General features: G+C 67.5%; 215 protein-coding genes, 7 tRNA genes and 6 pseudogenes (2 of these 228 running past the window's edge). 111 read left to right on the top strand and 117 right to left on the bottom strand.

What is annotated here, in order from left to right:
* On the bottom strand, nt 1–156 hold the 5' end (the start) of the coding sequence (locus tag H5V44_RS04855; protein ID WP_185191968.1) for an SRPBCC family protein. Its footprint begins 324 nt before the window's first position; the window shows 156 of its 480 coding nt (coding positions 1–156); its start codon is at nt 154–156; its stop codon lies beyond the left edge, outside the window.
* A gap of 81 nt (nt 157–237) precedes the next feature.
* Nucleotides 238–4785 carry a glycoside hydrolase family 15 protein gene (locus H5V44_RS04850; RefSeq protein ID WP_185191967.1) on the bottom strand — a complete coding sequence of 1516 codons (4548 nt, stop codon included), beginning with the start codon at nt 4783–4785 and terminating at the stop codon, nt 238–240.
* 130 nt (nt 4786–4915) lie between these two features.
* On the opposite strand from H5V44_RS04850, the gene malA reads away from it, so the two are divergent.
* From malA to H5V44_RS04835, 3 genes are all read left to right on the top strand, one after another.
* Nucleotides 4916–6889 (top strand): alpha-amylase MalA, encoded by a 1974-nt coding sequence (gene malA / locus H5V44_RS04845; RefSeq protein ID WP_185191966.1) that lies wholly within the window; start codon nt 4916–4918, stop codon nt 6887–6889.
* Nucleotides 6889–9354 (top strand): glucosylglycerol hydrolase, encoded by a 2466-nt coding sequence (gene gghA, locus H5V44_RS04840; RefSeq protein ID WP_185191965.1) that lies wholly within the window; start codon nt 6889–6891, stop codon nt 9352–9354. Before malA ends, gghA begins: the two co-directional genes overlap by 1 nt.
* Before the next feature lie 96 nt (nt 9355–9450).
* On the top strand, nt 9451–9711 hold the full coding sequence (locus tag H5V44_RS04835; protein ID WP_185191964.1) for a hypothetical protein: 261 nt from the start codon (nt 9451–9453) through the stop codon (nt 9709–9711).
* On the opposite strand, the gene H5V44_RS04830 is transcribed toward H5V44_RS04835, so the two are convergent.
* The 5 genes from H5V44_RS04830 to H5V44_RS04810 are packed head-to-tail and all read right to left on the bottom strand — an operon-like array spanning nt 9686 to nt 17145.
* Entirely contained in the window at nt 9686–11914 is a 2229-nt protein-coding gene (locus H5V44_RS04830) for a DUF7846 domain-containing protein (RefSeq protein ID WP_343067681.1), read from the bottom strand. The genes H5V44_RS04835 and H5V44_RS04830 overlap by 26 nt on opposite strands.
* A gap of 3 nt (nt 11915–11917) precedes the next feature.
* Nucleotides 11918–13141 (bottom strand): ABC transporter ATP-binding protein, encoded by a 1224-nt coding sequence (locus tag H5V44_RS04825; RefSeq protein WP_185191963.1) that lies wholly within the window; start codon nt 13139–13141, stop codon nt 11918–11920.
* Complete coding sequence (locus H5V44_RS04820; protein WP_185191962.1) at nt 13131–14732, bottom strand: ABC transporter permease; 1602 nt, start codon at nt 14730–14732, stop codon at nt 13131–13133. Before H5V44_RS04820 ends, H5V44_RS04825 begins: the two co-directional genes overlap by 11 nt.
* 21 nt (nt 14733–14753) lie before the next feature.
* Nucleotides 14754–15926, bottom strand: a complete 1173-nt coding sequence (locus tag H5V44_RS04815) for an extracellular solute-binding protein (protein WP_185191961.1) — start codon at nt 15924–15926, stop codon at nt 14754–14756.
* 46 nt (nt 15927–15972) lie between these two features.
* Nucleotides 15973–17145, bottom strand: coding sequence for an alpha-1 4-glucan-protein synthase (locus H5V44_RS04810; protein WP_185191960.1), 1173 nt, complete (start codon nt 17143–17145; stop codon nt 15973–15975).
* A gap of 206 nt (nt 17146–17351) precedes the next feature.
* Between H5V44_RS04810 and H5V44_RS04805 the strand changes: the two genes are divergently transcribed.
* The 3 genes from H5V44_RS04805 to H5V44_RS04795 all read left to right on the top strand — a co-directional run bounded on the left by H5V44_RS04805 (nt 17352) and on the right by H5V44_RS04795 (nt 21606).
* Nucleotides 17352–18506: a Gfo/Idh/MocA family protein gene (locus H5V44_RS04805; protein WP_185191959.1), complete on the top strand. Its 1155-nt coding sequence runs from the start codon at nt 17352–17354 to the stop codon at nt 18504–18506.
* Nucleotides 18507–18828: 322 nt separating this feature from the next.
* Nucleotides 18829–19782 carry an ABC transporter substrate-binding protein gene (locus H5V44_RS04800; RefSeq protein ID WP_185191958.1) on the top strand — a complete coding sequence of 318 codons (954 nt, stop codon included), beginning with the start codon at nt 18829–18831 and terminating at the stop codon, nt 19780–19782.
* Nucleotides 19783–19986: 204 nt separating this feature from the next.
* Nucleotides 19987–21606 (top strand): FAD-binding domain-containing protein, encoded by a 1620-nt coding sequence (locus H5V44_RS04795; protein WP_185191957.1) that lies wholly within the window; start codon nt 19987–19989, stop codon nt 21604–21606.
* Nucleotides 21607–21627: 21 nt separating this feature from the next.
* On the opposite strand, the gene H5V44_RS04790 is transcribed toward H5V44_RS04795, so the two are convergent.
* Nucleotides 21628–24063 (bottom strand): DEAD/DEAH box helicase, encoded by a 2436-nt coding sequence (locus H5V44_RS04790; RefSeq protein ID WP_185191956.1) that lies wholly within the window; start codon nt 24061–24063, stop codon nt 21628–21630.
* 90 nt (nt 24064–24153) lie between these two features.
* On the opposite strand from H5V44_RS04790, the gene H5V44_RS04785 reads away from it, so the two are divergent.
* A complete protein-coding gene (locus tag H5V44_RS04785; protein ID WP_185191955.1) occupies nt 24154–24582 on the top strand; it encodes a DCC1-like thiol-disulfide oxidoreductase family protein in 429 nt (142 codons plus the stop codon).
* Nucleotides 24583–24585: 3 nt separating this feature from the next.
* Nucleotides 24586–25131 (top strand): GIY-YIG nuclease family protein, encoded by a 546-nt coding sequence (locus tag H5V44_RS04780; RefSeq protein WP_185191954.1) that lies wholly within the window; start codon nt 24586–24588, stop codon nt 25129–25131.
* Nucleotides 25132–25140: 9 nt separating this feature from the next.
* Here the strand turns inward: H5V44_RS04780 and H5V44_RS04775 are convergent, their stop codons facing one another.
* The 8 genes from H5V44_RS04775 to H5V44_RS04740 all read right to left on the bottom strand — a co-directional run bounded on the left by H5V44_RS04775 (nt 25141) and on the right by H5V44_RS04740 (nt 32229).
* On the bottom strand, nt 25141–26133 hold the full coding sequence (locus tag H5V44_RS04775) for a PLP-dependent cysteine synthase family protein (protein ID WP_185191953.1): 993 nt from the start codon (nt 26131–26133) through the stop codon (nt 25141–25143).
* Between the two features lie 191 nt (nt 26134–26324).
* Entirely contained in the window at nt 26325–26819 is a 495-nt protein-coding gene (locus H5V44_RS04770) for a Zn-ribbon domain-containing OB-fold protein (protein ID WP_185191952.1), read from the bottom strand.
* Nucleotides 26816–27982, bottom strand: a complete 1167-nt coding sequence (locus H5V44_RS04765; protein ID WP_185191951.1) for a thiolase C-terminal domain-containing protein — start codon at nt 27980–27982, stop codon at nt 26816–26818. The genes H5V44_RS04770 and H5V44_RS04765 overlap by 4 nt, the downstream gene beginning before the upstream one ends.
* Nucleotides 27983–28212: 230 nt before the next feature.
* Complete coding sequence (locus H5V44_RS04760; protein WP_343067680.1) at nt 28213–28578, bottom strand: DUF3784 domain-containing protein; 366 nt, start codon at nt 28576–28578, stop codon at nt 28213–28215.
* Nucleotides 28579–28583: 5 nt separating this feature from the next.
* Nucleotides 28584–28808, bottom strand: coding sequence for a helix-turn-helix domain-containing protein (locus tag H5V44_RS17435; protein ID WP_185191950.1), 225 nt, complete (start codon nt 28806–28808; stop codon nt 28584–28586).
* A gap of 5 nt (nt 28809–28813) precedes the next feature.
* Nucleotides 28814–29209 carry a DUF2178 domain-containing protein gene (locus H5V44_RS04750; protein ID WP_185191949.1) on the bottom strand — a complete coding sequence of 132 codons (396 nt, stop codon included), beginning with the start codon at nt 29207–29209 and terminating at the stop codon, nt 28814–28816.
* Entirely contained in the window at nt 29206–29607 is a 402-nt protein-coding gene (locus H5V44_RS04745; RefSeq protein ID WP_185191948.1) for a hypothetical protein, read from the bottom strand. Before H5V44_RS04745 ends, H5V44_RS04750 begins: the two co-directional genes overlap by 4 nt.
* A 474-nt stretch (nt 29608–30081) precedes the next feature.
* A complete protein-coding gene (locus H5V44_RS04740; RefSeq protein ID WP_185191947.1) occupies nt 30082–32229 on the bottom strand; it encodes a PAS domain S-box protein in 2148 nt (715 codons plus the stop codon).
* Nucleotides 32230–32557: 328 nt separating this feature from the next.
* Between H5V44_RS04740 and H5V44_RS04735 the strand changes: the two genes are divergently transcribed.
* Together H5V44_RS04735 and H5V44_RS04730 are read left to right on the top strand one after the other, a co-directional pair.
* On the top strand, nt 32558–34138 hold the full coding sequence (locus tag H5V44_RS04735) for a long-chain-fatty-acid--CoA ligase (protein WP_185191946.1): 1581 nt from the start codon (nt 32558–32560) through the stop codon (nt 34136–34138).
* 144 nt (nt 34139–34282) lie between these two features.
* Complete coding sequence (locus H5V44_RS04730; protein ID WP_185191945.1) at nt 34283–34687, top strand: thioredoxin family protein; 405 nt, start codon at nt 34283–34285, stop codon at nt 34685–34687.
* A gap of 39 nt (nt 34688–34726) precedes the next feature.
* On the opposite strand, the gene H5V44_RS04725 is transcribed toward H5V44_RS04730, so the two are convergent.
* Nucleotides 34727–36961 carry a thioredoxin domain-containing protein gene (locus tag H5V44_RS04725; RefSeq protein ID WP_185191944.1) on the bottom strand — a complete coding sequence of 745 codons (2235 nt, stop codon included), beginning with the start codon at nt 36959–36961 and terminating at the stop codon, nt 34727–34729.
* Between the two features lie 116 nt (nt 36962–37077).
* Here H5V44_RS04725 and purD point away from each other — a divergent pair, with 116 nt between their 5' ends.
* Together purD and H5V44_RS17770 are read left to right on the top strand one after the other, a co-directional pair.
* The gene (purD, locus tag H5V44_RS04720; protein WP_185191943.1) at nt 37078–38376 is read left to right on the top strand and encodes a phosphoribosylamine--glycine ligase; all 1299 of its coding nucleotides are present in this window, start codon (nt 37078–37080) and stop codon (nt 38374–38376) included.
* A 97-nt stretch (nt 38377–38473) separates the two neighbouring features.
* The gene (locus H5V44_RS17770) at nt 38474–39091 is read left to right on the top strand and encodes an acyltransferase (RefSeq protein WP_394354500.1); all 618 of its coding nucleotides are present in this window, start codon (nt 38474–38476) and stop codon (nt 39089–39091) included.
* Here the strand turns inward: H5V44_RS17770 and H5V44_RS04710 are convergent, their stop codons facing one another.
* The 4 genes from H5V44_RS04710 to H5V44_RS04695 all read right to left on the bottom strand — a co-directional run bounded on the left by H5V44_RS04710 (nt 39092) and on the right by H5V44_RS04695 (nt 42927).
* On the bottom strand, nt 39092–39970 hold the full coding sequence (locus H5V44_RS04710; RefSeq protein ID WP_185191942.1) for a mechanosensitive ion channel domain-containing protein: 879 nt from the start codon (nt 39968–39970) through the stop codon (nt 39092–39094). It lies immediately after the preceding gene.
* Nucleotides 39970–40785: a diadenylate cyclase DacZ gene (gene dacZ / locus H5V44_RS04705; RefSeq protein WP_185191941.1), complete on the bottom strand. Its 816-nt coding sequence runs from the start codon at nt 40783–40785 to the stop codon at nt 39970–39972. Before dacZ ends, H5V44_RS04710 begins: the two co-directional genes overlap by 1 nt.
* An 81-nt stretch (nt 40786–40866) precedes the next feature.
* Nucleotides 40867–42333 carry a proline--tRNA ligase gene (proS, locus tag H5V44_RS04700; protein ID WP_185191940.1) on the bottom strand — a complete coding sequence of 489 codons (1467 nt, stop codon included), beginning with the start codon at nt 42331–42333 and terminating at the stop codon, nt 40867–40869.
* Nucleotides 42334–42396: 63 nt separating this feature from the next.
* Nucleotides 42397–42927 (bottom strand): hypothetical protein, encoded by a 531-nt coding sequence (locus H5V44_RS04695; RefSeq protein WP_185191939.1) that lies wholly within the window; start codon nt 42925–42927, stop codon nt 42397–42399.
* Between the two features lie 134 nt (nt 42928–43061).
* On the opposite strand from H5V44_RS04695, the gene H5V44_RS17765 reads away from it, so the two are divergent.
* The 4 genes from H5V44_RS17765 to msrB all read left to right on the top strand — a co-directional run bounded on the left by H5V44_RS17765 (nt 43062) and on the right by msrB (nt 46154).
* Nucleotides 43062–43193: a hypothetical protein gene (locus H5V44_RS17765; protein WP_281381232.1), complete on the top strand. Its 132-nt coding sequence runs from the start codon at nt 43062–43064 to the stop codon at nt 43191–43193.
* Complete coding sequence (locus H5V44_RS04690) at nt 43190–45103, top strand: beta-CASP ribonuclease aCPSF1 (RefSeq protein ID WP_185191938.1); 1914 nt, start codon at nt 43190–43192, stop codon at nt 45101–45103. The genes H5V44_RS17765 and H5V44_RS04690 overlap by 4 nt, the downstream gene beginning before the upstream one ends.
* A 72-nt stretch (nt 45104–45175) precedes the next feature.
* Nucleotides 45176–45667, top strand: coding sequence for a DUF7332 family protein (locus H5V44_RS04685; RefSeq protein ID WP_185191937.1), 492 nt, complete (start codon nt 45176–45178; stop codon nt 45665–45667).
* A 73-nt stretch (nt 45668–45740) separates the two neighbouring features.
* The gene (gene msrB / locus H5V44_RS04680) at nt 45741–46154 is read left to right on the top strand and encodes a peptide-methionine (R)-S-oxide reductase MsrB (protein WP_185191936.1); all 414 of its coding nucleotides are present in this window, start codon (nt 45741–45743) and stop codon (nt 46152–46154) included.
* Nucleotides 46155–46212: 58 nt separating this feature from the next.
* Here msrB and H5V44_RS04675 read toward each other — a convergent pair whose 3' ends face one another.
* On the bottom strand, nt 46213–46647 hold the full coding sequence (locus tag H5V44_RS04675) for a universal stress protein (protein WP_185191935.1): 435 nt from the start codon (nt 46645–46647) through the stop codon (nt 46213–46215).
* A gap of 101 nt (nt 46648–46748) precedes the next feature.
* Here H5V44_RS04675 and H5V44_RS04670 point away from each other — a divergent pair, with 101 nt between their 5' ends.
* Nucleotides 46749–48362 (top strand): spermidine synthase, encoded by a 1614-nt coding sequence (locus tag H5V44_RS04670; protein ID WP_185191934.1) that lies wholly within the window; start codon nt 46749–46751, stop codon nt 48360–48362.
* A gap of 19 nt (nt 48363–48381) precedes the next feature.
* Here H5V44_RS04670 and H5V44_RS04665 read toward each other — a convergent pair whose 3' ends face one another.
* Both H5V44_RS04665 and H5V44_RS04660 read right to left on the bottom strand, forming a co-directional pair.
* Nucleotides 48382–49104, bottom strand: coding sequence for a hypothetical protein (locus H5V44_RS04665; protein ID WP_185192034.1), 723 nt, complete (start codon nt 49102–49104; stop codon nt 48382–48384).
* Nucleotides 49105–49327: 223 nt separating this feature from the next.
* Nucleotides 49328–49522, bottom strand: a complete 195-nt coding sequence (locus H5V44_RS04660; RefSeq protein WP_089766429.1) for a cold-shock protein — start codon at nt 49520–49522, stop codon at nt 49328–49330.
* A 144-nt stretch (nt 49523–49666) separates the two neighbouring features.
* Between H5V44_RS04660 and H5V44_RS04655 the strand changes: the two genes are divergently transcribed.
* The 10 genes from H5V44_RS04655 (at nt 49667) to H5V44_RS04610 (ending at nt 61393) form a co-directional block, all read left to right on the top strand.
* Nucleotides 49667–51382, top strand: a complete 1716-nt coding sequence (locus H5V44_RS04655; protein ID WP_185191933.1) for a glutamate--tRNA ligase — start codon at nt 49667–49669, stop codon at nt 51380–51382.
* Between the two features lie 213 nt (nt 51383–51595).
* Nucleotides 51596–51907 (top strand): hypothetical protein, encoded by a 312-nt coding sequence (locus H5V44_RS04650; protein ID WP_185191932.1) that lies wholly within the window; start codon nt 51596–51598, stop codon nt 51905–51907.
* An 83-nt stretch (nt 51908–51990) separates the two neighbouring features.
* The gene (locus H5V44_RS04645; protein ID WP_185191931.1) at nt 51991–52536 is read left to right on the top strand and encodes a hypothetical protein; all 546 of its coding nucleotides are present in this window, start codon (nt 51991–51993) and stop codon (nt 52534–52536) included.
* 122 nt (nt 52537–52658) lie between these two features.
* Complete coding sequence (locus H5V44_RS04640) at nt 52659–54635, top strand: ABC transporter permease (protein ID WP_185191930.1); 1977 nt, start codon at nt 52659–52661, stop codon at nt 54633–54635.
* A complete protein-coding gene (locus H5V44_RS04635; RefSeq protein ID WP_185191929.1) occupies nt 54628–55401 on the top strand; it encodes an ABC transporter ATP-binding protein in 774 nt (257 codons plus the stop codon). Before H5V44_RS04640 ends, H5V44_RS04635 begins: the two co-directional genes overlap by 8 nt.
* On the top strand, nt 55398–56177 hold the full coding sequence (locus H5V44_RS04630; protein WP_343067679.1) for an ABC transporter ATP-binding protein: 780 nt from the start codon (nt 55398–55400) through the stop codon (nt 56175–56177). The genes H5V44_RS04635 and H5V44_RS04630 overlap by 4 nt, the downstream gene beginning before the upstream one ends.
* Before the next feature lie 55 nt (nt 56178–56232).
* Entirely contained in the window at nt 56233–57585 is a 1353-nt protein-coding gene (locus H5V44_RS04625; RefSeq protein ID WP_185191928.1) for an ABC transporter substrate-binding protein, read from the top strand.
* 39 nt (nt 57586–57624) lie between these two features.
* Nucleotides 57625–59133, top strand: a complete 1509-nt coding sequence (locus H5V44_RS04620) for an FGGY-family carbohydrate kinase (RefSeq protein WP_185191927.1) — start codon at nt 57625–57627, stop codon at nt 59131–59133.
* Nucleotides 59134–59238: 105 nt separating this feature from the next.
* The gene (gene hisD / locus H5V44_RS04615; protein ID WP_185191926.1) at nt 59239–60624 is read left to right on the top strand and encodes a histidinol dehydrogenase; all 1386 of its coding nucleotides are present in this window, start codon (nt 59239–59241) and stop codon (nt 60622–60624) included.
* Between the two features lie 4 nt (nt 60625–60628).
* A complete protein-coding gene (locus tag H5V44_RS04610; RefSeq protein WP_185191925.1) occupies nt 60629–61393 on the top strand; it encodes a class I SAM-dependent methyltransferase in 765 nt (254 codons plus the stop codon).
* A 126-nt stretch (nt 61394–61519) separates the two neighbouring features.
* Here H5V44_RS04610 and H5V44_RS04605 read toward each other — a convergent pair whose 3' ends face one another.
* Nucleotides 61520–61942 (bottom strand): universal stress protein, encoded by a 423-nt coding sequence (locus tag H5V44_RS04605; RefSeq protein WP_185191924.1) that lies wholly within the window; start codon nt 61940–61942, stop codon nt 61520–61522.
* A 109-nt stretch (nt 61943–62051) separates the two neighbouring features.
* On the opposite strand from H5V44_RS04605, the gene H5V44_RS04600 reads away from it, so the two are divergent.
* Nucleotides 62052–62417: a HesB/IscA family protein gene (locus H5V44_RS04600; protein WP_185191923.1), complete on the top strand. Its 366-nt coding sequence runs from the start codon at nt 62052–62054 to the stop codon at nt 62415–62417.
* Between the two features lie 28 nt (nt 62418–62445).
* A complete protein-coding gene (locus H5V44_RS04595; RefSeq protein ID WP_185191922.1) occupies nt 62446–62697 on the top strand; it encodes a DUF5816 domain-containing protein in 252 nt (83 codons plus the stop codon).
* A gap of 45 nt (nt 62698–62742) precedes the next feature.
* Here the strand turns inward: H5V44_RS04595 and H5V44_RS04590 are convergent, their stop codons facing one another.
* Nucleotides 62743–62883, bottom strand: a complete 141-nt coding sequence (locus tag H5V44_RS04590) for a hypothetical protein (RefSeq protein WP_185191921.1) — start codon at nt 62881–62883, stop codon at nt 62743–62745.
* A gap of 6 nt (nt 62884–62889) precedes the next feature.
* The gene (locus tag H5V44_RS04585; protein WP_185191920.1) at nt 62890–63132 is read right to left on the bottom strand and encodes a universal stress protein; all 243 of its coding nucleotides are present in this window, start codon (nt 63130–63132) and stop codon (nt 62890–62892) included.
* A 219-nt stretch (nt 63133–63351) separates the two neighbouring features.
* Here H5V44_RS04585 and H5V44_RS04580 point away from each other — a divergent pair, with 219 nt between their 5' ends.
* Complete coding sequence (locus H5V44_RS04580; protein WP_185191919.1) at nt 63352–63504, top strand: hypothetical protein; 153 nt, start codon at nt 63352–63354, stop codon at nt 63502–63504.
* A 113-nt stretch (nt 63505–63617) separates the two neighbouring features.
* Nucleotides 63618–63959, top strand: a complete 342-nt coding sequence (locus tag H5V44_RS04575; protein WP_185191918.1) for a DUF7116 family protein — start codon at nt 63618–63620, stop codon at nt 63957–63959.
* On the opposite strand, the gene fer is transcribed toward H5V44_RS04575, so the two are convergent.
* From fer to H5V44_RS04560, 3 genes are all read right to left on the bottom strand, one after another.
* Nucleotides 63956–64675 (bottom strand): ferredoxin Fer, encoded by a 720-nt coding sequence (gene fer, locus H5V44_RS04570; RefSeq protein WP_185191917.1) that lies wholly within the window; start codon nt 64673–64675, stop codon nt 63956–63958. The genes H5V44_RS04575 and fer overlap by 4 nt on opposite strands.
* A gap of 237 nt (nt 64676–64912) precedes the next feature.
* Complete coding sequence (locus H5V44_RS04565; protein WP_185191916.1) at nt 64913–65203, bottom strand: hypothetical protein; 291 nt, start codon at nt 65201–65203, stop codon at nt 64913–64915.
* Between the two features lie 99 nt (nt 65204–65302).
* The gene (locus tag H5V44_RS04560; protein ID WP_185191915.1) at nt 65303–65491 is read right to left on the bottom strand and encodes a hypothetical protein; all 189 of its coding nucleotides are present in this window, start codon (nt 65489–65491) and stop codon (nt 65303–65305) included.
* 215 nt (nt 65492–65706) lie between these two features.
* Between H5V44_RS04560 and H5V44_RS04555 the strand changes: the two genes are divergently transcribed.
* Nucleotides 65707–66219 carry a copper resistance protein CopD gene (locus tag H5V44_RS04555; protein ID WP_221625533.1) on the top strand — a complete coding sequence of 171 codons (513 nt, stop codon included), beginning with the start codon at nt 65707–65709 and terminating at the stop codon, nt 66217–66219.
* A gap of 172 nt (nt 66220–66391) precedes the next feature.
* On the opposite strand, the gene H5V44_RS04550 is transcribed toward H5V44_RS04555, so the two are convergent.
* Nucleotides 66392–66466, bottom strand: a tRNA-Val gene (locus H5V44_RS04550).
* Nucleotides 66467–66717: 251 nt separating this feature from the next.
* Here H5V44_RS04550 and trpD point away from each other — a divergent pair.
* Genes trpD through trpG form a run of 4 tightly spaced genes read left to right on the top strand, consistent with a single transcriptional unit; the run spans nt 66718 to nt 70727 of the window.
* The gene (gene trpD / locus H5V44_RS04545; protein ID WP_185191914.1) at nt 66718–67740 is read left to right on the top strand and encodes an anthranilate phosphoribosyltransferase; all 1023 of its coding nucleotides are present in this window, start codon (nt 66718–66720) and stop codon (nt 67738–67740) included.
* Nucleotides 67741–67744: 4 nt separating this feature from the next.
* A complete protein-coding gene (locus tag H5V44_RS04540) occupies nt 67745–68422 on the top strand; it encodes a phosphoribosylanthranilate isomerase (protein ID WP_185191913.1) in 678 nt (225 codons plus the stop codon).
* Nucleotides 68419–70095, top strand: a complete 1677-nt coding sequence (gene trpE, locus H5V44_RS04535; protein ID WP_343067678.1) for an anthranilate synthase component I — start codon at nt 68419–68421, stop codon at nt 70093–70095. The genes H5V44_RS04540 and trpE overlap by 4 nt, the downstream gene beginning before the upstream one ends.
* Entirely contained in the window at nt 70092–70727 is a 636-nt protein-coding gene (gene trpG, locus H5V44_RS04530) for an anthranilate synthase component II (RefSeq protein WP_185191912.1), read from the top strand. Before trpE ends, trpG begins: the two co-directional genes overlap by 4 nt.
* A 50-nt stretch (nt 70728–70777) precedes the next feature.
* On the opposite strand, the gene H5V44_RS04525 is transcribed toward trpG, so the two are convergent.
* On the bottom strand, nt 70778–70987 hold the full coding sequence (locus H5V44_RS04525; protein WP_185191911.1) for a hypothetical protein: 210 nt from the start codon (nt 70985–70987) through the stop codon (nt 70778–70780).
* A gap of 501 nt (nt 70988–71488) precedes the next feature.
* Here H5V44_RS04525 and H5V44_RS17940 point away from each other — a divergent pair.
* The 5 genes and pseudogenes from H5V44_RS17940 to H5V44_RS04515 form a co-directional block, all read left to right on the top strand.
* Nucleotides 71489–72091: pseudogene (locus tag H5V44_RS17940) on the top strand (ribonucleotide reductase N-terminal alpha domain-containing protein); the annotation flags it as partial.
* A gap of 3 nt (nt 72092–72094) precedes the next feature.
* Nucleotides 72095–73483 (top strand): annotated as a pseudogene (locus H5V44_RS18070) (LAGLIDADG family homing endonuclease); the annotation flags it as partial.
* A gap of 15 nt (nt 73484–73498) precedes the next feature.
* Nucleotides 73499–76486, top strand: a complete 2988-nt coding sequence (locus tag H5V44_RS04520; RefSeq protein WP_394354502.1) for a TSCPD domain-containing protein — start codon at nt 73499–73501, stop codon at nt 76484–76486.
* A gap of 65 nt (nt 76487–76551) precedes the next feature.
* The gene (locus tag H5V44_RS17935) at nt 76552–76692 is read left to right on the top strand and encodes an HVO_2523 family zinc finger protein (protein ID WP_343067677.1); all 141 of its coding nucleotides are present in this window, start codon (nt 76552–76554) and stop codon (nt 76690–76692) included.
* A 164-nt stretch (nt 76693–76856) separates the two neighbouring features.
* Nucleotides 76857–77888, top strand: a complete 1032-nt coding sequence (locus H5V44_RS04515) for a phytoene/squalene synthase family protein (protein ID WP_185191909.1) — start codon at nt 76857–76859, stop codon at nt 77886–77888.
* Nucleotides 77889–77893: 5 nt separating this feature from the next.
* On the opposite strand, the gene cruF is transcribed toward H5V44_RS04515, so the two are convergent.
* From cruF to H5V44_RS04500, 3 genes are read right to left on the bottom strand one after another with little or no spacing between them, the layout of a single operon-like run.
* Entirely contained in the window at nt 77894–78778 is an 885-nt protein-coding gene (gene cruF, locus H5V44_RS04510) for a bisanhydrobacterioruberin hydratase (protein WP_185191908.1), read from the bottom strand.
* A complete protein-coding gene (locus tag H5V44_RS04505) occupies nt 78771–79607 on the bottom strand; it encodes a prenyltransferase (RefSeq protein WP_185191907.1) in 837 nt (278 codons plus the stop codon). The genes cruF and H5V44_RS04505 overlap by 8 nt, the downstream gene beginning before the upstream one ends.
* A 3-nt stretch (nt 79608–79610) precedes the next feature.
* Nucleotides 79611–81113, bottom strand: coding sequence for a phytoene desaturase family protein (locus tag H5V44_RS04500; RefSeq protein ID WP_185191906.1), 1503 nt, complete (start codon nt 81111–81113; stop codon nt 79611–79613).
* A 108-nt stretch (nt 81114–81221) separates the two neighbouring features.
* On the opposite strand from H5V44_RS04500, the gene H5V44_RS04495 reads away from it, so the two are divergent.
* From H5V44_RS04495 to H5V44_RS04480, 4 genes and pseudogenes are all read left to right on the top strand, one after another.
* On the top strand, nt 81222–81935 hold the full coding sequence (locus tag H5V44_RS04495) for an SDR family oxidoreductase (protein WP_185191905.1): 714 nt from the start codon (nt 81222–81224) through the stop codon (nt 81933–81935).
* Between the two features lie 126 nt (nt 81936–82061).
* Entirely contained in the window at nt 82062–82874 is an 813-nt protein-coding gene (locus H5V44_RS04490; RefSeq protein WP_394354501.1) for a ZIP family metal transporter, read from the top strand.
* A 129-nt stretch (nt 82875–83003) separates the two neighbouring features.
* A pseudogene (locus H5V44_RS04485) lies at nt 83004–83261 on the top strand (MFS transporter); the annotation flags it as partial.
* A gap of 361 nt (nt 83262–83622) precedes the next feature.
* Complete coding sequence (locus H5V44_RS04480; RefSeq protein WP_185191904.1) at nt 83623–84024, top strand: universal stress protein; 402 nt, start codon at nt 83623–83625, stop codon at nt 84022–84024.
* Between the two features lie 36 nt (nt 84025–84060).
* Here the strand turns inward: H5V44_RS04480 and H5V44_RS04475 are convergent, their stop codons facing one another.
* The 4 genes from H5V44_RS04475 to H5V44_RS04460 form a co-directional block, all read right to left on the bottom strand.
* Nucleotides 84061–85014: an alpha/beta fold hydrolase gene (locus tag H5V44_RS04475; RefSeq protein WP_185191903.1), complete on the bottom strand. Its 954-nt coding sequence runs from the start codon at nt 85012–85014 to the stop codon at nt 84061–84063.
* The gene (locus tag H5V44_RS04470; protein WP_185191902.1) at nt 85011–85361 is read right to left on the bottom strand and encodes a hypothetical protein; all 351 of its coding nucleotides are present in this window, start codon (nt 85359–85361) and stop codon (nt 85011–85013) included. The genes H5V44_RS04475 and H5V44_RS04470 overlap by 4 nt, the downstream gene beginning before the upstream one ends.
* A gap of 326 nt (nt 85362–85687) precedes the next feature.
* Nucleotides 85688–86428: an MBL fold metallo-hydrolase gene (locus tag H5V44_RS04465; protein WP_185191901.1), complete on the bottom strand. Its 741-nt coding sequence runs from the start codon at nt 86426–86428 to the stop codon at nt 85688–85690.
* Nucleotides 86429–86479: 51 nt separating this feature from the next.
* Nucleotides 86480–87448 (bottom strand): D-2-hydroxyacid dehydrogenase, encoded by a 969-nt coding sequence (locus tag H5V44_RS04460; protein WP_185191900.1) that lies wholly within the window; start codon nt 87446–87448, stop codon nt 86480–86482.
* Between the two features lie 170 nt (nt 87449–87618).
* Between H5V44_RS04460 and H5V44_RS04455 the strand changes: the two genes are divergently transcribed.
* Nucleotides 87619–90441: an ATP-dependent helicase gene (locus H5V44_RS04455; protein WP_185191899.1), complete on the top strand. Its 2823-nt coding sequence runs from the start codon at nt 87619–87621 to the stop codon at nt 90439–90441.
* Between the two features lie 3 nt (nt 90442–90444).
* On the opposite strand, the gene H5V44_RS04450 is transcribed toward H5V44_RS04455, so the two are convergent.
* The 17 genes from H5V44_RS04450 to H5V44_RS04370 form a co-directional block, all read right to left on the bottom strand.
* Nucleotides 90445–93141, bottom strand: a complete 2697-nt coding sequence (locus H5V44_RS04450; RefSeq protein ID WP_185191898.1) for an AAA domain-containing protein — start codon at nt 93139–93141, stop codon at nt 90445–90447.
* A gap of 74 nt (nt 93142–93215) precedes the next feature.
* Nucleotides 93216–93464, bottom strand: coding sequence for a hypothetical protein (locus H5V44_RS04445; protein ID WP_185191897.1), 249 nt, complete (start codon nt 93462–93464; stop codon nt 93216–93218).
* 55 nt (nt 93465–93519) lie between these two features.
* On the bottom strand, nt 93520–94077 hold the full coding sequence (locus tag H5V44_RS04440) for a hypothetical protein (RefSeq protein WP_185191896.1): 558 nt from the start codon (nt 94075–94077) through the stop codon (nt 93520–93522).
* A 55-nt stretch (nt 94078–94132) separates the two neighbouring features.
* Nucleotides 94133–95092 (bottom strand): zinc-dependent metalloprotease, encoded by a 960-nt coding sequence (locus H5V44_RS04435; protein WP_185191895.1) that lies wholly within the window; start codon nt 95090–95092, stop codon nt 94133–94135.
* 157 nt (nt 95093–95249) lie between these two features.
* Nucleotides 95250–96050, bottom strand: coding sequence for a 30S ribosomal protein S2 (gene rpsB / locus H5V44_RS04430; protein WP_185191894.1), 801 nt, complete (start codon nt 96048–96050; stop codon nt 95250–95252).
* Complete coding sequence (gene eno / locus H5V44_RS04425; RefSeq protein ID WP_185191893.1) at nt 96047–97297, bottom strand: phosphopyruvate hydratase; 1251 nt, start codon at nt 97295–97297, stop codon at nt 96047–96049. The genes rpsB and eno overlap by 4 nt, the downstream gene beginning before the upstream one ends.
* Nucleotide 97298: 1 nt before the next feature.
* Entirely contained in the window at nt 97299–97481 is a 183-nt protein-coding gene (locus H5V44_RS04420; RefSeq protein WP_185191892.1) for a DNA-directed RNA polymerase subunit K, read from the bottom strand.
* Nucleotides 97478–97672, bottom strand: a complete 195-nt coding sequence (locus H5V44_RS04415) for a DNA-directed RNA polymerase subunit N (RefSeq protein WP_185191891.1) — start codon at nt 97670–97672, stop codon at nt 97478–97480. The genes H5V44_RS04420 and H5V44_RS04415 overlap by 4 nt, the downstream gene beginning before the upstream one ends.
* Nucleotides 97673–97684: 12 nt before the next feature.
* Nucleotides 97685–98083: a 30S ribosomal protein S9 gene (locus H5V44_RS04410; protein WP_185191890.1), complete on the bottom strand. Its 399-nt coding sequence runs from the start codon at nt 98081–98083 to the stop codon at nt 97685–97687.
* Complete coding sequence (locus H5V44_RS04405; RefSeq protein WP_185191889.1) at nt 98077–98514, bottom strand: 50S ribosomal protein L13; 438 nt, start codon at nt 98512–98514, stop codon at nt 98077–98079. Before H5V44_RS04405 ends, H5V44_RS04410 begins: the two co-directional genes overlap by 7 nt.
* A complete protein-coding gene (locus H5V44_RS04400; protein WP_185191888.1) occupies nt 98511–98861 on the bottom strand; it encodes a 50S ribosomal protein L18e in 351 nt (116 codons plus the stop codon). Before H5V44_RS04400 ends, H5V44_RS04405 begins: the two co-directional genes overlap by 4 nt.
* 222 nt (nt 98862–99083) lie before the next feature.
* Nucleotides 99084–99168 (bottom strand) — tRNA-Leu (locus tag H5V44_RS04395).
* A 155-nt stretch (nt 99169–99323) separates the two neighbouring features.
* Nucleotides 99324–100103, bottom strand: a complete 780-nt coding sequence (locus H5V44_RS04390; protein WP_185191887.1) for a DNA-directed RNA polymerase subunit D — start codon at nt 100101–100103, stop codon at nt 99324–99326.
* Nucleotides 100104–100113: 10 nt separating this feature from the next.
* On the bottom strand, nt 100114–100509 hold the full coding sequence (locus H5V44_RS04385) for a 30S ribosomal protein S11 (RefSeq protein WP_185191886.1): 396 nt from the start codon (nt 100507–100509) through the stop codon (nt 100114–100116).
* Nucleotides 100509–101036: a 30S ribosomal protein S4 gene (locus H5V44_RS04380; protein ID WP_185191885.1), complete on the bottom strand. Its 528-nt coding sequence runs from the start codon at nt 101034–101036 to the stop codon at nt 100509–100511. The genes H5V44_RS04385 and H5V44_RS04380 overlap by 1 nt, the downstream gene beginning before the upstream one ends.
* 3 nt (nt 101037–101039) lie before the next feature.
* Nucleotides 101040–101561 carry a 30S ribosomal protein S13 gene (locus tag H5V44_RS04375; protein ID WP_185191884.1) on the bottom strand — a complete coding sequence of 174 codons (522 nt, stop codon included), beginning with the start codon at nt 101559–101561 and terminating at the stop codon, nt 101040–101042.
* Nucleotides 101562–101581: 20 nt separating this feature from the next.
* Nucleotides 101582–101667: transfer RNA gene (locus tag H5V44_RS04370), tRNA-Ser, on the bottom strand.
* A gap of 263 nt (nt 101668–101930) precedes the next feature.
* Between H5V44_RS04370 and H5V44_RS04365 the strand changes: the two genes are divergently transcribed.
* Nucleotides 101931–102299 carry a thioredoxin family protein gene (locus H5V44_RS04365; protein WP_185191883.1) on the top strand — a complete coding sequence of 123 codons (369 nt, stop codon included), beginning with the start codon at nt 101931–101933 and terminating at the stop codon, nt 102297–102299.
* A gap of 23 nt (nt 102300–102322) precedes the next feature.
* Here H5V44_RS04365 and moaA read toward each other — a convergent pair whose 3' ends face one another.
* Entirely contained in the window at nt 102323–103324 is a 1002-nt protein-coding gene (gene moaA / locus H5V44_RS04360) for a GTP 3',8-cyclase MoaA (RefSeq protein WP_185191882.1), read from the bottom strand.
* A gap of 166 nt (nt 103325–103490) precedes the next feature.
* Between moaA and H5V44_RS04355 the strand changes: the two genes are divergently transcribed.
* Nucleotides 103491–104537: an Mrp/NBP35 family ATP-binding protein gene (locus H5V44_RS04355; protein ID WP_185191881.1), complete on the top strand. Its 1047-nt coding sequence runs from the start codon at nt 103491–103493 to the stop codon at nt 104535–104537.
* A gap of 48 nt (nt 104538–104585) precedes the next feature.
* A complete protein-coding gene (locus H5V44_RS04350; RefSeq protein WP_343067676.1) occupies nt 104586–105221 on the top strand; it encodes a uracil-DNA glycosylase in 636 nt (211 codons plus the stop codon).
* Nucleotides 105222–105315: 94 nt separating this feature from the next.
* Here H5V44_RS04350 and H5V44_RS04345 read toward each other — a convergent pair whose 3' ends face one another.
* A complete protein-coding gene (locus H5V44_RS04345) occupies nt 105316–107199 on the bottom strand; it encodes a pentapeptide repeat-containing protein (RefSeq protein WP_185191880.1) in 1884 nt (627 codons plus the stop codon).
* 143 nt (nt 107200–107342) lie between these two features.
* On the opposite strand from H5V44_RS04345, the gene H5V44_RS04340 reads away from it, so the two are divergent.
* Nucleotides 107343–108104 carry a DUF2064 domain-containing protein gene (locus tag H5V44_RS04340; protein ID WP_185191879.1) on the top strand — a complete coding sequence of 254 codons (762 nt, stop codon included), beginning with the start codon at nt 107343–107345 and terminating at the stop codon, nt 108102–108104.
* A gap of 404 nt (nt 108105–108508) precedes the next feature.
* On the opposite strand, the gene H5V44_RS04335 is transcribed toward H5V44_RS04340, so the two are convergent.
* Nucleotides 108509–109054: a hypothetical protein gene (locus H5V44_RS04335; protein ID WP_185191878.1), complete on the bottom strand. Its 546-nt coding sequence runs from the start codon at nt 109052–109054 to the stop codon at nt 108509–108511.
* 200 nt (nt 109055–109254) lie between these two features.
* On the opposite strand from H5V44_RS04335, the gene H5V44_RS04330 reads away from it, so the two are divergent.
* A complete protein-coding gene (locus H5V44_RS04330; RefSeq protein ID WP_185191877.1) occupies nt 109255–109689 on the top strand; it encodes a DUF5518 domain-containing protein in 435 nt (144 codons plus the stop codon).
* 264 nt (nt 109690–109953) lie between these two features.
* Here H5V44_RS04330 and H5V44_RS04325 read toward each other — a convergent pair whose 3' ends face one another.
* The 3 genes from H5V44_RS04325 to H5V44_RS04315 form a co-directional block, all read right to left on the bottom strand.
* Complete coding sequence (locus tag H5V44_RS04325; protein WP_185191876.1) at nt 109954–110316, bottom strand: hypothetical protein; 363 nt, start codon at nt 110314–110316, stop codon at nt 109954–109956.
* Between the two features lie 190 nt (nt 110317–110506).
* Nucleotides 110507–111085: a CPBP family intramembrane glutamic endopeptidase gene (locus H5V44_RS04320; protein ID WP_185191875.1), complete on the bottom strand. Its 579-nt coding sequence runs from the start codon at nt 111083–111085 to the stop codon at nt 110507–110509.
* Between the two features lie 204 nt (nt 111086–111289).
* Complete coding sequence (locus H5V44_RS04315) at nt 111290–113878, bottom strand: hybrid sensor histidine kinase/response regulator (protein WP_185191874.1); 2589 nt, start codon at nt 113876–113878, stop codon at nt 111290–111292.
* Between the two features lie 715 nt (nt 113879–114593).
* Here H5V44_RS04315 and H5V44_RS04310 point away from each other — a divergent pair.
* Together H5V44_RS04310 and H5V44_RS04305 are read left to right on the top strand one after the other, a co-directional pair.
* Nucleotides 114594–114677, top strand: a tRNA-Ser gene (locus H5V44_RS04310).
* Between the two features lie 112 nt (nt 114678–114789).
* The gene (locus H5V44_RS04305; RefSeq protein WP_185191873.1) at nt 114790–115089 is read left to right on the top strand and encodes a DUF5785 family protein; all 300 of its coding nucleotides are present in this window, start codon (nt 114790–114792) and stop codon (nt 115087–115089) included.
* A gap of 9 nt (nt 115090–115098) precedes the next feature.
* Here the strand turns inward: H5V44_RS04305 and H5V44_RS04300 are convergent, their stop codons facing one another.
* Both H5V44_RS04300 and H5V44_RS04295 read right to left on the bottom strand, forming a co-directional pair.
* On the bottom strand, nt 115099–117354 hold the full coding sequence (locus tag H5V44_RS04300) for an amino acid permease (RefSeq protein ID WP_343067675.1): 2256 nt from the start codon (nt 117352–117354) through the stop codon (nt 115099–115101).
* A gap of 297 nt (nt 117355–117651) precedes the next feature.
* Nucleotides 117652–118038 (bottom strand): hypothetical protein, encoded by a 387-nt coding sequence (locus H5V44_RS04295; protein ID WP_185191872.1) that lies wholly within the window; start codon nt 118036–118038, stop codon nt 117652–117654.
* Nucleotides 118039–118166: 128 nt separating this feature from the next.
* Between H5V44_RS04295 and H5V44_RS04290 the strand changes: the two genes are divergently transcribed.
* The 7 genes from H5V44_RS04290 to H5V44_RS04260 all read left to right on the top strand — a co-directional run bounded on the left by H5V44_RS04290 (nt 118167) and on the right by H5V44_RS04260 (nt 123656).
* On the top strand, nt 118167–118805 hold the full coding sequence (locus H5V44_RS04290; RefSeq protein WP_185191871.1) for an adenylate kinase: 639 nt from the start codon (nt 118167–118169) through the stop codon (nt 118803–118805).
* A 91-nt stretch (nt 118806–118896) separates the two neighbouring features.
* Complete coding sequence (locus H5V44_RS04285) at nt 118897–119811, top strand: DUF106 domain-containing protein (protein WP_185191870.1); 915 nt, start codon at nt 118897–118899, stop codon at nt 119809–119811.
* A gap of 136 nt (nt 119812–119947) precedes the next feature.
* Nucleotides 119948–120226, top strand: coding sequence for a DUF1648 domain-containing protein (locus H5V44_RS04280; RefSeq protein ID WP_185191869.1), 279 nt, complete (start codon nt 119948–119950; stop codon nt 120224–120226).
* Between the two features lie 324 nt (nt 120227–120550).
* Complete coding sequence (gene cmk, locus H5V44_RS04275; RefSeq protein WP_185191868.1) at nt 120551–121129, top strand: (d)CMP kinase; 579 nt, start codon at nt 120551–120553, stop codon at nt 121127–121129.
* A 22-nt stretch (nt 121130–121151) separates the two neighbouring features.
* Nucleotides 121152–122060 (top strand): RNA-guided pseudouridylation complex pseudouridine synthase subunit Cbf5, encoded by a 909-nt coding sequence (locus tag H5V44_RS04270; protein ID WP_185191867.1) that lies wholly within the window; start codon nt 121152–121154, stop codon nt 122058–122060.
* Nucleotides 122061–122132: 72 nt separating this feature from the next.
* Nucleotides 122133–122203: transfer RNA gene (locus H5V44_RS04265), tRNA-Pro, on the top strand.
* Nucleotides 122204–122906: 703 nt separating this feature from the next.
* On the top strand, nt 122907–123656 hold the full coding sequence (locus tag H5V44_RS04260; RefSeq protein ID WP_185191866.1) for a DUF502 domain-containing protein: 750 nt from the start codon (nt 122907–122909) through the stop codon (nt 123654–123656).
* Nucleotides 123657–123728: 72 nt separating this feature from the next.
* Here the strand turns inward: H5V44_RS04260 and H5V44_RS04255 are convergent, their stop codons facing one another.
* Nucleotides 123729–124202 carry a hypothetical protein gene (locus tag H5V44_RS04255; protein ID WP_185191865.1) on the bottom strand — a complete coding sequence of 158 codons (474 nt, stop codon included), beginning with the start codon at nt 124200–124202 and terminating at the stop codon, nt 123729–123731.
* Nucleotides 124203–124352: 150 nt separating this feature from the next.
* Between H5V44_RS04255 and H5V44_RS04250 the strand changes: the two genes are divergently transcribed.
* Together H5V44_RS04250 and H5V44_RS04245 are read left to right on the top strand one after the other, a co-directional pair.
* Entirely contained in the window at nt 124353–124805 is a 453-nt protein-coding gene (locus tag H5V44_RS04250; protein ID WP_185191864.1) for a hypothetical protein, read from the top strand.
* Nucleotides 124805–125311, top strand: coding sequence for a metal-dependent hydrolase (locus H5V44_RS04245; RefSeq protein WP_185191863.1), 507 nt, complete (start codon nt 124805–124807; stop codon nt 125309–125311). The genes H5V44_RS04250 and H5V44_RS04245 overlap by 1 nt, the downstream gene beginning before the upstream one ends.
* Here H5V44_RS04245 and H5V44_RS04240 read toward each other — a convergent pair.
* The 3 genes from H5V44_RS04240 to H5V44_RS04230 form a co-directional block, all read right to left on the bottom strand.
* Nucleotides 125299–126615, bottom strand: coding sequence for a hypothetical protein (locus tag H5V44_RS04240; protein WP_185191862.1), 1317 nt, complete (start codon nt 126613–126615; stop codon nt 125299–125301). The two genes, H5V44_RS04245 and H5V44_RS04240, sit on opposite strands and share 13 nt — an antisense overlap.
* A 106-nt stretch (nt 126616–126721) precedes the next feature.
* Nucleotides 126722–127132, bottom strand: a complete 411-nt coding sequence (locus tag H5V44_RS04235) for a hypothetical protein (protein WP_185191861.1) — start codon at nt 127130–127132, stop codon at nt 126722–126724.
* A gap of 1 nt (nt 127133) precedes the next feature.
* Nucleotides 127134–127838 (bottom strand): RAD55 family ATPase, encoded by a 705-nt coding sequence (locus H5V44_RS04230; protein WP_185191860.1) that lies wholly within the window; start codon nt 127836–127838, stop codon nt 127134–127136.
* Between the two features lie 125 nt (nt 127839–127963).
* Here H5V44_RS04230 and H5V44_RS04225 point away from each other — a divergent pair, with 125 nt between their 5' ends.
* The 3 genes from H5V44_RS04225 to H5V44_RS04215 all read left to right on the top strand — a co-directional run bounded on the left by H5V44_RS04225 (nt 127964) and on the right by H5V44_RS04215 (nt 131812).
* On the top strand, nt 127964–129052 hold the full coding sequence (locus H5V44_RS04225; RefSeq protein ID WP_185191859.1) for an NAD(P)/FAD-dependent oxidoreductase: 1089 nt from the start codon (nt 127964–127966) through the stop codon (nt 129050–129052).
* 208 nt (nt 129053–129260) lie between these two features.
* The gene (locus H5V44_RS04220; RefSeq protein WP_185191858.1) at nt 129261–130808 is read left to right on the top strand and encodes a GMC family oxidoreductase; all 1548 of its coding nucleotides are present in this window, start codon (nt 129261–129263) and stop codon (nt 130806–130808) included.
* A gap of 224 nt (nt 130809–131032) precedes the next feature.
* Entirely contained in the window at nt 131033–131812 is a 780-nt protein-coding gene (locus H5V44_RS04215) for a CehA/McbA family metallohydrolase (RefSeq protein ID WP_185191857.1), read from the top strand.
* An 18-nt stretch (nt 131813–131830) separates the two neighbouring features.
* Here the strand turns inward: H5V44_RS04215 and ahbB are convergent, their stop codons facing one another.
* Entirely contained in the window at nt 131831–132877 is a 1047-nt protein-coding gene (gene ahbB / locus H5V44_RS04210; protein WP_185191856.1) for a siroheme decarboxylase subunit beta, read from the bottom strand.
* A gap of 129 nt (nt 132878–133006) precedes the next feature.
* On the opposite strand from ahbB, the gene H5V44_RS04205 reads away from it, so the two are divergent.
* The 4 genes from H5V44_RS04205 to H5V44_RS04190 all read left to right on the top strand — a co-directional run bounded on the left by H5V44_RS04205 (nt 133007) and on the right by H5V44_RS04190 (nt 138373).
* The gene (locus H5V44_RS04205) at nt 133007–134080 is read left to right on the top strand and encodes an anthranilate phosphoribosyltransferase (RefSeq protein WP_185191855.1); all 1074 of its coding nucleotides are present in this window, start codon (nt 133007–133009) and stop codon (nt 134078–134080) included.
* A gap of 76 nt (nt 134081–134156) precedes the next feature.
* A complete protein-coding gene (locus tag H5V44_RS04200; RefSeq protein WP_185191854.1) occupies nt 134157–134693 on the top strand; it encodes a peptidylprolyl isomerase in 537 nt (178 codons plus the stop codon).
* Nucleotides 134694–134795: 102 nt separating this feature from the next.
* A complete protein-coding gene (locus H5V44_RS04195) occupies nt 134796–137246 on the top strand; it encodes a DNA topoisomerase VI subunit B (RefSeq protein WP_185191853.1) in 2451 nt (816 codons plus the stop codon).
* Between the two features lie 32 nt (nt 137247–137278).
* Nucleotides 137279–138373: a DNA topoisomerase IV subunit A gene (locus tag H5V44_RS04190; protein ID WP_185191852.1), complete on the top strand. Its 1095-nt coding sequence runs from the start codon at nt 137279–137281 to the stop codon at nt 138371–138373.
* 28 nt (nt 138374–138401) lie between these two features.
* On the opposite strand, the gene ligA is transcribed toward H5V44_RS04190, so the two are convergent.
* Nucleotides 138402–140276 carry an ATP-dependent DNA ligase LigA gene (gene ligA / locus H5V44_RS04185; protein WP_185191851.1) on the bottom strand — a complete coding sequence of 625 codons (1875 nt, stop codon included), beginning with the start codon at nt 140274–140276 and terminating at the stop codon, nt 138402–138404.
* Nucleotides 140277–140387: 111 nt separating this feature from the next.
* Between ligA and H5V44_RS04180 the strand changes: the two genes are divergently transcribed.
* Complete coding sequence (locus H5V44_RS04180) at nt 140388–141920, top strand: hypothetical protein (RefSeq protein WP_185191850.1); 1533 nt, start codon at nt 140388–140390, stop codon at nt 141918–141920.
* A gap of 24 nt (nt 141921–141944) precedes the next feature.
* On the opposite strand, the gene psmB is transcribed toward H5V44_RS04180, so the two are convergent.
* Together psmB and H5V44_RS04170 are read right to left on the bottom strand one after the other, a co-directional pair.
* On the bottom strand, nt 141945–142676 hold the full coding sequence (gene psmB, locus H5V44_RS04175) for an archaeal proteasome endopeptidase complex subunit beta (RefSeq protein ID WP_185191849.1): 732 nt from the start codon (nt 142674–142676) through the stop codon (nt 141945–141947).
* Nucleotides 142677–142853: 177 nt separating this feature from the next.
* Nucleotides 142854–143024, bottom strand: a complete 171-nt coding sequence (locus H5V44_RS04170; protein WP_185191848.1) for a hypothetical protein — start codon at nt 143022–143024, stop codon at nt 142854–142856.
* Between the two features lie 276 nt (nt 143025–143300).
* Between H5V44_RS04170 and H5V44_RS04165 the strand changes: the two genes are divergently transcribed.
* Both H5V44_RS04165 and H5V44_RS04160 read left to right on the top strand, forming a co-directional pair.
* On the top strand, nt 143301–143693 hold the full coding sequence (locus H5V44_RS04165) for a DUF555 domain-containing protein (protein ID WP_185191847.1): 393 nt from the start codon (nt 143301–143303) through the stop codon (nt 143691–143693).
* A gap of 71 nt (nt 143694–143764) precedes the next feature.
* Nucleotides 143765–144307: a CBS domain-containing protein gene (locus H5V44_RS04160; RefSeq protein WP_185191846.1), complete on the top strand. Its 543-nt coding sequence runs from the start codon at nt 143765–143767 to the stop codon at nt 144305–144307.
* Nucleotides 144308–144314: 7 nt separating this feature from the next.
* Here the strand turns inward: H5V44_RS04160 and purM are convergent, their stop codons facing one another.
* Nucleotides 144315–145349: a phosphoribosylformylglycinamidine cyclo-ligase gene (purM, locus tag H5V44_RS04155; protein WP_185191845.1), complete on the bottom strand. Its 1035-nt coding sequence runs from the start codon at nt 145347–145349 to the stop codon at nt 144315–144317.
* 311 nt (nt 145350–145660) lie between these two features.
* On the opposite strand from purM, the gene H5V44_RS04150 reads away from it, so the two are divergent.
* The gene (locus H5V44_RS04150) at nt 145661–145930 is read left to right on the top strand and encodes a hypothetical protein (protein ID WP_246403670.1); all 270 of its coding nucleotides are present in this window, start codon (nt 145661–145663) and stop codon (nt 145928–145930) included.
* 23 nt (nt 145931–145953) lie between these two features.
* Here the strand turns inward: H5V44_RS04150 and H5V44_RS04145 are convergent, their stop codons facing one another.
* From H5V44_RS04145 to H5V44_RS04125, 5 genes are all read right to left on the bottom strand, one after another.
* Nucleotides 145954–146589 carry a metalloprotease gene (locus H5V44_RS04145; protein ID WP_185191844.1) on the bottom strand — a complete coding sequence of 212 codons (636 nt, stop codon included), beginning with the start codon at nt 146587–146589 and terminating at the stop codon, nt 145954–145956.
* A 55-nt stretch (nt 146590–146644) separates the two neighbouring features.
* A complete protein-coding gene (locus tag H5V44_RS04140) occupies nt 146645–148306 on the bottom strand; it encodes a TraB/GumN family protein (protein ID WP_185191843.1) in 1662 nt (553 codons plus the stop codon).
* Nucleotides 148307–149263: 957 nt separating this feature from the next.
* A tRNA-Leu gene (locus H5V44_RS04135) sits at nt 149264–149348 on the bottom strand.
* 85 nt (nt 149349–149433) lie between these two features.
* Nucleotides 149434–150393, bottom strand: coding sequence for an asparaginase domain-containing protein (locus tag H5V44_RS04130; RefSeq protein WP_185191842.1), 960 nt, complete (start codon nt 150391–150393; stop codon nt 149434–149436).
* A gap of 6 nt (nt 150394–150399) precedes the next feature.
* A complete protein-coding gene (locus H5V44_RS04125) occupies nt 150400–150744 on the bottom strand; it encodes a ferredoxin (RefSeq protein WP_185191841.1) in 345 nt (114 codons plus the stop codon).
* Nucleotides 150745–151008: 264 nt separating this feature from the next.
* Here H5V44_RS04125 and gyrB point away from each other — a divergent pair, with 264 nt between their 5' ends.
* Together gyrB and gyrA are read left to right on the top strand one after the other, a co-directional pair.
* The gene (gene gyrB, locus H5V44_RS04120) at nt 151009–154254 is read left to right on the top strand and encodes a DNA topoisomerase (ATP-hydrolyzing) subunit B (RefSeq protein ID WP_185191840.1); all 3246 of its coding nucleotides are present in this window, start codon (nt 151009–151011) and stop codon (nt 154252–154254) included.
* A complete protein-coding gene (gene gyrA, locus H5V44_RS04115; RefSeq protein ID WP_185191839.1) occupies nt 154254–156800 on the top strand; it encodes a DNA gyrase subunit A in 2547 nt (848 codons plus the stop codon). The genes gyrB and gyrA overlap by 1 nt, the downstream gene beginning before the upstream one ends.
* A gap of 38 nt (nt 156801–156838) precedes the next feature.
* Here gyrA and rocF read toward each other — a convergent pair whose 3' ends face one another.
* Nucleotides 156839–157759, bottom strand: coding sequence for an arginase (gene rocF, locus H5V44_RS04110; RefSeq protein ID WP_185191838.1), 921 nt, complete (start codon nt 157757–157759; stop codon nt 156839–156841).
* A 5-nt stretch (nt 157760–157764) separates the two neighbouring features.
* Nucleotides 157765–158682 carry an NAD-dependent epimerase/dehydratase family protein gene (locus H5V44_RS04105; protein ID WP_185191837.1) on the bottom strand — a complete coding sequence of 306 codons (918 nt, stop codon included), beginning with the start codon at nt 158680–158682 and terminating at the stop codon, nt 157765–157767.
* A gap of 90 nt (nt 158683–158772) precedes the next feature.
* Here H5V44_RS04105 and H5V44_RS04100 point away from each other — a divergent pair, with 90 nt between their 5' ends.
* Nucleotides 158773–159660 carry an isocitrate lyase/PEP mutase family protein gene (locus tag H5V44_RS04100; protein WP_185191836.1) on the top strand — a complete coding sequence of 296 codons (888 nt, stop codon included), beginning with the start codon at nt 158773–158775 and terminating at the stop codon, nt 159658–159660.
* 173 nt (nt 159661–159833) lie between these two features.
* Nucleotides 159834–160367, top strand: a complete 534-nt coding sequence (locus H5V44_RS04095; RefSeq protein WP_185191835.1) for an Rrf2 family transcriptional regulator — start codon at nt 159834–159836, stop codon at nt 160365–160367.
* Nucleotides 160368–160427: 60 nt separating this feature from the next.
* On the opposite strand, the gene H5V44_RS04090 is transcribed toward H5V44_RS04095, so the two are convergent.
* The 3 genes from H5V44_RS04090 to cdd form a co-directional block, all read right to left on the bottom strand.
* A complete protein-coding gene (locus H5V44_RS04090; protein WP_185191834.1) occupies nt 160428–161618 on the bottom strand; it encodes an NAD(P)/FAD-dependent oxidoreductase in 1191 nt (396 codons plus the stop codon).
* A gap of 103 nt (nt 161619–161721) precedes the next feature.
* Nucleotides 161722–162540 carry a nucleoside phosphorylase gene (locus H5V44_RS04085; protein ID WP_185191833.1) on the bottom strand — a complete coding sequence of 273 codons (819 nt, stop codon included), beginning with the start codon at nt 162538–162540 and terminating at the stop codon, nt 161722–161724.
* Between the two features lie 82 nt (nt 162541–162622).
* Nucleotides 162623–163051 (bottom strand): cytidine deaminase, encoded by a 429-nt coding sequence (gene cdd / locus H5V44_RS04080; protein WP_185191832.1) that lies wholly within the window; start codon nt 163049–163051, stop codon nt 162623–162625.
* A gap of 102 nt (nt 163052–163153) precedes the next feature.
* Between cdd and H5V44_RS17425 the strand changes: the two genes are divergently transcribed.
* Both H5V44_RS17425 and H5V44_RS04070 read left to right on the top strand, forming a co-directional pair.
* Entirely contained in the window at nt 163154–163585 is a 432-nt protein-coding gene (locus tag H5V44_RS17425; protein WP_246403667.1) for a hypothetical protein, read from the top strand.
* 56 nt (nt 163586–163641) lie between these two features.
* Nucleotides 163642–163908 (top strand): hypothetical protein, encoded by a 267-nt coding sequence (locus H5V44_RS04070; RefSeq protein ID WP_185191831.1) that lies wholly within the window; start codon nt 163642–163644, stop codon nt 163906–163908.
* Nucleotides 163909–164274: 366 nt separating this feature from the next.
* Here H5V44_RS04070 and H5V44_RS04065 read toward each other — a convergent pair whose 3' ends face one another.
* The 5 genes from H5V44_RS04065 to H5V44_RS04045 are packed head-to-tail and all read right to left on the bottom strand — an operon-like array spanning nt 164275 to nt 170229.
* Nucleotides 164275–165339 (bottom strand): ABC transporter ATP-binding protein, encoded by a 1065-nt coding sequence (locus tag H5V44_RS04065; protein ID WP_185191830.1) that lies wholly within the window; start codon nt 165337–165339, stop codon nt 164275–164277.
* Nucleotides 165332–166567, bottom strand: a complete 1236-nt coding sequence (locus tag H5V44_RS04060) for an ABC transporter ATP-binding protein (RefSeq protein ID WP_185191829.1) — start codon at nt 166565–166567, stop codon at nt 165332–165334. The genes H5V44_RS04065 and H5V44_RS04060 overlap by 8 nt, the downstream gene beginning before the upstream one ends.
* A complete protein-coding gene (locus tag H5V44_RS04055) occupies nt 166564–167580 on the bottom strand; it encodes an ABC transporter permease (RefSeq protein ID WP_185191828.1) in 1017 nt (338 codons plus the stop codon). Before H5V44_RS04055 ends, H5V44_RS04060 begins: the two co-directional genes overlap by 4 nt.
* Nucleotides 167580–168572 carry an ABC transporter permease gene (locus H5V44_RS04050; protein ID WP_185191827.1) on the bottom strand — a complete coding sequence of 331 codons (993 nt, stop codon included), beginning with the start codon at nt 168570–168572 and terminating at the stop codon, nt 167580–167582. The genes H5V44_RS04055 and H5V44_RS04050 overlap by 1 nt, the downstream gene beginning before the upstream one ends.
* 10 nt (nt 168573–168582) lie before the next feature.
* The gene (locus H5V44_RS04045; RefSeq protein ID WP_185191826.1) at nt 168583–170229 is read right to left on the bottom strand and encodes an ABC transporter substrate-binding protein; all 1647 of its coding nucleotides are present in this window, start codon (nt 170227–170229) and stop codon (nt 168583–168585) included.
* Between the two features lie 116 nt (nt 170230–170345).
* Between H5V44_RS04045 and H5V44_RS04040 the strand changes: the two genes are divergently transcribed.
* Entirely contained in the window at nt 170346–170789 is a 444-nt protein-coding gene (locus tag H5V44_RS04040) for a DUF7529 family protein (RefSeq protein WP_185191825.1), read from the top strand.
* A gap of 350 nt (nt 170790–171139) precedes the next feature.
* Here the strand turns inward: H5V44_RS04040 and H5V44_RS04035 are convergent, their stop codons facing one another.
* Nucleotides 171140–171730, bottom strand: a complete 591-nt coding sequence (locus tag H5V44_RS04035) for a GNAT family N-acetyltransferase (RefSeq protein WP_185191824.1) — start codon at nt 171728–171730, stop codon at nt 171140–171142.
* 188 nt (nt 171731–171918) lie between these two features.
* On the opposite strand from H5V44_RS04035, the gene H5V44_RS04030 reads away from it, so the two are divergent.
* The gene (locus tag H5V44_RS04030) at nt 171919–172524 is read left to right on the top strand and encodes an ArsR/SmtB family transcription factor (protein WP_185191823.1); all 606 of its coding nucleotides are present in this window, start codon (nt 171919–171921) and stop codon (nt 172522–172524) included.
* A 71-nt stretch (nt 172525–172595) separates the two neighbouring features.
* The gene (locus H5V44_RS04025) at nt 172596–173090 is read left to right on the top strand and encodes a bifunctional nuclease family protein (RefSeq protein WP_185191822.1); all 495 of its coding nucleotides are present in this window, start codon (nt 172596–172598) and stop codon (nt 173088–173090) included.
* Between the two features lie 25 nt (nt 173091–173115).
* On the opposite strand, the gene H5V44_RS04020 is transcribed toward H5V44_RS04025, so the two are convergent.
* On the bottom strand, nt 173116–173574 hold the full coding sequence (locus H5V44_RS04020; protein ID WP_185191821.1) for a hypothetical protein: 459 nt from the start codon (nt 173572–173574) through the stop codon (nt 173116–173118).
* 125 nt (nt 173575–173699) lie between these two features.
* Here H5V44_RS04020 and ileS point away from each other — a divergent pair, with 125 nt between their 5' ends.
* Both ileS and H5V44_RS04010 read left to right on the top strand, forming a co-directional pair.
* The gene (gene ileS / locus H5V44_RS04015; RefSeq protein ID WP_185191820.1) at nt 173700–176825 is read left to right on the top strand and encodes an isoleucine--tRNA ligase; all 3126 of its coding nucleotides are present in this window, start codon (nt 173700–173702) and stop codon (nt 176823–176825) included.
* Nucleotides 176826–177081: 256 nt separating this feature from the next.
* Nucleotides 177082–178170 (top strand): hypothetical protein, encoded by a 1089-nt coding sequence (locus H5V44_RS04010; RefSeq protein ID WP_185191819.1) that lies wholly within the window; start codon nt 177082–177084, stop codon nt 178168–178170.
* A 242-nt stretch (nt 178171–178412) separates the two neighbouring features.
* Here H5V44_RS04010 and H5V44_RS04005 read toward each other — a convergent pair whose 3' ends face one another.
* Genes H5V44_RS04005 through glpA form a run of 3 tightly spaced genes read right to left on the bottom strand, consistent with a single transcriptional unit; the run spans nt 178413 to nt 182723 of the window.
* Nucleotides 178413–179711, bottom strand: coding sequence for an anaerobic glycerol-3-phosphate dehydrogenase subunit C (locus H5V44_RS04005; RefSeq protein ID WP_185191818.1), 1299 nt, complete (start codon nt 179709–179711; stop codon nt 178413–178415).
* Complete coding sequence (gene glpB / locus H5V44_RS04000) at nt 179708–180964, bottom strand: glycerol-3-phosphate dehydrogenase subunit GlpB (protein ID WP_185191817.1); 1257 nt, start codon at nt 180962–180964, stop codon at nt 179708–179710. Before glpB ends, H5V44_RS04005 begins: the two co-directional genes overlap by 4 nt.
* Nucleotides 180951–182723, bottom strand: coding sequence for an anaerobic glycerol-3-phosphate dehydrogenase subunit GlpA (gene glpA / locus H5V44_RS03995; protein WP_185191816.1), 1773 nt, complete (start codon nt 182721–182723; stop codon nt 180951–180953). The genes glpB and glpA overlap by 14 nt, the downstream gene beginning before the upstream one ends.
* A gap of 186 nt (nt 182724–182909) precedes the next feature.
* Between glpA and H5V44_RS03990 the strand changes: the two genes are divergently transcribed.
* A complete protein-coding gene (locus tag H5V44_RS03990; protein ID WP_185191815.1) occupies nt 182910–183581 on the top strand; it encodes a phosphoglycolate phosphatase in 672 nt (223 codons plus the stop codon).
* 39 nt (nt 183582–183620) lie between these two features.
* Here the strand turns inward: H5V44_RS03990 and H5V44_RS03985 are convergent, their stop codons facing one another.
* Nucleotides 183621–183824 carry an HEWD family protein gene (locus H5V44_RS03985; RefSeq protein ID WP_185191814.1) on the bottom strand — a complete coding sequence of 68 codons (204 nt, stop codon included), beginning with the start codon at nt 183822–183824 and terminating at the stop codon, nt 183621–183623.
* A gap of 80 nt (nt 183825–183904) precedes the next feature.
* Between H5V44_RS03985 and H5V44_RS03980 the strand changes: the two genes are divergently transcribed.
* Nucleotides 183905–184459 carry a class I SAM-dependent methyltransferase gene (locus H5V44_RS03980; protein ID WP_185191813.1) on the top strand — a complete coding sequence of 185 codons (555 nt, stop codon included), beginning with the start codon at nt 183905–183907 and terminating at the stop codon, nt 184457–184459.
* A gap of 102 nt (nt 184460–184561) precedes the next feature.
* Nucleotides 184562–184711 carry a DUF7129 domain-containing putative zinc-binding protein gene (locus tag H5V44_RS03975; protein ID WP_185191812.1) on the top strand — a complete coding sequence of 50 codons (150 nt, stop codon included), beginning with the start codon at nt 184562–184564 and terminating at the stop codon, nt 184709–184711.
* Between the two features lie 60 nt (nt 184712–184771).
* Here the strand turns inward: H5V44_RS03975 and H5V44_RS03970 are convergent, their stop codons facing one another.
* Nucleotides 184772–185680 (bottom strand): DUF368 domain-containing protein, encoded by a 909-nt coding sequence (locus tag H5V44_RS03970; RefSeq protein ID WP_185192025.1) that lies wholly within the window; start codon nt 185678–185680, stop codon nt 184772–184774.
* A gap of 417 nt (nt 185681–186097) precedes the next feature.
* Between H5V44_RS03970 and aglM the strand changes: the two genes are divergently transcribed.
* The 4 genes from aglM (at nt 186098) to H5V44_RS03950 (ending at nt 189911) form a co-directional block, all read left to right on the top strand.
* Nucleotides 186098–187402, top strand: coding sequence for a UDP-glucose 6-dehydrogenase AglM (gene aglM, locus H5V44_RS03965; RefSeq protein ID WP_343067674.1), 1305 nt, complete (start codon nt 186098–186100; stop codon nt 187400–187402).
* A 103-nt stretch (nt 187403–187505) separates the two neighbouring features.
* Nucleotides 187506–187733 carry a hypothetical protein gene (locus H5V44_RS03960; protein ID WP_185191811.1) on the top strand — a complete coding sequence of 76 codons (228 nt, stop codon included), beginning with the start codon at nt 187506–187508 and terminating at the stop codon, nt 187731–187733.
* 134 nt (nt 187734–187867) lie between these two features.
* Entirely contained in the window at nt 187868–188650 is a 783-nt protein-coding gene (locus H5V44_RS03955; RefSeq protein WP_185191810.1) for a DUF7260 family protein, read from the top strand.
* An 82-nt stretch (nt 188651–188732) separates the two neighbouring features.
* Nucleotides 188733–189911 carry a redox-regulated ATPase YchF gene (locus H5V44_RS03950; RefSeq protein ID WP_185191809.1) on the top strand — a complete coding sequence of 393 codons (1179 nt, stop codon included), beginning with the start codon at nt 188733–188735 and terminating at the stop codon, nt 189909–189911.
* 10 nt (nt 189912–189921) lie between these two features.
* Here the strand turns inward: H5V44_RS03950 and H5V44_RS03945 are convergent, their stop codons facing one another.
* Nucleotides 189922–191046, bottom strand: coding sequence for a pyridoxal phosphate-dependent aminotransferase (locus H5V44_RS03945; RefSeq protein ID WP_185191808.1), 1125 nt, complete (start codon nt 191044–191046; stop codon nt 189922–189924).
* Nucleotides 191047–191107: 61 nt separating this feature from the next.
* On the bottom strand, nt 191108–191287 hold the full coding sequence (locus H5V44_RS03940; protein WP_185192042.1) for a hypothetical protein: 180 nt from the start codon (nt 191285–191287) through the stop codon (nt 191108–191110).
* Nucleotides 191288–191400: 113 nt separating this feature from the next.
* Between H5V44_RS03940 and H5V44_RS03935 the strand changes: the two genes are divergently transcribed.
* On the top strand, nt 191401–192756 hold the full coding sequence (locus H5V44_RS03935; protein ID WP_185191807.1) for a DEAD/DEAH box helicase family protein: 1356 nt from the start codon (nt 191401–191403) through the stop codon (nt 192754–192756).
* A gap of 32 nt (nt 192757–192788) precedes the next feature.
* Here H5V44_RS03935 and H5V44_RS03930 read toward each other — a convergent pair whose 3' ends face one another.
* Nucleotides 192789–193190 carry a transcriptional initiation protein Tat gene (locus H5V44_RS03930; RefSeq protein WP_185191806.1) on the bottom strand — a complete coding sequence of 134 codons (402 nt, stop codon included), beginning with the start codon at nt 193188–193190 and terminating at the stop codon, nt 192789–192791.
* 102 nt (nt 193191–193292) lie between these two features.
* On the opposite strand from H5V44_RS03930, the gene H5V44_RS03925 reads away from it, so the two are divergent.
* Nucleotides 193293–194825 (top strand): DUF790 family protein, encoded by a 1533-nt coding sequence (locus H5V44_RS03925; protein WP_185191805.1) that lies wholly within the window; start codon nt 193293–193295, stop codon nt 194823–194825.
* A 10-nt stretch (nt 194826–194835) separates the two neighbouring features.
* On the opposite strand, the gene H5V44_RS03920 is transcribed toward H5V44_RS03925, so the two are convergent.
* The 3 genes from H5V44_RS03920 to H5V44_RS03910 form a co-directional block, all read right to left on the bottom strand.
* On the bottom strand, nt 194836–195408 hold the full coding sequence (locus H5V44_RS03920) for a DUF7122 family protein (RefSeq protein ID WP_185191804.1): 573 nt from the start codon (nt 195406–195408) through the stop codon (nt 194836–194838).
* Complete coding sequence (locus tag H5V44_RS03915; protein ID WP_185191803.1) at nt 195405–196343, bottom strand: RsmB/NOP family class I SAM-dependent RNA methyltransferase; 939 nt, start codon at nt 196341–196343, stop codon at nt 195405–195407. The genes H5V44_RS03920 and H5V44_RS03915 overlap by 4 nt, the downstream gene beginning before the upstream one ends.
* A gap of 180 nt (nt 196344–196523) precedes the next feature.
* Nucleotides 196524–196796: a hypothetical protein gene (locus H5V44_RS03910; RefSeq protein WP_185191802.1), complete on the bottom strand. Its 273-nt coding sequence runs from the start codon at nt 196794–196796 to the stop codon at nt 196524–196526.
* Between the two features lie 159 nt (nt 196797–196955).
* On the opposite strand from H5V44_RS03910, the gene H5V44_RS03905 reads away from it, so the two are divergent.
* Both H5V44_RS03905 and H5V44_RS03900 read left to right on the top strand, forming a co-directional pair.
* Nucleotides 196956–197693, top strand: a complete 738-nt coding sequence (locus H5V44_RS03905; RefSeq protein ID WP_185191801.1) for a proteasome assembly chaperone family protein — start codon at nt 196956–196958, stop codon at nt 197691–197693.
* Nucleotides 197694–197788: 95 nt separating this feature from the next.
* A complete protein-coding gene (locus tag H5V44_RS03900) occupies nt 197789–198520 on the top strand; it encodes a nucleotide exchange factor GrpE (protein ID WP_185191800.1) in 732 nt (243 codons plus the stop codon).
* Nucleotides 198521–198535: 15 nt separating this feature from the next.
* On the opposite strand, the gene H5V44_RS03895 is transcribed toward H5V44_RS03900, so the two are convergent.
* The 3 genes and pseudogenes from H5V44_RS03895 to H5V44_RS03885 form a co-directional block, all read right to left on the bottom strand.
* The gene (locus tag H5V44_RS03895; RefSeq protein ID WP_185191799.1) at nt 198536–199474 is read right to left on the bottom strand and encodes a DUF4349 domain-containing protein; all 939 of its coding nucleotides are present in this window, start codon (nt 199472–199474) and stop codon (nt 198536–198538) included.
* 329 nt (nt 199475–199803) lie between these two features.
* A pseudogene (locus H5V44_RS03890) lies at nt 199804–200622 on the bottom strand (acyltransferase); the annotation flags it as partial.
* A 250-nt stretch (nt 200623–200872) separates the two neighbouring features.
* Nucleotides 200873–201085: a hypothetical protein gene (locus H5V44_RS03885; protein ID WP_185191797.1), complete on the bottom strand. Its 213-nt coding sequence runs from the start codon at nt 201083–201085 to the stop codon at nt 200873–200875.
* 167 nt (nt 201086–201252) lie between these two features.
* Between H5V44_RS03885 and H5V44_RS03880 the strand changes: the two genes are divergently transcribed.
* Nucleotides 201253–201450, top strand: a complete 198-nt coding sequence (locus H5V44_RS03880; RefSeq protein WP_185191796.1) for a DUF5800 family protein — start codon at nt 201253–201255, stop codon at nt 201448–201450.
* Nucleotides 201451–201469: 19 nt separating this feature from the next.
* Here the strand turns inward: H5V44_RS03880 and H5V44_RS03875 are convergent, their stop codons facing one another.
* Complete coding sequence (locus tag H5V44_RS03875; protein ID WP_185191795.1) at nt 201470–202153, bottom strand: dolichyl-phosphate hexose transferase; 684 nt, start codon at nt 202151–202153, stop codon at nt 201470–201472.
* A gap of 75 nt (nt 202154–202228) precedes the next feature.
* The gene (locus H5V44_RS03870; protein ID WP_185191794.1) at nt 202229–203014 is read right to left on the bottom strand and encodes a ribonuclease H-like domain-containing protein; all 786 of its coding nucleotides are present in this window, start codon (nt 203012–203014) and stop codon (nt 202229–202231) included.
* A gap of 288 nt (nt 203015–203302) precedes the next feature.
* Between H5V44_RS03870 and H5V44_RS03865 the strand changes: the two genes are divergently transcribed.
* Both H5V44_RS03865 and H5V44_RS03860 read left to right on the top strand, forming a co-directional pair.
* Nucleotides 203303–204676, top strand: coding sequence for a sensor histidine kinase (locus H5V44_RS03865; RefSeq protein ID WP_185191793.1), 1374 nt, complete (start codon nt 203303–203305; stop codon nt 204674–204676).
* 153 nt (nt 204677–204829) lie between these two features.
* Nucleotides 204830–205537, top strand: a complete 708-nt coding sequence (locus H5V44_RS03860) for an SOS response-associated peptidase (protein ID WP_185191792.1) — start codon at nt 204830–204832, stop codon at nt 205535–205537.
* 33 nt (nt 205538–205570) lie between these two features.
* Here the strand turns inward: H5V44_RS03860 and H5V44_RS03855 are convergent, their stop codons facing one another.
* From H5V44_RS03855 to H5V44_RS03845, 3 genes are read right to left on the bottom strand one after another with little or no spacing between them, the layout of a single operon-like run.
* On the bottom strand, nt 205571–206566 hold the full coding sequence (locus H5V44_RS03855; protein WP_185191791.1) for an ATP-binding cassette domain-containing protein: 996 nt from the start codon (nt 206564–206566) through the stop codon (nt 205571–205573).
* A complete protein-coding gene (locus H5V44_RS03850) occupies nt 206563–207546 on the bottom strand; it encodes an ABC transporter permease (RefSeq protein WP_185191790.1) in 984 nt (327 codons plus the stop codon). Before H5V44_RS03850 ends, H5V44_RS03855 begins: the two co-directional genes overlap by 4 nt.
* A 27-nt stretch (nt 207547–207573) precedes the next feature.
* Nucleotides 207574–208704, bottom strand: a complete 1131-nt coding sequence (locus H5V44_RS03845; protein WP_185191789.1) for an extracellular solute-binding protein — start codon at nt 208702–208704, stop codon at nt 207574–207576.
* Between the two features lie 63 nt (nt 208705–208767).
* Between H5V44_RS03845 and H5V44_RS03840 the strand changes: the two genes are divergently transcribed.
* From H5V44_RS03840 to H5V44_RS03825, 4 genes are all read left to right on the top strand, one after another.
* Nucleotides 208768–209466, top strand: coding sequence for a TOBE domain-containing protein (locus H5V44_RS03840; RefSeq protein ID WP_185191788.1), 699 nt, complete (start codon nt 208768–208770; stop codon nt 209464–209466).
* 219 nt (nt 209467–209685) lie between these two features.
* Nucleotides 209686–210786, top strand: coding sequence for a putative sulfate/molybdate transporter (locus tag H5V44_RS03835; protein WP_185191787.1), 1101 nt, complete (start codon nt 209686–209688; stop codon nt 210784–210786).
* A gap of 819 nt (nt 210787–211605) precedes the next feature.
* Nucleotides 211606–212037, top strand: coding sequence for a DUF5805 domain-containing protein (locus H5V44_RS03830; RefSeq protein ID WP_185191786.1), 432 nt, complete (start codon nt 211606–211608; stop codon nt 212035–212037).
* Entirely contained in the window at nt 212034–213095 is a 1062-nt protein-coding gene (locus H5V44_RS03825; RefSeq protein ID WP_185191785.1) for a tyrosine-type recombinase/integrase, read from the top strand. Before H5V44_RS03830 ends, H5V44_RS03825 begins: the two co-directional genes overlap by 4 nt.
* Nucleotides 213096–213201: 106 nt before the next feature.
* On the opposite strand, the pseudogene H5V44_RS18065 reads toward H5V44_RS03825, so the two are convergent.
* The 5 genes and pseudogenes from H5V44_RS18065 to H5V44_RS03800 form a co-directional block, all read right to left on the bottom strand.
* Nucleotides 213202–213698, bottom strand: a pseudogene (locus H5V44_RS18065) (twitching motility protein PilT).
* Nucleotides 213695–214063: a UPF0175 family protein gene (locus H5V44_RS03815; protein WP_185191784.1), complete on the bottom strand. Its 369-nt coding sequence runs from the start codon at nt 214061–214063 to the stop codon at nt 213695–213697. Before H5V44_RS03815 ends, H5V44_RS18065 begins: the two are co-directional and overlap by 4 nt.
* 322 nt (nt 214064–214385) lie before the next feature.
* Nucleotides 214386–216563 carry an amino acid permease gene (locus tag H5V44_RS03810; RefSeq protein ID WP_185191783.1) on the bottom strand — a complete coding sequence of 726 codons (2178 nt, stop codon included), beginning with the start codon at nt 216561–216563 and terminating at the stop codon, nt 214386–214388.
* The gene (locus tag H5V44_RS03805; RefSeq protein ID WP_185191782.1) at nt 216560–217015 is read right to left on the bottom strand and encodes an NAD-binding protein; all 456 of its coding nucleotides are present in this window, start codon (nt 217013–217015) and stop codon (nt 216560–216562) included. Before H5V44_RS03805 ends, H5V44_RS03810 begins: the two co-directional genes overlap by 4 nt.
* A 179-nt stretch (nt 217016–217194) precedes the next feature.
* The gene (locus H5V44_RS03800; RefSeq protein WP_185191781.1) at nt 217195–217683 is read right to left on the bottom strand and encodes an Lrp/AsnC family transcriptional regulator; all 489 of its coding nucleotides are present in this window, start codon (nt 217681–217683) and stop codon (nt 217195–217197) included.
* Nucleotides 217684–217776: 93 nt separating this feature from the next.
* On the opposite strand from H5V44_RS03800, the gene H5V44_RS03795 reads away from it, so the two are divergent.
* Nucleotides 217777–218280: a phosphopantetheine adenylyltransferase gene (locus H5V44_RS03795; RefSeq protein WP_185191780.1), complete on the top strand. Its 504-nt coding sequence runs from the start codon at nt 217777–217779 to the stop codon at nt 218278–218280.
* Nucleotides 218281–218315: 35 nt separating this feature from the next.
* Here the strand turns inward: H5V44_RS03795 and H5V44_RS03790 are convergent, their stop codons facing one another.
* A complete protein-coding gene (locus tag H5V44_RS03790) occupies nt 218316–218624 on the bottom strand; it encodes a transcription initiation factor IIB family protein (RefSeq protein ID WP_185191779.1) in 309 nt (102 codons plus the stop codon).
* A 96-nt stretch (nt 218625–218720) separates the two neighbouring features.
* The gene (locus H5V44_RS03785; RefSeq protein WP_185191778.1) at nt 218721–218948 is read right to left on the bottom strand and encodes a hypothetical protein; all 228 of its coding nucleotides are present in this window, start codon (nt 218946–218948) and stop codon (nt 218721–218723) included.
* Between the two features lie 148 nt (nt 218949–219096).
* On the opposite strand from H5V44_RS03785, the gene H5V44_RS03780 reads away from it, so the two are divergent.
* From H5V44_RS03780 to H5V44_RS03750, 7 genes and pseudogenes are all read left to right on the top strand, one after another.
* Nucleotides 219097–219181, top strand: a tRNA-Leu gene (locus tag H5V44_RS03780).
* Nucleotides 219182–219841: 660 nt separating this feature from the next.
* Nucleotides 219842–221398: an AAA family ATPase gene (locus H5V44_RS03775; protein WP_185191777.1), complete on the top strand. Its 1557-nt coding sequence runs from the start codon at nt 219842–219844 to the stop codon at nt 221396–221398.
* Complete coding sequence (locus H5V44_RS03770) at nt 221391–222728, top strand: hypothetical protein (RefSeq protein WP_185191776.1); 1338 nt, start codon at nt 221391–221393, stop codon at nt 222726–222728. The genes H5V44_RS03775 and H5V44_RS03770 overlap by 8 nt, the downstream gene beginning before the upstream one ends.
* A 94-nt stretch (nt 222729–222822) precedes the next feature.
* A pseudogene (locus H5V44_RS18060) lies at nt 222823–223350 on the top strand (Eco57I restriction-modification methylase domain-containing protein); the annotation flags it as partial.
* Between the two features lie 146 nt (nt 223351–223496).
* Nucleotides 223497–223772: a type II toxin-antitoxin system HicB family antitoxin gene (locus tag H5V44_RS03760; protein ID WP_185191775.1), complete on the top strand. Its 276-nt coding sequence runs from the start codon at nt 223497–223499 to the stop codon at nt 223770–223772.
* Nucleotides 223773–223774: 2 nt separating this feature from the next.
* Nucleotides 223775–224032, top strand: coding sequence for a type II toxin-antitoxin system HicA family toxin (locus H5V44_RS03755; protein WP_185191774.1), 258 nt, complete (start codon nt 223775–223777; stop codon nt 224030–224032).
* Between the two features lie 171 nt (nt 224033–224203).
* Entirely contained in the window at nt 224204–224623 is a 420-nt protein-coding gene (locus H5V44_RS03750) for a VOC family protein (RefSeq protein WP_185191773.1), read from the top strand.
* A 7-nt stretch (nt 224624–224630) separates the two neighbouring features.
* Here the strand turns inward: H5V44_RS03750 and H5V44_RS03745 are convergent, their stop codons facing one another.
* Nucleotides 224631–225074 (bottom strand): SRPBCC family protein, encoded by a 444-nt coding sequence (locus H5V44_RS03745; protein WP_185191772.1) that lies wholly within the window; start codon nt 225072–225074, stop codon nt 224631–224633.
* Nucleotides 225075–225168: 94 nt separating this feature from the next.
* Between H5V44_RS03745 and H5V44_RS03740 the strand changes: the two genes are divergently transcribed.
* Nucleotides 225169–225579, top strand: partial view of an ABC transporter ATP-binding protein gene (locus H5V44_RS03740; RefSeq protein WP_185191771.1) — the 5' end (the start) only. The gene runs 714 nt beyond the window's last position; only the first 411 of its 1125 coding nucleotides appear in the window; the start codon lies at nt 225169–225171; its stop codon lies off the right edge, out of view.

Here is a 225579-nt window from a genome sequence, read left to right as displayed (position 1 = left end):
TTCCGGGTCGGGTTCGCCGTCGGGCCCCGTCACCGACTCCACCCGGAGGTTCATCCAGTCGGGCGTCAGCGCCTCCAGTCCCGAGATCCGGGAGTGAAACTCCCACACCTCCTCGAGCGGCGCGGCGACGCGGGTCAGCCGCGAGTAGGTAGCCATACCGGCGGGAGGAACCCCCGCGATAAAAGGCGTGTGGGCGGGCCGACGCCGGGGGGACCCGACCCCCTTCGCAGCCGGCCGCTACAGCCGGATCCGTTCGACGGTCGTCCCGGCCGCCGCGAGGTCCTCGTGGGTTGCGGCCGCAACGGTGATCGGGGACTCGCCGTGGTCGAAGGGGAGCGACACCTCGAAGGAGTCCTCCTCGAGCGTCAGGAACACCGACTCCGAGGCGGTCCCCACCGCGACGGTTGCGGCGTCGGTCGACCCCGCGACCACGAGCTGATCACCCTCGAACCGGGTTTCGACCCGGAGCGCCGGCCCGGGCGGGCGGTCGGATTCGACGTACCGATCCCGGAGGACGGCGGGCGTCTCGACCGGGGCGCCGGCGTCGACGCCGTGTGCCAGCCGGACGTACTGCGCCATCGACCACGCCAGCGGCGTAGCGGCGCCGGTGCCCTCGCCGAACTCCCAGTTGAAGTCGGTGGTGTGTTCGCGGTCCCAGACCTGCTCGGGGAGCATCCGCCCGGAGTTCGCAAAGCCCGCCATCGTCTCGAGCATCCGGTCGGGCGCGAGGTCGCCGGAGTCGGTGCCGTACACCAGTTCGTACTCGCCGCGTTCGCCGGTGAAGATCGGCCACAGCCGACCCTTGCCCTTGGATTCGACCGACCACGGCGCCCCCTCCGCGACGACGGCACGCTCGCCGTAGCCGTCGCCGTTGTACCGGTAGAAAGCCGGCCCGTGCGGCGTGTCGACCCGAAGGGTGGCGTCGACCTCCGCGACCGAGTTGCGGACGGTCCCGTCGTCGGCGGGCTTGATTCCCAGCCGGACGAGCTCTAAGAACCCCGCGTCGATGATCTCCCGCTCGTCGAGCGTCGGCCCGTCGTTGGCCAGCGTGCGGAGGTGGCCAGCGTCGGGGTCGCCGTCCCGGGTCACGCGGACGTAGTACGGCGTGTTGGTGTGGCGGGCGGTGCCGGTGGTGGTGGCGGTCCACTCCTCGACCCGGTCGGCCCACTCGTCGGCCAGCGCCTGCCAGAGCAGGGCGTCGGCGTCGTGTCCCTCCTCGGTTGCGATGTCGGCCGCACACCCCAGTCCGGCGATTTCGGCGGCGATCGACGACGGGGAGTAGCCCGCCTCCTCCTCCCACCGCTCCTGGGCGGTCTCGGGGCCGTTTCGTGCGACGTACTCGGCCGAGCGCCTGACGTTGCGGTAGCCGTAGCTGACGTCATCGAAGTCGACGCCGCGCTGCCGGAGCGTCCACGCCATCACCTGTGGGAACGAGATGTTGTCCATCTGTTCGCCGCCCCAGCGCGTCCGTCCGTTCAGGTAGGTGTTCTGCGGAATGAACCCGTCGTCGTCCTGTTGATACTCGTAGATGTACTCCAGCGCCTTGACGCCGATGTCGACGTCGCCGGCCGCCTCGAAGGCAGTGACCACCTGGTAGAGGTCGCGTGACCACACGAAGTTGTAGCCGTAGCCGCGGGCCTCCTCCGCGGAGACGGCCTCCCCCCACGGGACCGACGGGGAGGCGATCCCGGCGCCGATGAACGTCTTGTCCTCGACCGCGCGGAGACACATCAGTGCGGTCTTGTACTGCTTCCGGAGGGCGTCGTCGTCGCGGACCGACGCCGGCAGCGTCCGGCCGCCGAGGAATCCCTCCCAGAAGTCGCGGTAGGCCGCCCGCGCCGTCTCGTACCCCCGGCTGAGCGCGCCGGCAGCCTCGCCGAGCGCCGCCGCGGTGTCGGCGTTCTCCGCGAACCCGACGGCGACGGTGTCGGAAACGCGCGTCCCGGAGCCCAGCCGGCCGACGAGCACGACGGTCTCGTCGTCGACGCTGGGTTCGGGTTTCGGCGGGTTTCCGGCCTCGAACAGCTCCCCGAGGAACTCCGAGCCCCCGACCCCGACGGTCGCCCACTCGAACCCCCCGGGCGGCGACATCGCGGCCGCAACGGAGTACTCCTCGCCGTCCTCGTCGATGAGGAGGGGCTCGGTGGCGCCCGCCTGATCGTACGCCTCGGCGTCGCGGGCGACGAGCTGGTAGCCGTTCGAGCCCTCCAGCCTGATCCCCCGGTCCGTGGCGCCGCTGTTCGTGAGCGCCATATCCGCCACCACGTACACGTCGTACTCGTTGCCGTCGGGCGCGTCGAAGTCGACGCTCGCAAGCAGCGTGTCGTGTTCGGGGTCGGTCGTGTACTCCGCGGTCAGCGTCCACTCGTGGCCCCGGCCGTCGCCGGTCTCGGTGACGACGTGGCGGAACAACAGGGCCTCCTCCTCGACGATCTCCGCGCGTCGGTCGATGGTGTCGGCGTCGTCGTCCCGGCGCGTCTCGTTGTGCGTCCGGGCGGTGTAGGTTGCGTCCGTTCCCGCGTCGACGACGAGGAAATCGAGCGTCCGAAGGTTCATCAGGTCGACCCGCGGGAACCGGACCTCGGTCAGCGACCCCTCGGTGAGGGTGAACCACACCCGCGAGGGGTCCGCCGAGTCGTGGTCGGCGACCGTTCCGATCCCGTACTTCTCGCCGGTGGTCCAGTTCGGGCGGGCACTCGGCCCCGAGGGGGCGGTCTTCGGCGCGGGCAGGGCGTCCGCCGCCGCGAGGGTGCCGGTGAGGCGGAGTCGCATCGCGTGGGACCACGCCAGCGGCGTCGCGCTGTCGGGCGTTCCGTCGTCGAAGATCTGCTCGGCGAGGTAGCCGGCGTCGGTGGCGAACGGCCCCGACAGGCTCAGCCGGTCGTACAGGTCGGTCGCCCGTGCGAGGAACGCCTCCGCGTCGGCGTCCCTGTCGTGGGAGTCCAGGATCGCGGCGAACTCCGCGGCGGCGTGGGCGCCCCACGCCGTCGAGACCGACCACAGCTTCTCGCCGTCCTGGTCGGCCGATCGCCAGGAGTCGTCCTCGAACCGGACCAGGCCCGCGACGCCGTCCTCGCCCGCGATCGGTTCGCGGTAGAGCCCTTCGAGGGTGGTATCCAGATGCCTCTCGAGCCGCGAGATCGCCGCGTTCGGGAGCCCCTGGAGCCGGTCGTACGCCGCAAACGCCTCCACCAGGGCGAACGTCCCCGAGTCGAGCCGCGAGTCCAACTCCCCGCCGTGGGACCGGAGCGCGTACACGTCGCGGTCGTCGTCCCACAGTCGGTCGAGCCCCTCGAAGACGGCGTCGGCCCGGGATTCGGCGCGATCCGCGAGGTTGGCGTCGACCGGCGCGGCGGCGACGGTGGCGTACGCCTGCAGGAACGTGGCCGTGGTGTGGGTGAACCGGCCGATCATGTTCTCCCAGAGGTTCTGACAGGGCTCGGGGAGCCCGTCGCGTTCGAGGGAGTCATCGAGGGCGTCGACGCCGGCCCGAATCGACCGCCTGATCCGTCCGGTCAGCGCCGGCGACAGGTCCGGCTCGTGTTCGGCAAGCAACGTCGCGAGGAAGGAGACGACGCTCGCGGTCTGGTCGGCCTGGTACTCCACGCCGTCCGTGCCCTCGATCCGGGCGTTCGCCCACCCCGGAGCCAACGAACCGTCGATGGCCCACACGCGGTGGGGCCACGACCCGTCGTCGAGCTGCGTCCCGCAGAAGAACGTCGCGAGTGCGGATAGTTCGGACTGCGAGTCCAGGCCCAGCAGCTCGTCGCTCCGGAGCAGGTGTCGGGCGCATTCGGCCTCGTCACGGAACCACGTGTAGCCGTACCCGCCGGAGTGCGTGTAGAAGGGGTCGAACTCGGGGGCGGCGACGTGCGCGCCGGAGGGCGCGGTCAAAAGCGACAGCACGCGGAGATCCGCCCGCACGGTCCGCTTTCGCGGGGCGCTCTCCGGGACGACGACCTCCGCGCGCTCCCGGGCGGCGGCCCGGATGTCGTCGGCGGAGGCGTGCGACAGCGCACAGTGTCGGAGGTCCGAAAGCGCCTCCTCCCGTTCGACCTCCCCGTGATCGGACAGCTGGGTGACGAGCGTCGTGCGGGCGCCGCGACCCTCCCGTTCCAGGGGCGCGGAGACGATGATGTCGCCGCTGAGGTGGGTGTCCTCGTAGCGGTCGAGGGCGGCCTCCCGCGGGAGGTCGAACGCATCGTCGGAGAGGAGTTCGTCGAACCGTTCGGGGACCTGCGCGCGCACGTCGTCGAGGCCGGTCGAGGCGGTGACGTAGTCGTGTTCGGTCCGGTGGAACACCTCGACGGCCTGGGTGTCGGAGGGCCCGCCGGAGTCGTGGATGAGCCGACCGACCCTCGTTTCGCGACCCTCGGGGGCGAACGTCAGGAAGGCAGTCAGGTGGGCGTCGGTCGGGATCGCGCCACGGAGTTCGACGTGGGTGACGTGGGCCCGTCCGAGCGTGAGGTCGTACTGGTGGATGGTGTACGATCCCGCGTTGTACTCGGTTTCGACGAGGCTCGTCTCCCGGTAGTAGTGCTGGCGGACCGGATCGAGGTCGTCGAACCACCGGGTCTCCCCGCCGGCCTCGATCGCGAACCGCGAGCGGTCGATCCCGTAGAGTCCCGAAAGCGACGAGGAGTAGTCGCGAAGCGCGCCGTCGCCGTTGACGTGGACCAGCCGGTCGCCGTGACCGGAGAACGCGCCCTCGACGGTCGGCAGCTCCCCGGGGAACCGCCCGTCGCGGTCGCGTTTGTATTCGTTCAGAACGGTCCGGAGTCTCATACTCCGCTTCGTGCACGCCGACGCATAAGTATTGACGGAAGCGGACTGCACCGGTCGCGAACGACGGGACGCTTCGGTGAGCGTGGGTTCCAGGGCAAAGACAAAGGCCCAAGGTGTCGTTGGCTCGCCTATGCAACACCCTGGCCCCCCACGCTTTCTCGCGGTCGGTGAGAGCGTCCAGCTCGCCCCGCGGGACCCGGATCCGGATGCGACGTACAACTGGTGGATCCGTAGCGCCCCCGTCGCCAGCACGCTCGAACTCCCGGAGCGAACGCCGGTACTCGAGTTCGAGCCCGACGCGGCCGGGACCTACGAACTGCGGCTCGATGCGCCGGACGGAACCCACTCCCTCACCGTTCGGGCGTTCGGTGACGTCCGCGCTTCCGACCGGGGTCGCGGCGTCAGCGCCGGAAGCGGCGGCGTCGGGCGAGGGAGCCAGCAGGGCAGTCCGGAACCGAGCGACGACGCCCCCGGGTCGGGCTCCGGGCGGGGACGCGCGACCGGGCCCGTGGTGGATCGTCCCCTGCTCCAGCTGCACGGTGCCCTCGAAGGGGAGTACCTGGTCGTACGCGCCGACCCGACGTTCCCGTCCGACGGTCCAAGCGCGGGCGAGGTGGAGTTCCTGATCGACGACCGCGACGACGTCGACCCCGATGCGGTAACGGTTCGGGGCCGGGAGCTTCGGATCCCCGTCGCCGCAGTGGGCGACCGCGTGCGGATCCACGGCGTCGCGGTAGCAGGCGCCTACAGCGTCCCCGATACGGTCGAGTTCACCCGCGTGGCGCTCCCCGACGGCAACGTCGCCGACGCTGGGGTCGGAACGCCCGCCAGCGAGGCCTTCGAGGTCCGGCGCCCGAACGACCCGCCGGGGTGGGCCGGCGACCTCACGTTCTACGAGATCTACGTCCGGGGGTTCGCCGGCGGGGACGTCGATGAGGGGTCCGTCTTCGAGGCCATCGAGGATCGGCTCGACTACCTCGCGGACCTCGGCGTCGACTGCCTGTGGCTGACGCCGGTGCTCGAAAACGACCACGCGCCCCACGGGTACAACATCGTCGACTTCTTCAGCATCGCCGAGGACCTCGGGGAGCGCGAGGACTACGAGGCGTTCGTCGACGCCGCCCACGACAACGGGATGGCGGTGCTTTTCGACCTCGTGATGAACCACTCGGCGCGTGATCACCCCTTCTTCCAGGACGCCTACGGTGACCCCGATTCGGAGTACTACGACTGGTACGACTGGCAGGACAACGGCGACCCGGAGACGTACTTCGGGTGGGAGTACATCGCCAACTGGAACTTCGAGAACCTCTCGGTCCGGCGGCACCTGCTGGACGCGGTCGACACCTGGTCCGAGGTCGCCGACGGCTTCCGGTGCGATATGGCGTGGGCGGTCCCGGGGTCGTTCTGGCAGGAGCTCCGCGAGCGGGTAAAGGCCCGCGACCCCGAGTTCCTGCTGCTCGACGAGACCATCCCCTACGTGCCGGACTTCCACAACGGGATGTTCGACGTCCACTTCGATACGACGCTGTACTTCACGCTCAGACAGGTCGGCCGCGGCGACGTCCCCGCCGAGGCGATCCTCGATGCGATCGACGGCCGCACGGAGATCGGGTTCCCGCCCCACGCGGAGTTTCTGCTCTACGTCGAGAACCACGACGAGACCCGGTACGTCGTCGAGTGCGGCGACGATGCCGCCTTCGCCGCCGCGGGTGCGCTTTTCACCTTGCCGGGGGTCCCGATGATCTACGGCGGCCAGGAGCTCGGCCAGCGCGGCCGCCGGGACGCGCTGGCGTGGGACGACGCCCGCGAGGAGTTCTACAACCACTACGAGCGGCTGGTGGAGCTCCGAAAATCGGTCCCCGAACTCCGCGGCGACGCGACGCTGGTCCGAGTCGACCACGAAAGAGACACCGACCGCGCGGTCGCGTACGCCAGGGAGAGCGACGCCGGGACGGTCGTCTGCGCCCTGAACTTCGCCGGTGAACCGGCCACCCTCCGTATCGACCGCGCGGTCGACCCCACCGACCTGGTCTCCGGCGAGTCGCTCGCGACCGCCAAGGGGCTCGAAGTCGACGACGTCGCGGTCTTCAGGGTCGAATGATGCCGCCACCGGTTGACGGGGGTGGATCGTCCTCGGACGATCCGCGGCTGCTCGAAGGGCGGACCGACGACCTGGTCGCGTGGCACCGCGAGGTCGTCGAAACGCACGACGACGAGTTCGCGGCCGCGAAGGTCCTCGTCCGTCGGCTCGGTGCCCACGTGACCCACGACGGGCACGCACGCGTGGGGTTCTGGACGCCCGAAATCGTGGAGGCCGACGTCCCGCCCTCGGATGTCTATCTCGAAGTGCTCTCGCCGCCGGCGGACCTCGACCCGGGGTCGACCAACACACGGGCGGTCGCGTTCGATCGCACGCTCGTCGCCCTCGAACGTGAAGGAGAGTACCACTGGGGGGTCGTCGCGGGGATGCGCGCGGGAACGCGCGAGACCCTCGGCTCGCTGTACCGGCTGGCGTACGAGACCGATTCGGGGTGGGAGACCGTCCCCGATCCCCTTGCGTACTCGGTCCCGTTCGGCCCGTTCGCCCCCGCGGAGTTCTACGACCGCGATCGGCTCGACGAGACCCGCCCAGACCGTAAGTACTTCGAGACGCTGGGAACCGACGGCGAGAGGGTCGCGACCACGCCCGACGACGGCGTCCCGCGCGTCGACCCCGCGACGAGTATGCTGGAGATCCACCCCGGAACCGCGACCGAGCGTGGGTCGCTTGCCGGGCTGGCTGACCGCTACGGCGCCATCGGCGAGAAGCGCCGCGCCGGCGAGGACCTCGCCGCCTGGGAGCGAAACTTCGTCGGCTACGACGCGATTCAACTGATGCCGGTCGAACCGCTCACGGAGAGCCGCACGGGTCACGACTTCTGGTCGGAGACGGGCCGTGCCGACGGCGAACTGGTTGCGAGAGTCGCCAGACCGGACCAGATCAACTGGGGGTACGACATCGTCGTCTCGGCGTTCTCGGCGCCGAACCCGGCGCTGCTGGAGTCCGGCCGCCCCGACGAACTCGTCGACTTCATCGCCGCCTGTCACGCGCTTCCGGAGCCGATCAAGGTAGTCTTCGACATCGCACTCGGACACGCCGACGACCGCGGGGCGGAACTACTCTCCGACCGCTACGTTCTGGGACCGGGGATGTACGGTAAGCATCTCGACTACACCGAGCCGACCGTCCGGGCCGTGATCCTCGAACTCCAGCGGCGGAAAATGGACTTCGGCGCCGACGGGATCCGCGTCGACGGCGCCCAGGACTTCACGAGCTACGACCCCGAGACCGGCGAGATGTACCACGACGACGACTTCCTCGCGGAGATGGACGCCGTCGTTCAGGAGGTGGCGGGTTCCGAGTACCGACCGTGGATGATCTTCGAGGACGGGCGGCCGTGGCCCCGCGAGGACTGGGAACTCGCCTCTTCCTACCGCGCGCTGATCGAGCAACACCCCCACTCGTTCCAGTGGTCGCCGGTCACGTTCGCCCACAACACCCCGGCGCTCCTGACGTTCTGGGCCACGAAGTGGTGGCGGATCCGGGAGGTCGCCGACTTCGGCGGCCACTGGATCACCGGCGTCGCCAACCACGACACTGTCCGCCGCGGGACACAGGTGGATCCCAATCCCGGTTTCACCCGATCCCCGGTCAACCCGTACCTGGGCGGGACGCCCGTGGAGACGCTCGACGCCGCGTACGACAACGCCGCGGCGACGATGCTCTTCCACGCGTTCCTGCCGGGCGTTCCGATGGACTTTCTCACCGCGAATATGCGGGCGCCGTGGGGGTTCGTCCGCGACACCGACGACGACTACAACGTCAAGGTCGTTGCCAACGAGGTCAACGTCCTCCACTGGCAGGTGCGGGACCGCGACTTCGCCGACGATCGGTTCTTCCCGCGGGTGAAGGCGCTCGGGTTCGACTCCGTCGGGGAGTTGCGCACGTTCACGGCCGGGCTGGAGGCGGCGGTCGGCGTCACCGACTACGACCTCGATATGGTTGCGAGGATGCTCTCGCCGTTCGCACACCCCTTCGAGGACCTCTCCCCGGCCGACCTCGTCGCCTACGCCGACGCTTGGATGGCCGACATCGCCGCGTTCGCGAACCTCGAACACTGGCACGAGAAGCAAGACGAGTCGCGGACCGCCTTCCGCCGGGCGACCCGGGAGTTCCGACAGGATCGGCCGTGGCTCCGTGCAACCCTCCGCGAGGACGAGTACTTCACGTATCGGCATCCCACGGACGGAACGGTCCTCTACTACGGCTACCGGCGCGCGCCGCCCGGGGTCGACGGCGACGAGGAACTCCTCTTTGCGGGCAATATGGAGGGCGTCGCCGTCGACGTCTCGCCGGCAGTCCTGGTCGCTGACGCGCGGGAGGACGACAACGCGCCGTCGATCCCCGAGGAGGGGTGGGAGCCGGCGCTCGTCCCCCCGGACGTCGCCGTCGACGACGGGACGGCCACGCTCGACAACGCACAGGCGATCGTGTGGCGACGGACGCCGTCGACATCCCGCGAGTGAGGTCACTGGGGGGAGGCCTCGTCGATCCGTAAGTCGGGCGACCGTGGCCGTCCGGAACCCACAGATTCGTGTTACTGCGGTCCATAGGCGATTCCAGTGACCGAGTCGTACGTCTGCCCGCACTGCAAGCACGTCGAAGAGCGCACCTACCGGGTCCGGCTCATCGTCCTGACCTGCCCGAACTGCGGGCGCAACGGGCGGTTCCTCAACGGATCGCTCGTGGCCCGTCTCGACGAGATTCCGGAGACGGAGCGGCCCGACGACTGGGGGACGATGCCGCTTGACGCCCGTCTGCAGTGGGCGATCGAGGAGAACGTCCTCGACGTGAGCTTCACCGGGCCGCTGTCCGTCGAATAGGGGGAGGGCGTTCCTGCGACGCCCCGCCGTCGACCACCCGTGCGTCCGTCTCGACCGACACGCCGCCGACGTAGTCGCCGTCGGGACCGACCCACGTTCCCCCGTAGCCACACTCGGCGGTCAGCCGACAGACCCGGGTCTCCGGCGGCCACACCACTTCGACGCCGTCGGCGCCGTTCGCCACCGTGGCCTCCTGCCGGTAGGTGAGGCTGGCCCCGCCGCTCCCGACGAACGTGACCGCGAGGTCGACCTCCGCGCCGCCGTCGGCGAGGGGGACCGACCGACCGGCGGAGCCGCCGTCGTACGCGAGGTTCGTTGCCGCCGCGGTTTCGGGGCCGACCCGCCACGCGACGGTGACCGTCCCGTTCCCGCGCGCCTCGGCGGGCACGGTGTAGCGGGCGAACCCCTCGGGCGTCTCGACGCGGACGCTCACGCTCGCGGCCGACTGCGGAACCCCCACGGTCGTTCGCGCGCGGACCCTCCCCCCGTCGAGAACGCGGAGTCGCCGGAGTTCGGGGTTCACCGGCGTCGCCGCTCCCGTCCAGGTCCCGCGGTAGGTGAACCGGTACGGCGTCCGGTTCGTCGCCGCGAGCACCGCGAGATCACGCTCCGGGCCGCCGTCGGTCGCGTAGACGACATCGCCGTCGAACCCGCCGCCCGAGCGGAGATACTGGAACGGGTGTGCCTGCCAGTCGCCGTACGGGTCGGGGGTGAAGACGACAGCGTCCTCGAAGGACCGCTCCTCGAACGGCTCGTAGGTGGCCGCCAGGTTGTCGGTCCGGAGCGCGTTGGCGTCGTAGGGATCCTCGACCGCGTCCCGTTCTGCGGCCGCGACGAACGGGGCCGAGACCGCAAGGGCGACGAGCACGGCGATCCGCGCGCGGCGGCGGGTCGTGTGCCGCCGGAGTTCCGTGGCGAGGCCCCGACACAGGCCGACCGCGCCCGCGGCGGAGAACACCGCAATCGGGACGAGGACGTCGAAGTGGTAGAACGGACCGAGCAGGTCGATGAGGCCGTTCCGGAGGCCGTTGTGGGTCCCCCAGAAGTACGCCTCGCCGAGGAACACCGCGGGGACGACAGCGAGGAGGAGAGCGGCGACCTCGCCGTCGGCCATCCCGGTCGCGGGCGCGAAGCGGTCGCGGAGGCCGCCGCGGCGCCACGCCCGAAGCCCGGCCGCACCGACGCCGACGGCCGCGAGGGCGGTCCCGATCGGCCCCGCCGCGATCCAGTCGGTGAAGACGTACTCGATCGCCGTCGCGGTCGTCTCCGCGGCGAGTTCCGGGGTGTAGTTCCGCTCGTAGTTGAGGATCTCGTGTGGCCCGAACCCGATCCCGTCGTTCGGGGCGAAGGCGGCGTACGGGAACGTCAGCGGGTCCCCGGTCACGACCGCGTTGTAGCCGAGCGTGACCCCGACGAACGCCGCGCCGGGGACCGCAATCGCGACCGAACGCGCGAGCACGCCCCGGAACCGCTGACTCCGGGCGTGGCGGCGCCACGCGACCGCGAGCGAAACGAGGGTGTGGCCGATGAACGGGATCGCAAACAAAAGTGCCGTGTAGGGGCGACAGAAGAACGCCAGCCCGATCGCGACGCCCGCGGCCGCTCCCCACCGGGGGCTTCCGACGCGGGCGGCACGGACGTACGCGACCGCGAAGGCGACGTTCAGAAGCGTCGCCGGCGCGTACGAGAAGAACGTCGCCGAGGTCATCAGGAACAGCGGCGCGCCGGCCAGCGCGACCACCGCGACCAGCCCGACCCGGCGGTCGAACGCCGCGGCCCCCAGCGCGTAGACGCCGGCGGCGGTTCCGGCAGCGATGCCGCCGAGCGCGAGGTTCCAGTCGCCCAACAGCCGACCGACTGCGAACATCGCCGGCGCGACCGGGGAGTACTTGCTGTACATCCGGACCCCGTCGTCGGTGAAGTCGACGACGAAGAACCACGGGCGGACCGCCTCCCACGGGATCGCTCCGGGCCTGAGGAACAGTTTCCCCTCCAGGAGCATCGCGGCCTGGTAGAGGTAGACGCCCTCGTCGTCGTTGACCGAGTGGTACGGGAAGAGTTCGATCGCGAGCACGTAGACGAGGACGCCGACCGCCGCGACCAGGCCGGCGGCGACGAGGCGTTCGGGGTGGGCACGAACGCCGCGGCGGACGGTTCGGCCGAGGCGTTCGGCCCGGGTCCGGAGCCCTCGTCGCCGCGACACTGTTCAGGTACCGTACCGTGCGTCGTCCTCGGGGCGTTGCTCCCGCGGGAACCACGCCAGTTCGTGGTCGGCGCCGAGTTCGAGGTCCACGGGGCCCGATTCGGGGATGTCTTCGTCGTGGTTGTGCATACACTGGATCGACTCGCCGGTGTCGAGTTCGACCTGATAGAGGAACGTCGGCCCGAGGTAGCGACGGCCGACCACGCGCCCGCAGGCGTCGGCGGGGTCCTCCACCGGCACCACGCTCACGTCGTCGGGGCGAACCAGCAGGTCGATGCGGGTGTGTTCGTACTCCGGTGCGAGCCCGTGGATCTGCTCGCGGGGGAGGACCCCGAGGTCGGTCTCGACGGTGTCGCCGGAGACGTAGCCGGGAACGAAACTCGCGTAGCCGAGGAACGCCGCCACGAACCGGGACTCGGGGTGCTGGAACACCGCCTCGGGCTTGCCGACCTGTTCGATCCGGCCGTCGGTCATCACCGCCACCCGGTCGGAGATCGACAGCGCCTCCTCCTGGTCGTGGGTGACCGAGACCGCGGTCACCCCGGTGCGCTTGATGATCTCTCTGACCTCCTCGCGCATCTCCACGCGGAGGTCGACGTCGAGGTTGGAGAACGGCTCGTCGAGAAGGAGGATGTCGGGTTCCGGCGCCAGCGACCGCGCGAGGGCGACGCGCTGCTGTTGGCCGCCCGAGAGCTGATCGGGGTAGCTTTCGCCCTGCGCTTCGAGGTCGACGAGCTCCAGTAGTTCGTCGACGCGCTCCTCGACCTCGTCGTCGGGGCGGTCCTTCAGCCCGAACGCGACGTTCTCGCGGGCGGTCAGATGTGGGAACAGCGCGAACTCCTGGAACACCACGCCGACGCCGCGGTCCTCCGGAGCCACGAACGTCGACCCCGACATCGACTCGCCGTTGAGGCGGACGACCCCGCCGTCGGGGCGTTCGAGCCCCGCGATCAGCCGGAGCGTGGTGGTCTTCCCGCACCCGGAGGGCCCGAGCAGCGTCAGGATCTCGCCCTCGCGGACGGACAACGACAGCCCCTCGACGACGGTCTCGGTGCCGTAGGACTTCCGGAGGTCGTCCAGTTCCAGGACGACGTCGTCGCCGGGGCGGGAGCTGCCACCCGCGGCCGGCGGCGACCCGTCATCGACGGTGCCTGTGGATTCGCGTTCGATTGGCGCCTCGGTTCGCCCCTCACCGCTTTCGACCGTCGACTGCCCCTTATTTGACATCGTACCCCTCCTGTCTGAGGATCACGAGCATCGACAGCCCCGACACGAAAAGCAAGACGAGTGCCGGGATCGCCGCCTGTCCGAAGTATCCCGATTCATATGCTGTCCAGATGTGCGTGACCAAGGTTGTAAAGCCCGACGGTCTGAGCAGCAGCGTCGCCGGGAGTTCCTTCATCGTCGTCAGGAACACAAGCGCCGCGCCGCCGAACAGTCCGGGGGCCACGAGCGGGAGGGTGACGTACCGGAACGCCCCCGCCGACGTCCGGCCCAGGGTCCGTGCGGCCTCCGGCAGCGAGGGGTCGACCGAGAGGAAGGAGGCCCGCAACGACCCGACCGACTGGGGGAGAAAGCGGATGACGTAGGCGAACACCAGCAGATAGAGCGTCTGATAGATCGGCGCGGCGTAGCTGCTCCCGAAGAACACCAAGGCGAGCCCGAGCACGACCCCCGGGACCGCGTAGCCGACGTAGGAGATCCGCTCGAAGGCGTCGGGGAGCCGGCCCCCGTGGCGGGCCGAGAGGTACGCCACCGGAATCGCGGCGACGACCGCCGCCGCGGCCGCCGCCGCGGAGACGGTCACGGAGTTGAGCGCGAACGACCACTCGAAGACCAGCGCCTGGTTCGTGGTCGTCCCCGTCGCGGCCAGCCACGACACCAGGATGGCGACCGGGACGACCAGCGCCAGGCCGGCGACGAGCGCCACGGGGAGCATCATCGGGTACCGCCACCGGCCGAGCGGGACGGGCGCGCGGGACCGACCTCCTGCCTTGGTTCGCTCCTCGCCGCGGATCCGGGATTCGAGCCACAGGATGAACACCGTGACCGCCACGAGTTGGAGGGACAGAAGCACCGCGGTGTCGCGGCCGAACGTCCCGAACTCGACGAAGATGACCCGGGTGAACACGTCGTAGCGCATGATCTGCGGCGTGCCGAAGTCCGCGAGGACGTACAGCGCCGACAGCAGCGCCCCAGCGGCCACCGCCGGCCGGATCTGCGGGACCGTCACCCGTCGGAACGTCTCCCACCGGTCGTGTTCTAAGGTCCGGGCGGCGTCGATCAGGGTGGTGTCCATCGACTTCAGCGACGCCCGTGCGGTGATGTAGACGTACGGGTAGGTGTAGAGCGTGAGGATCAGGACGGTCCCCTCCAGCCCGTAGATCTCCGGGATCCGTTCAACTCCGAGCGGCGCGAGGAGTCGCTGAAAGCCACCCTGCGGGCCGAACGCCGACACGAACGCGAAGGCGCCGACGTAGCTCGGGATCACGAGCGGCAGCGACACCGCGATCGTCCAAAAGCGGCGGAAGGGGAGGTCGGTCCGGACGGTGAGATACGCCAGCGGCACGCCGATCGCGACGCAGGCTACCGTCGTCAATACGACCAGGACGGCGCTGTTGACGAACACCTCGATCGTCGTCGGACGGGTCAGGAGGGCCGCCGCGGCGTCGAAACCGACGCCGAACCCGGTCCTGATCAGCCACAGGACCGGGAGCAACACGGCCGCGGAGACAGCAGCCGCAGCGATCGACGGCCCCAGCGGGAGCCGGTCTTCCGCCCCGGTGTCGTCGTCGATCGGTTGGTTCTCCGCAGCCATTCTGAGTGTGTCCCGGGCGCCTCAGAGGACACCGGTCTCCCGCAGGAGGGAGATCGTCGCCTCGAGGTCCGCGAGTTGGGAGAGGTCTAGATCCTCGGGTGGGTTCAACTCGTCGATCGGAGGTAGCCGGCCGATCGGCTCGACTTCCGGGATCAGCGGGTACTCGAAGGTGCTGCGCGCGAAGTAGTCCTGGGCTTCCGCCGAGAGGAGGTGCCGGACGAAGTTCGACGCCAGCGTCGAATCGGACGCGGTGTCGAGCACGCAGGCGCCGGCGACGTTGAAGATCGCGCCGGCGTCGTTCCGCGTGAACGCAGTCGAGATGGGCGCATTCGGGCGGCGGGCCAGCACGCGCTGGATGTAGTAGTGGTTCGCGAGGCCGACGAAGATCTCGCCGTCCGCGACCGCGCGGGACACCTGGAACTCGTCGCTGTAGGTGCTCGTACCCAGATCCTGCATTCCGTTGAGCCACTCCCGTGTGGCCTCCTCGCCCTCCAGGATGCGCATCGCCGTGATGAACGCCTGGAACGAGGAGTAGGTCGGCGTCCACCCGACCTCGCCCTCGAAGGCGCCGGTGTCGGGGAACGCCATTATGTCCTGCGGGATATCCGACGCGGAGAACGCGTTCGTGTTGAACGGGACCGACCGCGCCCGGCCGGAGGTGCCGACCCACTCGCCGTCGGGGTCCCGGAAGCTCTCGGGGACGAACTCGAGCACCTCCTCGGGAAGCGACTGCGTCCGACCGCGGTTGGCGAGCGTGCCGAGCGCGCCGGCGTTGACCGAGTAGAACGCGTCGGCGGGGCTGTTCTGGCCTTCGGTCTCGATCTGGCTGACGAGTTCCGCGGCGGTGTTGTAGCGCGGCCGGATCGTCAGATCGGGGTACTGGTCCTCGATGAACTCCAGCAGTTCGCCGACCAGGGCCTCCCCGCGGCCGGAGTAGACCGTGAGTTCGCCCTCGAGGTCCGGCATCTCCTCCATCGTGACGCCGCCGACCTCGCGGTCGCCGAACGGCGAGCGCCCCGAACCGATCTGTTCGGGGTCGCCGTCGCCGGCACTGCCGCCGCCGGTCTCGGTCTCCGTGTCGGTGCCGCCGCCCTCGCCGGGCGTGTTGCAGCCGGCCACGCCGATCACGCCGGCCGCTGCGGCCGCTTGGAGGAACCGTCTGCGCGTCCGCCGCGTGTCGTCTGATTCGTGCATAGTTGTTTTAGGCTTACCTAAATCGTTTATACCTTCCGATACGGGATCAGTCATCGGCGACCGTGGCGTCCGCGGTGGGTTGGTCGGCTGGTGGCGCGACCTTCGAGAGGCACGCCAGCCAGTCCAGCCAGTAGTTCCCGCAGTGGTTGAGGAAGTCGCCGTTGTTCCACTCCGAGAAGTCGCCGTCGGCGAGCGCCTTCGCCATCGCCGTCGCGGCCTCCCGCCACGTGTCGGCGCCCTCGCCCGCGACGTCGACGACCTCCCAGACGTGCTCGTTGAGTTCGAGGCCCGGAACCTCGTTGTTGAGGTCGTCGAAGGTCGGCCGCGGCGCCTTGTTGTGCTCACACAGCGGGTAGCCGGTGAGGACGTCCTTGCCGAGGAGGTCCGCCGCGCGCTTGAGGAACACCCCCGACCAGATGTCGTCGAACCGGCCAACCGACCACTCGTTTTCGTCCATCGGCAGCTGGTAGAACGCGGGGATTACCTCCCGCTCGAACGCGAGGTTCATCGAGCAGACGGTGAGGTACTGGCCCGGCTCGGCCACGAAGTCGCCGTCGAAGTCCGCCTTCTCGGTCCGGGTCTGTGCCTGCCCTTCGAGGTCGCCGTCCATCAGGATCCGGACCGCATCGAGGTCGGGGACGTTCGTCCACAGCCCCTGGGAGGCGACCACGTCGGTCAGGTGTCGCCGGTCGGTCTCGACGGCCTCGTCCATCGCGGAGTATGGGTACCCGCGGGGGTAGAGGCCGTGCTCCTCGTCGTTCTGGTAGAGGACGTTCACCCACCGCTCGTCCGAGCGGACGGACTCGACCTCGTCTGTGCGGTCGAGGTTTTCGAGGTGACGCCCGAAGAAGTCCCACTCGTCGTGTGGGAGGGTATCGTCGTCGATGAAGACGCCGCGCTCGAACTGCGGGTTGGCCCACATATACAGCAGGCCGAAACTGGTCTGAGCGTGGGAGGCTTCCGGGATCAGATGGGAGAAAGCCGGGACGCCCTGTGACTCGAACCACTGTTCGCGCCGGGTGCCGTCGTAGACGGCGCCGTCGACGCCCTCCTCGTCTAACATCCCTTCCATCGCGTCGACGTCGCAGAAGTCCTCCGTGACCAGAAGGACGAACAAACGATCGAGGTCGAAGCCGTGCTCGCGGGCGTTCTCGAAGTACGCCCGCATACACTCGTACTCGCGGATCGTGGGAACCACGACACAGACGTCCTGTTGCATCGGTTCGGATTCTTTAGGCAACCCTAAAAGATCTGTCGCTCCCGGATCGAGGGGTCTCAGGGGCTGTGGGTTCGGAGACGATGCCGGATTTATGACCCGGGGGCGTCGAGTGGGCGTATGGATTCGGGTTGCACGCGGGGCGTGTGCGGCACTGGATCGCCGACGGAACAGGAGCGGACCGGTCGAACCTCGGGGGCGTTGTACTGATGACACTGTCAGTCGGCTTCCTCGGGTACCGGTTCATCGGCACCGCTCACGCGAACGCGCTCGCCCGACTCGGGATGTTCTTCCCGGACGCGCCGACCGTCGAGCGCGACGTGCTCGTGGGACGCGACGAGGCGGCGCTGTCCGACGCCGTCGACCGACTGGGGTTCGACCGGTACGCGACCGACTGGCGAGAGGTCGTCGAGGACGTCGACGTCTTCTACAACCTCGGTCCGAACAACGTCCACGCCGAACCGTCAATCGCGGCGCTGGAGGCGGGGACACACGTTTTCTGTGAGAAACCGCTCGCACACACCGTCGCGGACGCCGAACGGATGGCCGACGCCGCGGCGGCGTCCGACGCCACCGCGGGGGTCGCGTTCAACTACCGGTTCGTCCCCGCCATCCGGTATGCGAAGCGGCTCGTCGACGACGGCGCCCTCGGCGAGATCCGACACGTCCGCGCGAAGTACCTCCAGGACTGGCTGGTCGACCCGACGGCGCCCTGGAGCTGGCGGAACTCCGAGGAGATCGCCGGGTCGGGAGCGCTCGGCGACCTCGGCGCTCACTCGCTGGACCTCGCGCAGTTCCTGCTCGACGATCCCGTCGCACGCGTTTCCGGACACCTGAAGACGTTCGTGGACGAACGCCCCGTTCCCGACGAGGCGGGCGAGGCGCTCGACGCCGAGGGCGAGGAGAGCACCGAGACCCGACCGGTCACCGTAGACGACGCCTACACCGCACAGGTCGAGTTCGACAGCGGCGCGATGGGGCTGTTCGAGGCCTCTCGGTACGCGACCGGACGGAAGAACGCGAACGTGATCGAGATCAACGGCTCGGCGGGGTCGATCAGGTTCGACCTCGAACGCCTGAACGAACTGGAGGTCCACACCGACGACAGCCGCGGGTTCGAGACCGTGATGGTCACCGACCCCGACGACCCGTACGTCGACCGATGGTGGCCGCCCGGTCACGTCCTGGGGTGGGAGCACACGCTGGTTCACGAGAACTACGAGTTCCTCTCTGTGGTGGCCTCCGGGGAGGCACACGCGCCGGACTTCCAGGCAGGGCTGCACGTCCAGCACATCTTGGACGCGGTCGAGCGTAGCAACGACCGGGGCGAGTGGGTAAACGTCCGAGAAGCGTCTAAGCTATAGTAGCGTTTGTAAGTCTTCGCTCACTCGATCGCACGACGGCGTGCGATCGGATGTGCAACCAGTTGCAGACGCTACTATATCAACAGAAGTTATAACTACTATTTCTTACTATATCTCTTGAGACCACCTCAGTTAGGTTCCATAGCCCACTTATTTCGGTTGATATATTTTGTTCCTCTTAAACGTTTGAAAGTATGAATAGCCGCTGTAATTTTGTCGCGGCGCAGGGCAACGTCGAGAAGCAGGTCAGTTCGTCACGCTCGTACTCGGCGTACCGGGGCGACCACAGGAGCTTTTTATTTTGGTGTGGTATTACCGGCGAATGACTACCATCGATCTCGCGCTGGACTGGACCCCGAACACCAATCACACGGGATTCTACGTCGCGAAGGCTGAGGGCTACTACGCCGACAACGGGGTATCGGTGTCGATCCATTCCCCGGCTGAGGACGACTACGAGCGGACGCCCGCAAAGCGGGTCGCCACCGGCGACGCCACGCTCGCGATCGCCCCGTCGGAAAGCGTAATCAGCTACCATACCCACCCGGAGTACCCGTCGTTGACGGCGATCGCGGCGATCGCACAGGTTGACAGGAGCGCGATCGTCGCGCTGGAGGAGAGCGGAATCGACCGCCCTGCGGATCTCGACGGCGCGACCTACGCCTCCTACGACGCCCGGTTCGAGGACCACATCGTGCGGCAACTCGTCAGGAACGACGGCGGCGAGGGCGACATCGAGATCGTCACCCCGCCGAAGCTCGGGATCTGGAACACGCTACTCGACGGCGACGCCGACGCGACGTGGGTGTTTATGCCGTGGGAGGGGCTGCTGGCCGAGCGCGACGACATCGGGCTAACACCCTTCTACCTCGACGAGTACGGGATCCCCTACGGCTACACCCCCGCGCTGCTCGCGCGGCCGACGTCGATCGAGGGCGACAGCGACGAGCTGCGCGCGTTCCTCGCCGCCACCGCACGCGGCTACCGCTTCGCCGCGGAGCACCCTGAAGAGGCCGCGGACATCCTCCAGGAGACGGCCGAGGGGATGGACGTCGACGACCCCGAGTTCCTCCGGGAGAGCCAGCGCCGCCTCGCCGACGCGTATCTCACGCCCGACGGCGAGTGGGGGGTGATGGACCACGATCGGTGGGCCGCGTTCGTGGAGTGGCTGTCCGAGCAAGGCATCCTCACGGACCTCGACGGCGACGAGATCCCGGCGTCGGAGCTGCCCGCGGGGAGCCTCTACACGGACGAACTCCTCGTCCGTCCCGAATAGTCGCGGGCGGGGCCGTCGCTCTCCCGGATCCGACGGGGCCCGAACCCACAAGTCACCCGCGACCGTACGGGAGACGAGATGAATCGGGCACCCCGCGTCGATACCGCGGCGCCTCGCTCGGCGGCCACGGCCGATTCCGACCGGAGCAGCCCGCGGCCCGCGTCGAAATCGCCGTCGGGGACCCGGGGGGCCGCCGTATAGATTATGTCGGACTCGACCGCTGTAGACCTGGGGGATCGGCCGCTGGAGACCGCGATCCCGACGCTCGACGCCGGCGAGTCGGGCACTGTCGTCTGGCACCGCGAGCACCTCCGGATTACGGATCACCCGGTTGTCGCGGCGGCCGCCGAGGCCGACTCCCTCCTCCCGGTGTTCGTGTTCGACCCGTCGTTCTACGGGGCGGACGGACTGGCCTGCGACGCCCGGGTCGGGTTCCTCCACGACTGTCTGGCCGACCTCGACGCCCAGTACCGAACGGCCGCGGACGCCGGACTCACGCTCGCCCACGGCGACCCGGTCGAGGTGCTTGGCCGGTTCCGCGACGCCGGGTGGGACGTCGTAACCGCGGCGACGCCGAGCGGCCGGTACGGGCTGGAGCGCGACCGCCGCGCCCGCTCGGAGGCGGGCGTCTCGTTCGTCGACGGCGACGGCCTCGTCCGCGGGGTCGACCGGCCGCGGGACGGGTGGCGCGAGCACGTCGAGGCCTGGCTGACCGACGATCACCACGTCTGGAACCCCGAGGCGGTCTCGGTCCGGGGGGTCACAACGGGCGTCACGATCGGCGGCATCGAGTCCGCATACGGGGTCGAACCCGCGAAATCGATGGTTCCGGAGGGTGGAACCACCGCTGCGAGGCGGAACCTCGCGGCGTTCGTCGACCGGATCCGCGAGTATCCCGGCAACATCTCCTCGCCGGTCGACGCCCGCGAGGGCACCAGCGGGCTCTCGCCGCATCTCAAGTTCGGCTGTCTCTCCGTCAGGCAGGTCTACCAGTACGTCGCGGCCACCGCGCCGGCTTGTCGAGGCACCGAGACGTTCGTCTCCCGGCTGTTCTGGAACAAACACTACGAGCAGAAACTCGAAGACTGGCCCGAATGGCTCGACACCGCTGTCAACCCGGTTCTCCAGGGGTTCAACGCCGACCGCCGGGACGAGGGGTTGATCGAAGCCTGGAAGGCGGGCGAGACCGGTTACCCGATGGTCGATGCGTCGATGCGGTGTCTCGCCGAAACGGGGTGGCTGAACTTCCGGATGCGCGCGCTGTGCGTGTCGTTCTACTACCACCTGCTCCAACAACCCTGGCAGGAGGGCGCCGACTGGTTCCACCACCACCTTCTCGACTCGGTCGCATCGATCAACTACACGCAATGGCAATCACAGTGCGGGCTGGTCGGTCGACCGACGATGCGGCGCTACAACCCCCGGAAGCAGGTCCGCGATCAGGATCCCGAAGGCGAGTTCATCAGGCGGTGGGTGCCGGAACTGGAACCGCTGCCCGACGAGCACCTCGATCGGCCGGAGCGGACCCCGCTTTCGGTCCAATCCGACTGCGGGGTGATCGTCGGGGAGACGTATCCGCGGCCGGTCGTTGACTACGACGCGGCGCGACAGGAGTTCGGCGAGCGGATCGCCGCGGTGCGGCCGGACGCCGCCGACGCCTTAGGACGCCCCGAGATCGCGGACCGGGCGTCGCTGTCGGGCGGCCGCGACGCGGCGGCGGCGATCGCCCGGAAGCACGGCCGCGGGTCGGTCGACGACGGTTCCGAACCCGAGGCCGCCGAGCAGTCGCGGCTGGACGCCTTCGGCGGGGATGGTGCAGCGTAAGGGGCGCGGGACAGGTTCAACTCAGCACCCGCCCCCGTCGTCGTCGGTCAGCGCGTCCAAGAGCAGCACCGCCTCATCGGTCGACAGCGGATCGTTGGCGTTTCCGCAGTGCGGCGACTGGACGCACGCCGGACAGCCGTCCGCGCAGTCGCACTCGCGGATCATCCGGCGGGTTCGGGCCAGCAGCGTCCCGATCTCGTCGTAGCCGCTCCTCGTCAGCCCGACGCCGCCGGGGTAGCCGTCGTAGATGAAGATCGTCGACCGCTCGGTGTGTGGGTGATACGGCGTCGACAGCCCGCCGATGTCGCCGCGGTCACACAGAAACGACAGCGGAAACAGGGAGATCGCCCCGTGTTCGGCGGCGTGGATCCCGCCGTTGAACCCGTACTCGCCGCCCAGATCCCGCATCGCGACCTCGATCTCCGGCGGGACGGTGAAGTACAAGGCGGTGGTCCGCAGCGTCGTCTCCGGCAGGTCCAGCGTCTCGCGGCCGATGGTCTCGCCGCGCCGCGGGTCGCGCCGCTCGAACCCCGTGATCCGCTTCCGCATCGTCACCTCGGCGAGACGAACGTCGACGTCGGGTCGTCCCGGGAGCGGCTTCGTCTTCGTATCCCCTTCGACGGTGATCGTCTTGTCGTGGCGCACCCGCGTGTAGTAGTCGGCCCACGTCGGCTGGAGGGTGGCCACGTCCCGGTCGAGGTCGAGGTCGACGACCTCGTAGGTAGTGCCCTGGTGGTGGTAGATCGCCCCCGTGTGGGCGTCACGGAGGGCATCCGTGAACGACAGCGACGAGATCACCTCGCCCGAGCGGTCGTCCAGCAGGTCGACCTCGCGGCGCTCGATCGTCCGGAGGCTCATCGCGTGCTGGGGGCTGCCGTCGCCGGCGTGGAGCCACCGGATGCCGGCGTCGGTCTCGCGTCGGTCGAGCCGTCCCTCGTCGGTCAGCGCGGCGACGACATCGGGGAACGACTCCCCGAAATGGGCGTTGTCGCCCGTCTTCAGCCAGTTCTCGGCGGCCGCGGCGGCGACGTGGTCGGGGAGGAGTTCGGGGTTCTCGGGATCGCAGACCGCCCGTTCGGGCTCGCCCGCCCAGAACTCCTCGGGGTTGCGGAGCAGGTACTGGTCGAGTTGGTCCTCGCCGCCGACGAGGATGACGAGGGCCTCGTCGTCGCCGCGGCCCGCACGGCCGGCCTGCTGGAACGCCGACATCCTGGTGCCGGGGTAGCCGTCGATGAGCACCGCGTCGAGTTCGCCGACGTCGACGCCGAGTTCCAGCGCGTTCGTCGACCACACCCCGCGAACCGACCCGTCGTGGAGTCCCGACTCGATCTCTCTGCGCCTATCGTTCCGGAGCGATCCCTGATAGGCCGTCACCGACGCCGCGGCGTCGCCGTGGCCCCGCTCCCGGAGGTCGGCGGCGCTCTCCGTGGCGTACCGCTCGGCGGTCTGCCGGGCGCGGGTGAACGCCAGCGTCTGGAAGCCCCGGGCGACCAGATCGACGAAGAGGTTCTTCGTCTCGACGTGGCTGGAACGCCGGCGGCCACTCCCGCCGGTCGCCTCGCCCGCGTTGCCGCCGGGAGTACCGTCGTTCGCACCCGGCGTGTCGTCGGCAACGTTCGCGCCTGCGGTGTCGCCGCCGTCGTACTCCGGTGGGTTCCACAGCAGCCAGTGTTTCGCGCCCGCGGCGCTCGTGTCCTCGTCGACCAGCCGGAACGTTTCCGGATGCTTCCCGGTGACCCGCGCTGCGTGTTCGACCGGGTTGCCGATGGTAGCCGAACAGCAGACGTACTGGGGGTCGCTACCGAACCGCTCGCAGACGCGGTTGAGCCGGCGGAGAGCGAGCGCGACGTGGCTGCCGAACACGCCGCGGTAGCCGTGGATCTCGTCGATCACGACCGTCTCGAGCGATTTCGCGAGCCACTCCCACAGCCGGTGGGCGTGGGGCAACAGCCCGTAGTGGAGCATATCCGGGTTCGAGAGCACGACCGTCGGCCGTCGGTCCCGGACGTCCCGCTTTTCCGACTTCGACAGCCGGCCGGTGTACTCCGCGACCGACACCCGACTGCCGAAGCCGAGCCCCCGGGCGAGATCCGAGAGCGTCTCCTCTTGGTCCGCGATCAGGGCGTTCTGGGGGCCGAGATACAGCGTCCGGCCGCCGTGGTCCATCGCGCGCTCGAACGCCGGGACCGTGTACGCGAGACTTTTGCCGCTCGCGGTCGGCGTCGCAAGCACGACGTTGTCGCCGTCGCGGACCGCCTCGATCGCGGCCGCCTGGTGGCGGTAGAGGTCGTCGATCCCCCGGTCCGACAGCGCGCCGTCGAGTCTGGATTCGAGGTCGACAGGGGCGGTCTCGGCGTCCCGGCCCGGGACGCGGCGGTGATCGCGGATCTGTCCGGCGTAGTACGGCCGCTCCCGGAGCCAGTCGACGAGTGCGGCGGGCTGGAGGTCCGGATCCACTGTTGTCTTCTCTCGGGACGGTACCGACCTGACGGTTACGGTCCCGCGGCCGCCAGCACGGTTTTGCCCGTCGAGCGCCTCGCTTCGTGTATGGACGGCTACGACGCGGTGCTGATCTACGACGGCGAGTGTCCGTACTGCTCGGTGGCGGCGCGGACCCTCGAGGCCCTCGATCGGATTGGCGCGATCTCGTGGTACGACGGGGCGGCCCAGGCGTTCCTGGACGCGCAGTTCGGCGGGACACCGTTCGCGATGTTCCTGGTCGATCACCGTCGGGGCCGCGTCTACGCCGGCCGATCGGCCGCCGAGGAACTGGCCGACCGTGCGGGCACGCCGGGAATCGTCGGGTCGCTGGTTCGCGACAACTACGACCGGATCGCGAAGGTCGTCGGCGTCGCCAGCGGCCGCGGCCGTGACCCCGACGACTACCACGAGATCTACCCGCTCGACGACGACGCCGCGGGTCGGTTCGAGCGGCTCGTCGCCGCCGCGTCCGAACAACCCGAATCGATCGCCTGACCGATGCCGACGGAGAGCGCGGGCGAGGCTGCCGTCGTACTCGATCCTGACGACATCGCCGACGGGAGCGACCCTCTCGGAGTCGGTGCCGGCGACGCGCCGCCGGGCACGTACGTCCTCGTGTTCCGCGTCGATACCCCGGCCCGGATCGACGTCGGAGCCCTCGGGGGCGTCGAGTTCCCGGCGGGCGCATACGCTTACGTCGGCAGCGCGTTCGGCTCCGGCGGGCTGGGCCGCGTCGACCGCCACCGCCGGGTCGCGGCGGGTTCGCACGCGGTCCGACACTGGCATATCGATTACCTCGGGAGCCACCCCGAAAGCTCGCTGGACTCGGTCGTCGCCGCGCCGGAGGCCGACGTCGAATGTCACCTGTCCCGCCAACTTCGATCGACAGTCGGGGCGGACTCCGGGGACGCCCCCACGCCGGGTTCGGGGTTCGGCGCCTCCGACTGCGACTGCCCGGCCCACCTCATCGCCGGCGCGGACGCGGAGGGACTCCGGGCTGCGGCGGTCGATGCGGTCGCGTCCGTCACCGAAGGGGAGCCGTGAGCCCCACGGTCAGTCGAACAGCCCGGTCGACATATACCGCTCGCCGCCGTCCCAGTAGACCGTGATCACGAGCGGGCGGTCCTCGTCGGCGGCTTCGGGATCCGTGCCGACCGTCCCACCGGGCTCGTCGGGGAGAACGTATCCGTTCGTGTCCGGGCCGCCGTCGACGGCCTCCGGGGCGGCCAGCCGCTCGGCCACCCGCCTGGCCGCCAGGTTCGACGCGCCGGAGGACTGTCCGACCAGAAGCCCCTCCTCGCGGGCGAGTCGGCGGCACTCCGCCTCCGCCGCCTCGATTGTGACGGTCTCGACGTCGTCCAGCAGGTCCGTATCGAGGTTCGGGCTCACGAAGCCGGGTCCCATCCCCTGGAAGTCGTGGGCGCCGGGCTCGCCGCCCGACAGGACCGGGCTCTCCGCGGGCTCGACCGCGACGATCTCCATTCGGGGGAACTCCTCGCGGAGCCGCCGCCCGATCCCCGTGATCGTGCCGCCGGTGCCGACGCCCGCCACGAGGGCGTCGACGGTGCGATCGCCGATCTGATCGAGGATCTCCGGCCCGGTCGTGAGGTAGTGCGCCCGCGGGTTCTCGGGGTTCTCGAACTGCCGGAGCTGGACGGCGCCCGCCTCACGTTCGATCTCGTCGGCGCGCTCTTTCGCGTCGGAGATGTCGCCGGAAACGAGTTCGATGTCGGCGCCGTACGCCCGCATCACCTCCCGGCGCTCCGGCGACTGGGACTCCGGCATCACCACCGTGAGGTCGTAGCCCTTGGCGGCGGCGACGACCGCGAGGCCGATTCCGGTGTTCCCGCTCGTCGGCTCCACGAGGGCGTCGCCGGGTTCGATGGCGCCGTCCCGTTCGGCGGCCTCGACCATCGCCAGGGCGGGACGGTCCTTCGCCGACCCCCCGGGGTTCTTGGATTCGATCTTGGCGGCGACCGTCGCCCCGGGCGGCGACGCCACCCGGACCAGCGGCGATCCGATCGTTTCGAGGACGGAGGCCTTCATCACCCTCGCTTCGTCGGTCCCGCACAAGACGATGACGGCGTCCCCGCCGGCGTGCCGGTATCCGCGAAACCCCCGGTTCGACGCTGACGGTGGCGATACGAGCGGATGGGGACAGGGGTCGGCTACGGAGACGCGTTTCGGGGGTGATAACTCGAGGTCTGTGAGTTTGCACTGCCAGCCGCCGACGGGCGTCAGATCAACTCGAAGACGTGGACGGGCCACTCCGACTCGTAGGACAGGTCGAAGTCCGGATCGATCCCGGCCGCCCGGGGATCCCGGACCTGTAGTTCGACGCGGTCGCCGATGGCGAGGTCCTCTAGCGGCGCGTCCACGCGACCAGTCAGCCGCGCCGAGGAGTCGAGTTCGACCACAGCGACGGTGATCGGCGCCAGCTCCTCGAACGCCGAGGGGGGCTTGGTGACCGAGGTGTACGAGACCACCTCGCCAGTCCGGGGCTGATCTGCGAGCGTGACCGCGCGGCTCCCACAGCCGTAACACGCCGGCCGGGGCGGCAGCAGGTGTGTTCCACACTCCGTACACCGGGCGGCCACCAGCCGGCCCTCGGCCAGCGCGTCGAAGAAGCCGGGGAGGGTGAACGGCGAGTCGGCGGTGATGTCGTCCGGGGCGAGCGGCCCCGTCGGTGACTCGTCCGGATCCCTCGTCGGTGAACTACGCTCGTCGGTCATTGTGCGGTCAGGACGTGAGCCACGGTGTGGGCGTCGGCGACGCCACCCTCGTTGATGAGCAGTGCGGTCTCGGGGGCGGCCACCTGTCGGTCGCCGGCGCGTCCGGTGAGCTGTTCGTAGGCCTCGACCGCCTGCAGCAGCCCGGTCGCTCCGATCGGGTGCCCGCGGGCCTTCAACCCGCCGCTGGTGTTGATCCGGACGTCAGTCCAGCCGGCCGACCGCTCGGCGGGCTCCGCGACGGTCTCGATTCCACAGCCCTTGGGGGCGAACTCGGCGGCCTCGGCTAAGAGTGCCTCACAGACGGTGAAGGCGTCGTGGACCTCGGCGACGTCGATGTCGGCCGCGTCCACGCCGGCGTCGTCGTAGGCGGTCGAGGCGGCCACGTTGGCCCCCTCGACGAAGGTCAGGTCGCGTTCCGCGACGGCGAGGTTGTTGGCCGCAGACCCGACCCCCGCAACCCGGACCGCGTCGGAACGGCGCTGTAAGTCGGCCGCCACCTCGTCGTTCGCAACGACGACGGCGGCAGCCCCGTCGGTCACCGGCGCGCAGTCGTACAGCTTCAGCGGCGGAGCGACCTCCGGGGCGTCCATCACGGTCTCGATGTCGACCGCCTGCTGGAACATCGCCCGGGGGTTGGCCGCCGCGTTCCGGTGGTTCTTCACCGCGATCCGACCCAGATCCCGTTCCGTCGCCTCGGTCTCGTGAAGGTAGCGCCGCGCGAGCAGGGCGTAGGTAGCGGGCGCGGTGATCCCGGAGCGCTGCTCTAAGGCCCGCTCGAAGGCGGCGCCCAGCGCGTTCGTGGCCCCTTCGGTCCCGCCAGCGGTCATCTTCTCGACGCCACACGCGAGTACGGCGTCGTGGACGCCCGCCCGAACGTCCCGGACGGCGTTCTTGAGTGCGAGCGCACCGGCGGCCGCACACGCCTCGACGCGCTCCGCGGGGACGTTCCGCAATCCGGCCCACTCGGCCAGCAGCGTCCCCTGCATGATCTGGTTTTCGTAGCGTTCGGACTGGGCGCCGACGTACAGTCCGTCGACGACGTCGGCCGGGTCGGGCAGGTCCTCGAACGCCTCGGCCAAGGCGGTCGAGAACAGATCGCGGCCGGGCAGGTCCGTCTTCCCCAGCGGGGAGGAGCCGACCGCAACGAGATGGGCTGTGGACATCCTCTTGGGGGAGAGGACTGCCGGTATTAACAATTTTGTCGCCGAGCTGTCAGACGAGGGTACTGACCGTGCTCCCCCCGGGGTCGGGGTCCGGGTTTGCGGAAGGGCTCTTACCGAAGACGGCGAAACACCGATATCTATTTTGGAGTTGGGAGGTGTGGCTGTGCAAGATAGAGCGCGCGAGTCGGTCACAGGCGGAGAAGGATCAACTATCGGATCAATATCACCGATTAGAGCTCATCGGCATACTGCCGGCTGGTCAAAACGGCGTACCCGCTGAGAACGAGAACGATCGCAGTGTATCCGGACCAGTAAGTTACCTCAGCACTCGGACTGATGATCAACATCGGGTATATCAGACCAGCGAGTACAGTAACGGCGGCGACGACAAGTACTACTCTGCCGACTACTCGTGAGAGCGCCTCCGCGTCGGTGGGTGCACCGCCCCGATATCCGGCAATCAGATGAACGTCGCCACGGTATCGGATCCGGTAGCCAAGCCAACCGATGAAGACTCCTGTCAGTACCGTTACTGCTGTCACGACCGCGGTGTTCGTGCTGATTCCAGCAACCATATTGCCCTGTTCAACCGTCACACAATCTACTCTACTTCGCTGATGGTCGTCTCTAATCCCATATCTGGATGAAAGACGTCTTCGACCGAACACTCGAAAAAGTGTGCGAGTTTGAATATCAGCTCCGCCGATGGATCGTAGCGATTCCGTTCGATAGCGTTTATGGTCTGGCGGGTCACCTCCACCTGGTCTGCGAGGGCCCGCTGAGTGAGGCTGTGTTGCTTCCGCAACTTCTCAAGTGAGTTTTCCACCGTACTCACCTCCGTTGACCGATAACAACCACGAACGCGCCGTAGGTCAGGAACAGCACTGCAACGAACAGCGCAATCGCGGAACTCCACGGCTGCCATTCGAATAGATCGAGCCCCCATGCGACAGTCAGGGCCGGAAACACGACTGCCGACGCCAAGCCGAAGACTGTCAGCGTCCGGCTGGCTGCCTCCTTCGATGTCGTCTCGTCACGCTCGTCGAAAACGGGGGAATCTGTCCGTAACAGCGAGACAGCGGTAGCGATCATCGCAAGCCCGTACGCGCCCACGCCGACGAGGGGGCGACCGACGACTGTGAATCCTGCAAGCGCGAGCCCCCCAAGAACGACAGCGAGACCGAACAGCCGACGAACGCCAGTCGGACTCAACAGTAAATGAGTCATACCGGGTGGGTGCGGAGCCACTGGCCTATCGCCACGGCCCCGTAGACCGTGTAGAGACCAGCCACGCTGAAAGCGACGCCGGCGGCCAGCGGCGTCCAAGTAAAGTATCCCACGCCCGCCGCAAGAACGAGCCCCGGGAACACGATCCCTGAAGCGATGCCAACCAGCGCGAGAGTCGTATCCCCGGCCGCCCACGCGTGGACCCCTTGAGCCGGGTCAACGGCCTCCTCTCCGGTGACGAAGAGACCGGCTCCAACTGTGACGACCAGGAGGGCGTAGCCGCTGACCGCGATGAAGGGACGGCTTTGTGAGAGAAGCGCTAAGAAGAGGGCTGCAAAACCGAATAGCAGACCACCGGCGAGTTGTGCTGTCGAACCGCGGGGAACTCGTTCGCTCATCCTTGTGATCACTATGTCAAACGCGTTTGTCGTAAAACGCGTTTTACAGTCAAACGTCTTTTACACAGTCAAATAAGTTTTACGCCCCGGCGTTCTTCGGATTCCGGTCACCCAATATCAGGACTCACCGGTTCGGAATCTTCGAAGTTAGGTGGTGGCGAATAGCTGAAGGAGTCGTCGTGTTCTATGAGTCGGTGTACCGCCGGTACCCGGGGTCAGACTGCCACGCGCTGCTCGTGCGGCCCTGCTTGATACGTTGATTTCTGCCGGAGCATCGGGAAAAACAAAGTCGTTTCGTGTGTGGATGACAACCAGAATTGAACTCCCAATGGAGCCTGTTACATCTCTCTATGCCTCGCAGTTGTACGCCAGTTCGTTCACACTGGTGTGCTGTATAGACGCCCCGTATCGATCACGGCGCTACTGACGGAGACCGAGTAGTTGGTGAGGCAGTTGCTGCATACGGGGCGCACATCAGTCACTCACCTTTTCTACACCGGTGATGTCAAACCGAGCGCCGCCCTCCGTGCTCTCGGTCACGCGTACCTCCCAGCCGTGCGCCTTCGCAATCTGCTCGACGATCCGTAGGCCAAACCCGGTTCCATCGTCTGCGGTCGAATATCCGGCTTCGAAAATCTCGTCTCGGGCGCTCGCAGGGATTCCAGAGCCCGTATCTGCCACGTAGAAGCCATCCTCCATCGCATTGATGCGGACAGTAACGTCGTCATCCCCGTGTTCCACGGCATTCCGATAGAGGTTCTCGAATAGTTCTCGGAGCTGACCCCGGTCGGCCTCAATGATCTCTGACTCGTCAACGTTGAGTGTCGCGTGGGCTGTCTCCGTGGTCTGCCAGCTTTGCTTCGCCACCTCTGCGAGATCAACAGGTTCGCTCTCATCTACCTGATCGCCCTCTCGTGCCAGCGTCAGCAGGTCGTCGATGAGGGCCTGACTCCGCTCGATCGCATCAACTGCCTTGGCGAGGTGGCCGTTCTCATCACCGCCTCCTGCCAGTTCAAGATGGCCCTCGGCCACGCCGAGTGGGTTCCGCAAGTCGTGGCTGACGATACTGGCGAACTCCTCCAAGCGCTCGTTCTGCGCCTCCAGTTCCTGTTCGTACTGCTTGTGCTCGGTGATGTCCCGAAGCACGCCGACCGACCCGTCGAATTCCTCACCATCGTACGGGAGGACACCCATATGATCCTCACAGACGATCGGGTCACCCGCACGGGGCTGTATCGTTACTTCGAACGTGACCGTCTCCGGCCCGTCGCTCGACAGCAACCGACCCAGGTGGTGCTCTGCCCGTTCGACGGAGTTGCCGTCTTTGATCAACGACGGCGTGTTTCCGATAATCGTCTCCGTGTCGTAGCCGACTAACTCCGTGAACTCCTCGTTGACGTACCTGAACCGCCCGTCTTCGTCAACTACGTACACCGCGTCACTGAGTGCTTCGATAACCGTCTCGTACTCCTGTAGTTCTCGTTTGCGCCGCTCGCGCTCGGTGACGTCCTGAAACTTCGAGAAGACCGACTCGACGGTTCCGTCGGCATCAGTCACTGCGCGGTTGTGCCACTCGCAGATCAGCGTCTCGCCGTCCTTCCGGACGTTGTCGTTGATTACTCGGCGCCCGCCGTCGGCATCAAGCAGACTCTCCACGGCGTCACCGACCCGTTCGCGGTCGTCGTCGGCCACGATCCGTTCCCACGGCTCGCCGTGTAGCTCCGCCTCACTGTAGCCGAGTATCTCTTCGGCACGGTCGTTCATCCGTTCGAACCGGAACTCCTCGTCCCACTGAATCGCCCCGAGCGGTGATTCCTCGAAAAACAGCGACAGTTCCTGTTCGCGTTCTTTCCGTTCAGTGATATCGTGGACAGCACCCCGAAGCGTGGTGACGTCGTTGCCATCGGTTGTTGGCGTTATAGTCACATCCACGAGCCGTTCGTCGTCGTCCAGCGTCTGGAGACGCCACGTGCCACGCGTCTGTTCGCCGGTCTCGACTGCTCGGGTAACGGTCTGTCGAACATCCGCCTGATCGTCCGGATGGTAGAGTTCGATCGCTTCTTCCAAACAGAGGTGAGCGTCCTCGGGTAAGCCGACGAGTCGGCGAGTGCCGTCAGTCAGTAGAAGATCCCCAGCATCAACGTCAATCTCGAATCCCCCGGTATCGCCGGCGAACTCCGTCAACCGCATCAGTTGCTCCTGTCTGTCGGCACGCTTGGACTCGCGTCGTGCGTCGACGGCGTTGCGGATCCGGTTGGCGAGCAGTTCGTACTGTTCGGTGCCGCTCTTCTTTTGGAGGTAGTCGGTGACGCCGGCGGAGATGGCGTCGCTGGCGACCTCCTCGCTTCCCTTCCCGGTAAACAGTATGAACGGAAGATCGGGGTAGTCCTCCCGAACGGCCTGCAGGAACTCCAGGCCATCCATACCGGGCATATTGTAATCCGAGACAATGCAGTCAGGTGGGCGGTCACCGAGGTGCTGCAGTCCCTCATCAGCACTGGTGGCCGTCTCAACGCTGAACTGATCGTCCTCGCGTTCGAGAAAGGTTGCCGTCAGATCAGTAATCGAAGGCTCCTCGTCGACGTGGAGGATTCGAATCTCTCGTTGCGCGCTGAGTCGCATTGCCTATTTTATGTGAGTATAATGGAAAAAAAGCTTGCGGGAGAATCAGAACGGGAACCGGCCGTCTCAGACCTCAGCGACCGGTTCAGAACTGACTGGGTGAAATTACTGACTCGCTGGTACTGATACTGTTGGCTATAACTACGTGAAGATTTTCGACACCCCGGGGTGTCGAAATCCTTCACGTGACTATAGCCGACGGTATGACTCCACCCTCTATATCCTGCACGTCATCTCGTGACGATATCACTAACCCGATGGTTGTTTCAGTAGCTCGGTAAGAGCCTGCGGAAGAATTTTATGGGTCACAGTTGCCTCTTGGCGTAGTATGCACCGACCGATGACGACACTCGACTTCCTCGATCGGGGAGTCGACGTCTACGGCGACGCCGTCGGCGTCGTCGCTCACGACGGCACCGAGTACACCTACGCCGAGTTCGGCGAACGTGTCGACCGCGCGGCCGCCGCGCTCTCCCAGCTCGGCATCTCGACGGGCGACCGCGTGGCGCTGCTCTCGCCGAACACCCACTGGTTTCTGGAGACGCTGTTCGCGATCAACGCCCTCGGGGCCGTCTCTGCGCCCCTCAACTATCGGCTCATCGCCGAGGACTACGAGTACATCCTCGGCGACTGCGAGGCCCGGGCAGTCGTCGCCGACTTCGAGTACGCCGACAAGATCGAGACGATCCGCGATCGGATCCCGGCCGAGGAGTTCGTCGCCAACCCGGCCGACCGCGTCGACGGCGAGTGGCACGACTACGAGTCGCTCCTGTCCGCGGCCGACCCCGAGGCCGTCGAGCGCCCCGACATCTCCGAGGACGACCCCGCGACGATCAACTACACGAGCGGGACCACCGGCGACCCCAAGGGCGTGGTCCGGACCCACCGCACCGAACACTGGCACGCGCTGATCACCACCCATCACACGGAGGTCGCCGACGACGACGCGTACCTCTGGACGCTGCCGATGTTCCACGTCAACGGGTGGGGGTATCCCTACGTCATCACCGGGGTCGGCGGGACGCACATCTGCCAGCGCCACTTCGATGCGGGAGGCGCCTTCGAGCGGATCCACGGCCGCGACGTGACCTACCTCTGTGGCGCGCCGACGGTGCTCAACCGGATGATCGACTTCTACGAGTCACACGATATCGCCGCGACCGGCGACAAGCCGGTCAGGATCGCGACCGCCGCAAGCCCCCCGCCCGAGGCCACCATCCGGACCGTCGAGGACGAACTCGGCTGGGACATCCTGCACGTCTACGGCCTCACCGAGACGGGGCCGCTGATCACGACCAGCAACTCGCCGCGGCGGATCGAAAGCGATGGCCGGTTTACGATCAAGACCCGGCAGGGCCACGCGATGCTCGGCACCGAACTGCGCGTCGTCGACGAGGACGGCGAGGACGTTCCGCCCGACGACGAGACGATGGGCGAGATCGTCGTCCGCGGGAACCAGGTTATGGACCGCTACTGGAACAAACCCGAACGGACGCGGGAGGCCTTCTCCGGCCGGGTCGAGGGGTGGTTCCACACCGGCGACTTCGCCACCATCGACGAACGCGGGATGGTGGGGATCAAGGACCGCAAGAAGGACGTCATCATCAGCGGCGGCGAGAACATCTCGAGCGTCGAAATCGAGGACGCGCTCTACGACCACCCCGAAATCGAGCGGGTCGCCGTGATCGGCGTCCCCCACGAGAAGTGGGGCGAGACGCCGAAAGCGATCGTCGTGCCCGCCGCCGGCGCCGACCTCACCGAGGAGGGCGTCATCGAGTTCGCCCGCGACAACCTCGCGCACTTCAAATGTCCGACTGTCGTCGAGTTCGTCGACGACTTGCCCGAGACCTCGACCGGAAAGATCCGCAAGGTCGAACTCCGGGAGTCCCACGGCGACCCCGTCGAGTGACGCGGTCCGGTCGGGCCGTCGGCGGCGTTCCACACGGAAGTCGTCGTATGGCCCGGTTTGCCCCGCCCGACGGCGAACGTTCCTCACGAACCCCTCCGCGCCGCCACCGCGGGGTTTACGCCCGGTGACGGCGTACAACCGGGTATGTCCGACTCAGACACCGGAACCGAAGCGACGGCGGGACGATTGGAGACGATGCGGCCGAACCCCGCCTGGAGCGCGGACGCCTACGAGGACGTCGTCGAAGCGCTCTCGGATGAGGGCCTCGTCTTCCGCGTGTGGGGCGGCGACTGGTGTGGCGACTGCCGCGGCCAACTGCCGGACTTCGGGGCCGCGCTCGACGCCGCGGGCGTCCCCGATGACCGGGTTCACCACTACCCCGTCGAGAAGGACGCCGGCGGGAGCAAGACCGGCCCGCTCGTCGAGGAGTACGGGATCGAACTGATCCCGACCGTCGTGGTCGAACGCGACGGCGAGGAGGTCGCCCGGTTCGTCGAGGCGGAGCGCACCCCGATCGCGGTGTACTTGGCCGAGCGGCTCGGCGAGTAGCGCCGGCGGTCTGAACTCCTCGGCCTCGGTCACTCGGAGTCAATCCGAATCGAACGGGAGATCGTCCACGTCGAGGTCGCCCCCGCTGCCCGCCGATCCGTCCGCGGAGGGCCCCTCCCCGCTCTCGAACCACGATAGCGCGTCCGGGACCGAGTGCGACGGCGGCAAACACGCACGGCCCTCGCAGACGTAGACTGTGGGTTCGTCGTCGCGCTCGGTCCGCCCGCGCCAGATCGGCGGCGCCTCGTCGAGCCCGAGCGTGTCGAGCCAGACGTCGAGTCCCGCCTCGGTCGGCGGCCGCGGCGCGAGGACCGCGTCGGGGACGTAGGTCGACGCCAGCGACGCCCGGATCGACTCCGGGAAGCCGGCACCGTCGCTGTCGGTCGTCACCACGACCTCGGTCGATCCGTGCGCCCGCTTGTGGGCCGCAAGCCCCAGCGAGGTGTGTTCGAGCGGCCGGCCGCGGATCCGGTCGGCGTGAGTGTCGAGGACCGCGTCGGCGACGTCCGCAAACTCCGAGGACGGCGAAAAGGCGTCCAGATCCAGGAGGAGCGACGCCGCGACGCCCGCGCTCGACGGCGTCGACTGGTCCTGGAGTTCCTGCGGCCGGGTGACGAGCGCCTCACCGTCTTCGGGAGTCAGATACAGCGTCCGTGCCCCGGCGTCGTAGAACGCCCCGACGATCGTCTCCGCGAGTTCGATGGCGAAGGCGAGGTGGTCGACGTCGCCGGTAGCGCCGTACAGCTCGAGGGCCCCGCGCGCCAGGAACGCGTGGTCGTCGAGGTAGCCGGTCCCCTTCACGTCGCCGCCCTTGTACCGCCGGGAGAGCCGCTTGGTTTCGGGATCCCAGAGGTGCTCCCGTACGAACGACAGGGCATCCGCGGCGAGTTCGACCTGGTCGTCGTCGCCGAGCACGAGCCCCGCCCTGGCGAGGCCCCGGATCGCGAGCCCGTTCCACGACGCGAGGATCTTCTCGTCGCGGGCGGGTCGAACCCGTTCGCTCCGGGCCGCGAACAGCGCCGCGCGGGCGTCGTCGAGCCGCTCGATGATCTCCGATTCCGGGCAGTCGTAATCGTCGGCCAGACTCGGAATCGATGCCGACACCGTGAGCACCGTCTTCCCCTCGAAGTTGCCGGCGTCGATCACCCCGAACCGGTCTTTCGCGATCGCGGCGGTGCGGTCGTCGTCGATCGCGGTGTCGACCGCCTCGGGCGTCCAGACGTAGAACTTCCCCTCCTCGCCCTCGCTTTGGGCGTCGAGGGTGCTGAAGAGGCCGCCCTCGGCGTGGCGGAGTTCCCGGCGGAGGAAGTTGGCGGTCTCGCGCATAATCCGCGCGTATCGGTCCCGGCCGGTCCGCCGGTACGCCGCGGCGTAGAGCGCGAGCAGTTCGCCGTTGTCGTAGAGCATCTTCTCGAAGTGGGGGACCGTCCACTCCCGGTCGGTGGCGTACCGGTGGAACCCCCCGCCGATCTGGTCGTAGACGCCGCCGGCGGCCATCGCGTCCAACGACGCCGTCGCCGCGGGGAGCGCGTCGTCGCTGTCGGTCGCCGCCGACGCCCGGAGCAGAGCGTCGATCCGCCACGGCTGGGGGAACTTCGGGCCGCCGGAGCCGAACCCGCCGTGTTCGCGGTCGGTCGCCCGGATCGCGGCGGTCGCGACGTTCCCCAGAATGTCGGCGCCGACATCCTCGGAACCGTCGGCATCGCCGTCGGTATCCGCCGTCTTGCCCCCGCTCGTCGGCGTCGACTCCAGCCGGTCGCGGAGCGCGTCGGTCCACTGGCCCGCTCTGTTCTCGATCTCCTCCCGATCGGACTCCCACGACGCCGCGAACGACCGGCAAACGTCGAGGAAGCCCGGGACGTTCCCGCGCTTGGGATCCTCGGTCTTCGGGAAGTAGGTCCCGACGTAGAACGGTTTCCCCTCCGGCGTGAGCCACACCGACAGCGGCCACCCGCCGCCGCCGGTCACCAGCCCGCAGATGGTCTGATAGACCCGATCGAGGTCCGGCCGCTCCTCGCGGTCGACCTTGATCGGGACGAACGAGTCGTTGAGCACCGCCGCGACCTCCTCGTCCGCGAAGCTCTCCTCGGCCATCACGTGACACCAGTGACACGCGGCGTAGCCCACCGAGAGGAAGATCGGGCGGTCGGTCTCCCGCGCCGCAGCCAGCGCGGCGTCGTCCCACGGCTGCCAGTGGACCGGGTTGTCGGCGTGCTGACGGAGATAGGGACTGGCCTCCTCGTCCAGCCGGTTCCGCGACAGTGGATCGTCCATACCTCCGGTACGTCGGCAGTACTGAAAAACAGCCGGCTGAGCGCGGCGGTCGGCGACGCTGTCGTCCCCTCGGCCGAACGGCAAGCTTTAGGCTGCGTTGGGAGTGCGTTCCGGGTATGAGTGAGTCCGAGACGGTAGTGCTCGTCGGCGGCGGCGGACGCGAACACGCGATCGCCCGGGCGCTCGCGGCCGACCCGGCGTGTGAGGTGTACGCGTGTGCCAGCAACCGCAATCCGGGGATCGCGGGGCTCGCGGCGGGGTTCGGGACGGTCGAGGAGACGGCCGTCGACGAGGTCGTGGCGTACGCGACCGACGTCGGCGCCGACCTGGCGGTGATCGGCCCGGAGGCCGCCCTCGAAGTCGGCCTCGCCGACGCGCTCGACGACGCCGGGGTGTACACCTTCGGCCCCGGCAGCGAGGCCGCCCGCATCGAGACCGACAAGGCGTTCCAGCGGGAGTTCATGCGGTCGGAGTCGATCCCGGGGTGTCCGGACTTCGCTGTCTTCGACGATATGGACGCGGCCTGCGACTACATCGACGACTACGACGGCGACCTCGCGGTCAAGCCCGCGGGGCTCACCGGCGGGAAGGGCGTCCGCGTGATCGGCGACCAGGTCACACGGCAAGAAGCGAAGGCGTACCTCCGCGACAGCGACTACGGCCGGGTGGTCTTGGAGGAACGGCTGGTCGGCGAGGAGTTCACCGTCCAGGCGTTCGTCGCGAACGGCGAGGTGCGGCCGACGCCCGCCGTCCAGGACCACAAACGCGCCTACGAGGGCGACGAGGGACCCAACACCGGCGGGATGGGAAGCTACAGCGACGCGGCGCCCGAACTCCCGTTTATGACCGCCGGCGACTACGCCGACGCCGTCGACATCCTCGAAGCGACCGTCGACGCCCTCCCCGAATACAAGGGGGTCCTCTACGGGCAGTTCATGCTCACCGCCGACGGGCCGAAAGTGGTCGAATTCAACGCCCGCTTCGGCGACCCCGAGGCGATGAACACGCTTCCCGTCCTCGAAACCTCGTTCCTCGACGTCGTGACCGCCGCCCGCGACGGCGAGGACCTCCCCCGACTGGAGTTCGCGGGCAAGGCGACCGTCTGCAAGTACGCCGTCCCGGAGGGGTATCCGACGGACCCCTCCTCGGGGGCGAAAATTGCCGTCGACGAGGATAGCGTCGGCGAGGCGCTGCTGTTCTACGCAAGCGTCGACGAACGCGAGGACGGCCTCTACACCACCACCTCCCGGTCGTTCGCGGTGGTCGGCGTCGCCGACTCGATCGCCGAGGCGGAGACGCGGGCGGACGACGCCCTCGCGGCCGCCGGCGACGGCCTCCGGGTCCGCCACGACGTCGGCAAGCCCGACCTCGTCGAGCGGCGGATCGAGCACATGGACGCCCTGCGCGGGGAGTGAACCGGCGAACGGAACTCCGGGGAGCCGGGATTGTGGACGACACCGGATCGATCCGCGGCCGGGCGGTATTTTATCCGCCGGGCGAGAACATAGAGCCGTGAGCGACGACGACGGGGGCGAGGGCCCGGCAAACGGCGGAATCGACGACAGCTCCGACGGCGGGAGACACGGCCGCGTGCAGCGCCACCCGACCCCGGGGCGGCGGAACTCGCTGCGGTACTGGACCGACGTCAAGCCGGTGTGGCGGGTGACGCTGAACTACCTCCTGGTGTGGATCGCCCGGATCGCGCCGTCGCTCCGCGTTCGAAGTTGGGTGCTCCGCCGGCTCGGCGCGACCGTCGGCGACGGGGTATCGTGGGGGCTGGAGGCGACTCCGGACGTCTTCTGGCCCGAACTGATCACGCTCGGCGACGACGTCATCGTGGGCTACGACTCGGTGATCCTGTGTCACGAGTTCCTGCAGGACGAGTACCGGACGGGCGAGGTGGTCGTCGGCGACCGCGCGATGATCGGCGCGAAGGCCGTGATCCTCCCGGGCGTCAGGATCGGCGCCGACGCGCAGGTGGCGGCGGACTCCCTCGTGACCCGGGACGTGCCCGCCGGCGCGACCGTCGCCGGCGTCCCGGCAAAGGAGATGGGCGGCGACGACCCCGCGTCGGCCGAGGCGGGACCGGACGGGTCGCCGCCGGACGACCCCGACGCCGCCGACCGCTGATCACTCCCGGATCCGGATCACGCCCGTCTCGAAGACGGCGCTGTTCGGGACGACGAACTCCTCGCCGTCGCGCTCGATGTGGGTGACGAACAGGGTCACTTCCTGGACGATCCCCCGGTGGTTCCCGATCTCGATCTCGTCGCCGATCGCGTAGGGCTGCTCCAACAGGAGGTACGACCCAGCGGCGGCCGATTTCAGTAAGTCCGAGAGCGCGAGCCCCCCGAGGAACACTATCGCGAGGATGTAGCCTGCGAGCAGCACCACCAACGCGAGCGTGGCGACGCCGAGTTGCGAGAGCGCGATCAGGACCGCCACGTAAAACACCGTGAACTTCGCGAGCCGGGGGAACACGCCGATCTCGGGGAGTTTGATGCCGGTGAGCCGCTCGCTGATCACGATCTGTAGCTTGTCGCCGACGACAACCCCCACAATGAGGATGACCAAAGCGAAGAACAGTTGCGGTAAGAACTGGACGGTGCGGCCCCAGAACCCCGAAGCGACGGTCACGTCGCCGACAGCGAGAATCCCGAGAAAGGTGACGCCGAGGACGAACAGCCGGACCAGCGAGCCGAGCACGTCGACGGTCGAGCTGCCGAACTCCCGGGCGGTCCGCTCGAAGGCCGTCCCCTCGACGGCGTCGGGAACGCCGAACCTGACGAGGAGCCGTCTCGTGAGTACGCCGAGGAGGACCGCGAGGATCACGCCGGCGACGGCGACGATCGCGCCGAGCCAGACGGCCCGCGGAACCGCGTCGAACAGGTCGGCGAGCGGACCGGTGTCGATCTGTCCGACCCGCCCGCTCCGGAGGCCCGGATCGATCGAGTCGGCGACCCCGACCGCTGTGCCGTGGCTCCCCGCCGCCGCGACCGTTCCGGTCATCAGTACTCCTCCGGATCGATCTCCAGGATGAGTTCACCGCCCTTGAACGCCCGGACGAGGCCGTCCGACTCGGAAAGCACGATCGCGGTGGCGTTGGTGTCGCGGGTGATTGCCGCGCCGGCCATGTGCCGCGCGCCCAGTCCCTTCGGGATGTCGACGCCCTCCGCGGCGGGCTCTAAGTACCGGTACGCGCTCGCAATCTTCCCCGAATCCGAGATCACGAACGCGCCGTCGAGCCGCGAGAACTCCTTGAGCATCACGTTCACGATCGGGTCGCCCACGTGAACGTGGGACTTCTCGAAGGGGTTGTACGAGAGGGGCCGCGATTTGTTCATCACCTTCCCGGCGTCGCCGACGACGAACAGCGCGCCGACGGGTTTCCCCTTCTGTCCCTTCTTGCCCAACTCGATCGCAACCTCGAAGACGTCCCGGATGACGCCGGGCTCGGCCCGGGAGTTCGCGAAGAGGTCGTAGATCCCCGACCGCATCGACTCGGTGACCCGGACCCGGACGACGCCGTCGGATTCGCCTCCGAACACCCGGACGCTGCAGGCGACGGCGTCCTCGGTCTCGACGAGGCCGCGCTCTAAGGCCCCCTCGATGCCGAACCGGATGCGGTCCCTGACGTTGTCGAACTCTAAGGGGAGTTCGACGTAGATCTCGGCGTCTGTGGCGTTCTCCGGGGCGACCACGATCAGGTCCTCGTCGAGATCCGCGTCGGCAAACTGCCGGTAGTGAGAACTACTGGGGGAGAAGAGCAACACCGCTTCGACGTCCGACACGACATCGCTTAGGAGATCCGATAACATCGGCATTGGTCGCCATACGCCATCGCCGCTGTAAAGCGTTGTGGGAACGTTCTCACGGTTGAAAACGGTGTGATCCGCGTCTGATGATTAGTACGACTTCGCGTAGTACGCGGTCTCGGTAGCGTCCTCGCCACAGACCGCACACTCCTCGCCGTGGTGGACTTCGGCGTCGGGGTCGTCCAGCGGCACCATCACGATCTCCGCGGCGATCTGGTCTTTGATCTCGGTTTCACAGGCCTCCTCGCCGCACCACGGGGCCTTGACGTAGCCGCCGTGTTGGCCGAGCGTTCCCAGGATCCCCGCGCGGTCCGCCGCCTCCCGGACGTTCGATTCGAGGTTCTCCTCGGCGGCGGCGTAGAGCTTGGCGTACACCTCGTCGAAGTGGTCTTCGACCGTCGCGGCGATCCCCTCGCGATCGACCTCGGTGGACTCGCCGTCGGGGCGGTGGACGACGGTGACGCTTCCGTCCGCGGTCTCGTTGGGGCCGACCTCCATCCGGAGCGGGACGCCCTTCAGCTCCCACTCGTTGAACTTGAATCCGGGGTTGCGTTCGTCGCGGTCGTCGAGTTCGACCCGGATCCCCGCCTCCGTGAGGTCCGCCTCGATCCCCTCGGCGTACGAAAGCACCTCGTCTCTGGTGTCGGCCTGCCAGATCGGGACGATCACGACCTGTTCGGGCGCCAGCGCGGGCGGCAACACCAGCCCCTGTTCGTCGGAGTGGGTCATGATCAGCGCGCCGATCGCGCGCCACGACAGCCCCCAGGAGGTGGTGTGGGCCAGTTGTGATTCCTCGTCTTCGTCGGTGTAGGTGATGTCGAACGCCTCCGCGAAGGAGGTCCCCAGGTAATGCGAGGTCGCACCCTGGACGGATTTCCCGTCGGGCATCAGCGCCTCGACGGTCGTGGTCGTGTCCGCGCCGGGGAACTTGTCGTGTTCGGGCTTGGCGCCGCGGAGCACCGGCATCGCGAGCAGGTCCTCGTAGGTGGCCTCGTACTGGTCGAGTCGGCGCGTCGTCTCCGCCCACGCGTCCTCGCGGGTGGCGTGGGCGGTGTGGCCCTCCTGCCAGAGGAACTCCTTCGTCCGGAAGAACGGTTTCGTCTCGGTGGCCTCCCACCGGACGACCGATGCCCACTGGTTCACCCGCAACGGGAGGTCGCGGTGGCTTCGGACCCACTGGGAGATGTAGGGGGTGATGATCGACTCGGAGGTCGGCCGGACCGCGAGCGGCTCCTCTAATTCGTCGTTGCCGGCGCGTTCGACCCACGCGACCTCGGGGTCGAACCCCTCGACGATGTCCTTCTCGCGTTCGAGGTAGCTCTCCGGGATGAAAAGCGGGAAGTAGGCGTTCCGGACCCCGGTGTCCTTGAACAGCCCGTCGAGGTGGGCCTGGATCCGCTCCCACACCTCGTACGCCCGGGGGCGCGTGACGATGAACCCGCTCATCCCCTCCGGCGCGTAGCTCGCGAGGTTCGCCTTCCGGACGACCTCCGCGTACCACTCGCCGGTGTCGTATTCCTTCGACTCGGTGATCCCGAGTTCCTGGTCGTCAGTCATTATCCAATCGGAACCCCACAGCGGTCTTAAATCCCCTGATGCCCGCGTTCGAGGCCGGCGCGCTCACTCCACGATATCGGCGGGGTCGACCTCGAAGGGGCTCTCGGTCTCCCGCCACGCCCACCCCGGCAGTCTGGTCTGAAAGCCCGCCGCCAGCGCCGCGTCGAGGTCGTCGATGCCGGCCCCGGCCTCGGCGTCGCCCCCGGAGCCGTTCGCGCCCTCCTCCGGCGGGTGCGTCGTCACGTCGGCGTAGTGGAACGTCGCCTGCGCGAGCAGCGACAACGGCGTTCCACCCGCGATCGCGGCGGCGAGTTCTCGCCCCAGCACCTCGTCGACCACGAACCCGGGGTAGTCGCCGTCGACGTCGAGATCGCGGAGCAGGCCGACGTACGCCGCGACGTTGACAGCGACGTCGCCATCGGCGAACGTCGTCGCGACCGCCTCGCGGTAGGCGCCCGGCTCAACCGGATCGACGGTCGTGTCGAACGCCTCGCCCAGGCGGTCCCGGGTATCGTTGATCAGCGGAACGACGACGTCCGCACGATCCGCGACCCATCGGGCCTCGCTCCTGACTCGCTCCGGGGTGAAATCCATACCACGCCGTCGGTGCCCAGCGGCTTCGGTTTTACGAACCTTTTTAAATATCCGCCCAATATCTCGGGACAAGCGGGTTCTCCCTACCGCTCCGACCCCCGGACTACCGGAGACAGTCGCGAGGCACCACGCCGATGGCTTCGCATACACCACCGCCGTTCGACCGTGTCGACGACGCCTCCGGACAGTCGGGGCCGCTCCGGGCGCCGGGGACCCCGATCAACCGTCCGTCGGCGGCGACCCCGGCGGATCGCTCCAAGGTATGAGTTCAGTAGACACGCAACTCGAAGATCTGCAAGCAGAGATCACGGCGGAGCTGCCGCCCGACATTTCGGTCTCGGACGTCACCTACGAGGGCCCGGAACTGGTCATCTACACCCGGGATCCCAAGCGGTTCGCCCGGAACGGCGACCTGATCCGCGACCTCGCGGGGAAGCTCCGAAAGCGGATCACCGTCCGGCCCGATCCGACCGCGCTGGCACCGATCGAGGAGGCCAGAGCGCGGATCCACGACATCGTCCCCGACGACGCCGGCGTCACCGACCTCTACTTCCACGAGAACACCGGCGAGGTGGTCATCGAGGCCGACAACCCCGGAATGGTGATCGGCAACCGCGGCGCGACCCTCCAGAAGATCACCGCCGCCGTGGGGTGGACCCCCGAGGTCGTCCGGACGCCGCCGATCGAGTCCGCGACGGTCTCGAACGTCCGGGACTTCCTCAAGAACGAACGCGACGACCGTCGGCAGATTCTCGAACGCATCGGCCGGCAGATCCACCGCGAGGAGCTCTCAAACGACGAGTGGGTCCGGATCACCTCCCTCGGCGGGTGCCGCGAGGTCGGCCGGACGTCGTTCGTCCTCTCGACCGCCGAGACGCGCGTGTTGGTCGACTGCGGCGACGACCCCGGTACCGGCGAGGGGCCCCACCTCGAGATCCCCGAAGCGCTGGGTGCGGGTGCGAACTCCATCGACGCCGTCGTGCTGACCCACGCTCACTTGGATCACTCGGCGTATCTCCCGGTGCTTTTCGACCGCGGCTACGACGGGCCGGTCTACACCACCGAGCCGACCCGGGACCTGATGGGCCTGCTCCAGCTCGACTCCCTCGACCGCGCGGAAAGCGAGGGGCGGGCCCCACCGTACGGTTCCGAGCGGGTCCGGGCGGCGATCAAACACACGATCCCCCTGGAGTACGGCGACGTGACCGACATCGCGCCCGACATCAAGCTGACCCTCCACGACGCGGGCCACATCCTCGGGAGCGCGGTGGCGCACTTCCACATCGGCGAGGGCCTCTACAACGTGGCGTTCTCCGGCGACGTCCGGTACGGCGACACCCGGCTGTTCGACGGCGCGGTGAACGACTTCCCGCGCGTCGAGACGCTGGTGATGGAATCGACCTACGGCGGCCGCAACGACTACCAGACCGACTGGGGCGACTCCGAGCGGAAGCTGACGGATCTGATCTCGGCGACCCACGACCGCGGCGGGACGGTCCTGATCCCGACCGCCGCGGTCGGGCGGCCGCAGGAACTGATGCTCGTCTTAGAGGAGGCGATGCGCGAGGGGTCGATCCCCGAGCTTCCGGTCTACCTCGACGGGATGATCTGGGAAGCGACCGCGGTGCATACCACCTACCCGGAGTTCCTCCGGGACGACCTCGCGGACCGCGTTCTCGACACGGACGACAACCCCTTCCTCGCGCCGGCCTTCGAGCGCGTCGAGGGCGGCGACGACGGGCGGGCCGACCTCGCGGCCGACGGCCCCGCGGTCGTTCTCGCCCCCTCCGGGACCGTCACCGGCGGGCCGATCGTGTCGTGGCTGCGGCATCTCGGCGACGACCCCGACTCCCGTCTGGTCTTCGTCGAGCACCAGCCACGCGGGACTCGCGGTGGGCGCATCCAGGCCGGCCGGACCGAGATCGACGTCGGCGGCGAGGGCGCCGCCGAGACCGTCGACCTCGAACTCGGCGTCGAGACCCTCGACGGCTTCTCGGGGCACGCCGACCGCCAGGGGCTGGAGAACTTCGTGCGGACGATGCGGCCCCGCCCGGAGAAGGTGCTCTGCGTTCACGGCGACGAACGGGCGGTCCAGGACCTCTCCTCGGGGCTGTACCACGATCACAACCTCCGGACGTTCTCGCCGAAGAACCTCGAGACGTTCCGGTTCCGATAGCGGATCGTCGGTCGGTATCACGGCTGAGAACCGAGCCACGAAACTTAATCCGGGGACCACGCTACTCGGGGTATGCGCCGTGGGTCCGACTCCGGGAGCCGTCCGCTCCGTGTCGCCGCCGTCGCGCTGGTCTGTGCGTTGGTGCTGGCCGCCGTCGTCCCCGCATCGGTCCCGGTTCGGGCACAGTCCGACGCCGGGACGGCCGACGCGGCCGCGGACGACCGGCGGTGTCTCCCGGACGGCGGCCGGAACCTCACGATCGGCGACGGCAACCCCCACATCGATCTCACGATCCACACCTCGCTGTTCACCGACCCGTCGCCGCCGAGCGCGCTGGGACTGGCGGCCAGCGGCGTGGCACTCGACGCGGAGGTCGTCCGACTGCGCACCGGGGTGCTGGTCGAGCGCGTCCCGGAGGGTGTCTCCGCGAACGCGGTCTGGGACTCGTTCGTGATCCTGTTCGACTACCGGCTGTCGCTGCCGATGTTCGCCGACTCGGTCGGCGAGTCGACGTACGAACCCACCGACGGGCCGGTGTCCGGCGTGGAGACCCGTGGCTGTTGACGCCCGGGTATACGTTAGGTCGGGGCACCGGTTGCGGGAAGGGGTTCTTGACGCTCCGGTCCTAAGGACGGGTATGGCGACCGAACCATCCCAGTCCGACGACCTGCCCGACTCGGAGACGGAGTGGCGCGAACGCCTCACCGACGAGGAGTACGAGATTCTCCGGAACCGGGGGACGGAACCGAAGTTCAGCGGCGAGTATCTCGACGTGAAGGAGGACGGCACCTTCCGGTGTGCCGGCTGCGGGGCCGAACTGTTCGACAGCGACGTCAAGTTCGACTCCGGGTCGGGGTGGCCCTCCTTTTACGACGCCAACGCGGACGCCGTCGAGACCGAGACCGACACCCGACACGGGATGTCCCGTATCGAGGTGGTGTGTCGCGCCTGCGGCGGCCACCTGGGACACGTCTTCGACGACGGTCCCGAGCCTACCGGAAAGCGCTACTGTATCAACTCCGTCGCCCTCGACTTCGACCCCGAGGAGTAACACGGGGCCCACGGCTCAGGTCCGTAAGCGCCGGCCGACAACTCCCCGCCGCCCCGTGTCACTCCTCCTCTGTGAGGTTCACCGTCAGCACCGGGACGGGCGCGCGGGCGACGACCTCCTGGGAGACGCTCCCCATCATACTGTTCGAGTAATCGCCGCGGCGGGTTCCCATCGCGACGAGGTCGATGTCGGCCGCCTCCACCGAGGAGATGATCTCGTCGGCCGGGTCGCCCTGTCTGATCCCGGTTGTGACCTCGATCCCCGCCTCCCGGAGTCGGGTCGCCGCCCGGTCGGTCGCGACCTCCCCTTCGCCGGTCAACTCCGCGAGCACGTCGTCTTTCATCCCGTCGTCGAGGGTGAGGAACGCCCGGTCGTCGATGACGTAGAGCACGTGGACCACGGCGTCGCGTCGGTCGGCGATGTCGGCCGCGGTCCGCACGACCACGTCCATCGAGTCGGCCCCGTCCGTCGGCAGCAGGATTCGCTCGAACATCGTTTGTGCTCCGTTCAGACTCCGGCATCCTATATCCTCCTCTTTCGGCTCGCCGGCGGGGAGCCGCGGCGTTGAAGACGCTGCCCGTCCACCGTCCGATAATGATCTCCCGGTTCGGCCCCGACCGGATACCGACCCGTCCGGAGGCTGCGGTGTTCGTCTCCGGGGTGACGAGTATGGGGCTTGAGATCCTGGCCGGCCGGATCCTCGCCCCGGAGTTCGGCAGCACCATCTACACCTGGGGCGGGATCATCGGGGTCTTCCTTGCGGCGCTCAGCCTGGGCTACCATCGCGGCGGGAAGCGCGCGGCGGCGAACGCCTCCCACACCCGCCTCGTCGGCGTCTTCCTCGCGACCGGACTCTACGTCGCCGGCGTCGTGCTGTTCGGCGACCTGATCGTCCAGTCGACAGCCGTGTTGCCGCTCCCGAGCCGGTTCGTCTCGCTGCCGGCGATCACGATCCTGTTCGGCCCGCCGACCTACCTGCTGGGCTACGTGAGCCCGTACGCTGCGGAACTCGCCGGCGGCGACGTCGGCGCGACCGCGGGACACATCTACGCGCTGGGGACGGTCGGCTCCATCGTCGGGGCGTTCGCGACCACCTACTTCCTGGTGCCTGCGCTGTCGGTCCCCCAGATCGGTGCGATACTCGGACTCTCGGCGGTCGTCGCCGCCATCGCGGTCGCGGCCCCGGAGTTCGGGGACGGAACGGGACTCCGGGTCGGCGGTGTCGCGGCCGCGCTCGTGCTCGCGGCGGCCGTCGGCGGAGTCGGCCCGAGCCTCGCCGGCGACACCGTCTACGGCACCCAGACGGCGTACCAGGAACTACAGGTCGTCGACCGCGGCGACACCCGGACGCTGTACCTCGACGGCCAGCCACACAGCGCGATGGACCTCGACGACCCCAACCGCCACGTCTTCGACTACACCCGCTACTTCCACGCGTCGCTGCTTTTCACCGGGGAGGCGGAGGTCGACCGGGTGCTGTTCATCGGGGGCGGCGGGTTCACCGGACCGCGGATCTTCCACGATATGTACCCGAACGTCACCGTCGACGTGGTGGAACTGGATCCGGCAGTGATCGACGCCGCCGACCGGTACTTCGGGATCCCCGACTCCCCGCGGCTGAACGTCCACCGCGGCGACGGCCGACGGTTCCTCGAAGAGACGAACCGGACCTACGACGTGATCGTCCTCGACGCCTACCGGAAGGACAGCGTGCCGTTCCAGCTGACGACGGTCGAGTTTATGCGGCAGGCGTCGGAGCAACTCGACGACGACGGGGTGTTGCTCGCAAACCTCATCTCCGCGCCGTCGGGCCCGGCCTCGGAGTTCTACCGCGCGGAGTACAAGACGATGCGGCAGGTGTTCCCGCGGGTCTACAGCTTCCCGACCGCCGGCGGCCCGGTCGTCCAGAACATCGAGGTGGTCGCGACGAAACAGGAGGCGCTTTTGACCGAAGCGGAACTCCAAGCGCGGAACCAGCGCCGCGACATCGGCATCGACCTCTCGGGGGAACTGGACGCCTACCGTCGCGACGAACCGACCGACGACGTGCCGGTCCTGCGTGACGACCGCGCGCCCGTCGACGCGCTGCTCGACGGGATGGTCGGTCAGCGCTACGTCCAGGTGCGGGCGAACGAGTCCGACGACGGCGTGGCTGGCTCCGGCGGGTTGAATCGAACCGCCGAGCGGATCCCATCGGGGGGACCGTAGCCGTGACGGGCGACCGCGGTCAGAACCCGAACCCGCCGTAGCGAATGTAGACCATTATCGCGACGATGCTGAGCTGGAGAACGCCCTCGACGCCGCTCAGCTTGGCGTTCCGCATTCCGATCGCACCGATGAGGTCGGCGTCGGGCGTTTCGGAGGTCATCTCCAGGTACATCCGGATCTCGCCGGGCAGCAGGATCCCGAACCCGATTATCGTGAGGACGGTCACCACCGCCAGCGCCGCCAGGATCGCCGGACCGGGAATCGCGAACGTACCGAGGTTCGCGACGAACGAGACGGCGCCCCCGCCCACGACGACCGCAAAGAGCGCGAGCCACCGCCGATCGGTGAAGGCGTCGAACTGGAAGCCCACCGCGAGCAGCGCGGGGCCCATCGCCACGATCGCAAAGAGCCCGCCCCACGCCGACAGCCCCGGAAGGTAGCCCATTCGCCCTGCGAGGACCATCCCGGCGAAGATGGTCGTGAAGGCGAGCGTCGGCATCAGAAACGTCATCTTCGGCGTGAACCGCTGGAACACCGCGGCGCGTTCCTCGACCGCCAACCCGCCCAACACCGGGCCGAGCACGAGCGTCATAAACAGGTCGATGCCGGTCCACAACACCCCCGTCATCACGTGGACGTAGGTCAACTGCTGGATCGTGCCGAAGAGGCTCGCAGCCGCGAACAGCGCGACCGGAATCAGGACCGCGCCGGCGCCGAACGCCGGGTTCGCGCGCTTGGCCATCCCACGTATCGTGCCGGGTACCGAGACACTCATACGCCGTATGCCGGTTCGGCGACGAACAAAGGGCTACCGGTTGTCACGATGGCGCCCCGCGATCAGGCCGGTGCCGCCGCTCCGGAGTTCGGTAGTGAAAATCGCGGTTTGCTGTCGTCACCGGAACGCGAGGCGTCCAAACTGGCTCACGGGAGTACCGTGACGCCGAGCGGCGACGGTGGAAACCGGATTAGACGCGGACGACGTTCGTCGCGCGGGGGCCTTTGGGGGCCTGTTCGATCTCGAACTCGAGCTCGGTGCCCTCGGTGAGATCCTCGCCGCCGACGTCTTCCATGTGGAAGAACACGTCCTCGTCAGCGTCCTCTGTCTCGATGAAACCGTAACCGCCCGTGTCGTTGAAGAAGTCAACCGTACCGTTTGCCATTGCGAGTAAACGAACGTCGGATTCGTTCATAAGGCTTCCGTATTAGTTTCCAAAAATTCCGGCCGAGCGTAGTGAACTGTCGACCCCGTCGTCCGCCCGGCGGATCCGGACGGCTTTTGGACCGGGAGCACCCACCTGAGACCGATGGACGACGACCTCCGCGAGCGCGTCGAGCGGGCGGCCGAGAAACACGCCCTGCTCAATGCGGTCAAGTACGACAGCGACGCCGATGTCGGCGCGATTATGGGGCCGTTGATGGGCGAGAACCCCGAGTTCCGCCCCCACGGCGACGAGATCCCGGGCGTCGTCGGCGGCGTGGTGGCGCGCGTCAACGACCTGTCTGCGGCCGAAAGGCGGGAGCGATTGGAGGAACTCGCTCCCGAGGAACTCGCGGAGATCGACGCCCACGACGACGAGGACGACCACGACCTCCCCGACCTCCCGAACGTCGACGGGTACGACGAAGTCCGGATGCGCGCCGCCCCGAACCCCAACGGCCCCTGGCACATCGGACACGCTCGGATGCCGGCGGTCATCGGCACTTACAAGCAGCGGTACGACGGCTCCTTCGTCGTCCGCTTCGACGATACCGACCCCGAGACGAAACGACCGGATCTCGACGCCTACGACGCCATCCTCGAGGACATCGACTACCTGGGGTTCGAGCCCGACGAGGTGCTGCTCGCGTCCGATCGCCTGGAGATTTACTACGATCACGCACGCGAACTGATCGACGCCGGCGGGGCGTACACGTGCTCGTGTGCGGCCGGGGACTTCTCCGAACTCAAGAACGACGCGCGGCCGTGTCCACACCGCAACAAGGCCACGGGGACCGTCCACGAGGAGTTCGAAGCGATGGTCGACGGCGAGTACGACCCCGGAGAGATGGTGCTGCGGGTCCGGACCGACATCGAGCACAAGAACCCCGCGCTGCGGGACTGGGTCGCGTTCCGCCTCATCGACACGCCGCATCCGCGACCCGAGGCCAAAGAGTACCGGTGTTGGCCGATGCTCGACTTCCAGTCGGGCGTCGACGACCACCTCACGGGGGTGACGCACATCATCCGCGGGATCGACCTCCAGGATTCGGCGAAGCGCCAGCAGTTCGTCTACGACTACTTCGGGTGGGAGTACCCCGAGGTCATCCACTGGGGGCACGTCCAGGTCGACGCCTACGACGTAGCCATCTCGACGTCGACGCTGAAAGCGAAGATCGAGGCCGGCGAACTCGACGGATGGGACGACCCCCGTGCACCCACGCTCGCCAGCCTCCGTCGGCGCGGCATCCGCGGCGAGGCCGTCGTGGAGGCGTTGGCGGCGCTCGGGACCTCCACCTCGAACGTCGACCTCGCGATGAGTTCGGTGTATGCGGCCAACCGCGACCTCGTCGACGACGACGCCGAGCGGTACTTCCTCGTCCGCGACGGCGAGCGCTTCGCGGTCGAGGGCGGTCCGGACGCCGCCCATCCCCCGTTGCACCCCGACTTCGAGGAGCGTGGCTCACGAACCATCCCCGTGGACGGCGGCGTCGTGCTCGAACCCGAGGACGTGCCGGCCGACGGCGAACGCGTCTGGCTGAAGGGATACGCCCCCGTCCGCCGGGCGGGCGACCGACTGGTGGTGACCGACGACGACATCGAGGTGGTCCGCTCCGGCGACGTCGACGTGGTCCACTGGGCCCCCGACGAGGGGACCGTCCCGGTCCTGATGCGGACCCCCGACGGCGACGTGCGTGGCGTGGCCGAACCCGACTTCGCGGAGACGGCGGTCGACGAGGTGATCCAGTTCGAGCGGATCGGGTTCGTCCGGGTGGACGACCACGGCGACGAGGGGAGCGTCGTCTACTGGGCGCACCCCTGAGTGGCGGAGCAGACCGGTGGCTCGGCCCTCCGCGCGCGGGACCGCGGACTCCCCGTGAGACTGCCGATTGATCCTCTCAGCCGCCCGTCGTCGCGTGGACCCGGTGAAACTCCGATGAATCCGGATATAACGTCGCTAAAATCGGCGCAAACCCGCTTTAGCGCCGTCTCGGTTTATATAGGTCCCGGCCGTCCACCCGGATGAGGATCGACAATGAACCAAAGCAAACCCATCGCGATCGCGCTGGCCGTACTCGTCGCCGCGACGGGTGCGGCGGCGATGCCGGGAAGCACAGTGGCGGCAGAAAGCGCCGGCTCCGAGGACGCCTCCGGCCCCGCGGGCGGCGACGCGGCCGGACAGACCGGCCCGCCGGGCGACCTTCCGGATCCGGTGCCGGAGTTCGTCTCGGAGATCCACAGCCTGATCAACGGCTTCCTCGACGGCACCGTCGACAGCCTCGGGTCGGCCGTGAGCGACGTCGCGGGCGGTGAGCGGGCGGAGAGCGGGGACGGGAACGACTCGTAGCGAGCCCAGGCAACCGACCCGAGAACCCCCCGCTTCGGCCCTCCACTCGATCGTCACACGATAACACAATTCAACCGATACAAATGAACCTGAAACTGATACTCGCGGCCATCGTCGTTCTCGGCGCCGGCGCCGGAGTCGTCGTCGCCGGCGATATGCTCCCGGGTGGAAACGGGGCGGCCGACGCCGAATCGTTCCCGACGGCCACACCCGGCGGCGAGGGGACGGCCACGGTCGGAAGCGACGGACCGGCGACGACGACCGCCGACGGAGCGTCGACTGCGACGCCACCGTTCGGCTTCACCATCGACAAAATCGAGAAGTGCGGCCAGACCTGCCGAGACGTCACCTCGACGCTGACGAACCAGCAGGACGCAACCGCCGAGAACGGCACCGTCCACACCCGGATCTTCGCGGGGAGGGGAACCGACGGCGACGAGATCTGGCGGGGCAACGAGGACGTGGGCACGCTGCCGGCCGGCGACTCCTACACCACGACCCGACAGGTCGAACTCTCGTACGCCGAGGCGCTGAAGATCAGCAACAACGACGGGTGGATCACCGTGCAGACCACCGTGGAGACGGAAAACCGGACGGTCACGTTCACCGACGAACGGAAGGTGGCCTGAACCCGGCTTCCGAGGGTACGTCCGTGGACTGGGCCACGGGGCGACGACCCTCGCGGGCGACCGGACCCACAACCCGACACCTTTATCGAAGCACGCCGGCTGGCACTCGAACAACTCCGTCGATGGTCCCGGGTACGCAGCTGCTCGACATACTCCTCAACGGCCTGACGATCGGGATGGTCTACGTCCTCGTCGCGGCCGGGCTCTCGCTCGTGTTCGGGGTGATGGACGTCCTGAACCTCGCACACGGGGAGCTACTGGCGTTAGGTGCGTACTTCGCGTTCTCGCTTGTGACCGGGTTCGACGGGGGCGGGTTCTGGATCGCGCTGATCGCGGTGCCGCTCCTCGTCGGGGCCGTCGGCGCGGTCACCGAACGCGGCCTCATCAACCGCGTCTACGGCCGCGGGCAGCTGGCGCAGATCCTGCTCACGTTCGGACTCCTGCTCATCATCTACGACCTCAAGCGGTTCGTCTGGGGGACGGATCCGTTGTTCTACTCGCCGCCGGCTGTCATCGACCGGACGATCACCGTCCTCGGGTTCTCCTACTCGGGGTACAGCTACTTCATCATCGCCGCCGGCGGGCTGCTCGCGGCCGCCGTCTGGGCGGCGCTGAACCACACGCGGGTGGGGCTGGTCGTCCGCGCCGGGTCGGAGGACCGGGAGATGGTGCGCAACCTCGGGGTGGACATCGACCGCTACTACACGGTGGTGTTCGGGGCGGGAGCGGCGCTTGCGGCGTTCGGCGGCGTCGTGCTCGGCGGCTACCAGAACGTCAGCCTGGAGATGGGCAACGCGGTCATCATCCCGGCGTTCGTGATCGTCGTATTGGGCGGCCTCGGGAGCTTCCGCGGCGCGGTCGCGGGCGGGCTGCTCGTCGGGATCGTCCAGAGCGCCGTCAGTACGTTGCTCCCGACGATCCAGGGGGTCGTGATCTTCCTGCTGATGATCGGCGTCCTCCTCGTCCGCCCCCAGGGGTTGTTCGGCGGGACCGGCGAGGGGGTAAGCGCCGGCCGATCGGAGCCAAGCGAGTTCGTCGGCGGGCTGGGCGGCGGCGTCCTCACCGGCCGGGGACGGTCGCGGTTGGGGGTCGCGGCCGTGGTCCTGCTGGCGCTTGTGCCCGTGTTCAGCGGGGTGATTTACTCCGGGTTCGTGGTGTCGCTTCTCATTACTGTCCTCATCTGGGCGCTGTTCGCGATGAGCCTCGACATCGTCCTCGGCTACACCGGGTTGATCTCGCTGGGCCACGCCCTGTTCTACGGGCTCGGGGCCTACGCGACGCTGCTGACGCTTCTGTACGTCTCGCCGTCGGCGTTCGTGGCACTCGGGGTCGCGCTCGCGACGACCGCGATCACGGCCTGGGTCGTCGGCCACGTCGCGATCCGGGTCTCGGGGGTGTACTTCGTGATGATCACCCTCGCGTTCGCGGAGATCGTCCGCCAGGTGGTCGTGCGGGCCGACGTTACGGGCGGCAGCAGCGGCCTCTTCGGCGCGCCCGAGCCGCTCTACGGGATCGGCGGCGTCGGGATCAGGTTCGACGAGGTGCTCGTCGGCGTCGAGCCGCTTCTGTTCACCGGCGACGCGCTGTTTTACTACTTCCTCCTCGCGATCGTGGTCGCGTCGTACCTCGGCGTCAGTCGGATGATGGCGGCGCCGTTCGGGACCGTCCTCCGGGCGATCAGGGAGAGCGAACTTCGGGCCCGGTTCGTCGGCTACGAGGTCCGGTCGGTCAAACGCCAGGCGTTCGTGGTCAGCTCCACCCTCGCGGGGCTCTCGGGCGCGCTGTTCGCGCTCTACAACGGCTTCGCCGCCCCCGACCTGCTGAACTGGATCAACAGCGGGAACGCGATCATTATGGTGGTGCTCGGCGGATCGGGGACGCTCTACGGACCGATGATCGGGGCGGCCGTGTTCACGCTGATCGAACGACAGCTCTCGGCGGCGATCCCCTGGTGGCGGCTTCTGCTCGGGACGCTTTTCGTGGTTGTCGTGCTCTTCCTCCCGAAAGGACTGATCTCGTTGCCGGCGCGGCTCGGGGACGACCGCGCCGGCGTCGGGGGACCGCCCGCGTCGGCGGAGGAGGTCGAACCGGATGACTGACCGCGGGGGGCCGATCCTCCGGACCACCGGGCTCACGAAACGGTTCGGGGAGTTCACCGCGGTCGACGGGGTTGATCTCGCGGTCGACCGCGGCGAGTTCCGGAGCATCATCGGGCCGAACGGGGCGGGGAAGACGACGCTTTTCAACCTGATCAGCGGGGCGATGACCCCGACCGAGGGGACGATTACGCTGTCGGGGCGGGACATCACCGCGCTCTCGCCCGCCGAACGGGTCGCCGCGAACCTCGCCCGCTCGTTCCAGTTGACGACGGTGTTCAACGGGCTCTCGGTCCGTGAGAACGTCCGGCTCGCCGCGCAAGCGGAGCGGTTCGAGACGCTGTCGACGGCACGCCGGCTGTTCGCCGACTCCGGCGAGTTGGAGGGGGTCGACCGCCGGACCGACGCCGTCCTCGACGAACTCGGGCTCCGATCCGTCGCCGACGCGCGGGCCAGCGACCTCTCGTACGGGGACCGACGGCGGCTGGAGGTCGGTCTCGTGCTCGCGACCGACCCCGACGTGGTGCTGCTCGACGAGCCGACCGCGGGGATGAGCGGCGACGAGACCGACGCGACGATCGAGCTCTTCGAGGACGTGCTGGCCGACCGGACGGTGCTGCTCGTCGAGCACAACGTCGATCTCGTGATGCGCGTCTCCGACCGGATCACGACGCTGAACGGGGGCCGGGAGGTCGCGACCGGAACGCCGGCGGAGATCGCGGCCGACGACCGGGTTCGGGAGGCCTACCTCGGGGGGTACACGGCGTGACGCCCGAGGGTCAGTCCACGCGGTCGTCGGAGAGCCGGCTCGACGAGCCGCTGCTCCGCGTGGACGGCGTGACTGCCGGCTACGGTGCCACGACGGTCCTCCAGGACGTCAGCGTCGACGTCGGCAACGGGGAGGTCGTCGGGCTCGTCGGGCGGAACGGCGTGGGCAAGACGACGACGCTCCGGACGGTGATGGGAACGCTCGCGCCGCGGTCGGGATCGGTCACCTACGACGGCGAGGATGTCGGCGACCTGGGCCCGGAGGAGACGGTCCGCCGCGGGATCGCCCTGGTGCCCGAGGAACGCCGGATCTTCGGCGGGCTCAGCGTCCGGGAGAACCTCGAACTCGCCGAACTCGGCGGGACGGGCGGGCGCGGCGGCGACCATAGCTGGGGTATCGACGAAGTGCTCGACACGTTCGAGAACCTCGCGGACAACGAATCAGCCCCGGGAAGCACCCTCTCCGGCGGGGAACAGCAGATGCTCGCGGTCGGCCGGGCGTTGGTCAGCGGTGGCCGGACGCTCCTTCTCGACGAACCTACCGAGGGACTCGCGCCCTACGTCGTCGAGCGGGTGGTGGAGACGATCGAGTCGCTCCGGAAGCGCGGGCTGACCGTGCTGCTCGTCGAGCAGAACGTCCGGATGGCACTGGACGTCTGTGACTACGTGTACGTGATGGACAGCGGCCGGATCGTCCACCGGAGTTCTCCAGACGCCCTCCGCGACGACGACGCCTTAGACCGGCACGTCGGCGTCTCCCTCGACGACGACCGCTGATCGGGACGCCGTCGAAGGCCGTGGTATTTTATGCCGGACCCCGATACCGAGTGGTATGAACGGGTCCGACGGGACGACAGCAGGGGTCGAGCAGTCCGACGGGCGGGGCGTCCGGCGGCGGCGGGCGCTACAGTATCTGGGCGGCGGCGCGCTCGCGACGGCGCTGGGGACCGCCGGCTGCGTCCAGCAGGCGGGCGACGGCGGGGACACCGCAACCGAGGGTGGGGGCGGCGACACCGACACCGAAAGCGACGACAGCGACGACGCCGGGACGGCGACCGAAAGCGTCGGCTCCGAACCCGTCACGATGGGCGTCCTGGTGCCGACGAGCGGACCGTCGGCGCCGCTGGGGCAGGCACAGCAACGCGGTGCGGAACTCGGCGTCCAGTACGTCAACGACAGCGACGCGTTCGGGTTCACGATCGACGCGACCTTCGAGGACACCCAGACCGACCCCTCGACCGGGCTCCAGCGGGCCCAGGCGGTCGTCGAGAACGACGGCGCCGATTACGTGGTCGGGGCCCTGGAGAGTTCCGTCGCCTTGGCTGTCGCCGACTACGTGAGCAGCCGCGACGTGGTGTACACCTCCGGGGCGGCCACGATCGAACTGACGAGCGGGAACTGCAACGCGAACACCTTCCGGACTGAGACGAACGCCGCCCAGCAGATGGCCGGCCTCGTCGACTTCGTCGACTCCGGTCTGGGGTCGAACCTGTGGATCCACACCACCGACGACACCTACGGCAACTCCGCGGTGGCCCAGATCGAGCGCCGCATCGAGGCCCAGGGCTTCGACATCGACATCGTCGGGCGGACGATGCCCGACAAGGGCACCAGCAACTACGGCCCGCAGATCACCAACATCTCCAACTCCGAGGCCGACGTGGTCGCGCTCCCGGACACCGGCGCGGACCTGATCAACTTCATGAAGCAGGCCAGCAGCGCGGGGCTGACCGAGGAGGTCGACGTCATCGGCACGGCGATCTTCGCGCGGGTGAGCCGGCAGGCGCTGGGGTCGGACGCGGTCGGCGCGTACTCCTCGACGCTGTACAACCACAAGCTGGAGACCGGCGACAACCGGGAGTTCGTGGAGGCCTACCGGAACGAACACGGCGGCGTGCCCGGGAGCTTCGCCCGCGTGGGCTACGATATGGTCCGGATGACCGCCCGCGGGATCGAAGCGGCGGGAACCAACGACCCCGTCGAAGTCAGCGAGGCCCTGGAGGGACTCGACGTGACGACCGCGCTGGGGACGACCCCGTTCCGCGAGTGTGACCACCAGGCGGTCAACCCGGTCTGGACGGGGCAGGTCGTCGAGGGCGGGGAGATCCCCGGCATCGAACTGCTGACCCAGGTGCCCGGCGAGGCGGCAGTTCGCCCCTGCGGGGAGACGGGCTGTAGCCTCTGATCGGCGCACGGACACGACATCGACCCACGAGATCATCCAATGACGACTGACGTTCTTCTGGCCGTCGACGCCGGCACGTCGACGATCAAGGCGGTCGCGTTCGGGGTCGACGGCACCGAGAGAGCGGTGGCGAAGCGGGACGTGGAGACGCACCGCCCGAAGCCGGGACACGTCGAACAGGACCCCAATGTGGTATGGAACCGGACGGCGGCGGCGCTCCGGGACGTGACCGCGTCGCTCCCGGCCGACGCCGACCCGCTCGGGGTGAGCGTCACCGGGCAGGGCGACGGGCTCTGGGCGATCGACGACGACGGCAACCCGGCAGGGAACGCGGCGCTGTGGTCGGACAGCCGCGCCGCGGGGATCCTCGAGGAGTGGGCGGACGAGGGCCGTCTGGACCGGATCGTCGAGGGCTGTGGGTCGGCGCCGTACCCCGGAATGAGCCTGCCGATCCTGGCGTGGGTGGCCCGCGAGGAGCCCGATCGCTTCGATCGGATCGACACGGTCCTCTCGGCGAAGGACTGGTTGAAGTACAAGCTGACCGGCGAGCGCACGCTCGATCACACGGAGGCGACCGTGCCCTACCTGGACAAGGACACCGAGCGTTATGACCCGGGAGTGTTCGAGGTGGTCGGCCTTCCCGGGGCGGCGTCGAAGCTCCCGCGGCTGGCGGCGCCGACGGCGGTGATCGGCGAAGTCACCGACGCGACCGGCGTCCCCGCCGGCGTCCCCGTCGTGTCCGGCGTCTTCGACGTCCCGGCGTCGGCGATCGGCAGCGGGGCCGCAACCGCCGGCGCGACCGCGATCACGCTCGGAACCTCGCTGACCCACCAGACGTTCATCAACGGCCCACAGCCCGAGACCTCGGGAATCCAGATGAGCCTGGGCATCGACGGGCGTTGGACGGACGCCATCGGGTCGAACGCGGGGACGCCGAGCCTGGAGTGGGCCGCCGAGACGATCGCCGACGTCGCCGACGTCGGGGATCTCGCGGATCTCGCCGCGGCGGCGCCGCCGGGGAGCAACGGCGTGGTCTACCACCCGTATCTGAGCACCTCCGGGGAGCGCGGCCCGTTCGTCGACCCCGACGCCCGCGGGCAGTTCGTCGGCCTCACCCCCGAACACGGGACCGAGGCGTTGGTTCGCGCCGTCTACGAGGGGCTCTCGCTTGCGGTCCGCGATTGCGTCGAGCACCTGCCGGGCGACCCCGACGAGGTGGTCGCAAGCGGCGGCGGCACCCGCTCGGAGCTGTGGTGCCAACTCGTCGCCGACTGTCTGGACTGTCCCGTCTCGGTGCCGGCCGGGTCGGAGCCGGGCGCGTTGGGCGCGGCGGTTCTCCTGGCGGTCGCGCTGGATGAGTACCCCTCGCTGTCGGCGGCGGTCGACCGGATGGTCACGACCGACCGCCGGTACGAACCGCGGCCGGCCGTCGCCGACCAGTACGCCGCGCTGTACGACTTCTTCGCGTCGGCACGCGAGGGGATGGAGTCGGTCTGGGCGGACCGCGCGGACGTCTACGCGCGGTCGATCACCGGGGAGAGGGACTGAGTCGATCGGTATCGAAGCGGGACGAACGCCGGGTTGTCGGTCCCGAAACGCCCCGGGACCGCCCGATCCGGAACGTCCTTACGCGGCCGCGTCGAATCGCGGGGTATGACGCTGGAAGTGCGGGCCGTCGCGGAACTCCCGCCCGACGAGCGGGCGGCCCTGTTCGATCGGGACGCCGGCGTGGCGGGCGCCCGCGACGACGCCCGGGAGATCGTAGAGCGGGTTCGGACGGAGGGCGACGTCGCCGTCAGGGAGTACTGCCGCGAACTGGACGGCGTCGAGGTCGGGAACCTCGACGTGACTGACGACGCCGAGCGTGCCTACGACGCAATCGACGCCGAGGTCCGGGACGCCATCGAGACCGCCGCCGAAAACGTCCGTGAGTTCCACGAGCGACAGGTCCCCGAGGACTGGCGGGCGAGTTTCGGCGGAGCGAGCGGTGGGGGTGCGGCCGACGGAAAGACGGCAGGCGGCGACGGGGGCGCCGCGGAGTCGGGACATCGCGAACTCGGCAGGCGGTTCCGCCCGCTGGAGCGGGTCGGCGTGTACGCGCCCGGCGGGACAGCGGCCTACCCCTCGAGTGTCGTGATGGGCGTGGTCCCCGCGAAGGTGGCGGGCGTCGAACACGTCGCCTTGGTGACGCCGCCGGCCGAGGAGATGAACCAGGTCACCCTCGCGGCCGCCCACGTCGCGGACGCCGACCGGGTCTACAGCATCGGCGGCGCCCAGGCGATCGGCGCCCTGGCGTACGGCACCGAAACCGTCACCCCAGTCCGGAAGATCGTCGGCCCCGGAAACCGGTGGACGACGGCGGCGAAGGCCGAAGTCCGCGGCGACGTCGACATCGACTTCCTGGCGGGGCCCTCCGAGATCCTGGTGCTCGCCGACGGGAGCGCGGATCCCGGACTCGTCGCCGCCGACCTCCTCGCACAGGCGGAACACGACCCGAACGCCTCCGTCGTCGCCGTCACCGACGACGCGGACTTCGCGGCGGCCGTCGTCGACGCGGTCGAGGCGCGGATCGACGGCCGCGAGCGCTCCGAGACGATCCGGGAGGCGCTCGACGCCGACGCGTCCGGCGTCCTCCACGCCCGGTCGATGTCCGAGGCGGTCCTGTTCGCCGAGGAGTACGCCGCCGAGCACCTCTCCATCCAGGCCGACGACGACGAGGCGCTGCTCGACCGGATCACGAACGCCGGGAGCGTGTTCCTCGGCCCGTACACCCCGGTCGCCGCCGGCGACTACGCCTCGGGGACGAACCACGTGTTGCCCACCTCGGGCGGTGCAAGGCGGTACGGCGGGCTCTCGGTCGACACCTTCCTCAGATCGACGACCGTCCAGCGGCTCGACCGCGAGGGGCTGGCGGACCTCGCGGAGCCGATCACGACGCTCGCCGAGGCCGAGGGGCTGGAGGCACACGCCGAAAGCGTCCGGGCACGGTTCGAGGCCGACCACACCAGCGGGTCCGGGACCGACGGGGACGCCGGGTAACCGGATGGCCGGTCGCCGCGCTGCGCCCCCGTCGTTCGCTGCGGCCTGCGAGGCCGTGCTCGCGGCGCCGGACGGCGACCACTCGACCGACACGACGCTGGCGCCGGTTCGCGCGCGGACGATCCCGGAGGGGTGGGCCGAGCGGCGTGACCGTGTAGTCGCCGCGCGGTTCCCGGCGGACGTCGAACGCGTCCTCGAAGTCGGCTGCAGCGTGGGAGCGTTTCTGGACCAACTCGGCACGCGGTACGACGCGGTCGGGATCGACGACAGACGCCCACACCTCCGGTTCGCCGCAGCCCGCGGCGGGGCAGTCGTCTGCGGCCGTCCGACCGCGCCACCGGTCCGGAACGTGTTCGACGGAGTGTGTACAGCGGAGTTCGCGGCCGCCCGGGCGTCGGCGGTCGACGTCTGTGTCGGGGCCTACGCCGCGCTCCGGCCCGGCGGGCTCGCGGTCGTCGTCGCGCCGACGGCCGCCTCCGGGGTGGCGGACTCCGGCGTCGAGACGTTCACCGGGTCGCGCTACCGACTCGAACGCGCCGTCGACGTCGAGAGCGAGGGGGCCGTCGGCGTGGACTACCGGGTCACCGACCGCCGGACCGGCGAGACGGCAGTAACCGCGGAGCGGCGGGGGGTCGAGACGACCACCGTCGACGGCCTGACCGCGGCGTTACGGACCGCGGGCTTCGAGGACGTGCTCGTCGTCGGCGAGAGCGACCTCCCGGATCTGGTCGTCGGGGTCGGCGTGCGGCCGGTGGATACGGGCCGCTGATCCGGACCGGTCTCGGTGGAGGCCCGCCCGCACGTCGGCGACGAGGTCGGCGGACGGATCTCGGTGGGGGCCCGCCCGCACGTCGGCGACGAGGTCGGCGAGTGCGAACGGGGACCGAAGCCCGCCTCACGCCTCGGAGCGGATCGTGAGCACCGGGGTCGACGAGAGGCGGACGACCCGTTCGGTGGTGCTACCAAGCAGGTATCGGTCCAGCCCGCGTCGGCCGTGGGTCCCCATCACGACGAGGTCGGCGTCGACGGAATCAGCGTAATCGAGGATGGTCTCGACCGGATCCCCCGTCAGGACCGTATCGACGACGTCGACGCCGGCATCGAGCCCCTCGACGGCCTCCGAGACGATCCGGTTGCCCTCCTGTTCTAACGCGTCGACGACCTCGCCGCCCTGGACGGTGAGGCTGTCGCGGTTCGTATCGGCGACGTAAAGGAGGTTGACCGTCGAGCTGTGCTCCTCGGCGAGGGCGACGGCGTGATCGAGTGCGGCCTGTGCCTGGTCGCTACCGTCGATCGGAACGAGGATGGTTTCGTACATACGGCCGGCTTCGGCAGGGGCGGACATATAAGCACGGCCCGGCGCCGGACGCCGGCCCCAGTGTCGACCCGGCGTCAACATTAACACGGTGCGTGCGGTAGTGGGTCCTATGAGTACCGAAACGGTCGAGGGCGGCAACGGCGGTACCGTGACCGTCACGCAGGAAGCCGCCTCCGAGGCGCTTTCCCTCATCGAGTCCGAGGGGCTCGACACCGACGAGGCTGGCCTCCGGCTGTTCGTCCAGCAGGGCGGCTGTGCGGGCCTCTCCTACGGGATGCGGTTCGATCACGAGCCGGAACCCGACGACGCGGTTGTCGAACAACACGGCCTCCGCGTGTTCGTCGACCCCGCAAGCCAGAACTACGTCGGCGGGTCGACGCTCCAATATGAGGGCGGCCTGCAGGGCGCTGGGTTCCACGTCGAGAACCCGAACGTCGTCAGCGAGTGTGGATGCGGGGAGTCGTTCCGGACGTGACCGATCCACGCCGGGGCCGGTAGCCGCGATGGCGACCGACCGCAACCCCGTCGAGACCCCCCGCGGCGAGACCGTCTACGTCGACCGGGCCGACGCCGAGCGCGGCGCCAAGGGACCGTTTTTCGTCGCCTACACCACCTCCGAGGCGGACCACCGGTGGGGGTTCTGGTGTGCGAACTGCGAGTCCGCGGACAACGCGATGGACACGATGGGGCGGATCGAGTGCAACGTCTGCGGCAACATCCGGAAGCCCGACGAGTGGGACGCCGCCCACGAGTGAAGCGACGAGCGGCGCAGTAGGGGCATCAACGGGGACAGGCTCGGCTCACTCCACCGAGCCGACGGTGAGCCCGGTCACGACGCGACCCGCGTTCTCGCTGCCGACGAACGCGATGCTCGTGTCGTTGTCCCGTGCGAACCGGCGTGGTACCCTCCCAACGGCGCCGGAAGGCGCGTAGCGATCCACGAACTCCTACCGGAACTCGGTGTCCGGGTCGACGTCGGCGACCATCGACCGGAGCGTCGAAACGATACTGTCGGTCGCGAGCGGGTCGGTCCCGTCGATCCAGTCTCGCTCCCTTGCGTACTTCGCGTCCCCACGCGGGATGACCGTGACCGCGATCACGCCCTGGTTCAACAGCCCGTCGAACTGTGCTGCCCGGAGGAGCGCCGCCTTCGGGAGATCGGACCCGTCGAACGGAACAAGTACCGTCATACGCTCCAGTACGACGGAGTCGCAAGAACAGGCCTCGCCAGCGCGTGCGTCCGAGCGGCACCGAACGTCCGCTACTCCGCCGCCGGGGCGCGACCAGACGTTCTCACATCCGACTCGGACGGGTCGATCCGGGTTGGTAGGGTTGCGCCGGCAGCCGTCCCCGCTGACGGCGTCGCAGGGTCCATCTGATTGTACGGCCGGCGGCCGTCGGCTCCCGCGATGATCGTGCCGGAACTCGGCGCGTGTCCGAACTGCGGGACGACGGACGTGTGCTGTTGTTCGAACGGTCTCGACGTCATCGGGGGCAACACCGAGAAGTACTGCCACGTCCGTGAGACGACGGTCGACCTCGGGGAGGCGGTGTACGGGTGACTGGGACGGTCGTGAGCGCCACGTTCCCACGACCTCCGCTGTCGGGATCGGAGTTCCCAGGTATGTGAGTTCGTGACAAGATTTAAACTGTCGGCCGTTGTACCCGGTTGTACATGCCCCCTGTCAGCATGCCTCCTTCGGAGGACGCCCGGACGATCTTCCGTCGGCTGGGCTACAGCGTTTCGGGCGACGGGCCGGAGTTCGTCGCCGAGCGAAAGTGGCGCACCGTGCGCGTCACGGCCGTCGCAGACGGCGAAGACCTACGTAGCCGCCGCGCGCTCGCGGACGGCGGCGAACCGTCCACGGAGTATCGGTTCCGATGCTTCGTCGCGCCGAAGTCCGCAACAGGGGACGTACGAAACCGGCTCCGGAGCGTCGACCCCACCTACGAGTGGGCGGTGATCGGCGTCGACGGCGACGGCGAGTACGACGTCTACCTCCCGAACGCGGGCTAATCGTCCGCGCGGGCGCTGCCGAACTGTTCGGCTGGGAGCCGTAGCTCCGCGAGCCCCGGAAGGTGTTCGATGTTGAACACGATCTTCAGGTCGTCCGTGACCGGCTCGCCGATACAGGAGAGTCTGACCCCGCGGTCGGTCAGGTCGTCGTCCAGCACCGTACTCACCGGCATCTCGAGGTCGCCCTCCACTACCGCAACGGCGCAGTTCGCACACGCGCCGCCGCGACAGGCGTACGGCCAGGAGAACCCGTACCGCTCTGCGGCTTCCAGCAGGGTCTCCCGGGGCTCGACCACCAGGATTCCGTGGGTGTCGACCCCGAGATCCGCTGTTTCGGCCTTCTCGAAGAGATCGTCGTCCGTGATGTTCCACCCATAGGACTCGACTGCGGCGTAGTCGAGATACTCGACCGTCGGTCCCAGTTCACCATCCCCGTCGCCGGTGTCACCGGCCGATGAGACCTCCTCCTCGGCGGAACCGGTCCGTCCGTCGGTCGACTCCGGTCGGTCGCTCCCGGCTGAGGCCTCGCCCGCCTCGAACGCCGCGGGGTCCCGACCGGCAGTGAGGTGTTCGTAGGCCCGTCGGACGCGTTTGAACGCCGCGACCGACCCCCCGTGGTCGGGGTGGACCTCCTTCACCCGTTTGCGGTACGCTCGGACGACGGCGTCCTCGTCGGCGTCGGCGTCGAGCCCCAATACGTCGTACGGCGATCCCACGATATTTGGTAGGGTGATAAGCCGCTTAAGTCCGACGGCCGCGGGTCGGCGACAGGCCTCTCAGCGTGTCCCGTCCAGCGTCGCACACCCGTCGGTGGCGGGAGAACGTCGAACTCTTCGACCGGTCTCTCGAAAGGAACCGGTCCGTCGCTGTCGGCCGGCTTCGGGGAAAGGACGGCTCGTCGCCGGCGGCGTAGTCGGTGTCGGGGCCCACTGGGCGGCTCGGCCAGTCGGCGCCTACCCGTCCCACGCGGCGTGGTCAGCGATCTCCTCGCGGACGGCCTCGCAGTCGGCCTCCGAGTGAACGCCGAGGGCGTCGACGACCGCAGAGCGGGTCTGTCGGTCGGTGATGGCGGTCCCGCCCGCTTCGGTTTCGAACCGAAAACTCGGGGCGGCCGACAGCCCGCCGAGGCTCGTTCCCTCCGACTGTTCGTCGGGCGTGGGTCGAACCCGGTGTTCCGCCAGCACGCGGATCAGCTCCTGACGATCCTCCTGGAGCGCGGTCTTGACCGCTTCCTGGACACCCATACGCGCGTGACTCGTAGCCAATCTATTCAGTTTTCCGTCGGGACGGGGTCCACACGGGCCAACTGCCGACCGCCCGGTCAGAGCCGCGGCCCCGCGTACTCAGAGCCGCGGCCCCGCGTACTCGTAGTAGGTGACCGCTTGCGCACACCACGAGCAGCCACAACTGTAGTAGCCGCTCCGACCCGTCAGGCGGTCCGGACAGGTGACCTCGACGTGACGCTCGAAGCGTTCGGCGAGGTCGTGGTAGCGCTCGCAGTTCCGCCAGAACGTCGTGGCCGCCGTCGACACGGGAACCCGTTCGTCAGAGACAAGATTCAACGTTGCGTGAGACGCGTTCCCGCGCGTGGGGGCCCGGGGCTCACCACCAGTTCCTCGTTCGACCTGCCGGTCGGCCGGCAGCTCCGGACGCGGCTGAAGACTGTTTGCGGCCCCGCTCGCGACAGCGCCGCGGGTCAATCGACCGCCCCCGAAACCCACAGGTGGCTGGCGACCAGGGTTCCGGTATGGGAGTGCTACTGTCGGCCTCCTACGTCGTCCACGTGCTCTCGGCGCTGTTGTGGATCGGTGCGGTCCTGTTCGTCGCCTCGCTGTACCTCCCCGCGTCGGGGGCGAACGGCGAGGACCTCGGCTGGACGCTGGATCGCCTCCTGTGGATCACCCGCTGGACCGGGGTGGCGCTCCCGGTCACCGGCCTCTATCAGGTCTGGCTGCTCTACCCGCTCCCGCGGCTGATTGGCACGCCGCGCGGGCATCTGGTCCTCGGGATGTTCCTGCTGTGGGGCGTCCTGAACGGGGTCGTCGAACTCGGCGTCTACCGCGCCCGGACCGTCGACGGCTCTCGGCCGTCCTTCGGGGCGTATATGAGTAAGGGGGTCGGCGTCGACGGCGGATTCCCGCGGGAGGACGCCGACGAGGCGCTGGCAGCGGTGCGGCCGTATTTGACGGGCGGGGCGGTGCTGAGTGTGCTTCTGGGCGTCGACGCGGCGTTGTTGGCAGGTGGGTTGGCCGCGCTGTGAGACCCCGGCTACGCGAAGCGGCGGACGAACAGCAGAATGGGTTGGAACGGACTCTGAACCACGGTCGTTTCGCTCGCAGTGCTCGCTTCACTCCCTGCTTCAAATCCATCCGGAACCACTTCCGATTCCACGGACTCCTCGCTGGCGCTCGCCGTTGCGAGGAATCAGAAAGTGGGTTGGGGCGGATTTGAACCGCCGGCCTCCTCCATGTCAAGGAGGTGTCATAACCGGACTAGACTACCAACCCGCCGGGTCGAAGGCGTTGTCGCACACTCCTTCGCGACTCGAAGTTTCCTGGGGATACAATTGAAGGTTTCGTTTCGGACACCGGCGTCCGCCGTCTGCCGATTTCCCGAGGACGAAGCGTCGCCTCGGTTCTATATCCCACTCAGCGGCCCGACAGCGGCGTATCGGGACGGCCGTGGACCCGCTCCGACAGTCTTATACTGGTGTACGGATTCGTTCACTACAACACGAAACCGTACATCGGTGACCACGATGACACTCCAGGAATACATCGAGCGCGCGGCCGACGGGGAGGATCTGACCCAAGAGGAGTCCCGCGAGGCGGTCCGACTGATCTTCGAGGAGGCGACCGAGGCCCAGATCGGCGCCCTGCTCGCGGCGCTCAGGTCGAAAGGCGAGACCGAAGCCGAGATCGCGGGCTTCGCCCAGGGGATGCGCGACGCCGCCCGAACCATCGACCCCGACCGGAAGCCGCTGGTCGACATCGTCGGGACCGGCGGCGACGACTACGACACGATCAACGTCTCCACGACGAGCGCCATCGTCGCGGCGGGTGCGGGCGTGGCGATCGCAAAGCACGGCAACTACTCCGTTTCCTCGACTTCGGGGAGCGCGGACGTGCTGGAGGTCGCCGGTGCGGACATCGAGGCCGAGCCGCCCGCGGTGGAGGACGCAGTCGAGCGCGACGGCATCGGGTTTATGCTCGCACCGGTGTTTCACCCCGCGATGAAGGCGGTCATCGGCCCGCGGAAGGAACTGGGAATGCGGACGATCTTCAACATCCTCGGGCCGCTGACGAACCCCGCAAACGCGGACGCACAGGTGGTCGGCGTATACGATCCCGATCTGGTGCCCGTGTTGGCCCACGCGCTCTCCCGGATGTCCGTAGACCGGGCGCTGGTGGTCCACGGCGCCGGGATGGACGAGATCGCGCTCCACGACGAGACCGTCGTGGCCGAAGTCGACGGCGACACCATTGAGGAGTACACCGTCACGCCCGAGCAGATCGGCTTGGACTCGGCGCCAGTCGAGGCGGTCGCGGGCGGCACGCCCGAGGAGAACGCCGCGGACCTCCGCGGGATCGTGACCGGCCGGGTGACCGGGCCAAAGCGCGACATCGTCCTCGCGAACGCCGGCGCCGCGATCCACGTCGCCGGCCTGACGGACTCCATCGAGGCGGGCGTCGAGGCGGCCGCGCGGGCCATCGACGAGGGGGACGCCGCGGAGACGTTCGCGGCGCTGTGCGGAACGGCCGACGCTCCGGTGGAGGGCTGACCGGATGGTCCGGGTGAAGATCTGTGGCGTGACAAGCGAGGCGGATCTACAGGCTGTCGAACGCGCCGGCGCGGACGCGGTCGGGATCATCACCGACGTGCCCGTCGACACCCCACGGGAGGTCACAGTCGAGGACGCGGGGACGTTGGCGGCGGCCGCGCCCCCGTTTCTCACGACGACGCTCGTGACGATGCCCGAGACCGTCGCGGAGGCGATCGCGACGGCCGACGCCGTCGGGGCGGACGCCGTCCAGATCCACGGCGGGTTCGACGCCGCGGAACTCCGTGAGATCCGCGAGGCGGTCGCCGCGAAGGTGATCGCCGTCGTCGACGCCGCCGCTCCCGACCGCGCGCGTGCCGTTGCCCCCGCGGTCGACGCCGTCCTGATGGACTCCGTCGACGGCGCGGGGGCGGGTGGCACCGGCGAGACCCACGACTGGGCGGCGACCGCCGAGGTGGCGGCGGGCGTTGCCGCGCCGGTCGTCCTCGCCGGCGGGTTGACCCCGGAGAACGTCGCCGAGGCCGTCGAGGCGGTCCGGCCGTTCGCCGTCGACGTCGCCAGCGGCGTCGAACGCTCGGGCGGCCGGAAGGACCGCGAGGCGCTCCGGAGGTTCGTTGCGAACGCGGCCGCGGCCGATCCCGGTGAGGATCGATCCACAAAGCCCGAGGAGGTCCCGTCGTGACCGACCTCTCGCAATCGCGGTCGGCGTTCGTCGAGGCCGTCGGCGCCGCGACCGATGCGGCCGACGGCCCGGTGGTGGCGCACGTGACCGCCGCGATGCCGGAGGTGACGCCGCTGACCGCGTACGTCGCGCTGTCGGGACGGAGCGACTACGGCTTCCTGCTGGAAAGCGCCGAGAAGACGCCGTCGAGCGACCCCGCCGGCGCGTTCGCGCCCGACCACGCCACCGCCGACCGCCACGCCCGGTTCTCGTTCGTGGGCTACGACCCCGACGCGGTCGTGACGGTCGGCCCCGGCGGGACGGAAATCGAACGGCTCGGCGGCCGGGCCGCGGAGTACGTCGAGGCCGCAGCCGACCTCGATGTCGACGCCGAAGGGGATGTCGAACGCGACCCCGACGTGTTGGATCGGCTCCGCGCGGCGTTTCCGGACCTCCCGCGGGTGGGCTTTCCGGACGACGACCGCCAGCAACTCCGCGGCGGCCTCGTTGGCTTTCTGGCCTACGAGGCGGTCTACGACCTGTGGCTCTCGGAGGTCGGCGTCGACCGCCCCGACACCGACACCCCGGACGCGGAGTTCGTGGTCACGACCAGGACCCTCTCCGTCGATCACGCCGAGGGGTCGGTGTCGCTGGTTCTGACGCCGGTCGTCGCGCCCGACGACGACCCCGGCGCCGTCTACGACGACCTCCGGGCCGAGGTCGAGCGGGTTGCCGACGCGCTCGCCGCGGCCGAGGACCCCGATCCCGGCGGCTTCGTCCGGTCCGGGGAGACCGCCGGCGCGAAAGCCGACTACGAGGCGGCGGTGCGGGAGACCAAACGCCACGTTCTCGACGGCGACGTCTACCAAGGGGTGATCTCCCGGACCCGGGAGCTCCGCGGGGAGGTCGATCCCGTCGGGCTCTACGAGGCGCTCCGGGCGGTCAACCCCTCGCCGTATATGTACCTGCTGCGGCACGACGACCGCCACATCGTGGGCGCCAGCCCCGAGACGCTGGTGTCTGTCACCGGCGCCCGGGTGGTGTCGAACCCCATCGCCGGCACCTGCGCCCGCGGGAGCAGCCCCGTGGAGGACCGGCGCCTCGCCGGGGAGATGCTGGCCGACGGCAAGGAGCGCGCCGAGCACACGATGCTCGTCGACCTCGCGCGCAACGACGTCCGCCGGGTCGCCGAACCCGGGAGCGTCCGCGTCGAGGAGTTCATGAACGTCCTGAAGTACAGCCACGTCCAGCACATCGAATCGACCGTGACGGGGACGCTCGCGTCGGCCGACGACCGCACCGAGGCGGACCGGGCGGGCCGCGCCGCCGACGCCTTCGACGCCACCCGCGCGACGTTCCCCGCGGGGACGCTGACCGGCGCGCCGAAGGTGCGGGCGATGGAGATCGTCGACGACCTCGAAGCAACTCCCAGAGGCGTCTACGGCGGCGGCGTGGGCTACTACTCGTGGTCCGGCGACGCCGACTTCGCGATCGTGATCCGGACCGCGACCGTCGACGCCGGCGGCGACGAGGACGTGATCTCCGTCCGGGCGGGCGCGGGGATCGTCGCCGACAGCGACCCCGCCGCCGAGTACGCCGAAACCGAACAGAAGATGGACGGGGTGTTGGCCGCGATCGACCGGATCGAGCGGGACCCGGACGCCGAAGCCGACGCCGGGGAGGTGGTCCGGTGACCCTCCGGCTTCTCGTCGTCGACAACTTCGATTCGTTCACGTACAACCTGGTAGAGTACTTCTCCGAGCAGCGGGTCGACGGCGAGCGCGTCGAAGTGGTCGTCAGGAAGAACACCGCGTCCCTCTCAGAACTCCGGGCGCTTTCCCCCGACGCTATCGTTATCAGTCCCGGGCCGGGCCACCCGGAGAACGACCGCGACGTCGGCGTGACCAACGAGGTGTTGACCACGCTGTCGCACTCGATCCCGACCCTCGGCGTTTGCCTGGGGCTCGAGGCCGCGGTCTACGCGTACGGCGGGGAGGTCGGCCACGCGCCCGAACCGATCCACGGGAAGGCGTTCCCGGTGGACCACGACGGCCGCGGGGTGTTCGCCGGCCTCGATCAGGGGTTTCAGGCCGGGCGGTACCACTCGCTGATCGCGACCGCGATCCCGGAGTGTTTCGCGGTGACGGCGACGACGACCCACGCCGACGACGAACTCGTGATGGGGATCCGCCACCGGGAGTATCCAATCGAGGCCGTCCAGTTCCACCCCGAGTCGGTGCTCACCGGCGTCGGTCACGACGTCGTCCGGAACTTCGTCGACGAGTGCGTGCGGTCGCGGGCCGGTGGCAGGCCGACAGAGGCGTAGGACCGCCCAGGAGCGGAGCCCCGGTTCGGGGGCGCCGAGGGAGGTCCGGATTACAGGACGGTGACGCCGAAAAAGGAGAGCACGAGCAGCCCCCCGACCACGACCGCGGCGATCGTGACCAGTCGCCAGGCGATCTTCAACGCGATCCGTCCGACGAGGACCACGACCGCGATCGCCACGATGACGGCGAGCGCCTGTCCGAGCGGGTTCCCCAGCAGGCCGCCGAGTTGGAGCGGCAGGGTCGCGAGTCCGTGAGTCATACGCCCACCTCTCGCCGGTACCCGAATAAGTCTGTGGGAACCGCGAAACCGGCGGCGCGGGGGAACAGCCGCACCTCGGTCGCGGACACATAAGCGAACGGGTACGTGTCGGGGGAGTGCCGGCATATCGACGACCCTCGGCGGGGATTCCCCGCCGACCGGATCACAGCGTCCGTCGGTTCGGCGGCCGCTGTGACCCCCTCAGTTCGCCTGGATTATCGCAGTACAGCGTCGGGTCCGTCAGCCTCGAATTTCACTTTCACTTCGGTCTGGTTATTTTGATACCCCGTCGGATCAAACGTCGTGTCGTCACGTCGATCGCGTGGCAGGGTCGGGGATGGGGCCAGGTTGCGTACCTGATATTTCCCGCGTCGCTGCCGGGATACCGAAGCCTTAACCGACCCGCGTCACTCCAACCCACCGTCACAAATGATCGTAGTCGAACCAGTCACCCGAACGGATGCGGCCCGGTGTGGAACCGCCGGCCCGGAGGTACAGTAGATGAGCAACCGACCCGCAGGCGCCGACGAGCTGAAGCTCCCCGTCAAGCGGACAGAGGGCGAGACCCTGGAGGACCGGCTCACGGCCAACGCCTACCACAACATCCTCCCCGCGCGGTACCTCCGGAAGGACCCCGAAGGCAACCCTCGGGAGTCCCAAGAGGAGCTGTTCCCCCGCGTCGCCAAGAACGTCGCACTCGCGGAGGCGGTCTTCGAGGCCGACAGCCGGGGCGTCGAGATCACCGTCACGCCCGATCAGCTGAAGCCCGATCACCCTCGGCGCAACGAACTCGCCGCGGAGGTCTTCGGGAAGGGTGTCACCGCCGAGGACGACGCTGAGACGACGCTGTCGGTCTACAACGTCAACAAGTTCGCGTACGACACCATCGTGCCCGAACTCCCCGACGACGTCCGCGAGCAGGTCGTCGAGAAGCGCGAGGAGTTCGAGTCGCTGATGGATTCGCTGTCGTTTATGCCGAACTCGCCGACGCTCATGAACGCCGGCGACGAGCTCCAGCAGCTGTCGGCGTGTTTCGTCGACTCCCCGGAGGACGACATCGACGACATCCACCAGACCGCAAAGGAGGCCGCACAGGTCTTCCAGTGTCTGACTGCGGACGCCACAGTCGCAGTCGAGGGGAAGGGTACCGTCTCGATCGCCGACGTCGAGCCCGGTGACCGGATCGTTCAGCGCGACGACGACGGCCACCGCGCCCGAACCGTCGACGAGGTACACGCCTACGACGACGCGCCGACGAAACGGCTCGTCACGGAGAGCGGCGTCTCGGTCCGCGGGACGCCGAACCACCGGCTCCTCGTCGACGGCGAGTGGCGCGAAATCGGCGACGTCGAACCCGGAGAGACGGTCTCGCTCAGACTCGGCTGGCTCACGGACGAGGACGAAACAGCCCCGTTGGAGACCGTCGCGGCCGGCGGTCAGTGGGACAGCGCCCGGACCGTCTCGAACGAGGCGATCGCGGAGCTCCACGCCGACGGACACAGCGACTACGAGATCGCCGCGGCGCTCGACTGCTCGCCGTCGACCGTCCAGCGCCGCCGCGCGAACGAACTCGAACTCCCGGCGAACGGAACCGGCGGTCGCCCCGCCGGCGCGAGCTTCGACGAGGACGCCTTCGACACGCTGTACGGCGAGGGGCACTCGGACGGCGAGATCGCGACAGCGCTCGATGTCAGCCCCGCGACGATCCAGCAACACCGGAGCGCCCGGGGCCTGGAAGCGAACGGGCAGCCGGTCAAGACGGTAACGCAACCCGAGGAACTGACCGCCGACCTCGCGGAGCTGCTCGGAATCTGGATCGGCGACGGGTCGGTCCACCGGGACGGGATCCGATTCCACGTCAACCGCGACGACGTGCTCAACCACATCGACACGCTCTCGCGGGAGCTCTTCGACACCGGAATCGATTACACCTGGTCCGACGGCTGCTACGAAGCGGTGATCCACAGCCACGAGGTCAAGCGCTTCTGGCTCCGGAACTTCGGCGACGCCAAGCCGTCCTCGGCGTCCGCGAGCGTTCCCGACCTGGTCCGGCAGACGGACCACGAACGCGTCTGTGCGTTCCTCCGCGGGCTGTTTTCGACCGACGGGACGCTCACGAAGGGGCGGTACCCGCGGCTCTATAGCGCGTCGGAGGCGCTCATCGAGGGCACGCTGCAGCTGCTTCTGGGCGTCGGCATCCCGGCGACGAAGTGGGAGTGGGAGAACGACGATCGGGAGTACTTCAGTGTCGCGCCGACCGACTCGGTCGGCCTCGAACGCTTCGCGGGCGACGTTGGCTACGTCGACACCCGTTCGACCGAACTGTCGGCGTCGCTCTCGGAGACGCCGCCGGGGCCGACCCAGTGCGGCACTGTCGTCGACGGCCACACCTGGGAGCAGGAGGTCCTCGCAGTCGAGGACGCCGAACCCGAAACCGTCTACGACGTCACTGTCGCTGGCAACCACGAGTACGTCGCCAACGGCGTCGTCTCGCACAACAGCGGCGGCGGGATGGGCTATGCCTTCTGGCGCCTCCGTCCGTACGGCGACCCGGTCGGCTCGACCGGCGGGATCGCGTCGGGCCCGATCACGTTTATGCGGACCTACGACCAGCTGTGTGAGACGATCGCGCAGGGCGGGGCGCGCCGCGGCGCCCAGATGGGCGTGATGCGAGTCTCCCACCCGGACGTCGTCCAGTTCATCCACGCGAAGAACAAGGACGTCTCGCTTGCGCACACCCTGCGGCTGAACGACCCCGACGACTTCACGCACAACTCCTTCGCCGACGCCTTGGAGGAGGCCCGCGAACTGATCGACGACGAGGGCCGGGTGCCGAAGCACCTCCGGAACGCGGTCGAGGGCCACCTCTCGAACTTCAACATCTCCGTGGGGATCACCGACGACTTCATGGACGCGGTCTACGAGGGCGAGGAGTTCACCTTCACCAACCCCCGGACGGGGGAGCCGCACGTCGCGACCGAGGAGACGAAGGAACTGTACGATATGTTCGACCTCGGCGAGCACGTCGAGGTCGGCGAGGAGCTGTCGGTCCCCGCCGAGAAGCTCTGGAACCACATCGTCGACGGCGCCCACCAGAACGGCGAACCCGGGGTGATCTACCTCGAACGCGTCAACAAACAGCACTCCTTCGACGTCGAGGAGCATCCGGACCACCAGATCCTGGCGACGAACCCGTGCGTGACGGGGGATATGGATGTCCGGCTGTCCGACGGTTCGACACGTCCGATCGGCGAACTCGCGGAAACGGACGATCGCGTGAGTGTTCGGACGCTTGACGCCCAGAATCGCGTTGTGAACCGTCCCGCGAGTGCGTTCCAGACGAAAGAGGGCGCCAAGGTTCTACGTATCACGACCGAGTCGGGGACATCGATCCGCGCCACCCCCGATCACGAGATTCGGACCGACGACGGCGAGTGGGTTGAGGCGGCGGATCTCTCCGCCGGCGTAGAGATCGTAAGCCTGTCTGCACCGCTCGCCACGCGTCACGGAACCGAAACCGAAGTCCGCACTGAGACGGTTGCGAGCATTGAGTCCGACGGCAGTGAGGATGTCTATGATCTAACGGTCGAGGAAACTCACAATTTCTTCGTCAGCGCGGACGGCGAGAAGGCGATCAATGTTCACAACTGCGGCGAGCAGCCGCTCGAGGAGTACGAGGCCTGTAACCTCGGCCACATCAACCTCTCGACGCTCGTCGACCTCGACGCGCCCGACTGGCGCGTCTGGTACGACGCCCACGGCGACGAGTACGACGACTTCGCCGAGGCGGTCGAGGCGTTCCTTGCGGAGGCCATCGACTGGGAGGAGTTCGACTACCGGATCGACCGCGGGACGCAGTTCCTCGAGAACGTGGTCACGATGTCGGACTTCCCGGTGCCGAAGATCGAGGAGACCGTCCGGCAGATGCGGAAGATCGGCCTCGGCGTGATGGGGCTGGCGCAACTGTACATCCAACTCGGCATCCAGTACGGCACCGAGGCGGGCAACGAGGTCGCCCGCCAGCTGATGACCCACATCAACCACGAGTCGAAGTGGACCAGCCACCGCCTCGCGGAGGAGCGCGGCACCTTCGCCGACTTCGAGGAGTCGAAGTACGCCGACCCCACCGAGTACCGCGAGTGGTTCGAGCACCACACCGGCCTCGACGCCGACGAGTGGGACGACGGGTTCCCGATCCGGAACCACAACACCACGACCGTGGCGCCGACGGGCACCACCTCGATGATCGGCAACACCACGGGCGGGATCGAGCCGATCTACAACGTCGCCTTCTACAAGAACGTCTCCGGCGACGTCCAGGGCGACGAGATGCTCGTGGAGTTCGACGACTACTTCCTTCGCACCCTGGAGGCCAACGACATCGACGTCGAGTCGGTCAAAAAGGAGGCCCAAGACCAGATGGCCGAAAACGAGTTCGACGGCGTCTCCTCGCTGTCGACCGTGCCGGCGGCGATCTCGGAGCTGTTCGTGGTCACCGGCGACCTCTCGGGCAAACAACACGCCGCGGTCCAGTGTGCCACCCAGGAGGGCGTCGACTCCGCGATCTCGAAGACCTGCAACTTCCCGAACGCCGCGACCAAGGAGGACATGGACGAGGTCTACCGCTACATCTACGAGAACGGCGGGAAGGGCGTGACCGTCTACCGCGACGGCACCCGCTCGAAGCAGGTCCTCACCACCCGCGCGCAGAACACCGACTTCGCCGACGAGAGCGAGGCCGCCGAGGCGCTCGTCGAACAGATCGAGGAGGTCTTCGGCGGGATCGACGGGTTCCTCGACAACGAGGCGGTCCAGGCCGCACTCGACGAGGAGGTCGAGCGGCTGCTGTCGGCGGCCGACGGCGAGCAGACCGACCTCGGGAAGAAGCGCCCGCGTCCGGACGTCCTCTACGGCGTCACCCAGCGGATCGACACGGGCTACGGGAAGCTCTACGTCAACATCAACGAAGACAGCGAGGGCCGCCCCTTCGAGCTGTTCGCGAACATCGGCAACTCCGGCGGGTTCACCGCTTCCTTCACCGAGGCGCTGGCGAAGACCATCTCGACGGCGTTGCGCTCCGGGGTCGATCCCGCCGAGATCGCGAGCGAACTCCAGGGCATCCGGAGCCCGAAGGTCGCCTGGGACAAAGGCGAACAGATCAACTCCATCCCCGACGCCATCGGGACGGCGATGCGCCGCTACCTCGACGGCGAGATCGAGAAGGGCTACCCACAGCAGCAGAACCTCTCGGAGGTCTCCGAGGAGGCCGGCGGCGACGCGCCGCCGCAGCTCGGCCGCGAGACCGACGGCGGCGCCGCGGTCGACGTGAGCGACGCCGACGTGGGCGGCGCCGACCTGCCCGACGCGGGCGGCTCCGACGCCGCCGATGACCTGCTCGAAGCGGGCGAGAGCCCCGAGTGCCCCGAGTGCGGGAGTATGTCGCTGTACTACTCCGAGGGCTGCAAGACCTGCGAGTCCTGCGGCTGGTCGGAGTGCTGAGCGCGACGGCCCGGTAGCAGCCCGGGACGCGAACCTTCTTGTCGGTTGCCACGCCCTGTACACCAGTGAGCGGATCGAACGACTCCACGACGGTCGCGCCGGGACGCCCCTGTCCGATCTGTGACCGGCCGATGGCCCACCGGCATTGTAAGTACGTCTGCCCCGAACACGGGGTCGTGTACGACTGCAGTGATACGTTTTGGTGATCCGACAACCGAACCCGAAACCACTTATAAATCTGGTGGCCGCAGTACTGCGGTCCGGTCGTTCCTCGGCACGAAGGGTTATATGAATTCAGTCCGAACTACGAACGATAGATGCGTGGTCGGATGCGACGGCGAGTAGCCGCCCTGACGTGTAACCGCTAACGATGGTCGAACAGGACCAGATCCGAAGGAGCAAGGCGATCCAGCGCCGCACCGGGAAGACCTTCCACCTCGCGACCCGGGTACTCCCCGAGCGCGTTCGGCACGCGACGTACGTGCTGTACGCGTTCTTCCGTGTGGCCGACGAGGTCGTCGACGCCGCCGACACCGCCCCGCCGCCGGAGCAGCGGCGCCGGCTCGAAGAGCTCCGCCTGCAGGCGCTCGGGGAGGAGGCGACCGACGACCCCGTTTTAGACGCCTTCGCCGAACTCCGGGAGGCCCACGACATCCCCCGCGAGGACGTCGACGCGTTCATCGACGCGATGCTCGAAGACGTCGACACCGACCGCTATGAGACCTACGAGGACTTGGAGGCGTACATGGACGGGTCGGCCGCCGCGGTCGGCCGGATGATGACCGAGATTATGGAGACGCCGCGGGCGGCGGAGGCGATGCCGCACGCGACCGCCCTCGGGGAGGCGTTCCAGCTCTCGAACTTCCTCCGGGACGTCCGGGAGGACGTGGTCGAACGGGACCGCATCTACCTGCCACTCGAGACGCTGCGAAAACACGGCGTGACCGAGGAACAGGTGCTGAACTTCGAGTACGACGAGCGGTTCCGCGCGGCGATGGAGGAGGAACTCCACCGGGCGGAGGCGCTCTACCGCGAGGGCGTCGAGGGGATCAAATACCTCCCCGAGGACTGCCAGTTCGCGGTGTTGCTCGCGGCGGTGCTGTACGCCGATCACCACCGCGAGATCCGGAAACGGGACTGCGACGTGCTCGCGACGACGCCGTCGCTGTCGACGCCGCGGAAGCTGTTTCTGGTCGCAAAGACCCGGCTGTACTGGGCGTTCGAACGCGACCCCGTCGCGGTGTTCCGGCGGGTGAGCGTGGTCCCGTACCCCGAGGACGGCGACACCACACGGGATCCGGGCCACTCCGGCCCTTCACGCGGCCGGACCTCGTGGTTCGGCGCGGGCCGCGTCGGCGGGCGTGTGACGGGGTGGCTCCGCAGCTTCACGAGAAGCGAGTAGCCGGCCTACCGTTGCCGGTCCGAGCCCCCGCGCCACGGCGCCCCCCGGGTCGGCGCGTCGAACCGGTCAGCTTTGATCAGTCCTGCTGCGAACAACCCTGCGACGGCGACCGCGATCCAGTTACCGAACCACGCGTTGATTCCCCCCCACAGGATGACGAACGAGACCAGATCGTCCAGCAGGAACTCACACGCATCGAGCCGGTCGACGAGCGCGTCGTGGTCGTACCCCCAATCCAAGGCGAGAACCGCGACGGTCGCCGAGAGGATCCACCCGGCGTAGTTCGAGAGCGGCACGCCGTAGAAGACGCCGCCGTTCGGGTACACCCAGAAGCCCAGCGCGACCGCGCCGGGATCCAAGACCACGTCCATCGTCACCACCGTCGCGATCACCGCGAGCAGCCTGACGGCTGCGACCCGGGCGCGGTCGCCGAGCAAGAGGAGACACAGCAGGTACGCGTTCATCACGATCGGGACGAAGAAGATCGGGAGCCCCAGCGGGACGCCGAGAACGGTCGGCCCGAGGTCGACGCCGTAGAAGAACTCCCCGTAGGGAACACCGGTGTGAACGCCGGCGTACTCGACGGCGTAGGAGTAGAGGATCAGGAGTCCGACCCCCGCGGCCGCCCGCCGGTCGGTGGCGCGGAGCAACCCCGCCACGAGCGGCGACCGCATCACGGCGGTCCCCAGCAGGATCAACAGCCCGTTGAACGCGAGCGGGGGTGGGAGCAGACCTTCCGCGCTTGCGAGCAGCAGGACGATCCCGTTCAGCGGGAAGAACACCGAGATGGTGAACCGGTTCTCCCTGACGAGTCGCTCCAGTCGCGCCTCCCACTCCGCGCGGCTCTCCGGGACCCGGTCGGCCAGCGCCGCGACGCCCGTCTCACGCATAGAGCAGCCTCCAGAGCGCGCCGAGCGTCAAAAGCGTTCCCACGGCGGTGTTGATCGCGGGGTACCACCAGTACGCCCGTTCGACGTCGACGTCCGAGCGAAAGACCGCGAACACGACGACCGGGTACGCCACCAGCAACAGCCCGATCCGGACGTCGACGACGGCGAACACGGCCGCGGCGGCGAGCCAACACAGCAGACAGTAGCCGTAGGTCAGCCGCTCCCCTAGGACGGTCGCAGTCGTCCGGATGCCCGCCTCCCGGTCCGGCTCGATGTCCGGAATCGCCGAGAAGGTGTGCATCCCCATCGTCCAGAGCCACGCGCCCGCAAGCGCCGCGAGCGGCGGATGGGTCCCGGAGACCGCCGCGTAGGCCGCGGCCCCAGGCAGGATGTACAGTCCGTTCGAGACCGAGTCGGCGACGGGCGTCGTCTTGAACCGCAACGGCGGCGCGGAGTACTGGGCGGCGAGAAAGAAGAAGCCCGCGAGGTACGGCCACGAAACCCGTGGCGTCAGCGCGAACGTCGCGAGGCCGAGGAGCCCCGAGGCGACGATGAGGGCGCTCACCAGCGGGTCCCCCTGCCACCGCGCCTCCCGGTCGTCCTTCTTGGGGTTCTCGACGTCGACGTCGGCGTCGAAGACGTCGTTGATGCCGTAGAGGAAGACGTTCGCGGGGAGCAGGAAGTACGCGAAAAGCGGGAGCGTGACCGGGGAGAACAGGCCGTCCGGGGAGCTCACGCCGAACGGCACCGCGACGGCGATGGGGCCGGCGAGGTAGAGCCAGAATCGCGGCCGCGACAGCGTTAGGAGATACCGGAGTCGCCCGAGCATCCCTTACGCGACGCTTTCGGCCATCGCCTCGGCCGTCAGTTGGCCGCTGATCAGACACATCGGCACGCCGATCCCCGGCGTCGTGAACGCCCCGGTGAAGTAGAGCCCGTCGACGGCCGACGAGCGGTGCGACGGCCGGAACAGCGCGGTCTGTCTGAGGGTGTGCGCGAGGCCGAGGGCGGTGCCTTGGGTGCTGTTGTACCGGTCGGCGAAGTCGTTCACGCAGAACCGCTCCTCGACGACGATCCGATCGCGGAGGTCGACGCCGGTGTTCGCCGCGATGTCGTCCAACACGAGATCACGGTACGTCTGGCGGAGTTCGGGGGTGTCCTCCAGGCCGGCCGCGACCGGCACGAGGGCAAAGAGGTTCGAGTGGCCGTCGGGTGCGACCTCGTCGTCGGTCTGGGACGGGACACACAGGTAGTACGCGGGGTCATCAGGCCAGGCGGGGTCCTCGAAGATGGTCTCGAAGTGGTCGTCCCAGTCGGTGGGAAGCACCAGCGAGTGGTGTGCAAGCGGGTCGACGTCGCCCTCAACGCCGAGATACAGGAGAAACGCCGAGGGGGCGTAGGTGCGGGAGCCCCAGTAGTCGGCGTCGTACTGCCGTTTCTCGGGCGGGAGCAACTCCATCTCGGTGTGGCGGTAGTCGGCGTTGCTGACGACGTAATCGGAGTAGAATTCCTCGCCGTCCTCGGTCCGGGTGACGAACGCGCCCTCCCGGCCCTTGATTTCGGCGGCGGGGGCGTCGGTCCGGAAGTCGACGCCGAGTTCCTCGCCGAGTTCGACCACGCCGTCGACGACGCCGCCCAGCCCGTTTTCGGGGTAGTAGACGCCCATATTGAAATCGACGTGGCTCATCAGGTTGTACAGCGCGGGCGTGTTGTTCGGCGCACCGCCGAGGAACACCAGCGTGTACTGCATGATCTGCTGGAGTTTCGGGTGATCGAAGTACTTCTCGACGTGGTCCTGCATCGACCCGATCAGCGACAGCCCCCGGGCGTTCTTGGCGACGTTCCAGTCGAGGAAGTCCGTAATGGAGTTTCGGTCCTCGTAGACGAAATGTTCCATTCCCACCTCGTAGTTCTGTTTCGACTTCTCCAGGTACTCGTCGAACCGCTCGCCGGCCCCCGGCTCGTAGGACTCGAAGGTCTCCCTGTTGGCCTCGAGGTCGGGGACCATATCCACGCGGTCGCCGTCCTTGAAGAAGATCCGGTAGTGGGGGTCGAGCCGCGTGAGTTCGTAGTACTCCGAGGGCTCGCGGCCGAAGTGCCCGAAGAACCGCTCGAAGACGTCCGGCATCAGGTACCACGACGGCCCCATATCGAACCGGAACCCGTCGACTTCGAGGCGGCTCGCCCGGCCCCCCAGCTGCTCGTTTTTCTCCAGAAGCGTCACGTCCGCACCCGCATCGGCCAGATAGCAGGCAGTCGAGAGGCCGCCGAAGCCGCCGCCGATCACGACGACGTCCGACCCGTCGAGCGATCGGAGGTCAGAGAGGGAGTTCATACGTCGGCTTGGGACGTGATCGGTATAAAACGACTGACCGGCGAGCGGGGTGGAGCCCGGAGATCGAACGGCGAGAATATTTACCCGTGATCGCTCCCTACCGCGGGTATGGAACTCACCGACGCGACGGTCCTCGTGACGGGGACGAGCCGCGGAATCGGGCGCGCGCTGCTTGCTGGCTTCGCCGCGGAGGGCGCGACGGTCGTGGGCTGTGCCCGCGACGAGGAAGCGCTCGATGCGGCCGTATCCGAAGCGAACGCAGACGCCGACGGCCACGTCGAGGGCGTGGTCGCCGACGTGCAGTCGGAACGCGAAGTCGTGGACGTAGTCGACGCCGCGATCCGGGCGGGCGACCGCGACGCCATCGACATCGTGGTCGCAAACGCCGGCGTCAACCACGGCACGCCCGGCAAGATGCCGATCGAAAACGAGCCCTACGAACGGTTCGACGATACGCTCGCAACCAACCTCCGGGGCGTCTTCGCGGTCGCGAAGGAGGCCCACGGCGTGATGCCCGATTCGGGGCGGCTTCTGGTCCCGTCGGGGTCGATCGCGAACGACCCCAAGGCGGGGATGGGCGCCTACGCCGTCTCGAAGGCGGCCGTCGAGGGGCTGGTCAGGCAGTTCTCGGTCGACGTGCCCCAGACGGCGGCAGTCGTCGACCCCGGGATGGTCGAAAGCGACCTCAGCGGCCCCGGCGGCCGCGACCCCGAAGACGTCGCGCCGATGTTCGTCTGGGCGGCGAGCGAGGCCGATGCCGAGGGGATCGACGGCGAGCGCGTGGACCTCCGGACCTGGAAGCGCGCGACGCGATCCCGGTGAGTCGGCCGTTCTCTGCACCGTCCCGGCCGACGCTCCGATGGATTTATTAAAATCACCCGATTCGATGTTAACGTGAGCGTTATTAATCGAGGCGGATATGTTCATACTATCACGGGGATCTCACGGATCGGCGTGGTCGCGACGCTCGTGCTCGCGGCGCTGTCGGTCTTCGCCGTCGTCACGGGGACGACCGGCGGGGAGAAGCTGGTGGGGATCTCGTGGATCGCGTTCCTCGCGATGGCGGCTGCGGTGCCGCTCGGCGCCCGGACCGGGGAGCGAAGCGCCGGCGGGTTGGTGTGGGGCTACGGGTTGGCCGCGGGTGCGATGGTGACGAGCGCGGCCGTCTTCTTGATCCCGCAGGCCATCGGCCAGCACCCACGGTGGGGCGGATTTGGGATCGCGTTCGGACTTCTGGCCGGGTTTGCGTCCCACTCGATCGGCCACCGGCTCGCGCATATGGACCTCCCGATGGACCGGACCGTCGCCGAACTGACCGCACACGCCTTTTCGGCCGGCGCGATCATCGGGATCATCTACGGGAACATGCCGGAGCTTGGCGTGTTGTTGGGGCTCGCGATCGTCTCCCACAAGGGGCCGGCGGGCTATGCCGCCGCGCGACGCCTCGTCGACGCCGGTCGGCGGCCGTCGGTGCTCCTGGTACCCGCGACGGGCGTCGGGATCGCGGGGATCGCCTCCTCGCTGATCGCGCTGCCGGCTGCGGGCCCGGTCCGCGGGCTCGTGTTCGGGTTCGCCGCCGGCGTCTTCCTCCACGTCGCGATGGACTTCCTGCCCCGATGCGAGATCGGGAGCGAGGTCCACGACCTGCTCTCCGTCTCCGGGGACGCCCACGCCCTCCTCGACCGGCTCCGCCTCCACGCGGTCGCCTCTACGTCGATCGGGGGGCTGGCCGTCCTGCTGGCGTGGCTCGTGATCGTCTGAGTGTTGGAAGTCCACAGCCTGGAGCCGAGCCGGACACAACCGGATCGCCGATCCGACCCGACGCCCGTAAACCGTCCCGGATCGGTAGAGCACAGCAGTGGCGTCCGCTGAAGCGGCGACGAGTCGGGACGCGGGTCCGGCGTCGTCGCGGCGATCGTGTTCATCGACCCGGTCGGGTTCGGGATCGTCATTCCGATTCTCCCCTTCTACGTCCGGTCGTTCGGCGTCAGCGACGCGTTCATCGGGCTGTTGGCCGCGTCGTACGCGCTTGCGCAGTTCGGGGCCGCGCCGGTGCTCGGCCGGCTCTCGGAGGAACGGGGTCGGCGGCCGGTCCTGATGGTGTCGGTTGGCGTCGCGGGCGTCGCCTGGATCGTCTTCGGGCTCGCGGCGATCGTCTCGGAGGGAGCCGACAGGGCTCGGCGTCCGGGGCGACCCAGGGCGCCGGAAGCCTCGGGCGGACGATCAACCCGCCGCTCGCGGCGGCGGCCTGCACCCTGCTCTACTGGTCACCGTTCGTCGCCGGCGTGCTCCTGTCGATACCGGCGGCGCTGTTGCTGCGGCGGGAGGGCGGGCAGAGGGGTGGAGGGCGCAGCGGTCCTGATAGGGGATCCGATTTCGATCGGGACATGTAGAGCGAGTAGCCGACGCTGTCGGGGTCCCACCGCAGGTACGTCCACCGGCCTAGTCCGGGCCGGAGCCGATTTGGCTTCACGGGTGGGTTTTTGTCCGCGCCGACTGAGGTTCGGATATGACCACTTTCGTCGTCGCCACCGACCACGTCGACACGAGCGCCCGGCTCTGCGATTACCTGTTCGACCGGGTCGACGGGGCGGACGAACTCCACGCCGTCAACTCCCTGCCCGGCGAGGACGAGACCGACAGCCGGGACGTCAGGGACGGCGAGGAGGCGCTGAGCGTGATCTTCTCCCGGCTCGGGGGATTCGCGACGGTCGAAACCCGACAGCTCGTCCGCGGGAACGAGCCCGTCGAGGACGTGCTCGGAGTCGCCGAGGAGGTCGACGCCGACGAACTCGTGATTGGGATCCGCCAGCGGGGCCCCGCCGCTCGTATGGTGTTCGGCAGCACCGCCCAGCGGATCCTCCGGCGGACGGACCGGCCGGTCGTGACGGTGCCGCTGTCGGCGGAGTAGCCGCTCGACTGTGTGGACTGTATCGCGCCGAACCGCTCACCGACGCACCGTGGCGTCTACGAACGCGAGCCCGTGGCGGAGACACCGCTCGAACCCCTCGCCGTCGTAGATGTCGAAGTGTCCCGCCGGCAGCCGGACCAGCGTCGCGTCCGGCAGCGATTCGGCGGCCTCGGCGGCCGCGTCGGTGCCGGCGACGTCGTCGCGCGTGCCGCCGACGAGGAGCACCGGACAGGTGGGTCGGGACCGGTCGTCGCTCCCGGTGTGTCGCCACAGCGCGGGGATCGACCGGCCCGGTAGCCGGTTGTCCCACCCCTCGTCGGCCAGGCGTCGGTACCCCCGGGAGGCGCTCGGCGTCGACACCAGCGCGAACCGTCCGGCGTCGTCGGCGCCGCCCGCGGCCACGGGGAGGGAATACGGGCGACCCACGAAGGATCCGAGCCGGTCGCGAGCGCCCGCGAGGAGGCCGCCCGCGAGGAAGCCCAGCCCCCGCTCCCGGAGGAACGCCCGTCCCGAGAGGATCGGCGTCCCCGCGACGACGCCGGCAATCCGGGGGTCGGCGGCGGCGACGGCGACGGCACCCTCGGCCGCGAGGCCGACACCCCACAACACGGTGTCCTCGGTCGCGACGTCCCCGCGGCCGCGGAGCCCCGCGAGCGCCGCCTCCCAGTCCGTGCGTTGCCGTGCCGGCGACACCAGGTTCCGGGGCTCGCCCCCGCTGTCGCCGGCGTGTCGGAAGTCGAAGTAGAAGGCCGTATAGCCGGCCGCCGCGAGCCGCTCAGCGTACGGCGCGAGCGGTCGGCCGCCCGACCCGACGGGGCCGCCGGCGAGGACGACGAGCGGCGGGTTCGACGGCCGATCCGGGCGGTAAAGCCGGCCCACGCACCGGTCGCCGCCGCTCCGGAACGTCAGCCGGACGGTGGAGAACTCGTACCGCGACGGTCGGCTCTCGGATCCGCTCCCCGACCGGACTGCGGTTCGGGACCTCGTCACTGGCTGTCCTCCGAAAGGGTCCCGATGACGCGCTCGGAGAACTCCTCGCCGCTGATGTCGTAGTCCAGGTACTGCCGGAACCACTCGGCCTCGGCGTACCAGGTACCCAGGACGTCCTCCTGGTGTCGGAGGACCGTAGCCTCGACCCGGGTTGGCTCCCACTCGTTGTGCTCGGCGGCATTAACGAACGTTCGGAGCGCTCGCCCCATCTCCTGGTGGTTCACTGAGGCGCCGGGAAACGCCGTGAGGTAGACCAGGTCCACCGCGTCGTCGGTCCACTCGATCGACTCCACGTCGACGGCGTTGGACCGGAGCTCGCCCTCGATGCCGGAGATGACCTCGCTCATACCGGGTCCAACGACGCGGAGGGAGTAAACAGTTGCCGCGTCGGGGATGGTCACAGTGGTTCGAGGAGAAAGCCGACGGCTTTAGCCGTGGGATGAATCCGACACCGCCCGAACCGACTACGACGGTTCGTGTTGTAGGTCGTGCTGCCGAGTCTCGGGTAAGGATATGCACCCCTTGCGGGGGTAGATGAAGCCCGCTATCCGAGTCGGGGGCCGCACTGGCACGGCCCACAACCCCACCGTGCGGTGCCACGAGTGGGGAACCTCCCGGCGTGGGACGCCCGGTCTGTGACCGGGAACCCCACGACTGAAGTCGTGGGAGGATGTCAGACCTCGACCCGCAGTCCGTCCCGGGCGACCCGAACCTCGCCGTCGTACGCTCGCCCGATCGACGCGAGCATCTCGTCGTGGCGCCCCTCGGTGTGCGGGTAGAGGTGGGTGAGGTACACGCGGCCGAAGTCGTGACCCGAGAGGACCTCGCCCAGTTGCGACGGCGTCGGGTGGTTCGAGACGTCGACGTCGTCGGGGAACGAACAGTCGTGGGCCAGCACGGCGGCGCCGTCGGCGAACGACGCCAACGACGCCGCGGCCTCGCCGTCGCCGGAGTAGACCACGTCGCCGTCGTCGCCCCCAAAGCGGTAGGCGAGACAATCCATCGAGTGCTCCATCCCGGTGGCCGAGACGTCGACCCCCGCGACCGAGAACTCGGTCGTCCCGACCTCCCTGACGGCCAGATCCACGCGGCCCTCGAGGTAGTCGTGGACGCCGAGCAGGCCGTCGAGGAGTGACTTCGTCCCCGCCGGCCCGACGACTTCGAGGTGGTCTTCGCCCGCCAGCCACCGCGCCTTCAGCAGCGGAAGCAGGTCGGCGACGTGGTCGAGGTGGTGGTGGGTCAGAAGCACCGACGAGACCCCCTCGTAGCCCGCGTCGGTGCCGGCGAGTCGGTGGAGGACGCCGCTGCCGCAGTCGACGAGCAACCTCCGGCCGTCGGACTCCAACAGGAGCCCCGTCTGTACCCGGTCGGGAACCGGCATCGCGCTGCCGGTTCCGAGGAACGTGAGTCGCATCGTCGAACCCACGGCGGGCGTCGGCAAAGTCGTTCGGGACGGGGGAGGGCCTCACGGCGACGCGACGACGTTCCGCCAGCGGTCCAGGTCGTCGCCGCGGTCGAGGCGTTCGACGTTGTCGGCGACGATGTCGGCCAACCGGGCCCAGTACTGCGGCGTGTAGCCGGCGTTGTGCGGGGTGATGGTGACGTTTTCGAGCTTCCAGAGGGGGTGGCTCTCCGGCAGCGGTTCCGGATCGGTTACGTCGAGGCCGGCACCGCCGATGTGGTTGGATCGGAGCGCGTCGACGAGCGCATCGGTGTCCACGATCGCCCCCCGGCCGACGTTCACGAGGTACGCGTCCGACGGGAGCGTCCTGAACGCGTCCGCATCGATGAGCCCCCGGGTCGTGTCGGTCAGCGGCGACGCGACGATCAGATAGTCCGTGTCGGCAAGCGCGCGGTGGAACTGCTCCTCGTCGAACCCGATCACCTCGTCGGTCGGGCCGCCCTTTGCGGGCGTGTATCGGACCCCGATGGTCTCGACGCCGAACGCCGAAACCCGGTCGGCTATCGCCCGGCCGATCGCGCCGAGTCCGACGATCGTGACCGTGCTACCGTTGACCTCGCCGGGTCGGTAATGCTGCCACTGGCGCCGTCGTTGTCTCCGTCGGCCGGTGCCGAAATCGCGGGCGTGGTGGATGACGTAGCCGAGGACCTGTTCGGCGACGGTCGGCGCGTGAACCCCGGCCGCGTTCGTGACGACGACCCCGCGGTCGGTGAAGATGTCGATGGGGAGGTGATCGTGGCCCGCCGCGGCGCCCGCGAACAGTTCCAGTCGGTCGGCGTGTTCGAGCAGGTCGCGGTCGATGTCCACCGCTGAGATGACGCGCGCGTCGGCGGTGAGGTCCCGTTCCTCGCTCGGCGTCTCGGCCAGTTCGATCCGTCGGTCGGGGAGTCGCTCCCGGAGTTCCGAGACGTACTCGCTCGCCGGCAGCCCGTGGGTCCCGCGACGGAGCACCGCGATATCGATGTGTGCCATGTTCGATCCGTGAGGCCCGGTTACGGGCATCCGGTCATAAAACCGGCTGCGGACGGCCGGGCGAAGGGGTCCCGACTGGGGCCGCGGTCGGGAGTGTCCGGCCGAAACCCCGAGGTTCCCGGCCGTGACGTGCCACAACCCACTTACCCGTGGCAGCCAACCCATAACCGATGGCCGAGACCGGGCGCGACCTCCTCCGGCGTGCCGCCGGGCGAGCGGAGAACGACGGCGGCGACACCGCCGGCGACGACAGCGACGCGGGGGCGTTCCCGTTCGACCCCGACGAGGTGGACCTCGCGGACGCGGAGGTGCTCGAACGCCTCGAACCCGCGGTCCGGGAGTGGTGGGTCGACGAGTTCGGGCGGTACGTGGCGCAGAACGGCGGCTTCTTCACGCCGCCGCAGCGGGAGGCGATCCCGCTGGTCGACGAGGGGACCAACCCCCTCGTCTGTGCGCCGACCGGCAGCGGCAAGACGCTCGCCTCCTTTACCGCGATCCTGAACGACCTGTTCGGGCGGGCCCGCGAGTCCGACGACGGCCTCGACAACGCCGTCTACTGTCTGTACATCTCGCCGCTGAAGTCGCTGGCGAACGACATCCACCGGAACCTCGAAGTCCCGCTGGAGGGGATCCGCGAGCGGTTGGACGACCGCGGCGAGGACGTCGAGGTCCGCCACGCGATCCGCCACGGCGACACCGACACGGCCGAACGCCAGCGTATGCTTGAGGAGACGCCGCACATCCTCAACACCACGCCGGAGACGCTGGCGATCCTGTTGAACGCCCCGAAGTTCCGGGAGAAGCTTCGATCCGTGGAGTACGTGATCGTCGACGAGATCCACAGCCTCGCGGAGAACAAACGCGGCACCCACCTGTCGGTCTCCCTCGAACGGCTGGAGAACCTCGTCGAGACGTCGCCGACCCGGATCGGCTGTTCGGCGACGGTCGAACCCTTAGAGACGATGGCGGAGTTTCTGGTTGGCCGCGACGACGCCGGCGCGGTCAGGGAGTACGAGATCGTCGACACGCGGTTCGTCCGCGACTTCGACCTCCGGCTTGAGTGCCCCACGGACGACCTGATCAACACGCCGCGATCGGCGGTGCAGTCGGGCTTCTACGATCGGCTCCACGAACTGATCGCCTCCCACGACAACACCCTGGTGTTCACCAACACCCGATCGGGTGCAGAGCGTGTCCTGGAGAACCTCCGGGAGCGGTTCGACGCCTACGACGACGCCAACTCGGGGTGTCACCACGGCAGCCTCTCGAAGGAGCGCCGCACCGCCGTCGAGGAGGGGTTGAAGGACGGCTCCTTGGACGTCGTCACCACCTCCACCAGCCTGGAGCTGGGGATCGATATGCCGCACCTGGATCTGGTGGTCCAGGTCGGCTCCCCGAAGTCCGTCGCCGCCCTGCTCCAGCGGGTCGGCCGCGCGGGCCACAGCCTCGGGCAGACCGTCGAGGGACGGGTGATCGCCTTAGACCGCGACGAACTCGTGGAGTGTGCAGTGATGCTCGAAAAGGCCGAGTCGGGGTTCGTCGACCGGGTGTTCGTGCCCGAGAACGCCCAAGACGTCGCCGCCCAGCACGTCTACGGGATGGCGATCAACGCCGTGCGGCGGGAGGGCGAGATCCTGCGGACGCTCCGCCGTGCGTACCCCTACCGGAACTACGACGACGCGGAGTGGGAACGCCTCCTGACGTATCTCACCGCCGACTACGACGGGATGGAGGAGAAGAACGTCTACGCGAAGGTCTGGCGCGACGAGAACGACCCGCCCGACGGGGAACACCACCACCCGGAGTTCGACGTCGGCGCGCCGCTGATCGGCAAGCGCGGCCGGATGGCCCGCGTCATCTACATGACCAACATCGGGACCATCCCCGACTCCTTCACCTGCGACGTCCAGACCCGCCGGACCGACGAGTGGGTCGGCCAACTCGACGAGGACTACCTCGACACCTTGGAGAAGGGTGACGTGTTCGTGCTCGGCGGCGACCGCTTCGAGTACCGGTACCGACGCGGCTCGAAGGTGTACGTCGACCGGACCGCCGCCCAGCCGACGGTGCCGTCGTGGTTCTCCGAACGGCTCCCGCTGTCGTACGACCTGGGCCGGGAGATCGCCGCCTTCCAGCGGGAGTTGCTCGACCGCCTGGAGGCCGAGGGGGCGCCGGCGGTCCGGGAGTGGCTGCGAACCTTCCCGGTCGACGAGAACTCGGTCCGCGCGATCACCCGGCTGTTCGACGAGCAGCGCCGGTACGCCGGTCCCGAAAGCGTCGCCACCCACGACCGGTTCGTGGTCGAGGAGGTGCTCGACCGCGAGGAGTACCGCCGGCACTTCTACGTGCATTCGACGTACGGCCGACGGTTCAACGACGGACTCTCCCGGCTCGTGGCCGCCCGGTGTGCGCGCCGCTCGAACGCGAACGTCCAGGTCGCGGTCGCGGACAACGGCTTTTCGCTGTCGATGCCGCTGAACCGCAAGGTCGACATCGGGGCGGTGCTCCGCGACCTCGACCCCGCGCGGGTTCGCACCGACCTCCGGGACGCCCTCGACGGCACCGACCTCCTGCAACGGTACTTCCGGATCAACGCCACCCGCTCGCTGATGATCCTGAAACGGTACAAGGGCTACGAGAAGTCGGCGGCCGAACAGCAGGTGTCCGCGGAGATGCTGCTGTCGTTCGCGGAGGACCTCGAGGACTTCGCGGTGATCGACGAGACCTACCGGGAGATAATCGAGGACAAACTCAACGTCGCGGCGATCGAGGAGGTGCTCGCGGCGCTGGGTCGCGGGGAGGTCGAGGTCGTGACCACGGAACTCGACTCGCCGACCCCGCGGGCGTTCGGGCTGGCGACCCTGCTCGCCAGCGATGTCGTCCTCGCCGAGGACGAAAGTGCGGTGCTGCAGGAGTTCCACGATCGGGTCCTGGAGTCGATCGAGGGCGAAAGCGAGGGCGACGGCGAGGACGTCGCGGTCGGGGAGTCGTGACCGCTACTGCCGCGCCCACGAAAGCATCCTGGCGTAGAACGGGTCCGTCGCCAGCGCGTCGGCGTCGCCAACCAGGGCGAGCGCCTTCCGGGCCCGGGTGAGCGCGACGTTCACCCTGCGGTGGTCCTCGAAGATCGGGCCCTCCAGCGATCCGGTCGCGACGAGGGAGACCACGATCACCTCCTTGGCCGACCCCTGGAACCGGTCGACGGTGTCGACCGCCACCTCGGTCCGGCGGTCGATCTCGGCGACCTGCGCGCGGAACGGCGCGATCACGCCGACGTCGTCGGGGTCGACCCCCGCCGCGAGGTAGGAATCGACCACGTCCGCGACCCGGGCGGCCTCCCTCGGGTTGGTGTTGCCGACGCGCTCGCCGTCGGGATCGACGAACGCGACCCGATCCCGGAGGGCCTCCGGCAAGGTTGACTCGTCGACGCCGAGATCCGAGAGGCGCTGTGTGGCGACCGCCCCGTCCGCCGGCCGGAGCGCGCCGTCGTAGAACTCCCGGGAGGGGAACGCCTGGATCCGCTGGGCCATCCGGTACTGGCGGTCGAGCAACACCGACGCCTCCGGAGAAGTCTCGATCAGCCGCTCGAACAGCGACGTCCGGAGGTCGTTCTCCGCGCGAACCACTGGTGGAAGCTGCTCGTGATCGCCGACCAGGACGAACCGGTCGGCGCGGGAGACCGCCGCGAGCGTCCCGGGTTCGGTCAACTGCGAGGCCTCGTCGATCAGCGCCACGTCGAAGGACTGCTCGCGCAGCACCCGCGACCCGCAGGTGGCGGTGGTGGCGGCGACGACCGGGGCCGCCCGGAGCGCGGCGGCCCGCTCGTTCGGCTCGCCGCCCTGCTCCAACCGGACGTCGAGCATATCCTCGCGGACGCCGTGTTCGGTCCCGACGCGGACGACGTCCGCGACACCCCGCTCGCGGATCGCATCCAGCGCGTTGTCGACCGCGCGGTTGGTGAACGCCGACAGCAACACGTCCTCGCCCTCGTCGAGCAGCGCCTCCACGATCCGGGCGATGGTATGGGTCTTGCCGGTCCCCGGCGGGCCGTGGATCAGCGCGAAGTCGTCGGCGTCGACCGCGAGCCGGACGGCCTCGTCCTGGGCAGCGTTGTTGGCGACGAAGGTTTCGGGGTCGCCGTCGGGACCGAGTGACCGATCGGCGAAGGTCGGGTCCCGGCGGCCGAACAGGACGTCCTTCCGGTCGGGGTCGCCTTTCAGCACGAAGTCGTGGAGCGCGGTCAGCATCCGGTCGACGCCGATCTCCGAGGGGTAGACGTCGAGCCGTGCGAGGTCGAGCGGCTCGTCGGCAGTGACGACGACAGTGTCCCCCAACTCGACGATCCGACAGAGTTCGGCGTGGCCGGCCACGGGGTCGCCGTCGCTCGCCAGCGCGACGTCGCCGTCCCGGAGCTTCGAGACCGCGTCGTCGGGCTTCCGCGCCCGCATCTCCCAGCGGCCGTCGTCGCGCCGGGTCCGATCTATGGGCTCCAGCCCGATCAGCGCCCGGTCGTCGGCGGCGCGGTCCTCCGCGGACTGCTCCCACAGCTTCCGGTACTCCGCGTGGACCTGGCTACGCTCGGCCTCGATGGCGTCGTAGAACCGCTCGAAGTACTCGCGCTCCCCCTCGGGCACGGCCTCCCCGATCTGCCCCGCCTTCGACTCCTGGTCGAGCCGTCCGGACACCACCATACACGTGTCCTGCTCGAAGCAGTACTCACACCGGGCGTCGGCCTCGTAGCCGGTCGGGACACTGGTATCGAACTCCATCGCGGCGATCTCGTTTCGCGTCCGGACCACGAAATCGAGCAGGCCGTCGCCGATCGAGAACTCCTTGGCGGGCGAGAGGTCGCCCGTCTCCTCGGTGCGCTCCAGGGCCGTGTTCTTCGTGTACAGTAACGTCCCCGTGTCGGCGGGAACGCCGCGCTCGGCGAGCACCAAAGCGTACGCCGCCGCCTGGATCTTGTCGTGGAAGCGCGGCTCCCGGCTGGTGTTCTTCCCCGTTTTGAGTTCCACCGGCATCCCGCGTCTGAGCGCGTCCGCCCGGCCTTTGATGCCGAACGTCGGCGAGATCAGCGTGTATTCGGAGCGCCAGGCGTCCTCCTCGGTGAGCGTGCCCTGCGCGAGCCACCCCTCGATGGCGGCAGCGTTCCGGCGGACTTCGTCGCGGACCTCCCCGGCCTCGCGACCGAGGAGTCCGAGTTCCAGCCCCGCCTCCTCGACCCGTTCATCGATCGCGTCCTCGAGGTCGCGATCCCGGAGGAGGTCGCCGAACACCTCGTGGACGATGGTTCCCTTCACAACGGGGTAGTTGAGTGGAATCCCCGAGAGCTTGTTCAGGTAGTACATCCGCGGGCACTGCACCCACGACCGGATGTCGGTCACGTCGACTAGGAAGCCGGGTTCGAGCACCACCCGCGAGTCGCCGGTCGTCGCGTAGCCCGTCTCGCCGCGGTACTCCGAGGTCTCGAGCTCCGTCGCCAGCAGTTCCATTCCAGGGTCGGCGTGCTCGACGGTGTGTGTCCACTTCCCCCAGAGGGTGAGCCGGGCGGTATCGCCCGTGGCCGGCCCGTCCGCGGAGTCGCCGCTCCCGTCGTCGGCGCGGACCGTCACCTCCGCAAGCGACCGCGACCCGTACTCCGTGTCGACCTCGCGTTCCGCGCCGACGTCGACGAGACGGCCACGCAGTTTCACGTCACGTACATACCTACCGCGCGGTAAGACGCTATCGGTCGCCGGTATCAGTGCCGGTCAACGGCGCCCCCGTCTCACCGTCGACCCCGGTTTCGCGCCCGCTCGGCGGAGGGCAGAAACTCCGCCCACCACCGGAGGACGAACCAAAGCAGCACCGTCCCCAGGACCGCGCCGCCGACGAACCCCGCGGCAACGAACGGCAGCGACCCGCCGGCCCAGACGGCGGTGAGCGCCCCCGACGCCGCAACCAGGCCGACGAATCCGAGTTTGAGCCGGCGGCTGGCGAGGTCGCGCTCCTCGTCGGTCAGGCTCGGTCCGACCACGGGGGCCCTCCGGACCCGCGTCGGTTCGCCGCCCGGGCGGCCGGCGTCGCCGGCGTCACTGGAACCCGCGGCCGACGCCGTCCTCCTCGACGAGCTGGTCGAGGTCCTTCGAGAGCAACTCGTCGGCGTGGCCGAACTCCTCTTTGAGGTCGTCGAGCCGGTCTGGCCGCCCGTCGAACTCGTACTCCATCGGGCCGAACGCCGGGCTGTCGAGGGCGTCCATCACGTCGGTGAAGAAGTCGTCGGGTTCGGTGGGTGCCTCGGCGTGGACCTTCACCGCCTCCTCCAGCCGTTTGGCCATCGTCTCGGCGTCCGCCTCGTCCTCCGGCGGCGACTGGACGCCGAACCGGCCGGCGTCGTCGCGGTCCCGTCGGGGGAACAGCGGATCGAGGTCGTCGTCGATCCGGCGTGCGACGCGGCCGCCGACACCCCGGAGCTCCGTGGGGTTCTTCGTGTACGTCTTCAACGCGTACACCCCCTCGTCGGGGTGACCGAAAAAGAGGTCCTCGCCCAGCCCGTCTTGGCGGTCGCCCGCGATGGCCCGCCACCCGTCGGGGTCGGCGTCGGACTCTGTCACGTCCGCGAGGATGTCCTGCCAGTCTCTGACGCGCATACCAATCATTACATCCCCGGACAGAAAGAGTATGACGGTTGCGGCCGCCGCGAACTCAGGGATCCACCCGCGCCAGCCACCGCGCGGGGTCGTCGAACTCGGCGTCGGTCGGGAGGTTCACCGGGTCCTCCCACACCGCGGCGGCGGCCGCGACGCCCCGCTGGTCCGCGATTGCACGGAAGAAATCCGCGCCGCGTTCGTACTGGCGGCGCTTCATCCCCAGCCCGAGCAGCCTGCGCGCGACCCTGGTCACCGGACTGCCGCCACGGCGTCGGGCGTCCAGCTTCCGCCGCAGGTCGGCGTACTCCGCGTCGAACGCCCGGTCCATCAGCAGTTCCGCGTACCCCTCGACGGCGGTCATCGTGGCGTCGAGCTCGCGGAACGCGTCGCGGTCGAACCCGCCCTCCGACAGCGTCTCCAAGGCTCCTTCCATCCGCGTTTCCAGGTGGTCGGAGAGCCACGGAGCCGCGCCGAACTCGGCGGCGTGGGTGACCTCGTGGAACGCGATCCACCGGCGGAACCGGGGGTAATCGACCCCGAGGTCCGCCGCGGCGTCGACGATGTTGGGGTGGACGAAGTAGAGTTCGTGGTCGTCGCCGTCCGCAAGCAGGAGGGGGTCGTACTGGCCGAGCACGTGCGACGCAAGGAACGAGAGCACCGCCGCCATCGACCCGGTGTTGAACACGCTCACAACCGTCGGAAACGCGATGTTCACCTCGGACTCGACGGGCCGCATCACCCGCCGGAACGTCGCCACGTTGGCGTCGATCCAGTGGTGGCGGTTCTGGACTTCCACCGCCGCTGGGACGTCGAACTCGAGACCCCCGACGGCGCGTAGCCGGTCGCGTGCGTCGCGGACATCGGCGGCGTAGCCGGCCCGCTCGGCGTCGGTCAACGCGAGCGAACCGGCGTCGGTCGCGGATTTGGCGGCCGTCGCGACCGCCTCCCAGTCGATCCCGCCCGACCCGTCGCCGGACGCGGTCGCAACCGCCCGAACGCTCCGCTGCAGATCCATACCGACCGGAAGGGATGGGCGGGCAAAACCCTTGTTGCGTCGAAACCGACCGCGGGGACGCGTCAGCGACCCCCGGCAGTCGGGCGCTCCGCCGACGCCGCACCCGCGGCTCGGGAGGTGTGAATCCGCAAAAGACGCGCCAAAACCCGGTCGCCGCTCAGATCTCGTCCTCGAAGTCCTCGAGGGCGTAGACGGTGTCGCTGCCGCGGCGGTCGAGCGTCTCGTTCGCCAGGAGCCAGTAGACCACCGACAGCGCGCGCCGCCCCTTGTTGTTGGTGGGGACGACGAGGTCGACGTTGCCGGTCTGGTTGTTGGAGTCACACATCGCGATGACGGGGATGCCGACAGTGATGGCCTCCTTGACCGCTTGGGCGTCGCCGATCGGGTCGGTGACGACGACCACGTCTGGCTCGATGTACCCGTCGTAGTCGGGGTTGGTCAGCGTGCCCGGGATGAACCGGCCGGTCCGGGCACGGGCGCCGACCGCGTCGGCGAACTTCGTGGCCGGGAAGCGGCCGTACTGCCGCGAACTCGTCACCAGAATGCGCTCCGGATCGTAGTTCGCGAGGAAGTCGGCGGCGGTCCGGATCCGCGAGTCGGTCTGGCTGACGTCTAAGACGTACAGCCCGTCGTCGCGGACGCGGTGGATGAACCGCTCCATGTCCTGGGTCTTCTGTTGGGTCCCGATGTGGACGCCCGCCGCGAGGTAGTCCTCGACGGGGATCAGGAGGTCGGCCTCCTCGTCGGGCATCACGTCCTCGTCAAACGTCGGGCCCTCGTCTTCGGGGTTTTCTGCCTCGGCGGCCGCGGCGGCCTCGGGGGCCCCGTCGGCGGCGTCGGCGACCGGTTCGGTCTGGTCGGAAGTGGCCTCGGCCGTCGCGCCGGCGTCGTCCCCGGTCGCCTCCGGGTCGGACTCGTCGTCGACGACTTCGACCGCGTCGTTGTCGTTGTCTGTCATACTGCGTCGTCCGCGATGCGGACCAGTTCGTTGAGTTTGGCGGTTCGCTCGCCGCCCACCGTGCCGGTCTTGATGAACCCGGCGTCGGTGGCGACGGCGAGGTGTGCGATCGTGGCGTCCTCGGTCTCGCCGGAACGGTGGGAGACCACCGTCTCGTAGCCGTTCTCGGTTGCGAGTTCGATGGCGTCGAAGGCGTCCGAGAGCGTCCCGATCTGATTCGGCTTGATCAGGATCGCGTTGCCGGCGCCCGCGTCGATCCCGTCCCGGAGGCGGTCGACGTTCGTCACGAACAGGTCGTCGCCACAGATCAGGGTCCGGTCGGCTCGCGGGCCTCGCCCGCTCGCGCCCGGGGCTGAAGCCCCGCCGCCGACCCGTTCGGTCAGTTCCGCAAAGCCCTCGTAGTCGTTCTCGTCGAGGGGGTCCTCGACGTAGACGAGGTCGTACTCGTCGACCATCTCGGCCACGTAGTCGACCTGTTCGGCCGTCGAGCGGGTCTGGTCGCCGTAGACGTAGGCGTCGGCCTCGGAATCGTACAGCTCCGCGGCGGCCATATCCAGGCCGAATCGGATCTCGAAGCCGAGGTCCGAGGCGACGTCGTCGACCGCCTCGCCGACGACCGCGAACGCCTCCGCGTCGGAGATCGGCGGCGCCCACGCCCCCTCGTCGCCCTTCGCCGCGGGGATCCCGCGGTCGTCGAGGAGCTCGGAGATCCGGGCGTGGACCGCGGCGTTGGCGAAGACGGCCTCGGAGACGCTCGGCGCGCCGACGGGCGCGGCCAGGAACTCCTGGATGTGGGTGGCCTCCTTGGCGTGTTCGCCGCCGCCGACGACGTTGCCGAGCGGAACCGGGAACGACTCGCCGCGGAAGGTCCCGCCGAGGTGTTGGTACAGCGGCGCGCCCAGCACGTCGGCGCCGGCCTTCGCTGCGGCCATCGAGATCGCGACCGCGCTGTTGGCGCCGATCTCCGAGAAGTTCCCGGTGCCGTCGGCGGCCTGCAGCGCGGCGTCGACCGCCCGCTGGTTACCGGCGTAGACCTCGCCGACCAGGCGGGGGACCGCGTGCTCCCGGGCGGCAGCGATGGCTTCCCCCGCCGGGAGTTCGATCGCCTCGTGTTCGCCCGTGCTCGCCCCGCTGGGGGCGGCGGCGCGGCCGAACCCGCCGGACTCGGTCAGGACGTCCGCCTCGACGGTGGCGTTGCCCCGGGAGTCCAGCACCCGGCGGAGCGCGATACTCGAGATCAGCGTCATCTCAGTTGCCCTCGCGTTTGACGGTGAACGGCAGGACGCCGGCGTCGTACTCCTCGGCGGCCACCAGGATCGGCTCGGTCTGGTCGGTCTCGATGAGCACCGGCGCGCCGTAGGACACCTGCAGCGCTCGCGCGCCCAGGATCCGCGCCTTCTCGTATCGGTTGTACTGCGTGCGTCCGCTCATTGGTAGGGGGCGACCACGTCGACGAGGTCCTTATGAGAGACCATCATCCGCCGGCAGCAGTGCCGCTCGACGCCCAGCTCGTCGAGGACCGTCGCGGGGTCCTCGTCGCCGTCGCGGGCCCGCTGCTTGAACTCGTCCCAGTGTTCGCCGATCACGTTGCCGCACGTGAAACACCGGACGGGGATCATCATGGCTGGATCACCTCAGCGGTAGGACTTCTGGTAGCGGGCCCGCGCGCCGGGGCCGCCCCACTTCTTCGGTTCGGACTGCCGGACGTCGTTGACCAGCAGCGAGCGGTCGAAGTCCATATAGGCGTCGCGGAGCTCCGCGTCGTTGAGATACTGCACCAGCCCGCGGGCGATCGCGGTGCGCGCGGCGTCAGCCTGGCCGGCGAACCCGCCGCCGGAGACGCTGACGTCGATGTCGACCTGCGAGCGGAGGTCCTCGCCCGCGATGCGGAACGGCTCCAGCATTTTCAGGCGGGCGGTCTCCGGCTCGAACAGCTCGACCGGCTGGGAGTCGATACGGACGCGGCCCTCGCCGTCGCGCACGGTGGCGCGGGCGATTGCCGTCTTCTTCTTTCCCGACGTGTTGGTTACCATGTGACGTTCGCACCCAGGTTCGCGGATACCTCTCCGAGCGAGAGGAACTTGATGTTCGAGAGCCGATCCAGCGTCGTGCCGTCGAGGGCGTCGCCGTCCTCGTCGAAGGGGTTGCCCACGTAGACGCGGACGTTCTCGAAGGCCTCACGACCGCGGTCGGTCTTGTACGGGAGCATCCCGCGCACCGCGCGCTTGAAGATCCCGTCGGGTCGGGTCGGGTAGTACGGCCCGCGGTCGGAGCCCTGCTCCGTCCGCGTCCGGTACTTGTCCATCACGCTCTCCTCGCGGCCGGTGACGACGGCGTCCTCGGCGTTGACGATCGCGATCCGCTCGCCGTCGAGGGCGCGCTGTGCGACCTTGCTGGCGACGCGGCCGACAATGCAGTTCCGCGCGTCGACGACGACGTCGGCGTCGAATTCGGCGAGGCTCATCGGATCACCCGCACGTTGCTGCCGTCGGGGTTCTCGGCGACCAGATCCTCGAGCGCCACCGTCTCCCCGACCTGTTCGATCTTGGTTCGAGCGGACGACGAGAAGTCGACCGCCGCGACTGTAACGTCCTTCTGCAGCACACCGCTTCCCAGCACCTTGCCGGGTACGACGACGGTCTCCTCTTCGCGAGCGTACCGTTCGATACGCCCGAGGTTGACCTCCGCGTGGGTGCGCCGTGGCTTCTCCAGCCGGTCCGCGACGTCCTGCCAGACGTTGGCGCCTGACTCGCGCGACACCGACTTCAGCTCGGCGATGAGACTGTTGAGTCTCGGATTCGTCTTACTCATAATGTACATCCTGTGAAGTTCCGAAGTGCGGACGCGATTCGCGGTGGGTCGGATCCACCGTCTACACCCGTCGCTCTCCCGTTCGGTCGAGCACAGAAGTGCAGGGAGCAGGATTTGAACCGCCCGGAGACGGTCGGCCTCGCTCCGCTCCGCCGTTGCGACTCCCGTGGTTCAAATCTCCTGTATGCACTCGTAGCTCTCACTGTCGTTCGAGCACAGAAGTGCAGGGAGCAGGATTTGAACCTGCGGACCCCTATGGGACAGCGCCCTGAACGCTGCGCCGTTGGCCAGACTTGGCTATCCCTGCTCGCACTTCGTGCTACTGCGTGGCCCTTCAAACTCCTTTCGGTCTGGCAACGCCCGCGGGTCGAAGCCCCGGCCGTAGAGCCGGCGAAACAGCGGCTGGCCGCCGATCGCGGCGGGGCGTGCGGGCGTCGGGTGAGTGAAGGGACAGTCATTGTGCTATATCGCGACTTTCGATTCGAGTTCCGCGGCGCGGTCCCCCAGCGTCTCGGCGGCGCGGAGCACCAGCTCCTCGACGCCGAACGAGCCGTCGGTCTCGACGTGGAAGACGAACGCCTCCGGCACGTCGTGGACCGCGACCTCCTTGCCCGGATACCGGTTCGTGAGGTCGTTGTCGAACTCGTCCGTGGGGACGAGGTCGCCGTTCGTGGCGTCGGCGTCGGCGTGTTCGGCCGCGGCCTCCTCGATCACGCCACGGAGGATGTTCGACTCCTGCTCTTCGAACTCGCCGGCGTCGCCGACGACCTCCACGCGCTGGAGGTGGCGGTAACCGACCGACACGCCGCCCTGGTGTTTGGCGTGGGACTTCCCGGAATCGAGCACCGCGTCGGCCTCCAGTTCGAGGTGTTGGCCCTCCTTGAGCTCGATGATCGGAACGTTCTCGTCGGCTGGCTGGACCATCGCGTCCGCGGATTCCAGATCCCCGGAGTAGGCGGTCGCCGGCCCTTCGACGTCCAAAGCGAGGGTGACGACGTCGCCCGCCTCGAAGTCGCCGAGGGGGGTCGAAAGCGGAACCAGCCCCAGCCGGAGCCCGATCATCTCGTCGAACATCACCGAGGAGTTCTCGACGAACCGGACGGAATCGATACTGAACGTCGGCACGTCGGCGACCATCGCCCGGCGGATGCCGTTTGCGACGGCCGGCGAGACGCCCCGGACCAGGAACCTGGCGGACCGGTCGCCGGATTCGATGAACTCGACCTCGAAGTCGTTCGTCATCTGGAGCCCCTCACAGTCGGCGGTTCTTCGGTGCGCGCGTCCCGTCGTGCGGGATCGGTGTGACGTCCTCGATACGGCCGATCTCGAGCCCGGCGCGGGCCAGCGCACGGATCGTCGCCTGCGCGCCCGGACCCGGGCTCTTGATGTCGTTGCCGCCGGGGCCACGCACGCGGACGTGCAGGCCCTCGATGCCGGCGGCCTTGATCTCTTCTGCGACCGACTCCGCCATCTGCATGGCGGCGTACGGCGACGCCTCGTCGCGGTTCTGCTTCACCACTGCGCCGCCCGAGGACTTGACGATCGTCTCCGCGCCCGTCAGGTCGGTGACCGTGATGAGGGTGTTGTTGAACGACGCGTGCACGTGGGCGATTCCCCACTTGTCCCTGGAAGTCTCTGATTCGCTCATTACTCTTGTCCCTCCGCGCGCTCGGGATGAAGCTCGTCCGCGAGCGGGCTGGTGTCGTCGAACTCGATCGCGTCTTCCTCCGCGACCTCGACCATCTTCGACGGCCGCGTGACGCGGGCGCCGTCGACGGTGACGTGGCCGTGGACGACGAACTGCCGCGCCTGCTCCGGCGTACTCGCCAGGCCGGCGCGGTAGACGACGGTCTGGAGCCGACGCTCCAGGATGTCGGTGACGTCGAGCCCGAGGACGCGACTGATGTCGTCGCCCTCCGAGAGGATGCCGTAGCGGCGGAGCCGGGCGAGGAACTCCTCGCCGGCCGCCTCCGCGGCCTCCAGGTCGCCCTGTGCCTCGCCGATGAGGCGTCGGGCCTCCCGCCGGTAGTTCCGGAGCTCCGACTGTGCGCGCCACAGCTCCTCTTTGTTCTTCAGTCCGTAGCGGCCGAGCAGGTCTCCCTCCTGGGCGATCCGCTCGCCCTGATACGGGTGGTTCGGCGTCTCGTACCGCTTTGTGTTGTTTCCGGTCGCCATCGGTTATTCGTCCTCGTCTGCGGCCTCCTCGGCCGCCTCCTCCTTGATCGCCTCGACGTTGACGCCGATCGTCCCCTCGGTCCGGCCGGTGGACTTCGTCCGCTGGCCGCGGACCTTCTGGCCGCGCTTGTGACGCACGCCCTTGTAGGAGTCGATCATCTTCATCCGGTTGATGTCGTGGCGTCGTTTCTCCTCGAGGTCGGACCCGGTCTTGTGGCTGGTCTCGCCGGAGAAGAAGTCGTTCCGCCGGTTTGCCATCCACTCGGGGATGTAGTCTTCGAGGTTCTCGACGGCGTCGACGACCGCGTCGATCTCGTCGTCCTCGAGCAGACCGAACGTCGCTTGTCGATCGACGCCGGCGGCGTCGGTGACGATGCGCGCCGTGCGCTTGCCGATTCCCTTCATCTCTCTGAGACTCCGCTCGACGCTCTTCGTCCCGTCCAGATCGGTGGTCCCGATCCTGACGAAGTATCGGAGGTCATCGTCCTCCTCGTCGGCGGCGTCCTGTGGTTCTTCTGCACTCATAGCTTTTGGATGTCCGGTGACGTTGCGGCGGGGATTCGAACCCCGGAGGCGTGAACGCCACAGAGTTAGCAACCCTGCGCCTTGGGCCAGGCTTGGCTACCGCAACGCGCGGTCTCGCACTGTCGCCCTTGCGGACTCGGGAGTCGACCTCCCTACAGCGTATTGCAGTCGGAACAAGCCGGGTACGCTACTTAAGGGTCACGATAGGACGAGCGGGTGTGAGCCGTGTACACGGGGGTATGCGTCGCTCTCACACGCCGACGGCGACGTATCGCGTCCGGTCCCGTCCACGGGCAGTCCGGAGGCGACCGGGAGTGCACGCCGCCAGACCGCCGACAGTATATGGGTTCCCAGCGCCAAAGAGGAGATATGCAGACCGACATCCCATCCGAATCGGCGCCCGATCGCCCGGTCGAACTCGACTCCGAAGCCGACCTCGACCGCTTCGTCGACGCTCACGACCGGGTGCTCGTCGACTTCTACACGGAGGGGTGTTCGCTGTGTGCCGGACTCGAACCGGTCCTCGGCAACGTCGCCCGCGCACACGGGGACCTCGCGGTGGCGACGATCAACCCGCGGGACGATCCGGCGTCGATCGAGCGGTTCGGAATCACCAGTGTGCCGACGCTCGTACACTTCCGAGACGGCGCCGTCGTCGGACGGCTTGCCGAGGGGTTCCAGGGCGGCGACGCGATCGACGCGTTCCTGGCGGAAACGGGAACTGGGGGGAGTGAATAGAGGCGTTCGGCGGACCGAGCGTCTCAGTCGGACGTCGCGACCGGCGCGTCGATGTACTTGTCGTTGACGACCCACTCGCCGTCCTCCTGGATCATATACTCGCCGTAGTACGGCACGCGGTTCGCGACGGTCTCCCTGAACGTCTCGCGGATCTCCTCGCGGGTCATCTCGCCCATCGACCGCAGGTCGTCGTTGCGGTTGAGACAGCCCTTCAGGTACCCCTCGTGGGTGACTCGCACGCGGTGGCAGTTCGCACAGAAGTTGGGGTTCTCGACGGGATCGACGATCTCGACCATCCCGGGGTCGGAGCCGTCGTCGGCGGGGTCGCCGCCGACGTAGTACCGCCGGCGATTGTGCATCTCGCGGGTCTCCACCCGGTCGGCCTTCCCCTCGAGCCAGTCGTGGACCCGGCCGATGTCGATGTTCCACTCGGGCTTTCCCGTCAACTCGGGCATATACTCGATGAGCTGGAGTTGGAGCCCGGGGTTCTCGGCGACGTGATCGACCATCCCCTCGACGTAGCCCGCAGTGTGCTCGAAGACGACCATGTTCAGCTTCACCGGTTCGAGTCCCGCCTCCAGGGCGGCCTCGACGCCCTCGATGACCTTCTCGTAGGCGCCGGACTTGGTGATCTCCGCGAACGCGTCGGGATCGATCGCGTCCTGGGAGACGTTCACCCGTTCGAGTCCGGCCTCCTTCAGGTCCTCGGCGCGGCCGGGGAGGAAGGTCCCGTTCGTCGTCATCGACGCCTCCATCCCGTCGGGCACGCGCCGGATGATCTCCGCTAAGTCGCCTCTGAGCATCGGCTCCCCGCCGGTGAACTTCACCTTCCGCACCCCGAACTCGGAGACGACCTCCAGAAACCGGACCACCTCGTCGGCGGTCATCTCGTCGTCCTGCGGGTCCATCGGACCACGGGTGTCGCCGAGCCCCTCGTTGTGGCAGTAGACGCAGTCGAAGTTACAGCGGTCCGTCAGCGAGACCCGGACCCCGGACACTTCGCGACCGAAATCGTCTTCGAGCATTACGCGAGAGTTCTCGCCGACGGATATAAATCCGGTGTCATTGTCGGGGAATATGTAATCGTTTACGGTTACACTGGTCCGAGTTTCGAGGAAAGAGATACCGGATGTGTTCAAGCGCGCCCGGCCGTTCAAAAGTCTTATCGCCCGCTCGCGCCCACTCGGGGGTATGAACGACGACGCCGTCCGCGAGCGCCTCCGGTCGGTCACGGACCCGGAACTCGGCGACGACATCGTCTCGCTCGGACTGGTCAACGCCGTCGAAGTCGACGACGACGCCGGGACCATCCGGATCTCGCTCGCGCTGGGCGCCCCGTACTCCCCGGTCGAGACCGAGATGGGATCGCGGGTCCGCGAGGTCCTCGACGATACCGGCTACGATGTCGACCTCTCGGCGGGGGTCCCCGCCGAGGTCGACCCCGAGGAGGACGTCCTGCCCGGCGTCGAGAACGTGATCGCCGTCGCCAGCGGGAAGGGTGGCGTCGGAAAGTCGACGGTCGCGGTCAACCTCGCCGCCGGGCTGGCGAAGCTGGGCGCCCGGGTTGGCCTGTTCGACGCGGACGTCTACGGGCCGAACGTCCCGCGGATGGTCGCGGCCGACGAGGCCCCCGAGACTACCGACGACCAGACCATCGTGCCGCCGGAGCAGTACGGGGTCAAGCTGATGTCGATGGCCTTCCTCGTCGGCGAGGACGACCCCGTGATCTGGCGGGGGCCGATGGTTCATCAGCTCCTGACACAACTGGTCGAGGACGTCCAGTGGGGGGAACTCGATTACCTCGTGCTCGATCTCCCGCCCGGCACCGGCGACACTCAGCTGACTGTGTTGCAGACCCTCCCGCTCACGGGCGCGGTGATCGTCACGACGCCCCAGGAGGTCGCGATCGACGACGCCCGGAAGGGCCTAGAGATGTTCGGCAAACACGACACCACGGTGCTCGGGATCGTGGAGAACATGTCGTCGTTCCGGTGTCCGGACTGCGGGTCGACCCACGACATCTTCGGAACCGGTGGCGGGGAGGCGTTCGCCGCCGACAACGACCTGCCGTTCCTGGGGTCGCTCCCGCTCGATCCGTCGGTCCGGACCGGCGGCGACGGGGGGCGACCGGTGGTCCTTGACACGGGCGACACCGGCGACGCGTTCCGCGTGATGACCGAGAACACCGCGGATATGGTCGGTGCGGTGCGGCGGCGGACGGCGTCGAGTCGCCGATAACGACCGTCGGATCCGACGGTTTTTGTCCGCGCGCCCGGTACATAGGCCGTGGACGCCTCCCAGGACTCCCTCGCGAACCCGTTCAGTATGGACGCGGAGTGTCGGAACTGTGAGGCGCTCTGTGACGTCCGAACGAACGTCGTCCACGGCTACGGCGACGTCGGCGCGGAGTTCTGTTTCGTCGCCGAGCGCCCCCACTCCGGCGCGGACCGGACCGGCGTCCCGTTCACCGGCGACGACGCGGGCCGCCGGCTCCAGCGGATTCTCGGGGAGTTGGGCTTTGCACGCTCCGACCCCGACGCCGCGGAGCCGGACCTCCAGAACGTCTTTCTGACGTATCTCACCCGGTGCCGTCACCCCGACCGCCAACCCACCGACGCGGAGATCCGGACGTGCGAGCCGTATCTGAACGCCGAACTCCGGATGATCAACCCCGAGATCATCGTTCCGATCGGCCAGCGGACCCTCGACGCCTTAGCGACCGACTACACCACGAACCAACCGGGCGACGTCGACGTCGCTGAGGCGCACGCGACCACCGTGCGGGGCCGGGGATTCGAGTTGGTGCCGATGGTCGCACTGGAAGAGCAGACTGACGCTCAGACCGAGGCGTTCGTCGACCACCTCTTAGAGAACGTGTTCTCCCGGGACTACCGCCAGACGAAGGGGCGGCGCGGACGGTAGGTCGCGGCGGCGTCGTGGCCCGCGGTCGGGGTCGGCGACGTGCCGCGTAGGCTCACCGGTCTCCCGACCGACTCGCGGGCCGCCGCGGAGCGCCTCACCGGGCCGTCCGCCGGCCGAGGACGAAGATGAGGAGCGCGATCAACACCGCCCCGGCGAGCGACTCCAGGCCGACGAGGATCCGCGACCCGGTGCCCGTCGGGAACAGGTCGCCGTAGCCGATCGTGCTGAACGTGATGACGCTGAAATAGAGGCTCCGGGCGAGCGTCGACGCCACCTCGCCCGCGGCGAGGTCGCCCCCGGTGAGGTCGCCCACGGTCAGCCGGAAGGTCTCGACACCGTCTCCGGGGGCACCGGACGCGAACCCGCCGACGAAGGGGTACAGCAGGGCCGACAGCAGGATCACGCCCACCGAGAGGGCGACGACGCGCCGGACGCTCTCGCCGTGGCGGGTCAGGGCGCCGGACGCGGTCAGCACGCACCACCGGCCGCCGTATCCGAGGGCGGACGCGAGCGTGTCCGCCGCCAGGGTCAGCCGGGCGTAGTGGGACCGCTCGGCCTCCTGCTTCCGGACGTGGAACCGCCGGGCGTCCTCCGAGAGGGCGTTGTCCTCGTGGAGGCGCTCCAGCCGGCGGTGGACCCACGCGCCGGCCTCGTGGGTGCTTTCGGTGGTGTTCGCGAACCAGCCGTCGAGGTCGGGGCGCCGCTCGTACAGCGTCGTCGAGTCGAATGTGGTCTCGGCGTTGATCCGGGTGTCCGTGAGGTCGGTCTGGTAGAGCCGCGCGTCGCGGAAGTCGGCGCCGCGCAGGTCGGCGTGCTCCAGCACGGCGTCTTCGAGGTTCGCGCCCTCCGGGCGGCGATCCGCGGGCGTGAGGATATCGCGTGAGGTGAGGAGACCCGGGTCGATGGCGGCGGGATCGACCGCGAGGTCGGGATCGGGGTCCGGCAGGACCGACGGCAGCAGGGAACCCGCTCGCGAGCCACCGGCGGCGTGCCGGCGTCCGAGTGGGATAGTCGTGCGCGGCGGGTCGGTGAACTCGGCGTCCCTGGCGTCGACGTCGCTCAGGTCCGCCTGCCGGGCGTCGACGCCGTTCAGGACCGCCTCTCGGAGGTCCGCGTCGGTGAGGTCGGCTTCGGAGAGGTCCGCGTCGGTGAGGGCGGCATCGAAGAGGTCCGCGTCGGTGAGGTCGGCTTCGGAGAGGTCCGCGTCGGTGAGGTCGGCATCCCAGAGGTCCGCGTCGGTGAGGTCGGCATCCCAGAGGTCCGCGTCGGTGAGGTCGGCATCCCGGAGGTCCGCGTCGGTGAGGTCGGCCCGGCGGAGGTCCGCGTCGGTGAGGTCGGCATCCCAGAGGTCCGCGTCGGTGAGGTCGGCCCGGCGGAGGTCCGCGTCGGTGAGGTCGGCCCGGCGGAGGTCCGCGTCGGTGAGGTCGGCCCCAGGGAGGGACGCGTCGGTGAGGTCGGCAGAGCGGAGGTACGCGTCGGTGAGGTCGGCAGAGCGGAGGTACGCGTCGGTGAGGTCGGCCCCAGGGAGGGACGCGTCGGTGAGGTCGGCAGAGCGGAGGTACGCGTCGGTGAGGTCGGCAGAGCGGAGGTACGCGTCGGTGAGGTCGGCGCGGTAGAGGATCGCGTCGGTGAGGTCGGCGCTTTCGAGGTCCGCGTCTCCGAGATCAGCGCCACGCAGAATGGCACCCGCAAAATCGACGGCATCCTCCAGCGAACGCCCGCGAAGGATCGCGCCGTCGAGCAGTTCCCCCGCCGGCGAGGTCCGGTCGGCGATGTCGTCCGGCACGCGCGCCTCGGCCAGGGCCTCGACCGTCTTCTCGTCGGTCGCCTCCGGATCCGCGTGCCACACGCACCGCCCGGCGTCCGCGACGGGCTCTCGGACGCAACAGGACTGGGCAATCGGCTCATCCGTTCCTTCCACCCGCTCACAGTCCGCCGGCCACTCGTACCCGCACCACGCCGACCCCGACCCAGCCATACCCGAACGTGCTCGTGGCGCGAAATAATAGCTTCCCCGCCGGGCGCGCGGGCCCCGCGGGTGGCAGACCGGCGTCGCGAGCGTCCGCGGGCCTCACGCCCCGAAACGCCGGGTTCAAGACCGCCGGTCGCCGATTGGGGGATATGACCGTCGTCGCCGTTCTCGCCGACCCGCCGCGTCCCGGACTCGCACTTCCCCGGCTCGCCGACACGAGCCCGCTGTCGGCGGCGGAGGCGGCGTCGCTCTCGGCGGCGATGCTGAAGGACACCCTCCGGGCGGTCGAGGCCTCCGGCGGCGATCTGCTGGTGAATTACCGCCCGGACGACCTGCTTCCTGACCGCCACGTCGACCCCGACGAATCCGCGTCGGAGTCGCTCCGCGCGCTCGCCGAGGCCGCACTCGAGGACCCCGATTCCGCCCGCTTCGAGGTGCAGGTCGGGTCGACATTTTCGGCGCGGGCCGGTAACACGATCACCCACCTGCTCGACAGGGAAGGAGTGCAGTCGGCGGCGGCGGTCCGCGGGGACGCCCCCCTGCTCAAGCGGTCGACGATCGACTCGGCGGCGATGAACCTCCGGACCAACGAGGTCGTGCTCGGGCCGTCGACCGACGGCCGGGTCTACTTCGCCGGCTTCACCGCCCCAGTCGACTTCGAGGCGGCGTTCGCGACGCCCGAACTGGAGACGCTCGTCGACGGCGCCAACGACGCCGGCCACGACACCGAGTTTCTGGCGATGCAGCCGACGGTCCGGACCGGTGCGGATCTCGCGACCCTCGTGTCCACGATTCGGGCGCGGTGGCAGGCCGGACGCGTCGTCCCCGAACACACCGCGCGGTTCGTCGTCGACAACGGGCTCACGGCCGTCGACGACGGCGACGGCAGTCCGACGGTCGTGCGGGACTGACAGCAGCCGGCACCGCGCGTCGAACCACCACAGGCTCGTAGGCGCGGGGGCGAAGGATTTTGTGTGGTGGGATGGCGGAGTGGACTGACGCGCCTGGCTTGAGAGCGGGTGGCCGGAAGGCGTCTCACGACAGACGCTTCATCTCCGCGCCGTCTTTCGATTCCGTGGCACTGCAGGGAACTGTCGAGTCGCCCGTACTGCGGGTACGCTTCATCTCTGTTGATTCGGCGGATCAGATCCCCGGGAGTGTGGCCTCGAGCTAATCCAAGACAGATTGATTATCCGTTATGGAGGCTAAGCGGGATGATGTTTATTCCGGGAGTTCACGGCCGAATTAGCCACAAGACCCTGCCTGCTTACTGTGTAATCTATGTCATTTCTATCTATACAGGAATTTCCCCTGTCTATCCACAGTCTGTACAGACCTCTTTATTTACATTCCAGCAGTCCATACAAACCCACTCGGCACAGCCATCGCATTGCGTGAGGAACTCTTCCCCCTCATTGCGATTTTGCTTAATTTCTTTAATTCGTGAATGAGGTAGCTTCACCAGCCCACCATCGTCAACGCTACTCGCATCAGACGCTCCTTTTGCTGCCCCTGCCGCATTAGAGACGGCCATAACAGGGTTTCCTGTAGCAGCGCCAATGACGGCTTTACTACCTTTCAGAGCCGGTTTAATGAGCTTGGAATACTGCTTTTCTTCGAGAGGCCCAAGTTCCGTCCCGCAGTTTCCACATATAAAGAACCTTTTCTCACTTGTCAGGGTGGCTTCCTTGCGCGTTTCTGGCTCTGCAAGTGGTTTCTTGAATTTTGTCTTTGTCTCATCTACCTTCCCGAGGGCAGTCGAGATCGAGTTGGCCCTTTTTTCATCTGCTTTCTTTTTCGCCTCTGATACTTTCTCTTTTGCCTCACTTGCTTTGTCTTTAATGTCATCGAAACGTCCCATATTACCGAAATATTGGGTCTATCTATGTTAAATTCTATCCTGAGACTGGTAACCGAGTACCCTGTACTGACCGACCCGACCTGATCAACTCCGGAGACGTAGTGTGTGAGAGGCGCGTGGGTGACCGGGTATGGATACAATGTCAGTTTTATTCATCCGGGTGTTTACTTGGGTGCCGCCGTGAGTGGTCTCCAAGGATAATGTCGGGTCTCAGTCACCGGGTTCCGAAGAGATTGCTGCAATGGAAATACGGGCTTATCGGTGGAGGAGTGGCTCTTCCGTGTACTGCGTTCAGCTATTGGCAGACCGGGTCCGAGGTCTCGCTGGGAGCGGTGGTGTTCGGCGGACTCCTGACCGGGTACGTACTCGGTCGGTCGAACAGCGACACAACTCGCGCAGGGATCCAGGTCGGGATCGTCGGTGGGCTTCCGATTCTCTGGGCCGTATTCGACACGTATGTCGCGGTAACGGGGTTCACCCAGCCGGAATGGGTCACGCTCGCACAGGGCCTGTTCCTGATCGCATTTACCGTCGTCGGGTTTGGGATCGCCGCGGTTGTCGGCGAGGTAGGCGTCCGGATCGGGACGTGGCTGGCGGACACCGTCGAGAGTCGCCGCAACCACCCGACGCAGTAAACGACGACGCGTCGGGATGATCGTCCCTCGATAGCTTCTCACTGAATCGGCTGTTCATACTGTCGGCTATAGTCCCGTGACGGATTTCGACACCCCGGGGTGTCGAAAATCTTCACGTAGTTATAGCCAACAGTATCAGTAGGCCTGCGTATTGACTGCGTATGTGGTGAAGTCGTTTCAGAGCCTGTCGTGGACTTGTTCTCGGAGCATTGATCTCGCCCAAATGTAGCGAACGGTTTCTCGGTGAGCGTGTATATCAGGTAGTCAGCCGCTACCGGATTGATCGTTGTACACGGTGCCGGTTGGATCCCAGATGAGATCGATAACAGCACCGGTACCTAAGATCATAAACAGGATCGGGAGATCCGTAGGCACCCCGACAACGTACACCACAGTACCAGTTACACCAAGCGGGATAGCAGCGTAGCGTTTGAGGTGAGAGATCCGTACGATGGTGTTCAACGCGATACTTAACGCGTATACAGTCAGCATCCCGAGAAGCAAAGTCTGTAGCTCGTCGTGTCCACGCACTACCGCCCGGACAGTAAGTGCACCACAAACCACACTGAGAACCGCAAAAAGTAATACCCGGAAATCTCCCGGCCTGGATTTGATCTCGGAGGGCATACGTCACACATAGAACCGCATCAGTAAATATGAATTCGGACCGTACCGGGCCATCCGTGAAGGATCTGTACTGAGAACTCCCCGAACCCCGGAGGGGTTGGGAACGTCTCTATAACGCGCTGACTTAGCGAAACGCCCCAGCAGCGGTACACTGGAGAGGCACGTTCTCTATTCGTTTGAGCGCGACCAGTTAGTCAGCGTGGGTTTGCCCACCAGACGACAGCTCGCTGAGTTGGCCGGGGATGTTGGGCAGGCTTCCATCCCGCGTCAACGTCTGTGATCCGGCGTACAGCGCGATGAGCGACGCGCAGAGCAGATAGAATGTCGCGTCTCCCGATATGGTATTGAATACAGCGGGCACGTCTCCAGCAACATCCTCGATGCGGGGCATATTGTGGGACGCGTGGGCGACCATCACGACCGGCAACGCCCCCTCGGTGTTGTTGTACAGCCAGCCGAGAATGACCGACATAACTGTGACACTCAGCATATATTCCCGGAAAACGGTGAAACCGCCGGTTCCGGTGAGGATCATCGGGACGTGCCAAAGCCCCCAGACGACGCCAATCACTAAACTTGCGTGGAGCGCACTGAATCGCTGCTGGAGACGGGGCTGTAGGAAGCCACGCCAGCCCAATTCTTCCAGTGCACCAGCCAGAAACAGCGAGACACCGAATGTGAAGATGTAATCACTGATCCGAGCGTATGGAACCACCACGTCAGCACCGAGAAGCACCGCAACTATAGTAGCGTTTGCAACCAGTTGCAAACCCTACTATACCTTGTATGCTACAACTACCAATCAATAAACAATTTCAACGGTCAAAGGCGCGTTTGAGTGATGTCCCCCTGAACGTTCAGGAGTAGGTTTCATACTGTCGGCGATAGTCGCGTGACGGATTTCGACACCCCGGGGGTGTGGCAAATCTTCACGTAGTTATAGCCGACAGTATGAATACACAGCGTGTATCGGTCACACTTCCCTTTCGACGCCTTTGATTTCAAACCGTGCTCCACCCTGCTGGCTCTCGGTCACGGTAATTTCCCAGCCGTGAGCGTCAGCGATCTCCTTAACTATTCGCAGGCCGAACCCGGTTCCATCTTCCGTAGTCGAGTAACCCGCCTCGAATATGTCCTCGCGGTCGGACTCGGGGATTCCGGGCCCAGTATCTGCCACGAAGAAGCCGTCGTCCACCTCTCCGACGAGAACAGCCACGTCATTACCGCCGTGTTCAACGGCATTACGGAACAGGTTCTCGAACAACCGCTGGAGGCTACTGCTATCGGCACGGATGGTTAGCCCGCTTTCAGTATTCAATTCGGCCGATCCGGTCATAACAGTTCGCCAACTCCGCTCAGCCACGTGTGATAGCACTACCGAGTCCGTCTCACCGATCTGCTCACCCTGTCGTGCCAGCGTCAATGTGTCATCAACCAGCGTTTGACATCGGTCAACTGCGTCAGCCGCGTCGGCGAGGTGCTCGCTGTCGCAGTCGTCATGGGCCAATTCTAACCGTCCCTCTGCGACATTCAATGGATTTCGAATGTCGTGACTGATGATACTGGTAAACTCATCCAGACGCTTGTTCCGACGTTTAAGCTCCTGCTCCCGACGTTTTCGTTCGTTGATGTCGCGAGTGGAACCGACAATCCAGTCTACATCCCCGTCCACTTTGACCGGTGTGATATGTGTTTTCCAATGGACAAGTCCGTCGTCGGTCGGTGAGTCCCTGTTCGGAACTTGCTCCTCGGCGAGCGTCTCCTCGTAACTGAGTGACTCTTGTGTTTCGATACACTTACGATACTTATCCTCGATCCTTTGTCCACGAGCCTCACCGAAGAGTTCCTGCGGTGTCTTCCCCCGGAGATCATCGTTTGAGAGACCAGTTGCCGACTCGAACGCCTGGTTCACCCGCTTGACGATGAATTCGTCGTCCGAGTGCTCGATAATGAATAACATGTCTTGCGCGTTCTCGAACAACGTCTCGGTTTGCGTAAGGGTATTAATTCGCTCTTTTTGATCTGTGATGTCCTGTACGTATCCGCGCACTACCTCCGTATCCTGCTGTTGGACACGCTGACCGTGTGCGGTGACCCACCGCTTTTCCCCATCTGCTCTGGTCACTCGCACGTCCGTGGTGTACGGCTCACCGGTTTCGAGACACGCTTCAAACTGCGTTCTGAGTTCGTCCCTATCTTCTGGATGATAAAATTCAAGCGCTTCCTCTAACTGAAGATCGAATTCGGGATCAAGACCGTATATTCGGAGCTCGCCAGCAGTGTGCGTTGCCTTGTCCTTTTGTGGGTCGTATTCCCACGCACCGATCTCGGCCAGCCGCTCCATCTCAGCCATCAGATCCTGGGTTTGTTTCAGTTCCCGCTCGCGTTGTTTGCGGTCGGTAACGTCACGCGCAACGATGGCCACGGCCTTGCTCACGGTCTCGTCCAGGGAGTTCTGACTCGGCGAAACGCGTGAGAATCGGTGCTCAAAGACCGATTCCGAACCGCCAGCAGTCACCGTCAGTTCGACTGGATCCGGCTCCTCTTCCTCGCGGTCGTTTAGTGCCGTAGCAAGCGCCTGTTCGAACTCCGCGACACCGGAGTGGTCGGCAGCGTACTGCTCGACAAACGGCATAATGGGTTCGCCGTCAACTTCCCGGGCTGTGAGGCCAACGTTGTTGAGCGATTTCTCGTTCGCATAAACGATCTTCAGATCCTGATCTACTACGAAAACCGCATCGTTGATGCTTTCAACCAAGTCCCTGTACTGGCTAAGCTGCCGTTCGCGTTGTTTATACTCGGTAATATCAGTAATTGCGCCTCTGACCTTTGTTACCCCGCCGTCGGCTATGACGGGCGTCATCGTGATATCGACGTGCCGATGAGTGTCAGCAGCAGAGTGTAACCGCCATACTCCCTCCACTTGCTCCTGCGTCTCGATAACGGCATCCGCCGCTGCACGGATCTCGCCCCTGTCATCAGGGTACCAAAACTCCTGAAACCGCTCAAACGGCATCCGCTGGCGCGCTACCCCCAAGAGTTGTCGTCCCCCAGGGGTTAATGCCAGTTCGTCGGTGGCAACATCGAGTTCCCAGCCCCCGGTGTCGCCAGCAGACTCAGTGAGGCGCATCAACTCCTCCTGCCTCTCGGCTCGTCGTGCCTCGCGTCGCGCCTGAACAGCATTTTTTATTCGGTTAGCCAACAGTTCGTACTGTTCGGTACCAGCTTGTTTTTGTAGATAATCGGTGACGCCGGCAGAAATGGCGTCACTAGCGAGTTCCTCACTACCTTTGCCAGTAAAGAGTATAAACGGGAGATCAGCGTGTTCCTCCCGAACGGTCCGCAAGAATTCAAGCCCATCTATACCCGGCATATCGTAATCCGAGACGACGCAATCCGGGGGGCGGTCGGTGAGGTGTTGTAATCCTTCGCTGGCGCTGGTGACACTCTCGACGGTAAACCGGTCGTCCTCGCGTTCGAGAAACGTCTTGGTTAACTCAGCAAATTCTGGGTCATCATCAATCTGGAGAACGTGGATTTGCGATCGATCATTCAGAAGCATAACTGAACGGTTTTTCTAGGCGATGATAAGAAATTTGCGGACAATATAGTGACCGAAAACATCGCGTGGTACTGTACTGAGTGGATCCTCTACATCCGGTACAGCACTCCTGTCGGCTTCTGAGGGACTCAGTGAGAAATCCAGTCCTCGCGGTGAAGATCAAACGTAGTAGCGTTTGCAGGTCTGCTCACTCGATCGCCCGACGGCGTGCGATCGGATGTGCAACCGCTACTATACCGTCTGACATCCTCCCACGAGTGAAGTCGTGGGGTTCCCGGTCACAGACCGGGCGTCCCACGCCGGGAGGTTCCCCACTCGTGGCACCGCACGGTGGGGTTGTGGGCCGTGCCAGTGCGGCCCCCTGCTCGGATAGCGGGCTTCATCTACCCCCGCAAGGGGTGCATATCCTTACCCGAGACTCGGCAGCACAATCTACAACACGAACTGTTGTAGTCGGTTCGGGCGGTGTCGGATTCATCCCACGGCTAAAGCCGTTGGCCCTCTCCTCGAACCACTGTGACCGCAGTCGCAGTCCGACTCGGCGCACCTGACGGGTTTCGGGATCGGGCTTCTGGTACTGTCGGCTATAACTACGTGAAGAGTTTCCACACCCCCGGGGTTCCGAAATCCGTCACGCGACTATCGCCGACAGTATGAGACCCTGTGTGTGTGAATCGATAGTTCTTAGTTGCCGACTCACGGACTCATCGGATGTGGTGGGATGGCGGAGTGGACTAACGCGCCTGCCTTGAGAGCAGGTGGCCGGAAGGCCTCCTGGGTTCAAATCCCAGTCCCACCGATTCTCGGAGTGGACGATCGCGAGCACTGTCGCGGAGTCGGCGGGCTTGAAGCGGAGACAGCGCTGTCCGCCGATTCGTAACGGCTTTGCCGCGGCCGGCTAACGTACGAGTATGGACTGGCCACACGACCCCGACGGCGAGCTCGGCTCCGAGGGCCGGCGCAAGTACGGCCACGCGGTGCTCGCGAAGAAGGTCGACGAGGAGACGGACTTCCCGCTCTCCCGGGACGCCTACGTCGAGCAATACGGCGACCATCCCGTCCGGCTCGACGACGAGCGGGTGGTCTCGGTCGCCGACATCTTCGAGGGGGTCGACACAGAGGAGTTCGAGGACTTCGTGGAGTTCCACAAGGCGGTGGGGCGGGCGATGCGGGCGAACGGCTACTGGTTCTACGAGGGGAGCGAGGCGTAAGCTCGGGCGTTAGCGCCGGCCGAGCAGGCGTTCGAGGATCGACCGGTCGCGGGCGCGCTCCGCGAGCAGAACCGTACACTCGACCTCGTTGAGCACGTCGAGCACGAGCGTCCCGGAAACGAGCCGCGAGAGCAACCCGCGCTCGGTCGCCCCCACTGCAAGCAGCGACGCGTCCTCGGCGTGACGCTCGATTGCGGCCTCGATGTCGCCGGTCTCGACGATGCGGTTCGCGTCCGGGAGGCCGTTGTCGGCCGCCCACTCCGCGAGGAACGCCTCGCCGGTCTCGATGTCGTCGGCGACGTGGAGTAACGATACCTCCGCGTCGTACTCGGCTGTGAGCGCCGCGGCGACGCTCGCCGACAGCTCCGAGTCGGGGCCGCCGGCGGTCGGGAGCAGGATCCGCGAGGGGTCGAAGCCGCGGTCCTTCATCACGAGGAAGTCACACGGCAGCAACGACGCGAGTTCGTCGATCGCGCTCTCGGCCCGCCCGGGCGCGCCGTGGGAGCTCGGCCCCCACCCCATCACCGTCAGGTCGGCGTCGTACGTGCCCGCAGCGTCAAATATCTCCTCGAACCCGCGGTGTGAGAGCACCGTATGCGTCTCCACCGGCACGTCGAACGCCGCCGCGTCCTCCCTGGCGCGGTCGAGCAGCGCCTGCGACTCGGAGAAATCCATCTTCTCGCGGGCGGACTCCAGTGCGGTCTGGTCGGGCACCTGCTCGATGTGGACCGCCACCAGGGTGCCGTCGTGTTGCTTCGCGATCGCGCTGCCCAGCGTGATCAGGGCGGTCTCGCTTTCGGGGTTCGCGAGCGGGACCATCACCCGGTAGTCGCCGCCGTCCGGCTGGACCGACGTCGCGGCCGACACGGCCGCCTCGGGCAGTTCCTCCGACCGGCTGAGGATGTACTTCCCGAGGATACCCTGTTTGGTCGCCCGGCTGCGGGCGTAGACCAAGTACCAGACGATGGCCGCGGCCGCGACGACGAAAGAGAGGAGCCGCGCGTCCGGTTCGACGTAGATGAGAAGCGCAAACGAGAGGACGGTCCCCAGGATCGGCACCACCGGGAACAGCGGCACCGTGAAGTCCGGCTGGTAGTCCTCGGGGTCGATGTACCGCATCGCGATGAGTGCGACGTTCAGGAGGCCGTAGATGACGAGATGGAGCCCCGAGGCGGCCCCCGAGAGGAGGTTGATGTCGGCCACGAGGATGAACACGAGGATCAGCCCGCCGGTGATGGCGATCGACCGGTAGGGCGTGCCGAATCGGGGGTGGATCTCGTTGAGCGAGGGCGTGACGATCCGGTCCCGCCCCATCGCGAAGTTGATACGCGAGGAGGCCAGGATCGAGGCGTTCGCGCTGGAGGCGGTCGCGAGCAGCCCCCCGAACAGCAGCGCTCCACCCATCACCGCACCCTGGATCTGGCGGCCGACCTCGACGACGGCGATCCGCCGGGTCTCCCCGGGCGCGACATCGGTCACCAGATCGGCGATGAACCCCTGGGGGACGGCCGCACTCATCACTACGAGCACGAGGGCGTAGATCACCGTCACGAGGACGACGCTGCCGATGACCGCCCGCGGGAGGTTCTTCCCGGGCTCTTTGATCTCCTCGGCGACGCTCGTGATCTGGACGAAGCCGAGGTAGGAGACGAAGATGAACCCGGTCGTGCCGAGCGTCTCGGTTACCGTGCTTGTCGCCGGGAGGTTCGCCGGGTCGGCCTGGAGCGTCCCCAGGAGCGTGAACACCGCGAGGATGCCGACGAGCACGACCACGATGACGTTCTGGAGCCGCCCGGTCTCCTTCGCGCCGACGTAGTTGACGAGGACGAAGAACGCGCCGCCAAGCAGCGCGGCGATGGTCACCGCGTCGAGGCCGACGGCCCCGATCCCGATCCGGCCGCTGACGCCGAAGATCCGGGAGATGTACCGGCCGAACCCGACCATATAGAACGCGCTGGCGAAGGCGAGGCCGAGCCAGTTCGCCCAGCCGGTGACGGAGCCGAGCAGCGGCCCCAGCGCGTGGTTGACGTAGTAGTACGCGCCGCCAGAGCGCGGCATCGCGGTCCCGAGTTCGCTGGCCGACAGCGCGGTGAACATCGCGATGACGCCGCCGAGGACGAACGCGACCGACGCGAACGACCCGGCCCGGAGGACGGCCTCCCCGGGCAGCACGAAGATTCCAGCCCCGATCATCGTCCCGACGCCGATGGTGAGCGCCGCGAGCGGACCGAGATCCTTCGCGAGTTCCCCCTCCTCCCCGCTCACGCCTGCTCACTCCCCGAGCAGTGCGTCGCGACCCGGGCGTCGTCCTCCGGGGTCACCGGCGGCCAGCCACGAACACGAATGACGGTCACGGAACAGAGGTTCGTCGGCATCGTGTATATGGGTTCTCATAGCAACGACACGCGTCGGGCGCCGTCCGAGCCGGTCGCAACGGGCGGTTTCGAGCCGCCGGCGACACGCGAAACGGCCGGCGGCTGATACTGTCGGCGATAGTCGCGTGACGGATTTCGACACCCCGGGTGTCGAAAATCTTCACGTAATTATAACCGACAGTATGAATCAGACCTCGGCGACCCACGCCCGGTACGTCTCCGGCCGGTCGTAGACGTCGAGAAAGACCCGGTCTGCGAACGTCGCGAGCCGGTTCGGGTCCGAGCGGGCAGTGATGCGGGCGTTCGTCCCCTCGGCCGTCTCCGGCGACTCGAGCTGTTCGACCCGGAACTCCGGGAACTCCCCGACCAGCGTCTTCAGGTCGTCGAGTTCGGCGTCGGTCACGTCGACGTTGAACGTGTTGTCGCCGAACTGGAGCCACGGCCGGGGCGCGTCGTCGTCCTCGGCGTCGGCTTCGAGCGTAACGAACGAGCTGGCGCGGGTGCGGTGGGCGGCGATGGCTTCCGCGAACAGCTTCCGGCGCTCCCTGGGGTCGTCGGCGTCGAACCTGGTCATACTCGTCTCTCCGGCCGCGCCCGTGAAAAGGTTCGGCGGCACACGTCACCGCGTGGCGGAGTACCGGAGCCGACGCACACGCCGACAGTTTTCTTCAACGTTATACGGACGGGGTGGGACCTGCAGGTATGGGCAAGCACATTCTGCTCTTGGGCCCGCCGGGTGCCGGCAAGGGAACGCAGTCGAAACGGCTCGCCGCGGAGTTCGGCATCGAACACGTGACGACCGGCGACGCGCTCCGCGCCAACAAGGGGATGGACATCGGCGATATGGACACCGAGTACGACTCCCCGGGCGAGTACATGGACGCCGGGGAGCTCGTCCCCGACAAGGTCGTCAACGCCATCGTCGAGGAGGCGCTTTCGACCGCCGACGGCTACGTGCTCGACGGGTACCCCCGGAACCTCGATCAGGCGGAGTTCCTCTCGGAGATCACCGACCTCGACGCCGTCGTCTACCTCGCGGTCGACGAGGAGGTGCTGGTCTCGCGGCTGACCGGCCGGCGCGTCTGCGAGAACTGCGGCGAGAACTTCCACGTCGAGTTCGAGCCGCCCGAGGAGCCGGGCGTCTGCGACGAGTGCGGCGGCGACTTAGTGCAGCGGGATGACGACACCGAGGAGACCGCCCGCGAACGCCTGCGGGTCTACGAGGAGAACACCGCGCCCGTGGTCGAACACTACCGCGAGGCGGGCGCGTTGACCGAGGTCGACGGCGAGGCACCGCCCGACGAGGTGTTCGACGCCGTCGTCGACGCCGTCGAGTCCTGATCGACGGCACTCTCCGGTCGGCTCCGTGTGGCACCCGGTGGCGTATTCAGAGTAAAAGGTTCATTACGGGTGGACAGCTACTGGATTGTAGATGCCGCAAATCGAATCGAAGGTCCGCACGCTGGTCGACGGCGACCGGGAGATGCGGGACGCCGTCGAAACGGTCCTCGACCGGGCCGACGACGGCGACGTCAAGTGGCTCGACGTGAAGGGTGAGCTCTCCTCGGGGCAGTGGGGCCGCCTCATCGAGAAGGGAATCCTCGTCGAGGGCGAAGAAGGGTTCACGTTGGCCGACGCGGAGGCGACGCAGGCCGGCCTCGGACCCGCAACAACCGACGACGACTCCGGAGGCGGCGGCGACGTCGCGGACGACGACGGATCGTCGTGGTCGATGTACGACAAGGGCGCGGCGGTCGTGACGCTGGCGCTGTTCGTCGGCTACTCGTGGAAGCCGCTCAGAGACGTCATCGGGACGGTGATGGACGTCCCGCTGAGCCCGCTCGAGGAGATGTTGCCGTTCTACGCGGTCGTGATGGTCCTGGCGCTGGCCACCGGGCTCTATTCGACGCTCCTGCAGGCGAACCTGATGGACATGGACAAGATGTCGAAGTACCAAGAGCGGATGCAGGAGATCCAGGAGCGCCGGAAGGAGGCCAAAGAGGCCGGCGACGACGAGGCGCTCGACGAGATCCAGGAGGAACAGATGGACGCGATGGGCGACCAGCTCGGGATGTTCAAAGAGCAGTTCCGCCCGATGGTGTGGATCATGTTCCTCACCATCCCGGTGTTCCTGTGGATGTACTGGTCGATCGGCGTCGGCGCGAACGCCAGCGCACAGACGACGCTGGACGCCCTGGTGCTTCCCCTCGTGGGTCGGGTCGAGTGGACGGAGTCAGTGCTGGGGCCGATCCAGGCGTGGATCGTCTGGTATTTCGTCTGCTCGATGGGCTTCACCCAGATCATCAGAAAGAGCCTGAACATCGACATCTCGCCGTCGACGTCCTGAGACGGCAGGCGTCGGGGACGCGCGTCCCCTCGGCCGCCGTTCGGGCGCTCCGGAACGGCGAATCCCCTGCCGACGGGGCACAGCTCCGGACAGCCATCCGCACGCGATATTCTCGTCGCCGACGTTCGGAGGTGATATGAACGGACTCGGAGCCCTCCTCACGCGTCAGAGGACGGTCGCGGCCGGCGTCGCCGTCGCGCTGGGTCTGCTCGGCACCGCCCTCCACCCGTCGCTGCCGGATCCGATGGCGATCCACTGGAACGCGGACGGCGAGGGTGACGGGACTGCCTGCAAGCCGTTTGCGGTCTTCCCGATGTCGGCGATCGTCGTTGGGATGAGCCTCCTGTTCGAGTTCTCCGGCGCCGACACCCACGATCGGATCGTCGGCTCGGTGGCGATGTTGCTTCTATCGTAGCGTTTGCAACTGATTGCACATCCGATCGCACGCCGTCGTGCGATCGAGTGAGCGAAGACTTGCAAACGCTACTATATTTGTGGTCCAGGTGATAGTGTTCCTGGTCAACCGCGGCATCGACGTGCCGATCGTACTCGCGCTGGCGCTGGTCGCGCTCGCAGTCACGTACGAACCCCGGTAACGCGGGACACGTCGCTCGTCGGCCGAGGGGGACCGCGTCGCTGCGCCCGGAACACACGGGTCACGGCCACCGCGTCGACGTGTCGGCGGCGACCGACGCCTCGCAAAGACAACCTCTTTTACCCGCCTGCACCCAGAAGTGGTATGTTGTTGACCGTCTCCGGTCCCCCGGGGGCCGGAAAGAGTACGACCGTCGCCGCCCTGGCCGACGCGTTCGACCTCGAACACGTCAGCGGCGGCGACATCTTTCGGGAGCTCGCCGACGAGCGGGGGCTGACGGCCGTGGAGTTCAATCGGCTCGCCGAGGAGGACGACCAGATCGACCGCGACCTCGACCGCCGGCTTCGGACGATCGCACTCGAACGCGACGACGTTCTCCTGGAGTCGCGACTGGCGGGGTGGCTCGCGGGCGACGCCGCGGACCTTCGATTGTGGCTCGACGCGCCGATCGAGGTTCGTGCGGCCCGGATCGCCGGGCGGGAGGGGAAGTCCGCGGAGACGGCGCTGACCGAGACCCGCGAACGCGAGGAAAGCGAGGCGCTCCGATACCGCGAGTACTACGGGATCGACATCACGGACCTGTCGATCTACGACATCGCGCTGAACACCGCGCGATGGAGCGAAGCCGACGTTCCGGAGATCCTGACCGCAGCGGTCGACGCGTACGATCCGGCGGCCGACGAGGGGAAACATCCGGTCGACGGCGTCTCCTACGACTTCTGATGCCGATGGGAGGGAACCGCGCGTGACCGACCGCCGAAGCGCGCCCGGGGAGCGGTCCGTCGACGAACTGCTCGCCTTCGGGGTGGTGAACCTCGACAAGCCGGCCGGCCCCTCCGCCCACCAGGTGTCGGCGTGGGCTCGCGACGCCGCTGGCGTCGACCGGGCGGCCCACGCCGGGACCCTCGACCCGAAGGTCACGGGGTGTCTGCCGATCCTCCTGGGTGATGCCACCCGGGTCGCGCAGGTCTTCCTCGAAGGGACGAAGGAGTATATTGCGGTACTCGAGCTCCACGGGCCGGTGCCCGCGGACTTCGAGAGCGTGGTTTCGGAGTTCGAAGGCGAGATCTACCAGAAGCCGCCGCGGAAGAGCGCTGTCACCCGACGCCTCCGCAGCCGGACGATCCACGACCTCGACGTGATAGAGACGACGGAGCGGCAGGCGCTCCTGCGGATCCGGTGTGAGAGCGGGACCTACGTCCGGAAACTGTGTCACGATCTCGGCCTCGCGGTCGGCACCGGGGCGCATATGGGCGATCTCCGGCGGACCGCGACCGACCCCTTCGACGACACCAACCTGGCCTCGACGGCGGACCTGACGGACGCGCTGGCGTTCGCAGCCGAGGGCGACGAGGAGCCGCTCCGGGAGGTGGTCGCTCCGGCCGAGCGCGCGCTGAGACACCTCCCGCAACTCACCGTCGCCGACTCGGCCGCCGAGCAGATCGCGGAGGGGGCGCCGGTGTACGCCCCCGGTGTCGTCGACGCCGACGCGGCGGTGGAGTCTGCCGCGGCAGAGGGAGGTGACTCCGACGCCGAGACCCCGCTCGTGGTCTGTGTCACGCCCGACGGAACCGCGGTCTGTCTCGGCCGGCTGGTCGGGAAGCCCTCGGCCGACCGGGGGACCGTGGTGTCGCTGGAACGGGTGCTGGTCTGAGCTGGTGATCACCGCCCCGGGCGGGAAAACGAAGCACTTAACGGTGAACCAGGCGTTCGATCTGATGTACGCGGGACCGTGGGGTAGTGGTATCCTCTGCCGATGGGGTCGGTAGGACCTGAGTTCGACTCTCAGCGGTCCCACTTCCGTTCTACACGGCGAACTGTACACGCACAGACTCCTTTCCCCGGCCGTACCGGGGGCTGCGATGCTGATACTGTCGGCTGTAACTACGTGAAGAGTTTCCACACCCCCGGGGTGTCGAAATCCGTCACGCGACGATAGCCGACAGTATGAGAGACCCGATCGGGCACCGGTCGGGCCCGTAACGTCGCGATCGATCACTCGTCGTCTTCGCTGTCCTCCGTGGGCAGGCGGCGGACCGGCTTCAGCCAGCTGGGTTTCGCGATGCGACCGGGGTACGCGAACGGGTCGTATGCGATGGCTTCGACCGTGCCGGGGTGACTCCCCTCCCGACCGGCGACCCGACGCCAGAGCCCGACGACCCCGGCCCCACGAGCAACGCAGCCAGCGCGACACTCCCGAGGTCGTCGAGCCCACCCACGATCAGCGCCAGGATCGACACGGGTCCGGCCAGCGAGACGACGTAGAACGGATAGATCAGCGACCGACCCCTCGACGCTCCGGTCCATCGTCACGGGCGGAGCGGCCGAGGAAGCCTACAGTTCTTGTGTACGTGTGGGTTCGACGGCGGCGGTCCGGACGCGTCTGTCGGCCCCGAACCGTGCCACCGGTTCCGCCGATCGGTTCGTGGTGACTCACGACTGCCCGTGGCAACACCAACGGGGAAACAAGAGTTTTGCCGACGAGGTGAGTCGCCGGCGTATGGGCTCCAGAGAGCACGCACCGCAGTACCTCTCTACCTTCCGGGAGTGGTTGCTGACCGGCGTCGCGCTGACCATCCCGCTCGTGATCACGATTCTCGTGTTGGGGGTGGTGCTGAACTTCCTGCTGAACGTCGTCTCGCCGGCGGTGACCCTGGTTCGGATCATTCCCGGCGTGTCGCCGGTCGTCGAGGGGTTGGTGATCCAACTTATCAGTCTGGTATTACTTTTGGCCTTCCTCGTCGGCGTCGGCGCCGTCGCCCACGTGACCGAGCGGAGCTACGCGCCGAAGGTCCACACGACGATCGAGCGGATCCCGGGGATCGGGGAGCTGTACCGGACGTTCCGCCAGATGGGGGATATGCTGACCGACAGCGACGCCCGGACCTTCCGCGAGGTGAAGTTAGTCGAGTTCCCACACGAGGGTGCCTACTCGCTGGCGTTCGTGACTGCCGACACGCCCGAGCAGATCCAGACCTCCGCGGGGGAGTTGAAGATGCAGACGCTGTTCGTGCCGCTGGCCCCGAACCCGATGATGGGCGGGTTCCTGGTGAACTTCGCGGCGGATCAGATAACCGACATCGATATAACCGTCGAGGAAGCGATCCAGTCGATCGTCACGAGCGGCGCCTCGATCGAGGTGGCCGACCGCGGCCGCGACCGCCCGATCACGATGGACGAGCTGGGCGAGATCGCAATGGACCCGATCAACGACGAGTTCGACGAGGCCGACGGCGACAGAAGTTCCTGACGGGAGCCATCGGCCGCGAGTGGCAGATCGGCATCTCCGACCTCCTGCCCGCGAGGCCCTCGTTCGACGGGCTCAGAGAAGAAGTGCCGCGATGCCGACCAGCGGCGCGAGAACGAGCAGGTAGACCGCGGCTTCGACGCTCCAGGCCCGCCGGATCGCCGACAGCCGCTGGCGGGGGAGGCCGCGGGACCGCGGTAGCACGACCACCGCGAAGAACCCGACCATCAGTGGGTAGCAGACGGTGGCCGCAGCGACGACCGCGGGAAGTCCAACGCCGACGACACGGGACGCGACGAGGTACAGCCACACGAACAGTGGCCCGGTAAGCACCCCGGCGACGTAGTGGACGGCCGACGCGACGCCGCCCGGGGCACGGTCGGGGTCCGTGTTCGTCAGGACGCCGCTTGCGACCTGCGGGGGCGTCGTCCCCTCGTCGATCCGAGCCATCACGACATCCATCGCCAGCGTGGCGACGGCGCCGGCGCCGACGCCGAGCGCGAACAACAGCGGAACGGACAGCGGCGCCGAGACCTGCAGCGGAGGCATACCCGTCGTTCGTCCGATCGGCGTATCAGTTCTGCGGACGCGTTCCGACGTCCGGCAGTTCGCCCGAGTGAGGGCCAGCGGTACACCAAGCGCGGGACCGATCCGTCGGCGAGGGGCAGATATAATCCGGGACCGCCCGAATCCGGAGGCGTGCGACGATCCGTGCTTCTGGTGGCGCTCTGTCTCGCGGCGGTTGCGCTCGTCGTCGGGTTCGGCGCGCAGTTCAACGGGACGGACGCCTACCCCGACGCCGCGGAGATCGACGCCGACTACGGCGCCCACGTCGGGGAGAGCGTGCATATCTGGGGGGAGGTTACCGCAGTCGACGGCGAGGGCGTCGTAGTCACCGCCGGAACCCTCTCGTTGCGGGTGACCGAACCGGCGGGTGGGAACGTCGAGGTCGGGGATCAACTCCAGGTGTACGGACAGTTGCGGCCCGATCGACGGCTCCGGACGACCGCTTACCACGTCCAGTCGCCCGGCGAACTCCGGCGGATGTACCTCGTGTCGATCCTGGGGATCGCACTCGCCGGGGGGACGTTCCTGCGACGGTGGCGCGTCGATTCCGACCGGTGGGCGTTCGTGCCGCGGGAGGGGGAGTGATGCCCGACTTGCTGACGCACGTCCTCGTTGCCTACGCCGTCGGCGGTGTCGCGGTGAGGTGGACCGACGCTCCCGACCGGAATCTCCCGCTCCTGCTCGTCGGCGCGGCCGCGCCGGACGCGATGAAGGCGTCGGTGTTGCTCGATGTCCCCGTCGGGACGGCGTTCGGGATCCCGTACTCGATGTGGGGGCTGCACACCCTCGGCGGGGTCGTCGTCCTGAGCGGCGCCGGAGCGTTGACACTGAGCGCAGGGGAGCGCCGCAGCGGGTTCGGGGTGCTGGTCTGTGGCGGGTTGAGCCACCTGGTCTTGGACCTGTTCGTGGTTCGGGTCGACGGCGTCGCGCCGCCGTATCTCTTCCCGGTTTCGGGGTGGCTGCCGCCCGCGGCGAACCTCTATGCCAGCACGGACCTGTGGACGATCCCGGTGGCTGTGGCGCTCGCGCTGCCGGTCTGGGTTGTCCGGCGGCGGTCGCGGAGTGCGTCCGCAAGCGATCAGACCGCGTAGGACGCCCCTGTGCTCTGCCCGCCGACCTTGCCCGAGAAGTTGCTGGTTTCGGGGATCGAGACGACGGCGTCCGTCATCCAGCACCCCTCGTAGTCGCCGTCCTCGATCTTGCGCAATCGGAAGTAGTACTGGCCCGTCACGTTCCCGTCCTCGCGGGTGAGCACCTGCACCTGCGCGTAGTCGTCGCTGGACTGGATCGGGGTGTACTGTACGCTGTCGTACGACAGCATCGGGCTGTAGGTCGGGTTTTTGATGATGCGAGCGAACTCCTCGAGGGTCGGTATCGCCTGTCGGTTCCGCTGGGATGCGAAGCGGCGTACCGTCCGGATGCCGTCGTCCGTCGTGTTGTTGTTGTACTTCAGCGCGTTCATCTGGATCTGGACGACGTGGAGGAACGATCGCTCGCAGGTCGGAACCGGGCGGACGTTACGCTCCACTTCGGTGTCGTTGGCCAGCGGTCGCGCCCCGTCCCCGCGTTCCTCACCCGGCGTCGGGGTCGCGGTGATCGCGCCGCTCGCGTCGATTGGCGCCCGGGACCGGCGGCGGATCTCCGCCTCCGACAGCGTCCCGCCGTCGGTGGCCGGGACCGGCGCCGCGAACGCGCCGGCGTCGCCGTCCGGGGAGACCTCCGCGGCGTACACCACGCCGCCCGTCACCGCCAGGATCGTCGCCGCGAGCACCGCGACGACGACGAGCCCCGCACCGCTTCGCGTCGCCGCGTCCGACCCGTCTTCGCCGTCCGAGGTCGGGGAGCCACCGGGTTCGGCCGCCGGCTCCGGAGTCGCCCCGGTCGCTGCCGTGGCCGTCGCATCGTCGGACGCCGGAGCCGTCTGCTCGCTCGACGCGGTCGAGCCCGGGTCCGAACCGCCGACGGGGGCGTCGCCCGTCTCGTCGGTTTCAACTGTCGGCGTCGGCTCGGGCGCGTACGACTCCGAGCGCGCCGGCATCCCGAGCCACTCCTCGGCGATCGACTCCGCGGCCTCGGGCGAGACGGAATAGAGGAGCTGCTGTCGGAGGTCCGCTGTCGTCCGGACGGGCACGTCGTCGTCGGCGGTCGAAACTCCATCGGGGACGACGACGGCGTCCGGGATCGGATCCGTGTCGTCGAGTGCGACGGCCTCGGGGGCGACGAGGAGTCGCTCCCGGTCGGCGCCGTCGCCGACGGTGACGGCCGGCGGGTCGACGTCGACCGTCCGGCCGGCTGCGGCTTCGAGGCGGGCGACGAACCCCGCGAGCGCGTCGCGGTCCAGCCGGTCGACGGCGTCGGCGAACACCTCCGCGGGGATGGGCGCGCGGTCAGTCACGGGATACCACGATCCGATTAGGTGAACTGGGGCACGTAGCTACTTCGCGTTTGCGGCTCCACCGACGGTGGCCATCGAGACCCACGACACGGCCGAACGGGGCCGATCACTCCTCGTCGCGTTCGAGTAGCGACGGGAGCCGAAGCCGGCCGAGATCGTCGCCGTCGAAGCCGTCCAGAAGCGACGGTCGATCGGTCGCGCTCGGCCGCCCGGAGTCGACGCCGTCGATCGACAGCGATTCCGGCGACGGCGCCTCGGAGGTCTCGACGAGTTCCTCCCAGGCGTCCTCCTCGGAGTCGTGGTGTATCCGGGTGTCCTGTACCGTCCGCTTTCCCTCCTCGTAGGCCAGATCGAGGACGGTCCGCTCGTAGGCGCTCGATGCGAGCCCCCGGATCCGTTCCCGCTCCGGGTGGTTCTCGTAGCCGAGCTCGGCGGCGATTCCGAGGGCGTACATCCGTCTGCTGGCCTCCTCGCCCGAGAGCGACTCCCAGTCGGTGTCGAATGCGCGTTCGTACATCTCAGAAATCCACGCGTTTGGTCGGGTCGATCACCAGCCCCTCGTCGGTGAACCGCAGCGACCGGATGTCGCAGTCGATGTCGGTCCCGCGCATCTTCACGACCTGGATCCCGCGGGTCATCCCGGTCGCCTCCAGATAGTTGTGGAAGAAGACGACGCCGTGAGCCAGGAAGTGCTCGTCGGCGTAGGCGCTGGGGTCGGTCATCTCCGAGATCAGCAGCGTCGTCGCGTCGCAGGATTTCAGCGCGGTGAGAAAGCGCGTCATCTCGGCGTCGCCCTCCGCGAAGAACATATCCAGAAGCATCGTGGAGTCGATCACCAGCCGCTCGATGTCCCGGGCGTTGACGAACGCGACCAGCTTGTCCGACAGCGCCTGGACGCTCGACGGCCCGCTTCCCCCTGACGACTGGCTCAGCAGCCGCTCGGCCCGCTTGCTTGTGAGGTTCACGAACCGGAACTGATCGGAGGTCGCGAGCGTTTCGAACCCGAAGTCGTAGCTGGACATGTCCTCGACGAGCTCCTCGCGGGACTCGTGCATCGTGACGTACAGGCAGTTCTCCCCGTTTCTGAGCCCCTCGGCGACGAACTGCGCGGTGAACGTGGTCTTCCCGCTGCCCGGGGGTCCCGAGAGGACGTACAGCCGCTCCGGGAGGAACCCGCCCTGGACGAGGTGATCGAAGCCGCTGACCCCACTCGGTATCCGCATACGCGGCTTCTCACGATCCCGACTCATAACGGTTCCGGGCGATTCTCACGCAGCGTAACGCCGGCTGCGGGGTCGGAGGCCGAGCCGCCAGAAGGGTAAAGCGCGTCGCGTCCCCCGGTCCGGATATGAGCCACCGAGACGGTCCCGCAGGGAGCCGAGACCGGGAGTCGACCGAACCGATCCGCGTCGGCGTCGTCGGCGCGGGCGCGGCGGGGGCGGCTGCCGCGTACGCGCTTCGCGACGCCGGCGCGACGGTGACGATCGTAGAGAAGAGCGGCGGCGTCTGCGGACGGGCGGCGACCCGGCGGCGGGAGGGCTGCCGCTACGACCACGGCGCCAACTACGTCAAGGACGACGACGAACTGGCCGCCTCCTTGATCCCCGAACTGGGGACCGAGGGCTTGGTCGACATCGAGGAACCGGTGTGGACGTTCGACGCCGACGGCGAGGTCGCCGAGGGCCACGGCGACGACGGACGGAAGTGGACCTGGAGCGAGGGGATCACCCAACTCGCAAAGCGGCTGCTCGCGCGGACCGACGCCGCCGTCCACCGTCGGACCCGGGTGGAGGCGATCGACCGGGCGGGCGGGACGTGGCACCTCACCGACACCGACGGCGCCGACTACGGCCCGTTCGACGTTGTCCTCCTGACCCCGCCGGCGCCCCAGACCGCCGACCTGCTCGGGGCGACCGACTGGGACGACGACCGGTTGGAGCCGCTGATCGACGCCGTCGACGCCGTTTCCTACCGGACGATCCGGACTCTCGTCCTGCATTACCCGTTCCGGGAGTCGTACCCGTGGTACGGCCTGGTGAACGTCGACAAGGACCACGCGGTCGGGTGGCTCTCCCGCGAGGAGTGCAAGTCGGGCCACGTCCCCGACGGCGAGAGCCTGCTCGTCGTCCAGATGAGCCCCGCGTGGTCCGAGGCCCACTACGACGACCCGCTCGACGACGCCGCGGCGGCGGCAGCGGACCACGCGGCTGACCTCCTCGGCGACGACCGGTACCGCGACCCCGACTGGGTCGACGATCAGGGGTGGCGGTACGCGCTGCCGGAGTCGGGGGCCGAGACCGAGCCGTTGCGGGCCGTCGAGGCCGCCGGGCTCTACGTCGCCGGCGACTGGGTGGCCGGCGAGGGACGGGTGGCGGCGGCGCTCCGGAACGGGTACGAGGCCGGCGAGCGGATCCGCGGCGAGCAAGCGGGCGAGTAACCGGACAGGAGGCCTTTCGCGTGTGTTTCGGAACTACCGACCACAAAGGCTGGATAGACGAACCCGATGGTCCCGCACCGCGGTCCGGCGACGCCGTCCGACGTAATCGAGCGTTCGGGAGTCGCACCCGGTCGGGACCGGGGACGGAGCTCGTTGCTCGGTCCAATCGATTTATTATGATGTATACTATATCATATTTCATACTGATATGACGGAGTTCGACCACATCGTCGTCGGCGCCGGATCGGCAGGATGTGCGGTCGCGCACCGGCTCTCGGAGGACCCGGAAACCGAGGTCTTGCTTCTTGAAGCGGGTGCCCCGGACGAGGAGTACCAGGAGGAGATCTACACCCCATCGATGTTTCCGCACCTCTTCAAATCCGACGCCGACTGGGAGTATTACACCGAACCCCAGTCCGAACTGAACGATCGGCGGCTGTACCATCCGCGGGGAAAGACGCTGGGCGGATCGAGTTCGCTGAACGCGCAGATATACAACCGTGGGTGTCCGTGGGACTACGACAACTGGGCGGCCCTCGGCAACGACGGCTGGTCGTTCGAAGAAATGCTCGACGTATTCAAGCGCGCCGAGGAGTTTAGAGGGACCGGACAGTCGGAGTACCACGGCACCGGCGGGCCCGTCGTCGTGAGCGATCTCGTCGATCCCAACCCGGCCACGGAGCGGTACATCGAGGCCGCAGAGACCTGCGGTCTCGACCGCAATCCCGATTTCAACGGCGAGTCCCAGACGGGCGCCGGGCTGTATCACGTTACACAGCGCGACGGTGAGCGCTGCAGCAGCGCTGCCGCGTACATCAAGCCGATCCTCGATCGGCCGAACCTCACCGTCGAGACGCGGGCACATGTCACCGGGATCCGCTTCGAGGGCGACCGGGCCGTCGGGGTGACATACGAGCAAGCGGGCGGGGAACACACCCCCGATGCGGCCGGGGAAGTCGTCGTGTGTGGTGGGGCATATAACTCCCCGCAGTTACTGATGCTCTCCGGGATCGGGCCGGCCGAACACCTCGCCGAGCACGGCATCGACGTTCACGTTGATCTTCCGGGCGTCGGCCGAAACCTCCAGGACCACCTGTTTACGTTCGTGGTCTACGAACGAACCGACGAAGCGGGCCCCGCTCCAACCTCGAACATCGGCGAGGGCGCAGGCTACACGTACGTCAACGAGAACGAACCGGCCCCGGACCTCCAGTTTCACTTCTGTCCAGTGTACTATATGGACCACGGCTTCGCCAACCCCGAGGGGCTGGGCTTCTCGATCGGATCAACGCAACTCCGCCCGGAGAGCGTCGGGACCGTCGAGTTGGGATCAGCGGATCCCACGAACGATCCCGTCATAGATCCACAGTACCTCAGCGCGGAACCCGACCTACGGGTACTTCGAGAAGGCATCAAGAAGGCCCGCGAGATCGCCCAGGCCGAACCCCTCGACGGGATTCGCGGCCGGGAGATCTGGCCCGGGGCGGACGTCCGGACCGATGCCGAGATCGAAGAGCACGTCCGGGAGACGTGCCACACGGTGTACCATCCCGTCGGAACCTGCAAGATGGGACCGGCGGGCGATGAGATGGCGGTCGTTGATCCCCGGCTAAGGGTGAGAGGTGTCGACGGGCTTCGCGTCGCTGACACCTCCATTATGCCGAAAATAACCAGCGGGAACACCCACGCGCCCGCCGTCGCCATCGGCGAGCGAGCCGCCGACCTGATCACCCAGGGCGTCCTCGCGGAAGCCTGAAACGAAGGCCGGTAACCACCCCGGCGATCGGCGCCACGTGGACGACACCGGTCGGACGGCGGTGAGAGAGTGTACCGGCGGCTGTCCGGCCGGGACGCGCCTGTGGTGATCGTCGCCGACGGCGCCGTCGGCGCCAACGAGGAGTGACCGACGGTACGTCCAGAGATCCGGATACCGCCCCCCTGCGCGGGTAGTTTTTATACCCGTGCCCGCGAACAACGAATGTGTCGCTCACCGTCAGAATCGACCCGCACGTCCACTCCGAGGCCTCCTACGACGGAACGGACCCTCCCGAGTTGATCTTAGAGCAGGCCGCGGAGATCGGGCTCGACGCGGTCGTGATCACCGACCACGACGTGATCCACGAGTCCGTCCGCGCGGCGGAACTGGCGCCGAAATACGGGCTGGTGGGGATCCCCGGAGTCGAAGTGTCGACGGCGGACGGCCACCTGCTCGCGATCGGCGTCGAGGAGATGCCGCCGCGGCGCGCGCCGATGGCAGAGACCACGGCGTGGATCCAGGGCCGCGGCGGGATCGCGATCGTGCCGCACCCGTTTCAGCGGAGCCGCCACGGCGTCCGGAAACGCCGGCTCCGCGGCGTCGACCCCGACGCGATCGAAGTGTACAACTCCTGGGCGTTCACCGGGTGGAAGAACCGTCGGGCGCGGCGGTACGCGCGGGCGCACGCCTATCCCGGCGTCGCCGGCAGCGACGCCCACAAGGTCGGCTACGTCGGCCGCGCGTACACCGAGATCGACATCGGAGGCGTCGACCGCGCGGACCTCACGGCCGACGTGATCGTGGAGGCGATCGGCGACGGCGCGATCCGGGTCGAAGGGCGGCGGACGCCGATCCCGATCTCCGCTCGACACTACGCCGGCGCGGGCGCCAGAAGGAGCCGGTACTACGCCAAATACAGCGCGATCCGGAGCGGTGCCTTGGCGAAGACCGGCGTCGTCGGGGCCGCACGGACGCTGTATCGGCTCGCGCCGATCTCGGTGTAGCCGCGGGAAGCGGGCAGCTCACTCCGGGCCGGCGCTCACGAGGTCGTCGTACCGCGCGCCGGTCTGTTTCAGCGTCGCAGTCGAGTAGAGCCGCTCGTGGTCGAACGGGAGGTGCTCGGCCGCGAGCTCGTCGACCTTTTGGTTGACGGCGTCGGTCTCCCGGCCGTGGATCATCGTGAAGAGGTTGTACTCCCACCCCTGGTCGGGGCGTCGCGGGCGGTGGTAACACAGCGTGACGTAGGGCAGTTCCCCCACGGCCTCACCGCGGGCGTCGAGTCGGTCGTCGGGGACATCCCAGACGACCATACAGTTGGCGTCGAACCCCGTGACGACGTGGTTGACGACGCAGCCGACCCGCTTGATGCAGCCGTCCGCAAGCAGGCGGCCGACCGCGCCGACGACCTCGTCGACGTCGGCGCCGATCGCGTCGGCGACGTCACGGTACGGCGTCGCAGAGAGGGGGAAGCCGTCCTGGATCTCCACCAGCAAGGCGGCGTCGAGGTCGGAGAGCCCCGCGGCCGCGTCCTCGGAGATCCGCGTCGCCGACGCGTCGGTCGCAGCCACGCTCTCGCGGGCGAACGCGTCGTCGTTGACGACCGGGAACTCGAGATCGATGTAGTAGTCGGTGAGCATCGGAAGCGCCAGCACCTCACACCCGGTTTCGGCCTCGATCTCCGCGAGGATCGCGTCGCGTTTCTCCCGGGAGGCGGCGGTCACGACGAACCACATGTTCCAGACGTGGTCCCGCCGGTAGTTGTGGTTCACCTGTCGGTACCCGTTGATCACCTCTGCTATCCCGTCGAACCGCGCTTCGGGCGCCGAGACGGCCGCGAGCGTGGAACTCCCGATAACGGGCGGGTTCAGCACCGCGCCGAACCGGCGGAAGATCCCGCGTTCGCGGAGGCGCCGGACGCGGTCCAGCGCCTCGTCTTCCCCGGTGCCGAGTTCGTCGGCGACGACGCGGAAGGGCCGCTCGACGACGGGGAAGCCGCTCTGGTACTCGTCGATCAGGGCGGCGTCGACCGCGTCGAGATCAGCACGCCAATCGTCGTCCAGTGCGCTCATTACGCCCGCTTCGGGCCGGACGAACGTACCTATTTCGGCCCCGGTCGATGGTGAAGAACCGACCGGAGAGCGTCACACTCCCCGGGAGCGAGCGGGCAACTTTTGATGCTCGCACCACAACGGAATAGTATGGCACAAGCGCCGGAGCCCGCCGGGTTCGGGGAGTGGCCGTTGAAGCGACTGATGACGGAGGTCGTCGGCTCGGGGATCAAGTCCGCGGAGGATATGACCCGTGAACAGGCGACCGACGCGATGCGGCGGATTCTCGCCGGCGAGCCCGATCCCACCACCCTCGGGGCGTTCTGGCTCGCGAACCGCTGGAAGCACAACGTCGCCGAGGAGTTGGCGGCCTACACCGACGTGCTCGCCGAGGACGTCGTCTCCGCCGAACCCGACGCCGACCCGGTCGACTGCGGCGCCAACTACGACGGCAAGGGCGACACCGCGATCCTGGGGGCGGCGGCGGGGCTCGTCGCCGCCGGCGCGGGCACGCCGGTGGTGACACACTCCGGCGACCGGGTCCCCACCCAGAAGCAGGACGCCTATAAGCACGTCCTCGACGACCTCGGAGTGCGGACCGAACTCGACCCCGCGGAGAGCGCCGCGATGGTCGACGAGACGGGGTTCGGCTTCTACTACCAGCCCGCCTTCGCGCCGCACGTCGACGGCCTCGAGGGCCGCCGGGACCAGATGGGCGTGCGGACGTTCGTAAACACCGTCGAGACGCTGCTGAACCCCGCGGGAGCGGACGTCCATCTCGGCTCCTTCTACCACCTCGCGTTCGCGAAGAAGATCACCGACACGTTCGGTCTGATGGCGTCCCAAAGCCCCGGGCGCGTCGTGATGTTCCAGGGGATGGAAGGGTACGACGACATCCGGCCCGGGTACACGAAGGTCGGCGAGTGGCGCGACGGCGAGTTCACCGACTACGAGATCGAGACGCCGGAGTACGGGATGGACTTCGAATCCGAGGACTTAGAGGTCGACCCCGACGACGTCGCCGGCGACTCCGCGGCGCTGACCGAGGAGATCATCGCAGGCGACCGCGAGGACCACTTCGCGGACGCGGTCGCGCTCAACGCCGCGTTCCGGATCTACGCCCGCGACGACGCCGACACCCTGGAGGAGGGCCTCGAACTCGCCCGTGACAGCATCGAGAGCGGGGCCGCCGAGGCCGTGCTCGACGACCTGCGGGCGTTCTGAGGTCGGATCGGACCGCCGGAACCCCGGTCGCCCGGGAGTGAACACCGTTTTGTGTGCGTCACGCCACGATCGAGGTATGGGAGACGACTCCGACTTCGAGGATCCCGACAACCCCGCGGTCACGCTGCACACCACGAAAGGCGACATCACGCTCGAACTATTCGAGCAGCGCGCCCCGCGGACCGTCGAGAACTTCCTGGGGCTTGCGACCGGCGACATCGAGTGGTCCGACCCCGAGACCGGCGAGACGCGAACCGACTCGCTGTACGAGGGCACCATCTTCCACCGCGTCATCGGCGACTTTATGATCCAGGGTGGCGATCCCGAGGGGACCGGCGAGGGCGGCCCCGGCTACACCTTCGACGACGAATTTCACGAGGACCTCAACCACGACGAGGCGGGGATCCTCTCGATGGCGAACCGCGGTCCCGACACCAACGGCTCGCAGTTCTTCATCACGCTCGGCCCGCAGCCGCGCCTCGACGGCCGGCACGCGGTCTTCGGTCACGTCGTCGACGGGATGGACGTCGTCGAGGAGATCGGGACGGTCCCGACCGACAGAAACGACAAGCCGATGCGGGAGATCGAGATCGAGTCCCTCGACGTCGAATAGCGGTCGTCGACCGACGCGTTGCAGCCGGTTTCCCGGTCCGTTTCACTTTCGGGACGCTCCCCAACACTTCTTAACCGTTGGGGAGGTACGGCCCCGCAGGGAATGACTTCGTTTCAGTCGACACTCGACGACGAGGATGACGACGGCGAAAGCGACGACAGCGACGACGACGCCGATACCCGCGGGGAGGTCGCCGCCGACCTGGCGGAGGGCCAGCGCGCCATCTCGATCGCCGAGTTCTTCGACAAGAACAAGCAGATGCTCGGCTTCGACTCCGGCGCCCGGGGGCTCGTCACTGCGGTCAAGGAGGCGGTCGACAACGCCCTCGACGCCACGGAGGAGGCGGGGATCAAACCGGACATATCGGTCGAGATCACCGAATCCGGCGACTACTACAAGCTCGTCGTCGAGGACAACGGCCCCGGGATCACCCGCGAGCAGATCCCGAAGGTTTTCGGGAAGCTCCTGTATGGGTCTCGTTTTCACGCGCGTGAGCAGCACCGCGGCCAGCAAGGAATCGGGATTTCAGCGGCTGTCCTGTACGCACAGAAGACGTCAGGCAAACCGGCGAAGATCACGTCCCGGACCCAGAACTCCGACCGTGCGCAGTATTTCGAGCTGATAATCGACACCGACACCAACGAGCCGGAGATCTCCGTCGAGGAGGAGCGCGCCCCCGGCGAGTCGGACCTTTCGCCCACCCACGGCACCCGGATCGAGCTGGAGATGGAGGCGAACATGCGGGCGCGCCAGCAGCTCCACGACTACGTCCAACACACCGCGGTGGTGAACCCCCACGCGCGGTTGGTCCTCGACGAACCCCGGCTCGACGAACCGCGGCGCTACGAGCGCGTCGAGGGCGCGGAGCTGCCGGCCGAGACCGAGGAGATCCGGCCGCACCCACACGGGGTCGAACTCGGGACGCTCATAACGATGCTGGAGGGGACCGAATCGTACTCGGTGTCGGGGTTCCTCCAGGGCGAGTTCACCCGTGTCGGATCGAAGACCGCGGACAAGGTGCTGGACAACTTCCGCGATCGACACTTCGGCCGCGAGATGGGGTGGTCGGTCCCGGGGAGCGCCGACGCCGATCTCGAAGCCGCGGTCGAGGACGCCGTCGCGAACAAGGGCAAGGAGGCGACAGCCGCGTTCGCGGCCCGGGTCGCAGACACCCTCTCGACCAGGGAGCGGACGACCCGCTCGAAGCTCCGGGAGATCGTCGACACGGTCGGCGAGGACGTCGGCGAGGAGTTCGGGGCGACCTTCGGCAGTACGGTTCGGGCGAACGCCGTCGAAGCGGCCTGGGACGCGCTTACCACCGACATCGACACGGATCTCTACGAGTTGGTCGACGAGGCCACAAGCACCCGGAAGGACGACGCGACCGTCTCCGGGTTGGCCGATCGGCTCGCCGACAAGTTCCGCGAGGCCGGCGGGGCCCACCGTGCGACCCGGTCGGAACTCGAAGCCTACGTCGACCGCTCCGCGGACCGACTGGTCTCCGAGGAGGTCTCCTTCGGCGAGACAGCCCGCGAGAACGTCGTCGAGGCGGTCTGGAACGCGATGCGGACGGTCCCCGACGAGTTACCGAAGGTGCGGAGCGTCGCCGACGACCGCGACGCCGCCTCCGAACTTCTGGAGGCGATGCGGGAGACCGACATCCTGGCGCCGCCGACGAACTGCCTCTCGCCGATCACCGCCGAACTCGTGGAGGCCGGGCTGCGGAAGGAGTACGACGCCGACTTCTACGCGGCGGCGACCCGCGACGCCGAGGTCCACGGCGGCGACCCCTTCATCGTGGAGGCCGGAATCGTCTACGGCGGCGAGTTGGAGGACGGCACCGTCGGCCTGCTCCGGTTCGCCAACCGCGTGCCGCTGGTCTACCAGCGGGGCGCGTGTGCGACGACCGACGTCGTCAAGCGGATCGGGTGGCGGAACTACGGGCTGGACCAGCCCGGGGGATCGGGGATGCCGAGCGGCCCCGTGGTGGTGATGATCCACGTGGCCTCCACGAACGTGCCGTTCACGAGCGAGTCGAAGGACGCCATCGCGAACATTCCCGCGATCGAAGACGAGATCGAACTCGCCGTGCGGGAGGCGGCCCGCGAACTCAAATCCTACCTGAAAAAGCGGCGGTCGATGCGGAAGCGCCGGGAGAAACAGGACGTCCTCGGCCGGATCCTCCCGGAGATGGCGGACAAGCTCTCGGAGGTGACGGGCAGAGAGCGACCGAACATCGACGGCGCCTTGGCGCGGATCATGAACAACGTCAGCGTGGACCGCGAGATCGACGACGGGTCGGTCACCCTGACCGTCGAGAACTTCTCCGACCGGGCCGAAAAACCGGAGATCACCGAGATCGTGTCGGCGGCGCCTTCGGATCTCCCCGACGATGCGAGCGTCGTCGACCTCGACGGCGAGTGGTTCGTCACCTGGACCCCGTCGGTGCCGGCGGGCGAGTCGGCGACGCTGACGTACACCGTCGACGCGGACGCCACCTTCGACGTCGACGTCGACGGGATCAAGGCGGAGAAGCTGACCATCGACGCGTGAGCGGGCACTCGAAAACACCCACCCCAACCACAATGAGCACGAAACAGGACGACGAACTCGCACAGGAACGCCTCATCGACCTCGCCGCGGAGTTTTACGACCAGTTCGCGGCCGGCGAGGTGCCGCGAATGGAGATCCCCACGCGGACGAAGTCGAACATCGTCTTCGACGAGGACTCGAAGGTGTGGGTCTACGGCGACCGCACCTCCACCAGGTCGGCCAACAGCGTCCGCGGCGCGCGGAAACTCCTGAAGGCGTCGTACGCCATCGAGTTTCTGGTGAACCAACTGGAGGAGGGTCGCTCCTCGACGCTGCGTGAACTGTACTACCTCTCGGAATCGTGGGACAACGAGGAGGCGCAGTTCTCGAGCCAGGACGAGTCGAACCAGCTGATCGAGGATTTGGAGATCGTCGCGGAGGTGACCCGCGAGGACTTCCACATGCGCCCCGAGGAATCGGGGGCGACCCTGATGGGGCCGCTGGAGCTCCGCGAGCAGACCCGCCGCGGCGAGCGGGAGATCCACTGCCAGAAGGACGTCGGCGAGGGCGGCTACCAGATCCCGAACAACCCCGACACCATCGACTTCCTCGATCACGACATCGACTTCGTCCTCTGCGTCGAGACGGGCGGGATGCGCGACCGGCTCGTCGAGAACGGCTTCGACGAGGAGTACAACTGCCTCGTGGTCCACCTGAAGGGCCAGCCCGCGCGGGCGACCCGCCGGATCACCAAGCGACTCCACGACGAACTCGACCTCCCGGTCGTGGTCTTTACCGACGGCGACCCGTGGTCCTACCGGATCTACGGGTCGGTGGCGTACGGGTCGATCAAGTCCGCGCACCTCTCGGAGTACCTCGCGACGCCGCAGGCGCGGTTCGTGGGAATTCAGCCGGAGGACATCGTGGAGTACGACCTCCCGACCGATCCGCTCGCGGATTCGGATGTCAACGCCCTGGAATCGGAGTTGGAGGACCCGCGGTTCGAGACCGACTACTGGACCGAACAGATCGAACTCCAGCTCGACATCGAGAAGAAGGCCGAACAGCAGTCGCTTGCGGCCCGGGGGCTCGATTTCGTCACCGAGACGTACCTCCCCGAACGGCTCGACGCGATGGGCGTGCTGTAGTCCGGGAACCCGCAGGCTGGGGACCTGGCTACTGCTCGTCGGCCAGCCGCTCGACCCGGGCGACCGTGTCGGCGTCGCCGGGTGAGTTGTCCGACCGGACGCCCACGAACCGCGGGAACCGGAGCGCATAGCCCGATTCGTACGTCGGCGACGGTTGAATCCCCTCGTAGCCGACCTCGAAGACGACCGCGGGCTCGATCGAGACAGCCTGGCCGTCCTCGCGGTCGACGTGCGGTTCGAGCAGGTCCGTCAGCGATTCGAGCTTTGCGTCGGTGATTCCGGTTGCGACCTTCCCGATCGTGGCGTAGGCCCCGTCGTCCCCCGTGTTGGCGCCGTCGATCGGGGCAGCGTCCTCGACGCGCGCCGACAGGAGAAACGTCCCGAGGAGGTTCGCCCGCCGGCCCTCGCCCCACTCGGCGCCGGTCACGACGAGATCCAGCGTCTCGACGTCCGGCTTCCGCTTCAGCCAGTTCCGGCCGCGCTTTCCCGGTTCGTACGCCGAGTCGGGATCCTTCAGCATCACGCCCTCGTGGCCCGCTTCCAGCGCCGTCCGCTCGGCGGCGGCGACCGCATCGGGGTCGGTCGTCCGGACGACCTCCTCGACTACGTCGGTGTCGCCCAGCAGGTCGTCGAGCCGATCCCGGCGGTCGAGGAGCGGGGCGTCGAGCAGATCCGTCCCGTCGGCGTGGAGACAGTCGAACGCCCGCAGCTCCACTCGGACCTCCTCGCGCATCCGCTCGACGTCGTGCTTCCGGCGGAACCGGCGGAGCACCTCCTGGAAGGGTAGCGGGGCGCCGTCGTCGTCGACCGCAACGACCTCGCCGTCGAGAACAACTGGAACGTCGAGTTCGCGCTCGACGAACTCCACGACCTCCGGCAGGGGATCGGTGACGTCCTCCATGTTCCGGGAGAAGATCCGGGGTTCTGTCCCGTCGTAGTGGACTTGGACCCGCGCGCCGTCGAACTTTGTCCCGACGATCGCCTCCCCCCAGGCGTCGATCCCGTCGGCCGCGGTCCCGGCCTGCGCCAGCATCGTCTGTACCGGACGGCCGACGTCGAGTCCCATCGCGTCCAGCCCCGCCCGTCCCTCCTCGCGGGCGACGACCGCGACCCGTCCGTAGTCGTTCGAGACCTGGAGCGCGCGTTCGACCGCCGCGACCGCCGCCTCCGAGGGCGCAGTCGCCGAGCAGTCGTCCGTGTCGGCGGCGTCGTCCGCGGACTCGGCGTCGGCTGTCCCCTCAGCGCCAGCGTCAGCGGTCCCGTCGGTGGCGGGATCAGCAGTTCCCTCGCCGACTTCGTCGGCTGCACCGTCGTCGTCTACCACCTCCTCGTCCGGCAAGGGTTCGATGAACGCGGCCGCGATGGCGTCCCGCACCGTCCCCTCGCCGACCCCGATCCGCATCGTGCCGAGAACCAGTCGCGCGAGAAACGTCGCTTCCTCCGGCGAGGCGCGGTTGAACAGCCCGAACAGCGTCTCAATACGGCGTTCCTGGCTTCCCTCGCCGTCGGCGGCCGCGACCTCGCGGAGCCGCTCGTCGACCTCGGCGACCGTGAGCGAACCCGCGGTGCCGCCGCCGAAGGCGGACAACCCCTGCTGGCCACCGAAGTCGTACGCCGCCGCGACCGCCCCGATCTCGCCGAGATCGGCGAGTCTGTCCTCCACGTCGTCGGCGTCGACGTTCGGGCCCGCCGCGCAGGCGATCGACTCCCGGAGGAGCGCGGGGCCGACGTCGAGCGTCCGGCCGTCCCAGGCGGGGTAGACCCGCCCCTGGAGGAACCGGACCACGGTCGGGAGGTCCGCGCCCGCCTCCGCGAGGAGGCGGCAGGCGCCCGCGACGGTGGCGTGGTCGCCCGGTTCCGCCTCCAGTTCCGCGGCGCGACGAGCGAAGTCGGCAAACTGCATCGACCCCGCGTACCGGCTCGTAGGACAAGAGTCCGCCGACTCCGGGCGGGCGTCGTCGCCGCGACCCGGGAAAGCGCGGGATTGAAACCCCTCGCCCGACCACGGGCGGCTATGACCGAGGAGTTGGCCGCTTCGGTTCGGGACGCCCTCGCCGTCGATCCCGAGGAGTTCGAGGCGCAGGCACGGACGGAGGCGGAAGTGGTGAAATCCGAACTCCGGGAGGGGACCTTCGACAACCACCAGTCCATCGTCGGCCTCGAGTACGAGTTCTACGCCGTCGCCGACGGCCGGTGGGAAGCCTCCAAGGAGGCCGGCGCCTACGGCCTGATGCGCGTCCCCCGCCGACTCTTGGAACTGATCGGCTTCGAGAAGGAACTCGGGCTCCACAACGCCGAGATGACCACCAGCCCACAGCCGCTGAACGCCGACGGGCTCCGAGCTCAGGCGGCGGAAGTGCGGGCGCGGCTGGCCGCCGCCCAGGAGTGCACCGCCGCCGAGGGGATCCGGCTCGTCAGCGACGGGATGTGGACCATCCCGCCGGCCGGCGAGACCGCCCGCGAATACCTCACCGGCAGCGTCGAGGCCGAGGGCGTCAGGATCGCGACGAACATGAGCGGGTCGGTCCGGTACCACGCGATGGCGAACAGCCCGACGCTTCCGGAGGAGACCGCGGTCGACGCGCCGAACGTGAGCCTCTCCGCGCGGACGGTGATGCCGGAGTCGCTGATTACCTCGATCCAGCCCCACTACCAGGTGGCCCACGCCGACGACCTCCCAACGCGGTTCAATTACGCGCTCAGGTTGGCCGGGCCGCTCCTGGCGCTCGGGGTCAACTCCCCCTTTTTCCCGCCGGATCTCTACGACGACGTCGGTGCGGGGAAGGTCCTCGAGGAGTGTCACCTCGAGAACCGGATCGGCGTCTTCGAGTCGGTGCTCAACACGCCCGACGCGAAGAAGGTCGCGTTCCCCGAGGACCTCACCACCGTCGAGCAGGCGGTCGACCGGGTCGCCGCCGACGCCACGGCTGTTCCGATGCCGGTCCCGGAAGGCAACCGGTTCGACGACGAGTTCGCCACGCTCCGCCGGAAGCACGGCACCTACTGGCGGTGGGTCCGGCCGGTGTTCGACGGCGCGTCGCGGTCGGCGGCCAACGCACGGATCGAGTTCCGGCCGATCCCGGCCCAGCCGACGGTCCGGGACTCGCTGGCGTTTCAGGCGACGTTCGCGGGGCTGATGGAGAGCCTCCCGCGCCGGCGACACCCCGCGACCGACCAGCAGTGGTCGACCGCCCGGGGGAACTTCTACGACGCGGTCAGAGCGGGCCTCGACAGCGGCCAGCGGTGGATCTGCAACGACGGCGCCGAGACCATCGAGGTCGAGGCGGTCTACGACGACATCCTCGCCCACGCGGTCGACGGACTCACCACTGCCGGCTGCTCGGAGTCGGAGGCCGAACGGTACGTGGCGCCGTTGCGGGCGCGCGTCGATCACGGGACGACCCCCGCCGACTGGAAGGTCTCGCGGGTGCGGGAGTACTTGGCCGACGGCGACGAGTTCGCCGACGCCGTGACGCGGATGCAACGCGACTACGTGCGGAGACAGGAGGAGACGCTGCTGGACGGGTCGTTCGCGGACTGGCTCTGAGCGAAGACCGCGACCCGGACCGAGCTACAGGAGCTCCTCGAAGTCCTTGTGCTGGGTGACCTCGACGCCCTCGTCGGTGACGGTACACATATTGATGCCGTTACCGGACGCGAGGTCGCGCTCGACCGCGCTGTCGATCGCGTGGGTGGCGACCGACTTGGCCTCCTCGATGCTCAGGTCGTCGCTGTACTCCTGTTCGAGCACGCCCAGCGCGTACTGGCTGCCCGATCCCGTGACGGTGTACTCCTCTTCGAGGATCGAACCCGCGGGGTCGATGCTGTAGATGTGGGGCCCATCCTCGTCGACGCCGCCGAGGATCGGCTGGACGATGAAGAACGCACCCGACCGGAGGAAGTTTCCGAGAAGCGTTGACAGCGCCTGCATACTCATGTCCTCGCCGCGGCGGGCCTCGTAGAGTCGGACCTCCGCGCGGATCGAGGAGATGAGCGACTGCGCGGCCGAGACCGATCCGGCGATGGTGAGCGCGCCGGTGGGGTGGATCTCCTCGACCTTCTGGACGTTCTTCGAGGAGACCATCCGGCCGAGGCTCGCGCGCATATCGGTCGCGAGGACGACGCCGTCGGCGGTCTTCAGCCCGACCGTCGTGGTGCCGGTTTTGGTTTCCTTGTCGCCCATCCCCTCCGCGCGGCGCTCGGCTTCGGGGAACTCGCCGATCTCGGGGGAGAACACGCCGGAGTGGTCACCGTTGGGGGAGTCGAAACCGGTCGAGAGATCGTCGCTCGTAGGTGTACGCATTACCTGCCGTTGCGGCCCGCCGCTGATAAATGCCACCCTTCCCACCGCTGTTGCCCGTACCGGCAGTCGCCGCACGGTCGGTCTCATCCCGGGCCGTCGTCCCGGCTAGACGGCCGATCCCGCCGCTCACGAGGGGAGTCAACGGAGACAGGCCGCGACTGAGGTGTCGCGACCGGATCAGGGCGACGCGCTACGGTAGGCGCGTTCGGCGGTCTCGACCAGTCGCCCGATCGGGAGCGTGAGTCCGAGCCGTCGCGCTCCCAGCGCCACCGGCATCGCCACGATCCCGACGGCGAGGGCTATCTGGTACAGCAGGAAGGTCGCGCCGCGTCGAAGGTCGTCCAACATCGTCGTGGCGTGTGCCCGGTACCGGGCGTATATAAACCTATTCATAGCGTGGGTCGGTGTGACCCGTCGCTGTCGTGCGGTTCTCCGAACGCGGCTCGCTGCCAGCGCGTTGCCGTCACGGCGCCCGCCGCGACGTAGGCGGTGCGTTAGCGGTCCCGTTCGTTGGCATAACTTATGCGATGGATCGGAGTCGCATCCGCACCCCGACAGCCGGGTGCCGGACGTGCCGTCGGGACGAACCACAAGACACGAGACCCCGGGCCACGTGAACCTGGTATGAGTAATTACCTCGTCGCGATGGAGGCCGCGTGGCTGGTCCGCGACGTCGACGACATCGACGACGCGATCGGCGTCGCGGTCAGCGAAGCCGGGAAGCGGCTTAACGATCAGGACAAGGAGTACGTGGAGGTCGAGGTGGGTGCGACGCCGTGTCCCGCCTGCGGGGAGCCGTTCGACTCCGCGTTCATCGCGGCCGACACCGCCCTCGTGGGGCTGCTCTTGGAGATCGACGTGTTCAACGCGGACAGCGAGGAACACGCCTCACGCATCGCGAAAAGCGAAGTCGGCGGGGCGCTCCGGGACGTGCCGCTGTCGGTGATCGAGGTCGTCGAGACCGGTGAGGGCGACGAGGAAGGCGACGAGGAGACGCAGGCACACAGCCACGGGTAGATCGGCGACCGACGGGTCGGCGAGTCCAGCCGGCCCGAAAGGCTTTCGTATAACTTCGGGTTATTAGCCGTATGGAGCTCCCGACCCCGGAGGACCTGCGGCAGCGCCGGACGGAGTTGGACCTGACCCAGAGCAGCCTCGCCGAGAAGGCGGGCGTCTCCCAACCGCTCATCGCTCGCATCGAAGGCGGCGACGTCGACCCCCGGCTCTCGACGCTCCGGCGGATCGTCAACGCCTTAGAGGAGGCCGAGGGGAGCATCGTCCGCGCGGCCGACCTGATGAACGAGGACGTCGTGAGCGTCGCGCCCGACGATTCTGTGCGGGCCGCCCGCGACCTGATGCTCGACGAGGGGTTCTCCCAGTTGCCGGTCATCCGCGACGGCCGCCCCGTCGGCATCATCTCGAACAGCGACATCCGCCACGCCCAAGAGGGCGCCGACGTCGGAACCCTCCCCGTGGCGGAGGTGATGCGCGAGTCGGTGATGGCGGTCGAGCCGTCGGCGACCTTAGAGGAGATCGACACGGCGTTGGATCACCACGCTGCGGTCCTGGTCGTCGAGGGCGGGGAGACGGTCGGGATCGTGACCGAAGCCGACGTGGCTGCGCACCTCTGAGTCCGGTTCAGAGTTCGACCCCGCGGATCGAGACGCCGCTGCCGGACTCGACGCGGCCGATCACCCGGCCGTCGGTGTCGGCAGCGAGTGCCGCGGCATCGTTGGGGTCGAGCGCACAGACGAACCCCGTGCCCATATTGAACGTCCGGTGCATCTCCGCGTCCGCGACGTCGCCCAACGACTGGACGAACTCGAAAACCGGCTGGGGGTCGAATGCGTCGTCGACAACGTAGCGGTGCTCGCCCATCCGTTCGAGGTTCGTCCACCCGCCGCCGGTGACGTGGGCGGCGGCACGGACGCCGTGTGCCCGCATCGGAGCCAGCAGGTGTGTGTACAGTCGCGTGGGTTCGAGCAGCGCGTCGCCGATGGTGTCGTAGTCGCCGAACGGGCAGGGGTCCGTGTACGCGTGATCACGAGTGACGGCCGTGCGGGCGAGAGTCAGTCCGTTTGAGTGGATGCCCGAGGAGGGAAAGCCCACCAAGGCGTCGCCCGGCTCTGTCGTGCCGGCGAAGACGGCGTCCTTCGCGGCCAGCCCTGCGCAGGTCCCCGCCAGATCGAGCCCGCGGATCACCTCGGGCATCACCGCGGTCTCACCGCCGACGAGTTCCAGACTCGCCTCCTCGGCGCCGGCGCGCAGCCCGTCGCCCACCTGCTCGGCGAACGTCTCGTCGGGTTCCTCAACCGCGAGATAGTCGACGAACGCGACCGGGCGGACCCCCGCGGCGACGAGGTCGTTTGCGTTCATCGCGATGCAGTCGATACCGACCGTGGAGTAATCGGAAAGGGCCTCTGCGACCAGCAGCTTCGTCCCGACGCCGTCGGTCGCGAGCGCCAGATACCGGTCGCCGATGTCTACCAGGCCTGCGTAGTCGCCCTCGCTCTCCCCGACGGCGCTCACCAGCGCGGCGGTCGCTGCCTCGCTCGCGTCGATGTCGACGCCCGCGTCGGCGTACGTCAGCGATTCGTCGTCCGGTCCGTCCCCGCCGTCGGCTCCCGTTCCGCTCCCCTCGGCGTTGCCGCTGCCAGGGCTGTCGTCGGTCATACCTCAACCCCCGGAACGCGCAAGGAAAACACGTCCGGTCCGTGTGGGTGACCCCACGGGGACTGACGGCAGTCCATCGCCGGCTGACGGCGGTCGGTCTCGATAGCGCGGTTCCGTCCCCCGACTCCGCGGTATCCCGCCTCGAAGCGACGATATCGTTTCAGATCAGCTTATGAACGTTTTAGCGGGTTTTGAGACACTCATAAAACGTCGGTGAAACGTCGGTCGGCGCGCTAAACCGTCGCGAAACGAGTGAAGGCTCTGCGCGTTATATGTGGATGCCACCCCTACGGTAGAGTAAGCCGAAGCAGATGTCTCACGCTCCCCGCTCTCCCGACGTCCCGCTCGAGCGCGATTCTCTGAGTCGCGCCGGCCGTATCGTAAGCGAAGCCATCCGGACCGCCGTCCGGAACCTCCGGGCCGCGAGCTTCTGGGCCGCAATCGTCCTGCCGGTCACGTACCTGCCCCTCCTCGCCGGCGGGCTGGGCGGCGCCGAGGCGCTCCTGTTCGTATCGCTGGTCGTCGTCAACGCCGGCGCCTTCGTGCTCGGCCACGAGTACGAGCCGTCGGACGACGAGTAGGCGGTTGCCCTCTCCCCGGCCGATTAGAACCCGAATCCAAGCAGGAACGCGCCGACCGTCAGGACCAGAGCTGGGACGAAGAACCCGGCGAAGACGGCCTTGCTCCACCCGAGAACCGTCTTGCCGTCGAGGGGCCCGAACGGAAGCATATTGAACGCCGCCAAAAAGAGGTTGATCATCAGCCCACGCGAGCCGATCAAGGCGAGAAACTCCGAACCCAGGACCGTCCCGAGGACGAAGACCGGCAGGAAAAGCGCCGCCAACCCCACGTTCACCGCCGGCCCCGCCAGCGCGATCAGCCCGTGTTCGCGGGACGTCAGCCGCCCACGGTGATAGACGGCGCCGGGGGCAGCGAAGATGAACCCCGCGAGCGAACTCACGACCGCGAGAAACAGCATCCCGTAATCAGCGCGGAACTCCGCGATCTGCCCGAACCGGACCGCCACCACCTTGTGGGCGAGTTCGTGAACGAGAAAGCCAACGCCGGCGGTCAGCAGGCTGAGAAGCACCGGCGCGATCACGCCGCCGCCCAGGATGCTCTCGACGGCCCGCCGGCCGCCGCCGGCGAAGAAGATGGCAAAGGCGACCCCGAGTGCCGCCCACGCCAGGGCTAAGTCCCGGAGTTCGCGCGAACTGAACGAGAGACCGGAGACGCTCACCGGGACAGCACCTCCGGTTTGGTCGCCGCAGGCGGTACGAAGCCGCCGTTGTCGGTCACGCGACCGTCCCCCAGAGGATCTCCCACCCGTTTCGTGCGCCCTCGAACAGCAGCCGCGTCACCCCGGCCGCGCCGCCGAGATCCAAGGCGAAAAGCGGGAGCAGGTAGGCGACAAACAGCGCGGAGGCGATGATGCTGCCGACGTTGGTCGCGGCGACGATCATGATCAGGCGGAACAGCGGAACCGCGAACATATCCGACACCAGATCCGAAATCGGTCGTTCCTCGTCGGAGAGGATCTCGTTGAGCGTGCCGATGTCGGAGACGTTCACCGGGTTGTGTTGGAGTTCCACGTACCCCGCGAACCACCCCGGCGCCAGAAACGGGTTGATCGAGGTCATCCACGCGACTGCGCCGCCGACGAGCGACGACGACCACCGCGCGCCGGCGGCTTTCGCCAACCCCGCGGCGAACAGCCCGTTGACCAGGAACCACGCCCCGAACAGCCGGAGCAGCGTGTCGTCGCCGGCCGACGACAGCGCAAGCAGGACGAAGAAGCCGATCACGACGACCGAGATCCCCGTGCCGACGACCTTTGCCCACGGGATCCCCCGTCCGCCGGTACCGGTCAGAGAATCCATCGGCGGGAGCGTTTCGGGATTGTCGAGGTACCGCTGGATCCCCTCACGATGACCCGCGCCCACCACCGCGACGACGTCGGCACCGGACTGGCGGAGTCCGAGCAGTTTGTGTGCGATGAACGCGTCGCGTTCGTCGATCAGGGCCGCGGCGCCGCCGGGGGAGAACTGCCGGAACTCCTCCATCATCGCGGTCACCACGTCGGTGTCGGTGAGTTCCGACATATCGAACTCCTCGACGTCCTGGGGGTCGGCACCCCCGAACACCGCGGCGAACTGCCCCAGAAGCCCGCCGATCGCCACGCCGCCGAGGATCCCCAGCGCCATACTCCCGACGCCCCGGACGGCGAACGGCCCGAGGGAGTCGACGACTGGTGTCGCAAGGCCCAGGCCGACACCGGCGACCGCGCCGATCGCCACGCCGCCGCCCACCGCGACGGTCGCGCGATCCGCCGCCGAGAGGACCGACCCGCCGAACAGCCACACCGCGGCGGCGACGCCGACTGCGAGCACGACGCCGCCAGTGATCCGGGACAGAATCGCGAGATCGAGCCCGACGCTCCCGCCGAAGATCGCCACGAGCGGCCCCAGCAGGAGTCCGAGGATGACGCCCGCCGCGAGGCCGACCCCGCGGCTGTCGCCGATCCCGAACGCCAGTCCGCCGATCATCCGCAGTTTCTCGATCGGGCCCATCGCCGTCCAGAACCGCCGCATCGTCTCGTTGATGTCGCGGTCGACGAGCGCGACATCGATCCCGAACTCCTCGGCGGTCTCGACCGCCGAGAGCATGTCCGCGCCGGGCGTGACGTCGAACTTCTCGCCGAGCCGTGACTGCACGTACGACAGCATCCAGTAGGCGATGAACTGGAAGACGGTGTTGCCGCGGAGCAGATCCCCCGGCTCGATGTCGTCGGGTTCGCCGCCCTTCAACTGCCGGTACCGCCCCTCGTCGAGTTCGACCGCAACGATGTCGGGACGCTCGGCCTCGATCGTCTCCTCGACCTCCCGGACGCTCTCCTCGGAGACGTGTGCGGTACCGACGACCCGGACGCGACCCTCGCCGGCCGCTTCCTGACTCATTGCCCTCCCTACCGCGGCGCGGTTTTTACTCCTGTCGGAGAGCGGTTACGGGGCTGTCGGGCCGAACGGACCGGCCGCTCGACGGGCCGTTGACTCCGGTGCCGGACGAAAGGTGAACGCATTTGTGGCTCGGCGTGCCAGTTTCGGGTATGGATGGGGCCGATCGATTCATGTTCTACGGGGTCCTCCTTGTGTTTCTCATTATCCTGCTTGGATTTGCCATCGGACTGGTGTCGGGGTAGAGCCCGCTCGAAGTCCTGGGAGAGCCGGAACCGAGTGAGCGTTTCAATCCGGCGCAACGACAGGTCGAACTGCGTCCGCTCGAAGCGGACGGGTTACCGCTCGCGGATATAATGTGCAACTTCCCATACCACGGTTACGCTCAGGAAGACGACGAGTGCACCAGCCGCCTTCGAGTTCGTCGGCACTGCAACGTAACTATTTATAAGAGTGAGAACTGTTCGCGAGGCAGTTCCAACAGGGGGAAGCAACTCCCAAACGTATTTTGACAGGACGGATCCAGCCACTAACGCTATCAACGCGGATACCGGATGCGAGCCAGCGGCTTTTGTAGGCACATCATATCAATAACACAACCAGTAAATCAATTTTGTGATGAGCTCAACGGAGCTCCGGACACGTCCAGCCGGAGAGGATGGCTGGTACTGTTGGCTATAACCACGTGAAGATTTTCGACACCCCGGGGTGTCGAAGTTCTTCAGGGGACTATAGCCGACAGTATGAATACAGCCGGTAGCGAGCGCAGGTCCGAACGCAGCGGTCAGGCGTCTTTCGGGTCAGAGAATGACAGCATTCTGGTATCTACGCGGACCGATCACCGTGGCTCGCGGGTTCGGTATGCGGGGGATGGGATTCGAACCACGGTCGCAGCAGAGCTGCTCCCTGCCTCGAACCCACCGTACGGCTGCGGTCCTCGCTGTCGCTCGGACACGCAAGTGCGGGGGATGGGATTCGAACCCACGAACCCCTACGGGAGCGGATCTTAAGTCCGCCGCTTTTGGCCTGGCTCAGCCACCCCCGCGCGTTCCACCCTTCCGCGGACGCACCGTTAGTGGTTTCGTTTTGCTCGACCGCGAGCCGCGGCAACCGACTCCGTCGTACTCCGCTCAGAAATATTCGGCCACGCCCGCGGGGGTGTTGGCGGCTTCGAGCGCGAGCAGCAGTTTCAGCCGCGCCTTCCACGGCGGCAGGTCGCCCGCCGGAAGCACGCCGCGTTCGAGAAGCCGCTTTCCGCCGCCGGCCGTTCCGTACACCCCGTTGACGCCGCCGGCGTGACACCGCGAGGCGATCACGACCGGGACCCCGTCGTCGAGCGCCTCGTCGATCGCGTCGGCCAGCTCCGCAGTGACGTTGCCGAGGCCCGTGCCGGCCACGACCAGCCCGTCGACCGCATCGAGAACCCAACGGACCGGCCCGCCGTCAACGCCGAGGCCACTCGTCACCGTCGCCACCGTGGCGTCGGATCCGAGCCCCGGGACGTGCGCCGACCGGCTCCCCGGTTCGCGGTGGAACCGGAACCCCTCCCGGTTGCGGACGGCGACGGGGCCTTTGCCGGGAGAACTGAACGTCTCCAGCTTGTGTGAGTGGGATTTGACGACGTCGCGGGCGGCGTGTAGCTCCCCGTTGAACGCGAGGTGGGTGCCGCCGGCCTCATAGAGCTCGGGGTGGGTCGCGGCCGCCACAGCGGCCCGGAGGTTCGCCGGCCCGTCGGCGCTCACCTCGTCGGGGCGCCGCTGTGCACCCGTGAACACCACCGGCGCGTCGGGTGCGAGCCCCGCATCGAGGTAGTACGCCGACTCCGCCATCGTGTCCGTGCCGTGGGTGACCACGAACGACTCGTCGGCCCCGGCGTCGCGGACATAGGAGGCTACGTCGTCGACGATGTCGGTGTCCATCCCGAACCCCGGAACCTGGGAGACCTGCTCGACCGAGAGGTCGAGATCCGTCGGGAGGTCGGCTGCGGCCACCAGTTCCTCGCCCGGGAGAGTCGGCTTTGCCCCGTCGGCGGCGTGGGTGCTCGCGATCGTGCCGCCGGTGCTCAGAACGCGGACAGTCGGTCCACTCACGAGCGGTCACCAGTCGACGCTGAGGGTGCCGTCGCCGTGGGGGTCGGGGGCGATCTCCTCGTCGCTCCGGCGGTCGATCACGTGGATCACGCCGCGGTCCTTCTTTGCGGGACAGACCTCCGCGGCGCGGACGTTCTCGTCGAGGTCGTCCTCGCCGATGAAGTACGACTTCGGCCGCGCCAGCCCGGAGGTGATGTCCATCTCCCAGTTGTCGGCGACCTCCGCACACCGGCCGGCGCCGATGCACTTGTTCCCCTCGAAGATGATCTTGTACGGCTTCTCCGATATCGGCGGGGCGTTGGCGTCGTCGCCGACGTCGCTGGGGGACGGCGCCGAGTCGTCGTCGCTCATACGCTCGTTTGTCCCGCGATCGACTTTGCGCTGTCGGTCGCAGGCGTTGCATACTGGAGTCGGACCGCAGTCGCCGCCATCCAGGTGCGGCGAGGTAGTTCCCATCGTCCGAGGCGGACAGACCGGCATCCGGGGGCGGGGGGATCATACCGCCGTTCTGGGAGGGTTCGTACGAACGTCCCGCAATCTGGGAGAATCTGTCGCACGTCGCGCCCGCGCGTGCGAGGGTTTAAGGCTGGAGGTGGCTTAACGAAAACACGTTCAATGTCACAGGATTCAGAGTACGGAGCCGGACAGATCCAGGTACTGGAAGGCCTGGAGGCGGTCCGGAAGCGTCCGGCGATGTACATCGGGTCGACGGACTCCCGCGGGTTGCACCACCTCGTCTACGAGGTCGTCGACAACGCGATCGACGAGGCCCTCGCCGGCTTCTGCGACCGGATCGAGGTCACGATCCACGGCGACGGGTCGGTGTCGGTCGCCGACAACGGTCGCGGGATCCCGGTCGACAGCCACGAGGAGTACGACCGGCCCGCCGTCGAGGTCATTATGACCGTCCTCCACGCCGGCGGGAAGTTCGACAACAAGTCCTACCAGGTCTCCGGCGGGCTCCACGGGGTCGGCGTCTCGGTGGTCAACGCCCTCTCGCGCCGACTCGACGTCGAAATCAAACGCGACGGCGCGGTGTGGCGCGACCGCTTCGAGTACGGGGAGCCACAGGCGGGCGCCTTCGAGCGCGTCCGCGACCTCAACGCCGACGAGGACACGGGCACCACGGTTCGCTTCTGGCCAGACACCGACATCTTCGAGACCAACGACTTCGAGTTCGGTACGCTCGAGTCCCGACTTCGGGAACTCGCCTTCCTCAACTCCGGGGTCGAGATCCGGCTGATCGAGGAGGCCGGCGCAGACGAGGGCGCGGAGGCGGGAGACGCCGAACGGCGGGAACGGTCCTTCCGGTACGACGGCGGGATCCGGGAGTTCGTCCGGTACCTCAACGAGACGAAGACCGTCCTCCACGACGACGTCATCTACTACGCTGACAGCGCCGAGGACATCCAGATCGAGGTTGCGCTGCAGGCCACCGAGGAGCTCCAGGGGTCGATCCACGCGTTCGCGAACAACATCAACACCCGCGAGGGCGGCACCCACCTCACCGGGTTCAAGACCGCGCTCACGCGGGTCGTCAACGACTACGCGCGGGACCGCAACCTGCTCGGCGACTTCGACTCGCTGAAGGGCGAGGACGTCCGCGAGGGGCTGACCGCGGTCATTTCGATCAAGCACCCCGACCCGCAGTTCGAGGGCCAGACCAAGACCAAACTCGGCAACAGCGACGTCCGCGGCATCGTCGAGTCGATCACCCACGAGAAGCTCGGCACCTACCTCGAGGAGCACCCCGACACCGCCGAAGCGATCGTCAACAAGGCCGTCGAGGCCGCGAAGGCGCGGAAGGCCGCAAAGCAGGCCGAGGAACTCACGCGGCGGAAGTCGGCGCTGGAGTCGACGTCGCTGCCGGGGAAACTCGCGGACTGTCAGAGCCGCGATCCCTCGGAAGCGGAGCTGTTCGTGGTGGAGGGCGACAGCGCCGGCGGCTGCTTTACCGGCGACACGGAGGTCGCACTCGCTGACGGACGGTCGATCACGTTCGAGCAGCTCGTCGAGGAGCACGGGAACGGTGAAACACACTACTGTTACACGGTACAGGACGACGGCCGAATCGGGATCAAACGGATTACGAACCCGCGCGTGACAAAAGAGGACGCGGAGTTGGTTCGGGTAACCCTCGACAACGGTGAGGAGATCCGGTGTACGCCGGATCACGAGTTTATGCTCCGCGACGGAAGCTACTGTGAGGCCCGGAACCTCAGCGACGGACAGTCACTGATGCCGCTGTATCGAAAGGATTCCGACTCCGACGAGGAGAACATCACGATCGACGGGTACGAGATGGTGAAGCAGCCGTTCGCACCCGACTTCTGGGAGTTCACTCACCTCCTCGCGGACCGGTACAACCTCGAACACGGCGCGTACGAGCGGAGCGACGGCGACCACAAGCATCACGTCGACTTCGACAAGCGAAACAACCGACCGGACAACGTACGTCGCCTCCCGAAGGACGAACACCTCGAACTGCACCGGGAACACGCCGAGCGAACGCTTCACACCGAAGAGGCCAAGGAAAAAGCCAGGGAAACGAAGCGGTCCGACGCGTACCGCAAAAAAATGAGTCGGCGAATGCAGGAAGAAGGGACGGTAGACGTGCTGCGAGAGCAGGCTAAAGGACAATGGGAAGACGATGAGTACGAACAGTTTATGCGGAACGCGTGGCGGGAGTTTTATGAGAACAATCCGGACTATCAGGAGCGCGTCCGGCAGCGCCTGACTCGGGAAGCGCGGGAGTACTGGAGTGACGAGCAGAACCGCGAAGAGCAATCCGAACGCGTCACGCAGTACTACGAGGAGAACCCGGAGGCAATCAAAAAGCGTCGTAAGGAGGCAGAAAAGCAGTGGGACGACGACGAACTCCGAGAGTGGCGGAGCAAGAAGACCGAAGAACAGTGGACCGAAGAGTTCCGCGAGAACCGGATGGAAGCGTACAACGAGACCTACTACGAGAACACGATTCCGTTTATGAAGGAGGTGCTCGAATCGGACGGAGACTTGGAGAACTACGACGAACGTCGGCGCGAGAAGGCCGATCCGAACGTCCTGACCAAATCAACGACGGTAGAGAAGTTCTTCGACGGGGAGGACGAACTCGTGTCGGCAGTCGAAGCGCACAACCACTCCGTCGCGTCCGTCGAACCGCTCGAAGAGACCGAAGACGTGTACGATATCGAGGTGCCCGGAACGCACAACTTCGCGCTCGAATCCGGGGTGTTCGTCCACAACAGCGCCAAGCAGGGCCGAGACCGCCGATTCCAGGCCATTCTGCCCCTCAAAGGGAAGATCCTGAACGTCGAGAAACACCGGCTCGACAGGGTACTGGAGAACGACGAGGTCCGGGCGCTGATCACCGCGATCGGCGCGGGCGTCGGCGAGGAGTTCGACATCGACGACGCGCGCTACGAACGGATCATCCTGCTTTCGGACGCCGACGTCGACGGCGCCCACATCCGGACGCTACTGTTGACGCTGCTGTATCGTCATATGCGCCCGCTGGTCGAGGCGGGCTACGTCTACGCCGCGAAGCCGCCGCTGTACCGCATCCGATACCGAGGTGAGACCTACGACGCGATGACTGAAGCCGAACGCGACCGCATCGTCGAGGAGAGATGCGACGGCAACCCCACGCAGGTCCAGCGGTTCAAGGGCCTCGGGGAGATGAACCCCGATCAGCTGTGGGAGACCACGATGAACCCCGAGAACCGGATCTTAAAACGGATCACCGTCGAGGACGCCGCCGCCGCCGACAAGATGTTCTCGGTGCTGATGGGGGACGCTGTCGAACCACGAAAGCAGTTCATCAAGGACAGGGCGACAGACGCCGAATGGGTTGATATCTGATGAGCTCCGACGCACCCGAGCGGTTCGATCCCGACGCCGGCATTGCCGCGGAGGTCGAGACCGCACTGATCGAACAGGAGATGGAACAGTCCTACATCGACTACGCGATGTCCGTCATCGCGGGCCGGGCGCTGCCCGACGCCCGCGACGGGTTGAAACCGGTCCACCGCCGGATCCTCTATGCGATGCACGAACTGGGCGTCACCGCCCGCTCCTCGCACCGGAAGTCCTCCTCAATCGTCGGCGAGACGATGGGGGATTACCACCCGCACGGCGACTCCGCGATCTACGACAGCCTCGCGCGGATGGCCCAGGACTTCTCGATGCGGTACCCCCTCGTCGACGGCCAGGGGAACTTCGGCTCCGTCGACGGCGACCCGCCCGCGGCGATGCGGTACACCGAGGCCCGGATGTCGCCGATCGCCGAGGAGTTGCTCTCCGACATCGGTATGGACACCGTCGACTTCCAGTCAAACTACGACGACCGGCTGGAGGAGCCGGCCGTCCTCCCCGCGGCGTTCCCGAACCTGCTCGTGAACGGCTCCTCGGGCATCGCGGTCGGGATGTCGACCAACATCCCACCCCATAATTTGGGGGAGGTGATCGACGCGACGACACACCTGATCGACAACCCCGACTGCACGGTCGAGGACCTGATGGAGTTCGTGAAGGGGCCGGACTTCCCGACGGGGGCGAACATCGTCGGCCGGAACGCGATCCACAAGGCGTACAAGACGGGTCGGGGCCGGATCCGGGTCCGCGCGGAGTTCGAGATCGAGGGCGACGACCGGATCGTGATCACCGAACTCCCGTTTCAGGCGAACAAGGCGCGCTTAGTCGAGCGGATCGCCGACAACGTCAACGACGGCACGATCGAGGGGATCCGCGACCTCCGCGACGAGTCCGACCGCGACGGCATCCGGGTCGTGGTCGAACTCAAGCGCGGCGCCAACGCCGAGGTGGTGAAAAACCAGCTGCTGGAACACCATCTGGAATCCACCTTCGGCGTCATCAACCTCGCCTTGGTCGACGGCCAACCGCAGGTCCTCGATCTGAAGGAGACCTTAGCGGAGTACCTCGAACACCGACGCACGGTCGTCCGCCGGCGCTCCCAGTACGAACTCGGCGAGAAGCGCGATCGCGCGCACATCCTCGAAGGGCGACTCCGGGCGCTGCAATCGGTCGACGACGTGGTCGAGGTCATCAGGAACTCCGAGAGCCGCGACGACGCGAAGGCGGCACTCCGCGGCGAACACGTCGTCGAGGTCGGCGGCGACCCCCTCCCGAGTTTCGACTTCTCCGCCGACCAGGCGGACCACATCGTCGCGATGCAGTTGGGGTCGCTGACCGCGATGGAGGCCGACGAGATCCGCGAGGAGTACGACGAGGTCCAATCGCGGATCGACGAGTTGGAGACGATCCTCAACGACGACGACGAACTCGACGCCGTCGTCAGATCCGAACTCGAAGCGATCAAAGAAGAGTACGACGACGACCGCCGGACGTCGATCATCGAGGACACCGGCACCGTCACCCACGAGGACCTGATCGCCGAGGAGGACGTCGTCGTGGTCGTCACCGAGGACGACTACATCAAGCGCATGCCGCTGGACCGCTTCAGCGCCCAGCACCGCGGCGGAAAGGGGATCATCGGCACCGAACTCAAGGAGGGCGACCGCGTCGCGTCGGTGTACGTCGCTTCGACCCACGACTACCTGCTGTACTTCACGAACCACGGCAAGGTCTACCAGCTGAAGACCTACCAGGTACCGGAGATGTCCCGGACGGCCCGGGGGAAGTCCGCGGTCAACCTGCTTGATCTCGACGACGGCGAGGAGCTCACCGCCGTCGTCAACTGTGCGGATATGGAGGCCGACGAGGAGAAGTACCTCACGATGGCGACCCGCGAGGGGTACGTCAAACGAACGGGGGTCGAGGAGTTCCAGAACATCCGCTCGACGGGGATCATCGCGACCACGCTCGACGAGGACGACGCCCTCGTCGACGTCGAGGTCACCGACGGCGACCGGGACCTGCTTTTGGCCAGCCGCGACGGGATGGCGATCCGCTTCACCGAGTCGGAGGTGCGGGCGATGGGTCGGTCGGCCCGCGGCGTCCGCGGGATCCGGCTGGAGGGCGACGACGAGGTGGCGGCGCTTGCGGCCGTCGACGCCGACCGCCACAGTTGGGTGCTGACGGTCACCGAGCGCGGCTACGGCAAGCGGACCGACATCGACGAGTACCGGCGGCAGTCCCGGAACGGCAAGGGGCTGATCGACATCAAGACCAACGACCGGAACGGCCCCGTCTGTGAACTCGAGACCGTCGGGCCCGACGACCACCTGTTCGTGATGAGCGGCGACGGCCAGATCCTCCGGACCCCGGTGGAGGACCTCTCGGTCGTCGGCCGGAACACGATGGGCGTCATCGTGATGGACTTGGAAGCCGGCGACGCGGTCGCAAGCGTCGACGTCCACGCGACGACCGAGGGTGGGGAGGCCGCGGAAGCGAGCGCCGAGGGCGAAGCGGAAGCCAGCGCGGACTGATCGCCGTCGAGTCGCGGTTCCGCGGCTCTCCGCGCCGGTTACAGGATCCGTCGGCCCAGCGCGCTCGACGCCAACTCCGCCGCCAGCTCCGCCGTCTCGTTGCGTTCGTCGAGGATCGGGTTCACCTCGACGAGATCCAAAGAGCGGAGACAATCGCGCCCGGCGACGCGCTCCAGCGCCGAGTGGGCCTCCCGGTAGGTGACCCCACCCCGGACGGGCGTACCGACGCCGGGGGCCTCGCGGGGGTCGAGCCAGTCGAGGTCGAGGCTGACGTGAACCCCGTCCGTCCCGTCGGTCGCCACGTCCACGGCGTCGTCGACGACGTTCGTGAGGCCGCGGGTGTCGATGTCGGCCATCGTGAACGCCGTCACGCCGCTTTCCTCGATCGCGTCCCGTTCCCGCTCGTCGACGTCGCGCAGGCCGACGATGGCGACGTTGTCAGCGCGGAGCCCGTCGGCGGTGGCCCACTCGACGTCCGCGAACGCGCCGACGCCGAGCACCGCCGCCAGCGGCATCCCGTGGACGTTGCCCGTCGGCGAGGTTTCGGGGGTGTTGCAGTCGGCGTGGGCGTCGAACCAGACCACGCCGACGTCGGCGTCGCGAGCCGATCCCGTCACCGATCCGATCGCCACGGAGTGGTCGCCGCCGAGAACGATCGGGAGGTCCGCGGTCGCGAGCGCCCCCTCGACGCGGTCGGCAACTCGGATCGTGACCTCGCGGGTCTCGCGGAGGAACCGCGCCCGCCCCGCCGCGAACGTCTCGACCGACGGATCGCGCTCCTCGGCCCGCGGTGCGGGGACGTCGCCGCCGTCCGCGACCGCGACGCCGGCGCGTTCGAGTTGCGCGGCGAGGCCGGCGTAGCGGATCGCGGAGGGGCCCATATCCACGCCCCGTCGGTTGGCGCCGTAGTCGGTCGGCGCGCCGATCACGCGGACGGTTTGTAGCGCCTCGGTCGCCATCGGAGTTACTCCGTGTAGGGTGCACACACCCGGGCGAGGCCCTCCTCGAAGTCGATCTCGGGCTCCCAGCCGGTGGCCTCGCGCATCTTGGTCGCGTCGGCCATCGTGTCGTGGACGTACACCTCGAGGGGGTTCTCGACGTATTTGGGGTCGACGTCGGTACCGAGTTCGTCGTTGATCAGCCCGATCATCTCGTTGAACGTGTAGCTGTTGCCGGTGCCGAGGTTGTAGATTCCCTGTAATCTGTGGTCGGCGGCGAGTTCGATCCCGCGGACGATGTCGTCGACGTGGGTGAAGTCACGCGTCTGTGAGCCGTCGCCGAAGAGCTCCGGCCGTTCGCCGTTGGCGATCTTGTGGGTGAACTGCGCGACGGTGTTCGCGTATTCGCCCTTGTGCTCCTCCGCACCGCCGTAGCCCTGGTAGACCGAGAAGAAACGCAGGCCCGCGAGGGTCATATCGTAGTGGTGATGGAAGTACTCGCCGTACTGTTCGCGGGCGAGCTTCGAGGCCTCATAGCAGGTCCGGGCCTCGACCGGGAGGTCCTCGGGCGAGGGCTCGGTCCGGGAGCCGTAGATCGACGAGGTCGAGGCGTACACGACCGTGTCGCAGCCGTCCTCGCGGGCTTGCTCGACGGCGTTGACGAACCCCTCGACGTTGACTCGGGTGGCGTCGCGCTTGTTCTCCTCGGCCATCGTGTACGAGGAGTACGCCGCCAGATGGAACACGGCGTCGACCCCCTCGGTGGGGAGGTCGTCGTCGAGGACGCTCGCGTCGACGAACTCGACGTCGTCCGCGAGGTTCTCGGGCGTGCCGAGGTGGAGGTCGTCGACGGCCACAACGTCGTTGTCCGCCGCGAGGTGGTTCGCGAGGTTCGAGCCGATGAAGCCCGCGCCGCCGGTCACGAGGACGCGTCTGTCTTCCATACCGGTGACACGACCGACGAGGCACAAAGCGGTGTCGGATGCGGCGGGGCGCCGAGCAACGTTTAGGGGCTCGCCCGCCGTTGTCGGGGTATGAACGGCAGCGACCCCGGAGCAACGTTGCGCGCACGGATCGAGGCGGCCGAGATCGCGGTGATGCCCGGCGTCTACGACGCCCTGTCGGGGATGCTCGCCGAGGGGGCCGGGTTCGAGACCGTCTTCACCTCGGGGTTCAGCATCTCCGCGACGCAGCTCGGGAAACCCGATCTGGGGCTGCTGACGATGTCGGAGAACCTGCGGCAGATCCGCTCGATCGTCCCGAGCCTGTCGGTGCCGCTGGTCGCGGACCTCGACACCGGCTACGGCAACGCGCTCAACGTGCGCCGGACGATCGAGGAGGCGATGGACGCCGGGGTCGCCGGCGGGATCCTCGAAGACCAGCAGTGGCCCAAACGGTGCGGGCACATGGAGGAGAAGTCGGTGATCGATGCCGACGACCACGCCCGGCGGATCCGCGCCGCGGCCGACGTGCGGGCCGAACGCGACGGGGACTTCGTCATCATCGGACGAACCGACGCACGCGAGCCACACGGGCTCGAGGAGGCCGTCCGGCGGGGGCACATCTACGCCGACGCCGGTGCCGACGTGGTCTTCGTCGAGGCCCCGCGGTCGCGCGCGGAACTCGAGGCGGTCGCCGAGGAGTTCGACGTACCGACGTTCGCAAACATGATCGAGGGCGGGCAGACGCCGTACCTCCCGGCCTCGGAACTGGACGCGATCGGCTTCGACATCGTGGTCTACCCGCTTTCGGGGCTGTTCGCGGCCACACGGGCGTTACAGGAAACCTACGCCGCGCTCGCCGCCGACGGGACGGCCGGAGCCGCGGAGACGGTCGACTTCGAGGCGTTCGAGGCCGCGATCGGCGCCGAGGCGTTCCGTGAGCGCGAACGCCGCTACGCCGAGCAATCGGACGGCGGGTAGCGCACCCGTCGTTCCTGAAGCGAACGACCGCTCCGGGTGGATGGAACGTGTTTGAACAGCTTTCGGCAAAAAACAACACGGACGTACCGTAATCGGTGGATTATCCGAATACTGTTCGGAACCACGGCCGGCCACCCACCGGATTTAATACCGTATGTAGTGAACGAATTCGTATGTCATCCATCGAACTGACGTCCAGTCAGAAGACGATACTGACTGCGCTGATAAACCTCCACCGGGAGAGCGAGGACGCGGTGAAGGGAGAGGACATCGCCGAGGAAGTCGACCGGAACCCGGGGACGATCAGAAACCAGATGCAGAGCCTGAAAGCCCTCCAGCTCGTCGAGGGGGTCCCCGGCCCGAAGGGCGGCTACAAGCCCACCGCGAACGCCTACGAGGCGCTCGACGTGGACCGGATGGACGAGCCGGCGTACGTCCCGCTCTACCACGACGGCGAGGAAGTCGAGAACGCAAACGTCGACGAGATCGACCTCTCCTCGGTACACCACCCCGAACTGTGCCGGGCCGAGATCCACATCCAGGGGTCGGTACGGGAGTTCCACGAGGGCGACGGCGTGACGGTCGGTCCCACGCCGCTTTCGAAGCTCGTGATCGAGGGAACCGTCGACGGGAAGGACGACACCGGAAACATCCTCATCCTCCGGATTCAGGACATGCGCGCGCCGGTCGAGGAGCCGTCCCACTGACCGGTCGGCGGTAGCAACAGTCGACGGCGCCTCGATACCTCGCCAGTTCTATCACACTTCTTACATACTTCCCCACGCTGCGAGCGCGTTGCGTGGGGAGGAGACGTCCGCGATCCACCGCGCGGCGATCGCCTTCTTCAGCGTCCGCGCGGCGGGCCCGCCGAAGACGTTGATCGGGAGTTCGCCGAGTCCCGGAAGCTTGACGCCGTGGGCGACCGCGTCGTCGCCGACCGAGATGACGGTCCCCTTGTCGTCGTGGCGCCACGTCTTCAGCGGCCGGCCCTCCACCGCGCGGGCGACGTTCTCGCCGGCAACCTCCGCGGCCTGCCAGGCGGCCTGGGCGGTCGGCGGCGCGACCGTGTCCTCGCCTTGGTCGACTAAGGCGGCGTCGCCCACCGCGAACACCCGCTCGTCCGAGGTCTGGAAGTCGGCTTCGGCGTGGATCCGATGTGAGCGGTCGTCCTGTTCGAGGTCGACGCCGTGGACCTCGTCGTGGCCGGTGATACCGCCGGTCCAGATCAGGACGTCGTACTCGATCTCTTCGCCGGGGTCGTCGTCGCCGCCGCCGAGGTAGACGGCGTCTTCGTCGGCCTCCGAGATGAACTCCCCCGTGATGATCTCGACGTCGAGCGCTTCCAGCCGCCGGCGGAGCGCACCCTGGAGTTCGGAGTCGTTGCCCGGGAAGACCTCGTCGAGCCCCTCGACGATGGTCACGTCGATGGGCGCGTTGTGCTCGTCGCGATACTCGGCGATCTCACCGGCGGTCTGGATGCCGGAGAGCCCCGCGCCGCCGACGATCACCTGGGCGGGGTCGTCGCGGGAGGCGTCTTCCGCCGCCGCCTCGACATCGGCGTGGATAGCCCGCGCGTCGTCGAGGCCTTTCAGTTCGTGGGCGTGTTCCTGCAGGCCGTCGATGCCGAAGAAGGCGGTGCCGGAGCCGACCCCCAAAAGGAGGTAGTCGTACTCGACCTCGCCGTCTTCGAGTTCGACGACCCGGTCGTCGACGTCGACGTTCGTCACCCGGCCGCGCTTGAACTCCGTCGAGGGCGATTTGATCTCGTCGATCGGGATCGCGACCTTCGATTCGACGCTGGGGTCCCGGATGCACCGGTGGACCTCGTGGAGGACGAGGTGGTAGTCCTGTTCTGAGATCCACGTGAGATCGACGCCGGGGTCGAGTTCGTCTTCGAGCCGTTTGACGGCGCCCGCACCCGCATAGCCCGCGCCGACAACGACGACTTGCGTACTCATACCACTACATCCGGAGCCGTCGAATAAAGGGACTGCGGAACCGGTCGGAGCGTGGTCGTGGTCCTCGGAGGGGCGGTTCGCCCTGCCGGCGCGGCCCTCAGCGTCAATCGAGCGACAGTCCCGGATGCCAGCAGTCGGCGTCCGCCTCACGCTTCACCTCGTCCATCCGCGCGAGCAGGTGGACCGCGAGACTCGCGGTCTCGGCCGCCCGGGACTCGCCCTCGGTCCGGAACTCGCCGGTGATGCGGTTCGCGTACACCGAGCAGACCGCCCCCGCCCGCAGGCCGTAGACGGTCGCGAGCGTGAGTAGCGCCGCGGCCTCCATCTCGACGTTCTTCACGTTCGCCTCCCGGAGGTCCTCGATCAGCGACTCCGAACCCGCCGCCCGGAACCCCTCGAAGCCGGCGCGGCCCTGCCCGGTGTAGAAGGAGTCGGCGCTCATCGTCAGCCCGACGTGGTAGTCGTAGCCCAGGCGCTCGGCGGCGGCGACGAGGGCCGAGACGACCTCCCGGTCGGCGACGGCGGGATAGTCCTCGCGGACGTACTCCGCGGAGGTCCCCTCCTGGCGGACCGCCCCGTCGGTGATCACCAGGTCGCCGACGTCCATCCCGGGCTGGATCGCCCCACAGGAGCCCACCCGGACGAACGTGTCGGCGCCGACGCGGGCGAGTTCCTCGACCGCGATCGCCGCGGAGGGGCTCCCGATCCCGGTCGACGTGACGGAGATCGGCGTGTCCTCGTAGGTGCCCGTCGCGGTCCGAAACTCGCGGTGTTCGGCCCGCTCCTCGTAGCTGTCCCACAGCGCGGTGATCTTGTCGACGCGCTCGGGGTTGCCGGGAAGGAGGACCGCGTCGGCGACGTCCTCGGGACCGACCGCGAGGTGGTACTGCACCTCGTCGTTGGGGTCTTCGCTGTCGTTCATACCCCCGTGGTCGGCGCCGGCGGTGAATAGCGTGTCGGACGTGGAGAAAACCTCGGTCGACTCGACGCACGGGCCCCGTCCGCTACGACTCCCCGTCGCCGTCGCGACCCTCCGCAGCCGCTTCGAGCGTGTCCGTCGAGATCGTGTTCGGCAGCAGTTCGCCCAGTGTGTAGGTGGTGGTCCCGCCGTCGCCCTCGTCGCAGACGACGGGGAGACCAGCGTCGGCGAACTCAGCGAGGGTCTGGCGGCACATCCCGCAGGGCGTCACGCCGTCGCGGGCGCCTGACGTGACTGCAATCCGATCGAACGAGCGGTGGCCGTCCGCGACCGCAGCGGCGACCGCGACCTCCTCGGCGTGGAGGCTGTTGGAGTAGTTGGCGTTCTCGATGTTGCAACCGACGTAAACGGAGCCGTCGGCGGTCCGAAGCGCCGCGCCGACGGCGTATTCGGAGTACGGGACGTACGCCTGGTCGAGCGCTTCGCGGGCGCGGTCGACGAGGTCATCGGTCATCGCCGGCGGTTCGACCGGCGGGCGCTTGTAGGTTGGTGTCGGCGGGTCGCCGCAACGGCCACGACCAACAACGCCAAATCCACACCCGTCCGTAGATCGGGTGTGCACACGGAGACCAACGGTAACGACGCCGCGACCGTTGATCGCGGCGACGGCGTGGGGGCCGGCCACGGTGACGGAGCCGGGTTGGCGGGCAACGGCGACGCCGCGATCGCGGACGGCGGCGAGATCACGACAGCAAGCGACGGCGACGGGACCGACGCCGCCGCTCCGGAGGGCCACTCGGGGCTAGGCCGGCGGATCCTGCTTTCGGTCGGTGCGATCGTGATCGTGATCTCCGGGGGGCTCGGGTGGTTCGTGGGCAGCAACGGCCGCCTCAGCGAGGCGGCAGTCCTCGGGACCGGGTTCGCCGTACCGGTGACGCCCGGGGCGCTCGCGCTCTACGGGATCGCGGTTTCGACCGCGCTCCTCGGCGGGCTGTTCGCGCTCGTCGAACTCGCGTCGCGGCTCGAAGGTGACGGGCGGACGGAGTGAGACGGCGAGTACCGAGGAACGCGGCGTTTTTGTCGCTCGGGCACGGGCGTTCTGTTATGTCGTCTCCGACGTCGGCCGACGAACCCGCCGACGACGAGTTCGACCCGAACGCGCCGCTTGCCTCCGAGTCGGGCGGCAGGAACCGCAAGCGCGCGGCGCTTGCGGTCGCGCCGTTCCTGGCGCTGGGTATCGGGAACGTCGTGTTGATCCTCAGTTGGGGGATCGAGCCGCTGTGGGCCTTCGCGCTGCTCCCGCCGATCCTGTTCTGTAGCGTCCTCGCGTACATCGTCTTCAGTACGGACTTCCTCTCGGATCGGACCTGAATAGGATGGTTCAGGATCCGATGCGCGTTATCATTGTCTAATTCATTCGAGTGAACCGCGATAGCGAGTGTGCGCACCGACCCCTTGTTGTGCGCCCTTCGATCGCTGGCAAAAGCTCGGCGAAAAGCCATCGTCGCTCCCTTCGGTCACTCCGTCGCCCCGTCTCCGGCGAGTGAACCGGCAACCATCCGAGTCCGTCAGACCACCCAGTCGCCGAACGCCAAGGTCGTAGATCGTTCGATAGTCCATCCCTTCGTGCACGTCATCCCTTGATCAAACAATCAACGCAGATTCCCGAGGTCCGATTTTCCGACCGTGGGACCGCTACTCTTCGGGCAGTGCTGAAACGGGCCACGACAGTCTGTATCACTCCCCGCCGGCGTTCACCTCGGCGTGGGCAAGCGGCTCACTCCGCCAGTAGGGATGATCGTCGACGTTCCGGAAGCAGGCGGCGTACTGTCCGGATTCGACCTCAATGTCGGCGGGTACCTCGGCGCGACAGGCCTCGCGGGCGTGGGGGCATCGAGTGTGGAACCGACAGCCGTCCGGCGGAGCGCGCGGCGACGGGACGTCCCCCTCCAGGGTGTCGACCCGCCGCCCGTGCTCGTCGGCGCTCGCTCGTGGAACGCTCTCCAGCAACGCCCTCGTGTAGGGGTGTGCGGGGCTCTCGAAGATGTCCTCGACACTGCCGGTCTCGACTATTTCCCCCAGATACATCACCGAAACCCGGTCGGAGATGTGCCGGACGACGCTCAGGTCGTGGGCGATGAAGAGGTAGGTGAGATCGAACTCCGCCTGGAGGTCCTCCAGCAGGTTGAGCACCTGTGCCTGGACGGAGACGTCCAGCGCGCTGACGGGCTCGTCGAGCACGATGAAGTCGGGCTCGAGTGCGAGGGCGCGGGCGATCCCGATCCGCTGGCGCTGGCCGCCGGAGAACTCGTTGGGGTAGCGGTCGATCTGGTCGCCGGAGAGCCCGACCCGCTCGAGGAGGTCGATCGCCCGCTCGCGGCGCTCCGCGGGGCCGGCAATGTCGTGGATCTCCAGCGGTTCGGTGATGATCTCGCCGGCGGTCATCCGAGGGTCGAGGCTGGAGAAGGGATCCTGGAAGACCACCTGCGCCCGCCTGCGGAACTCCGTGAGCTCGCCGTCGGTCATCTCGAACAGGTTCTGCCCGTCGAAGCGAACCTGCCCGTCAGTCGCCTCCCGCAGCCGCAGCAGGGTCTCACCGGTCGTTGACTTGCCACAACCGGACTCGCCGACCAGCCCCAGCGTCTCCCCCTCGTGGATCTCGAAGTCGAGGCCGTCGACGGCCTTTATGCTCACCGGGTCCCGGCCCAGTAGCCGGTCGAGTATCGTGTCCTGTTCGTAGTAGTACTTCTCCAGTCCCTCGACCTCCACCAACGGTTCCGCACCCGGTGTCGACTCACTCATCGGTCCCACCCGCCGTCTCGGCGTCCTCGAAGTATCCCCTCGGAACCGCCTCGGCCGGGGTATACTCGCGGTCAGTGAGGACACACTTCGCCGCGTGGTCGCTGCTGCCCTCGGCGTCCTGCTCGGGGGGGGTCTCCAGGCAGGCGTCCATCGCCTTCGGACACCGGTCGGCGAAGTAACACCGGTCGCCCATCTCTTCGTCGAAGAGGCTGGGGACGTTACCCTCGATGGGCTGGAGGCGCGGTTCCGGATCCTGTAGGTCCGGGATCGATCCCAGCAGCCCCTGCGTGTAGGGGTGGACGGGGTTCTCGAAGATGTCGTCTATGGTCCCCCGCTCGACGATCTCGCCGGCGTACATCACGCAGACACGGTCGCACATCCGGGCGATAACCCCGAGATCGTGGGTGATCAGGATGATGCTCATCCCGCGCTCGGCCTGGATCTCCCGCAGGAGATTCAGGATCTGCGCCTGGATGGTGACGTCGAGCGCGGTCGTCGGCTCGTCGGCGATCAGCAGGTCGGGCTCTCCGGCGAGCGCTTGGGCGATCATCGCCCGCTGGAGCATCCCGCCCGAGAACTGGTTTGGGTACTCCTCGGCGCGTTCGGCGGGGTCGGGGATGCCGACCTGCTCGAGCAACTCGACGGCTCGCTCCTTGCTCGGTGTCGTCACGTACCCGCGGCCGGGGATGAGTGTGTCTACGAAGAACCGGCCGAAGCCGTACCCCTGGGTGCGGGCCCGCGTCGATCGAGGGTTTGCGGTGGCCCGGCGCTGGACCTCGACGGCCTCTGCGATCTGTTCGCCGACCGTTAGCGAGGGGTTGAAACTGCTCATCGGGTCCTGGAAGATCATACTGAACGAGGGGCCGCGGAGCCCCCGGCGGACCCGCTCGGAGACCGTCCGGAGGTCGACGTGGTTGCGGTCGACGGCCACCGAGTCGTCGTCGCGGTACTCCTCGGCGAGGTCGGCGTCGTGGTACCAGACCTCCCCGGACGTGACCCGGCCGGGCGACTCCACGAGGTCGATCAGCGACAGCGCGGTCACTGACTTGCCCGAGCCGGACTCGCCGACGATGCCGAGGATCTCGTTGTCTTGGACGCCGAACGATACGGACTCAACGGCGTTGACCTGGCCTTCCTCGGTAAAGAACCGCGTCGAGAGGTCCTGCACGGACAGCAGCGTGTCCGCACTAGTCGGCGGGTGGCGCTGAACACCGGTCTCGCGGCTCATGTGCCACCTTCCCCCTCGATATCAGGGTCCAGCGCGTCCCGGAACCAGTCGCCGACCAGGTTGATGCCGATGACCGACAGCATGATCGCGATTCCGGGCATCGTTGCGATCCACCACTGACCCGAGGAGACGTAGTCTTGGCCCTGGGAGATGTCGAACCCCCACGAGAGGGTCGTCCCCGAGAACCCGAGAAAGGACAGGGCGCTCTCCAGCAGGATTATCGCCGCGATCTGGACCGTACCGAGCACGATGATCGGGGTCATAGCGTTGGGCAGGATGTGGCGCGCGATGATCCGGATGTCGCTGGCACCGAGCGCCCGGGCGGCCTTGACGTACTCCTGCTGGCGCAAGGAAAGCGCCTCACCGCGGGCGACGCGGGCGAACCACACCCAGTTCACCAGTCCGACGACGATCACCACCGTTATCGGCAGTGTGGTCGAGGGGGGCATTCCTGACGCCAACCCGGCCGCCACGAAGGGGTCCGGAATCGGAACGGTTGCCCGGCCCCACAGCCCGATCAGCGCGACGGCGAGCACCAGCGAGGGAAAGGCGAGGCTCACGTCAGCGAACCGCATCAGTGCGTCGTCAACGGTCCCGCCGCTGTACCCCGCGACGAGTCCGGCCGGGACACCCGCGAGCACTGCCAGCATCGTCCCCAGGATACCGACCAACAGCGACGTCCGGGCACCGTAGATAACCCGCGAAAGCATATCACGACCCAGACCGTCGGTCCCCAGCGGGTAGGACACCTTCGCCTCGACGGTCGTCACGTTGGTGACCGTTTTGAGTTCGCCGTCGACCATCTGAGCATTCGTCTCGCTTACGGTCTTCGTGAATCCGAGCGGTGGGAGCTCGGTCCGGTTGAGGTTCTGGGCGGTCGGGTCGTGTGGCGCGACCAAAGGCGCGAACACTGCAACCAGGAGGATCCCGACGACCAACAGTAGCCCGATCTTCGGAAGCAGGCTGTTTCGGAACTGTTTTTTCAGGTTGCGGATGACTCGGGGCGAGAGCATCAGTCGTACACCACCCGGGGGTCGAGGTAGCCGTAGATGATGTCCACGACGATGTTGACGATGACGAAGGCGGTCCCGATGACGATCAGACTGCCCTGTAGCGCCGGCCAGTCACGCAGGTTGATGCTCTGAATGACCAGCGTTCCCAGTCCCGGCCACGCGAAGACGGCTTCCGTGATGACCGCCCCGCCGATCAGTGTTCCGAGTTGGAGTCCGAGCACCGTGATCACCGGGATGAGTGTGTTCCGGAGCGCGTGTTTGTACCGGACCAAACTCTCCGGGGCCCCCTTCGCACGCGCCGCCCTGACGTACGACTTGCCCAGTTCATCAAGCATCCCCGACCGCGTCAACCGGGTGATCAGCGCCATAAAGTACGTCCCCAGGGCGATCGCGGGAAGGGTGATGTAGGAGAGCCACTCCAGCAACGTCCCGACGAACGGCTCCGGACCGACGAGCGAGGTTAGCACCGCAACCGAGGTCACGCCCCGACCGCTGGTCTGGAAGACGTTGAACTGGACTGCGAAGATCAAGATCAGCATGATCCCCAGCCAGAAGTTCGGCGTGCTGATCCCACCGAGCGAGAACAGCGTCGCACCGTAGTCGACCGGCGAGTTGCGCCGGGTGGCGCTCAGCACGCCCAGCGGGATCGAGAGAACGATGGCGACGATGGTCGCAGCGACGGCCAGTTCGACCGTCGCCGGCACCCGCTGGAAGACCATCCGCGTGACCTCGAGACCCTTGACGTACGAATGGCCCATATCGCCCCGGGCGAGATCGGCGAGGTACTGGACGTACTGAACGTATATCGGCTGGTCGAGGCCGAGGTCGGCCGCGATCGCCCGTCGAGTCTCCCGGGAGGCATCGAGCGGTGCGACCGCGTTGATCACGCTCCCCGGGGTGATGAACCGCAGCGCGAAGACGACGGTGATGACGCCCCAGACCACGCCGACCCCCTGCAGACTCCGCTTGATGGCCAGACGACCGAGTGACATCTATCCCGAGTCAGTTCGGCGACGCCGTCCACAGGTCGATGAGCTCGTCCGGGCGGGGCTGCCACTCGATGTCGTCGGAGGTGCCGTAGACGCTGAACTGCTGGTGGAGGAACACCCACGGCGCCAGGTCGTGTAGTAGTTGGTTACACTCCCGGAGGGTCTGCCGGCGTGCCTCCGGATCGGGTTCGCTCTGGGCTTCCTGGATGAGCGAGTCGACCTCGTCGCTTTTGAGGACGGTAAGCGGGCCATCGCTGGTCAAAAGCGGGATGATCGTCTGTGCGGCGTCGAACTCGGCGTTCCCCCATCCCAGCAGGGTGAATCGCGGCCGGTCCTCGATGCTGGATGCGGTCACGTCCTGGACTAGCGAGTTGAACTCGCGCTGCTGGAGTTCGCAGTTGACGTTCGACAGCGAGTCGATCTGGTTGGCTGCGGTCTGTGCGACCTCGACGTCCTTCAGGTAGCGACCGATAGGCGTCTGGAGGGTGATGTCGACGCCGGCGTGGCCGGACTCCTCGACCAGCTGTTCGGCCCGTTCGGGATCGTGCCCGTACGGCTCGATATCTGGATTATGTCCGGTGAACTGCGAGAGGGTCGGCTGGCCGGTGACCTCGCCGAAGCCTTGGAGGACGTTCTCGATGATGCTCTCCACGTCGACGGCGTAGTTCATCGCCTGTCGGAACTGCTGGCTGCTGAACGGCTCGACGTCGTAACGCATCTGCAGGAAGATGATCCGGGTACTCGGGACCGGACTGACCGACGTGCCCTCCGAGCCCTCTACGCGGGAGATCTCCTGCGGCGGGACGTTCGTGACGATGTCAGTCTCCCCGGCGACCAGTTGGTTGACCCTGGTAGCCGACTCGGAGGAGGCAGTGATCGTCGCCTCGTCGGCCGCTGCGGGCTCGCCCCAGTAGTCGTCGTACTTCTCGTAGGAGACCGAGGTCCCCGATTGGTAGTCTGTCACCTGGAACGGACCAGTTCCGTTTGTGTTACGGTTAATATAGCTGTTCTCGTTGTTCTCGACCCACGACTGCTGCATAATCTGGCCGTTGGTGGCGAACAGCGCGAACACGATCGGGTTCAGTCCGCCGAAGGTGACGGTTACCTCGCCGTCGCCAGCCTCGACGCTTTCGAGCGCCTTGCTTCCTGCGAGGTCCCCGTCCTGTGGCAGCGCACCGCCGACTTCCTCGGTCTCGATCCGGCGGATGCTGTACCGGACATCCTCCGAGGTGACCGGATCGCCGTTGTGGAAGGTGACGCCGTCGCGGAGGGTGAACCGAACAGTCCCGGATTCGACGCGCTCCCACTCGGTGGCCAACTTCGCGATGATGCCACCCTCCTTGTCCCGGCCCATCAGCCCCTCGTAGGCCTGTGAGACGATGATGTTCGTCGGCGTCTCGGCGTGGTCGTGGGGGTCGAGCCCCGAGTCCATCTGCCCGAGCGTGACACCCACCTCGAACGCGGACTCGTCACCTTCGTTCGACGTTTCGGTCCCCTCGTCGCCTTCCGTCGTGTCCATCGCCGTCTCGGTGCCGTCGCCGCCTTCGGTCGGCGTAGTCTGGCTGCCCCCACAGCCGGCGATAGACACCGTGGCCGTGGCTCCACCGACAGCTTTGAGAAGCGTCCGACGATCGACCTGGTCGCGTTCGTCCTGCGGCATAACCAATTCCTGACAACTCCCAAGTATGAAAGTGTCGGTACAGAACAGTTATGCGAACGCTTTTGGGTGGGCCGGTCGTTCCGGTCGCCGTGCCCAATACAGGCGAAGGGGCCGCTATGGATTGGTGGGACCTGCTGCTCGAGGAGATGAGCGCGGAGGCCGCGGCTTACGAAGCGGACGGCTGGGAGACGGTAGAGTTGCACCCGGGTGACGTGACCGCCAGAGACGGAAGCGTCGAGGACCTCGGGCTGGACGTGCTGGTGCCCGACAACGAGTTTGCGGCGCTGGAGACGGCGCTTTCCGGCGGGGTCGACAGCTACGAAGTACTGCGTTCGACACCGGGAGAATACGTTGCCGCGCTGCTCGTTGTCGAGATCACCGACCCGGGGCGTGCGGTGTTCGTACCGGTTTATTACAGCCGGAACGACGAGGCGGCGACGGGGTTACTCCGGGCGGCGCTCGAGGCGGACGAACTGACACTGATCCTCCGGACCCTCACCGACGACCGGGTCGAACTCACGCTCGATAGGCCGGAACTCCTTGTCCCCAACGGGACGTGAGCACACACCCACGAGACCGACAGTACCACTCTCCCACTCGAGAGAACATCGTGACGTATTTCGACACCCCGGGGTGTCGAACGGGTTCACGTGAGTGTAGCCGACAGTATGAGTGGCTGGCCGTCGTGCCGGATTGATACTTCGACACCGACTCGCGCGCGCCCGCTCATCGACCCTCGGGAATCGGTCGAACAAGGCCGCGGACGACGCGGTACCTGCGGAGTTAGAGACTCATTTTACGCCGTCCCAACACCGACGTGAGGTCACCGGAAACCCGGAGACAGGAGCGGAAAGCCATCCGCGGAACAGTCCTCTAGTTCACGAGATGCAACAAAATCAAGAACTGTGTCTCACCCTCCGGTGTCGTACTTGTATGTCGCTTCCGAGGGGTCGATGCCGAAGTCCTCGGCCGTCTCCTCGACGGTCTCCCCCGCTTCGGGCTCGTCCGCGGGCGAGGCGGTCTTGAACCGTTCGCGGAACTCATCCGGGACGGTGAACTCGTCGGCGTGGACCGCGAGCGCAATCACGTCGTCGCCGCGCTCCTCGCGGACGGTCTCGAGTCGGTCGGTCACCGCCGCCGGCAGGTCGGCGGCGTCCCGCGGCTCGAACCCGAACGGGGTGAAGTAGGACGGCTGTCGTGTGAACGTGTACACCGTCTCGTGGCCGTCGTCGCCGGCCTCCGCGACGAGCCGTTCGACGATGTGGGCGCCGACCCCCTGCTGGCGCCACGGCGGAAGGGTGTAGACGAACGCGAGTTCGCAGAACTCCCCCGCCTCGGTTTTGTGGACGCGGATCCGCCCGAATCCGGCCTTGCGGGAGGTCTCCTCGTCGAGGGCGATCACGTAGTCCCGGGACCGAAACGCGGGGTCGTCGATGTCGGCCTCCTCGATCCTGTCGAGCAACCAGACCTCGTCCCGATTTTTGGCGTCCCGGACGTACATACTCGAGTGTAGGTGACCGCGTGGCAAGTGTATTGCGGAGCCGCGACGGCCGATCCCCGCCCGCTGATACGGATCGTTATAGCCAGTTGCCGGTCGTCGTCCGCGTCGGTCGACGATGACCGGTAGTCCGTTACAACGACCTGTATGAAACAACAGATTTGTATCGGTTCCCGCGTTACGCCCGTTCGATGGCCCGGCTACTGCCCTCCCGATCCGACCCCGAGGTCGAGGCCTCGCCACGCGTGGTCGGACTCGACGACGACGACGCCGAGGATCTCCTGGGTGCGCTCTCCTCGACGACCGCGCGACGAATACTCGCCACGCTCCACGACGAGCCCGCGAACCCTGCTGCCCTCGCGGAGTCGGTCGACACGTCGTTGCAGAACGTCCAGTACCACCTCGACCGCCTGGAGTCGGCGGGTGCGATCGAGGTGGTCGATACGGTCTACTCCGAGAAGGGCCGCGAGATGGACGTCTACGCTCCCGCCGACCGCCCGCTGGTAGTCGTCGCCGCCGCGGACGAGGAAACCGCCGGCGTGTCCGACGTACTCGCCCGGCTGCTCGGCGGGGTCGCGATCGTCGGGATCGCGAGCCTGCTCGCGCAGTTCCTGGTCGATGGGGTACCGTTCCTCGCCCAAACCGGGGGCGGCGGCGACGTCGGAACCGCCGACGTCGCGGTGGAGACCACGGCGGCGGCAACCGCGACGGGACCGCCGCCGGGACTGCTTGTGTTCCTCGGCGGGGTGACCGTCCTGCTGGCGTGGCTGGCGGTGTGGGTCGTCCGGCGGCGGTAACGCGCCGACGGCCGCGCCCCCGGCGGCGAGTTCCCCGTACCTATTCGTACCGGGACGCCGTACGTGTGGGTATGAACCACCCCGCAGAAGTCGAGGGGATCGCCGTGGGCGTCGACGCCGACGGGGAGAACGTCCCCGCAGTCGTGCTTGCGGCCCGCTCGGAGTTCCTCCCGATCGTCGTGACCGGCGACCAGGCCCGCGCGATCCAACTCGCGATCTCGGGGGAACCCTTCGAACGGCCGCTGACTCACGACCTCCTGGTGTCGGTACTCACCGAGTTCGGCGGCGCGATCGACAGGGTCCGCATCGACGACATCGCCGACGGAACCTTCTACGCGAAGGTCGACGCCGAGCGGTACGAGGACGGCGAGTCGCGGCCGTTCGTCTTCGACGCCCGCCCCAGCGACGCCATCGCCCTGGCTGTCCGCGTGGAGTGTCCGATCGAGGTCTCCGACGGGGTGCTCGACGAGGCGGGACAGCCGCCCGAGCGGTTCGACTTCGACGACCACGGGAACGGAGAACGGACCGGCGAACCCGACGACTTCGACGACTTCGGCGGGCGGTAGGTGGCCCGAGGGCCAGTACCGCGGCTCAGTCGAAATCGGGGAGGTCGTCGGGGGCCTCGTACTCGGTCTCCCACTCGATGTACTCGTTTTTCAGAACGTCGCAGACGAGCTGTCCGAGTTCGGTCAGGGCGGCGTTGATCCCCGAGACCGACCCCCACGACTCGAGGTCGGGGTGGTACTCCCGTTCCTTCCAGTCCTCGGGGATCCCCGGCGCGTGGTAGCCGACGCGCTCGGCGAAGGAGTCCCAGAAGAAGTCGAACCGCTGGATCATCCCGAGGTCAGTGATGATCTCGAAGTCCGCCTCGTCGAGGTCCGTCGTCGACGCCCACGTCGAGAACGCCTGCTCCCAGGCGCCCTCGCGAAGGAGGGCCTCGATCTCCTCGCGTTTGTAATCGGTGTCGCCGACGACCTCGGCGTCCTCGTACTCGTTTGGGTCGATCTCCTCCAGTTCCGGCGGATCCGGGACCGGCACGCTCAGGCTCATACCGAAAGGTTCGGCGGGCACGGTGAAAGGGTTACCTCCGGACCCTCCAATCGGGGTCGGCGGCTGACACCGACTGCGCGCCGCGTTCCACGGATTTCATATACGTTCGCCGGTAGGTCACCCGTATGGACGAAGTCGACGACCAGTACACGCCCAACGAGGTCGAGTCCTCGGTCGAGGCGTACTGGGACGACGCAGACGCCTACGAGGCGACGAAGGCGGCCCACGCGGACGACCCGGCATTCTTCTTCGTCGACGGGCCGCCGTACACCTCCGGACAGATGCACCTGGGGACGGCGTGGAACAAGACGCTGAAGGACGCGGTCATCCGGTACAAGCGGATGACCGGTCACCGCGTGACCGACCGTCCCGGCTACGACATGCACGGCCTCCCGATCGAGGTGAAAGTCGAGGAGGAACTCGGGTTCGAGACCAAACGCGACATCGAGGAGTACGGCATCGAGCCGTTCATCGACGAGTGCAAGGAGTTCGCCGTGCGCAACCGCGAGGCGATGGACGAGGACTTCCGGTCCATCGGCGTCTGGATGGACTTCGAGGACCCCTACGAGACCATCACCCCCGAGTATATGGAGGCCGCGTGGTGGGCGTTCCAGCAGGTCGACGAGCGGGGCCTAGTCGAGCAGGGCAAACGCTCGGTCAACTACTGTCCGCGGTGTCAGACCGCCATCGCCGCAAACGAGGTCGAGTACGACGAGATCACCTCGCCGTCGATCTACGTGAAGTTCCCGCTGTCGGATCGCGAAGGAAGCCTCGTCATCTGGACCACCACGCCGTGGACCATCCCCGCGAACACCTTCGTTGCGGTCGACGGGGAGATGACCTACCGGGCCGTCCGGGCGGAGAAAGACGACGAAAGCGAGATCCTCTACGTCGCCGAACCCTGCGTCGAGGACGTGCTGAAGCAGGGCCGCTACGAGGAGTACGAAGTCGTCGAGGAGTACACCGGCGAGGACCTCGTCGGCTGGGCGTACGATCACCCGTTGGCCGATCATCTCGACGAGTATGCCGACTTCGAGGGCGCCGGCGAGGTCTACACCGCCGACTACGTCGAGGCCGACCGGACCGGCCTCGTCCACTCCGCGCCCGGTCACGGCCAGGAGGACTTCGGCCGCGGGCAGGAACTCGACCTCGAAACGTTCGTGCCCGTGGACGGGCGCGGGGAGTTCACCGACGCCGCCGGCGACTACGCCGGGACGTTCGTCCGCGACGCCAACGACGACATCATCGCCGACCTCGACGACGCGGGCGTGTTGCTCGCGTCGGGCACCCACGAGCACCGCTACGGCCACTGCTGGCGGTGTGACACGGACATCATCTTCCTGGCGACCGACCAGTGGTTCATCACGGTCACCGACATCAAAGACGACCTCCTGGACAACATCGGCGACTCCGAGTGGTACCCGCAATGGGCCCGCGACAACCGCTTCCGGGACTTCGTCGCCGACGCCCCCGACTGGAACATCTCCCGGCAGCGCTACTGGGGGATCCCGCTGCCGATCTGGCAGGCCGACGACGGCGAGTGGATCGTGGTCGGGACGCGCGAGGAACTCGCCGATCGCGTCGATCAGGAGATCGACCCCGACGAGATCGACCTCCACCGCCCCTCGGTGGACCCGCTGACCATCACCGAGGACGGCACGACCTACGAGCGGGTCCCGGACGTCTTCGACGTCTGGATCGACTCCTCGGTGGCGACGTGGGGGACGCTCGATTACCCCGAGGAGACCGAGGCCCACGACGAACTCTGGCCCGCGGACTTCATCGTGGAGGCCCACGACCAGACCCGCGGGTGGTTCTGGTCACAGTTGGGGATGTCGACGGCCGCCACGGGGCAGACGCCCTACGAACAGGTGATGATGCACGGGTTCGTCAACGACGAGGACGGCCGGAAGATGTCGAAGTCGCTGGGGAACATCGTCACGCCCGAGGAGGCGATCGAGCGCGCCGGCCGGGACCCGCTGCGCGCGTACCTGCTGAGCCACGACCAGCAGGGCGTCGATCTCTCCTTCGAGTGGGACGGCCTCGCGGACATGGAATCGACGCTCAACATCTTCTGGAACGTCTTCCGGTTCCCGCTGCCGTATATGGACCTCGACGGCTACGACCCCGCCGACGCCGACCTCGCTGACGGCGAACTCACGGTCGTCGACGAGTGGGTGCTCTCGCGGCTCCAGTCCGTCGAGGCCGAGGCGCGGGCGGCCTTGGAGGAGTTCCGGATCTCCGACGGCCTCAACGCGGTGCTCGAATTCCTCACCGAGGACGTCTCGCGGTTCTACGTCAAGGCGATCCGCGAGCGGATGTGGGAGGAGGCCGACTCCGATGAAAAACGCGGCGCCTACGCGACGCTTTCGACCGTCCTCGCCGAGTCGATCAGGCTGCTCGCGCCGTTCACGCCGTACCTCACAGAGCGGATGTACCAGATCCTCGACGGCGAGGCCGCGAGCGTCCACGCGCTGTCATACCCCGAGGCCGACCCGACCCTCCGGGACGAGGACCTCGAACGCCGGATGGCGGTGCTCCGGGACGTCGAGGAGGCCGCCGCGAACGCCCGCCAGCAGGGCGGCCGGAAGCTCCGGTGGCCGGTCCGGCGGGTCGTCGTCGCCAGCGACGACGAGGCGGTCGCCGACGGCGTCGAGTCGCTGTCGGGGTTGCTGGCTGACCGCGTCAACGCCCGGTCGGTCGAGGTCGTCTCGGAGTTCGACGAACTGATCGAGCGGGCGGTCCCGGAGATGAGCGTGATCGGCCCGGAGTTCGGCGCCGACGCCCAGCGCGTGATGGGCGAAATCGAGGGCAAGACCCGGGGCGAGTTGGAAGGCGGCGTCGAGGTCGACGGCGAGACCTACGAACTGACCGACGAGATGGTCTCCTACGAGGCCGAACCCCCCGAGCACGTCTCCGCGGCGGAGTTCGACGGCGGCACGGTCTACGTCGACACCGAACTCACCGACGACATCGAGGCCGAGGGCTACGCCCGCGACGTGGTGCGGCGGATCCAGGAGATGCGCAAACGCCTGGAGCTGGACGTCGAAACCGAGATCCACACCGCGGTCGACATCGCCGACGACCGAGTGGCCGGCTTCGTGGACCGTCACCGCGAGTACGTGGCCACCGAGACCCGGAGCCGCGAGGTGACCGACGGGGAGCCCGAAGACGGCGAGTGGGAACTGATCGAGGAGTGGGACGTTGAGGGCGTCGCGGTGACGATCGGGGTCGATTCGGTCGACGGGTAGCCGGCGTCGGACCGTCGGAATACTGGCATTTTGACTCTATTGAGATGCTATTGATTCAACGCGATCCCGACTGAAATAGCCGTGAGAACCTGCGTGCGAATGTACCGCTGAGAATTCTACCAGATTACGGTGGTTTTTACAACAGCTTGCTGCATACAGGGCGCGAACCCGTCACGAGGTGGGGTTCGACAGCGACGAGCGGCTAATCGTCACTGGCTCCAATAAGATAAAGAAGTCTGCGCGGAGATGACTCTCTATGTCTGCCGAGGAGAAGTATCGGAGTACTCTTGTCGTCGAAATCATCGCTCAAAAAGCAGGATTCGACACCCTCTCCGAGCAACTCTTCGGGTCTGATTCGCACGGCCTCTACCTATTCGTCTGTCTCGGGCTTTTCATCGAGTATGCAATCTTCGACGTATACAACTACTTCGTGACCGGAAAAAGCTCCTTCATCACCTCTCCGAACACTCTGGCGATTCCGGCAATGACCGTCCTCGGTGTCGTCGGGCTACGATACCTTCACCACGAGTACGCCAGTGCAGTCGTCGGAATCGGTGTCGAAGATGAACATATGAGTGTCGACCAGGATGTTCAGGACGAATTCGAAGGACTCGTCTCATTTCGGCTCCGCCTCGGCGCGTACGTCACAGGACTGATATGCTACTACGCGTTCGTGGGCAGCGTCTTTGGAGCCTTCGGACTCATCGAAATCGGTGGTCTCGGGCTCGTACTCTACGCCCAACTGGTAACCTTTCCGCTGATCATCATCCCCGTTCTCGCGGAGCTTACAATCTCGTACGTCGCGATACACATCCTCGTTCCACGGCGGCTCAAAAAAACAGATATGGGACTGTTCTTCTACGACCCACGGAATCTTGGCGGCTTCGAACCGATTGGTGAGTTGCTCAAGCACTCGTACTATATCTATACAGCCATCCTTCTGCTGTGGTTTCTCCAGACCCATTTGCCAGTCATCTTCTCCAGCGTGCTGAACAGCCCATACCCGAGCCCGGACCCCTTCTTCCAGGTAATCCTCTCGGCGTTCTGGTTCGTGGGTGTAGTCAGCATCGGGTACTCGATGTACCACGTCCACTCGCTGATGAAATCGAAGAAAGAAGAGCGAGTCAGCACGCTCGAAGACGAAATCAAGGATATCGTCGAAGATCCATACGATGCGACCCCGACGAACATCACCGACGACGAACGGTACGAGAACGCACAGAAGAATCTCGAAGAGGTGAAGCAGACCAAGACGTATCCGACCACGTTCACTATGTGGTCGCAGATCTTCCTTAGCGTCCTACTCCCCCAAGCCCTGAATATGGCCGTACAACTCCCTCAATAGGGGATAGAATAGAGTATTCTCGACCGGTTGATACACAGGCGTACCCTCCTTCCGCCTCGGGTTCGCCTCCAGCCTTTTCGTCCGGGAACCGCGCTCATACTGACTGCATCTTCTATCTTCAGCAGGCGACTCTTGACAGTTGATATATATTTATGAAGTAGGCGTGACGTAGCGTTCGTCTGTATTGAGCGATTAGCTGTGGGAAATATCCGCTTCTGAGTGATTGAGTCGACCGGGCTTCCCTAACAGAGCGCCTCCTCCAACAGTTGCAGCGGGTGTTTGATCTCGTAGCCCGTGCCGTGTTCCATCTGCATCGAGCAGGTCGGGCACTCGGTCATCCCGACCTCGCCCGCGGCGTCGTGCATATGCTCGAACATGTCCTCGCCGATCTTCATCGAGGTCTCGTACTTCTCCTCTTTCCACCCGTAGGTCCCGGAGATGCCCGAACACGAGTCGCCGACGTCCTCCATCTCGACGCCGTCGACCTCGCGGAACAGCTCGACCGCCTGCCGATCCAGCCCCTGGTTCCGGGCGTGACACGGCGCGTGGTACGCGAAGGCTTGCTCGTCGACGGCGGCGTCGGCGAGTGCGCCGTCCAGGTCCTCGTGGATCCGGAGGTACTCCAGGGACTCGTAGGTGTTCGCGGCGACCTCCTCGATCCCGGATAGCTGGAACAGTTCAGGGTACTCCTGGCGGAGCGACATCGAACACGAGGTACAGGACGCGATGACGTCGTAGCCCTCCTCCAGCAGGTCCGAGAGTTCGGAGACGTTCACCGACGCCGCGCGCTCGGCGTCGTCGAGCATCCCGTTTGCGAACATCGGCGTCCCGGAGCACCGCTGGCGGGGGACGACGACCTCGTAGCCGAACTCCTCGAAGACGCGAACCATCGCTTTGCCGACCTCGGGGGTGTTGTAATTGGAGTAACAGCCGTGGAAGTACGCGACGCGCTTGTCCTCGGATTGGACCTGCGGCCCGCCCCGCTCGCGCCACCACTCCCGGAACGTCCGGGTCGCGAACGCGGGGAAGTCGCGCTCTGCAGTGATCCCGAGCAGTTTCTCGTTGAGTCTCTGCACCAGGGAGTTGCCCATCACGAGGTTGGTGAGCCGCGGCACCTTGCTCCCGAGGCGGGCGAGCGTGCCGTAGTTCGCGAGAATTCGATTCCGGACGTACTCCCGGGAGAGCTTGCTCATCTGCTCGTCGACGTACTCTCCCCGGGCGGTGTTGTGCATCTGGCTCAGCGGCACCCCGGAGGGGCAGGCGTCGTCGCACCGCATACAGTTCGAGCAGGACATGATCGAGTCGTCGACCTCGACGTCGTCCTTCCGTTTGAGCCGCCACTGCTCGGGGCCCTGGAACTTCGGCCCGGGGAAGTCGTCGTCGACCTCCGCGACCGGGCAGGTGGTGTCGCAGACCGAACACTTATAACAGTTGTCCGCGCCCGGCCGGAGGTCCATCTCCCCGTCCTCGAACACCGAAACCGGCTCGAAATCGTCCTGTACCGTCGGCTCCGTCGATTGTGGGAATTCAGCGTCACTCATTGTGCTACCTCCTCGCCGGCCCGGCGGCCGGCGTACGTCCCGGTCGCGATCGAGACGCCGGCGGCGGACTTCTCCCGGGCGACGTCGGCGCCACCGAGAACGCCGCCGGCGGCCCGGAGGTTCGGGAAGTGGACCGCACTGTCGGCGTCGGTCGGCCGGAGGTCGTCGTCGGGGACGACCCCGAACCGCGCGAACGCGTGGTCGCCGAACGCCTCGGACTCGGACCACTCGTAGCGGTCCTCCGGGTGGGGAACGTGACAGCCGAACAGCGGCTCGGAGACTGACTCGCGGTCCGAATCGATCCCCTTCCCGACGAGCCCGCCCGTGGCGAGCACGAACTCCGTCGCGTGGTACGGGACTTCCTGGCCGCGGCGGTCCACGGTCACTGCGGTGAGCCGGCCGTCCTCGGCCTCGTACCCCACCGCGGGGTTCCCGGTCGAGAGTCGGACCTCCGCCCGTTCCAGGGCGTCGATCAGTTGGTCCTCGAGCTGCATCCCGAGCAGGCTGGGCGGGCCGGTCGGGATCTGGAAGACCGCGACGCCCAGCCGATCCTCAAGATACTCGCGGACCGCCGTCCCGTGGTCGTCACCCAGCATCGCGGGGAACCCGACCCGGTCGTGGCCGTCGATCCCGGCGGCGACGGTCCCGGCTAGGCGGTCGCGGACGTCCTCCTGATCCTCGTCTATGGCCTTTGCGAATCGGGTGGTCCGGGCGTCGTCGCGGAACTGTATCGGAAACTCCACGACCGCGCCGTCGACGTCGAACGGAACCCCCGCCGCTTCGAGGTGGGCCGCGGCCGCGACGGGGTCGAAGTCGGTCAGCCCGCGGAACCCGACGAGCAGGGTGTCCTCGGCGGCGCTCGCCAGCCCGGGCGCGACCGAGACGGGGTACCGCGCGGTCGGCTTGATCGTCCCGCCGTGGGTGGGAACGAGGGCGTTGCGGTCGGTGTGGCTCCCCAGATACCGGTCGCCGACCACGTCGTCGAACCGCCGGAGCCCCTCGCGGATCCCCTCGGCGCCGACGACCCGGTAGGGGTGTTCCTCGGGGAGTCGGTCGAGCGCGGCGAAGGGGTCGGCGATCGGCGCGTCGCCGTCGACCGCGCCGAGGACGTCGATCAGGCCGCTGGCCTGCCGGAGCGTGCTCTTCTTGTGGGAGATCAGCCGGACCCCCGCGCCCGACTCGGCGGCCGAAAGCGCCGCCATCGACCCCGCGAGACCGCCGCCGATCACGACGACGTCGTCACGAATCGGCATCGGACCCTCCGGAGGTGCCGCCGTCGGCGACCGCATCGTCGGTCGTGACGCCGGATTCCCGGCCGTCGTCGGCGGTCGAGACCGTCCCCGGTCCCGCGTCGAACGCCCCGAAGTCGACCGGTTCGTCGCTCGCCGCCGGGTCGGCGTCGCGGTTCATCGTCGTCGCGTGGAGCAGGTGTTTCAACATCGCCTGTGAGAGCTGCTGGCCCCACAGCGCGTGGCGCTCGCCCGTCCAGCGCTCCTGGTAGAGGTCGTCTAAGGCGTCGCGGGCGACGGCCTCGTCGTACTCGGGGACGAGTTCGTTCGCCATCCGGTGACAGCAGAACGCGCCCTGGCAGTTCCCCATCGACGCGCGGGTCCGGAGCCGCACCGCGTTGAGTTCCGAGCCCGCGCCGTCGATGGCATCGTGGATCTCCGCGCGGGTGACGGCCTCGCACTCACACACGGTGGGGTTGGGGCCGTCCCACTCGCCGATCACCTCGTCGATCCGCGAGCCGAGGCGTTCGGCGCTCCGACGGCCGACCGGCGACCGGAGCCCGAACTCGTCCATCCAGTCCCGCAGCACCGAGAAGTCCTCGGAGCCCGGCAGCGGCTCCTCGGCGGTCCGGCACTCGGCGTCGACACCGAGGCGATCACAGACGTGATCGGCGATCCTCTCGGCCATAAGCCGGTAGGTGGTCAGCTTCCCGCCGACGATCGAGGTCAGGCCGGGGAGGTCATCGCGGTCGTCGTGATCGAGCAGGAAGAAGTCCCGCGTGATGTCGGTCGGGTCGTCGCTGCCGACCTCGGGGGGCTCGTACAGCGGGCGGACGCCCCAGAAGGAGCGGATGGTCCGGGCCTCCGAGAGCATCGGCACCAGTTCCGAGAGGGTGTCGATCATCAGATCCACCTCCCACCCCTCCTCGGGGTAGTCCTCGGGATCGTCGACCTCGACGTCCGTCGTCCCCAGGATGCAGGTCGTCTCGTGGGGGACGACGATGTCGGCGTCGCCCTTCGGCTTGCACCGGTTGATCACGGTGTCGACCTGCCGGACGTTCATGATCGTCATCACGCCCTTCGAGGGCCGGACCGCCACGTCGACGCCCGCCATCTCGCCGATCTGTCCGGCCCACGCGCCGGTGGCGTTGATCACGTGGTCGGCGTAGATCTCCTCGCGCTCGCCGGCCTCGCCGTGGACGAACGGCCCCTCGCCGGCGGCGTGTTCGACTTCGACCCCGACGACCTCGCCGTCCTCGACGAGGACGTCCGTGACCTCCGCGTGCGTCTCGACGCGCGCGCCGTGGTCGACGGCGTCGGCGGCGTTGGCGACGCAGAGTCTGAACGGGTCGACGGCGCCGTCGGGCACCCGGATCGCCCGCTCGATATCGGCCGCGAGGTGGGGCTCGATCTCGCGGGCCTCCTCGGCGGAGAGGACCTCCGCGGGAATGCCGCACTCCCGGCACCCCTCCAGCTTCCGCTCGAAGTACTCGTCCGTGTCCTCGGGGCGCTGAACGAACAGCCCGCCGGTCATCTCGACGCAGTGGGTCGCGATCCGGCGGAGCACGCGGTTCTCCGCGATGCACTCCCGTGCGGACGATTGATCGGAGACCGCATACCGGCCGCCGCTGTGGAGCAGGCCGTGCATCCGCCCGGTCGTGCCGTGGGTGAGGTTCCCCTTCTCGACCAAGGTGACGTCGAGGCCGCGCATCGCGAGGTCCCGCACGATGCCACAGCCGGTGGATCCCCCGCCGATCACGAGGACGCTCGGCGCGTTGCTCATCTGTTGTTCGCCATTCGGCCAGCACGTACTTTACAGTAGCGTCTGGCGGCGTGGATAACTTTCGGCTGTCGGCCCCATCCGGTTGTACTGTCGGCTCCGGACCCGGCCAACGGCGTCGGCGGGGGCATCGCGGCAGGCTCCGGCGCAGTCGTAGGGTCTTTGCCCGTCGCCCGCGAATCCGCGTCGATGACCGCAGCAACGCCGCCGCTCGTGCTCGACATCGACGGGACGCTCACCGACGGGTCAGGCCGCCTCGACCCCCGAATCTTCGAGTACCTTCCGGAGTGGGAGGCACCGCTCGTGCTCGCCACGGGGAAGGCGTTTCCCTACCCGGTGACCCTCTGTCACTTCCTGCAGATCGACGAGACGGTGATCGCGGAGAACGGCGGCGTCGTCCTCGCCGACGGGGAGGTCTCCTACCAGGGCGATCCGGAGCGCGCCGCCGAGGCGGTCGCCACCTTCGAGGAGCGCGGCGGCGACCTGGAGTGGTCGGGGTTTGATTCGATCAACAACTGGCGGGAGACCGAGATCGCCGCCAGCGTCTCCGCGGACTTGGGGCTGCTGCGGTCGGTCGCCGCGGAGTACGACCTCGAAGTGTTCGACACCGGCTACGCCTACCACCTCAAGACGCCGGGCGTCGAGAAGGGGGTCGGGCTGAGAGCCGTCGCCGACACCCTGGATCTCGACCCCGCGGAGTTCGTGGCCGTCGGCGACAGCATCAACGACGCGTCGATGTTCGAGGTCGCGGGGCGCTCCTTCGCCGTCGCCAACGCCGACGACGCGGCCCGGGAGGCCGCCGACGCCGTCGTCGAGGGGTCGTACTTCGACGGCACGGCCTCGGTGCTGGACTCGCTGTGATCGGGCGGGGGCAGTTCCCGGTGGACGAACCGCTGCCGCCTACCCCTCGACCGTCTCGCGGCGCTCCGCGAAGGGCACGAACGAGCCGTTGATGTCCCACTCGTGGATGCAGTAGAGGCTCCCGACGGGCGGGTCGTCGTCGCCCGGGGCGACGCGCCAGGTGCCCGCGTCCTCGTCCCAGACCTCGGCGCGGCCGCACAGTTCACACGACCGTTCGTCGGGGGTTCGGAGTTCCGGGTACATATACGGCTCTCGGCGACGGAAGGTGTTAATCCTGACTCCCGCGGCGAAGTGTTTTACCCGCTACCCGTCGGAGAAGCGGTATGGGATTCCACACGTTCTCGATCGACCGCGCCGACGACCTCGAGGAGACGGACCGCTATCGGTTCGGGTCCCGAGAGGAGCTGCTGAGTGCGCTCGCTCCCGGCGGCGAGGAAGTCGTCGCGGACGTCGGCAGCGGGACCGGCTTCTACACCGACGAGTTCGCACCGTACGTCGGGCGGATGTACGCGGTCGACGTCCAAGCGGAGATGCACGATCGCTACCGCGAGAAAGGGGTGCCGGACAACGTCGAGTTCGTGACCGCGGAGGCGTCGTCGCTGCCGTTCGAGGACGACGAACTCGACGCCGCGGTCTCGACGATGACGTACCACGAGTTCGCTTCCGACGCCGCAATCGCTGAACTCGCCCGCGTGATCCGGCCGGGCGGTCGCGTGGTCACCCTCGATTGGTCGCGGGACGGCACCGGGACCGACGGCCCGCCGGTCGACGAGCGGTTCGGACTGGCGGACGCGGTCGAGGCCTTCGAGGCCGCCGGCTTCCGGACCGTCGACGCCGCGACCCGTTTCGAGACGTTCCTCCACACCGCCGTGCGATAACGACCGAAAGCCACACTCGTCGTACACTCCGTACGGTAACTGTCGATATGTTTCGATACGGCGGGAGAAACAATTATTACTACATATGTCGCTAGTAGCTGTATGACAATGTACAACGGCGAGGTCGACCCGTACCACCCCGGGGACGGCTACTACGAGTGCGTCGAGTGTGGCGCCCGCGGGGAGACGAACGGCGTCTGCGGGAACTGCGGGAGCGATGCGCTCGTGAACATCGCGGTCCCGCGGGAGTGAGGGCAGGCGTCGGTAGGAGCCCGCTCGGAGGATCTCGTCGCACCGTCTCACTCTGACCGGTCAGGGCCCGCCGTCGATATCGAGGCCGGTGTAGCGTTCCAGGAGTACCACCAGGACCGCGCCGATGGCGGCGGCGGCCGCGAACGTCACGACCGCGGTCGGAGTCCAGCCCCGGCCGAGTTCGGCCAGTTGTTCGCTCGTCCGAACCACCGGCGCGCGGAGCGCCCCGACGATCAACGCCACCAGGAACGCGAGCGTCGTCGCGCGGTCGCGGTCGAGCGCCCACCTGACCGCGTGAGCCACGGAGAACAGTCCGACGAGCGCGCCGGCGACGAACGCGACGACGACGGTTCCGTACTCCACGATCGGGGCGATCGGGCCGCCGGTCGCGGCCGCGAACAGGGCATCGACGAAGGCCGACAGCGTCCCCGTGAGGTAGGTGTACTGTCCGAGGATGATGAGGAACAGCGACCCCGAGATCCCCGGGAGGATCATCGCGCTCACCGCGATCGCGCCGGCGACGACGGTGACGGGGAGGCTCCGGCCCAGCGCCGCGGCGGCCTCCCCCGAGACGACGAACGCCAGCGAGAAGCCGGCGACGACGGCGACGACGCGGCCCGGCGTGTCGAGGGCGACCTCCGAGAACAGCACCCACGCCGAGGCCGCGATGAGGCCGAAGAAGAACCCGAACGTGACAACCGGCGCCGACTCGATCCCGACGTGGACGACCCGCGTGACGGTCAGGATCGCGGTGAATACGCCGGCCACGAGGACGGTGAGGAAGCCGGCGTCGACCGCCCGGAGCGCGTCGGCCGCGTCGGCGCGGCGCCCCGGGAGCGGGCCGAGCGCGACCGCCAGCAGCCTGTCGGGGGAGACCGCGGTGATCGCGGCGATCAGCCGCTCGTAGATCCCGGTGATGAGGGCGATCGTCCCGCCGGAGACGCCCGGGACGGCGTCGGCGGCGCCCATACACAGGCCCTTGAGGTAGACGACGAGCCACGCGGTGTGCCCGGCCCCCCCCGCGACCGCCCGCTCCGGGGGATCGTCGGCGTCGCCCGACCGGTCGCGCTCGTTCGACATACACCCCCGTTCGGCGGCCCCCTACTCCGGGCTTTCGCTTTCACCGTACAGTCTGGTCGTGTTTAGTTGAGCGAAAACCGGCCGCGAAACCACCTCCGGGCGGGACTGGAAGGGGCCGCGCTCTCGACGAAGACGGGTGACGCGAGCACCGCAGGAGTGAACGGAGTGAGCGACGAGGAGCGCGGCGAGGCCATCGAGTCGAGAGCGCGGGGGCTTCCAAGGTTGTATCCCTCCCGTTCTCACCGACCTCACTCCTAACTAAACAGTACCTACAGTCTGACGCGAAAATTGAAACCGACGGCCGGCGTGCAATCGGCTAAGCGGATCAGCATCGTCGGCAGCGGCTACGTCGGGACGACGATCGCGGCGTGCTTTGCGGACGTCGGCCACGACGTCGTCAACGTCGACATCGACGAGGGGATCGTCGCGTCGCTCAACGACGGCCGCCCGCCGATCCACGAACCCGGCCTGGAGGAGTTGGTCGCCGAACACGCCGGCGAACGGCTCCGCGCTACGACCGACTACGCCGCGGTGCGGGACACCGACGTGACGTTCCTCGCGCTCCCGACGCCCGCCGAGGAGGACGGCCACATCGACCTCTCGGTTATGAAGGCGGGCGCGCGGTCGCTCGGCGCGGCGCTCGGCGAGATCGACGGCTCCCACGTGGTGGTGACAAAGAGCACGGTGGTTCCGACCACCACCGAAGAAACCATCGCACCCATCGTCGCCGAGGAGTCGGGGATGACGGTCGGCGAGGACCTCCACGTGGGGATGAATCCCGAGTTCCTCCGCGAGGGAAGCGCGGTCGCGGACTTCCTCGATCCCGACAAGGTCGTGCTGGGTGCCGGGACCGACCGGGCACGGGAGTCACTCCGGAGCACCTTCGATCCGCTGGTTGAGGGGGCCGACGACCCGCCGGTGATCGAGACCGGGATCGCGGAAGCCGAGATGATCAAGTACGCCAACAACGGCTTTCTGGCGGCGAAGATCTCGCTGGCCAACGACATCGCCAACATCTGCAAGGAGTACGACATCGACTCCGAAGCGGTGCTTTCGGCGATCGGGCTCGACCACCGCATCGGCTCCGCGTTCCTCGGCGCGGGCGTCGGCTGGGGCGGAAGCTGTTTCCCCAAGGACGTCGCCGCGATCATCGCGGCCGCCCGCGACGTGGGCTACGAACCGGCGATGCTGGAGGCCGCCGTCGAGGTGAACGACCGCCAGCCCGTGCGGCTCTTGGAACGCCTCCGGGAGTACGTCGACCCGGCCGGCGCGCGGGTGGCGGTGCTCGGTCTCGCGTTCAAGCCCGGGACCGACGACATCCGGAACTCCAGAGCGATCCCGCTCGTGGAGGCGCTGTCGGCGGCGGGATCGGAGATCGTCGGCTACGACCCCGTCGCGACCGACAACTTCCGGGCACGGTACCCCGACATCGACTACGCCGACTCCGCGGCTGCCGCCTTGGACGGCGCCGACGCAGCCCTCGTGGTCACCGACTGGCCGGAGTTCGCCGACCTCGACGGCGAGTTCGACGGGATGTCGACCCCGGTCGTCGTCGACGGGCGTCGGATCGTGACCCGCCGCGAGGGCATCGTCTACGAGTCCCTCGTGTAAGCCACCCGGAAGCCGTTCGCATCGACAGCGACCGGGCCGCAGGAGACCCAGTTCGTCGGAACCGGCAAAAGAGTCAGGATCCTCCGCTACAGTGTGTGGTAGTATGCCAAGGATCACCGTCGAGGTGGACGCGGACCTGAAACGGCAGATGGAGAGGCACCCGACCGTCGACTGGGACGAGATCGCCAGACACGCCATCAGGGAACGGGTCCAGACGCTCGAACTCGTCGACGAGGTGACCGCGGACGTCGAACTGACCGAGACCGACGCCGCCGAACTCGCCGACAGGATCGACGAGATCGCCGAGGAGCGGATCGCCGAGGAGTCGTAGGGAGGGGACCCTGCCGGTCGCCCGCAGCGACGACCGTGAGCGCTACAAGTTCCTCCGTATCGATCAATACCGGTTCCACCGTCTCCGGAGGCCTATTATAAGCGTTTACCACCGCTTCGGGCGGAACGGCATCTATGTCCACTACGGCCGTTCGGACGGGGACGGCATCGCGGTCGGTCGTCGACGCCCTCCAGTCGCGTCTCGACGCGGAACGGCGCGCCGTCACCGAGGAGATGGACGCCTTCGACGCGTTTCTGGACCGTCTCGGGTCCGTCGATCCGGGTCGGCCCGCGCCCGCCGCCGGCCTCGACGCGTTCGACCGTCGCAGCGGCGGTGCCGGCCTCGATGCGGTCAGATCGGCGTACGAGGATACCGTGATGTCAGTCACGCACTACGACGAGGAGTACGGAGACACCTACCGGCAGAGCGTCGTCGAGGAGTTCGGCCCCGAGATCGGCGTCGCACTGACCGAGGGCCCGTGTCTCCACCCGCATCTCAAACGGATGGTAACGGAGAAGGCCCAGCAGTGCCGGGCCGAGCGGGAGCGGTTCCTCGAAATACTCGAAACCGAGGTCGAGTCCGTCGAGGCGGTCGGAGGCGGGGTTCGGGAGATCCGGTCGGAACTCCCCGAGTTCGACCCCGATCCGCCGTCCACCCAGGGGTTCGGCGCGCTCGAAGCCGAGTGGCGTCGGCTCGACCGCTTGGAGGAGGAGATCGACCAGTTCGCGGCCGATCGCCAGCGGGCGATCATCCGCCAGCGGCGGTCGTTCGCGCTGCCGACGGCGGCGCCGGACGTGCCGACCTACCTCTACGGGGAGTTCGACGACGAGTACCCGCTGCTGTCGGTCTGTGTCGACCTTCGCGAGCGGGTTCGGACGCGGAAGTCCGGGCGGGAACGGAAGCTCGCGGGGGGGTGAGGCCCTCGTCACAGTCGGCGACGGGGGTGCCGACGGCGCCGCGGACGGAAACGTACTTCCCGCCGTCGGCCGTCCTTCCGGTATGCTCTCCCTGGCGCTCGCGGGGAAACCCAACGCGGGCAAGTCTACCTTCTACAAGGCGGCGACGATGGCCGACGTCGACGTGGGAAACTACCCGTTCACCACCATCGACCCGAACCGCGGCGTGACCCACGCCCGGGCCCGGTGTCCGTGTCTCGACCGCGAGGAACGGTGCGGCAACTGCGAGGACGGCATCCGGTACGTGCCGGTCGAACTCCTCGACGTCGCCGGGTTGGTCCCCGGCGCCCACGAGGGCCGCGGCCTGGGCAACCAGTTCCTCGACGCCCTGACCGACGCCGACGCCATCCTCTCGGTGGTCGACGCCGCCGGGGAGACCGACGCCGAGGGCGAACCCCTCGAGGTCGGCGCCTTCGATCCGCTCGAGGAGGCCGATTTCGTCGAGGAGGAACTCGAACAGTGGCTCGCGGGGATCATCGAGAAGAACTGGGAAACCGTCGTCCGAAAGTCCCGGTCGCCGGACTTCGACATCGACGACGCCCTCACCGAGATGTTGACCGGGTTCGGCGCCACCGTCTACGACGTCGCGGCGTCGCTGCGGGCGGTGGAGTACCCCGAGGACCCCCAGCAGTGGACCGACGACGACCGCGAACGGCTGGCGCGGGACGTCCGCGACCGTACGAAACCGATCGTCCTGGTCGCGAACAAGGCGGATGTCGCACCGGAGGGCAACGTCGACCGACTGCGCGAGGGGACCGACGTACCGGTGGTGGCGGCGACCGCCGACGGCGAACTCGCCTTGCGGACCGCCGCCGACGCCGGCGTGATCGAGTACCACCCGGGCGATCCGGACTTCGACGTGGAAGGCGACCTCTCCGACGCCCAACGCGACGGCCTCGAAACGATCCGCGAGGTGATGACCGGGAACGACGGTACCGGCGTCCAAGCCGCCATCGACGCTGCGGTCTACGACACCCTCGATATGATCACCGTCTACCCCGTTCAAAACGAGACCCGGTGGACTGACGGGAGCGGGGAGACCCTCCCCGACGCCGTTCTCCTGTCTCGGGGGTCGACGCCGAAGGACCTCGCCTACGCCGTCCACTCCGACATCGGCGACGGCTACCTCCACGCGGTCGACGCGCGGTCGGACCGCCGGATCGGCGAGGACCACGAACTCGAGGAGGGCGACGTCGTGAAAGTCGTGAGTACCGCGAACTGAGCGACGACTGTCAGTCCGTCACCGCGTCGTAGGCGTCGGCCATAATTTCGAGCGCTTCCTCCAGGGACGCCTCGTCGGTCGCATACGAGAGCCGCGCCTTCCCGCGGCCGCCCTCGCCGAACGCTTCCCCCGGAACGACGATCACGCCGCGCTCCAGGCACTCGTCGACGAACCCCTCGGGAACTTCGGGCATACAGTAGAACGCGCCGCCGGGCGTCGGCACGTCGAGGCCGATGTCGCAGAGCCCCTCGACGACGAGGTCGCGTCGCCGCCGGAAGGAGTCGGTCATCTCGGTCACGAGGTCCTGCGGGCCGGTGAGCGCCGCCTCCGCGGCGAACTGCGAGGGCGCGGCCGCGCACGCCTGGGCGTACTGGTGGACGCGGAGCATCCGCTCGATCCGGTCGGGCGCGGCCGTGACCCACCCGAGCCGCCACCCCGTCATCGAGTAGAGCTTCGACGCGGAGTTGACGACCACGACGTTGTCGCGGTCGGCGAACTCCAGCGGCGACCGGAACTCGCCGTCGAAGACCGTGTACTCGTAAACCTCGTCGGAGATGCAGAGCACGTCGTGGTCGTCGGCGATCCGGGCGAACTCGCGGACGTCCTCGGGCGGCGACACCGCGCCGGTGGGGTTGCCGGGGCTGTTGAGGACGAACGCCGCGGTGTCGTCGGTGATCGCGGCCTCGACCGCCGCGGGATCGAGCGTGAGGTCGTCGCGGAGCGGGACCGGAACGGGCGTCCCGCCCGCGAGCCGCGTCAGGGCGTCGTAGGAGACGAACCCTGGATCCGGGATCAACACCTCGTCGCCGGGGTCGAGGTGAGCCTCCATCACGATGTGGAGCGCCTCCGACCCGCCGGCGGTGGCGATCACGTCCGCGGGGTCGACGTCGACGCCCTGGTCGCGGGCGTGCTTGTCGGCGACGGCCTCCCGGAGGGATTCCATCCCCTTGTTTTCGGTGTAGCCGTCGGCGAGGCCCTCGCGAATCGCCGCCGCGGCCGCCTCGCGGGCGTGGGCCGGGGCCGCGAAGTCCGGTTGGCCGAGCCCGAGGTTGATCGCGTCCTCGCCGGCGGCCTCGAACACCTCGCGGATCCCGCTGATCGACACTTCCTCGACGCGCTCGGAGAACTTCGTCATACCCGTGGAGGAGTGGGCCACCGGGTTAGGTCTTGCTTCCGCCGTCGCGGGAGCAGCGGCGTCACTCCGTCGCCTCCCGCAGCCGTTCGACGTGGTTCATCACCACGGAGAGGGTCGCGTCGGCGTCGGTGTACCCGCGCTCGTAGTCGTCGTAGGCGGCGTCGATGTCGTCGAGGACGCCCGAGACGACCGCGCCGAGCGGCTGGGCCTCGGAATCGGTGGTGTGGGGTTCGTCGGTCACAGGTCGGCTTCCCCGGCGACGGTGAAAAGTCCGCCGTCACACTGGAGCGGTTCGACCCCTCTCGCGATCCACGCGGGCGGAAGTATATATGTGACGCCCGCCCACCGTCCACCGTGCTCACCCTGCGGTACGAGGACGGCACGATCCGGCTCGAGGGGCTCGACGAGTCGGACGCGACCGTCGCGTCGCTGCCGGGCGCGGCGTGGGACGACCGGGGGCTCGTCGCCCGCGCGCCCGCCTGGCGGTACGCCGACCTCCGCGACGCGCTCGCGGACCGCGGGGTGGAGTTCGAGGATCGGGTCGCCAGCCCGGACGCCGAGCGCCTGTCGCTGTCACACGCGTACGACCTCCGGCCGTACCAGGAGGAGGCGGTTTCGTCGTGGCGCGAGCAGGGCGATCGCGGCGTCGTCGAACTCCCGACCGGGGCCGGCAAGACCGTCCTCGCGGTCGACGCCATCGCCGCGCTCGGCGTCCCGACGCTTGTCGTCGTGCCGACGATCGATCTGCTCGACCAGTGGCGCCGCGAGCTGGAGACGGAGTTCGACGTGGCTGTCGGCCAGTTCGGCGGCGGCGAGCAGACCGGGGGGCCGATCACGGTCTCGACGTACGACTCGGCGTATCTGCGCGCCGAGGACGTCGGCGGCGACTTCGGGTTCGTGGTGTTCGACGAGGTCCACCACCTCGGCGGGGAGGGGTACCGCGACGCCGCCCGCCTGGTCGCGGCGCCCGCGCGATTGGGGCTGACGGCGACCTTCGAGCGCCCCGACGGCGCCCACGAGGTCGTCGCAGAGTTGGTGGGGCCGAAGGTGTACTCGGCGGACGTCGACGACCTCGCGGGCGAGCACCTCGCCGACTACGAGATCCGGCGGGTCGAGGTCGCGCTCGATCCCGAGGAGCGGGCGGCCTACGAGGAGGCACAGGGCACGTTCGTCGACTACCTGAAGCGGTCGAACCTCTCGCTGCGGAGCGGTTCCGACTACCGGAAGCTGGTGATGCGGTCGGGCACCGATCCCGAAGCGCGGGAGGCGCTGTTAGCGAAGCAGCGCGCGCGGCGGATCATGATGAACGCCGACGCGAAAGTCGAGCGGTTGGGGCGCCTGCTCGACCGTCACCGCGAGGACCGCGTGATCGTGTTCACCGCCCACACCGACCTCGTCTACCGGCTCTCCGAGCGGTACCTCCTGCCGGCGATCACGAGCGAGACGGGAGCCGCCGAACGGCGGGAGATCCTGGAACGCTTCCGCGAGGGCACCTACTCGCGGGTCGTGACCGCGAACGTCCTCGACGAGGGCGTCGACGTCCCCGACGCAAACGTCGCGGTCGTCCTCGCGGGGTCGGGGTCGGAACGGGAGTTCACCCAGCGGCTGGGCCGTATCCTCCGGCCGAAAGCCGACGGCGGCCGGGCGCTGCTCTACGAGGTCGTGAGCGAAGAGACCGCCGAGGAGCGCGTCGCGGACAGGCGGCGGTGACGCTGTGAGTCGGAACGGCACCGGGGGATCGATCAGTCGACTGAGACGCTGATCCCGCCACCGCTTGCGAAGCGGTCGTACGCAACGTCGAAGCTGACGGCCCACTCGGCCGTGGCGCCGCTGTCGACAGTGACCGATATCTCCCGGACGAACGCCTCGCCGTCGACGTCGACCGCGACGCGGACGGTCCCGATCCGGCGGGCGTCGCCGCGGTTCTCGACCGTTCCAAACACCCGGAGTCTGCCGTCGTCGTCGGCCTCGAAATCGAAGGTGGCGACCGTCAGAGCGGGGCGGTCCGGCGTCCGTCTGGGCTGGTCGGCCGGCGCGTCCGGCGGGTTCCGCGGCCCCGTCGCTCGCGGGAGTCGCCCGACGCAACCGGCGAGTGCCGTCGCCGCCCCCGCCAGACAGCCGCGGATCGCGGTGCGTCGCCGCATCGTCCGGCCAACGGCCGGCGGCGGGTATCGGCTTTTCGGTCGGAGTGCGTCCCGAAGCTGGGCCCCCCGGCACTCTTTGGCCGCCGGACCGTATCCCCGGTCGTGCTCCGGAAGGACCTCCTCCGCGTTTCTCGGGCGGGCGGCGGCTACCACCCGCAGTTCGCCGACCGGAGCCACCGCCCGCTCGCGGCCCGGGCGATCGGCGTCTTCCAGGGCCACGTCGACGAGCCGCGGGGCCGACTCGACGCGGCGCTGGAAGATCTGGAGGCCGACGCCGACGACTTCAAGCTAGTTCGGGGGTTCGCCGCGCTGCTGGAGCGGGACGCCACCTTCGAGACGCGCGCGGCGCTGCCACCCGAGCGCGTCCGGCGGACGGTCTTCGAGGCCGCCGAGTCGGTCGGGGGCGTCGTCGACGACGGCGACAGGGCGGCCGCGCTCGCGACCGCGGCCGACCGGCTCGGGACCGACGTCGACGCCGTGGAGGCGTCGCTGTACGCCGACCGCGATGTCAACGAGGTGCTGTCGTCGTTCGACCCGCGGTGGGATCCCGACGAGTTGCTCGAACAGTACAACCTCTCGCTGGCGCAGACCGTGCTGTTCGACGCGACCGAGGTCCGGATCCGGAGCTCGGACCCAAAGCGACTGGTGTCGGCGGTCAAGCGGCTCGGCCTGCTCTACGAGATCCGACGGCGTGGCGACGGGGCGGAGCGGGAACTCGTCGTCACCGGCCCCGACGCGCTCTTCCGGCGGACGCGGCGGTACGGAACCGCCTTCGCACGGTTGCTCCGAAGCCTCGCCGAGGCGCCGGAGTGGTCGCTCGAAGCGACGATCGACGACCGCGGGACCGACCGCGAACTCCACCTCGGCCCCGATGACGTGTCGGTTCCGGGGGTCGAACCGGTCGCGGAGCCGACCTACGACAGCGGGGTCGAGGCCGACTTCGCCCGGCGCTTCGCGAACCTGAACCTCGACTGGGAACTCTCGCGGGAGCCGGAGGCGCTCGCCGCCGGCGCCCGCGCGATGATCCCCGATTTCGCGTTCGACTACCGACCCGGCGGAACTGCACCCGACGCCCCGGCGCTCCGCGTCTTCTTCGAGGTGATGGGCTTCTGGACCCCGGCGTACGTCGAGAAGAAACTCGACCAGTTCGGGAGCATCGACGACGACATCGAACTGCTCGTCGCGGTCGACGAATCCCTCGGTGTCGGCGAGGAGATCGCGGACCTCGACCACCGCGTGGTCACCTACAGTGGTCGGGTGCGGGTGAAAGACGTCGTCGACGCACTCCGGGCGTACGAGGACGATTTAGTGGAAGCGGCCGCGGCGTCGCTGCCGGCCGAACTCGTCCCCGAGGCCGACGTGATCGGGCTCGAATCGCTGGCGGCCGACCACGGCGTGAGCGTCGACGCCCTCGAATCGGTAGCGTTCCCCGACCACGAGCGGGTCGGCCGAACGCTGATCCGACCCGCCGTGCTCGACGCCGTCGACGCTGAACTCGACGCGGGACTGTCGCTGTCGGCGGCGGAATCGGTCCTCGAGGGGTACGGCATCGACGACGCCTCCGCGACCCTGTCGCGGCTGGACTACCGGGTCGAGTGGGAGGGGCTCGGCGGCGGGACGCTCGCCGAAAAGTGACCGCTCGGAGCTACGACTCCAGGTTCTCGCGCCGCCCCTTCGGAACGGTCGAGCGGAGTTCGCCGTGGAGGTACAGCCCGACGCCGACCGGCTCGATTCCGCCCGCGATCTCGTGAGCGGTGATCACGTACCCCCAGTCGCCGTCCCACCGCGGGAGGTCCTGATCGTCGCCGCGGGCGAACCGGGCGGCCTCCTCGCGGTCGAGGACGACGACGTTCCGGGTCGCCGCCGGACCGAACCGCTGGACGGCGTTGGTTGAGGGCTTCCAGTGCTCCTGGCGGGCACGGAGGATCCGCAGTCCCAGCCCCTCGGCGTCGACCGGGGAGGGAACGTCGCCCGCGAACGCCCAGACTTTGCCGTTGCCCCGCTCCCAGAAGGTGTGGTCGTCCCACGTCGCCGGCGGAATCCCGTACCGGTCGTCCCACCACTCGATGACCTCCTTTCGAGTGGGCCGGCCGGGAACCACCCGGTCGTCGGCCGTCGCCGGCAGCCGGTCGAACCGGTGGCTGTCGTTCTCGGGGGGCGTGCCGTCGCTTTCGGGTTCCGAGTCGCCGTCCCCGGAGCCGTCGTCGGGATCGCTCACACCGTCACCTCCAGTTTGGCGCAGAAGAACCCGCCGGTGTCGTTGCGGTGCGGGTAGACGCGGTGGGCGAGTTCGACCGACGGGTCGTACGTGTCGCCCTGCCACTCGGTGACGCCGGGGTCAGTCCCGAAGCCCGCGGGCGGCTCCCACGCCCGGAGTTCGCAGTCGCCGCCGCCGAGGACGTGATCCAGGACGGCCTCGTTCTCCTCGGGCGCGAACGTACACGTGGCGTAAACCACCGTCCCGCCGGGCCGGGTGGCGTCGACCGCGCGGCGTAGGATTCCCTTCTGGACGCCCGCGACGCCCTCGACGTGGCCCAGCGACCACTCCTCGAAGGCGTCGGGGTTCTTCCGGATCGTCCCCTCACACGAACACGGCGCGTCGACCAGCGCGCGGTCGAACTGCTCGATCCGCTTTTCCTCCCGGGTCCGGTCCCCGAACGGTTTCAGCGAGAAGTTCCGGGCGTCCTGGTTGGTGACCGCGAGGTTGGTGACCCCGAGCCGTTCGGCGTTGTGCCGCAGCGCCGACAGCCGCCCGAGGTTGTTGTCGTTGCCGATCACGACCCCCTCGTCGTCCATCAACGCCGCGAGCTGGGTGGCCTTGCTCCCCGGCGCGGCGCAGGCGTCCCAGACGGCTTCCCCGGGTTGTGGATCGAGCGCCAGCGCGGGCAGCGTCGAGACCTCCTCCTGGCCGTGGAGCCACCCGTGGAAGTACGGCCAGGAGGTGCCGGGGCCGCGTTCGTGGAGTTTCAGCACGCCCGGGTGCCAGTCGGTCGCCTCGTAGCCGACGCCCTGGGCGTCGAGCGCGTCGCGTGCGCGCTCGGCCGTCGTCTTCAGGGTGTTGACGCGGACGACCGACGGGAGCGGCCGTTCACAGGCCGCCTGGAACGCGTCGGGGTCGTCGACCAGCGACGCGTACCGCTGGGGTGGCTGCATATACGAATCGCAACCCGGTGCGGGCGTTTGTGGGTGTCGGTTCCGGCGTGTTCGGGGCGTCCCCGCTGGTCCCGTCGGCTACGGAGCGGTGCCGTAGACTCATACTGTCGGCTATGGTCGCGTGACGGATTTCGACACCCCGGGGGTGTGGAAACCCTTCACGTAGTTTAGCCGACAGCATCAGGTGTATGTGAGGGCGAAGAGCACGAGCGCGGCCGCCCCGCCCACCAGAAGCGACGCCACGAGGAGACGGCGCGCGGTCGGGTCCAGTTCTTCATCAGCGATGGCGTCCGGGTCGTAGATTCCCGAGACCAGCCCGGTTCCGAGACTCGCCGTAATCACCGCGGCAACACCCATCGCCGGCGATACCACGCCGGACTCGGCGAGGGCGGTCCGACCCATCCAGAGGCTCACAAGGAGCATCGACAGCCCGAGTCCTGATTGACGCTTCACACACCATCAATCGGGCACCGATCGGATAACTCTGCGTGTGACTGAACTCGCGGCTGCAGACACCCCGGTGGGAACCGGAGCGCGGTCGGATCCGCGGGCAACCGGGTCGGTAGTGTCGATGCCCGCAGTTTTACTACCGCCGTCGTCGTACCACAGGGTATGACAAACGTCGCGGTGCAGGAGGACGTCGACCTGACGGATCCATCGCTGATCGAGGGGTTCCCGGGCGTCGGGCTCGTGGGGAAGATCGCCGCCGACCACCTGGTCGGGGAGTTCGATATGACCCACCACGCGAACGTCTACTGCGACTCGCTCCCGAAGGTCGCGGTCTACCGGGATGGCGACGCCGAACTCCAGCCGCCCGTCCGGATCTACGCGGACGCCGACCACGACCTTCTGGTGCTCCAGAGCGATGTGCCGGTGGGTCCTGAGGCGGCCGAACAACTCGCGGCGTGTCTCGCCGGATGGTACGACGACAGTTCGGTGACGCCGATCTACCTTTCGGGGATCCCCGAGGAGAAGGAGGATGCGCCGCCGGCGCTGTACGGTCTCGGAGTCGGGTCGGGCGTCGACGCCGTGTCCGAGGCCGGCATCGACGCGCCCGACGAGGCCGGACTGGTTTCCGGGCCGACCGGGGTACTCCTGAGCGACGCCGTCGAGACCGGCCGAACCGCCGTCGGCCTCGTCGTCGAGTCGGACCCGCGGTTCCCGGATCCGGAGGCGGCCCGCGTGCTGATCAAAGACGGGATCGAACCGCTCACGGGCGTCGACGTGCCCGTCGATCACCTGGTCGAACGGACCGAGCAGATCCGCCAGGCCAAAGAGCGGCTCGCAAAGCGGATGCAGGACGCAGGCGAAGAGAGCACGCAGGCGCGGCCGATCGGGATGTACCAGTAGCCGCAACGGTCACCGCAGCACCCGGCGGCCGCATTCGTCGGGGGCGCCGGGCCCGTTTCTTCACGTTTAAGACGCGTCCCGCCCGAGGGGCGGATATGAGCGAAGAGTCCTCCGAGCGCCGAGCGAACCCCGCGACAGCCGACGACGACGCAACGCCGGACGGGACCGACAGCGACGTCGACCAGGACGGGCAGGTCGGCGACGAGGAGGCAGCAACGACCCCGGAGGACACAGACGAGTCCGCGGGATCCCCCGCAGACGACACCGACCTCGCGTCCCGGGTCGAGGAGTACGACGCGGACCTGGCCGGGGAGGTCGCGGCGGTTGAGTCACGGCTCGCCGAGGCCGAATCCGAACTCGAAGCGAAGGACGAACGGATCGATGAGTTGGAGGACGCCCTCGCCCGCTCGAAGGCCGACTTCAAGAACTACAAGAAGCGCGCGAAGCGCCGCGAGGAGGAGATCCGGGAGCGCGCGACCGAGGACTTCGTCGGGCGCATCGTGAGCGTCCGCGATAACCTCGTCCGGGCGCTCGAGCAGGAGGAGGGCGCCGACATCCGGCCGGGCGTCGAGTCCACCGTCGAGGAGTTCGACCGGATCCTCGCCGAGGAGAACGTCTCGGAGATCAGCCCCGAAATCGGGGCGGACGTCGACCCGACCCGTCACGAGGTGTTGATGCGCGTCGACGCCGACCAACCGGAGGGGACCGTCGCCGAGGTCTACCGCCCGGGTTACGAGATGGCCGGGTCGGTGATCCGGGAGGCGCAGGTGACCGTGAGCGAGGGCGGCAGCGACGACGGGGACGCGGACGACGGCAACGAGTCCTGACCGCTGCTCACGCGATCACTCCGGCTCCCGACCGCCCCGACGGAACCGGCGGCCGTACCGCAGCAGGGCGCCGCCAACGAGCGCGACCGGGATCCCGAAGGCGACGAGGTACGGCAGCGCGTACGCGAACCCGACCACCAGCGCGCGAGCGACGACTGCGACGCCGTCGATCGACTGCAGCAGCGCCGAGAGGATCGGCGTGTCGTACCACCGGTCGGGCGCGACACGGTCGGGCGTCGGCCGCGGCTCCTCCAGCCGGACCGTCAACGTCGAGAACGCAACCTGGTTCTGCAGGGACTGCTGTCTCGCCTCCAGCCGTTCGATCTCCTGTTGAACGTCGGAGAGTTCACGCTGCACTGCGAGGACGTCCTCGGTGGTGTTGGCGCGGTCGTAGAGCGTCCGGAGCCGGTCGCGCTCGGCGCGGAGGTTCTCCAGGCGCGCCTCGATGTCGACCAGTTGGTCGGTCACGTCCCGCGAGTTGGTCTCGATGGATTCGACCTCGCCGAGCGCCCGCGCGTCGTCGACGAGGGCGTCGAAGTTCTCGCTGGGGACGCGGAGGACCACCTCCCCGCGGATCCAGGTTTCGTTGTCGATCTCCCGGCGGTTCTGGCGGCTGTCGCTCACGTAGCCGCCGTACTCCTCGACCGAGGTGGTCAGGTTCGACCGCGCCGACGAGAAGTCGTCGACCTCGACGACGACGGTACCGGTGCGGATGATTGCGCGGTCGTCCCTGATCGCGGCGCCACCCCCGTCGCCGGCGGAGCCGCCGCTGTCCACCTTCGCGGCCGGTTCCCGGGTCGGAGCGGCCGTCGCCTCGGCCTCGACGCCAGTTGCCTGTTCGTACCCCGCGCCGCCGTCGCCGCCCCCGCCGCCCGCGCTGCCGGCGCCGCCGCAGCCGGCGAGGACCACGAGCACGGCGAGTGCAGCCATCGAGAGCGTTCGTTTCGAGACCATCCCGGGTCCGGCTACGGGACCCCAGATCAAAGTAACGCCGGAGGAACAAAGGGGTCTTTGAGCCACCGGACCCGACTCCGGCGTCACTCCGGGGCGGAGTCGCCCGCGGGATCCGGGACGGCTTCCGGGTCGGGCTCCGCCGCGGAGGTCGGCCCGGACCCCGTGTCCTCGGGCGTCGAACCGGTCTCCGCGTCCGTGGCCGGATCGGTCTCCGTGTCGGCCTCGGCGTCGGCCGCGTCCGTCGGGGGCGCGTCGGAGGTCGCATCCGCCGCCGCGGACGTGTCGCCGCCGGATCCGCCGGCGTCGCCGGCGTCGGGGTCGGGTTGGATCAGCCGGATGTCGCCGGAGGCCCGGATGGTGCCGTCGACCTCCGCGCCGTCGTGGAGTTCGAGCGCCGAACACGAGATGTCGCCGCGGACGTGGGCGCCGTCGGCGATCGTGACGGTCCCGTCGCGGGTGGTCACGTCGCCGTGGACCTGTGTGTCCTCGCCGATCTCGATGTCATCGCGGGCGCGGAGGCTCCCGAAGACGTTGTCATCGCAGCCGACGACGATCGTCTCCGCGCGGAGGTTGCCGTGGAGCCGACACCCGTCGCCGACCGTCGCGGGCGTAGAGACCTGCCAGGCGTCGTCCGAGACCGTCGAGCCCCGAGGGATCACGAGCGGTTCCTCGTCGCTGTCGCCGGAGAGCGCGTCCGCGAGTTCGTCGGCGGCCTCGTTCTCGCCGATGCTCAGAAGCTGTGAGAGCACCAGGAAGTAGAAGACCAGCGTCGGAACCGGGTTCCGGATCACGATCCACCCGTTGGCCTCGAAGCCCTCCTCGATGTCGACGTCGTCGCCGATGTCGAGGTCACCGGAGACCATCAGTCGACCGCCGATATGAACGCGCTCGCCGAGGTAGGCGTCGTCGCCGACCAGGACGTTGCCGGCCACGTCGCACCAGACGTCCAGCCGGCAGTCGCCCTCCGCCTCGATGTCGCCGCCGAAGGTGACGCGCTCGCCCGCGAGGACGTTCCGCCCCCTGACGCCGAACTCCACCGTGCTCTGGCCGCCGACGACGATGTCGCCGTCGGTCACGAGGTCGTGCTCCTCGACGGTCGTGCCGTCGGGGATCTCCAGGGCGTCGAGCGGGTCCTGACCGAGTGCCACACTCCCGCCCAACGCACGCGAGCTATTAAACGGCCCGTCAGACGTGCGTCCGACGGGGTCGAAGCCGTTTCGTATATCGAACGACGGTTTATTTGTTCGATGTGGAGAGGGTATCACAGCCAGCAGTCGTGCGGTCGGACGTATTCCGCCATCCAACCTGCCCGAGGTAAATGCGGTGGCTTCTCTGAACTGAGCGATTCCCGTGTGGTGTGGGGAGCCTTCCGTAACACCCTCACCCACACACTTGTCTTCATTCCGCAGAGAGGTATCGATACCCGCTGAGAGCGACGGCGATAATGGCGACGGCTGCCCCGACAAGGAGTAACCCGATACTACCTGAATCGTAGCCGTACGGGACGCTTAGATCGGGCCGCTGGTTCAGTGCGAAGAGCACGACTGCGATACCAGCGACGGCCACGCCGATGGCTCTGCCGAGCAAGGAGTTCGATCTGCTACCGGGCATACACGGAAATTCCAATTTCAAATTTGTAGGCTTTCCGACTGTAGTGAGCGATTCGGGGAGCCACGAGGTGGGTGTGTCAACCGTTCCGTGACACCCTTCGATGTGAAACGAGCCCTCGGCGAACAGCGGACTGATGCGTTTTTATTCGGCGGCGACTACGATCGGATATGACCGCACTGTCGTTCGACGAGACCGGCGTCGATGTCGTCTACGAGGGCACCGAGTTCCGGTTGGAGAAGTCGCTGATCGAGGAGGCGGTCCAGAAGTCCTACCCCGACGTGACCGACCACGAGGTGCTGAAGATCGTCGAGGAGAACCCCTCCCTCAGCGGCGAACCCCGGCGGATCGCCGACATCCTCCGATAACGTTGCGCTTGCCGGGCGGTTACTCGAAGCGTTCCTCCAGACACACCTTCACGATCGACTTCGCGATGGCGGCGCCGCCGCCCAGCGGGTCGAGTTTGGTCTCGCCGGCGCGCTCGCGGTACGGGATCGGCTCCTCGCGGATCTCGTAGCCACGCATCAGCGGGCGGAGCAGGAGTTCCGCCGAAAGGCCCGTGTTCTCGGTCCATTCGATGTCGTGCAGGAGCTCCCGGCGGTACGCACGCATTCCCGTGGTGGTGTCGTGGACGCGCTCGCCGGCTAACACCGACGCGACGGCGGCGAAGGCGGCGTTACCGAACCGGTTGAAGTCGGGCATCGCGTCGGCGCCGTGGTAGAGGCGATCACCGGAGACGACGTCGTAGCCGTCGTTGATCAACTCCAGGAACTGCGGGAGTTTCTCCATCGGGTAGGTGTCGTCGCAGTCGGTGGTGACGATCACGGGTCGTTCCGGCGTCAGAACGGCCTCCCGGACCGCGTGGCCGTAGCCCCGTGGCGGCTGTTCGATCACGGTCGCGCCGTGGTCGCGGGCGATCTCGGGCGTCCGGTCGTCGGAACTGTCGACGCAGACGACCTCCGCGCGGTCGTCTGTGACATCGGCGACGTCGGATAGCACGGTGTCGATTGCCGCCTCCTCGTTGTAGGTCCCCATCACGACCGCCATATCGTCGACGGTGTACTCGGCCATTACCCCTGGTTTTTTCCAGGGGTATTTGACTTTTTAGGTTCGCCAAAAATAGGCTCCGGTGCGACCTGCCCGCTCTCAGGCCCGCGGATCCGGGATCCCGGCCGGCTCGTCGGCGACGGCGCCGATCGACGCCTCGTGGAGGCGGTTGGCGACGACGTCAGCGAGGTTCCGGAGGTTCTCGGTGTCGTCGCGGTTGTACGACACCAGGGTGTCGAGGGCGTCGGCGTCGCCGTCGCGGGCGTACCGGTGCCACAGTCGGACGGCGTCGCGTCCCGAGAGGTCCGGCCGGTCGCGGTCGATCCCGACAGTTCTCTCGATGGCCTTCAGCCCGCCCGTCAGATCGATCCGGCGGCAGGGGTACATCAGGTCGAGATGCGGCGCGTCGACGGAGAGGTCGAAGCTGTCCTCCAGGAAGGGTACGTCGAACTGTTTGCCGTTGAACGAGACGACCAGCGGCGCGTCGCGGAACAGGTCCCGGAGCGCCGACGCGGTCAGGTCATCGCCGCGGACCAGCGTGGTCGTGTCGCCGCCGCGGGTGACCGAGACCGTGGTGACGTCGTGGCGGGCCGATTCCAGCCCGGTGGTCTCGATGTCGAAGAAGGCGGCGTCCTCGCGGAAATTTTCGTACAGTCGCCACGTCTCGCTCGACGGGAACCGCTCGCCGAAGTACCGCGCGTCGCCGTCGTCGAGGCGTTCGAGCGCGTCCGCGAGGAACGACTCCACCCGGTCGCCGGTCTTCGGTCCCAGCGGGGCACGCCGGGCGTCGAACTCCTCCCAGGTGAGGATCCCCGACTCCCACAGCGAGCGCTCGCGGCGTTCGCCCACGCCCTCCGCGGGCACGAAACTGTTCTCGATTCGCATACCCGAGTACAGCGGTCGGGAGTGCCTAAAGGCTTCGAGCTGAGCCGGCGTGCCGGGAGGACGGCGCCGACCGGGGCACGCGGAGCCGATCGAACGGACGGCGGGTCCGACTGGGTGGTCAATAGTGGAACGTTGGCGGATTCGGTCCGCCGGAGAATACACCGCACACCCACCAACCAGCCCTACCTCGGGAGACGCCTTCCGCGTTCGGAGGGTCGGTCCACCCGATGTGGGAGTATGCGAGCCTGTAGCACAATCGTTTTTGATGTCGGGTTCGATCCGTGAGATATGGGTGACCACGGGCGGGCGCCGGAGCCCCATCGGACGATCCTCGACACGGTTCCCGACATGGTGTACGCCCTGGACACCGAGTTCCGCTTTCGGTTTGTCAACGACGCGTTGGTGACAGTGACCGGATACGACCGCGAGGAGCTGCTGGGAGCCCACGCGTCGGTGGTCTTCGACGAGCGGGCCATCGCGGAGGGGCAGTGGAACCGCGAACGGATCAGAGCCGGCGACGTCGAGTTCGGGTGCCTGGAGGTCGAACTCGAAACCGCAGCGGGCGACCGGATCCCGTGTGAGGTCCGGGGGCAGACCGTCCCCGAGCACAGCCACGGCCTGGGCGACGGCACCGTGGGGGTGATCCGGAACATCAGCGACCGGAAGGAACGCGAACAGGAGTTGCAGGCCAGGTCGGCGGCGATGAAGGCGTCGACCGACGGGATGGCGATCCTCGACGAGGACGGGACGTACCGCTTCGTGAACCAGGCACACGCGGACATCTACGGGTATTCCTCGCCGGAGGAGTTCGTCGGGGAGACGTGGCGGCTGTGCTACTCGGCGGACGAACTCGACCGGTTCGACGGGACCGTGATGCCGAAGTTACGCGATGAGGGGGAGTGGCGGGGCGAGGCGGTCGGCACCCGCAAGGACGGGAGCACGTTCCCGCAGGAACTCTCCTTGAGCCTGACCGACGACGGGCGAACGATCTGTGTCGTCCGCGACGTCACCGAACGGAAGCGACGCGAACGGGAACTGGAGCGGAAGACCGAGCAGTTGGACGATTTCGCCGGTGTCGTCAGCCACGACCTCCGGAACCCGCTGCACGTCGCACAGGGGCGGTTGGACCTGGCTCAAGAGGAGTCCGAAAGCGAGCATCTCGACAAAGCCGCCGACGCGATCGACCGGTGTTTCACCCTGATCGACGACCTGCTCACGCTCGCCCGCGAGGGGATGCGCGTCGGCGAAACCGATCCCGTGGACCTCGACAACGTGGCCCTCGATTGCTGGCAGACCGTCGAAACGGAAGACGCGACACTCACCGTCGAGACGGGGCGGACCGTCCGGGCGGACCCGAACCGCCTGCGGGAACTCCTCGAGAACCTGCTCCGGAACGCCGTCAAACACGGCGGCGAGGACGTGACAGTCACCGTCGACGACCACGACGACGGGTTCTACGTCGCCGACGACGGGAGCGGGATTCCGGATGGGAAACGGGACCGGATCTTCGAGGCGGGCTACTCGACTGCCGACGAGGGAACCGGGTTCGGACTGGAGATCGTCGAGCGGATCGCCGAGGCACACGGGTGGGACGTCCGCGTCACCGAAAGCGAGGCCGGCGGCGCCCGGTTCGTCTTCACCAGCGTCAACTCCCCGGAGTGATTCGGGATTCCGGATCCCGAGCGCGTTTCACGGACGGGGGCATCCGTGCCCGGACCCGGGTGACTGTCCGGAGCGGTCGAGTTCGGGGACGCGCGAACGCGTCACCCGATCCCCGCCGTCGGTGTTTTGTCGGTCGGACCCCTCCGCGGAGGTATGTGCGGCCGCTACACCCTGATGACGCCCGCCGCCGAGCTGGAAGCGCGGTTCGACGCCACGTTCGAGGACCCGCCGGAGCCGCGGTACAACTGCGCGCCCGGCCAGTCGCTGCCGGTCGTCGCCGACGACGAGCCCGATCGCTTTCGGACGTTCAAGTGGGGTCTGATCCCCTCGTGGGCCGACGACGCCGCCGTCGGCAACGACCTGATCAACGCCCGCGCGGAGACGGTCGAAGAGAAACCGAGTTTCGCCGAGTCCTTCGAGCGCCGCCGGTGTCTGGTGCCCGCCGACGGCTTCTACGAGTGGGTCCGGGAGGGAGCGGCCAAACAACCCTACCGCGTCGCCTTCGACGACGACCGCCCGTTCGCGATGGCGGGGCTGTGGGACCGGTGGGAGCCGACCCACACCCAGACCGGGCTGGGTGATTTCGGCGGCGGTGGCGGGGCGAGCGAGGCCGACGCCGTCGAGTCGTTCACCGTCATTACGACCGAACCCAACGACGTCGTTGCGGACCTCCACCACCGGATGGCGGTCGTGCTCGACCCCGACGAGGAGTCGACGTGGCTCCACGGCAGTACGGAGGAGGCCGCCGAGTTGCTCGATCCGCACCCGAGCGAGGGGTGGCAGGCGTATCCGGTGTCGACGCGGGTCAACAGCCCGGCGAACGACGGCCCGGACCTGGTCGAGCCGGCCGAGAGCGGGTGATCCCGGAACGGGATCCGGACGCGGAGGCGGGCGTCAGCAGGGATGGATGCGGTCCCGCGGGAGCGCGACCGCCACGTCGTCGCCGACCGTCGGCGGGGAATCCGCGAAGGCCTCGACGGTTACGTCGTCGAACGCGAGCGTCACCCGATGTGTTGCGTCCTCGCGAACCACCCTCCGGACGGTTGCGCGCAGGTCGCCGTCGGTATCGCCGAAACGGATCGCTTCGGGCCTGATCGCGACTCGCTCGGCCGACCCGTTCCCGCGCACATCGGTGTCCCCAGCGTCGTGGCCGTCGAGCAACGACCGGACCGTCGGTGCGGCGCCCAGGTCGATGACGTTCGAACCGGTGAAGCTCGCGACCATCGGCGACTCGGGACGCTCGAAGACCGCCTCAGGCGTACCGCGTTGGACGATCTGCCCGTCTGCCATCACGACGATCCGGTCGGCGACCGCGCGCGCAGTCGTCCGGTTGTGGGTCACGTAGATGGAGGTTACGTCAGCGAGGACATCGACCAGGTCGTCGCGGAGCGACTGTCGCGTCGGCACGTCGAGCGCGGCCAGCGGTTCATCGAGGAGGAGCACGTCGGGTCGAACTGCGAGCGCGCGGGCCAGGGCGACGCGCTGTTTCTCCCCGCCGGAAAGTGTCGGCGGGTTCCGCTCGGCCAGGTGTGCCACGCCGAGTTCGGAGAGCAACTCAGCCGCGTCGCGCGGCGAGTCGCGGTACCGCGCGCCGTACCTGACGTTCTCCTGGACGGTCATGTGGGGGAACAGCGCGTAATCCTGGAAGACGAAGCCGAACTCCCGCTGCTCCGGCGCCCGGTCGGTGATGTCGGTCCCGTCCGCCGTGACCGTGCCGTCGTGTTCGTGAAACCCCGCGATCGTCTCCAAAAGCAGCGTCTTGCCGCTTCCGCTCGGACCGAGGACGACGAGGGTCTCCTCGTCACCGGCTTCCAGCGCCGCGTCAACGGTGAACGGCTCGGCGCCCTTGGCGGTAAACGTCGACGTGAGATCGGCGGCGAGACGTGTCACGGCATCCCCCCGGTCGTGTCGTCGTCGGTCAGATACCGAACGAGCAGGAAGATGACCGCCGAGACCGCAAGCAGGAGGAACGCGACCGCGCCGCTCTCCTCGAGGCCACCCTGGAGGTACGTGTTGTAAACGAACACCGGCGCGTGTTGGGCCGTCACCCGTTCGCCCGCGAGCGGATAGAAGAACTCCACGGAGTAGGCGACGACCGCGACTGCGCCGAACTCGGAGACGGCGCGGGCCCACGCCAACACGCCGCCGGTTACCATCCCGCGGGTGGCGAGCGGTCCAGTGACCCGTCGGAACGTCTCCCACCGGTTCGCGCCGTGGATTCGCGAGGCGTACTCCAGGCGGTGGTCGATCGCCTCGAACGCTTCCCGGGTGGCGTTGACGGCGTACGGCGCCGCAACGAACGCCATCGCCAACACCATCCCCACCATCGACCCGAGAACCGAAACGCTCGGGAACGCGCCGCCCTCCCCGAACCCGAAGAGAATCAGGATCCCCGCCACCGAGTGCGGGACGACGAGCGGGAGGTCGACGAGGCTCTCGACGAGCGGTTGCCCGGGGAACCCCTCCGAGAGCAGGTGCGCAAGCGGAATGCCGAAGGCCAGGCTGAGCAGCGCCGCCAGGAGCGGCCCGTAGACCCCGAGATACAGGACGCGGTGGACGTCCGGATCCGTCGCCTTCTCGACGACCAGCGAGGGGGTCTGTCGCGCGACGAACAGGAACAGCGGAAGCCCGAGGGCGACCAGCAGGACGCTGCCGAGCGTCGCGCTCGCGACGACGAACGACGAGCCGTCGAGCAGGTACGCCGTCACGGCAGTACTGCCGATGATGAAGTACGCGTACCACGTCGGCCGGCCGGTGGTGTAGGCAGCCGCGAACGCGAGCAGTTGGACGCCGACGAACCCGACGACGAGGACAACCGTGGGTACGCCCCCGGTTTCGACATCGAGCCGTGGTCCGGTCTCCGTGGCCATTATGATTCTCCCGGTGTCGAAGCCACGTTATAGTTCCAGGGGACCGAGCGTCTCCTGTGCGCTTGCGACCTCCATCACGCGGTCCGGGACGGCGTCCGCGGAGCCGCTCGGGACGACCACCGGATCGACCGGGACGAGTCCGAGGTCCTCAAGGATCGCGCGGCCGGGTTCCGTCGCGAAGTACTCCACCCACTGCGCACCCCGCCCCGGCGCCTCGGCGACGCTCGGAACCGTGATCCCGTACGCGATGGGTGCGCCCGTGAACGTCCCCGAGTCGGTCTCGACTTCCGCCTTCGCGTAGTGCTCGGCGTACTCCGTGGTGGCCTTCGAGAGGTCGACCTCGGGCTGGAGGTCGACGAACGGCAACCCGGAACTCGCGGAGATCGACTGGTAGTACATCACGTAGTCGAGTTCGCCCGATTCGAGCTGGCCTTCGAGGTTCGTCTCCGTCCCCGTCGGGACGACGGAGTTCTCCCGGAGCGTCCGATACGTCGCGTCGTCGTAGAGGCGTTCACCCTCGAACTCCTCGGCGCCGAGCTGTTGGGTCATCACGGCGCGGTACCCGCCGGGGTCGACCGCGGGATCGGAGTGGCCGATGGTGATGTCGTCGCGGGTGAGCACCTCCCACCAGTTGTCCCCGGAAATGTCGTCGGCGCCCGGGGAGTCCTCGCGGTACTGGATCGACATCGAGTTCGTAGTGAAGATCGCATACCAGTCGCCGTACTCTGGGAGCACGCGGTTCCGGATGAGCCGAAAGTCCGAGGTGCCGAGCACGTCGGCCGACCGGCCCTGTTGGGTTATCTTCTGCGTCGAGGCCACGGACCCCTTCGCTTCGCGGTTCACGTCGACGCCGAACTCCTCCTCGAACCGGGGTTCGGCCTCGCTGAACGGCGGCGCGAGCGACCCGGCGTGGAAGATGGTCATCGAGTCCGACATCGAAGTCTCCGTCGAGGTTGCGGTGTCCGTCGACCCCCCGGAGTCGGTGGGCCCGTCCGTTCCGTCGTCCCCGGACCCTCCGGAGCCACCGGACCCGCCCGAACAGCCGGCGAGTCCGGCGATGCCCGCGGCGGCGCCCGCCGCGAGGAAGGACCGCCGAGAGACCGCTCCGTCAGAACCCGATGCGTTGCGACCGTCCGCAGACGACCGTTGTTTCGACATAGACATATCGCCGTTCTACCATCGGAGACATAACGCTTTTGCTCGCGTCCGCGAAGGGAGAGTATGGTCCGCCCGCAGTTCGACGCGTACATCGGGACCGACGGCGTGACACTCGACGCCAGCGACGTCGACCTCCTGCGAGCGATCGACCGGACGGGGTCGCTCAGCACGGCCGCAGAGGAGCTCGGTCGATCCTACGCCCACGCCCAGCGCCGGGTCGTCGAACTGGAGGAGGCGTTCGGGTCCCTCGTGGAGCGACAGCGCGGCGGGTCCGGCGGCGGCGGCAGTACGCTCACCGGCACTGCGGAAGACCTGCTCGCCGCCTTCGAGCGGACGCGGACGGGGTTCGAGGGCGTCGCTGCGGTCGCCGAAACCGTGCTCACCGGTCCGGTCGTCGGCCGCGAGGGGGAGTTAGCCACCGTCGGGACCGACGCCGGTCATGTGCGTGCGCTCGTCCCCGAGGGCGACGGCGTCGTCCAGCTCTCGATCCGGGCGGACGCCGTGACGCTGACCGACCCCGGCGACACGCCCGTGCCGGAGCACACGAGCGCCCGGAACCGGTTTTCGGGGCCGGTCCAGCGGATCGATTCCGGCGAACGCATCGCCCGAGTGAGCGTGGATATCGGGATCGACGACCCACTGCTGGCGCTCGTGACCGAGGACAGCCGGGAGAAACTCGGACTGACCGTCGGCAGCGACGTCGTGGCCTCGTTCAAGGCGACCGCGACCCGTGGGACTCCGGTCGCGGGCGCCGACCGCTGATCCCGGTTGTGTGACTATATTTGGTTACTCCTTTTCGTTCCGAAACTACTCGCGGCATCATCTCCCCGCTGGTTTTCTGAACATGATATTTTGCCCCGAGCAGTCGTCCGCTCCGGACTTCCGATCCGGGATTTCGACGGGCCCAATGCGGATGAAGCCGCGAGCAACACGCGATCCAAGCGGTTTTGTGTCCCCGCGAATTCCCCTACCGTACTGGAGATGTTCCCCGGGAATCGACGCGAGATGCCGATCCGGATCTCCCGTGGCGAGCTCACCGGCGCGTTAGGGGATTCGGTTACGGTGCTGCCGGTCGTCGTCGCGGTCGCCGCGCTCACGGAGCTCGCCTTGGCGCGACTTCTCCTCGGGTTCGCGGTGTTCCAGGTCGCCTGGGGGGTTCACTACGGCCTTCCGGTGTCCGTGGAGCCGATGAAGGCGCTGGCGGCGCTTGTGATCGCCGGCGGACTCGGGAGCGCGGAGCTCGCGGTCGCGGGGCTCCTCGCGGGGGCTGTCCTCCTCCTGATCGGCGCCACCGACACGCTCTCCCGGGTGGAGTGGTTCATCGGTCGACCGGTCGTCCGCGGCGTCCAACTCGCCGTCGGGCTCGTGTTGCTGGAAGCTGGCGTCGAGTTGAGCCTGGACGGCCCGGTGTACGCGCTGGCGGCGCTCGCGGTGGTGGTCGGAAGCGTCGCGGTCGGCCGCCGGCGGGTGAGCGCACTTCTCGTGCTCGCCCTCGGCGTCGGAATCGCGGTTGCGACCGCCGGCCTCCCTTCGCCGGTGGTGCCGACGGTCGGGGTGACGCTCCCGAGCAGGGCGGGCCTCTCCGCGGACGCCGCCGGCGCGACAGTCGCCCAACTGGCGATGACAGTCGGCAACGCAGCGGTCGCGACGTCGCTACTCCTCACGGACTACTACGACGCGGACGTCTCGCCGGACGACCTCGCGACCAGTATGGGCGCGATGAACCTGCTGGCCGTCCCCTTCGGAGCGCTGCCGATGTGTCACGGCAGCGGTGGCGTGACCGGAAAGTACGCCTTCGGGGCCCGCACCGCCGGGTCGAACCTGATTCTCGGCGTACTCTTCGGTCTCGCGGCGCTTGTCGGTGTGGGCATCGTCGCGGCGTTCCCGATTGCGATGCTCGGGGTGATCCTGGCCGTCGTCGGGATCGAGCTCTGCCGGGCCGGGGTGGATACGTCGGACCGGCCCCTGGCAGTCGTCGTCGGGGCCGTCGGTCTCGTTTCGAACGTCGGCGTCGCCTTCCTCGTCGGTGTCGTGGTCCACCGGGTCCTCTCGTACCGCCGACCGGAGACCGCATCGAGTTGAGAGCTCCCGGTGGTTTTAGCACCCTATCGGAAAGGATGACCCTGAATTCAATATAGCGATATGAGATTTATGAGGCGCGGCTGAAACACCGAAACGCCGAGCCGATCTCGAACGTGGATTGTACCGGAACACCGGGTCAGTGCCCTACGATCCGGGTCGCGGTGCTTTCCTAGTACTGTCGGCTATAACTACGTGAAGATTTTCGACACCCCGGGGTGTCGAGATCCGTCACGGGACTATGGCCGATAGTATGACAGAGCGCGGTTCCAGATGGTGATCGTCCGGTGAGTTTCCCACACGTAGGGCAAACAGGACCGTCCGCCGGCAGTGACGCTACTCCCGAGAGTCGATCCGTGGCTTTGCCCAAAGCAGAGCCGCTGCCGAGCCGTGAGATCAACCGCCCTCTGACTCCGGAACACGGCGGGGAAGGTGCTGTCTCCGGACAGTGGCGGGGGAGTTCCACTGACAGGTACCAGTCCCGACGGTGCGGAGGGCAAACTCAAACAGGATTTCGAGAGGGCATCCTGGCGGTCTCGACCCCCAGGGGTCGTAAGTCGAATCCCGCCCTCCACACACGATCAGATCAGCTTGAGGTCTCACACTCGGAGGGCTGAAACGACAGAGGAACCCCTTCGAATGGCTGGTTGAAATTCGTTGTCTTGAATAAAACATAATTTAGACGTAAATCTGATAATCTATTCGTTTTATGCACACAGCAATACAAATAATACGACCAAAACGACCAACAGAATTCAATCTAATATGCCTTATCCTCGAATCTGCAGTAAAGTGAAGTAGTCGGGAGACACAGCCGTGCGTATGGCGACCGATGGACTCGACACCGAGCGGAAGACCGTCGTGACGTACGTACCCGCCTATCAGAAACACGAGTGGGCGGAGCACGCCGATCGTTTGGAAATGAGTCAAAGCGAGTTCGTCCGGACGATGGTCCAGGCGGGACGCCGGGAGTTCGGGGTTCCGTCGGACCCGACCGATCCCGACGGAGTAGTGAGTGACTCCGACGAGGGCACTTCGAGCCGATCACGTACCGGAGGGGGAGACTTCGAGGGTCGCGTTCGCGAGGCGCTGACGGCCGAGGAGTATCTCTCGTGGGACGAACTGCTTGCGAGGCTCACCGACGACATCGAAGGTCGCCTCGACGAGACGCTTCAGCGTCTCCAGTCCTCGAACGTCGTTCAGTACAGCGGGCGCCACGGCGGGTACACGCTCACCGGGACCGAGAGCCGATGAGTACCGAGACCACTCCCGACCCCGAGCGGGACGTCGAGGATCCCGTGGCGTACTTCCTCCAGGACATGACCTATCACGGGAAGTCCGGCCGGACACGGGCGGCGTACGAGCGCGTACTTCGGCAGTTCGAGGCTTTCCTCGGGGACTCGGACCCAGGGGCGTCGGTGCGCGAAGCCACGCACCGCGACTGTATGGCGTGGATTCATACACTTCGGGGGTCGGACGCGGCCGACAGCACCATCGCCACGTACGCCTCGTATCTCCACCGGTTCTACGCGTACATGGCTCAGATCGGGGCATTCGACTCGAATCCGATGACGCTGGTCGTCGAGGAGATGGACGAACGGATCGATACCAACCCGTCCCGTCGGGAGATCACACTTCCGGAGCTACGGGAGTTCCTCGAAACGGTGTCACACCCCTTGGATCACGCGGTGATCGTGGCGTTGCTCAAGACCGGGATGCGGGTTGGAGAGCTGTGTAACCTCGACGTCCGAGACGTGACACTCTCCGATGCGGAGCCGTTGCGGGCAGTCGGCTCAGAGTTCGCCGAACCGCGAGCCCAGTTAGACGGCCGGGGACCGTCGATATACGTCTCTCCGGATCCAGTCGCCGGCGAGGAGGTTGCCGGCGAGGAGCGGTCCGCGTCAAACAAACGGAAGCGATCGACGGTGATTCCGATCGATACGGAGCTTGAAGCAGCGCTCCGCCGGTGGCTCGCGATCCGACCGGACGCCCGGTCGGACGCGGAGCCGCTGTTCGTGAGTACCTCGGGCAGGTGGGGCGCTCGGCTCACCCCGGACATGGTCCACCACATCGTCGAGCGCCACGCCAGCGCCTTCGGGTGGCACCGTTCCGGTGGCGACGCCGAAGAGAACGTCACGCCACATTACTTCCGCCACTTCTTTACGACTCACCTCCGGGATCGGACCGGTGACAGGGGGATCGTGAAGTACCTGAGGGGGGACGTCGGCGGCGACATCGTCGACACCTACACGCACAACTGGGGCGACAGGGTGCGTGAGACCTACGAGACCCACATCTATTCGGTGTATTGACACGTTCCGGCGCCGCTGGGGCGACTGATAAACTGTATTTGGCTATATCAAATTCCTCCGCTGGAAGTTGAGACTACACCCGCTATGGGGGAGCGGTACGCGTATCTCACCGATATTCCGAAATCGACTGGTATGGCATATAGTACCCGATCGATCCATATCGACAGCCACTCATCGGCAGTCGGCTCATCAATCTTTCCAGCATCGATCGCAGCCAACAGAACCCCGACCGACCCGACAACGGTCACGCCTTTGTCTTTCACAAAGGATCGGGCATCCCCGTCGTCGGTCAGTAGACGACCGTCCTCAGCGTCTGCCAAGGCAAACGCCTGTGCCGGGATCGAGATGGTCACTGACAACCGCCTCTCTGTTTGCGACGGTGTCCGAAATCGTCGCGACTTGAATCCCGTCGTCGAGTGTATCGAGTGCCGACTGAAGATACGGATGGTCATCAACGCCGTTTTCGAGCTCCTCACGAACGACTGGTACCGTACAGATTCCAGAGAGGTCAGCAATTACCCACAGCTGATCGATGTAGGCGAAATTCGAGAGGACAGTCGTGTTCAGGACGCTCGGGTTCGCTGGAATATCGTCACCCGTCATTTAGCACGTGACTCCTCATCAGACGAGTCCTCATCACCGAATTCGAGTTCGCTCGCTGCCTCTACTTCGTCGGCTGCGTCGTCTTCGTCAACGAGTCCGAGGCGGAGCTCAACACCGTGCTCACGGAGGATATCCCGCATCGTCCACCGATCGACATCAGCGAGTCTCGCGGCATCACCGAGTGTGATCCGCTCGCGTTCGTAGAGGGCGACCGCAGCCGCAATACGCTCGCTTTCGTGGTCCTCGAAGTATTCACGTACGAACTCTCGCAACGCATCGCTCTTGCCGCTGAACACACCAGCCTCGACAGCACCCTCGATGAGGAGGTCGAGATCGTCTGGATATGACCCGGTGATTCGTGCCATCGTTCTATCCCAGACTACGTCTTCATACTATTTATGAACTGCGCGAGAATGCCATATGCATCGAGACGACCAGTCTCAACTTCTGCCTCTGCCGACGGCCGCGCGTCGGGGAGTCCACAGTGAGCGATTCCGGGACCCCGACTCCACGGCACAGCGACAGTAGCGTTTGCAACTGGTTGCACATCCGATCGCACGCCGTCGTGCGATCGAGTGAGCGAAGACTTGCAAACGCTACTACGGGAGACCGGACGCCAGGACCCGTCAGCCAACCAGACGACGGCCGGTATCGACGGGAGTGAATACCGCTCGACCGGCGTCCGGCTCAGAACGTCAGCCGCTCGAGCAGCCGGTGGAGGAGTCCCCGTTGCCGGGATTCGTGGGGGTACGTCGTGACCACCGTACACCCGGGGCTGGGTACAACAGGCCGATCGTCGAACACGACATCCCGGAGCCGATCGTCGGAGCCCCGTCTGACCACCAGATCCGGCGGGGAGAGCCGGCCCCCGTCGGTCCGGATCGATTCGGTGCTGACAGGGACCGAGAGTATCGACGCGAGCTCCGACCGGTACTCGTCCATCGTGGCTGCGCGTGGGTCGCTTCCCACGTCGGCAGGGTACCAGAGGGAGAGATGCCCACCGTTCGCCGCTGCGATGGCGCCGGCGATGTCGACGGCGACCGGGGAGTACGGGCTTCCGTGGCCGGACAACACCACCTGCTGTGGCGAGTCGTACCCGAGGTTGTCGACGAGGAGCACGTCGCACGGTGCGTGGCGGACAACCCAGTCGATCGGATCCCCGACGACCCGCGAGCGGAGGCGGAGGGGTTCGTGTTCCGCGACGATCGTCTTCACCCCGCGGCGGTCCGCGAAGTTGGTGATAGCGTGTTTGGTATCGTGACTCACGACCTCGTCGGCTTCGATGTCGACGTCGAGTTCGTCAGCCAGCGCGGCCGTCCGAGTCTCGAAGGAGAGATCAGAGGCGGACTGGTCGGTGACGTTCTCGACCAGCGGGGCCTGGTCGGGGATCTCCTGGAACTGGACCGCAACGACGCGTCCGTCGTCCCCTCGGACCAGGTCCGCGGCCAGGGCCAACAGGGAGCGCTCCCGGTCCTCGTCGGTCCCCTTCGTGAGTGCGACGAGCACCTCGTGGGTGCTGTCGTCGCGGGCGGAGGCGACCTCTGTGAGGGTCTCCCGGCCGACCTGTCGCCGGATGGCGTCGGTGGCGGCGCCCTCGCGGCTGACCCGCGGGCGGACGTACGCGAAGTACCACGCAACGCTCCCGACGGTGATGACGACCGCGCCGAGCAGTGCGGTCGTCCCCATCTGCGTGAGGAGCAACGCACCGGTCACGACCCCGAAGACCTGCATCCAGGGGTACAGCGGCGAGGCGAACTCGGGATCGTACTCCACGCTACCCTCACGGAAGGAGAGCAGGGCCACGTTGATCAGCCCGAACACCATAATCTGGAAGGCGCTTGCGAGCTTGGCGATGTCGAGTATCGGGACGAACGCGATGAGAACCAGAAGCACTGCACCCGTGAGCGTGATCGAGGCGACCGGCGTCCCGAGACGGTCGCTCACGGCGGACAACGACGGCGGTGCGAGGCTGTCGCGGCTCATCGCGAGGGGATACCGCGACGACGACAGGATTCCGGCGTTCGCGGTCGAGACAAGCGCGAGGATGGCCGCGAGGATTACAGCCACGACGCCGGTTCGGCCGAGAGTGGCTTCGGCGGCGACCGCCACCGGGGTCAGCGACCCCGCAACGGAGCCGGGATCGGTCACGCCGACCAGTACCGCCACGATAGCGACGTAGAGGAGGGTGGTGAACGCGAGCGACCCCAGAATGCCCAGCGGGATGTTCCGCCCGGGGTCTTCGACCTCCTCGGCGACGCTTGCAACCTTGGTGACGCCCGCATACGACACGAACACCAGCCCAGTGGCCGCAAGCAGGCCGCCGATCCCATCGGCGAAGAACGCGGCGTAGTTCGTGGATTCGACGCTGGGGGCACTGCCCGCCGCGAACCACCCGAGCGCTGCCAACATCACGACCACGATTGCCACCTGGAGCCGACCCGTCTGCTTGGCGCCGGCGACGTTCACCAGGATCAGAAACGCGGCGAGGCCCAACGCGACAGGTCGCAGCGGCAGGTCGAACAGGAGCAGGAGATACGGAACCCCACCCACCAGGGCGAGGGCACCCTTGAACGACAGGGAGAACCAGGTGCCGACGCCGGCCACCGTTCCGAGCAGCGGCCCCATACCGCGCTCGATGTAGATGTACGTGCCGCCGGCCTCCGGCATCGCGGTGGCCATCTCCGACTTCGAGAGGGCGGCCGGAACCACCAGAAGCCCTGCGAGACCGTACGCGACGATCACGGCCGGGCCGGCAATCTCCAAGGCGAGTGCCGGCAGAATGAAGATCCCGCTCCCGATCATGGCGCCGATACTGATCGCCAGCACCGACGGAAGCCCGAGGTCGCGTTCGAGTTCCTTCGTCATCGGTCGCCGGTCTCGGCGGTCGTCGGGCGGACTGTGCGCCGGAGCGCCGCGGAGAGACACTCGGGCCCGAAGACGACGCTGGTCGCAACGTCGGACATCGCATCGTGACGGTCGGGGTTGTTGAGCACCACAACGGTGGTCTCGATGTCGAACCGTACCCGGAGCAACTGCGTCACGAGAAGGGTCTCCCGATCCGTTCGGAGCCCCACGATGGCGGCGTCGGCGTCACCACCGGCGTCCAGCGTGTCAACCGCGGTCACGTCGCCGACGGTGGTCCCGACGTCGTCGGGGGTCCGGGCCGCTATCGCGGCGTCATCGGTGACGAGTCTGACTTCGTCGTCCGGTTCGAACTCGGCGGCCAGCGTCGGTCCGAGGTACGAGTCGCTGACGATGAGGACTGTGGGTGGCCCAGCGGTGCGGGCGAGCGTATCGTGGAGTGCGTGGTCTGACATAGTGGCAGGCAACGATCGCACGCCCGCCGCGGACGGCCGAGTGCCGCTCGCCACCCGTGGTGTCCGGTCGTGGATCGTGATCTATACACGGCTTAGATTCCGTAGATGGATAAATATTCCGATTATTATTCCGATGCAGAAGTATATCGAACAATTGCCCCGGTTACGGAATCAAATCTTCATTCCGAGTCGGTATCCGTCGGACTCCGGAACCTATGAAACGGCCGGGTGTACTCGTTGCGGATCAGGTCCTCGTCGACCACTTCGAGCCCGGTGTCGTTGAGGTCGCGGCCGATCCGGCTGAGGTCGTTGCTGTCGGTGCCGACGACCTCGACGTGGACGTTGTCCGCGCCGGTCATCACCTCCCGAATGGCCACGACGCCCTCGACGTCGAGCGCGCGGCGAGCGACCTCCTCGCGACGATGGATCGGGGCGGTACAGACGATCAGCGTGTGCAACTGGTAGCCGGCGGCTTCGTAATCCACGTCGACGTCGTACCCGCGGATCACGCCGGCGTCCTCCAGCTTGTGGATCCGGTTCCGGACGGTCCGGGCGGAGACGTCGAGCGACTCCGCAATCGTCGTGGCCGACGTGTGTCGCGCGTCGTGTTGGAGCGCGTGGATAATACGCCTGTCAAGGTCGTCGATCGGGGACTCCGATCCGGTCATACCTCCACTTGGAGGAGGGGAGTAGAAAAATCGAAGGGCGGCAGCAGGCCCCGATTTCGGCCCGTTTAAGTTTCGGGGGGTACTGGCCGGGGTATGCACGTCGCGTTGGGCGGGACGTTCGACCCGGTCCACGACGGCCACCGTGCGCTGTTCGAGCGCGCCTTCGAGTTGGGGGACGTGACGGTGGGACTGACCACCGACGACCTGGCCGCCGAGACCCGCTACGTCGACCGCTACGTTCGCCCGTTCGAGGACCGAAAACGCGACCTGGACGCGGAGCTAACCGACATCGCGGCGGAGTACTCCCGGGAGTTCGAGATCCGCCCCCTGGAGACGCCTACCGGCATCGCGACCGAACCGAAGTTCGACGCCCTGGTCGTCTCGCCGGAGACGCGGGAGGGCGGCGACCGGATCAACGGGATCCGCCGCGAGCGCGGGCTCGACCCCCTCGACATCGAGGTCGTCGATCACGTCACCGCGGCGGACGGCGAGCGGATCTCCTCAACGCGCATCGTCCGCGGCGAGATCGACCGCCACGGCAACCTCACCCCGGACCGGGACGGTCGTGGCCCGAAGCGACCCTCCGAAAGCGAGTGAGCTTCCGGAGGACCACCCGGTAGTCGGTCGCCGCGTCACCACGACGGTGGCTGGAACCCCGCAGCCTCCAAGACGGGTTTCCAGTGCTGTTGGACGCTGAGGCGGCTCACGTCCATTGCGTCGGCAACGCGGGACTGGGACCGTTCCTCGCCCGCGATGAGCGCGCCGGCATAGAGGCTGGCGGCCGCCACCGCGGGCTTCGATCGGTCGGCGTCGGGCGCCTCCGAGAGGAACAGGTCGGCGGCGAACGACCGGGCGTCGGCGCCGAGTTCGAGGCGGTCGGCGCCGCGTTCGATCCGGTTCAGCCACCGTTCGTTCTCCACCCGGTCCCGAGCGCTGTACATACCCGCCAGTGAGACGGCGTCGTACAAGAAGCCACCGCGCGTGGGGACGCTCTCGGCGGGGTTCGCCTGGGTGTTTCGGGGGGCTCCGCCGCGTTTCTACTGATCGACGAGATACAGGACGTACGGGGTGACGGCGGTCAGCGCGACCATCACCCAGTATTCGATCCACCGCTCGCCGTACCGCGTCACGTCCACCGTGATCGACCCGTCGGCCGTGGCGACCGCACCCGGGACGAACGCCGCAAAGAGCCCAGCGCGATCAGTTCGACCGGGACGACCGTGACTGTCGGAGACCGCAGCGACATCCGGGGTTCGGTACGGCACCGGTGTCGAATCGGTTAGGCGGCCCGTACGTCGGGCAGCTGCGGCGCTGACCCACGCGTCGTCGGATAGCCGGGCCCCGGCCGCGACAACGTAACATTATCAAAGCGACGCGGCGAATCCCGTTTCAGGTCCAGTCGATGGGCCGCGAGCGCGGGTAGCCAAGCTAGGCCAACGGCGCAGCGCTTAGGACGCTGTCCCATAGGGGTCCGCCGGTTCGAATCCGGTCCCGCGCATATGCTGCCCGAGCGACAGCGAGGGCGAATATCGGTACGGAGGATTCGAACCAGGAAGCGAGCGTAGCGAGCGACCGTGGGTCGAATCCGGTCCCGCGCATCGCGAGGTCGAACGGAGTGAGGCCTCGAAGGCGTGAGCGGGGAGCGGAGCGACCCGCGATCAGTGAGAAGCGACGCGACGAACCAACAGAACCGATTCGGAGCAGGGAGGTCGCACGCAGCAGGACGAGCACGGCCCACCTCTGCTCTCGCGCATCTCATCTCGGAGAAAAGTGAGGAGTGTACCAGTGTCCTTTTCGCAGTACACAGGATGGATGCAAATACGCCGCGCTACAGGTTTCGACTGCCCCTCCTGAGTTCGGTCCACATTGCTTCTGCACGTCGGTGGACTTCGTCTATCGATGCAACGCCAGTTCGACTAATACGCCCGGCTCTCCATTCAGCGCCACAGCCAGTTCCCGAATTACAAACATAGAACACTTTCCAGCCACTCGGTTCTTCCTTCAATCCGTACCAGAGTTTCGAGCCGCATTGATTACACGACGCTGTGTCGTGTGCGCACAGTAGCATCGCGATGGAATGGATGCGGTTTACCGGATTAACTCTCGCAAAATCACCACCACCAATTATAATTCAGGGCTGGGGACGTTTTTCACGGATATGGCTTACGAGGGAGCGAAAATTTATCGAGCCCCTTATGCAAGTGACGAAGCGTTCTCGAACTTCGAGCGTACGGTGCTTGAGGGATTTCCTGCAGACGAGGTTACGCAGTATTCGGAACGGGACTTCGAACCTGAGCCCGTTCGGATGTGGGGAACGACGGTGGCAAGATCGTGGAAAAAGATCGATCCAGGAGATTATCTCATTTTCTACCGATCAGGCGAATATGAACACGCCGCGGAAGTTGTTGGAACTGAACGGAACGAGGAGCTGGGTGGTTTCGTCTGGCCGAACTACGAGGGAGATCCGTGGGATTGTATCATATACCTAAAAGAACCAGTTGAGATCAATGTTCCATCGGCTCCGCTACACGAACTCGCCGGATACGACGTTACTCACACACAGAACTTTGCCCCGCTGAATGAGATGGGGTTGGGGGCGATCAGAGCTAAATACGGCTCCGTCGGAGATTTCGTCTACAACAACCGAGGTGAGTTTCGTGACCAGACCACTATTCCTGATGCCTCCGGAGAAGCCCTTCGTTCGGATATCGACGTACGAACCGTCCCGGAGGTGTCCGTTCCGGAGTCTACGCTGTCGGGGCTGGTCTTTCCTGGAGAGACGGCCGAGGAGATTATCGATCAAGTAAATTCAGCCCTCAGCGCAGGCAAACATATTGTTTTTATCGGCCCACCTGGAGGGGGTAAAACCGAGATCGCAAGGCGAGTCAGTGAGTACCTAGCCGAGGAGTATGCCGATGTGTATTCAGGGTATCGGACAACTACAGCCACTGCAGATTGGTCCACGTTCGAGACTGTCGGTGGGTATATGCCCGGGGAATCGGAGACGGACACGTTGCGTTTTTCTCCCGGGCAGGTGTTGCGGTGTTTTAGAAACGACGGACGCCAGCGAAACGATCTACTCGTCATCGACGAGATCAATCGTTCGGATATCGACAAGTCGTTCGGACAGTTGTTTACGCTTCTATCCGGCCAAGCGGTCCAGCTTCCGTTTACTGTTGAAGGAAAGGAAGTCGAGATTGTTCCTGCAGAACACTCCATTGAGAACGACGGCGATCACCGGTACGTGATGCCATCGTCTTGGCGAATTTTTGCAACGATGAACAGCTACGATAAGACTTCACTCTACGAGATGTCCTACGCGTTTATGCGGCGGTTTGCGTTCGTTCACGTTGGCGTTCCAGGTGAGGAAACGGATAATTGGGAGTCTTTAGTCGAGAGATATGCAGACGTGTGGGATCTCCAAGTTAGTAGTGAGGTCATAGAGGTCGTTGCCGAAATCTGGGAGGTGACGAATAGTACGGTATCAGAGCGGAAGATCGGACCGGCGCTGATCAAAGATATGCTCAGGCACATTTCTCCGGCTGGTTCGTCGGACGCAGTGGCAAATGCCATCACAAGCTACATTTTTCCACAATTGGAGGGAGTCCGTGGCCGAGAGCGGGTCGTTTCGGAACTCGCATCGCTGGATGCCGTGGACAGCCAGCGGATACACGACCGGGCAGCGGAGATACTACAGGTGACACTGAATGAATAGGCAGGCGCTGGTTGAGCAGCTCTCCGAAGATATTCTCACGTACGTTATGCACGGGTCATTCCCGGACGAGCATCTCGCTTCCGAGATCAAGCCCGACGCACTCGACGAGCGGTTTTACGAATACGAGATGCTCATCCGCCTCCATTTCATCCTTGACCCGGATGTGATCTCTTTCGTCGAATCGCTGCCGAGTCGACTCCGGAGTATCAAGACTCAAACAAAGCGCGTATCGAGTGAATCGCGAGGAGGGCTCAACGGTCGGATCAACTGGACGGAAACCATCAAGCGTCGCCACACGAGTAATCCGACTGATTCCTCATTGTTTGTCTGCGAAAACCGGTCGGAGAACTACGACATCGACGAAAACGTGGTGCTAAAACGGTTGCTTGCGTTGATCTACTCAACGATTGATGAGTGCGAGGAGTATCTGAGTCGGGATTACGAGTGGGTGACGGAGCGGTGGAAGAAGGGTGACGACCTCATCGGGACGATGCGGGAGATATTCGAGCGTAATGTCCACGTTACCCGCATCCGGGAGCCGGAGGCGTACGAGCCGACTCCACGAATGCTACAGCGTGCGGTCCAATCAAGAAACGGGATCTATCAGGAAGCCAGCCGACTTCTTCGTCAGTACCACCGGACGCTTGAGGGCGATGAGAAAGCGATCCGGAGCTTGCTTGATCGGACTGCAATTACGCCTGACGACGACGAGACGCTGTTTGAGTTGTTCGTGCTATTCAGATATATCGAGGCAATCGAGGAGTTGAGTGACGAACGGTTTCGGTTGCGGACGGTCGAGTCCGGGTCCCAGGAAGTCGCCAAATTGGTCGACGAAGACGCCGAAATTGTCATCTACCACGACAACTCCGCCCGGGATCGGGGGCTTTCGTTTCTCTCCGATGTACCCGATAAAGATCCCGAGGACCTCTCTCGGACGGAGTTCGTGGAGCGAGAGGCCAGAATGGTTTCTGAGGAGTACTTCATCGATCGCTCGTTCCAAACGACGACGGGCCGGCCGGATGTCATCGTTCTCGAAGTGCAGTCTGGCTCCACTACGGAATATCTGATCACTGAAGTAAAATACTCCACCCGGCCTGAGACGATTCACCAGGGAATCCGTGAAACCCTGGAGTACTTGGCGTTTCTCCGGGACGATGGCGACCTTGTTCATAGAGAAGAAGAGTACTTCGGCTCGGGATGGAACGGCGTTCTGGTCGTGCAAGATATGGATAAGGAGACAGCCTCAGTTGAGGAGCAACGATCAATCCGTATTCTGCAGGCCACAGAACTGGAATCAAAGCTTACTGATGTACTCGAACAAGTGATTTGATCTCGACCATTTGGATGTTCGTTTGGGGAGTTGAAACGTACAATCTCCCTCAGTTGGGCGCGGATATTTGTCGTGAAATTGAGAGTAGGAAGATGGAACAGTAACCAATGAACGCGAGAGCGACGACACTGTCTTCATCCACGCCACAGCGCGCTACAAACCCGACAATCAGGACAGCGAGACGCGGCCGAAGGGAGCGTCTCGGACAGGTCGAACGGGCGAAGCCCGTGAGATCACCTACGAGACCGACCGCTGGGGCTACACCGAGACCGACCCGATCCCGGCGATGCGGCTGACCGACCTGACCGACACCGAGGCCGCGCTGATCGAGGCGTTCGTCCCCGTCGCCGTCGCGGAGGCCGGGGGCTTCGCGAACTTCCGGGAGACCGCGACAAAGACCAACTCGCCGGTCGACCGCCTGGAAGCGCTGACGCTCCCCGATCCCGACGACGTCGCAGACGGGGTAGAGCGGTACGTCGACGCGAAGGAACGCGCCGCGGAGCTCGATCGGAAGATCGAGCGCACCGACGAGCTGATCGACGAGATCGTGTACGAGCTGTACGGGCTGACCGACGAGGAGATCGCAATCGTCGAGGACGCAGTCGGCGGAGACGAGGAATAGTACCGCGCGAGCGACCGGGGGGAGCGAGCGCGGGACTTTTTCGCCCACGTTTTTGCGGTGAGTGGTGTGCGAACGCAGTGAGCACACCCGAACCGGAAAAAGGTGGGAGCGAAGCGGTTTTGCCCGTGGGTGCGGTATCGAACTGTATGGCACGGGCCGACGCGGGCGAGGCCGACGCTCCGGACCGGGAGATCCGACTCCTGCGGAATCCGGATGGACAGTGGACGGCCCGCGACCTCCGCGTCGGGGTGACCACACAGGGAGAGAGCCGGGAGGCTGCCCTCGAAACCCTCGATAGCGTCGTCGAAGCTATCGAAGACGACGGCGGACACCCCCCGACCGACGAGGAGATCCGTGAGCTCGGTATCGATCCCGAAGTCGCTCGATCGCAGGGCGACGAACTCCCCGACGTGCTACAGTAGGGATGGCAAAGCGGGATTTCTCGGGTGAGGACGTGTACAAAGTGCTTGTGAACGTCGGTGGCTTTCGGCACGTTCGGACCGCAGGTGACCACCTGATCCTGCGATGGAAACCACCGGAGAGTCACGAGGGGACGGAACCACGTACCGTGACCGTCCCGGCGCACGATTCGGTCAGTATCGGGACGCTGCGCGACATCGCCGACGACGCCGGTGCGGAGGACTTCGAGGCGTTCTGCGAGTGGATCGACCGGAACTCGTAGGTCGAAAGCGTCGACGAGGCGGACGAGGAGTGAAACCGCGGGAGCGACCGCAAGTCGCGAGCGCGGGACTTTTTCGCCCACGTTGTTGCGGTGAGTGGTGTGCGAACGCAGTGAGCACACCCGAAGCAAAAAAGGTGGGGGTTCTTGATCCCGACGCGCCTCGCGCCTCATATGCCCGAACCAACGGCCCACCACGTCGGTATCACGGTCTCCGACCTCGACCGCGCGGTGGCGTTCTACACCGACACGTTTGATCTCGACGTCATAGCGGAGTTCAACGTCGGCGGCGAGGCCTTCGGCGACGCCGTCGACGTCGACGGCGCGACCGGCTCGTTCGCACACCTCGACGCCGGCGGCGCCCGGATCGAACTCGTGGAGTACGATCCCGAAGCGACGCGGGGCGAACAACCCGAACTGAACCGGCCGGGCGCGGTGCACGTGGGGCTGTCCGTCGACGACATCGACGCGTTCTACGGCGGTCTCGACGACGGCGTCGAGACGCTGAGCCGGCCGCGGACCACCGAAAGCGGGACCCGGATCCTGTTCGTCCGGGATCCCGAGGGAAACCTCATCGAGGTGCTGGAGCCGTAGCCGCGGGTCACTCCGCTTCGGGGGCCGCCAGGCGGTCCGCGAGGTTCCGGAGCGTCGCCTCCAGTTCCCGCCGGTTGAACCGGTTCGTCAGCGGCGAGAGCAGCCACTGGACCGGCCGGGGGAGCCCGAGGTCGTAGGTTGCGGTGTAGGTGAGGCGGGTGCCGCCGTCGACCGGCTCGAACTCCCACTCGATCCGGCCGTCGATGTCGCCCGAGAGCTCGAAGACGATCCGTTCCGGCGGCTCGTGGACGACCCCCCGGACCTCACCGCGGAACGAGAGCCCGAACAGGCCGTAGGTGTACGTCGCCCGTTTGCCGCCGTTGTCGAGGGTGCCGAGGGTTTCGACCCCGGAGAGCCGCGGGGAGATCCGCGCTTGGTTCTCCGGGACGTCCATATACTCGAAGACTGCTTCCGGTGGCCGGTCGATGACAGTCCGTACGGAGGCTTTCATACGTGGCGTCTGGGGCGCGAGCGACAAAACCTCATAGGGCCCCTGGGTCCGGCACCCGGTGGAGCTTTTCCCTGCGGACGCCCTTACGGCGGTAATGGCGACCCGCGAGGAGCAATCGACGGACCCGGCGTCCGAGGGTGACCCGCCGGACAGCGAGGGCGAGGCGGATCCGGCGGCCGCCGACGCTCCCGACAGCGACGTGAACGACGGCGGTCGCAGGGAAGCCGGCGGGGCGGCCCCACCGTCGACGGCGCCCGGGACCGACGTCCCTGCGGTGGCCGTCTCCGGGGTCTCGAAACGGTTCGGGACCGGGCCGGACGCGGTGACGGCGGTCAACGACGTCTCCGTCGAGATCGAGGCCGGCTCCATCGTCGGGCTGTTGGGCCCGAACGGTGCGGGGAAGACGACGCTCATCAAGTCGATCCTCGGGATGGTCCTCCCCGACGAGGGGTCGGTGCGGTTGCACGGCATCGACGTCCGCGCCCGCCCGAAGGCCGCGTACGCA

This window comes from Halobellus ruber (assembly GCF_014212355.1).
GTDB classification, from domain to species: domain Archaea; phylum Halobacteriota; class Halobacteria; order Halobacteriales; family Haloferacaceae; genus Haloquadratum; species Haloquadratum rubrum.
This window is presented reverse-complemented; position numbering and strand designations above follow the sequence as displayed.

What these genes read in the sequence shown, in the direction of transcription:
- glpB (WP_185191817.1), bottom strand. Translation starts at nt 180,964, where the DNA reads ATGCCGATTCGTGACGACGTCGTCGTGATCGGCGGCGGTCTCGCGGGG.
- H5V44_RS04290 (WP_185191871.1), top strand. Translation starts at nt 118,167, where the DNA reads ATGGGCAAGCACATTCTGCTCTTGGGCCCGCCGGGTGCCGGCAAGGGA.
- H5V44_RS04260 (WP_185191866.1), top strand. Translation starts at nt 122,907, where the DNA reads ATGGGCTCCAGAGAGCACGCACCGCAGTACCTCTCTACCTTCCGGGAG.
- H5V44_RS04460 (WP_185191900.1), bottom strand. Translation starts at nt 87,448, where the DNA reads ATGGCACACATCGATATCGCGGTGCTCCGTCGCGGGACCCACGGGCTG.
- H5V44_RS04810 (WP_185191960.1), bottom strand. Translation starts at nt 17,145, where the DNA reads ATGCAACAGGACGTCTGTGTCGTGGTTCCCACGATCCGCGAGTACGAG.
- H5V44_RS03945 (WP_185191808.1), bottom strand. Translation starts at nt 191,046, where the DNA reads ATGACGAAGTTCTCCGAGCGCGTCGAGGAAGTGTCGATCAGCGGGATC.
- H5V44_RS04815 (WP_185191961.1), bottom strand. Translation starts at nt 15,926, where the DNA reads ATGCACGAATCAGACGACACGCGGCGGACGCGCAGACGGTTCCTCCAA.
- H5V44_RS03970 (WP_185192025.1), bottom strand. Translation starts at nt 185,680, where the DNA reads ATGGGCGCCGCCGACGCCGTCCCGGGCGTCTCCGGCGGGACGATCGCC.
- H5V44_RS04625 (WP_185191928.1), top strand. Translation starts at nt 56,233, where the DNA reads ATGAACGGGTCCGACGGGACGACAGCAGGGGTCGAGCAGTCCGACGGG.
- H5V44_RS04295 (WP_185191872.1), bottom strand. Translation starts at nt 118,038, where the DNA reads ATGACCAGGTTCGACGCCGACGACCCCAGGGAGCGCCGGAAGCTGTTC.
- H5V44_RS04255 (WP_185191865.1), bottom strand. Translation starts at nt 124,202, where the DNA reads ATGCCTCCGCTGCAGGTCTCGGCGCCGCTGTCCGTTCCGCTGTTGTTC.
- H5V44_RS04280 (WP_185191869.1), top strand. Translation starts at nt 119,948, where the DNA reads ATGAACGGACTCGGAGCCCTCCTCACGCGTCAGAGGACGGTCGCGGCC.
- H5V44_RS04305 (WP_185191873.1), top strand. Translation starts at nt 114,790, where the DNA reads ATGGACTGGCCACACGACCCCGACGGCGAGCTCGGCTCCGAGGGCCGG.
- H5V44_RS04805 (WP_185191959.1), top strand. Translation starts at nt 17,352, where the DNA reads ATGACACTGTCAGTCGGCTTCCTCGGGTACCGGTTCATCGGCACCGCT.
- H5V44_RS04435 (WP_185191895.1), bottom strand. Translation starts at nt 95,092, where the DNA reads ATGGATCTGCAGCGGAGCGTTCGGGCGGTTGCGACCGCGTCCGGCGAC.
- H5V44_RS03790 (WP_185191779.1), bottom strand. Translation starts at nt 218,624, where the DNA reads ATGTACAGCGCTCGGGACCGGGTGGAGAACGAACGGTGGCTGAACCGG.
- H5V44_RS04090 (WP_185191834.1), bottom strand. Translation starts at nt 161,618, where the DNA reads ATGAGTACGCAAGTCGTCGTTGTCGGCGCGGGCTATGCGGGTGCGGGC.
- H5V44_RS04230 (WP_185191860.1), bottom strand. Translation starts at nt 127,838, where the DNA reads ATGCGGATACCGAGTGGGGTCAGCGGCTTCGATCACCTCGTCCAGGGC.
- H5V44_RS04725 (WP_185191944.1), bottom strand. Translation starts at nt 36,961, where the DNA reads ATGGACGATCCACTGTCGCGGAACCGGCTGGACGAGGAGGCCAGTCCC.
- H5V44_RS03840 (WP_185191788.1), top strand. Translation starts at nt 208,768, where the DNA reads ATGGTCCGCCCGCAGTTCGACGCGTACATCGGGACCGACGGCGTGACA.
- H5V44_RS03960 (WP_185191811.1), top strand. Translation starts at nt 187,506, where the DNA reads ATGCCAAGGATCACCGTCGAGGTGGACGCGGACCTGAAACGGCAGATG.
- H5V44_RS04515 (WP_185191909.1), top strand. Translation starts at nt 76,857, where the DNA reads ATGGTCGAACAGGACCAGATCCGAAGGAGCAAGGCGATCCAGCGCCGC.
- H5V44_RS03770 (WP_185191776.1), top strand. Translation starts at nt 221,391, where the DNA reads ATGAATAGGCAGGCGCTGGTTGAGCAGCTCTCCGAAGATATTCTCACG.
- H5V44_RS04040 (WP_185191825.1), top strand. Translation starts at nt 170,346, where the DNA reads ATGGATTGGTGGGACCTGCTGCTCGAGGAGATGAGCGCGGAGGCCGCG.
- H5V44_RS04220 (WP_185191858.1), top strand. Translation starts at nt 129,261, where the DNA reads ATGACGGAGTTCGACCACATCGTCGTCGGCGCCGGATCGGCAGGATGT.
- H5V44_RS03985 (WP_185191814.1), bottom strand. Translation starts at nt 183,824, where the DNA reads ATGTACCCGGAACTCCGAACCCCCGACGAACGGTCGTGTGAACTGTGC.
- H5V44_RS04620 (WP_185191927.1), top strand. Translation starts at nt 57,625, where the DNA reads ATGACGACTGACGTTCTTCTGGCCGTCGACGCCGGCACGTCGACGATC.
- H5V44_RS04190 (WP_185191852.1), top strand. Translation starts at nt 137,279, where the DNA reads ATGAGCACGAAACAGGACGACGAACTCGCACAGGAACGCCTCATCGAC.
- H5V44_RS03930 (WP_185191806.1), bottom strand. Translation starts at nt 193,190, where the DNA reads ATGCGGCGACGCACCGCGATCCGCGGCTGTCTGGCGGGGGCGGCGACG.
- H5V44_RS04100 (WP_185191836.1), top strand. Translation starts at nt 158,773, where the DNA reads ATGAACGGCAGCGACCCCGGAGCAACGTTGCGCGCACGGATCGAGGCG.
- H5V44_RS04160 (WP_185191846.1), top strand. Translation starts at nt 143,765, where the DNA reads ATGGAGCTCCCGACCCCGGAGGACCTGCGGCAGCGCCGGACGGAGTTG.
- H5V44_RS04235 (WP_185191861.1), bottom strand. Translation starts at nt 127,132, where the DNA reads ATGTACGAACGCGCATTCGACACCGACTGGGAGTCGCTCTCGGGCGAG.
- H5V44_RS17765 (WP_281381232.1), top strand. Translation starts at nt 43,062, where the DNA reads ATGGCTTCGCATACACCACCGCCGTTCGACCGTGTCGACGACGCCTCC.
- H5V44_RS04770 (WP_185191952.1), bottom strand. Translation starts at nt 26,819, where the DNA reads ATGACCGACGAGCGTAGTTCACCGACGAGGGATCCGGACGAGTCACCG.
- H5V44_RS04660 (WP_089766429.1), bottom strand. Translation starts at nt 49,522, where the DNA reads ATGGCAAACGGTACGGTTGACTTCTTCAACGACACGGGCGGTTACGGT.
- H5V44_RS04605 (WP_185191924.1), bottom strand. Translation starts at nt 61,942, where the DNA reads ATGTACGAAACCATCCTCGTTCCGATCGACGGTAGCGACCAGGCACAG.
- H5V44_RS04765 (WP_185191951.1), bottom strand. Translation starts at nt 27,982, where the DNA reads ATGTCCACAGCCCATCTCGTTGCGGTCGGCTCCTCCCCGCTGGGGAAG.
- H5V44_RS04775 (WP_185191953.1), bottom strand. Translation starts at nt 26,133, where the DNA reads ATGAAGGCCTCCGTCCTCGAAACGATCGGATCGCCGCTGGTCCGGGTG.
- H5V44_RS04325 (WP_185191876.1), bottom strand. Translation starts at nt 110,316, where the DNA reads ATGCCCTCCGAGATCAAATCCAGGCCGGGAGATTTCCGGGTATTACTT.
- H5V44_RS04600 (WP_185191923.1), top strand. Translation starts at nt 62,052, where the DNA reads ATGAGTACCGAAACGGTCGAGGGCGGCAACGGCGGTACCGTGACCGTC.
- H5V44_RS03870 (WP_185191794.1), bottom strand. Translation starts at nt 203,014, where the DNA reads ATGCGAATCGAGAACAGTTTCGTGCCCGCGGAGGGCGTGGGCGAACGC.
- H5V44_RS04575 (WP_185191918.1), top strand. Translation starts at nt 63,618, where the DNA reads ATGCCCCCTGTCAGCATGCCTCCTTCGGAGGACGCCCGGACGATCTTC.
- H5V44_RS04415 (WP_185191891.1), bottom strand. Translation starts at nt 97,672, where the DNA reads ATGATGATCCCCGTCCGGTGTTTCACGTGCGGCAACGTGATCGGCGAA.
- H5V44_RS04225 (WP_185191859.1), top strand. Translation starts at nt 127,964, where the DNA reads ATGAGCCACCGAGACGGTCCCGCAGGGAGCCGAGACCGGGAGTCGACC.
- H5V44_RS03750 (WP_185191773.1), top strand. Translation starts at nt 224,204, where the DNA reads ATGCCCGAACCAACGGCCCACCACGTCGGTATCACGGTCTCCGACCTC.
- H5V44_RS04690 (WP_185191938.1), top strand. Translation starts at nt 43,190, where the DNA reads ATGAGTTCAGTAGACACGCAACTCGAAGATCTGCAAGCAGAGATCACG.
- glpA (WP_185191816.1), bottom strand. Translation starts at nt 182,723, where the DNA reads ATGAGCAACGCGCCGAGCGTCCTCGTGATCGGCGGGGGATCCACCGGC.
- H5V44_RS04740 (WP_185191947.1), bottom strand. Translation starts at nt 32,229, where the DNA reads ATGCGACTCAGCGCGCAACGAGAGATTCGAATCCTCCACGTCGACGAG.
- eno (WP_185191893.1), bottom strand. Translation starts at nt 97,297, where the DNA reads ATGACGCTGATCTCGAGTATCGCGCTCCGCCGGGTGCTGGACTCCCGG.
- H5V44_RS04410 (WP_185191890.1), bottom strand. Translation starts at nt 98,083, where the DNA reads ATGGTAACCAACACGTCGGGAAAGAAGAAGACGGCAATCGCCCGCGCC.
- cruF (WP_185191908.1), bottom strand. Translation starts at nt 78,778, where the DNA reads ATGCGTGAGACGGGCGTCGCGGCGCTGGCCGACCGGGTCCCGGAGAGC.
- H5V44_RS04585 (WP_185191920.1), bottom strand. Translation starts at nt 63,132, where the DNA reads ATGACGGTACTTGTTCCGTTCGACGGGTCCGATCTCCCGAAGGCGGCG.
- H5V44_RS04095 (WP_185191835.1), top strand. Translation starts at nt 159,834, where the DNA reads ATGTCATCCATCGAACTGACGTCCAGTCAGAAGACGATACTGACTGCG.
- H5V44_RS03745 (WP_185191772.1), bottom strand. Translation starts at nt 225,074, where the DNA reads ATGAAAGCCTCCGTACGGACTGTCATCGACCGGCCACCGGAAGCAGTC.
- H5V44_RS03990 (WP_185191815.1), top strand. Translation starts at nt 182,910, where the DNA reads ATGACCGCAGCAACGCCGCCGCTCGTGCTCGACATCGACGGGACGCTC.
- H5V44_RS04205 (WP_185191855.1), top strand. Translation starts at nt 133,007, where the DNA reads ATGGCACAAGCGCCGGAGCCCGCCGGGTTCGGGGAGTGGCCGTTGAAG.
- H5V44_RS04180 (WP_185191850.1), top strand. Translation starts at nt 140,388, where the DNA reads ATGACCGAGGAGTTGGCCGCTTCGGTTCGGGACGCCCTCGCCGTCGAT.
- H5V44_RS04355 (WP_185191881.1), top strand. Translation starts at nt 103,491, where the DNA reads ATGAACGACGACGCCGTCCGCGAGCGCCTCCGGTCGGTCACGGACCCG.
- H5V44_RS04165 (WP_185191847.1), top strand. Translation starts at nt 143,301, where the DNA reads ATGAGTAATTACCTCGTCGCGATGGAGGCCGCGTGGCTGGTCCGCGAC.
- H5V44_RS04245 (WP_185191863.1), top strand. Translation starts at nt 124,805, where the DNA reads ATGCCCGACTTGCTGACGCACGTCCTCGTTGCCTACGCCGTCGGCGGT.
- H5V44_RS03975 (WP_185191812.1), top strand. Translation starts at nt 184,562, where the DNA reads ATGACAATGTACAACGGCGAGGTCGACCCGTACCACCCCGGGGACGGC.
- H5V44_RS04345 (WP_185191880.1), bottom strand. Translation starts at nt 107,199, where the DNA reads ATGGCTGGGTCGGGGTCGGCGTGGTGCGGGTACGAGTGGCCGGCGGAC.
- H5V44_RS04330 (WP_185191877.1), top strand. Translation starts at nt 109,255, where the DNA reads ATGTCGGGTCTCAGTCACCGGGTTCCGAAGAGATTGCTGCAATGGAAA.
- H5V44_RS03915 (WP_185191803.1), bottom strand. Translation starts at nt 196,343, where the DNA reads ATGCAGCCACCCCAGCGGTACGCGTCGCTGGTCGACGACCCCGACGCG.
- H5V44_RS04010 (WP_185191819.1), top strand. Translation starts at nt 177,082, where the DNA reads ATGTCTGCCGAGGAGAAGTATCGGAGTACTCTTGTCGTCGAAATCATC.
- H5V44_RS04375 (WP_185191884.1), bottom strand. Translation starts at nt 101,561, where the DNA reads ATGAGTGCAGAAGAACCACAGGACGCCGCCGACGAGGAGGACGATGAC.
- purD (WP_185191943.1), top strand. Translation starts at nt 37,078, where the DNA reads ATGAGTGAGTCCGAGACGGTAGTGCTCGTCGGCGGCGGCGGACGCGAA.
- H5V44_RS04020 (WP_185191821.1), bottom strand. Translation starts at nt 173,574, where the DNA reads ATGAGCCTGAGCGTGCCGGTCCCGGATCCGCCGGAACTGGAGGAGATC.
- H5V44_RS04565 (WP_185191916.1), bottom strand. Translation starts at nt 65,203, where the DNA reads ATGGGTGTCCAGGAAGCGGTCAAGACCGCGCTCCAGGAGGATCGTCAG.
- malA (WP_185191966.1), top strand. Translation starts at nt 4,916, where the DNA reads ATGCAACACCCTGGCCCCCCACGCTTTCTCGCGGTCGGTGAGAGCGTC.
- H5V44_RS04365 (WP_185191883.1), top strand. Translation starts at nt 101,931, where the DNA reads ATGCAGACCGACATCCCATCCGAATCGGCGCCCGATCGCCCGGTCGAA.
- cdd (WP_185191832.1), bottom strand. Translation starts at nt 163,051, where the DNA reads ATGACCGATGACCTCGTCGACCGCGCCCGCGAAGCGCTCGACCAGGCG.
- H5V44_RS03980 (WP_185191813.1), top strand. Translation starts at nt 183,905, where the DNA reads ATGGGATTCCACACGTTCTCGATCGACCGCGCCGACGACCTCGAGGAG.
- H5V44_RS03825 (WP_185191785.1), top strand. Translation starts at nt 212,034, where the DNA reads ATGAGTACCGAGACCACTCCCGACCCCGAGCGGGACGTCGAGGATCCC.
- H5V44_RS04315 (WP_185191874.1), bottom strand. Translation starts at nt 113,878, where the DNA reads ATGCTTCTGAATGATCGATCGCAAATCCACGTTCTCCAGATTGATGAT.
- H5V44_RS04665 (WP_185192034.1), bottom strand. Translation starts at nt 49,104, where the DNA reads ATGGCCAAGCGCGCGAACCCGGCGTTCGGCGCCGGCGCGGTCCTGATT.
- H5V44_RS03755 (WP_185191774.1), top strand. Translation starts at nt 223,775, where the DNA reads ATGGCAAAGCGGGATTTCTCGGGTGAGGACGTGTACAAAGTGCTTGTG.
- proS (WP_185191940.1), bottom strand. Translation starts at nt 42,333, where the DNA reads ATGACTGACGACCAGGAACTCGGGATCACCGAGTCGAAGGAATACGAC.
- trpD (WP_185191914.1), top strand. Translation starts at nt 66,718, where the DNA reads ATGACACTCCAGGAATACATCGAGCGCGCGGCCGACGGGGAGGATCTG.
- H5V44_RS04580 (WP_185191919.1), top strand. Translation starts at nt 63,352, where the DNA reads ATGATCGTGCCGGAACTCGGCGCGTGTCCGAACTGCGGGACGACGGAC.
- moaA (WP_185191882.1), bottom strand. Translation starts at nt 103,324, where the DNA reads ATGCTCGAAGACGATTTCGGTCGCGAAGTGTCCGGGGTCCGGGTCTCG.
- H5V44_RS03795 (WP_185191780.1), top strand. Translation starts at nt 217,777, where the DNA reads ATGCACGTCGCGTTGGGCGGGACGTTCGACCCGGTCCACGACGGCCAC.
- H5V44_RS04495 (WP_185191905.1), top strand. Translation starts at nt 81,222, where the DNA reads ATGGAACTCACCGACGCGACGGTCCTCGTGACGGGGACGAGCCGCGGA.
- H5V44_RS04065 (WP_185191830.1), bottom strand. Translation starts at nt 165,339, where the DNA reads ATGAGTGAGTCGACACCGGGTGCGGAACCGTTGGTGGAGGTCGAGGGA.
- H5V44_RS03830 (WP_185191786.1), top strand. Translation starts at nt 211,606, where the DNA reads ATGGCGACCGATGGACTCGACACCGAGCGGAAGACCGTCGTGACGTAC.
- H5V44_RS04195 (WP_185191853.1), top strand. Translation starts at nt 134,796, where the DNA reads ATGACTTCGTTTCAGTCGACACTCGACGACGAGGATGACGACGGCGAA.
- H5V44_RS04650 (WP_185191932.1), top strand. Translation starts at nt 51,596, where the DNA reads ATGAACCAAAGCAAACCCATCGCGATCGCGCTGGCCGTACTCGTCGCC.
- gyrA (WP_185191839.1), top strand. Translation starts at nt 154,254, where the DNA reads ATGAGCTCCGACGCACCCGAGCGGTTCGATCCCGACGCCGGCATTGCC.
- H5V44_RS03800 (WP_185191781.1), bottom strand. Translation starts at nt 217,683, where the DNA reads ATGACCGGATCGGAGTCCCCGATCGACGACCTTGACAGGCGTATTATC.
- H5V44_RS03805 (WP_185191782.1), bottom strand. Translation starts at nt 217,015, where the DNA reads ATGTCAGACCACGCACTCCACGATACGCTCGCCCGCACCGCTGGGCCA.
- H5V44_RS04440 (WP_185191896.1), bottom strand. Translation starts at nt 94,077, where the DNA reads ATGCGCGTCAGAGACTGGCAGGACATCCTCGCGGACGTGACAGAGTCC.
- H5V44_RS04170 (WP_185191848.1), bottom strand. Translation starts at nt 143,024, where the DNA reads ATGTTGGACGACCTTCGACGCGGCGCGACCTTCCTGCTGTACCAGATA.
- H5V44_RS04005 (WP_185191818.1), bottom strand. Translation starts at nt 179,711, where the DNA reads ATGAGTGACGCTGAATTCCCACAATCGACGGAGCCGACGGTACAGGAC.
- gghA (WP_185191965.1), top strand. Translation starts at nt 6,889, where the DNA reads ATGCCGCCACCGGTTGACGGGGGTGGATCGTCCTCGGACGATCCGCGG.
- ileS (WP_185191820.1), top strand. Translation starts at nt 173,700, where the DNA reads ATGGACGAAGTCGACGACCAGTACACGCCCAACGAGGTCGAGTCCTCG.
- H5V44_RS04045 (WP_185191826.1), bottom strand. Translation starts at nt 170,229, where the DNA reads ATGCCGCAGGACGAACGCGACCAGGTCGATCGTCGGACGCTTCTCAAA.
- H5V44_RS04505 (WP_185191907.1), bottom strand. Translation starts at nt 79,607, where the DNA reads ATGCTCGGGCGACTCCGGTATCTCCTAACGCTGTCGCGGCCGCGATTC.
- H5V44_RS04105 (WP_185191837.1), bottom strand. Translation starts at nt 158,682, where the DNA reads ATGGAAGACAGACGCGTCCTCGTGACCGGCGGCGCGGGCTTCATCGGC.
- H5V44_RS04825 (WP_185191963.1), bottom strand. Translation starts at nt 13,141, where the DNA reads ATGTCAAATAAGGGGCAGTCGACGGTCGAAAGCGGTGAGGGGCGAACC.
- H5V44_RS04455 (WP_185191899.1), top strand. Translation starts at nt 87,619, where the DNA reads ATGGCCGAGACCGGGCGCGACCTCCTCCGGCGTGCCGCCGGGCGAGCG.
- H5V44_RS04385 (WP_185191886.1), bottom strand. Translation starts at nt 100,509, where the DNA reads ATGAGCGAATCAGAGACTTCCAGGGACAAGTGGGGAATCGCCCACGTG.
- H5V44_RS03835 (WP_185191787.1), top strand. Translation starts at nt 209,686, where the DNA reads ATGTTCCCCGGGAATCGACGCGAGATGCCGATCCGGATCTCCCGTGGC.
- H5V44_RS04685 (WP_185191937.1), top strand. Translation starts at nt 45,176, where the DNA reads ATGCGCCGTGGGTCCGACTCCGGGAGCCGTCCGCTCCGTGTCGCCGCC.
- H5V44_RS04085 (WP_185191833.1), bottom strand. Translation starts at nt 162,540, where the DNA reads ATGAACGACAGCGAAGACCCCAACGACGAGGTGCAGTACCACCTCGCG.
- H5V44_RS04500 (WP_185191906.1), bottom strand. Translation starts at nt 81,113, where the DNA reads ATGAACTCCCTCTCTGACCTCCGATCGCTCGACGGGTCGGACGTCGTC.
- H5V44_RS04595 (WP_185191922.1), top strand. Translation starts at nt 62,446, where the DNA reads ATGGCGACCGACCGCAACCCCGTCGAGACCCCCCGCGGCGAGACCGTC.
- H5V44_RS04520 (WP_394354502.1), top strand. Translation starts at nt 73,499, where the DNA reads ATGGGCTATGCCTTCTGGCGCCTCCGTCCGTACGGCGACCCGGTCGGC.
- H5V44_RS04670 (WP_185191934.1), top strand. Translation starts at nt 46,749, where the DNA reads ATGATCTCCCGGTTCGGCCCCGACCGGATACCGACCCGTCCGGAGGCT.
- H5V44_RS03775 (WP_185191777.1), top strand. Translation starts at nt 219,842, where the DNA reads ATGGCTTACGAGGGAGCGAAAATTTATCGAGCCCCTTATGCAAGTGAC.
- H5V44_RS04405 (WP_185191889.1), bottom strand. Translation starts at nt 98,514, where the DNA reads ATGAGCCTCGCCGAATTCGACGCCGACGTCGTCGTCGACGCGCGGAAC.
- rpsB (WP_185191894.1), bottom strand. Translation starts at nt 96,050, where the DNA reads ATGACAGACAACGACAACGACGCGGTCGAAGTCGTCGACGACGAGTCC.
- H5V44_RS03880 (WP_185191796.1), top strand. Translation starts at nt 201,253, where the DNA reads ATGACCGCACTGTCGTTCGACGAGACCGGCGTCGATGTCGTCTACGAG.
- H5V44_RS03760 (WP_185191775.1), top strand. Translation starts at nt 223,497, where the DNA reads ATGGCACGGGCCGACGCGGGCGAGGCCGACGCTCCGGACCGGGAGATC.
- H5V44_RS04060 (WP_185191829.1), bottom strand. Translation starts at nt 166,567, where the DNA reads ATGAGCCGCGAGACCGGTGTTCAGCGCCACCCGCCGACTAGTGCGGAC.
- H5V44_RS03815 (WP_185191784.1), bottom strand. Translation starts at nt 214,063, where the DNA reads ATGGCACGAATCACCGGGTCATATCCAGACGATCTCGACCTCCTCATC.
- H5V44_RS04480 (WP_185191904.1), top strand. Translation starts at nt 83,623, where the DNA reads ATGACCACTTTCGTCGTCGCCACCGACCACGTCGACACGAGCGCCCGG.
- msrB (WP_185191936.1), top strand. Translation starts at nt 45,741, where the DNA reads ATGGCGACCGAACCATCCCAGTCCGACGACCTGCCCGACTCGGAGACG.
- H5V44_RS04800 (WP_185191958.1), top strand. Translation starts at nt 18,829, where the DNA reads ATGACTACCATCGATCTCGCGCTGGACTGGACCCCGAACACCAATCAC.
- H5V44_RS04200 (WP_185191854.1), top strand. Translation starts at nt 134,157, where the DNA reads ATGGGAGACGACTCCGACTTCGAGGATCCCGACAACCCCGCGGTCACG.
- gyrB (WP_185191840.1), top strand. Translation starts at nt 151,009, where the DNA reads ATGTCACAGGATTCAGAGTACGGAGCCGGACAGATCCAGGTACTGGAA.
- H5V44_RS04150 (WP_246403670.1), top strand. Translation starts at nt 145,661, where the DNA reads ATGTCTCACGCTCCCCGCTCTCCCGACGTCCCGCTCGAGCGCGATTCT.
- H5V44_RS04125 (WP_185191841.1), bottom strand. Translation starts at nt 150,744, where the DNA reads ATGAGCGACGACGACTCGGCGCCGTCCCCCAGCGACGTCGGCGACGAC.
- purM (WP_185191845.1), bottom strand. Translation starts at nt 145,349, where the DNA reads ATGACCGACGACAGCCCTGGCAGCGGCAACGCCGAGGGGAGCGGAACG.
- H5V44_RS04655 (WP_185191933.1), top strand. Translation starts at nt 49,667, where the DNA reads ATGGACGACGACCTCCGCGAGCGCGTCGAGCGGGCGGCCGAGAAACAC.
- H5V44_RS04780 (WP_185191954.1), top strand. Translation starts at nt 24,586, where the DNA reads ATGCCGACGGAGAGCGCGGGCGAGGCTGCCGTCGTACTCGATCCTGAC.
- H5V44_RS04050 (WP_185191827.1), bottom strand. Translation starts at nt 168,572, where the DNA reads ATGTCACTCGGTCGTCTGGCCATCAAGCGGAGTCTGCAGGGGGTCGGC.
- H5V44_RS04735 (WP_185191946.1), top strand. Translation starts at nt 32,558, where the DNA reads ATGCACCGACCGATGACGACACTCGACTTCCTCGATCGGGGAGTCGAC.
- H5V44_RS04675 (WP_185191935.1), bottom strand. Translation starts at nt 46,647, where the DNA reads ATGTTCGAGCGAATCCTGCTGCCGACGGACGGGGCCGACTCGATGGAC.
- H5V44_RS04555 (WP_221625533.1), top strand. Translation starts at nt 65,707, where the DNA reads ATGGGAGTGCTACTGTCGGCCTCCTACGTCGTCCACGTGCTCTCGGCG.
- H5V44_RS03850 (WP_185191790.1), bottom strand. Translation starts at nt 207,546, where the DNA reads ATGGCCACGGAGACCGGACCACGGCTCGATGTCGAAACCGGGGGCGTA.
- H5V44_RS04635 (WP_185191929.1), top strand. Translation starts at nt 54,628, where the DNA reads ATGACTGACCGCGGGGGGCCGATCCTCCGGACCACCGGGCTCACGAAA.
- H5V44_RS04640 (WP_185191930.1), top strand. Translation starts at nt 52,659, where the DNA reads ATGGTCCCGGGTACGCAGCTGCTCGACATACTCCTCAACGGCCTGACG.
- H5V44_RS04285 (WP_185191870.1), top strand. Translation starts at nt 118,897, where the DNA reads ATGCCGCAAATCGAATCGAAGGTCCGCACGCTGGTCGACGGCGACCGG.
- H5V44_RS04035 (WP_185191824.1), bottom strand. Translation starts at nt 171,730, where the DNA reads ATGTACGTCCGGGACGCCAAAAATCGGGACGAGGTCTGGTTGCTCGAC.
- H5V44_RS03885 (WP_185191797.1), bottom strand. Translation starts at nt 201,085, where the DNA reads ATGCCCGGTAGCAGATCGAACTCCTTGCTCGGCAGAGCCATCGGCGTG.
- rocF (WP_185191838.1), bottom strand. Translation starts at nt 157,759, where the DNA reads ATGGCGACCGAGGCGCTACAAACCGTCCGCGTGATCGGCGCGCCGACC.
- H5V44_RS04055 (WP_185191828.1), bottom strand. Translation starts at nt 167,580, where the DNA reads ATGCTCTCGCCCCGAGTCATCCGCAACCTGAAAAAACAGTTCCGAAAC.
- H5V44_RS03905 (WP_185191801.1), top strand. Translation starts at nt 196,956, where the DNA reads ATGACAAACGTCGCGGTGCAGGAGGACGTCGACCTGACGGATCCATCG.
- H5V44_RS04645 (WP_185191931.1), top strand. Translation starts at nt 51,991, where the DNA reads ATGAACCTGAAACTGATACTCGCGGCCATCGTCGTTCTCGGCGCCGGC.
- H5V44_RS03810 (WP_185191783.1), bottom strand. Translation starts at nt 216,563, where the DNA reads ATGACGAAGGAACTCGAACGCGACCTCGGGCTTCCGTCGGTGCTGGCG.
- H5V44_RS03955 (WP_185191810.1), top strand. Translation starts at nt 187,868, where the DNA reads ATGTCCACTACGGCCGTTCGGACGGGGACGGCATCGCGGTCGGTCGTC.
- H5V44_RS04465 (WP_185191901.1), bottom strand. Translation starts at nt 86,428, where the DNA reads ATGCGACTCACGTTCCTCGGAACCGGCAGCGCGATGCCGGTTCCCGAC.
- H5V44_RS04400 (WP_185191888.1), bottom strand. Translation starts at nt 98,861, where the DNA reads ATGAGTAAGACGAATCCGAGACTCAACAGTCTCATCGCCGAGCTGAAG.
- H5V44_RS04795 (WP_185191957.1), top strand. Translation starts at nt 19,987, where the DNA reads ATGTCGGACTCGACCGCTGTAGACCTGGGGGATCGGCCGCTGGAGACC.
- H5V44_RS03900 (WP_185191800.1), top strand. Translation starts at nt 197,789, where the DNA reads ATGAGCGAAGAGTCCTCCGAGCGCCGAGCGAACCCCGCGACAGCCGAC.
- ligA (WP_185191851.1), bottom strand. Translation starts at nt 140,276, where the DNA reads ATGCAGTTTGCCGACTTCGCTCGTCGCGCCGCGGAACTGGAGGCGGAA.
- H5V44_RS04610 (WP_185191925.1), top strand. Translation starts at nt 60,629, where the DNA reads ATGGCCGGTCGCCGCGCTGCGCCCCCGTCGTTCGCTGCGGCCTGCGAG.
- cmk (WP_185191868.1), top strand. Translation starts at nt 120,551, where the DNA reads ATGTTGTTGACCGTCTCCGGTCCCCCGGGGGCCGGAAAGAGTACGACC.
- psmB (WP_185191849.1), bottom strand. Translation starts at nt 142,676, where the DNA reads ATGCGTACACCTACGAGCGACGATCTCTCGACCGGTTTCGACTCCCCC.
- dacZ (WP_185191941.1), bottom strand. Translation starts at nt 40,785, where the DNA reads ATGCCGATGTTATCGGATCTCCTAAGCGATGTCGTGTCGGACGTCGAA.
- H5V44_RS03895 (WP_185191799.1), bottom strand. Translation starts at nt 199,474, where the DNA reads ATGGTCTCGAAACGAACGCTCTCGATGGCTGCACTCGCCGTGCTCGTG.
- hisD (WP_185191926.1), top strand. Translation starts at nt 59,239, where the DNA reads ATGACGCTGGAAGTGCGGGCCGTCGCGGAACTCCCGCCCGACGAGCGG.
- H5V44_RS04420 (WP_185191892.1), bottom strand. Translation starts at nt 97,481, where the DNA reads ATGAGCGGACGCACGCAGTACAACCGATACGAGAAGGCGCGGATCCTG.
- H5V44_RS04140 (WP_185191843.1), bottom strand. Translation starts at nt 148,306, where the DNA reads ATGAGTCAGGAAGCGGCCGGCGAGGGTCGCGTCCGGGTCGTCGGTACC.
- H5V44_RS04710 (WP_185191942.1), bottom strand. Translation starts at nt 39,970, where the DNA reads ATGACCGGAACGGTCGCGGCGGCGGGGAGCCACGGCACAGCGGTCGGG.
- H5V44_RS04340 (WP_185191879.1), top strand. Translation starts at nt 107,343, where the DNA reads ATGACCGTCGTCGCCGTTCTCGCCGACCCGCCGCGTCCCGGACTCGCA.
- ahbB (WP_185191856.1), bottom strand. Translation starts at nt 132,877, where the DNA reads ATGAGCGCACTGGACGACGATTGGCGTGCTGATCTCGACGCGGTCGAC.
- H5V44_RS04025 (WP_185191822.1), top strand. Translation starts at nt 172,596, where the DNA reads ATGAACCACCCCGCAGAAGTCGAGGGGATCGCCGTGGGCGTCGACGCC.
- H5V44_RS03875 (WP_185191795.1), bottom strand. Translation starts at nt 202,153, where the DNA reads ATGGCCGAGTACACCGTCGACGATATGGCGGTCGTGATGGGGACCTAC.
- H5V44_RS03860 (WP_185191792.1), top strand. Translation starts at nt 204,830, where the DNA reads ATGTGCGGCCGCTACACCCTGATGACGCCCGCCGCCGAGCTGGAAGCG.
- H5V44_RS04470 (WP_185191902.1), bottom strand. Translation starts at nt 85,361, where the DNA reads ATGAGCGAGGTCATCTCCGGCATCGAGGGCGAGCTCCGGTCCAACGCC.
- H5V44_RS03845 (WP_185191789.1), bottom strand. Translation starts at nt 208,704, where the DNA reads ATGTCGAAACAACGGTCGTCTGCGGACGGTCGCAACGCATCGGGTTCT.
- H5V44_RS04380 (WP_185191885.1), bottom strand. Translation starts at nt 101,036, where the DNA reads ATGGCGACCGGAAACAACACAAAGCGGTACGAGACGCCGAACCACCCG.
- H5V44_RS04750 (WP_185191949.1), bottom strand. Translation starts at nt 29,209, where the DNA reads ATGACTCATTTACTGTTGAGTCCGACTGGCGTTCGTCGGCTGTTCGGT.
- H5V44_RS04030 (WP_185191823.1), top strand. Translation starts at nt 171,919, where the DNA reads ATGGCCCGGCTACTGCCCTCCCGATCCGACCCCGAGGTCGAGGCCTCG.
- H5V44_RS04390 (WP_185191887.1), bottom strand. Translation starts at nt 100,103, where the DNA reads ATGACGAACGACTTCGAGGTCGAGTTCATCGAATCCGGCGACCGGTCC.
- H5V44_RS04745 (WP_185191948.1), bottom strand. Translation starts at nt 29,607, where the DNA reads ATGAGCGAACGAGTTCCCCGCGGTTCGACAGCACAACTCGCCGGTGGT.
- H5V44_RS04730 (WP_185191945.1), top strand. Translation starts at nt 34,283, where the DNA reads ATGTCCGACTCAGACACCGGAACCGAAGCGACGGCGGGACGATTGGAG.
- H5V44_RS04820 (WP_185191962.1), bottom strand. Translation starts at nt 14,732, where the DNA reads ATGGCTGCGGAGAACCAACCGATCGACGACGACACCGGGGCGGAAGAC.
- H5V44_RS03865 (WP_185191793.1), top strand. Translation starts at nt 203,303, where the DNA reads ATGGGTGACCACGGGCGGGCGCCGGAGCCCCATCGGACGATCCTCGAC.
- H5V44_RS03950 (WP_185191809.1), top strand. Translation starts at nt 188,733, where the DNA reads ATGCTCTCCCTGGCGCTCGCGGGGAAACCCAACGCGGGCAAGTCTACC.
- H5V44_RS04335 (WP_185191878.1), bottom strand. Translation starts at nt 109,054, where the DNA reads ATGGGACGTTTCGATGACATTAAAGACAAAGCAAGTGAGGCAAAAGAG.
- H5V44_RS04785 (WP_185191955.1), top strand. Translation starts at nt 24,154, where the DNA reads ATGGACGGCTACGACGCGGTGCTGATCTACGACGGCGAGTGTCCGTAC.
- H5V44_RS04695 (WP_185191939.1), bottom strand. Translation starts at nt 42,927, where the DNA reads ATGGATTTCACCCCGGAGCGAGTCAGGAGCGAGGCCCGATGGGTCGCG.
- H5V44_RS04070 (WP_185191831.1), top strand. Translation starts at nt 163,642, where the DNA reads ATGTCGTCTCCGACGTCGGCCGACGAACCCGCCGACGACGAGTTCGAC.
- H5V44_RS04850 (WP_185191967.1), bottom strand. Translation starts at nt 4,785, where the DNA reads ATGAGACTCCGGACCGTTCTGAACGAATACAAACGCGACCGCGACGGG.
- H5V44_RS04525 (WP_185191911.1), bottom strand. Translation starts at nt 70,987, where the DNA reads ATGACTCACGGACTCGCGACCCTGCCGCTCCAACTCGGCGGCCTGCTG.
- H5V44_RS04540 (WP_185191913.1), top strand. Translation starts at nt 67,745, where the DNA reads ATGGTCCGGGTGAAGATCTGTGGCGTGACAAGCGAGGCGGATCTACAG.